The organism is Buchnera aphidicola (Hyadaphis tataricae) (assembly GCF_005081445.1).
Lineage (GTDB): Bacteria > Pseudomonadota > Gammaproteobacteria > Enterobacterales > Enterobacteriaceae > Buchnera > Buchnera aphidicola_AE.
In genome coordinates this window covers 115,344-346,029 of the sequence record NZ_CP034873.1, presented here as the reverse complement: position 1 = coordinate 346,029, position 230,686 = coordinate 115,344, and the positions used below count along the sequence as shown (strand labels likewise).

200 protein-coding genes, 3 tRNA genes, 1 rRNA gene, 1 other RNA gene and 6 pseudogenes (2 of these 211 only partly in view) are annotated in these 230,686 nt (G+C 26.9%); 88 read left to right on the top strand and 123 right to left on the bottom strand.

All coding sequences use genetic code 11. The annotated features are described in order from the left end of the window. The 3 genes from aspS to trxB form a co-directional block, all read right to left on the bottom strand. A protein-coding gene (gene aspS, locus D9V69_RS01570; RefSeq protein WP_158356585.1) for an aspartate--tRNA ligase crosses the window boundary here: on the bottom strand, window positions 1-532 show its start. 1,250 nt of this gene lie to the left of the window's left edge; the window shows 532 of its 1,782 coding nt (coding positions 1-532); its start codon is at window positions 530-532; the stop codon falls past the left edge of the window. A 94-nt stretch (window positions 533-626) separates the two neighbouring features. Continuing rightward, window positions 627-845, bottom strand: coding sequence for a translation initiation factor IF-1 (gene infA, locus D9V69_RS01565; RefSeq protein WP_158356584.1), 219 nt, complete (start codon window positions 843-845; stop codon window positions 627-629). Between the two features lie 113 nt (window positions 846-958). After that, complete coding sequence (gene trxB, locus D9V69_RS01560) at window positions 959-1,927, bottom strand: thioredoxin-disulfide reductase (protein ID WP_158356583.1); 969 nt, start codon at window positions 1,925-1,927, stop codon at window positions 959-961. A 395-nt stretch (window positions 1,928-2,322) separates the two neighbouring features. On the opposite strand from trxB, the gene serS reads away from it, so the two are divergent. The 7 genes from serS (at window position 2,323) to tpiA (ending at window position 9,731) form a co-directional block, all read left to right on the top strand. Then, entirely contained in the window at window positions 2,323-3,606 is a 1,284-nt protein-coding gene (serS, locus tag D9V69_RS01555; RefSeq protein WP_158356582.1) for a serine--tRNA ligase, read from the top strand. A gap of 38 nt (window positions 3,607-3,644) precedes the next feature. Next, window positions 3,645-4,730 (top strand): 3-phosphoserine/phosphohydroxythreonine transaminase, encoded by a 1,086-nt coding sequence (gene serC, locus D9V69_RS01550; protein WP_158356581.1) that lies wholly within the window; start codon window positions 3,645-3,647, stop codon window positions 4,728-4,730. 68 nt (window positions 4,731-4,798) lie between these two features. After that, complete coding sequence (gene aroA, locus D9V69_RS01545; protein ID WP_158356580.1) at window positions 4,799-6,085, top strand: 3-phosphoshikimate 1-carboxyvinyltransferase; 1,287 nt, start codon at window positions 4,799-4,801, stop codon at window positions 6,083-6,085. Between the two features lie 52 nt (window positions 6,086-6,137). Beyond that, the gene (cmk, locus tag D9V69_RS01540; RefSeq protein ID WP_158356579.1) at window positions 6,138-6,782 is read left to right on the top strand and encodes a (d)CMP kinase; all 645 of its coding nucleotides are present in this window, start codon (window positions 6,138-6,140) and stop codon (window positions 6,780-6,782) included. Window positions 6,783-6,896: 114 nt separating this feature from the next. Next, window positions 6,897-8,573 (top strand): 30S ribosomal protein S1, encoded by a 1,677-nt coding sequence (gene rpsA / locus D9V69_RS01535; protein WP_158356578.1) that lies wholly within the window; start codon window positions 6,897-6,899, stop codon window positions 8,571-8,573. Window positions 8,574-8,602: 29 nt separating this feature from the next. Then, window positions 8,603-8,887, top strand: coding sequence for an integration host factor subunit beta (ihfB, locus tag D9V69_RS01530; protein WP_158356577.1), 285 nt, complete (start codon window positions 8,603-8,605; stop codon window positions 8,885-8,887). Between the two features lie 88 nt (window positions 8,888-8,975). Continuing rightward, complete coding sequence (gene tpiA, locus D9V69_RS01525; RefSeq protein ID WP_158356576.1) at window positions 8,976-9,731, top strand: triose-phosphate isomerase; 756 nt, start codon at window positions 8,976-8,978, stop codon at window positions 9,729-9,731. Between the two features lie 16 nt (window positions 9,732-9,747). Here the strand turns inward: tpiA and D9V69_RS01520 are convergent, their stop codons facing one another. The 7 genes from D9V69_RS01520 to phrB form a co-directional block, all read right to left on the bottom strand. Further along, a complete protein-coding gene (locus D9V69_RS01520) occupies window positions 9,748-10,554 on the bottom strand; it encodes an MIP/aquaporin family protein (protein ID WP_158356575.1) in 807 nt (268 codons plus the stop codon). A gap of 85 nt (window positions 10,555-10,639) precedes the next feature. Beyond that, window positions 10,640-11,602, bottom strand: a complete 963-nt coding sequence (gene pfkA / locus D9V69_RS01515) for a 6-phosphofructokinase (protein WP_158356574.1) — start codon at window positions 11,600-11,602, stop codon at window positions 10,640-10,642. A 156-nt stretch (window positions 11,603-11,758) separates the two neighbouring features. Next, window positions 11,759-12,451 (bottom strand): 2,3-diphosphoglycerate-dependent phosphoglycerate mutase, encoded by a 693-nt coding sequence (gene gpmA, locus D9V69_RS01510; RefSeq protein WP_158356573.1) that lies wholly within the window; start codon window positions 12,449-12,451, stop codon window positions 11,759-11,761. Window positions 12,452-12,624: 173 nt separating this feature from the next. Then, entirely contained in the window at window positions 12,625-13,830 is a 1,206-nt protein-coding gene (gene sucB / locus D9V69_RS01505; RefSeq protein WP_158356572.1) for a dihydrolipoyllysine-residue succinyltransferase, read from the bottom strand. Between the two features lie 12 nt (window positions 13,831-13,842). Further along, window positions 13,843-16,578 (bottom strand): 2-oxoglutarate dehydrogenase E1 component, encoded by a 2,736-nt coding sequence (locus D9V69_RS01500; RefSeq protein WP_158356571.1) that lies wholly within the window; start codon window positions 16,576-16,578, stop codon window positions 13,843-13,845. Window positions 16,579-16,685: 107 nt separating this feature from the next. Next, a complete protein-coding gene (locus tag D9V69_RS01495) occupies window positions 16,686-17,429 on the bottom strand; it encodes a Nif3-like dinuclear metal center hexameric protein (protein WP_158356570.1) in 744 nt (247 codons plus the stop codon). Window positions 17,430-17,441: 12 nt separating this feature from the next. Beyond that, window positions 17,442-18,878, bottom strand: coding sequence for a deoxyribodipyrimidine photo-lyase (phrB, locus tag D9V69_RS01490; RefSeq protein ID WP_158356569.1), 1,437 nt, complete (start codon window positions 18,876-18,878; stop codon window positions 17,442-17,444). A gap of 307 nt (window positions 18,879-19,185) precedes the next feature. Between phrB and fldA the strand changes: the two genes are divergently transcribed. Then, window positions 19,186-19,701 (top strand): flavodoxin FldA, encoded by a 516-nt coding sequence (gene fldA / locus D9V69_RS01485; protein WP_158356568.1) that lies wholly within the window; start codon window positions 19,186-19,188, stop codon window positions 19,699-19,701. A gap of 67 nt (window positions 19,702-19,768) precedes the next feature. Beyond that, a complete protein-coding gene (gene queF, locus D9V69_RS01480; RefSeq protein ID WP_158356567.1) occupies window positions 19,769-20,554 on the top strand; it encodes an NADPH-dependent 7-cyano-7-deazaguanine reductase QueF in 786 nt (261 codons plus the stop codon). A gap of 163 nt (window positions 20,555-20,717) precedes the next feature. On the opposite strand, the gene gap is transcribed toward queF, so the two are convergent. The 5 genes from gap to D9V69_RS01460 form a co-directional block, all read right to left on the bottom strand. Then, window positions 20,718-21,716, bottom strand: a complete 999-nt coding sequence (gene gap / locus D9V69_RS01475; RefSeq protein ID WP_187308310.1) for a type I glyceraldehyde-3-phosphate dehydrogenase — start codon at window positions 21,714-21,716, stop codon at window positions 20,718-20,720. Window positions 21,717-21,783: 67 nt separating this feature from the next. Further along, window positions 21,784-22,569, bottom strand: a complete 786-nt coding sequence (locus tag D9V69_RS03130) for an FtsX-like permease family protein (RefSeq protein WP_261979613.1) — start codon at window positions 22,567-22,569, stop codon at window positions 21,784-21,786. After that, on the bottom strand, window positions 22,524-23,018 hold the full coding sequence (locus tag D9V69_RS03125) for a hypothetical protein (RefSeq protein ID WP_261979612.1): 495 nt from the start codon (window positions 23,016-23,018) through the stop codon (window positions 22,524-22,526). Before D9V69_RS03125 ends, D9V69_RS03130 begins: the two co-directional genes overlap by 46 nt. Before the next feature lie 4 nt (window positions 23,019-23,022). Further along, window positions 23,023-23,709, bottom strand: a complete 687-nt coding sequence (lolD, locus tag D9V69_RS01465; protein WP_158356566.1) for a lipoprotein-releasing ABC transporter ATP-binding protein LolD — start codon at window positions 23,707-23,709, stop codon at window positions 23,023-23,025. Beyond that, window positions 23,702-24,901, bottom strand: a complete 1,200-nt coding sequence (locus D9V69_RS01460; protein WP_158356565.1) for an FtsX-like permease family protein — start codon at window positions 24,899-24,901, stop codon at window positions 23,702-23,704. Before D9V69_RS01460 ends, lolD begins: the two co-directional genes overlap by 8 nt. Window positions 24,902-25,749: 848 nt before the next feature. On the opposite strand from D9V69_RS01460, the gene mfd reads away from it, so the two are divergent. Together mfd and pgl are read left to right on the top strand one after the other, a co-directional pair. After that, complete coding sequence (gene mfd / locus D9V69_RS01455) at window positions 25,750-27,786, top strand: transcription-repair coupling factor (RefSeq protein ID WP_158356564.1); 2,037 nt, start codon at window positions 25,750-25,752, stop codon at window positions 27,784-27,786. Window positions 27,787-27,836: 50 nt separating this feature from the next. Continuing rightward, window positions 27,837-28,844: a 6-phosphogluconolactonase gene (pgl, locus tag D9V69_RS01450; RefSeq protein ID WP_158356563.1), complete on the top strand. Its 1,008-nt coding sequence runs from the start codon at window positions 27,837-27,839 to the stop codon at window positions 28,842-28,844. Between the two features lie 46 nt (window positions 28,845-28,890). On the opposite strand, the gene bioA is transcribed toward pgl, so the two are convergent. After that, entirely contained in the window at window positions 28,891-30,177 is a 1,287-nt protein-coding gene (bioA, locus tag D9V69_RS01445; RefSeq protein WP_158356562.1) for an adenosylmethionine--8-amino-7-oxononanoate transaminase, read from the bottom strand. Window positions 30,178-30,261: 84 nt separating this feature from the next. Between bioA and bioB the strand changes: the two genes are divergently transcribed. After that, window positions 30,262-31,293 (top strand): biotin synthase BioB, encoded by a 1,032-nt coding sequence (bioB, locus tag D9V69_RS01440; RefSeq protein WP_158356561.1) that lies wholly within the window; start codon window positions 30,262-30,264, stop codon window positions 31,291-31,293. 237 nt (window positions 31,294-31,530) lie between these two features. Continuing rightward, complete coding sequence (gene bioD / locus D9V69_RS01435; RefSeq protein WP_158356560.1) at window positions 31,531-32,205, top strand: dethiobiotin synthase; 675 nt, start codon at window positions 31,531-31,533, stop codon at window positions 32,203-32,205. Window positions 32,206-32,289: 84 nt separating this feature from the next. Here bioD and glyA read toward each other — a convergent pair whose 3' ends face one another. The 4 genes from glyA to rlmN form a co-directional block, all read right to left on the bottom strand. Beyond that, a complete protein-coding gene (gene glyA, locus D9V69_RS01430) occupies window positions 32,290-33,546 on the bottom strand; it encodes a serine hydroxymethyltransferase (protein WP_158356559.1) in 1,257 nt (418 codons plus the stop codon). A 59-nt stretch (window positions 33,547-33,605) separates the two neighbouring features. Then, window positions 33,606-34,862, bottom strand: coding sequence for a histidine--tRNA ligase (gene hisS / locus D9V69_RS01425; protein ID WP_158356852.1), 1,257 nt, complete (start codon window positions 34,860-34,862; stop codon window positions 33,606-33,608). A 52-nt stretch (window positions 34,863-34,914) separates the two neighbouring features. After that, on the bottom strand, window positions 34,915-36,030 hold the full coding sequence (ispG, locus tag D9V69_RS01420) for a flavodoxin-dependent (E)-4-hydroxy-3-methylbut-2-enyl-diphosphate synthase (RefSeq protein ID WP_158356558.1): 1,116 nt from the start codon (window positions 36,028-36,030) through the stop codon (window positions 34,915-34,917). A 169-nt stretch (window positions 36,031-36,199) separates the two neighbouring features. Next, window positions 36,200-37,300: a 23S rRNA (adenine(2503)-C(2))-methyltransferase RlmN gene (gene rlmN / locus D9V69_RS01415; RefSeq protein ID WP_158356557.1), complete on the bottom strand. Its 1,101-nt coding sequence runs from the start codon at window positions 37,298-37,300 to the stop codon at window positions 36,200-36,202. Window positions 37,301-37,516: 216 nt separating this feature from the next. Between rlmN and D9V69_RS01410 the strand changes: the two genes are divergently transcribed. Continuing rightward, entirely contained in the window at window positions 37,517-38,311 is a 795-nt protein-coding gene (locus D9V69_RS01410) for an inositol monophosphatase family protein (protein WP_158356556.1), read from the top strand. Window positions 38,312-38,323: 12 nt separating this feature from the next. Here D9V69_RS01410 and topA read toward each other — a convergent pair whose 3' ends face one another. From topA to D9V69_RS01390, 4 genes are all read right to left on the bottom strand, one after another. Then, window positions 38,324-40,900: a type I DNA topoisomerase gene (gene topA, locus D9V69_RS01405; RefSeq protein ID WP_158356555.1), complete on the bottom strand. Its 2,577-nt coding sequence runs from the start codon at window positions 40,898-40,900 to the stop codon at window positions 38,324-38,326. Window positions 40,901-40,988: 88 nt separating this feature from the next. After that, complete coding sequence (gene sohB, locus D9V69_RS01400) at window positions 40,989-42,038, bottom strand: protease SohB (protein ID WP_158356554.1); 1,050 nt, start codon at window positions 42,036-42,038, stop codon at window positions 40,989-40,991. Between the two features lie 60 nt (window positions 42,039-42,098). Beyond that, on the bottom strand, window positions 42,099-42,845 hold the full coding sequence (locus D9V69_RS01395; RefSeq protein ID WP_158356553.1) for a pseudouridine synthase: 747 nt from the start codon (window positions 42,843-42,845) through the stop codon (window positions 42,099-42,101). Then, the gene (locus tag D9V69_RS01390; RefSeq protein WP_158356552.1) at window positions 42,846-43,769 is read right to left on the bottom strand and encodes a DMT family transporter; all 924 of its coding nucleotides are present in this window, start codon (window positions 43,767-43,769) and stop codon (window positions 42,846-42,848) included. A gap of 215 nt (window positions 43,770-43,984) precedes the next feature. Here D9V69_RS01390 and trpD point away from each other — a divergent pair, with 215 nt between their 5' ends. The 8 genes from trpD (at window position 43,985) to cls (ending at window position 51,828) form a co-directional block, all read left to right on the top strand. Then, window positions 43,985-45,013, top strand: a complete 1,029-nt coding sequence (trpD, locus tag D9V69_RS01385) for an anthranilate phosphoribosyltransferase (RefSeq protein WP_158356551.1) — start codon at window positions 43,985-43,987, stop codon at window positions 45,011-45,013. Continuing rightward, the gene (gene trpCF, locus D9V69_RS01380) at window positions 44,994-46,361 is read left to right on the top strand and encodes a bifunctional indole-3-glycerol-phosphate synthase TrpC/phosphoribosylanthranilate isomerase TrpF (RefSeq protein ID WP_158356550.1); all 1,368 of its coding nucleotides are present in this window, start codon (window positions 44,994-44,996) and stop codon (window positions 46,359-46,361) included. The genes trpD and trpCF overlap by 20 nt, the downstream gene beginning before the upstream one ends. A 34-nt stretch (window positions 46,362-46,395) precedes the next feature. Further along, entirely contained in the window at window positions 46,396-47,595 is a 1,200-nt protein-coding gene (trpB, locus tag D9V69_RS01375; RefSeq protein ID WP_158356549.1) for a tryptophan synthase subunit beta, read from the top strand. Then, window positions 47,582-48,391 (top strand): tryptophan synthase subunit alpha, encoded by an 810-nt coding sequence (gene trpA / locus D9V69_RS01370; protein ID WP_158356548.1) that lies wholly within the window; start codon window positions 47,582-47,584, stop codon window positions 48,389-48,391. Before trpB ends, trpA begins: the two co-directional genes overlap by 14 nt. A gap of 123 nt (window positions 48,392-48,514) precedes the next feature. Further along, on the top strand, window positions 48,515-49,267 hold the full coding sequence (locus tag D9V69_RS01365; protein ID WP_158356547.1) for a YciC family protein: 753 nt from the start codon (window positions 48,515-48,517) through the stop codon (window positions 49,265-49,267). Between the two features lie 19 nt (window positions 49,268-49,286). Further along, entirely contained in the window at window positions 49,287-49,820 is a 534-nt protein-coding gene (locus D9V69_RS01360) for a septation protein A (RefSeq protein ID WP_158356546.1), read from the top strand. Window positions 49,821-49,854: 34 nt separating this feature from the next. Next, window positions 49,855-50,262, top strand: a complete 408-nt coding sequence (gene yciA / locus D9V69_RS01355; protein ID WP_158356545.1) for an acyl-CoA thioester hydrolase YciA — start codon at window positions 49,855-49,857, stop codon at window positions 50,260-50,262. A 105-nt stretch (window positions 50,263-50,367) separates the two neighbouring features. Beyond that, window positions 50,368-51,828 carry a cardiolipin synthase gene (gene cls / locus D9V69_RS01350; RefSeq protein WP_158356544.1) on the top strand — a complete coding sequence of 487 codons (1,461 nt, stop codon included), beginning with the start codon at window positions 50,368-50,370 and terminating at the stop codon, window positions 51,826-51,828. 56 nt (window positions 51,829-51,884) lie between these two features. Here the strand turns inward: cls and ribA are convergent, their stop codons facing one another. The 11 genes from ribA to mnmA all read right to left on the bottom strand — a co-directional run bounded on the left by ribA (window position 51,885) and on the right by mnmA (window position 62,582). Then, entirely contained in the window at window positions 51,885-52,472 is a 588-nt protein-coding gene (ribA, locus tag D9V69_RS01345; protein ID WP_158356543.1) for a GTP cyclohydrolase II, read from the bottom strand. Between the two features lie 33 nt (window positions 52,473-52,505). After that, window positions 52,506-53,252 carry an orotidine-5'-phosphate decarboxylase gene (gene pyrF, locus D9V69_RS01340; RefSeq protein WP_410051802.1) on the bottom strand — a complete coding sequence of 249 codons (747 nt, stop codon included), beginning with the start codon at window positions 53,250-53,252 and terminating at the stop codon, window positions 52,506-52,508. A gap of 68 nt (window positions 53,253-53,320) precedes the next feature. After that, window positions 53,321-54,232 (bottom strand): lipoyl synthase, encoded by a 912-nt coding sequence (gene lipA, locus D9V69_RS01335; RefSeq protein ID WP_158356541.1) that lies wholly within the window; start codon window positions 54,230-54,232, stop codon window positions 53,321-53,323. Between the two features lie 122 nt (window positions 54,233-54,354). Beyond that, entirely contained in the window at window positions 54,355-54,984 is a 630-nt protein-coding gene (gene lipB / locus D9V69_RS01330) for a lipoyl(octanoyl) transferase LipB (RefSeq protein ID WP_158356540.1), read from the bottom strand. A 6-nt stretch (window positions 54,985-54,990) separates the two neighbouring features. Beyond that, window positions 54,991-55,638, bottom strand: coding sequence for a YchE family NAAT transporter (locus D9V69_RS01325; protein WP_158356539.1), 648 nt, complete (start codon window positions 55,636-55,638; stop codon window positions 54,991-54,993). Window positions 55,639-55,724: 86 nt separating this feature from the next. After that, entirely contained in the window at window positions 55,725-57,662 is a 1,938-nt protein-coding gene (gene rnb / locus D9V69_RS01320) for an exoribonuclease II (RefSeq protein ID WP_158356538.1), read from the bottom strand. 262 nt (window positions 57,663-57,924) lie between these two features. Continuing rightward, a complete protein-coding gene (locus D9V69_RS01315; protein WP_158356851.1) occupies window positions 57,925-58,698 on the bottom strand; it encodes an enoyl-ACP reductase in 774 nt (257 codons plus the stop codon). A gap of 95 nt (window positions 58,699-58,793) precedes the next feature. Continuing rightward, on the bottom strand, window positions 58,794-58,997 hold the full coding sequence (locus tag D9V69_RS03120) for a hypothetical protein (protein ID WP_261979648.1): 204 nt from the start codon (window positions 58,995-58,997) through the stop codon (window positions 58,794-58,796). Then, a complete protein-coding gene (locus D9V69_RS01310; protein WP_261979647.1) occupies window positions 58,994-59,419 on the bottom strand; it encodes a transglycosylase SLT domain-containing protein in 426 nt (141 codons plus the stop codon). Before D9V69_RS01310 ends, D9V69_RS03120 begins: the two co-directional genes overlap by 4 nt. Before the next feature lie 61 nt (window positions 59,420-59,480). Further along, entirely contained in the window at window positions 59,481-60,863 is a 1,383-nt protein-coding gene (gene purB, locus D9V69_RS01305) for an adenylosuccinate lyase (protein WP_158356537.1), read from the bottom strand. 612 nt (window positions 60,864-61,475) lie between these two features. Next, a complete protein-coding gene (mnmA, locus tag D9V69_RS01300) occupies window positions 61,476-62,582 on the bottom strand; it encodes a tRNA 2-thiouridine(34) synthase MnmA (protein WP_158356536.1) in 1,107 nt (368 codons plus the stop codon). Window positions 62,583-62,785: 203 nt separating this feature from the next. Between mnmA and lepA the strand changes: the two genes are divergently transcribed. The 5 genes from lepA to acpS all read left to right on the top strand — a co-directional run bounded on the left by lepA (window position 62,786) and on the right by acpS (window position 67,682). Next, window positions 62,786-64,579, top strand: a complete 1,794-nt coding sequence (lepA, locus tag D9V69_RS01295; protein WP_158356535.1) for a translation elongation factor 4 — start codon at window positions 62,786-62,788, stop codon at window positions 64,577-64,579. A 15-nt stretch (window positions 64,580-64,594) separates the two neighbouring features. Further along, window positions 64,595-65,533: a signal peptidase I gene (gene lepB, locus D9V69_RS01290; protein WP_158356534.1), complete on the top strand. Its 939-nt coding sequence runs from the start codon at window positions 64,595-64,597 to the stop codon at window positions 65,531-65,533. Window positions 65,534-65,657: 124 nt separating this feature from the next. Next, entirely contained in the window at window positions 65,658-66,338 is a 681-nt protein-coding gene (gene rnc / locus D9V69_RS01285; RefSeq protein ID WP_158356533.1) for a ribonuclease III, read from the top strand. Then, entirely contained in the window at window positions 66,335-67,192 is an 858-nt protein-coding gene (gene era, locus D9V69_RS01280) for a GTPase Era (protein WP_158356532.1), read from the top strand. The genes rnc and era overlap by 4 nt, the downstream gene beginning before the upstream one ends. Window positions 67,193-67,304: 112 nt before the next feature. Then, entirely contained in the window at window positions 67,305-67,682 is a 378-nt protein-coding gene (acpS, locus tag D9V69_RS01275) for a holo-ACP synthase (RefSeq protein ID WP_158356531.1), read from the top strand. On the opposite strand, the gene tadA is transcribed toward acpS, so the two are convergent. After that, window positions 67,666-68,172 (bottom strand): tRNA adenosine(34) deaminase TadA, encoded by a 507-nt coding sequence (gene tadA / locus D9V69_RS01270; protein WP_158356530.1) that lies wholly within the window; start codon window positions 68,170-68,172, stop codon window positions 67,666-67,668. The genes acpS and tadA overlap by 17 nt on opposite strands. Before the next feature lie 3 nt (window positions 68,173-68,175). Beyond that, a pseudogene (gene smpB, locus D9V69_RS01265) lies at window positions 68,176-68,660 on the bottom strand (SsrA-binding protein SmpB). Window positions 68,661-68,771: 111 nt separating this feature from the next. Between smpB and D9V69_RS01260 the strand changes: the two are divergent. Then, complete coding sequence (locus tag D9V69_RS01260; RefSeq protein WP_158356529.1) at window positions 68,772-69,068, top strand: RnfH family protein; 297 nt, start codon at window positions 68,772-68,774, stop codon at window positions 69,066-69,068. 58 nt (window positions 69,069-69,126) lie between these two features. Here the strand turns inward: D9V69_RS01260 and D9V69_RS01255 are convergent, their stop codons facing one another. From D9V69_RS01255 to dnaQ, 5 genes are all read right to left on the bottom strand, one after another. Further along, window positions 69,127-69,669, bottom strand: a complete 543-nt coding sequence (locus D9V69_RS01255) for a nucleotide exchange factor GrpE (protein WP_158356528.1) — start codon at window positions 69,667-69,669, stop codon at window positions 69,127-69,129. Between the two features lie 91 nt (window positions 69,670-69,760). Continuing rightward, a complete protein-coding gene (gene gpt / locus D9V69_RS01250) occupies window positions 69,761-70,231 on the bottom strand; it encodes a xanthine phosphoribosyltransferase (RefSeq protein WP_158356527.1) in 471 nt (156 codons plus the stop codon). A 104-nt stretch (window positions 70,232-70,335) separates the two neighbouring features. Further along, window positions 70,336-70,926 (bottom strand): D-sedoheptulose 7-phosphate isomerase, encoded by a 591-nt coding sequence (lpcA, locus tag D9V69_RS01245; RefSeq protein ID WP_158356526.1) that lies wholly within the window; start codon window positions 70,924-70,926, stop codon window positions 70,336-70,338. Between the two features lie 116 nt (window positions 70,927-71,042). After that, a tRNA-Asp gene (locus D9V69_RS01240) sits at window positions 71,043-71,116 on the bottom strand. A gap of 73 nt (window positions 71,117-71,189) precedes the next feature. After that, window positions 71,190-71,909, bottom strand: a complete 720-nt coding sequence (dnaQ, locus tag D9V69_RS01235) for a DNA polymerase III subunit epsilon (RefSeq protein WP_158356525.1) — start codon at window positions 71,907-71,909, stop codon at window positions 71,190-71,192. A 47-nt stretch (window positions 71,910-71,956) separates the two neighbouring features. Between dnaQ and rnhA the strand changes: the two genes are divergently transcribed. Together rnhA and gloB are read left to right on the top strand one after the other, a co-directional pair. Next, the gene (gene rnhA, locus D9V69_RS01230; RefSeq protein WP_158356524.1) at window positions 71,957-72,451 is read left to right on the top strand and encodes a ribonuclease HI; all 495 of its coding nucleotides are present in this window, start codon (window positions 71,957-71,959) and stop codon (window positions 72,449-72,451) included. 17 nt (window positions 72,452-72,468) lie between these two features. After that, the gene (gene gloB / locus D9V69_RS01225) at window positions 72,469-73,233 is read left to right on the top strand and encodes a hydroxyacylglutathione hydrolase (protein WP_158356523.1); all 765 of its coding nucleotides are present in this window, start codon (window positions 72,469-72,471) and stop codon (window positions 73,231-73,233) included. Here the strand turns inward: gloB and D9V69_RS01220 are convergent. The 3 genes from D9V69_RS01220 to D9V69_RS01210 form a co-directional block, all read right to left on the bottom strand. Beyond that, window positions 73,215-73,287 (bottom strand) — tRNA-Ala (locus D9V69_RS01220). The two genes, gloB and D9V69_RS01220, sit on opposite strands and share 19 nt — an antisense overlap. Before the next feature lie 13 nt (window positions 73,288-73,300). After that, window positions 73,301-73,377, bottom strand: a tRNA-Ile gene (locus tag D9V69_RS01215). A 55-nt stretch (window positions 73,378-73,432) separates the two neighbouring features. Then, window positions 73,433-74,977: ribosomal RNA gene (locus D9V69_RS01210) — 16S ribosomal RNA — on the bottom strand. Between the two features lie 325 nt (window positions 74,978-75,302). Between D9V69_RS01210 and argS the strand changes: the two genes are divergently transcribed. Continuing rightward, window positions 75,303-77,030: an arginine--tRNA ligase gene (gene argS, locus D9V69_RS01205; RefSeq protein WP_158356522.1), complete on the top strand. Its 1,728-nt coding sequence runs from the start codon at window positions 75,303-75,305 to the stop codon at window positions 77,028-77,030. A 110-nt stretch (window positions 77,031-77,140) separates the two neighbouring features. On the opposite strand, the gene flhA is transcribed toward argS, so the two are convergent. Then, the gene (flhA, locus tag D9V69_RS01200; RefSeq protein WP_158356521.1) at window positions 77,141-79,228 is read right to left on the bottom strand and encodes a flagellar biosynthesis protein FlhA; all 2,088 of its coding nucleotides are present in this window, start codon (window positions 79,226-79,228) and stop codon (window positions 77,141-77,143) included. A gap of 4 nt (window positions 79,229-79,232) precedes the next feature. Continuing rightward, on the bottom strand, window positions 79,233-80,372 hold the full coding sequence (gene flhB, locus D9V69_RS01195; RefSeq protein ID WP_158356520.1) for a flagellar biosynthesis protein FlhB: 1,140 nt from the start codon (window positions 80,370-80,372) through the stop codon (window positions 79,233-79,235). Window positions 80,373-80,581: 209 nt separating this feature from the next. Here flhB and D9V69_RS01190 point away from each other — a divergent pair, with 209 nt between their 5' ends. Then, window positions 80,582-82,303 carry a proline--tRNA ligase gene (locus D9V69_RS01190; RefSeq protein WP_158356519.1) on the top strand — a complete coding sequence of 574 codons (1,722 nt, stop codon included), beginning with the start codon at window positions 80,582-80,584 and terminating at the stop codon, window positions 82,301-82,303. Window positions 82,304-82,628: 325 nt separating this feature from the next. On the opposite strand, the gene dnaE is transcribed toward D9V69_RS01190, so the two are convergent. From dnaE to rpsB, 9 genes are all read right to left on the bottom strand, one after another. Next, the gene (gene dnaE / locus D9V69_RS01185) at window positions 82,629-85,880 is read right to left on the bottom strand and encodes a DNA polymerase III subunit alpha (protein ID WP_158356518.1); all 3,252 of its coding nucleotides are present in this window, start codon (window positions 85,878-85,880) and stop codon (window positions 82,629-82,631) included. Between the two features lie 22 nt (window positions 85,881-85,902). Continuing rightward, window positions 85,903-86,355 carry a 3-hydroxyacyl-ACP dehydratase FabZ gene (gene fabZ, locus D9V69_RS01180; protein WP_158356517.1) on the bottom strand — a complete coding sequence of 151 codons (453 nt, stop codon included), beginning with the start codon at window positions 86,353-86,355 and terminating at the stop codon, window positions 85,903-85,905. A gap of 96 nt (window positions 86,356-86,451) precedes the next feature. Further along, a complete protein-coding gene (gene bamA, locus D9V69_RS01175) occupies window positions 86,452-88,863 on the bottom strand; it encodes an outer membrane protein assembly factor BamA (RefSeq protein ID WP_158356516.1) in 2,412 nt (803 codons plus the stop codon). A gap of 220 nt (window positions 88,864-89,083) precedes the next feature. Next, window positions 89,084-89,857, bottom strand: coding sequence for a polyprenyl diphosphate synthase (uppS, locus tag D9V69_RS01170; RefSeq protein ID WP_158356515.1), 774 nt, complete (start codon window positions 89,855-89,857; stop codon window positions 89,084-89,086). A 62-nt stretch (window positions 89,858-89,919) separates the two neighbouring features. Continuing rightward, window positions 89,920-91,116 carry a 1-deoxy-D-xylulose-5-phosphate reductoisomerase gene (ispC, locus tag D9V69_RS01165; protein WP_158356514.1) on the bottom strand — a complete coding sequence of 399 codons (1,197 nt, stop codon included), beginning with the start codon at window positions 91,114-91,116 and terminating at the stop codon, window positions 89,920-89,922. Window positions 91,117-91,206: 90 nt separating this feature from the next. Then, window positions 91,207-91,764 carry a ribosome recycling factor gene (gene frr / locus D9V69_RS01160; RefSeq protein ID WP_158356513.1) on the bottom strand — a complete coding sequence of 186 codons (558 nt, stop codon included), beginning with the start codon at window positions 91,762-91,764 and terminating at the stop codon, window positions 91,207-91,209. Between the two features lie 80 nt (window positions 91,765-91,844). Then, window positions 91,845-92,573 (bottom strand): UMP kinase, encoded by a 729-nt coding sequence (gene pyrH / locus D9V69_RS01155; protein WP_158356512.1) that lies wholly within the window; start codon window positions 92,571-92,573, stop codon window positions 91,845-91,847. 73 nt (window positions 92,574-92,646) lie between these two features. Beyond that, window positions 92,647-93,450: a translation elongation factor Ts gene (tsf, locus tag D9V69_RS01150; RefSeq protein WP_158356511.1), complete on the bottom strand. Its 804-nt coding sequence runs from the start codon at window positions 93,448-93,450 to the stop codon at window positions 92,647-92,649. A 54-nt stretch (window positions 93,451-93,504) separates the two neighbouring features. After that, window positions 93,505-94,236, bottom strand: a complete 732-nt coding sequence (rpsB, locus tag D9V69_RS01145; RefSeq protein ID WP_158356510.1) for a 30S ribosomal protein S2 — start codon at window positions 94,234-94,236, stop codon at window positions 93,505-93,507. Window positions 94,237-94,478: 242 nt separating this feature from the next. On the opposite strand from rpsB, the gene map reads away from it, so the two are divergent. Together map and dapD are read left to right on the top strand one after the other, a co-directional pair. Continuing rightward, window positions 94,479-95,273 (top strand): type I methionyl aminopeptidase, encoded by a 795-nt coding sequence (gene map, locus D9V69_RS01140; RefSeq protein WP_158356509.1) that lies wholly within the window; start codon window positions 94,479-94,481, stop codon window positions 95,271-95,273. A 57-nt stretch (window positions 95,274-95,330) separates the two neighbouring features. After that, window positions 95,331-96,146, top strand: a complete 816-nt coding sequence (dapD, locus tag D9V69_RS01135) for a 2,3,4,5-tetrahydropyridine-2,6-dicarboxylate N-succinyltransferase (RefSeq protein ID WP_158356508.1) — start codon at window positions 95,331-95,333, stop codon at window positions 96,144-96,146. Between the two features lie 70 nt (window positions 96,147-96,216). Here dapD and degP read toward each other — a convergent pair whose 3' ends face one another. Beyond that, window positions 96,217-97,650: a serine endoprotease DegP gene (degP, locus tag D9V69_RS01130; RefSeq protein WP_158356507.1), complete on the bottom strand. Its 1,434-nt coding sequence runs from the start codon at window positions 97,648-97,650 to the stop codon at window positions 96,217-96,219. 230 nt (window positions 97,651-97,880) lie between these two features. Between degP and D9V69_RS01125 the strand changes: the two genes are divergently transcribed. From D9V69_RS01125 to speD, 22 genes and pseudogenes are all read left to right on the top strand, one after another. After that, window positions 97,881-98,912, top strand: coding sequence for an FAD:protein FMN transferase (locus tag D9V69_RS01125; RefSeq protein WP_158356506.1), 1,032 nt, complete (start codon window positions 97,881-97,883; stop codon window positions 98,910-98,912). Between the two features lie 278 nt (window positions 98,913-99,190). Next, complete coding sequence (locus tag D9V69_RS01120) at window positions 99,191-100,906, top strand: acetolactate synthase 3 large subunit (RefSeq protein WP_158356505.1); 1,716 nt, start codon at window positions 99,191-99,193, stop codon at window positions 100,904-100,906. A gap of 3 nt (window positions 100,907-100,909) precedes the next feature. Further along, on the top strand, window positions 100,910-101,386 hold the full coding sequence (gene ilvN / locus D9V69_RS01115) for an acetolactate synthase small subunit (RefSeq protein WP_158356504.1): 477 nt from the start codon (window positions 100,910-100,912) through the stop codon (window positions 101,384-101,386). Between the two features lie 143 nt (window positions 101,387-101,529). Continuing rightward, entirely contained in the window at window positions 101,530-102,489 is a 960-nt protein-coding gene (gene rsmH / locus D9V69_RS01110; RefSeq protein WP_158356503.1) for a 16S rRNA (cytosine(1402)-N(4))-methyltransferase RsmH, read from the top strand. Beyond that, complete coding sequence (locus D9V69_RS01105; RefSeq protein ID WP_158356502.1) at window positions 102,470-102,688, top strand: cell division protein FtsL; 219 nt, start codon at window positions 102,470-102,472, stop codon at window positions 102,686-102,688. The genes rsmH and D9V69_RS01105 overlap by 20 nt, the downstream gene beginning before the upstream one ends. A gap of 109 nt (window positions 102,689-102,797) precedes the next feature. Further along, complete coding sequence (ftsI, locus tag D9V69_RS01100; protein ID WP_158356501.1) at window positions 102,798-104,513, top strand: peptidoglycan glycosyltransferase FtsI; 1,716 nt, start codon at window positions 102,798-102,800, stop codon at window positions 104,511-104,513. Between the two features lie 11 nt (window positions 104,514-104,524). Continuing rightward, window positions 104,525-106,021, top strand: coding sequence for a UDP-N-acetylmuramoyl-L-alanyl-D-glutamate--2,6-diaminopimelate ligase (murE, locus tag D9V69_RS01095; RefSeq protein ID WP_158356500.1), 1,497 nt, complete (start codon window positions 104,525-104,527; stop codon window positions 106,019-106,021). Further along, window positions 106,018-106,785: a Mur ligase family protein gene (locus tag D9V69_RS03115; protein ID WP_261979643.1), complete on the top strand. Its 768-nt coding sequence runs from the start codon at window positions 106,018-106,020 to the stop codon at window positions 106,783-106,785. The genes murE and D9V69_RS03115 overlap by 4 nt, the downstream gene beginning before the upstream one ends. Beyond that, window positions 106,776-106,838: pseudogene (locus D9V69_RS03150) on the top strand (hypothetical protein); the annotation flags it as partial. The gene D9V69_RS03115 and the pseudogene D9V69_RS03150, both read left to right, overlap by 10 nt. Before the next feature lie 12 nt (window positions 106,839-106,850). Beyond that, window positions 106,851-107,396, top strand: a complete 546-nt coding sequence (locus D9V69_RS03110; protein WP_261979642.1) for a glutamate ligase domain-containing protein — start codon at window positions 106,851-106,853, stop codon at window positions 107,394-107,396. Further along, the gene (gene mraY / locus D9V69_RS01085) at window positions 107,377-108,447 is read left to right on the top strand and encodes a phospho-N-acetylmuramoyl-pentapeptide-transferase (RefSeq protein ID WP_158356499.1); all 1,071 of its coding nucleotides are present in this window, start codon (window positions 107,377-107,379) and stop codon (window positions 108,445-108,447) included. Before D9V69_RS03110 ends, mraY begins: the two co-directional genes overlap by 20 nt. Next, window positions 108,447-109,778, top strand: a complete 1,332-nt coding sequence (gene murD, locus D9V69_RS01080) for a UDP-N-acetylmuramoyl-L-alanine--D-glutamate ligase (protein WP_158356498.1) — start codon at window positions 108,447-108,449, stop codon at window positions 109,776-109,778. Before mraY ends, murD begins: the two co-directional genes overlap by 1 nt. Beyond that, window positions 109,732-110,973, top strand: coding sequence for a cell division protein FtsW (ftsW, locus tag D9V69_RS01075; protein ID WP_261979641.1), 1,242 nt, complete (start codon window positions 109,732-109,734; stop codon window positions 110,971-110,973). Before murD ends, ftsW begins: the two co-directional genes overlap by 47 nt. Next, entirely contained in the window at window positions 110,970-112,034 is a 1,065-nt protein-coding gene (gene murG, locus D9V69_RS01070; RefSeq protein ID WP_158356497.1) for an undecaprenyldiphospho-muramoylpentapeptide beta-N-acetylglucosaminyltransferase, read from the top strand. Before ftsW ends, murG begins: the two co-directional genes overlap by 4 nt. 32 nt (window positions 112,035-112,066) lie before the next feature. After that, a complete protein-coding gene (gene murC, locus D9V69_RS01065; protein WP_158356496.1) occupies window positions 112,067-113,521 on the top strand; it encodes a UDP-N-acetylmuramate--L-alanine ligase in 1,455 nt (484 codons plus the stop codon). Then, window positions 113,521-114,456, top strand: a complete 936-nt coding sequence (locus D9V69_RS01060) for a D-alanine--D-alanine ligase (RefSeq protein ID WP_158356495.1) — start codon at window positions 113,521-113,523, stop codon at window positions 114,454-114,456. The genes murC and D9V69_RS01060 overlap by 1 nt, the downstream gene beginning before the upstream one ends. A gap of 147 nt (window positions 114,457-114,603) precedes the next feature. Further along, a complete protein-coding gene (ftsA, locus tag D9V69_RS01055) occupies window positions 114,604-115,860 on the top strand; it encodes a cell division protein FtsA (RefSeq protein ID WP_158356494.1) in 1,257 nt (418 codons plus the stop codon). Between the two features lie 56 nt (window positions 115,861-115,916). Beyond that, entirely contained in the window at window positions 115,917-117,071 is a 1,155-nt protein-coding gene (gene ftsZ / locus D9V69_RS01050) for a cell division protein FtsZ (RefSeq protein ID WP_158356493.1), read from the top strand. 199 nt (window positions 117,072-117,270) lie between these two features. Next, window positions 117,271-117,615 carry an iron-sulfur cluster insertion protein ErpA gene (gene erpA / locus D9V69_RS01045; RefSeq protein ID WP_158356492.1) on the top strand — a complete coding sequence of 115 codons (345 nt, stop codon included), beginning with the start codon at window positions 117,271-117,273 and terminating at the stop codon, window positions 117,613-117,615. Window positions 117,616-117,672: 57 nt separating this feature from the next. Then, window positions 117,673-118,371 (top strand): 5'-methylthioadenosine/adenosylhomocysteine nucleosidase, encoded by a 699-nt coding sequence (locus tag D9V69_RS01040; protein WP_158356491.1) that lies wholly within the window; start codon window positions 117,673-117,675, stop codon window positions 118,369-118,371. A gap of 273 nt (window positions 118,372-118,644) precedes the next feature. Next, complete coding sequence (gene speE, locus D9V69_RS01035) at window positions 118,645-119,526, top strand: polyamine aminopropyltransferase (RefSeq protein ID WP_158356490.1); 882 nt, start codon at window positions 118,645-118,647, stop codon at window positions 119,524-119,526. A gap of 5 nt (window positions 119,527-119,531) precedes the next feature. Further along, window positions 119,532-120,341, top strand: coding sequence for an adenosylmethionine decarboxylase (speD, locus tag D9V69_RS01030; protein WP_158356489.1), 810 nt, complete (start codon window positions 119,532-119,534; stop codon window positions 120,339-120,341). A 122-nt stretch (window positions 120,342-120,463) separates the two neighbouring features. On the opposite strand, the gene lpdA is transcribed toward speD, so the two are convergent. The 4 genes from lpdA to D9V69_RS01010 all read right to left on the bottom strand — a co-directional run bounded on the left by lpdA (window position 120,464) and on the right by D9V69_RS01010 (window position 127,071). Beyond that, window positions 120,464-121,882, bottom strand: coding sequence for a dihydrolipoyl dehydrogenase (gene lpdA, locus D9V69_RS01025; protein WP_158356488.1), 1,419 nt, complete (start codon window positions 121,880-121,882; stop codon window positions 120,464-120,466). Between the two features lie 21 nt (window positions 121,883-121,903). Next, window positions 121,904-123,115 (bottom strand): 2-oxo acid dehydrogenase subunit E2, encoded by a 1,212-nt coding sequence (locus D9V69_RS01020; protein WP_187308318.1) that lies wholly within the window; start codon window positions 123,113-123,115, stop codon window positions 121,904-121,906. 12 nt (window positions 123,116-123,127) lie between these two features. After that, window positions 123,128-125,791 carry a pyruvate dehydrogenase (acetyl-transferring), homodimeric type gene (gene aceE / locus D9V69_RS01015; RefSeq protein ID WP_158356487.1) on the bottom strand — a complete coding sequence of 888 codons (2,664 nt, stop codon included), beginning with the start codon at window positions 125,789-125,791 and terminating at the stop codon, window positions 123,128-123,130. A gap of 230 nt (window positions 125,792-126,021) precedes the next feature. Beyond that, window positions 126,022-127,071 carry a GMP reductase gene (locus D9V69_RS01010; protein ID WP_158356486.1) on the bottom strand — a complete coding sequence of 350 codons (1,050 nt, stop codon included), beginning with the start codon at window positions 127,069-127,071 and terminating at the stop codon, window positions 126,022-126,024. Between the two features lie 56 nt (window positions 127,072-127,127). Here D9V69_RS01010 and coaE point away from each other — a divergent pair, with 56 nt between their 5' ends. Further along, window positions 127,128-127,781, top strand: coding sequence for a dephospho-CoA kinase (gene coaE, locus D9V69_RS01005; protein WP_158356485.1), 654 nt, complete (start codon window positions 127,128-127,130; stop codon window positions 127,779-127,781). A gap of 364 nt (window positions 127,782-128,145) precedes the next feature. Here the strand turns inward: coaE and secA are convergent, their stop codons facing one another. From secA to truA, 3 genes are all read right to left on the bottom strand, one after another. Beyond that, a complete protein-coding gene (gene secA, locus D9V69_RS01000) occupies window positions 128,146-130,773 on the bottom strand; it encodes a preprotein translocase subunit SecA (RefSeq protein ID WP_158356484.1) in 2,628 nt (875 codons plus the stop codon). A gap of 101 nt (window positions 130,774-130,874) precedes the next feature. After that, complete coding sequence (gene mrcB / locus D9V69_RS00995; protein WP_261979639.1) at window positions 130,875-133,127, bottom strand: penicillin-binding protein 1B; 2,253 nt, start codon at window positions 133,125-133,127, stop codon at window positions 130,875-130,877. A 109-nt stretch (window positions 133,128-133,236) separates the two neighbouring features. Then, window positions 133,237-134,055, bottom strand: a complete 819-nt coding sequence (truA, locus tag D9V69_RS00990) for a tRNA pseudouridine(38-40) synthase TruA (protein WP_410051801.1) — start codon at window positions 134,053-134,055, stop codon at window positions 133,237-133,239. Window positions 134,056-134,332: 277 nt separating this feature from the next. On the opposite strand from truA, the gene dksA reads away from it, so the two are divergent. From dksA to panC, 3 genes are all read left to right on the top strand, one after another. Further along, window positions 134,333-134,788, top strand: coding sequence for an RNA polymerase-binding protein DksA (dksA, locus tag D9V69_RS00985; RefSeq protein ID WP_158356482.1), 456 nt, complete (start codon window positions 134,333-134,335; stop codon window positions 134,786-134,788). Between the two features lie 115 nt (window positions 134,789-134,903). Continuing rightward, entirely contained in the window at window positions 134,904-135,698 is a 795-nt protein-coding gene (gene panB, locus D9V69_RS00980) for a 3-methyl-2-oxobutanoate hydroxymethyltransferase (protein WP_158356481.1), read from the top strand. A 16-nt stretch (window positions 135,699-135,714) separates the two neighbouring features. Further along, the gene (gene panC / locus D9V69_RS00975; RefSeq protein WP_158356480.1) at window positions 135,715-136,572 is read left to right on the top strand and encodes a pantoate--beta-alanine ligase; all 858 of its coding nucleotides are present in this window, start codon (window positions 135,715-135,717) and stop codon (window positions 136,570-136,572) included. Window positions 136,573-136,577: 5 nt separating this feature from the next. Here the strand turns inward: panC and hpt are convergent, their stop codons facing one another. Continuing rightward, window positions 136,578-137,111 (bottom strand): hypoxanthine phosphoribosyltransferase, encoded by a 534-nt coding sequence (hpt, locus tag D9V69_RS00970; RefSeq protein WP_158356479.1) that lies wholly within the window; start codon window positions 137,109-137,111, stop codon window positions 136,578-136,580. Between the two features lie 359 nt (window positions 137,112-137,470). On the opposite strand from hpt, the gene thrA reads away from it, so the two are divergent. The 3 genes from thrA to thrC are packed head-to-tail and all read left to right on the top strand — an operon-like array spanning window position 137,471 to window position 142,161. Continuing rightward, on the top strand, window positions 137,471-139,918 hold the full coding sequence (thrA, locus tag D9V69_RS00965; protein WP_158356478.1) for a bifunctional aspartate kinase/homoserine dehydrogenase I: 2,448 nt from the start codon (window positions 137,471-137,473) through the stop codon (window positions 139,916-139,918). A 20-nt stretch (window positions 139,919-139,938) separates the two neighbouring features. Beyond that, on the top strand, window positions 139,939-140,868 hold the full coding sequence (gene thrB / locus D9V69_RS00960; protein ID WP_158356477.1) for a homoserine kinase: 930 nt from the start codon (window positions 139,939-139,941) through the stop codon (window positions 140,866-140,868). Between the two features lie 3 nt (window positions 140,869-140,871). Then, a complete protein-coding gene (thrC, locus tag D9V69_RS00955) occupies window positions 140,872-142,161 on the top strand; it encodes a threonine synthase (protein ID WP_158356476.1) in 1,290 nt (429 codons plus the stop codon). 64 nt (window positions 142,162-142,225) lie between these two features. Here thrC and ychF read toward each other — a convergent pair whose 3' ends face one another. The 3 genes from ychF to D9V69_RS00940 form a co-directional block, all read right to left on the bottom strand. Continuing rightward, entirely contained in the window at window positions 142,226-143,314 is a 1,089-nt protein-coding gene (ychF, locus tag D9V69_RS00950; RefSeq protein ID WP_158356475.1) for a redox-regulated ATPase YchF, read from the bottom strand. 39 nt (window positions 143,315-143,353) lie between these two features. Further along, window positions 143,354-143,887 carry an aminoacyl-tRNA hydrolase gene (gene pth, locus D9V69_RS00945; RefSeq protein ID WP_158356847.1) on the bottom strand — a complete coding sequence of 178 codons (534 nt, stop codon included), beginning with the start codon at window positions 143,885-143,887 and terminating at the stop codon, window positions 143,354-143,356. Between the two features lie 140 nt (window positions 143,888-144,027). Beyond that, the gene (locus tag D9V69_RS00940; protein WP_158356474.1) at window positions 144,028-144,642 is read right to left on the bottom strand and encodes a Fe-Mn family superoxide dismutase; all 615 of its coding nucleotides are present in this window, start codon (window positions 144,640-144,642) and stop codon (window positions 144,028-144,030) included. Window positions 144,643-144,947: 305 nt separating this feature from the next. Between D9V69_RS00940 and rnt the strand changes: the two genes are divergently transcribed. After that, window positions 144,948-145,625, top strand: a complete 678-nt coding sequence (gene rnt / locus D9V69_RS00935; protein WP_158356473.1) for a ribonuclease T — start codon at window positions 144,948-144,950, stop codon at window positions 145,623-145,625. A gap of 80 nt (window positions 145,626-145,705) precedes the next feature. Here rnt and grxD read toward each other — a convergent pair whose 3' ends face one another. Next, window positions 145,706-146,038 (bottom strand): Grx4 family monothiol glutaredoxin, encoded by a 333-nt coding sequence (grxD, locus tag D9V69_RS00930; protein WP_158356472.1) that lies wholly within the window; start codon window positions 146,036-146,038, stop codon window positions 145,706-145,708. Between the two features lie 106 nt (window positions 146,039-146,144). On the opposite strand from grxD, the gene ssrA reads away from it, so the two are divergent. Then, window positions 146,145-146,515: a transfer-messenger RNA gene (ssrA, locus tag D9V69_RS00925) on the top strand. Window positions 146,516-146,546: 31 nt separating this feature from the next. Here the strand turns inward: ssrA and D9V69_RS00920 are convergent. Together D9V69_RS00920 and nadK are read right to left on the bottom strand one after the other, a co-directional pair. Beyond that, entirely contained in the window at window positions 146,547-146,855 is a 309-nt protein-coding gene (locus tag D9V69_RS00920) for an outer membrane protein assembly factor BamE (protein WP_158356471.1), read from the bottom strand. A gap of 82 nt (window positions 146,856-146,937) precedes the next feature. Continuing rightward, the gene (gene nadK / locus D9V69_RS00915) at window positions 146,938-147,816 is read right to left on the bottom strand and encodes an NAD(+) kinase (RefSeq protein ID WP_158356470.1); all 879 of its coding nucleotides are present in this window, start codon (window positions 147,814-147,816) and stop codon (window positions 146,938-146,940) included. A gap of 118 nt (window positions 147,817-147,934) precedes the next feature. Here nadK and D9V69_RS00910 point away from each other — a divergent pair, with 118 nt between their 5' ends. Further along, the gene (locus D9V69_RS00910) at window positions 147,935-148,459 is read left to right on the top strand and encodes a nucleotide exchange factor GrpE (RefSeq protein WP_158356469.1); all 525 of its coding nucleotides are present in this window, start codon (window positions 147,935-147,937) and stop codon (window positions 148,457-148,459) included. A gap of 74 nt (window positions 148,460-148,533) precedes the next feature. Here the strand turns inward: D9V69_RS00910 and ung are convergent. Next, a pseudogene (ung, locus tag D9V69_RS00905) lies at window positions 148,534-149,206 on the bottom strand (uracil-DNA glycosylase). Window positions 149,207-149,359: 153 nt separating this feature from the next. Here ung and D9V69_RS00900 point away from each other — a divergent pair. Then, complete coding sequence (locus D9V69_RS00900; protein ID WP_158356467.1) at window positions 149,360-149,953, top strand: peroxiredoxin; 594 nt, start codon at window positions 149,360-149,362, stop codon at window positions 149,951-149,953. Window positions 149,954-150,048: 95 nt separating this feature from the next. Here the strand turns inward: D9V69_RS00900 and D9V69_RS00895 are convergent, their stop codons facing one another. Continuing rightward, window positions 150,049-150,750 (bottom strand): DUF2076 domain-containing protein, encoded by a 702-nt coding sequence (locus tag D9V69_RS00895; protein ID WP_158356466.1) that lies wholly within the window; start codon window positions 150,748-150,750, stop codon window positions 150,049-150,051. A gap of 250 nt (window positions 150,751-151,000) precedes the next feature. Here D9V69_RS00895 and gyrA point away from each other — a divergent pair, with 250 nt between their 5' ends. The 4 genes from gyrA (at window position 151,001) to yfaE (ending at window position 157,308) form a co-directional block, all read left to right on the top strand. Continuing rightward, a complete protein-coding gene (gyrA, locus tag D9V69_RS00890) occupies window positions 151,001-153,481 on the top strand; it encodes a DNA topoisomerase (ATP-hydrolyzing) subunit A (protein WP_158356465.1) in 2,481 nt (826 codons plus the stop codon). Between the two features lie 83 nt (window positions 153,482-153,564). Next, the gene (gene nrdA / locus D9V69_RS00885) at window positions 153,565-155,847 is read left to right on the top strand and encodes a class 1a ribonucleoside-diphosphate reductase subunit alpha (RefSeq protein WP_158356464.1); all 2,283 of its coding nucleotides are present in this window, start codon (window positions 153,565-153,567) and stop codon (window positions 155,845-155,847) included. 62 nt (window positions 155,848-155,909) lie between these two features. Continuing rightward, window positions 155,910-157,040 carry a class Ia ribonucleoside-diphosphate reductase subunit beta gene (nrdB, locus tag D9V69_RS00880; protein WP_158356463.1) on the top strand — a complete coding sequence of 377 codons (1,131 nt, stop codon included), beginning with the start codon at window positions 155,910-155,912 and terminating at the stop codon, window positions 157,038-157,040. Beyond that, the gene (yfaE, locus tag D9V69_RS00875; protein WP_410051805.1) at window positions 157,015-157,308 is read left to right on the top strand and encodes a class I ribonucleotide reductase maintenance protein YfaE; all 294 of its coding nucleotides are present in this window, start codon (window positions 157,015-157,017) and stop codon (window positions 157,306-157,308) included. The genes nrdB and yfaE overlap by 26 nt, the downstream gene beginning before the upstream one ends. 13 nt (window positions 157,309-157,321) lie before the next feature. Here the strand turns inward: yfaE and pta are convergent, their stop codons facing one another. Next, window positions 157,322-159,451 carry a phosphate acetyltransferase gene (gene pta / locus D9V69_RS00870; protein WP_158356462.1) on the bottom strand — a complete coding sequence of 710 codons (2,130 nt, stop codon included), beginning with the start codon at window positions 159,449-159,451 and terminating at the stop codon, window positions 157,322-157,324. Window positions 159,452-159,488: 37 nt separating this feature from the next. Next, on the bottom strand, window positions 159,489-160,706 hold the full coding sequence (locus tag D9V69_RS00865) for an acetate kinase (protein WP_158356461.1): 1,218 nt from the start codon (window positions 160,704-160,706) through the stop codon (window positions 159,489-159,491). A gap of 83 nt (window positions 160,707-160,789) precedes the next feature. Between D9V69_RS00865 and nadE the strand changes: the two genes are divergently transcribed. Then, the gene (nadE, locus tag D9V69_RS00860) at window positions 160,790-161,593 is read left to right on the top strand and encodes an ammonia-dependent NAD(+) synthetase (RefSeq protein ID WP_158356460.1); all 804 of its coding nucleotides are present in this window, start codon (window positions 160,790-160,792) and stop codon (window positions 161,591-161,593) included. 13 nt (window positions 161,594-161,606) lie between these two features. Here the strand turns inward: nadE and sirB1 are convergent, their stop codons facing one another. The 3 genes from sirB1 to prfA all read right to left on the bottom strand — a co-directional run bounded on the left by sirB1 (window position 161,607) and on the right by prfA (window position 164,465). After that, window positions 161,607-162,416, bottom strand: a complete 810-nt coding sequence (gene sirB1, locus D9V69_RS00855) for an invasion regulator SirB1 (protein WP_158356459.1) — start codon at window positions 162,414-162,416, stop codon at window positions 161,607-161,609. 136 nt (window positions 162,417-162,552) lie between these two features. Further along, window positions 162,553-163,383: a peptide chain release factor N(5)-glutamine methyltransferase gene (gene prmC, locus D9V69_RS00850; protein ID WP_158356458.1), complete on the bottom strand. Its 831-nt coding sequence runs from the start codon at window positions 163,381-163,383 to the stop codon at window positions 162,553-162,555. Next, window positions 163,380-164,465, bottom strand: coding sequence for a peptide chain release factor 1 (prfA, locus tag D9V69_RS00845; protein ID WP_158356457.1), 1,086 nt, complete (start codon window positions 164,463-164,465; stop codon window positions 163,380-163,382). Before prfA ends, prmC begins: the two co-directional genes overlap by 4 nt. 219 nt (window positions 164,466-164,684) lie before the next feature. On the opposite strand from prfA, the gene ispE reads away from it, so the two are divergent. Together ispE and D9V69_RS00835 are read left to right on the top strand one after the other, a co-directional pair. Beyond that, window positions 164,685-165,554: a 4-(cytidine 5'-diphospho)-2-C-methyl-D-erythritol kinase gene (ispE, locus tag D9V69_RS00840; protein ID WP_158356456.1), complete on the top strand. Its 870-nt coding sequence runs from the start codon at window positions 164,685-164,687 to the stop codon at window positions 165,552-165,554. Window positions 165,555-165,650: 96 nt separating this feature from the next. Next, on the top strand, window positions 165,651-166,598 hold the full coding sequence (locus tag D9V69_RS00835) for a ribose-phosphate pyrophosphokinase (protein WP_158356455.1): 948 nt from the start codon (window positions 165,651-165,653) through the stop codon (window positions 166,596-166,598). Between the two features lie 73 nt (window positions 166,599-166,671). Here the strand turns inward: D9V69_RS00835 and D9V69_RS03160 are convergent, their stop codons facing one another. From D9V69_RS03160 to ndhC, 15 genes are all read right to left on the bottom strand, one after another. Continuing rightward, window positions 166,672-166,923, bottom strand: coding sequence for a CvpA family protein (locus D9V69_RS03160; protein ID WP_410051804.1), 252 nt, complete (start codon window positions 166,921-166,923; stop codon window positions 166,672-166,674). 221 nt (window positions 166,924-167,144) lie between these two features. After that, complete coding sequence (gene folC / locus D9V69_RS00825; RefSeq protein ID WP_158356453.1) at window positions 167,145-168,386, bottom strand: bifunctional tetrahydrofolate synthase/dihydrofolate synthase; 1,242 nt, start codon at window positions 168,384-168,386, stop codon at window positions 167,145-167,147. A gap of 414 nt (window positions 168,387-168,800) precedes the next feature. Then, window positions 168,801-170,261 (bottom strand): NADH-quinone oxidoreductase subunit N, encoded by a 1,461-nt coding sequence (locus D9V69_RS00820; RefSeq protein ID WP_158356452.1) that lies wholly within the window; start codon window positions 170,259-170,261, stop codon window positions 168,801-168,803. Between the two features lie 14 nt (window positions 170,262-170,275). Further along, window positions 170,276-171,784 carry a NuoM family protein gene (locus tag D9V69_RS00815; protein ID WP_158356451.1) on the bottom strand — a complete coding sequence of 503 codons (1,509 nt, stop codon included), beginning with the start codon at window positions 171,782-171,784 and terminating at the stop codon, window positions 170,276-170,278. A gap of 60 nt (window positions 171,785-171,844) precedes the next feature. Further along, window positions 171,845-173,713 carry an NADH-quinone oxidoreductase subunit L gene (nuoL, locus tag D9V69_RS00810; protein ID WP_158356450.1) on the bottom strand — a complete coding sequence of 623 codons (1,869 nt, stop codon included), beginning with the start codon at window positions 173,711-173,713 and terminating at the stop codon, window positions 171,845-171,847. Next, on the bottom strand, window positions 173,710-174,012 hold the full coding sequence (gene nuoK, locus D9V69_RS00805; protein ID WP_158356449.1) for an NADH-quinone oxidoreductase subunit NuoK: 303 nt from the start codon (window positions 174,010-174,012) through the stop codon (window positions 173,710-173,712). Before nuoK ends, nuoL begins: the two co-directional genes overlap by 4 nt. Before the next feature lie 34 nt (window positions 174,013-174,046). Next, complete coding sequence (nuoJ, locus tag D9V69_RS00800; RefSeq protein WP_158356448.1) at window positions 174,047-174,553, bottom strand: NADH-quinone oxidoreductase subunit J; 507 nt, start codon at window positions 174,551-174,553, stop codon at window positions 174,047-174,049. Window positions 174,554-174,564: 11 nt separating this feature from the next. Next, window positions 174,565-175,107: an NADH-quinone oxidoreductase subunit NuoI gene (gene nuoI / locus D9V69_RS00795; RefSeq protein ID WP_158356447.1), complete on the bottom strand. Its 543-nt coding sequence runs from the start codon at window positions 175,105-175,107 to the stop codon at window positions 174,565-174,567. A 23-nt stretch (window positions 175,108-175,130) separates the two neighbouring features. Continuing rightward, entirely contained in the window at window positions 175,131-176,099 is a 969-nt protein-coding gene (gene nuoH / locus D9V69_RS00790; protein WP_158356446.1) for an NADH-quinone oxidoreductase subunit NuoH, read from the bottom strand. Continuing rightward, window positions 176,096-178,834 (bottom strand): NADH-quinone oxidoreductase subunit NuoG, encoded by a 2,739-nt coding sequence (nuoG, locus tag D9V69_RS00785; protein WP_158356445.1) that lies wholly within the window; start codon window positions 178,832-178,834, stop codon window positions 176,096-176,098. The genes nuoH and nuoG overlap by 4 nt, the downstream gene beginning before the upstream one ends. Window positions 178,835-178,922: 88 nt before the next feature. Beyond that, window positions 178,923-180,254: an NADH-quinone oxidoreductase subunit NuoF gene (nuoF, locus tag D9V69_RS00780; protein ID WP_158356444.1), complete on the bottom strand. Its 1,332-nt coding sequence runs from the start codon at window positions 180,252-180,254 to the stop codon at window positions 178,923-178,925. Next, entirely contained in the window at window positions 180,251-180,730 is a 480-nt protein-coding gene (nuoE, locus tag D9V69_RS00775; RefSeq protein WP_158356845.1) for an NADH-quinone oxidoreductase subunit NuoE, read from the bottom strand. Before nuoE ends, nuoF begins: the two co-directional genes overlap by 4 nt. A gap of 31 nt (window positions 180,731-180,761) precedes the next feature. Beyond that, complete coding sequence (gene nuoC, locus D9V69_RS00770; RefSeq protein ID WP_158356443.1) at window positions 180,762-182,564, bottom strand: NADH-quinone oxidoreductase subunit C/D; 1,803 nt, start codon at window positions 182,562-182,564, stop codon at window positions 180,762-180,764. A 99-nt stretch (window positions 182,565-182,663) separates the two neighbouring features. Next, the gene (locus tag D9V69_RS00765) at window positions 182,664-183,335 is read right to left on the bottom strand and encodes an NADH-quinone oxidoreductase subunit B (RefSeq protein ID WP_158356442.1); all 672 of its coding nucleotides are present in this window, start codon (window positions 183,333-183,335) and stop codon (window positions 182,664-182,666) included. A 15-nt stretch (window positions 183,336-183,350) separates the two neighbouring features. Further along, on the bottom strand, window positions 183,351-183,752 hold the full coding sequence (gene ndhC / locus D9V69_RS00760; protein WP_158356441.1) for an NADH-quinone oxidoreductase subunit A: 402 nt from the start codon (window positions 183,750-183,752) through the stop codon (window positions 183,351-183,353). A 330-nt stretch (window positions 183,753-184,082) separates the two neighbouring features. Between ndhC and dnaK the strand changes: the two genes are divergently transcribed. Further along, on the top strand, window positions 184,083-185,996 hold the full coding sequence (gene dnaK, locus D9V69_RS00755; RefSeq protein ID WP_158356440.1) for a molecular chaperone DnaK: 1,914 nt from the start codon (window positions 184,083-184,085) through the stop codon (window positions 185,994-185,996). Between the two features lie 110 nt (window positions 185,997-186,106). Next, the gene (dnaJ, locus tag D9V69_RS00750) at window positions 186,107-187,243 is read left to right on the top strand and encodes a molecular chaperone DnaJ (RefSeq protein WP_158356439.1); all 1,137 of its coding nucleotides are present in this window, start codon (window positions 186,107-186,109) and stop codon (window positions 187,241-187,243) included. Window positions 187,244-187,303: 60 nt separating this feature from the next. Here the strand turns inward: dnaJ and rpsT are convergent, their stop codons facing one another. Beyond that, window positions 187,304-187,573, bottom strand: coding sequence for a 30S ribosomal protein S20 (gene rpsT / locus D9V69_RS00745; RefSeq protein ID WP_158356438.1), 270 nt, complete (start codon window positions 187,571-187,573; stop codon window positions 187,304-187,306). A gap of 200 nt (window positions 187,574-187,773) precedes the next feature. Here rpsT and ribF point away from each other — a divergent pair, with 200 nt between their 5' ends. The 8 genes from ribF to folA all read left to right on the top strand — a co-directional run bounded on the left by ribF (window position 187,774) and on the right by folA (window position 198,996). Next, window positions 187,774-188,745 (top strand): bifunctional riboflavin kinase/FAD synthetase, encoded by a 972-nt coding sequence (gene ribF, locus D9V69_RS00740; protein ID WP_158356437.1) that lies wholly within the window; start codon window positions 187,774-187,776, stop codon window positions 188,743-188,745. Further along, window positions 188,732-191,548 carry an isoleucine--tRNA ligase gene (ileS, locus tag D9V69_RS00735; RefSeq protein ID WP_158356436.1) on the top strand — a complete coding sequence of 939 codons (2,817 nt, stop codon included), beginning with the start codon at window positions 188,732-188,734 and terminating at the stop codon, window positions 191,546-191,548. Before ribF ends, ileS begins: the two co-directional genes overlap by 14 nt. Continuing rightward, the gene (gene lspA / locus D9V69_RS00730; RefSeq protein ID WP_158356435.1) at window positions 191,548-192,024 is read left to right on the top strand and encodes a signal peptidase II; all 477 of its coding nucleotides are present in this window, start codon (window positions 191,548-191,550) and stop codon (window positions 192,022-192,024) included. The genes ileS and lspA overlap by 1 nt, the downstream gene beginning before the upstream one ends. A gap of 108 nt (window positions 192,025-192,132) precedes the next feature. Beyond that, window positions 192,133-193,077, top strand: a complete 945-nt coding sequence (ispH, locus tag D9V69_RS00725; protein WP_158356434.1) for a 4-hydroxy-3-methylbut-2-enyl diphosphate reductase — start codon at window positions 192,133-192,135, stop codon at window positions 193,075-193,077. A gap of 16 nt (window positions 193,078-193,093) precedes the next feature. Further along, complete coding sequence (gene dapB / locus D9V69_RS00720; RefSeq protein WP_158356433.1) at window positions 193,094-193,906, top strand: 4-hydroxy-tetrahydrodipicolinate reductase; 813 nt, start codon at window positions 193,094-193,096, stop codon at window positions 193,904-193,906. Between the two features lie 121 nt (window positions 193,907-194,027). Then, window positions 194,028-195,188: a glutamine-hydrolyzing carbamoyl-phosphate synthase small subunit gene (gene carA, locus D9V69_RS00715; protein WP_158356432.1), complete on the top strand. Its 1,161-nt coding sequence runs from the start codon at window positions 194,028-194,030 to the stop codon at window positions 195,186-195,188. Between the two features lie 16 nt (window positions 195,189-195,204). Then, complete coding sequence (gene carB, locus D9V69_RS00710) at window positions 195,205-198,450, top strand: carbamoyl-phosphate synthase large subunit (protein ID WP_158356431.1); 3,246 nt, start codon at window positions 195,205-195,207, stop codon at window positions 198,448-198,450. Window positions 198,451-198,513: 63 nt separating this feature from the next. Next, window positions 198,514-198,996 (top strand): type 3 dihydrofolate reductase, encoded by a 483-nt coding sequence (gene folA, locus D9V69_RS00705; protein WP_158356430.1) that lies wholly within the window; start codon window positions 198,514-198,516, stop codon window positions 198,994-198,996. Between the two features lie 7 nt (window positions 198,997-199,003). Here folA and D9V69_RS00700 read toward each other — a convergent pair whose 3' ends face one another. The 3 genes from D9V69_RS00700 to D9V69_RS00690 all read right to left on the bottom strand — a co-directional run bounded on the left by D9V69_RS00700 (window position 199,004) and on the right by D9V69_RS00690 (window position 202,117). Continuing rightward, window positions 199,004-199,822, bottom strand: a complete 819-nt coding sequence (locus D9V69_RS00700) for a symmetrical bis(5'-nucleosyl)-tetraphosphatase (RefSeq protein WP_158356429.1) — start codon at window positions 199,820-199,822, stop codon at window positions 199,004-199,006. Window positions 199,823-199,889: 67 nt separating this feature from the next. Continuing rightward, a complete protein-coding gene (gene rsmA / locus D9V69_RS00695) occupies window positions 199,890-200,717 on the bottom strand; it encodes a 16S rRNA (adenine(1518)-N(6)/adenine(1519)-N(6))-dimethyltransferase RsmA (RefSeq protein ID WP_261979635.1) in 828 nt (275 codons plus the stop codon). A 98-nt stretch (window positions 200,718-200,815) separates the two neighbouring features. Then, the gene (locus tag D9V69_RS00690) at window positions 200,816-202,117 is read right to left on the bottom strand and encodes a peptidylprolyl isomerase (protein WP_261979653.1); all 1,302 of its coding nucleotides are present in this window, start codon (window positions 202,115-202,117) and stop codon (window positions 200,816-200,818) included. A 184-nt stretch (window positions 202,118-202,301) separates the two neighbouring features. Between D9V69_RS00690 and D9V69_RS00685 the strand changes: the two genes are divergently transcribed. Further along, window positions 202,302-203,069: a DedA family protein gene (locus tag D9V69_RS00685; RefSeq protein ID WP_158356427.1), complete on the top strand. Its 768-nt coding sequence runs from the start codon at window positions 202,302-202,304 to the stop codon at window positions 203,067-203,069. Window positions 203,070-203,091: 22 nt separating this feature from the next. On the opposite strand, the gene rplY is transcribed toward D9V69_RS00685, so the two are convergent. The 3 genes from rplY to folE form a co-directional block, all read right to left on the bottom strand. Then, window positions 203,092-203,388 carry a 50S ribosomal protein L25 gene (rplY, locus tag D9V69_RS00680; protein WP_158356426.1) on the bottom strand — a complete coding sequence of 99 codons (297 nt, stop codon included), beginning with the start codon at window positions 203,386-203,388 and terminating at the stop codon, window positions 203,092-203,094. 26 nt (window positions 203,389-203,414) lie between these two features. After that, entirely contained in the window at window positions 203,415-204,257 is an 843-nt protein-coding gene (gene nfo, locus D9V69_RS00675; protein ID WP_158356425.1) for a deoxyribonuclease IV, read from the bottom strand. Between the two features lie 129 nt (window positions 204,258-204,386). Beyond that, entirely contained in the window at window positions 204,387-205,052 is a 666-nt protein-coding gene (gene folE / locus D9V69_RS00670; protein WP_158356424.1) for a GTP cyclohydrolase I FolE, read from the bottom strand. A gap of 173 nt (window positions 205,053-205,225) precedes the next feature. Here folE and glyQ point away from each other — a divergent pair, with 173 nt between their 5' ends. Continuing rightward, entirely contained in the window at window positions 205,226-206,125 is a 900-nt protein-coding gene (gene glyQ, locus D9V69_RS00665) for a glycine--tRNA ligase subunit alpha (protein WP_158356423.1), read from the top strand. 17 nt (window positions 206,126-206,142) lie between these two features. Next, window positions 206,143-208,215 carry a glycine--tRNA ligase subunit beta gene (gene glyS, locus D9V69_RS00660; protein WP_158356422.1) on the top strand — a complete coding sequence of 691 codons (2,073 nt, stop codon included), beginning with the start codon at window positions 206,143-206,145 and terminating at the stop codon, window positions 208,213-208,215. A gap of 32 nt (window positions 208,216-208,247) precedes the next feature. Here glyS and yajC read toward each other — a convergent pair whose 3' ends face one another. The 12 genes from yajC to ydiK all read right to left on the bottom strand — a co-directional run bounded on the left by yajC (window position 208,248) and on the right by ydiK (window position 220,401). Then, window positions 208,248-208,580: a preprotein translocase subunit YajC gene (gene yajC, locus D9V69_RS00655; RefSeq protein ID WP_158356421.1), complete on the bottom strand. Its 333-nt coding sequence runs from the start codon at window positions 208,578-208,580 to the stop codon at window positions 208,248-208,250. Between the two features lie 22 nt (window positions 208,581-208,602). Further along, complete coding sequence (tgt, locus tag D9V69_RS00650) at window positions 208,603-209,709, bottom strand: tRNA guanosine(34) transglycosylase Tgt (protein ID WP_158356420.1); 1,107 nt, start codon at window positions 209,707-209,709, stop codon at window positions 208,603-208,605. A 28-nt stretch (window positions 209,710-209,737) separates the two neighbouring features. Beyond that, a complete protein-coding gene (queA, locus tag D9V69_RS00645; protein WP_158356419.1) occupies window positions 209,738-210,811 on the bottom strand; it encodes a tRNA preQ1(34) S-adenosylmethionine ribosyltransferase-isomerase QueA in 1,074 nt (357 codons plus the stop codon). A 41-nt stretch (window positions 210,812-210,852) separates the two neighbouring features. Then, window positions 210,853-211,152, bottom strand: a complete 300-nt coding sequence (locus D9V69_RS00640; protein ID WP_158356418.1) for an integration host factor subunit alpha — start codon at window positions 211,150-211,152, stop codon at window positions 210,853-210,855. A 4-nt stretch (window positions 211,153-211,156) separates the two neighbouring features. Continuing rightward, the gene (gene pheT / locus D9V69_RS00635; protein WP_158356417.1) at window positions 211,157-213,559 is read right to left on the bottom strand and encodes a phenylalanine--tRNA ligase subunit beta; all 2,403 of its coding nucleotides are present in this window, start codon (window positions 213,557-213,559) and stop codon (window positions 211,157-211,159) included. A 13-nt stretch (window positions 213,560-213,572) separates the two neighbouring features. Beyond that, window positions 213,573-214,559 carry a phenylalanine--tRNA ligase subunit alpha gene (pheS, locus tag D9V69_RS00630; protein WP_158356416.1) on the bottom strand — a complete coding sequence of 329 codons (987 nt, stop codon included), beginning with the start codon at window positions 214,557-214,559 and terminating at the stop codon, window positions 213,573-213,575. A 186-nt stretch (window positions 214,560-214,745) separates the two neighbouring features. Then, window positions 214,746-215,102, bottom strand: coding sequence for a 50S ribosomal protein L20 (gene rplT / locus D9V69_RS00625; RefSeq protein ID WP_158356415.1), 357 nt, complete (start codon window positions 215,100-215,102; stop codon window positions 214,746-214,748). A 43-nt stretch (window positions 215,103-215,145) separates the two neighbouring features. After that, window positions 215,146-215,343, bottom strand: coding sequence for a 50S ribosomal protein L35 (rpmI, locus tag D9V69_RS00620; protein WP_158356414.1), 198 nt, complete (start codon window positions 215,341-215,343; stop codon window positions 215,146-215,148). 86 nt (window positions 215,344-215,429) lie between these two features. Next, window positions 215,430-215,969, bottom strand: a complete 540-nt coding sequence (gene infC, locus D9V69_RS00615; protein WP_158356413.1) for a translation initiation factor IF-3 — start codon at window positions 215,967-215,969, stop codon at window positions 215,430-215,432. A 3-nt stretch (window positions 215,970-215,972) separates the two neighbouring features. After that, window positions 215,973-217,901, bottom strand: coding sequence for a threonine--tRNA ligase (thrS, locus tag D9V69_RS00610; RefSeq protein ID WP_158356412.1), 1,929 nt, complete (start codon window positions 217,899-217,901; stop codon window positions 215,973-215,975). Window positions 217,902-218,033: 132 nt separating this feature from the next. Continuing rightward, the gene (locus D9V69_RS00605) at window positions 218,034-219,080 is read right to left on the bottom strand and encodes a 3-deoxy-7-phosphoheptulonate synthase (RefSeq protein WP_158356411.1); all 1,047 of its coding nucleotides are present in this window, start codon (window positions 219,078-219,080) and stop codon (window positions 218,034-218,036) included. A 238-nt stretch (window positions 219,081-219,318) separates the two neighbouring features. Beyond that, window positions 219,319-220,401 (bottom strand): AI-2E family transporter YdiK, encoded by a 1,083-nt coding sequence (gene ydiK / locus D9V69_RS00600; protein WP_158356410.1) that lies wholly within the window; start codon window positions 220,399-220,401, stop codon window positions 219,319-219,321. Window positions 220,402-220,622: 221 nt separating this feature from the next. Here ydiK and D9V69_RS00595 point away from each other — a divergent pair, with 221 nt between their 5' ends. Then, window positions 220,623-221,060, top strand: a complete 438-nt coding sequence (locus tag D9V69_RS00595) for an iron-sulfur cluster assembly accessory protein (RefSeq protein ID WP_158356409.1) — start codon at window positions 220,623-220,625, stop codon at window positions 221,058-221,060. Here the strand turns inward: D9V69_RS00595 and tyrS are convergent. The 11 genes and pseudogenes from tyrS to D9V69_RS00545 form a co-directional block, all read right to left on the bottom strand. Further along, a complete protein-coding gene (gene tyrS, locus D9V69_RS00590; protein WP_158356408.1) occupies window positions 221,023-222,291 on the bottom strand; it encodes a tyrosine--tRNA ligase in 1,269 nt (422 codons plus the stop codon). The two genes, D9V69_RS00595 and tyrS, sit on opposite strands and share 38 nt — an antisense overlap. Window positions 222,292-222,434: 143 nt before the next feature. Then, window positions 222,435-223,892, bottom strand: a complete 1,458-nt coding sequence (gene priA / locus D9V69_RS00585) for a primosomal protein N' (protein ID WP_261979634.1) — start codon at window positions 223,890-223,892, stop codon at window positions 222,435-222,437. A 263-nt stretch (window positions 223,893-224,155) separates the two neighbouring features. Beyond that, window positions 224,156-224,617: a hypothetical protein gene (locus D9V69_RS03105; RefSeq protein ID WP_261979633.1), complete on the bottom strand. Its 462-nt coding sequence runs from the start codon at window positions 224,615-224,617 to the stop codon at window positions 224,156-224,158. Window positions 224,618-224,648: 31 nt separating this feature from the next. Continuing rightward, on the bottom strand, window positions 224,649-225,281 hold the full coding sequence (gene nth, locus D9V69_RS00580) for an endonuclease III (protein ID WP_158356407.1): 633 nt from the start codon (window positions 225,279-225,281) through the stop codon (window positions 224,649-224,651). Continuing rightward, window positions 225,278-225,973, bottom strand: coding sequence for an electron transport complex subunit E (locus D9V69_RS00575; protein ID WP_158356406.1), 696 nt, complete (start codon window positions 225,971-225,973; stop codon window positions 225,278-225,280). The genes nth and D9V69_RS00575 overlap by 4 nt, the downstream gene beginning before the upstream one ends. Next, window positions 225,963-226,607, bottom strand: a complete 645-nt coding sequence (rsxG, locus tag D9V69_RS00570) for an electron transport complex subunit RsxG (RefSeq protein WP_158356405.1) — start codon at window positions 226,605-226,607, stop codon at window positions 225,963-225,965. Before rsxG ends, D9V69_RS00575 begins: the two co-directional genes overlap by 11 nt. Continuing rightward, window positions 226,597-227,631: an RnfABCDGE type electron transport complex subunit D gene (locus D9V69_RS00565; RefSeq protein ID WP_158356404.1), complete on the bottom strand. Its 1,035-nt coding sequence runs from the start codon at window positions 227,629-227,631 to the stop codon at window positions 226,597-226,599. The genes rsxG and D9V69_RS00565 overlap by 11 nt, the downstream gene beginning before the upstream one ends. Before the next feature lie 39 nt (window positions 227,632-227,670). Continuing rightward, window positions 227,671-229,182 (bottom strand): annotated as a pseudogene (rsxC, locus tag D9V69_RS00560) (electron transport complex subunit RsxC); the annotation flags it as partial. Between the two features lie 109 nt (window positions 229,183-229,291). After that, window positions 229,292-229,788, bottom strand: a pseudogene (locus D9V69_RS00555) (RnfABCDGE type electron transport complex subunit B). Window positions 229,789-229,790: 2 nt separating this feature from the next. Continuing rightward, window positions 229,791-230,371 (bottom strand): annotated as a pseudogene (gene rsxA / locus D9V69_RS00550) (electron transport complex subunit RsxA). A gap of 76 nt (window positions 230,372-230,447) precedes the next feature. Next, window positions 230,448-230,686: the 3' end of a riboflavin synthase subunit alpha gene (locus D9V69_RS00545; protein ID WP_158356401.1), read on the bottom strand. 379 nt of this gene lie beyond the right edge of the window; the window shows 239 of its 618 coding nt (coding positions 380-618); the start codon falls outside the window, past its right edge — the gene reads right to left on this strand; its stop codon occupies window positions 230,448-230,450.

Here is a 230,686-nt window from a genome sequence, read left to right as displayed (position 1 = left end):
CATAATCTCTAGCACCTTCTGGAGTAGATTTCGTAAGAATAGGAGTTTCAATATCTAGAAAATTTTTTTTTGTCATAAACGTTCGTATTAAATAATTCACGTTATTTCTTATTTTGAGATTTTCTAAAATATCTAATCGACGCAAATCTAAGTATCTGTATTTTAATCTAGCATCGTCGTAATTATGCAAATTGATATAATCTAAGGGTAGTGCCTTAGAAGTATTAAGAATATTTAAATGTGATGCTAAGATTTCTATATTTCCAGTATTGATTTTTGAGTTTATATTTTTTTCTTCTCTTTTTCTAACACATCCAAAAATTTGAATACAAAATTCATTTCTTAAGGTAGTGGCAATTTTAAATGCTATATAATTTTTGCATTCGAATATAACTTGAATAAGACCGGTAGAATCCCTCATATCAATAAAAATAAATTGACCAAAATTTCTTATTTTATGCACCCATCCACATAGTTTAATGATTTTATTAACATCTTGTATTTTAACGTTTCCACAATATTTAGTACGCATAAATTTTCTTTAAATTTTTTTAACTAGGAATAATAGATTTATACTATTAAAAAGAACTATAAAATTTTCAATGGCTTTTAATAAAACAATATTATTATCGACTTCTAAAAATAATTCTACCCTTACTCAAATCATAAGGAGTTAATTCTACAGTCACCTTATCTCCTGTTAAGATTCTAATATAATTTTTTCTCATTTTTCCAGAAATATGTGCAGTGACTACATGTTTATTTTCCAATTCAACACGAAACATGGTGTTAGGCAAAGTATCTATAACTATTCCTTGCATTTCAATATTTTCTTCTTTCGTCATAAGTCTCCCAAAATCTATTTTTTCTCTATAAAATATCAATATTATTTTCAGCATAGCAGATGAGATTGCTTTTGACTAGTAAGTTTTATCTTGAACATATCTATGAAAACGTTTTAAGAATTGATAGTATTCAAATAACGTTCACTATCTAATGCAGCCATACAACCACTAGCTGAAGATGTAATCGCCTGTCTATATACATGATCTACGACATCACCTGCAGCAAAAACCCCAGGTACACTTGTTTGGGTAAAATTTCCATGTATTCCACTTTTAATAATAATATAACCATTGTTCATTTTTATTTGATTAATGAAAATTTCAGTATTTGGTTCGTGTCCAATTGCAACAAATAATCCAGAAATGGCCAGATTAAAAATTTTTTGTTCTGTTTTTAGTTGTGTTTTTTTGAGTACTAAATTAGTTACTCCACAAGAATCTCCTAAAATGTCTTGTATAGTAGTATTTAAATAAAGAGATACTTTATTCTCTTGTATTTGTTTTGCTAATCTATCAAGCAAAATTTTCTCTGCCTTAAAATGAGTTCTTCGGTGAATTAAATGTACGTGTTTGACAAGATTAGATAAATATAGTGTTTCTTCTACTGCTGTATTACCCCCTCCTACTACAGCAACTTCGTTATTTTTGTAAAAAAATCCATCACATACTGCACATGTTGACACTCCTCTTCCTTGAAATTTTTTTTCTGATGTTAATCCTAAGTAACGAGGGTTTGCTCCAGTAGCAATAATTACTGAATTTGCAGTATATTTATTTTTTTCACCTTGTAAGAAAAATGGGTATTCTTCAAAATTAACTGCATGTATATGATCAGATATAATATTTGTTTTAAAATTCATAGCATGTTGATGCATACGATGCATTAGTGTAGCGCCATCAATTGATGTAATATCTCCAGGCCAATTTTCAATCTCATTAGTGTTCATGAGTTGACCACCCTGATTATTTCCAGTAATTAGCACAGGTTTTAAATTTGCTCTTGCAGCATATATAGCAGCAGTGTAACCTGCAGGTCCTGAACCTAATATCATTAGGTTGTTATGTTGGATATCATCTTGCATAGTTTTATCCTAAAAATGCTATTATTATTGATAATAATTTTGATTTTTTTCTTTTTAAAAACAAATATTTAAATAGTTTCTTAATGAAGATAAAATCAGTAGTTATTTAAAAATAATTTTTATGTTATATTTTTAAAAAGAACTTAATTTTTTAGAAATAATTCATTTTAGTCTACAACGTTTTAAAAAGTTTTGTAATATCTTTGATAAAAAATTTCAAATATCTATGTTTTTAGATAAATAATTTTTTTCTAAATTTTTTTGAAAGATAGAAATGATAATGATATTTAAATGTAATTAAAAAATATTATCATATGAAAATATATAATAAAATTGTATACATAATCATTTTTTAAATAATATTTCTTTCTGATTATAAAGAGGTAAAAAATATTATGCTGGATCCTAATTTGTTACGAAATAAATTAAATTTATTATTACAACAATTATTAAAAAAAAATTTTAGATTAGATATCGAAAAAATATCTTCTCTGGAAAATCAGCGTAAAAAATTGCAAATGGAAACAGAAACGTTACAACATAAACATAATGTTTTATCAAATCTATTCAGGGATCAGAAAAATCTTGATCAAAAAAATCAAACATTAATGAATAAACTGTTAAAATTAAGTAACAGGATAAATTGCTTAAAAATGACACTAACTTCTTTGCAAGAACAAATTTATAATTTCTCTATGTGCATACCTAACATTCCTGATGATGATATTCCAAATGGCAAATTATCAATTGATAATAAAGAAGTAAAACGTTGGGGTGAAAAAAGAAAATTTCATTTTATAATTAAAAATCATCTAGAAATAGGCAATAAAAATAAAGAATTAGATTGGAAATCTTCTGTAAAAGTGTCAGGATCAGGTTTTGTTATAATGAAAGGAAATATGGCACTTTTACATCGAGCATTAATTCAATTTATGTTGGATACACATACTTTAAAACATGGATATAAAGAGGTTTATGTTCCGTATTTAGTTCATCCCAAAGCTTTATATGGAACAGGGCAATTGCCAAAATTTTCCGATGATTTATTTCATATTCATTTAACAAATAAAACTGATTACATATTAATTCCCACTGGCGAAGTGCCATTAACAAATTTTGTTTATAATGAAATAATTGATGAAAAAGATCTACCAATTATGTTAGTAACGCATACTCCTTGTTTTCGATCAGAATCTAATTCTTACGGACGTGAAGTTCAAGGATTAATTAGATTGCATCAATTTGAAAAAGTGGAATTAGTACAAATTGTTCATCCGGAAACATCTATGAATATTTTAGAAAAACTGACTAATCATGCAGAAATAATTTTACAAATGTTAAATTTACCATATAGAAAAATGCTCTTATGTGCTGGCGAAACAGGTTTTTCTGCAGCTAAAACTTATGATTTAGAAGTATGGTTTCCCTCTCAAAACAAATATGTTGAAGTATCTTCTTGTTCTAATATGACTGATTTTCAAGCACGTCGTATTAAAGCTCGTTATAAAACTAAAGATCAGAAAAAAAAATTTTTTGTACATACTTTAAATGGTTCTGGTTTAGCTGTTGGTAGAACTTTAGCTGCTATATTAGAAAATTATCAACAACCTGACGGTAGTGTAGAAGTGCCTGCAATCCTGCAAAAAAAATATATGCAAGGATTAAAATTTATTAACTAATAATTAATATAATATTTAAAAAATTGATTGGTGAAAAAATGAGTGATGTTTATAATTTTAGCGCTGGTCCTGCTATGATTCCTAAAGAAGTTCTTTTTCAAGCAAGAGAAGAATTGCAAAATTGGAAAAAATGCGGTTCGTCGATTATGGAAATTAGTCATCGTAGTGAAAGATTTATGCAAGTAGCTTTAGAGTCAGAACAAGATTTAAAAGATTTATTAAATATACCTGACTCCTATAAAGTTTTATTTTGTCATGGAGGAGCTAGGGGGCAATTTTCTGCTGTTCCTATGAATTTATTAAATAATATGAAGCATGTTGATTATATCAATAGTGGTTATTGGTCGCAATGTGCATTACTTGAAGCTAAAAAATATTGCATTCCTAATAATATATCTATACAAACAACAATCAATAAAAAAATAGCTCTTTTGCCAATTGATCAGTGGAATATAAATCGTAATTCAGCATACGTTCATTATTGTCCAAATGAAACTATACAGGGTATCTCTATTCATGAAGAGCCACTTTTACACAATAAAATAATTGTTGGAGATTTTTCATCGTATATTTTATCACGTTCAATTAATATTGAAAATTATGATTTGATTTATGCAGGTGCACAAAAAAATATTGGACCATCCGGCATAACAATAGTAATTATTCGAAAAAAATTAATAACCGATGCAATGAAAGAAATACCTACTATTTTAGATTATAAAACAATATCAAAACATAATTCCATGTTTAATACTCCATCTACATTTTCTTGGTATTTATCTGGATTAGTTTTTAAATGGTTAAAAAAAATTGGTGGCATCAAGAAAATAGAAAAATTGAATCAACTAAAATCAGATTTGTTATATAAAAAAATAGATTCCAGTGATTTTTATGTTAATAATATACATTATAGTAATAGATCAAAAATGAATATTGTCTTTTATTTGCGTAATTCTCAATTAAATGATGTTTTTTTAAAAGAAGCATCCGTTTTTGGTTTAACTGCATTAAGAGGACATCGTATAGTAGGTGGAATACGTGCATCAATTTATAATGCGATGCCATTAGAGGGTGTTAATGCTTTAATAAAATTTATGTCATATTTTGAAAATCGATATGGATAAATTATTGCATTATCATTATAAAAACATTATTTTGATTTATTTTTTATTTCTCAGAGCGTATAAATATCATGCAAGATTTTATCCATTTAAAACCGATATCGTATATTAATGGCACTATTAATTTACCTGGATCAAAGAGCATTTCAAATAGAGTATTATTACTTTCATCAATATCACAAGGGACGACACATCTAAAAAATTTATTAGATAGTTATGATACTCAATATATGTTGCAAGCATTAAAAGATTTAGGTGTTCATTACTCTTTATCTAGAAATAAAAAACAATGTCAAATGATAGGTATGGGTCAAGCCTTTCAAATAATAAATCCCATGACATTATTTTTAGGCAACGCAGGAACAGCAATTCGACCATTATTAGCTATATTATCATTAAGAAAAAATGATATTACTTTATGTGGAGATAGCAGAATGCATCAAAGACCTATTAGACATCTTGTTGATGCTTTAAGACAAGGAGGTGCTATTATAGAATATCTCCATAATGAAGGATATCCTCCAATACGTACTCAAGGAGGTTTTGCAGGTGGGTATATTAGATTAAATGGAAAGATTTCCAGTCAATTTTTAACATCATTATTAATTGCGGCTCCATTAGCGTTAAAGGATACGTCCATTTTTATAGAAGGTGATTTAGTTTCTAAACCATATATTGATATCACAATCAATTTAATTAAATCTTTTTCAGTGAATATTACACATGATTCTTATAAGACTTTTTATATTAAAGGGCGACAACAATACAAAACGCCAGGTTCTTATACAATCGAAGGTGATGCCTCTTCTGCTTCATACTTTTTAGCCGCTGCTGCAATTAAAGGTGGTACAGTTCAAGTTCAGGGTGTTGGAAAAAATAGTATACAAGGGGATATTGGTTTTGCAAATGTTCTTGAAAAAATGGGTGCAATAATACATTGGAATCATGATTCTATTAGTTGTACTTATAATCAATTGCATGGAATAGATTTAGATATGAATCATATTCCTGATGCAGCAATGACAATAGCAATTGTTGCACTCTTTTGTCAAGGCACTACAATAATTAGAAACATATATAATTGGAGAGTCAAGGAAACGGATCGTTTATCTGCTATGGCTAGAGAATTAAGAAAAATCGGAGCTACTATTATAGAAGGTAAAGATTTTTTATCTATCGCTCCACCTTCAGTATTTCAATATGCAAACATCAATACTTATAATGATCACCGTATTGCAATGTGTTTTTCACTCATATGTTTATCTGGAACTGGAGTAAACATTATAAATCCAAGTTGTACTTCGAAAACGTTTCCGTCCTACTTTAAAAAATTTTTATCTATTTGTAAGAATAGCTAATTTTAGTCTTTTTAATACGTGTCAATAAAATATCTACTAAGTATATGTTATTATGAAGAAAAAAATTCCAGTTATTACTATTGATGGTCCTAGTGGTGTTGGTAAAAGTACTCTATCTAAAATAATAGCAACAAAATTAAGATGGAAATTATTAGAATCAGGTAAAATATATCGATATTTAGCGTATTTCGCAATGAGCAACAATATTACAATAAATGAAAAAAATATTGTTTTTTTTATTAAGAATTTAGACGAATTGCTTAAACATAATAAGGATACTGATCAAGTAATAAACAATGAAAAGATTAGTACGATATCGTCTCAATTATCTATTTTTCCTAAAATTAGAGAACTTTTATTAAATAAACAAAGATCATTTCGTTCTTTTCCTGGTTTAATAGCAGAAGGAAGAGATATGGGTACAGTAATTTTTCCTGATGCTGATGTGAAGTTTTTTTTGAATGCTGATTTGAACGTTCGTGTTACAAGAAGAATATTAGAACTTCAACAAAAAGGTTTTTTCATTAGTTTTAAAGAGCTTTTTGTAAAAATGTATGATCGTGATCAACAAGATCAAAATAGATTATTTTCTCCTTTATGCATACCAAAAAATGCTATAATATTAAATTCTACTAATATGAGTCTATCTGAAGTTGTGAAATATTCCATGCAATATATTATGAAAAAAATAAAATAAAATACACTGTTATTAAACTCTTAAAATAAGGATTGTTATAAGGTATACAAAAAAAGCTTATTTTAACATGAAGTTAAAATAAACATTAAATAAAATGTTTAATAAATATTAATCATGAATGAATCTTTCGCTCAATTATTTGAAGAATCGCTAAAAGAAGTTAAAACTAGACCAGGATCCATTATTCGCGGTACCATTATTTCTATAGAAAAAGATATAGTATTAGTAGATGCAGGTCTAAAATCTGAATCTTCTATTGCTATTGAACAATTTAAAAATGCTCAAGGTTTAATAGATATAAAAATAGGTGATCAAATCGATGTTGCATTAGATGCAATCGAAGATGGATTTGGTGAAACGTTATTATCTCGTGAAAAAGCAAAACGTTATGAAGCTTGGTTAAAACTAGAAAAAGCTCATGAACGTTCAGAAACTGTAATAGGCATCATAAACGGAAAAGTAAAAGGTGGATTTACTGTTGAATTGAATGATATACGTGCTTTTCTTCCAGGATCATTAGTTGATATTCGTCCTGTTCGTGAAACGATTCATCTTGAAGGAAAAGAATTAGAATTTAAAGTAATAAAATTAGATCAAAAACGAAATAATGTTGTTGTTTCACGTCGTGCTGTTATTGAATTAGAAAATAGTGCTGAAAGAAATCAATTATTAGAAAATATACAAGAAGGCATGCATGTAAATGGTATTGTAAAAAATTTAACAGATTATGGAGCTTTTGTAGATTTAGGTGGCGTGGACGGTCTTTTACATATTACAGATATGGCTTGGAAAAGAGTAAAACATCCTAGTGAAATAGTTAACGTTGGTGATGATATCAGCGTTAAAATTTTAAAATTTGATAAAGAAAGAACTCGTGTATCATTAGGACTTAAACAATTAGGTAAAGATCCATGGATAGACATATCTAAACGTTATCCAGAATTAACTAAAATAAATGGACGGGTTACTAACCTAACAGATTATGGTTGTTTTGTTGAAATTCAAGAAGGAGTAGAAGGTTTAGTTCATGTATCGGAAATGGATTGGACAAATAAAAATATTCATCCATCTAAAGTTGTTTCTGTTAATGATACAGTGGAAGTAATGGTTTTAGACATTGATGAGGATCGTCGACGTATCTCTCTTGGATTAAAACAATGCAAGCTGAATCCATGGAAAGAATTTTCTGAAACACATAAACGAGGAATGCAGGTTTCAGGAAAAATTAAATCTATTACAGATTTTGGTATTTTTATCGGTTTAGATGGAGGAATTGACGGATTAGTGCATTTATCTGATATTTCTTGGAAAATTTCTGGTGAAGATGCTGTTAAAAAATATAAGAAGGGTGATGAAATCTCCGCTGTAGTACTGCAAGTAGATGCTGAAAGAGAACGTATATCTTTAGGAATCAAGCAAATAGAAGAAGATCCTTTTAATATATATATTTTAAATCACAAAAAAGGCTCTATTATTAACGGAAAAATTGTCAATTTTGACAAAAAAAATATCATTGTTAAAATATCAGAACATTTGGAAGGTATAATCAAACACAATGAATCTTCTCGTTTAGAACACGAAGATTTTATTAATAAATTAAATATTAATGACACAATTTTAGTAAAATTATCTAGTTTTGATCGTAAAAATAGAATGATTTATTTATCTATGCATATTACTGATGACAATGAAAAACGAGATAAAACACTCACATCAAATAAAAAATCTATTGATGATGTTTTTTCTAATGTCATGAAAGAAGCCTTTAAAGCCGCTAAAAACACAGAATAATTATTAAATATTTAAATCATAGAGGATTCATGACAAAATTAGAATTATTTACAAGAATTGCAGAAAAAAATATACATATTTCAAATAAGATTATTAGAAGTGCAATAAAAGAAATGCTTGAACATATGATAATATCATTAGTAAAAGGAAAACGAATTGAAATTAGGGGTTTTGGAAGTTTCTCTCTACATTATCGTTCTGCTAGATTAGGAAGAAATCCAAAAACTGGAAAAATAGTGCAGTTACATGAAAAATATATACCTTATTTTAAACCAGGAAAAGAATTACGTAATAGAATTAATATATCTAAATAAATTACTTTAATCTTTAATTATAGAAACTAAGTTTATATTATTTTTAAAATCAAGCTTAGTTTCTAAATACTAAAAAATTATATAGAAAATGAAAAAAAAATTAATTGTAGCTAATTGGAAATTAAATGGAAGCATGACATTTATTTCTAATTATTTTAAGTTTTTAAGCGCTGATCTATCAATCTATGCTCAACGAAATAATATCGTTATTGCACCTCCTAGTGTATATTTAGAAAGAGTTTACGTATTAATACAAAAACTTAATTGTTTTCTTGGAGCGCAAAATATAGATATTAATTTAACAGGATCGTTTACTGGCGAAACATCTGTTGCAATGCTAAAAGATTTGAATGTACAATATGTTATTGTAGGACATTCTGAAAGACGATTGTTTCATCAAGAAAATAATCCTCTGATAGCAAAAAAATTTAGTTTGGTTAAAAGTGAAAATTTAATACCTATTTTATGTATAGGTGAAACGATAGAAGAAAAAAAATACGGTAGGACAAAAAACATCCTTACAAAACAGTTAAATTGCATATTTGAAATATTAGGTACTTCAGCATTTAGAAATACTGTTATTGCATACGAACCTGTTTGGGCTATTGGTACTGGTTTTTCCGCTGATGCAGAAGAAGTTCAGTTAATCCATCAATTTTTAAAGAATTATATTAAAAAATACGATCCCGATTACAACGATGTTATCATTCAGTATGGTGGTTCTATCAATGCTCATAACGCAAAACGTTTTATTAAACAACCTGATATAGATGGTTTATTAATAGGTAGCGCTTCTTTAAATTATTTAGAATTTTTGAAAATAATAGAAGTTATTTCTAGTTGATAACATTGAAAACAAATCATTTATTTTTTTTGAAAAAATAATCTTCGATAAAAATTTTATATGTCCAACCGCCTACGTTTGCACCTAAAATAGGTCCAATTATTGGAATTAAACAATATAAAAGGTTGTTACTATTAGTTAATGATAAAACATCATATCCAGTAAGACTTAAAAAAATTTTAGGTCCTAGATCTCTTGCAGGATTTAAACTAATATTAGTCAAAGGATTTACAACGATATTGATCATAAACACTAATATTCCTATCAATATAGGAACGAAAGAAGTATTTTTAAAATAACAATGATTTGTTTTGCTATTCAATTGCAATAAAATAATTGTAAATAATGCGGTGCTGAATGTTTCTGTTAAAAAATCGAAAATAAAACTATTTTGGTAATTTGGATAAATACAAAAAATAGATATTACATTGAAAATTTTTTGTGTTTCTTTGAAAGAATTATTATGATATTCGAATAAAATTAAAGAATTGTGATAAAGAAGATATATTAACATTGTAAAACAAATAGAACCAAATATTTGTGATATAATATATGGAAGAACATGTTTTTTGTTGAATCTAGAAGATAACCAAAAAAAAATTGTAATAGCTGGATTTAAATGAGCTTCAGATATAGCAGCACTAAAATAAATAGATATCGATACCGCCAAACCACAAATACAACTGATTTCAAATTGATTTAAATCAACATAATTAAATTTAGAAGCAGCTAAAGAGCCTATTCCAAAAAATGTAATCAACCCTGTACCAAAAAATTCAACTATACATTGTTTTATTATATTTTTATTACCATGATGATTCATTTTTTTTAAAAACCTTAACAATCTTATCTAAAAATAGATAATATGACCAGTTTAGAGCGCCGGAAACACCGGCACTAATTTTATATTAGTATAACTTTTTAGCAGTCATTAACCAATCTTTTTTAAAGCAACGTGTCATATTTTTTAGTGCTTCTGATATATCATGAAATACTATTTTTTCATTTTTTATTCCAACGCATTTTCCATAATGACCATGGATTAGCAGTTCAATTGCATACGCTCCCATTCTTGAGGCTAGTATACGATCATAGGCTACAGGCACCCCTCCACGTTGAATGTGTCCTAGAATTGTTGCTCGAGTTTCTCTTTTAGTTTTTTTTTCAATATAACGAGCCAATTTTTCTACATCGCAAATATACTCTGTTATTAAAACAATTGCATGTTTTTTTCCTTTTGAGATCCCCGCTTCAATTTCAATAACTAATTCTTTTTGTGCATAGTGAATTTCTGGTATGACAATAAATTCACATCCACCAGCAATGGCAGCGGCTAATGTTAAATCACCGCAGTATCTACCCATTACTTCTACAATAGAAATGCGTTGATGTGAAGATGAAGTATCTCTTAAACGATCAATAGCTTCTACAACGGTTTGCAAAGCTGTAAAATAACCTATTGTGTAATCAGTACCAGGAACATCGTTATCTATAGTCCCTGGTATTCCAATACATGGCACCCCCATTTCTGTTAATTTTTTCGCTCCTATATACGATCCATCACCACCAATTACAACTAGAGCATCAATATTTCTTTTTCTGATGTTGTTTACTGCAATAGTACGTACGTCTTTTTCAGCAAATTTAGGAAATCTAGCTGATCCTAAAAATGTTCCACCTCGATTAATCATATCAGATACACTATATCTATCTAAATTGATCATGCGATTTTCATATAAACCTAAATAGCCATCGTAGACTCCAAATACTTCTAATTTTTCGCTAAGCGCAGTTCTTACGACTCCTCTAATTGCAGCATTCATACCTGGAGCATCTCCACCACTGGTTAAGACTCCAATTTTTTTCACCATCAGAACCTCTGTTTTTCAATCTTTTCAAAAAAAGATATTCATTTCTTCCAGTATCTATCAAATAATTTTTGCTAATAGTAATTGTACACAAAAGATATTTGCTTTATTTAAATATATGTTTAAGATTTTAAAAATACAAAAAAATTAATATAAGCACTATAAATAATACCATTTAATCGGAATATATTTTTCATTAAAATCAAATACAATAGGTTTTGCAGTAGGAATATTTAACTTAATAATTTCTTCATTATTTATTTTATTTAAAAATTGTATTAGTGCACGTAAAGAATTTCCATGTGCTACAATCAGTATTGCTTTGTTATTTTTTAATTGAGGATAAATAGTTTTCTGCCAATATGGAATAACACGTTCTGCAGTTGTTTTTAAACTTTCACCTAACGGTATATTATCAATATTCATATTAGAATAACGTATGTCATTTCCAGGAAAACGATTATCTTCTATATCAATCAAGGGAGGGGTAATATTAAAACTTCTTCTCCATAATTTTACTTGTTTTTCTCCATATTTTTTAGCAACTTCATGTTTATTCAATCCCTCTAAAGCGCCATAATGTCTTTCATTTAAACGCCACGATTTTTTTACTAATAACCAAGATTGATTGAGTTCATCTAAAACATATCTTAAAGTATGTATTGCTCTTTGTAACATAGATGTATATGCATAATCAAAAAAGAATTTATGTTTTTTTAATAATATAGCTGCTTTTTTTGCTTCTTCTTGACCTTTTTTACTGAGTTTTGCATCATGCCATCCAGTAAACTTATTTAATTCATTCCATGTACTTTGACCATGTCTAATAAGGACTATTTTTCTTATTGTCATATTTTTCTCTGAAATAATTTTATAAATGAGACGTATCTTAATTGAATTTTTAGTTGTACTGAAAGATTAACCGGATATGATTAATATCATTAAAATTATAACATTTTCATGTAAAAGATATTTTTTAATATTCTTCTAAATTCGAGATAATTAATTCTTTTTTTAAAAAAATATTATATATTAAGCAATAAACGATGAAAGTCTTCTAATATTTTTTTTATAGTTACTAAAAAACCAATTGATTCTTTGCCATCTATTAATCGATGATCGTAAGATAATGCTAGATACATCATTGGAGAGATTTGAATTTTTCCGTTAACAACTATTGCTCTATCTTGAATAAGATGCATACCTAATATAGCTGATTGAGGTGGATTGATTATAGGAGTGGACATTAATGAACCGAATACACCGCCATTAGTAATGGTAAAATTACCGCCTGTTAATTCTTTTATACTAATTTTATTTTCTAACGCTTTAACAGAAAATTCTTGTATTTTTTTTTCTATTTCTACCATGTTCATTGTATCGGCGTTATTTAATACTGGTGTTATCAAACCTCTTGGTGTTGAGATCGCTATACTAATATCAAACGTTTTATAGTAAACAATATCTTTTTGATCTATTGAGGCATTAATTTCTGGAAATTTTTTTAAACCTTGAACAACTGCTTTTACAAAAAATGGCATAAAACCAATACGGATGCCATGTTTTTTTTCAAAAATAGCACCATATTTTTTTCGTAAACTGATAATTGAACTCATATTGACTTCATTAAATGTTGTTAACATAGCTGTATTGTTTTTGCTATGTAATAATCTCTCAGAAATTGTTTGTCTTAATCGACTCATTCTTACTCTATTTTGTGTTGACGTACTTTCCTGTGGTGCGTGGTGAATAATTTCTTCTGTATGATGTGCAATCTGTATGAGATTCTCTTTTTGAATATTTTTGGTAATAATATTATTTTTATGATGAATTTTTGTTAATCGTCTTAAGGACGGTGAGAGGTGTTTATTTTTTTTTGTAAACAGATTATTTGAAGTATTTTTTTTTAAAGTTGAAGTTTTTTGTATATTTTCTATATCATCTTTTTTCTCTAAAATAATTTTTTTCAATTGTTTTTCTTGTGATACATTTATTTTTTCTATTGTTCCAAGAATTTCTTGAGATATAACTGTATCACCTTCTTTTTTTAAAATAGATTGCAGAATACCATGACATGGTGATGAAATTTCTAACATTACTTTATCTGTTTCAATATCAATTATGTTATCATCAGTATTGACCATATCTCCTATTTTTTTATACCATTTGATAACTGTTGCATCACTGATTGATTCTGGAAGTTCTGGAACTACAACATTTATTTTTTGCATTTTTCATCCTTTTTAATGAATATTTAATGTATCATTCAATATTTTTTCATGTTGTTTTTTATGAATGGAAATATGACCTACTGCAGGAGATGCTGAAGATAAACGACCAATATAATTTAATGAAATATTGACTGGCAACAAACATTGTAAATGTTCTCTAATATAAATCCATGCACCCTGATTATAAGGTTCTTCTTGACACCATACAAAATCTATTATAAAACAATATTTTTTTAATATTTCTAAGATTTCTTTTTTAGGGAAAGGATACAACTGTTCAATACGTATCAAAATCACATTTTTTATATGATGTGCACGACGTTTTATTAGCAACTCGTAATAAATTTTACCTGTGCAAAAAACAAGTCGTGTTGCATTATCAATAATATGATCGGTTTCATCTATCACTTTATTAAACTGACCATTGGTCAAATCGGTTAAAGTACAACTAGACATAGGATGTCTTAAAAGAGATTTGGGTGTAAATATGATTAATGGTTTATTTCTGCAATGAAAAATTTGTTTTTGTAGAAGATGAAAGATCTGTGATGATACAGTAGGCATACATATTTTTACATTTTCTTCTGCAGAAAGTTGAAGAAACCTTTCAATTCTAGCAGACGAATGTTCAGGACCTTGTCCTTCATAACCATGTGGCAAAAAAAGAACTAAATTAGATTGTTGATTCCATTTTTGTTCTCCAGAACAAATAAATTGATCAATAACAATTTGAGCTCCATTCACAAAATCACCAAACTGCGCTTCCCAAACGGTTAAAGTTCTAGGTGCAAATAAAGAATAACCGTATTCAAAAGCTAAAACAGCTTCTTCTGACAACACAGAATCCCAAATAAAAAATTTTCCTTGTTTTTTTTGAATGTGATTCAAGGGAACATAGATAGATCCATTAATTTGATCATGAATAACAGCATGACGATGAAAAAAAGTACCCCTACTGACATCTTCTCCAGAAACACGACAAGAAATACCTTCATTCAACAGTACAGCATAAGCTAATGTTTCAGCTGCCCCCCAATCAAACAAGCGTAATTCTTGTGACATTTCTAAGCGTTGTTTGTAAATTTTTTTCACTCTTGGATGAATGTTTAAGAACTTAGGAATCTGGTTGATTAAATAAGATAATTTTTTTAAATGAGAAAAAATAATGGGTCTTTTTTTGGTTTGACCATCTTTTAAAATAATTTTATCATTTTCATATTGAAATTCAATATTACTATCTTTTAAAAAAACGTTTTTTCCTGTTTTTAATTTATAAGTATAATCATTAATCATTTCTTCTGTTTTTGTAAATGCAATTATATTTTTAGCAATTAATGATTTAGAATAAATTTCTCTAACAGTAGGATGATGATTGATTTTTTTATACATTATAGGTTGTGTAACAGAAGGATCATCGACTTCATTATGACCATGACGTCGATAACACACCAAATCGATAAATACATCTTTTTTAAATTTTTTTCTAAAATTTAAGGCTAATCGAATTGTAAAAATTGCAGCTTCTACATCATCTGCATTAACATGGAATATTGGAGCTTGAATCATTTTAGCTATATCAGTACAATGTTGACTGGAACGAAGAGTTTTTGGATTAGAAGCAGTAAATCCTATTTGGTTGTTTATAACTATGTGAACGGTACCACCAACAGTATAACCGTCTGTTTGAGACATGTTTAACGTTTCTTGAACGACACCTTGACCAATTATAGAAGCATCTCCATGAATATTCATCGGTAAAATTTGATTATCAAATACTTTTGATTTATCAATAGTTGACCTTGCCATTCCTGAAATCACTGGATTTATTATTTCTAAATGAGACGGATTACATGCCATCTTAAATATAAGATTACTTGTATGTTTTATTTTTGCAACACCACCCATGTGATATTTAACATCTCCACTATTTTTATGACAAATATTAATATTGGAAAATTCATCAAATAATATTTGAGGGTTTTTGTTTAAAACATTAACTAAAACATTTAATCTACCTCTATGAGCCATTCCTAAAATAATTTCAGAAATATTGTTTTTTTTAGAAAATGTTATCACTTCATGTAATATTGGTATTAATGCTTCCGCTCCTTCTAAAGAGAATCTTTTAGCACCAGGGAATTTTTTTCCAAGATATTTTTCTAACGTTTCAGCATAAGTAAGTTTTTTTAAAACATGAATTTTTTCTTTTTTTGTCAAGTAATCTTTATTAAAAAAAGATTCAATATATTGTGTAATTGATGTTTTTTCTAAAACATTATCCATATGCATGTATTCAAAACCAATAGATCCGGAGTATGTTTTTAATAAAATATTGTGCAAATCTAAAAAATTCGTTTTATAATTAGATTGATTTTTAAAATTTATTGCAATTGTTTTTTTTGATTCTTGTTGTGTTAGATTATAAAATTCATGCCTTAAATTGAAAAATAATGTTTTTCTTTTTTCTCGCAATGGATTGATTAAAGCATTTTTATGACCTTCAAGACGAAATGCATGAATCATATCTGTTATTTTTTCGTTTAATAAGGTAGATCTTTTTTTATTATCTATATGAGGATAATTAACATTTTCTCCGATTTTAGATATTCTTATTAATTCATCATGCCAAGTGGCATCAATGGAATCTGGATTTATTAAAAATTTTTCATAGATATATTCTATATAGTTTTGATTAGCTCCAGATAACCAAGAAGAATTCAACCAATATTCTATTTTATTTTTATTCATGATTTTCTTTTTAACGAGATTGTAGTATAAAATATTATAGTAAATAACTATAATTTAAAAAATATAATGTGTTTTTTCATTAATGTTTTTTGAAGTTTTTACAATGATTATGCAGGATTGCAAATATTAATAAAAGTTATATCAAGATCATATTTTTTACATAACCATTTTCCTAAAGATTTGATACCATCTTTTTCAGTATCATGATGTCCTAAAGCAAAAAAATGCATACCTAATTCTCTAGAAATATGCATTGTTTCTTCGGAAATTTCACCTGTTAAAAACGTATCTATTCCGAACTGATAAGCCTTTTTAATAAAACTTTGACCTTTTCCACTACACCAAGCGATACGATTAATATAATGAGAAGCATTTTCGTAAAAATGTATTGGACGTTTTTTGTAGATTCTTTCTATTTTTTTTGAAAATTCAAAACCAGTGATGTTATTTTCTATAGTTCCCCAAAAAACACACGGTAAAATATTACCTTTAACGCAAATATTTAATTTTTTAGCAATTTGTGCATTGTTGCCTAAATCAGGATGAACATCTAAAGGTAAATGCCAACTATACAAATTGATATTATTTGAAAGAATAGTTTTTAATCTGTTTTTTTGCATGTTATGTATGTATTTTGATTCATTTTTCCAAAAATAACCATGATGCACTATTATTGCGTCAGCATTACAAGACAATGATTGATCTAATAATTTTTGACATGCTGTAACACCAGTAATAATTTTTTTTACTGTTTTTTTTCCTTCAATTTGTAATCCATTCGGAACTATATCTTCATATTGATCAGAGAGTAATTTTTTATTAATGATGCTTTCTAAAAGAAAATTGTTCATGAATTTTAAAACCTATTTTTTTTTGTTATTCAGTCGAGCTTTATAAAATATTAATAACGATTTTTTTTTGCTTTCTTTAAAGTTTACGATGGGTTTAGGATAATTGATCTTGTAATTGTTTTTTTGAGACCATATGTGTGGTGTATGAATTTCATGTGTTGGTATTATTTTTAATGCAGGAATAAACTGTTTTATAAAATGACCTGATTTATCAAAATTTTTCGATTGTAGATATGGATTTAAGAATCTTATATACGGTGTAGAATCGGTGCCAATTGATGCCGACCATTGCCATCCTCCATTGTTTAATGCGAAATCTCCGTCAATTAAACGAGATATAAAATATTTCTCTCCTTTTCTCCAGTTAATGAAAAGATTTTTTACTAAAAAACTTGCTGTAATCATTCTTAATCTATTGTGCATCCAACCTAACTCATTTAACTGTCTCATTCCAGCATCTACAATAGGATATCCTGTATTTCCAGATTTCCAAGCGTTAAAATGATCTATATTCTTATTCCAAACAATGTTTTTTTCCCATATAGACAGCGATTGATTTTTGCAAATATAGGGATAACCAATTAATAAATGATAATAAAATTCACGCCATAATATTTGGTTAAACCAACAAGAATATAAAATTGTATTGAATGCAAGATCTTTTTTTATGTTTAATAATGTCATGAGACAAGTACGCGATGATATTATTCCTAAAGATAAATATGGAGATAAAATACTAGTGTTATCTAAAAAAGGAAAATTTCTTTTTGATGAATAATCGTCATATTTGTGCATTAAAAAATATTTTAAGCGATCTATTGCTTTATTTTCCCCAATTGGAAAGATATGTTGATTAAATTGAAAAGATGTATGATCAAAATTAATATGATTTAAAAAACAATTTTTTTGAAGTGTTCTTGCAATAGGAGTTGGAAAACATTGAGGTGGTTGTGTCAATAAATGCGATATTATTTTTTTTTTAAAAAAAGAATATACCTTATATGCTTCGTTATTTTGATTTTTTATATATTTAGGCGACACTAAAAGACGATCGTGAAAACCATGTACTGATATACCTATTTGAGAAAGATCTTTTTTTATTAAAAAATCGCGATGACGTTCATTAATTTCATATTCATAATTATAAAAAAGATTGTTGATTTTTTGGTTTTTGCAAAAATTAATTAAATATTTTATTGAATGCGCAAAATCAGTTGATTCATAATAATGTAAAATAATATTTAAGTGAAATAACGATTCCCTTAAAGAATGCAAATGATGATGTATAAAAGATATTTTTTTTGAAGACACACAATGATTTTTCCATTGTTTAGGAGTAGCGATATATAGTGATATGACTTTTGCTTCTTTTAATTTACATGCTTCATACAACGCTGTATTATCATACAATCTAAGGTCATTACGAAACCAAATCAAATTTTTTTGCATAATATTTTTATTTGTGTGTAAAAAGAAAATACATTTAAAATAGAAGTAACTCACTTTATAATGAATACATTTTATATTGAAAAACTTAACTAATATAACATATATTAAAAAAATTAATAAAAATGTTTTTATTTAAAAAATTATTCACTTGAATTATAGATTATTAAACATTAAAAAATTAATATTGATTTTATATTTTCGCTATTAATTAGGTTCTAAATAAAAAATTATTATTTGATAATATACAAAAAGATATGTTTTAAGATATTATTTATATTTCTAATATATTTTATTATAGGTATTTAAGATGAGAAAAATAGGTATCTTTTTTGGAAGCGATACTGGAAATACAGAAAAAATTGCAAAACATATTCAAAAATTTATCGGTGAAAATATTGCTATATTACATGATATTAGCAATAGTACTCAAAAAGATATAGAAAAATTTGATTTTTTAATATTTGGTGTGCCTACTTGGTATTATGGAGAAGTTCAATGTGATTGGGATGATTTTTTACCTACTTTAAAAAAAATTGATTTTTTAAATAAAACAGTAGCATTATTTGGTTGTGGAGATCAAGAAGATTATGGAGAATACTTTTGTGATGCATTAGGTATTATATATAATGTAATTAAAAAAAATAAAGCAAAAATTATTGGAAAATGGTCTGTAAAAGAATATTGTTTTGAAAATTCTAAAGCTTTATTAAATAAAGATTATTTTGTAGGGTTAGTTTTAGACGAAGATAGACAAAGTGAAAATACAAAACCAAGGATTTCAAAATGGTTAAATACAATTCTTCCGTATTTTCAAGATCGTTAATACTATTCTAGTATAATAATTTATATAAATTTTTTGTTTCTTTAAACGACATCTTATAAGAAAATATATGATTGTTAAAATAGATCATTTTAGCTTATTACAAAGCATACCTAGAAAAAAAAATCGTGATATTATTTTATTAAATAATATGCATCTTCCATTTATTGGCAAAGATGTTTGGACATTATATGAACTATCTTGGCTTAATAAAAATGGATTACCCCAGATTGCTATTGCTCAAATAGAAATTAATATTACCAGTGAAAATATTATTGAGTCGAAAAGTTTAAAGCTTTATATGAATAGTTTTAATCAAGTTCAATTTGATAATGAAATACATATGATTCAGGTCATAACATTAGATTTGACGAAATGTGTTGATGGTAAAGTATCCATACGATTATTTAATTTAAATGAAATAAAAAATCAAAAAATATCAGATTTTTGGGGTCATTGTATAGATGATCAAAATATTGAAGTGACATCTTATACATATAATCCATTATTTCTTCTGAAATCTTCTAAAAAAATAATACACGAATCTTTATATAGTCATCTTTTTAAGAGTAACTGCCCAAAAACTCAACAACCTGATTGGGCTTCTATACAGATTATATACTCTGGAACAGCAATTGATCATGCTGGATTATTGTTGTATTTAATTTCATTTCGTTCTTATAATGGATTTCATGAAGAATGTGTTGAAAAAATTTTTAATGACATCGAAAAAACTTGCCAACCTAAAAAATTAACTGTATATGCAAGATATACACGTCGAGGTGGAATTGATATTAACCCTTGGCGTACAAATACTGTTTTTTCTCCATGTTTAATTCGAATGGCTCGACAATAAAAAATAAAAAACTGTTTATAAAAAGAATATAATATATTTATGTTACAGCAGTATTGAGTATTTAACTTAATACTGCTATATATTTATATATTTTAAATAAAAAATTTTTATATACTACAATATAGCAGAAAAATTTTTTTAAAATATAATTTAATTTTTTGTCTTATGCTTTAGATACTAACTCAACTAAGTCAAGAACTTTACTAGAATACCCTGTTTCATTATCATACCAAGATACTAATTTAGCAAAATTTTTATTTAAAGATAAACCTGCTTTTGCATCAAAAATCGAAGTTAATTCTTCACCATTAAAATCTGTAGAAACTACTTCATCTTCAGTGTATCCTAAAATACCCTTCATTTCATTTTTAGAAGCTTTTTTGATAGTTTCGCATATTTCATCATAAGTAGCTGCTTTTTTATATCGCACTGTCAAATCTACAACAGATATGTTAGATATCGGAACTCGAAAGGCTATACCTGTTAATTTTCCATTTAAGTTTGGCAGCACCTTTCCTACTGCAACAGCAGCGCCAGTAGAAGATGGTATAATATTTTGAAGTCCTCCTCGGCCGCCTCGCCAATCTTTATTAGATGCTCCATCTACAATTTTTTGAGTAGCTGTACTAGCGTGTACTGTTGTCATTAAACCTTCAATAATACCAAATTTGTTATCAATAACTTTAGATAACGGCGCTAAACAATTAGTAGTACAAGAGGCATTAGAAACAATATTTTCTCCTTGATATTGATGAAAATTAGCTCCTCTTACAAACATTGGAATATTATCTTTTGAAGGACCTGTAATAACTACTTTTTTTGCTCCTGATAAAATATGTTTGTAAGCTGTATCTTTTGTTAAAAAAAGACCAGTTGATTCGATTACAACGTCAACAGATGCATTATGCCATTGTAATTTTTCAGGATCCTTGATAGCAGTAACACGGATTTTTTTTCCGTTAACTATGATATTATCCTGATTTACTTCAATATTTGGTTTAAACACTCCATGAGTGGAATCATATTTCAACATATAAGCGATATATTCAGGACTTAGTAAATCATTAATAGCTTTAATTTCAATATTATTACGTTTCTGAGCAAGTCTAAAAATTACACGTCCAATTCTTCCGAATCCATTTATACCGACTTTAATAGTCATATCTTTCACCATTTTGCTAAAATAAAACAAGAATAAATACATTATTAATGTTACATTTTTGATACTATTAATACTGTTTTAACGTATCACTAGGATTAAGTTTTGAAGCATAATATGCCGGATACCAGTTAGTTATAACACCAATAAAAAACGTGCTAATAAAAACAATAATAATGTCTGAAAAATGTAGTTGTAATAAAAATAAACTTTTATAATATGAATTTTCAAATAAGATATTATTTTTTAAATACTTATCGAAAAAGAACATTATTTTTTGAAAACTTAAAATTGTTAATACTCCTAAAAACAAACCAATCACAGCAGAAATAATTATAGATCTCAAACCATAATACAAAAAAATTGTGCGAATAAGAAAATTATTAGCACCGATACTACGTAGTATTGCTATATCTCTTATTTTTTGAGATATATACATTAATGAAATCGATGTGACACTAAAACATGAAATTGTTATCAGTAAAAACAAAGATAAATAAATTATTGCTTTTACTTTTTTAATATCATTATTTATCGATTGATAATCGTTAATCCAAGTATATAAAAAAACAGGAACATTGATTTTTTTTGCCGCATTAAGAATTACATTATTAGCCTTGAAAGGATCACGCATCTGTATTTCAATTTTGTTAATAATATTTTCTTTATTGATAAATTTATTAAAAAATAAAAAGGGAACATATGCTATATTTGAATCTAAGATACCATTTGATTCAAATATTTCTATGACATTAAAAGAGAACATTGCTACTTTCGGATTAGCCGAAAAACTATTTTTATCAAAAAAAACTAAACTAACTTCATCGCCTTGTTTAATAGAAAAATTTTTTGACAAATTCGATGATATAATAATATTATTTTTTTTTTTGAATTCATTAAGTTCTCGTGTTGAAGAAATGTTTTTTTAAGATACTTCATGTTTTTGAAACTTTTTATTTCAATCATTTTTATTATATTTTTTTTTGTTATGAATCCATTAGAAACAAGATAAGGTTCTGCATACACTATATCTGGCAATAATTTTATTTTTTTAATTACATCTTTCCATGTCAAACAAGATTGTTCAGTAAATTGAATAATCCCCTGCGGAACACTAGAAAAAATAGTTTGATTTAATAAAGTATAAAAACCATTTAATGCACTTAAACTCATAATTAATGCGAATACACTAATAGAAATTCCTAATTTAGAAAAAATAGAAATTATCAAAAGTTTATGATTTTTTTTTTGATTAAGATATAATTTTTTTGTAATCAAAAAAGGTAAAAAATTGATTAAATACATCTTTTTATTCATTTTTATAATTAAATAATTGACCGTTGTGCATTTTAAATATAACAGGTATTTGTTTTATGACACGAATATCATGTGTGACGATTAAAAAAGAAGTATTATAATATTCATTAAATTTTAATATTAAATCAATAATGACACTGACGTTATATTGATCTAAATTATTAGTAGGCTCATCCCCTATAATCAATAAGGGTTTATTTACAAAAGCACGAGCTATAGCAACGCGTTGTCTTTCACCACCAGAAATTTCTGATGGATATTTATATCGTTTATGTTCTAAATTCACTTCTTTCAACATATTATAAGCTATTTCTTCAGATTCTTTTTTTCTTTTTTTACCGATTAATAATGGCATCGCAACATTTTCTAATACATTAAAATCTAACATTAAATGATGAAACTGATAAATCAATCCTAAATCTTGGTTTCTAAAGTGTGCTATTTGATTCGATGACATAGACTGTATTGATGTTCCATTAAATAATATATTACCAGAACTAGGATTGTCTAGAGCTGCTATTAAATGTAATAAGGTTGTTTTTCCAGAACCAGAATGACCGATGATGGCTGCTATTGTTCCTCTATTCAATTTAAATGATATTTTATTTAAAACTGGTACAAATACATCTCCATTTTGATAAAATTTACTTATTTTTATACATTGTATAATATTATTCATAAGATAAAATCTTAGCTGGTTTCATTTTAATGGCATTTAAAGACGGGTATAATGTAGCACATATTGTAATAAATATAGAAATGAAGTTTATAAAAAAAATTTGATTTGGAATTAAATATATAGAAAAATCTATTTCATCAAAAAATAATCGAATAAGAGATATTAAAAAATTATGTTGTATAATTAATACAATACTGGTTATAGTGCCCAGTACGCTTCCAATAACAGTTGTACTAGATCCTAGTATAACAAAAACTAATACGATTTTCCAATTCGATAATCCTTGTGATTTTAAAATAGCAATGTTGTTTCGTTTATCTATTGTATGAATGGTTAAAGTAATAAATATATTTAACACTGATACTAAAAAAATTAAAAAAAACAAAAAAAACATAATATATTTTTCAATGATCATTTCTTTAAATACTTCTCCTTTTTGTGATTTCCAGTCTAATATGATAAAATTTTTTGTTAAATTTTTAATATTATCAATATTGAAATACATTGGATTTTTCAACCATATACGCCAACCAGTAACATAATTATTAGGAAGTTTTAAAAACTGTAAACTATCTTCTTTATTCATAATAATTTGATAATAATCTGCTTCGCTGTCAGTAGAAAAAAAGGCTGTAATTGTAAAATTATTTTCTTTTAAAAAATGCGTATTGAAAATATTTTTTTTCTTTTTTAAAAAAAATAATTGAATTGTATCACCAATACTTACATGTAATTTTTTAGCTAATTTTATACCAATAACAACATTTTTTTGATAAGGTTTAATTAAATTAAATAAGTGTTTTATTTTGTAGCTCTGTACATTATCATAATTTTGTTTATCTATGCCAATGAGTTCTCCCATAGTGAAATTATTTTTACTTTTTATGATAACTTCGTGATTGATACATTCAGAAACATTTTTCACATTGTGTAGTGTAAGAATTTTTTTAGGAAAATTTATTTTATTAATACAGTGTTGTTCGTTAGTAATAATTAAATGCGGAATAAAAGATAAAATATGTCTTTTAAAATGCTCTTCAAATCCATTGATAATGGATATTATTATAATAATAGAAGCTATACTAATACTAATACCGATAATAGATAATACAGTTATAAATTTTTTAAATATTGGTAAGTGAGCATTCCATAAATAACGTAAACCAATAAATAGATATACCGGTGTATACATAAATAATTTTCTTCAAATTAAAAGATGTTTGTAATGTTATATTATTAAAACACGAGTTAATATTAATCATATTGCTTAAAATATATTATTTTTTTTGCATATATGATGTTGAAGTAACAATTATATAATTCTTTGATATAATTCAATATTAAAATATCAAATTTGATTGAACTAAATTTTATATTTTCATTATTATTACAGAACTATTAATAATTTATATTTTTAGTGCAATATTTTGCATATTTACATAAAAAAACAACACAAAGTAAACAACAAACAATGGTTAATGATATTCATAAGAAACTTTTTAATTTTAAATAAAGCAAAAAATTATTGATGTTTATTATGATTATTTTCTTGGTATTGTAATATTTATCGATTTGAATAAATTGATTTTTTTTGTAGATTAATATTATTAATCTGCATTACATTATTGTTACTTTTTATATAAAATGCTTCCAATTAAAATGACTATAAAAAATTTTTTATACAATCAACATAATATAGATGCTTATCGGAAAAATTTAATAATGTTTTTTTATTATGTAGATAATAATGAAACATCAAAAAAATAATTATATTTTTTTTCATGCGTATTTAAAAAACAAGATTTTTGTTAACAAAAAAATTTTTAAAATCTCTGCAATTTTTTAAAAAAAAATTTATCTGAAATATGTTAATAAAATTTTTAAAATTAATAAAAATAATTATATTTCTACTAATTTTTTTCGTATTACAACTGAATTACAAAAGAGTATTTATAGACAAAAACAATATTTTATTTATTTACACAGAAGACTTGTTACCTATCATTAACAATAAGTACTTTGCTATTTTCTAAAAAAAATATGATTAATTTTAAAAATGATGATTTTTCTCAATTAATCATCAATCATCCAATTATACATATTGAACATGGAATTGGACGATATAAAGGTCTGACGACGATAAAAACTACAAGCATTGAATCTGAATATTTAATTATTGCATATGCAGATGGGGATAAATTATATGTACCAATTGCGCATATTAATCTTATTTCAATGTACAATGTTACATCAATAGAAAATGCACCATTGCATAAATTAGGCGAGAATTGGTATAAAACAAAAAAAAAAATAAATAAAACTATATATGATCATGCAGCACAATTATTAGATATTTATGCTCATAGAAAATCTAAAAAAGGTTTTGCATTTAAAAAATATGAAAAAATATATGAAAGTTTTTGTAAAGATTGCAGTTTTAAAACTACACCAGAACAAAATAAAGTAATAGATGCTGTTTTAAAAGACATGTGTAACTCTGTTCCTATGGATCGTTTAATTTGTGGAGATGTGGGATTTGGAAAAACAGAGGTTGCTATGCGAGCTGCTTTTTTATCTGTATCAAATAAAAAACAAGTAGCCGTTTTAGTTCCGACGACTGTACTAGCACAGCAACATTATAATAATTTTAAAATACGTTTTTTAAATTCAACTGGTAATATAGCAATATTATCTAGGTTTCAAAATCAAAAACAACAAAACTTAATTTTCAAAAATATTACAACAGGTAAGATTAATATTTTAATAGGAACTCATAAACTTTTACTAAAAAATATCATATGGCATGATTTGGGTTTATTAATTATTGATGAAGAACATAGATTTGGTGTAAATCACAAAGAAATTATTAAAAAACAATATTCTAGTATTGATATACTTACTTTGACGGCTACACCTATACCTCGCACTTTAAATATGACTATGATTGGTATAAAAGATTTATCAATTATAGAAAAACCGCCTGCTGAACGGTTAGCAATTAAAACATTCATTGAAGAATATGATCCAATATTAGTAAGAAAAACAATATTACGTGAAATATTAAGAGATGGACAAGTGTATTATATATACAATAAGGTTCAAAATATTATTAATATTGCAAATCGACTGTCAAAATTAATACCTGAAGCTAGAATAAAAGTCGGTCATGGCAAAATGAATAATATTGATTTAAAAAAAGTTATGAATCAGTTTTATAATAACGAATTTAATGTATTAATTTGTACAACTATTATTGAAAGTGGTATTGATGTAGCTCGAGCTAATACAATTATTATTGAAAATGCAGATCACTTTGGATTATCTCAACTACATCAATTGAGGGGTAGAATTGGTAGATCTAACAATCAAGCATATGCTTTACTTCTTGTTAACAATTTTGATCAAATTACTTCAGATGCTAAAAAACGACTAGAGGCAATTTCATCCATTGATAATTTTGGAGGTGGTTTTTCTTTATCTAATCAAGATCTTGAAATTAGAGGTATAGGCGAAATATTAGGAAAAGAACAAAGTGGGCATATAAAACATATCGGTTTATCTTTGTACATGAGATTATTAAAAAATGCTGTTAGTGCAATAAAACATGGTGATAATTTTTCTATAGAGGAATTTTCAAAAAGTTCAGTAGAAGTGGAATTACATGTTTCAGCGCTATTACCAGATAGTTACATTTCTGATGTGAACGAAAGACTATTGTTTTATAAAAAACTTTCTAATTCTAAAAATGAACAGGAAATAGAACAAATAGAACGTGAATTAATAAAAAATTTTGGCAAGTTTCCTAATTTTGCTAAAAATTTAATATTGATTACAAAGATTCGAATAATAGCAGATCAAATTGGAATTAAATCTATTAAATTTAATAAAAAAATAGGAATTATAGAATTTAGTGACATTAATCTTATCAATACTGAATATTTATTAAGAATTTTTAAAGAAGAACCAAATCTTTGGAAAATAGATAATTCAAAAAAAATAAAATGTTTTTACAATTTGGATGACGATTACAAACGTATTAAATGGATTAAAAAATTTTTAAACAATTTGAAAAGATAGTTTAATTTAAATAAAAATTACAATTTTATTACAAATATTAAAGGAATCATATGAAACAGGTAGTTTATATTGCAAATTCGACAATTAAAACTATAGAAACATGGGATTTGTCTGATAATGGAAATATGAATTTAATTGACAAAACATTCACTGATGGTGAAGTACAACCTATAAATATTATCAAACATCACAATATTTTATACGCTGGAATTCGATCTGATAATAAAATTATTGCATATCTCATTAAAACGAATGGATTTCTTGAAAAACAAAATGAAATTTCTATTCCTGGAGCGCCTAACCATATTTCTTTTGATAAAAACAAAAAATTTTTATTTTGTAGTTCATATCATAGTAATTGCATTACGGTTATTCCCTTAAAGACAGATGGCACATTAAAAAAACCAATACAAATTATTCAAAACATAAAAGGTTGTCATGCTGCTAAAATGAGCTATAAACATAATATATTATTTGTTATGTCTTTAAAAGAAGATTGTATTTATCTATATGATTTAACAACATTTGGAATATTAAAAAATACTGCACAAATATCAATTAAAACTAAACCAAATTCAGGACCTCGTCACCTTGTGATACATCCCAATCAAGATTTCTTTTATACAATTAATGAATTAGATGGAACTATAGATGTCTGGAACATACAAAACATCAATGATAAAAAACATGTACAAAAAATACAAAACATCAACATTTTCGATCGATCAAAAACTGCGTTAAAAAATTATTGGTCTGCTGATGTTCATATTACTTCATGCGGTCGTTTCTTATATGCTTCCGATCGTTTTTGCAATACAATTTCATTATTTTATATTGATAAAAACAATAAGATTACATTTTTTACAAGCTATCAAACAGAGGTACAACCGCGATCATTTTGTATTGATGTTAATAATTCATATTTGATTGTTGCTGGAGAAAAATCTAATACATTTACTATATATGACATACAAAATACTACTGGAGAATTAAACAAAATTAAAACATATAATACAGGAACAAGACCAGTTTGGATCATGACACATCAATTAAATTAAATATAGAAAAAATATTATTACAGATATTTTATTATTTTTTTTAAAGCTATATAAAAAAAGCATTATTATGCATAGATTCTTTTACTACATCAATTAGTTGTGTTAATTCTTTAGAATTAATAATATAAGGAGGGACAAGGTAAATAAGGTTTTTAAATGGTCTAATCCAAATTTTGTTTTTAATAAAAAATTTTTGTATTAATGATATGTTAATTGATCGAATGCATTCTACTACACCAATACCTCCTAAGATTCTTACATCGATCACGTTAGGATGATTTAATAATGGTAATAAATTTTTTAACAATTGTTGTTCAATATTAGCAACTTGAATTTTCCAATTATTTGTTTTTAGTATTTTAATATTAGCCTGAGCAACAGCACATGCTAGTGGGTTTCCCATATAAGTTGGACCATGCATAAAACATCCTGCTTTACTTGAGCTAATAGTATTAGCAATATTTCTTGAAGATATAGTTGCTGCTAAAGTTATTGTACCGCCTGTAATGGCTTTTCCTAAACATAATATATCTGGTACAACATCAGCATGTTCAAAAGCAAAAAATTTTCCTGTTCGTCCAAAACCAGTAGCAATTTCGTCAAAAATTAAAGGAATAGAATGAAGATCACATAATATTTTTATTTTTTTTAAGTATGTAGGGTGATAAAATCTCATTCCTCCTACTCCTTGTACGATAGGCTCTACTATAACACCAGCAATTTGTGTTTGTTTTTTTTCTATTATTTCTATAAAAGATGCCAGATCATTTTCGTTCCATTTTCCGTGAAAGGAAGAAACTGGGCTTTGTGCAAAAAAGTTTTTTGGCAAAAATGTATTATACATTTTATGCATAGAATTTTCAGGATCAGATATCGACATTGCAGCAAAAGTATCACCATGATAACCATGACGAATAGTTAAAAAACTATTTCTTTTTTCGCCTAATGCTTGCCAATATTGTATTAGCATTTTCATTGCGACTTCAATGGCAATTGAACCAGAATCTGAAAGAAAAATACAATCTAATTTTTTTGGTGTCAAAAAAATTAAATCTTTACAAAGAGCTATAGCAGAAGGGTGTGTGATTCCTCCAAACATCACATGAGACATTTTTTTGATCTGCTTTCTTAAGGCTTTGTTCAAAATAGGATGATTATAACCATGTATTGCAGACCACCATGAAGACATACCATCTATCACTTTTTTCCCATTATGGAGTTTTAAGTATACCCCTTTAGCAGAAACAACGGTATAACAAGGAATTGGGTTAATCATAGATGAATAAGGATGCCAAATATGTTCATAATCGAATTTTTTGTTAGATAGAATCATAATAATTTACATATCAAAACATATTCAATAATTTAATTATAACTCTTTGATCAAATAAAATCATAATTTTTTTTTGGAGAAAATATGAAAAAAACATGGACTCTAGAAGAAACAAAAAAACTATTCAATCAACCATTTTTTGATCTTTTTTTTCAAGCTCAAAAAAAACATCGAAAAAATTTTAATCCGAATACAATACAAATAAGTACCTTGCTTTCAATTAAAACTGGATCTTGTCCAGAAGATTGTAAATATTGTCCTCAAAGTTCTAGATATAAAACAGGTATAAAAAAAGAAGCTTTATTAGGAATAGAAACCATTCTTAATGCAGCTAAAAAAGCAAAATCTTCAGGATCTACTAGATTTTGTATGGGTGCTGCATGGAAAAATCCAAAAGACAAAGACATTCCTTATTTAGAAAAAATTATTAAAATGATTAAAGCTATGGGTATGGAGACTTGCATGACTTTAGGTTCTTTAAATAATTCACAAGCACAAAAATTATCAGACGCAGGTTTAGATTTTTATAATCATAATTTAGACACTTCTGCTAAATTTTATAAAAATGTTGTAACTACGAGAACTTATCAAGACAGATTAAATACTTTAAATATTGTTCGAAAAGCTGGTATGAAAATTTGTTCTGGAGGTATTATCGGATTAGGAGAAGACATAAAAGATCGTATAGAATTGTTAATGGAATTATCTAACTTGCCTGTTCATCCAGAAAGCGTACCGATTAACATGTTAGTCAAAATTCCTGGAACACCTATGGAAAAAAACCAAAACATAGAACCATTTGATTTCATTCGTGTTATTGCAACCGCACGCATTATGATGCCACAATCTTATATTAGACTTTCTGCAGGACGAAAAAATATGAATGATCAAACACAAGCAATGTGTTTTATGGCTGGAGCGAATTCTATTTTTTATGGATGTAAATTATTAACTGCTAACAATCCAGAAGAACAACATGATATAGAGTTGTTAAAAAAGTTAAATTTAAATGTAGAATATAAACAAGAAAAAATATTAGAAAAAAATAACAATCATGCTATATTAAACCCTTTAAAAATTAAAAAAGATCAATATTATGATGCTTCAATATTGTAATCATCAATGGACTATTTTGACTATTTTATAGTTTCCATTACAATATTGATATATTACCATTAATAAAATTATTATATTTAAAGAGTAACTCAATATTACATTTATATTTGATATATTTTTATACAAAATAATAGTTATATTTGAGTTACTGCATTACTATATTGCTTAACATATAAAAAATGATGTATTTTGATGCATTAAAAATTTTTTAAATAATTTATTAAAAATAGAGATTTTATGAGTAAAAAATTTTTTATCACCGGAACCGATACTAATGTTGGAAAAACATTTGTTAGTACTATTTTATTAAAAAAAGCTACGCAATATGGATATAAAACAGCTGGATATAAACCTGTTTCCTCTGGATTGCAAAAAATGTCATCTCATGTTATTAATACGGATGCATTTTTTTTAAAAAAAAACAGTTCTGTAATACTCAGTGATACAGAAGTTAATCCTATTACATTTTTTGAAAATGCACCTCCTCATATTTTAAGTCAGATGTGTAATAAAAACATTAATATAAAAGATCTTTCTTTGGGTTTAAAAAATATGATGCATAAAAGCAATTGGATTTTAATAGAAGGTGCAGGCGGTTGGTATACTCCTTTATCTTATAAAAATACTTTTGCAGATTGGGTACAAAAAGAACGATTAACAGTAATCATAATAGTAGGAATTAAACTCGGTTGTATCAACCATGCTATTTTAACAGAACAAGCAATTTTTTCTAAAAAATTAAAATGCAAGGGTTGGATTGCTAACAATGTTGTACCTGAAGATAGATATAATCTATATTATATCCAAACTTTATTAAAATATTTACGATCTCCATTGTTAGGCATAGTTCCATACATATCAAAAAAATCTCATATTAATTTAGAAAATATATACATTCAATTACCTGATTAAATACACAGAAAATATACATATATTAATATAAAAGTTTTAATATCACTTTTATTATTTATTATTCATAAAATAATATTTGATTTTTTATTTAATATAAACAGGATGCTTTGAACATAATTCTAATACCTGTTGTTTAATGTTACTAATGTTCTTAGTATCATGAATATCATTTAATATACTAGATATCCAGATAGATATGTCTTTAACATCTTTTTCATCAAATCCTCTTCTAGTGATTGCAGCTGTTCCAATTCGTATTCCTGAAGTTATAAAAGGACTTTTTACATCATTAGGAATAGTGTTTTTGTTAATAGTTATATTAGCTTGACTTAAAGCAATCTCAGCATCTTTTCCAGTTATATTTTTATTGCTTAAATCAATTAAAAAAAGATGATTAGATGTTTCTCCAGAAATGATTTTATATCCTAATTCAGAAAAAGTTTGCACCATTTTTTTAGCATTATTTACTATTTTAATTTGATATTTTTTAAAATTTGGCTCCAAAGCTTCTTTGAAAGCAACAGCTTTTGCTGCAATAACATGCATTAATGGACCTCCTTGAGATCCTGGAAATACAGATAAATTCAATTTTTTATATAAATTATGATCACCATTTCTAGATAATATTAATCCTCCACGAGGACCAGCTAAAGTTTTATGTGTCGTACTGGTTACAACATGTGCATAATCTATTGGATTTGGATAAATTCCAGCTGCTACCAATCCAGCAATATGCGCCATATCTACAATAAAATATGCATTAATTTCATCAGCAATTTCACGCATTTTTTTCCATTTACAAATTCCAGAATATGCTGAAAAACCACCAATAATTATTTTTGGTTTATATTTTTTAGCTAAACGTAATAATTCTTTATAATCAATTTTTCCATTATCATCAACGCCGTAAGAAATCACATGATACATTTTTCCAGAAAAATTCACATGAGAACCATGAGTTAAATGACCTCCATGCGATAATGCCATACCTAATATTGTGTCTCCAGGTTTAATTAAAGCTGTATAAACTGCAAAATTAGCTTGCGAACCGGAATGAGGTTGCACATTAGCATAATCAGCGTTAAATAATTTTTTTGCACGAGAAATGGCTAATTCTTCGATAATATCTACATACTGACAACCACCGTAATAACGTTTTCCCGGATAACCTTCTGCGTATTTGTTTGTAAGTTGAGATCCTTGCGCTTGCATAACATAATCACTTGTATAATTTTCTGATGCAATTAATTCAATATGATTTTCTTGTCTTATTTGTTCTTGTACTATAATATTGTATAGTTCAGGATCATATTTTGAAAACGTCATTTTTTTATTTAACATTATATTTCCAAAAGTTAATTTTTATTACATATGTAAAAGAAACATAAAAACGATAATATTTATGTTCTTCTATAAAAAACATCATTGATTTTTATCATTAACTCATCTTTTTCGAAACAATGTTCTGTTCTTTTCTTTAAATCTTTAACTAAAACATGGTTTTGTTTCATGTTATTATCACCAATTAAAATAGCAAGTCTTGCGGAACTAATAACAGCATTTTTTATTTTTTTTTTGATATTTTGATTAAAAAAATTAATAAAAACTTTTAGTTTTGGATATATATTTCTTATCTCTTCAGATAATTTAACTGCATAATTTTTATTTTCTTCTGATAAAAAAATAACATAAATATCTACTTCTTTGATAACATCAGAAAAAATATTCAATGATTTCATCAACAAAACTAATCTTTCCATTCCTATTGCAAATCCTATGCCAGAAGTTTTTTGACTTCCCATTTCTTGAAATAGATTATCATATCTACCCCCTGCACAAATAGTATTTTGAGCTCCTATTTGACTGCTTTTCCATTCAAAAACAGTGTTATTATAATAATCTAATCCTCTTACTAATTTTGGGTTATATCTATATTTTATTCCATGAAAACTAATCATATTGCATAAATTTTTAAAATCAACATTTTCAGAAAAATCTATATAATTTTTTAATAGTGGTCCATCTTTTAGTATTTTTTGAATTTCTTGATTTTTAGAATCTAAGATTCGTAACGGATTAGTATACAATCTTCTTTTACAATCTTCGTCTAGCAAAGATTCATGTTTTTTAAGAAAAGACACTAATTCTGTTTTATATTGAACCCGAGCAGTTTGGGATCCAATTGAATTAATTTCCAATGTGAGATGTGAATGAATTCCAAGTCGTTGCCAAAAACGATTTGTCAATAATATAATTTCTAAATCAATATCTTTAGTATCTATCCCAAAAACTTCAGCGCCAAGTTGATAAAATTGACGATATCTACCCATTTGAGGTCTTTCATATCGAAACATGGGACCTAAATACCAAAATCTATGATGTTTTTTCTTTTTTAACAAACAATTTTGTATAATTGCACGAATACATCCTACAGTACCTTCTGGGCGTAATGTTAAACTGTGACCTTTTCTATCTTGAAAAGAATACATTTCTTTTTCAACAATATCAGTAATGTTGCCAATAGCTCTTTTAAAGAGCTCAGTTTTTTCTAACAATGGCAGTCTAATTTCTAAATAACAATAACTCATCAAAACTTCTTTTAAAATATTTTCTATACGTTTCCATAATGCTAATTCTTCTGGAAAATAATCATGCATACCTCTAATTGATTTAATATTCACTGTTGTCTCTTATCTTTAAAAGTATCTTTTATGTTGATTGAATATTATTTTTTTTTAAACGATCTAATTCTTTTGCTGTTTTTCGGATGTTTTCTTCCATTTTTTTAATAATATCTACATTTTTAATTTGTTCTTTTTTTCTTATGCCATATTTATAAATTGCACTTTTTTTATGTCCTCCTGTTAATCCTAATGTAGATGTCTTAGCTTCACCTATTCCATTTACAATACAACCAATAATAGATACATCCATAGGAGTTGAAATATCCTCTAAGTTTTTTTCTAATGTATTTACGGTATTGATTACATCAAATTCTTGTCTTGAACAAGTAGGACACGCAATAAAATTAATTCCTCTTGATCGCAAACCTAAAATTTTTAAAATGTCATAAGCGACCTTCACTTCCTCAATGGGATCCGCGGCTAGTGAAACACGTATTGTATCTCCAATACCATGTAAGAGTAAATGCGCCAATCCAATAGCAGATTTTATTGTTCCAGTTCTTAATGATCCTGCTTCTGTTATTCCTATATGCAATGGTTGTGATGTTTTTTTTGACAATTTTTTATATGCTTCAACAGCCAAAAAAATATTGGATGCTTTCACACTGATTTTAAAATTATAAAAGTTTAAAAAATCGAAATATTCAACGTGGTTCATCGCTGATTCGACTAAAGCGTCTGCAGTAGGAGTACCGTATTTTTTTAATATATCTTTTTCTAAAGAACCTGAATTAACGCCTATACGAATTGGTATATTGCTAATTTTTGCAGCATTAACAATTGCTAAAACTCTTTTTTTATTACCAATGTTACCGGGATTTATTCGTAAACAATCTGCTCCATATTTTATCGATTTTAAGGCTAATCTATAATCAAAATGTATATCTGCTATTAATGGTATTTTAACAGATTGTTTAATTTTTTTAAAAGATTCTACTGCTTCTACAGTAGGTATAGAAACGCGAACAATATCTGCTCCTACATTTTCTAAATCTGCAATCTGTTTAATTGTTGCTAAATAATCTTCTGTTTTAGAATTAGTCATTGACTGTATAGCAATGGGTGCATTATTTCCAATAGGAACCTGTCCAACATAAATACGATTGGTTTTTTTTCGATCAAAAACTTTTAGTTTGTTCATGTTATTTTTATTGTAAATTAAATATAGATGAAAAATATTCAATAAAAAAACTTCAATAGAATATTTTTTCAATGTTTATTTTGAACTATAAAGCATTTTGTAAAACGAAAAATAAAAAATTTATACTATATAATATATGTATATCATTCAAATATTTTTGTTGTTTTTTCTATGAATATTTTACATTTTTAATGTCATTTTTTACATTTCCTGTTAACTGACCACATGCAGCATCAATGTCTTTGCCTCTATTTTTTCTAATTACTGTAGTAAAACCCTTACTTCTTAAAATATTTGCAAAAATGTTGATTCTATTAATGTTACTAGATGCAAATGATGAACCTAAAAAAGGATTCCAAGGAATTAGATTAATTTTGCTTGGTAATTTTCTTAATAGCACTGCTAATTGTTCAGCATGTTGATTTGCATCATTAATTCCATTTAGCATCACGTATTCTATGGTGACACCTCCGCGATTAGCTTTAGAAGATCTAAAATATTTTAATGTTGAATCTAAAATAGACTGAATATTATATTTTTTGTTAATTGGCATAATAAGATCTCGAATTACATCATTTGATGCATGCAAAGAAATTGCTAACGATACGTCAATCATCGATCTTAACTTATCTAGAGCTGGAACGACTCCTGACGTAGATAAAGTAATTTTTCGTTTTGATAAAGCAAAGCCAAATTCATCTAATATAATATTTAAAGCAGAAACAACGTTTTTTAGATTTAACAGAGGTTCACCCATACCCATAAAAACTATATTAGTAATATTATTGATATTTTTTTTTTGTAATCGTTTGTTTGCTTGCCAAATTTGAGAGATAATTTCAAAAACTTGTAAATTTCTGTTAAAACCTTGTTGACCAGTAGCGCAAAAATGACATTTCAAAGGACAGCCTATTTGAGAAGAAACACAAAGTGTTGAACGTTTTTGTTCTGGAATATACACTGTTTCTATTTTTTGTTTGTTTATTTCAGTGATCCATTTTATAGTGCCATCAAACGACACTTTTTCTTCTGTAAATTCTGGTGCAAATATGCGAGAATTTTTTTGTAATTGATTTCTTATTTTAGCACTAATATTTAACATCTTGTTAAAATCACTACAATAATAATGGTATATCCAATGCATTATTTGTTGTGTAGAAAATGATTTAGCTCCTAAAGAGATTAAAAATCTATGTAATTCTTGACGATTCAAATTTAATAAATTGATTTTAGAATCTAAACGATTTAATATACTCTCATTATTTATCATATACAAATCCTGAATAAATTTTATATAACACATTTTTTTTAAAAAATTGGAAGCATTGTTTTTAATCCAGTGTTATTTTTTTTCAAAAAAAATATGTTTTTTGATGATCAATGATTTTTATTACATCTTTAACATTAAAAATTTTCATGATTAAAAATATTAAAGATAAATAAACTATGATATTATTTTAAAAAATGTAAAATTTAGGAGATTTTAATGCATCCCATGTTAAATATTGCTATTCGTGCAGTAAGAAGAGGAGGAAATATTATTATTCAAAATTATGACACACAGAAGTTTGTAAAAGAAAATGGAGAAAAAAATAATATCTTTATACAAAATATTATGTATAAAACAAAAACTGCCATTAGTGCAATTATTTATAAATCTTATCCTAATCATATTATCTTAAATAAAAGTCAAAATATTTTATTAGAACAACATGAAAATAATACAGTTTGGATTGTTAATGAACTAGACGGGAAAAAAAATTTTATTAAAAACTTTCCACATTTTTGTATTTCTATAGCTGTAATTGTAAAAAAAAAGATAGAAATATCTGTTATCTATGATCCTATAAGAAATGATTTATTCACAGCTGTTAAAGGGCAAGGTTCTCAATTAAATGGATATAGAACTAGATGTACTAATATTACCAGTTTAAAATATGCTACAGTTGCTGTTAATCTGCCTAATTACATTTATGATCAATCTTTTGCATATTTTCAAATATATAAAAAATTAATTTTATCTGGCGTTTCTTTTAGATTAACAGGGTCTACTGTACTCGATTCTGCTTATGTGGCAGCAGGAAGAATAGATTGTTTATTTGATTTCAACTTAGAACCCAGTAACTTTATAGCTGGAAAATTACAAGTAAGAGAAGCGGGTTGCTTAATTAGTGATTTTACAGGAGGACATGAAGATCATCATTGTCATTCTGGAAATTTAACTAGCAGCCCAAAATTTATTAGATTAATTACAGAAAAAATAAGACAATGTTTCATCTAAAATATCATGTAATTATTTTATTTTATTGATTATACACCATTTTTTTTCAAGAAACATTGCTGACCAATTTGTTAGTTTTCCATTTTTTTTAGATCCAATATAGTATTGTTTAGTTTTTCTATTAAAACATACTATAGTATTATTGCCTTTATTGTCAACTTTAGGAGCACTAGCTAAATAACGTATTTTTTCTGGAAGTAAATTTTTAAATTTGTCTAATTCATATATAAAAGGAGATCTGGTTTCACGAGATTTAGGAAACGTGTTTGCGGCGAAAAATATTCCAGAAATTCCTTCTCTTAAAACAAACCATGCATCTGATTCTTTACATAATAATTGAGGAAAATTAATAGGTTCTAATTTTGGTTCTGATATTTCACCATTAGCTAAAACTTTTCTTGTATTTTTGCATTGTTTTGTCATGCAAATAAAAAATTTTCCAAATCGACCATTTTTTAATATCATATAATTTTGACATTTTTCACATTTGACTATTGCGGATAAATAAGACGGACTATCAAAATTACCTTCTTCTAACTTATAACCAATGCAACTAGGATTGTTAATACAAACATGAATTTTTAGTTTGTGATTAATTAAATAACTATCCATTGCCATTTTACACTCATTGCATTGATGAATATTTTTTACACTGTTGTTTTTAGAATGATGAATATCATTTAACGGTATTAAATTGATTGTCTGTTTACAACGATCTTGGAGTGGTGCATCATATCCTGAACAACTCAAAAAAACACCGGTCATAGCATTTTTTATACCCATTTTTTTACAACAAGATGAGCATTGAATTGATGTCATGACAACAAAATTTAATTCCATACCACCCTCTTCCGGAGCTTTTTTTGCTTGTTCTAATCTTTTAGAAAAATCTTTAAAAAAAGCATCAAGAACATCTGTCCACTTAATTTTATTGTCAGCAATCTCATCTAATTTTTTTTCCATGTTAGCTGTAAAGTTATAATCGAGTAAATTACTAAAATTTTTTTGTAACCTAGTAGTGAGAATTTCACCCATTTTTTCTGCATATAATTGCTTTTCTTTTATTTTAACGTAACCCCTTTCTTGTATTTTTGATGTAATAGAAGAATAAGTAGAAGGTCTTCCAATACCTTTTTTTTCTAATTCACGAACTAAAGAAGCTTCATTGAAACGCGCTAACGGTTTAGTAAACTTTTGAATAAAAATAATTTTTTCAAGATTTAATATATTACCAATATTCAAAGAAAGACAACGTGATGTTTCTTGTTTTTCTTTTTTTATAACTTTTTTCCAACCTTGAAAGATTATTACTTTTTCATTTTTTTGTAGTTTAAATTGATCTGCTGTAACTACAATGGTAATAGATTTATATATTGCAGATGACATTTGTGATGCTATAAATTGTTTTCTAATAAGTGTATATAATTTTTGAGCTTCTAAATTTACATTGTTTGTATTTATATATTCTATTTCTACGTCTGATGGTCGAATCGCTTCATGAGCTTCTTGAGAATACTGAGAATTAGCATATTTGTTAGCCATTTTTGGTAAATAATTGTCACCATAGTGTTTTTTGATATATAATCGTACTTTTTTAATAGCATGTTTACTCAAATAAGTTGAATCAGTTCTCATATAAGTAATATAACCTTTTTCATATAATTTTTGTGCTAAAAACATTGTTTTTTTAACACTAAATCCTAAAATAATGCTAGAAGATTGTTGCAAAGTAGAAGTAATGAAAGGAGTAGGAGCTGTGATATGTAATATTTTATCTTCGCGACTTTTGACTACAAATTCAGATTTTTTTATCGTTTCTGCAAAAGAATCTAATTCACACTTTTTAAAAACATCAAATTTTTTATTTTTATAATGCGTTAAATCCATAATAACATTTATATCTTTCTTTAAGAATAAAGATACATTACATTTCCAATATTCTTTTGGAATAAAATTTTTTATAACATGTTCACGTTCTGAGATTATACGTACCGCTACAGATTGCACTCTTCCTGCAGACAAACCTCTTGCAATTTTTTTCCATAGCAAGGGTGATATCATATAACCTACAATGCGATCCATAAATCTTCTTGCTTGTTGCGCCTGTACGCGAGGTATATTAATATCGCTGACGTTTTGAAACGCTTTTTTTATAGATTTTTTAGTAATCTCATTAAACACTACCCGTTTAAATTTAGATGCATCTCCTCCTATAACTTCTTTTAAGTGCCATGCTATAGCCTCTCCTTCTCGATCTAAGTCAGTAGCAAGATATATATAATCAACTTGATTAGATATAGTTTTTAATTCGGAAATTATTTTTTCTTTTTCTGGAAGAATGTGATACTCAGCTTGCCAATTTTTGTAAGGATTGATTCCTATTGTTTTCATTAAACAATTTATTTCATCAGCATTCGAAGCAGAATTTTGACATTTTTTAATAGATTTATTTGTCTTTTTTTTATTTTTTTTAGCAAGTAAATCTCGAACATGTCCTATACTAGATTTTACTATATACTGGCAACCTAAATATTGATTTATAGTTTTAGCTTTAGCTGGAGACTCGACGATAACAAGAGATTTTTGCATTTTTTTTATCCAGTAAATCACAATCAAATAGTATTTTATTTAGTTAGTAACACAAAAAAACATTTTTAATAATGGTATTGTTATAATATTATAACTGTTTTTTATAAAAAAACATTTTCAACAAATTTTTGCTAATATTTTCTATAATTGAAGAAGCAAAACGTTCTAGCATTGTTTTACTGTAAACATATTGAACATTTAATAATGTGTATTCTTTCATTTTGGATATTAATATAGAATCACTAGTATTAATTTCATCTACTAGTTTTTTTTCCAACGCAATAGTTCCAAACCAATGTTCACCATTAGCAACACTTTCAATATCTAAACAAGGACGCATTTCTTTTACAAATCTTTTAAATAATTCATGTGTTGTATTCAATTCTTCACAAAATTTTTTGCGTGTTGCATCTGTATTGTTTCCTAATACAGTTAAAGTTCTTTTATAGTCTCCTGCAGTATGTAATTCAATATCTATAAAACATTTTTTTAATAATTTATTAAAATTAGGTATTTGAGCTACAACACCAATAGAACCTATTATGGCAAAGGGCGCTGAAATAATATAATCTGCAACAGATGCCATCATATAACCTCCACTGGCTGCAACTTTATCTATACATATCGTTAATCGTATACCTCTTTGACGTAATCTATTTAATTGAGCTGCAGCTAATCCATAGCCATGCACTACCCCTCCGGAACTTTCTAGTCGTAATAACACTTCGTCTTTTGGTCGTGCAACTGAAAGTATAGCTGATATTTCTTTTCTTAATCCAATAACTTCATTTGCATAAACACCACCATTAAAATCTATTACATACAATATTTTCTTTTTTTTCTTAAAATAAACTTCTTTATTATTTGATATTTCCTGTCTAATGTTTTTTGTAATTTTTTTATTGTGTTTTTTTGCTTGTTTTAACCACGTTTTTCTTTCAATATCATTCATTGTAGATAATAATATCTGTTGTTGAATGTCTTTATAATTATTTTCCAATAACGTGATTTTCAAATGACTTCTAGAATTTTTTTTTCTTTTTGAGATTTTAAAAGAGAATATAATTATTATTGCGCCAACAATAAAAAAAGTAATAACTTTTGCTAAAAACAATCCATAATTTATAAACAGATTCACTTAATTAATCCTTTTAAAATTATATGAAGCTTCTTAAAATGTAAAAAAATAATTTTTTGATTAATGTTTTATAGAAATTAATTTAGATAAATTATTTATTGATATTGAATTTAATTCAAAATAATGTCCTGACTTTAATTCTTTAGGCAAATAAATGTTTCCATATCGTATTCTAATTAATCTATTCACTCTACATTGAACAGTTTCAAATATACGTCTAATTTCACGATTTTTTCCTTCACATATGATGCCCTTTAACCATTGATTTCTTCGTCTATTGTTCGTTGTAATAAGCTCAATATCTTTAAAAGAAACATAAAGATCTTTGATTTTAACTCCATTTTTTAAAATATTCATTGTATTTTTATTAATTTTTCCAAAAACACGAATATAGTATTCTCTTTCTATTTCATTGCTAGGATGCATAAGTTGATTAGCTAAATTTCCATTGTTTGTAAATAATAACAAACCACTAGTATTCAAATCTAATCTTCCTACACTAATCCATTTTTGGCAATTAAGAATGGGTAATTTTTTAAATACTGTAGGACGATGTTTAAAATCACTTCTAGTACAAATTTCTCCTTCAGGTTTGTTGTATACTAAAACTTTAGTACTAATTTTTTTTTTAATAAGAACATTATCACCATTAATTATAATGTTATTGATATTATTTAAATCGATCCGTTGACCAATTAGTATTTTTTTATTATTAATTAAAACGTTTCCAGATTTGATAATTTTTTCAATATTTCGACGTGAACCATATCCGTATCTAGCTAAAATTTTTTGTATTTTTTCGCTCATTCATGATGCCTTTATATTTTTAGTATTTTCAAATTTTATATTTTTTTTTGAAAAATCACTTGATATTAAAGTTAATAATATGCCTATTAATAAAGGAAAAACAAACCAAATTTCATATGATAAAATAACATTTTGATAAATATAATTTTCTAAAAAACCAGAAATTATTGGAAAAACCAAAAAAACAGTAGACGCATAAAAAGCACTGACTTTTTTTTGCAAATAAAAATATGATAAAATTCCAAAAATTCCAGAAAAATCGCCTAAATAAAGTATAGCTAAAATAGATTTATTCGAAATAGCAAAAATGTTTGGCGATTCTAAAAACCAAGAAATAGTAGATAACATAATTCCAGATAATAATGAAGGTAAAGCATTAAAAGTAATTACAGATACATTACAAGATTTTTTTTGACATTCAGCATAAATGACAGCATGACTAAATAACGCTACAAGCAAGGCTAAAATACCCTTCCATTGTACGAAATATTCTGTTTTTAACTCAATGAACAAAATAATTAATAATGAAGTTAAAGATATAATCAAACCAATTTTTTGTATGAAAAACAACTTTTTTTTTAGATATAAAAAAGATACTATTAATACAGCAACAGGCATGTTAGCAAATATGACTGAAGCTGTAGATGAACTAACATAAGCGCCTCCATATAACATTAATGTAAACGGTATAGAAAAATAAAAAATAGAAATAAAAAATTGAAACCATCTTTGTCCAATCGGAAATAAAAGAGGGGTTTTTGTATATAACGCAAGTACAATTAATAAAGGAGCAGCAATCAAAAAGCGTATTCCTGTAGCAAAAAATGGAGGAATTGTTTCAATTGCGATTTTCATCGCGATCCATGTCGTGCCCCAAGTAATAGATACTAAAGAAAATAAAAATAATACCTTTAGTTTGTTCATTTTTAAATAACTCCAAAAATACAGATACAATTAATGTATCATGTGTTTAAAAAAAGTTGTGTATTAGTTTTGCATTTTAAATATATTGTTTTATTTAACATGATTACATAGTTTAACTTTTATTATTTTATAATTTTAATCAACTATTATTTATCCCAAAATTTATAACATCAAAATATTTAAATATTTTTATAACAGGAAAGCAAAAGTCAAAAATGAGAAATATTTTGAATAAAATTTATAGTTCGCAATCTTTAAACCAATTAGAAAGTTATCAACTTTTTAAATCGATCGCTTCTGGAAGCATAACAGAATTAGAATTAGCATCTATATTGACTGCTATGAAAATCCGAGGTGAATCTAAAGAAGAAATTGTAGGAGCAATACTTGCACTTTTAGAAAAAGTAAAATATTTTCCGAGACCAAAATATGATTTTGCCGATATTGTAGGAACGGGGGGAGATGTTAAGAATACAATTAATATTTCTACTGCCAGTGCTTTTGTAGCAGCTAGTTGTGGATTAAAAATCGTTAAACATTGTAATCAAGGAGTGTCAAGTAAATCAGGTTCTTCGAATATACTAGAAAAATTCAATATAAATTTAAATGCGTCTTCAAGTCAATCGCGAAAAACTTTAGACATATTGAATATTTGTTTTTTGTTTGCACCTAAATATCATCACAGTTTTCAATATGTTAAAAACATTCGTCAAACATTAAAAACTAGAACTATTTTTAATTTGCTAGGACCTTTTCTGAATCCTGCATCACCGCCGTTTTTTGTAATAGGTGTTTATGATAAAAAATTAATTAATTTATTCATTCACATTTTAAAAAATTTAAAATGTCAAAGAGGTATAGTATTACACGGAAACGACACTGATGAAGTGACATTAAATGGCGTTACATATGTTAGTGAATTATTTAATGAAAAAATAATTTCATATGAATTAGAACCAAAAGATTTCGGTTTAAATGTGCATAAAAATAAAATGATTCAAGAAAAATCTCCTGAAGAAAACTATCATATAATTAAACAAATAATGCAAGGCAAGGGTAATAAATTATATGAAGAACTGATAGCTGTAAACGTAGCGATGTTGTTAAAAATATTTGGATTTGAAGATTTAAAATATAACACCCAATTAGCATTAAATAAAATTCGTAGTGGTGAAGTTTATAAGTACATAATTAAAGTCTCTAACATGTTAAAAGAAGATCAATATGCAAGCAACAATACTTGAAAAAATCATAAAAAATAAAATGAAGTGGATTTCATTTAGAAAACATCAACAACCATTAATTCAATTTCAAAGAAAAATTAATACACAAACACGTAACTTTTATCACACTTTAAAAAAAGATAAAAAACCGTTTTTTATCTTAGAATGTAAAAAAAAATCTCCTTCTTTAGGTGTGCTTAGAAAAAACTTTAATCTCACTAATATTGCTAAGGTTTATAAAAAATACGCTTCTGCTATTTCTGTGTTGACTGATGAGAAATATTTTGATGGAAATTTTGATTTTATTAATATAGTAAAACAATATGCACATCAACCGATTCTATGTAAAGATTTTTTTGTTGATGTATATCAGGTATATTTAGCTAGATATTATAATGCAGATGCGATTTTGTTGATGTTGTCTATTTTAGAAGATAAACAATATCAAGAATTATCAAAATTAGCACAAGAACTCAATATGGGAATCTTAACTGAAGTAAACAATGTCGCTGAATTAAGTAGAGCTATTAAATTAAAAGCTAATATAATTGGAATTAATAATCGTAATCTACATGATTTATCTATTGACTTAAATCGGACTGCTCACTTGTCTGCTTTAATTCCTAAAGATATTATAATTATTAGTGAATCTGGAATAAAAAAATATAGTCAAATAAAAAAATTAAGTAAATTTGTCAATGGATTTTTAGTCGGATCACATTTAATGACTGAAAAAACATTAGAAATAGGTGTACGTTCTTTAATTTTTGGAAATAATAAAGTCTGTGGATTAACTCATAGTAATGATGCAAAAATAATAGAAAAATGTGGTGCTCTTTATGGAGGACTAATTTTTGTAAAAACATCTTTAAGAAAAGTTGATGATAAGCAAGCAAAAAATATTATTTTAAAAAATATGTTAAGATATGTAGGTGTATTCCAAAATGAAGATATTAATATTGTAGTTAATATTGCTGAAAAACTTGCTTTACATGCGGTTCAATTACATGGAAAAGAAGATAAAAAATATATTGAAACATTGAGAAAAACTCTACCTAAACAAATTAACATTTGGAAAGCTTTTTCCATTGATAAAACATTTCCAAGCATCAATTGGAATCATGTAAATATGTATGTTTTTGATTCTGGTTTAGGAGGAACTAATACTGTTTTTAATTGGTCAATTTTAAAAAATCATATTTTAGAAAATGTGATCTTAGCAGGAGGAATTAATCCTAATAATTGTATTGAAGCATCTAAATTAAATTGCTCAGGACTAGATTTAAATTCTGGTGTAGAAATATGTCCTGGTGTTAAAGATCACAACAAAATTAAATTGATTTTTCAAAAATTAAGATATTTTGTATAAAATCATCTTTAATAAATATAGGAATATATATTCGATGACCTTATTAAATCCTTATTTTGGTGAATTTGGCGGCATGTATGTTCCTCAAATATTAATGCCGGCCTTGTTAGAATTAGAGCAGTATTTTGTAAAGGCACAAAACGATACTAGTTTTCATAAAAAATTTTTTCATTTGTTAAAAAACTATGCCGGAAGACCAACACCATTAACATTATGCAAAAATATAACTAAAAATACGAATACACGTATTTATCTTAAAAGAGAAGATTTACTTCATGGTGGAGCACATAAAACAAATCAAGTGTTAGGTCAAGCTTTATTAGCTATAAAAATGAAAAAGAAAGAAATTATTGCTGAAACTGGAGCTGGACAACATGGAGTGGCTACAGCCATAGCTTGTGCTTTACTAAATCTCAAGTGTAGAATCTATATGGGTTATAAAGATATTCAAAGACAAAATGTAAATGTTTTTCGTATGCAATTAATGGGTGCAGAAGTGATACCAGTAAAAAATGGATCTGGTACTTTAAAAGACGCATGTAACGAAGCATTACGCGATTGGTCTAACAGCTATAAAGATGCTCATTATATGATTGGCACGGCAGCAGGACCGCATCCTTATCCAACTATTGTTCGAGAATTTCAAAAAATCATTGGCGAAGAAACAAAAAAACAAATTTTAGAAAAAGAAAAAAAATTACCAGATGCAATTATTGCATGTGTTGGAGGTGGTTCAAATGCTATTGGTATTTTTTCAGATTTTATTAATGAAAAAGTAAATTTAATTGGTGTAGAGCCAGGAGGTTATGGAGTTAATACAAAAAAACATGGAGCACCTTTAGAACATGGACGACCTGGTATTTTTTTTGGAATGAAATCTTATTTAATGCAAGATAAAGAAGGGCAAATTAAAGAATCTTATTCTATCTCGGCTGGATTAGATTTTCCATCTGTTGGTCCAGAACACGCTTGGTTAAAAAGCATCAATCGTGTTCAATACGTATCTATTACGGATAAAGAGGCTCTTGTCGCATTTCAAATTTTATGTAAACAGGAAGGAATTATACCTGCATTAGAGTCTTCTCATGCATTAGCGTATGCATGTAAATTAATGAACATGTTTCCAGAAAAAAAACAAATTTTTATTGTCAATCTGTCTGGTCGCGGCGACAAAGATATTTTTACAGTACATGATGCTTTAAAAAAACAAGGAAAGACAGATGAAACGATATGATGACATGTTTAAAAAATTGCAAAATTTAAAAGAAGGTTGTTTTGTTCCATATATAGTTTTAGGAGATCCATCTTTAGAAACGTCAATAAAAATTATTGAAGTTTTAATAAAAAATGGTGCAGATGCATTAGAAATAGGGATACCCTTTTCAGATCCTTTAGCTGATGGACCTACAATTCAAAAAGCAAATTATCGTGCTTTATCTAGAAAAAACAATTTTTTTCAATATTTTGAAACCATTCAAAAAGTAAGAAAAAAACATATTAATCTACCTATTGGTATTTTAATATATGCCAATCTAATCTATAATCAAGGAATTGAAAGTTTTTACTATCAATGTCGTCATGCTGGAGTTGATTCAGTTTTAATAGCAGATGTACCAATCGAAGAATCAAAAATTTTTTATAGCACTGCAAATAAATATCATATTGATTCTATATTTATATGTCCTCCAGATGCAGATGATAATTTTTTATATCAAATATCTTTACTTGCTCAGGGATATATTTATGTCTTGTCTAGACCTGGTGTCACTGGAGTAGAAAACAACACATTATCACTTTCTAAAAAAATCATAAAAAAGATAAAATTATATAATTCAATACCATTATTACAAGGTTTTGGTATTTCTAATCCTGTTCAAATACAAAAAGCACTGTTTTCAGGATTATCGGGTGTAATATGTGGATCTGCAATCATTAATATTATTGAAAAAAATTTAACTCAAGAAAATACAATGATTAAAAAAATAAAAACGTTTTCTAGTATTTTAAAAAATGCTACTAAATCAATATGATCAATTTGTACAACAAGATGCTTTCATTTTGAATAACATTTTTCATTTAAATAATATTTTTCTGTAAAATTATATGTATAATCTTTATATTATATATAAATTTTATAAAAAAGGAGCATACATATAGTGATTACAGTTAGTGAAATAAAAAATGATACATATCATTTTTTTTCTAATCAAATTAGTTCTATTTTTTTTATATCTATTTTTATAACGTTTTTTAGTATATTGATCAATATGTTTATACAACCAAACACACAGATTGTTACTATAATAGAAAATAATAAATTTATTGATACACGTTCTTTGTTAGATTTACTTTATCATATGAACATAGAAGAAAAAAATGAACTATTTAAATACTGCATTTTAAAAATAATTGCATTATTAATAAATAAAACATTGTTATTAAGTAGTGTAATCACCTTAATTTTTACTGTATCAAAAAACAAAGAAACAACCATTACTCCTTTAACATCTTCGTTATTTAAATCAATACCAAATTTACTTGTATTAAATTTGATCACTGCTTTTTTTGTTCAATTAGGTTTTATGTTTTTTGTGATTCCAGGTGTATTACTATCAATGGTCTTATCTTTAGCACCGATTATTTTATCTTTTAAAGAAAATACTTTAATAGAATCAATTTTTCTTAGCATGAATATTTGTTGGAAAAATATAAAAATCATAGCTCCAGGTTTTTTATTTTGGATCTGTAGTAAATCTATCCTCACAATCATAATATCTAACATGATTTTTCTTAATAAGAATGTTCTTTTTTTAATATCTAATATTAGTATGAATTTATTATATTCTTTACTAATTATATATTTATTTCGTTTTTATATGATTTTTTTACGTTCATGCAAAAATTAACATTATTTAAGTTTATATTATGAAACAAATATTAAATATACTCCCAATGATTGTTTTTTTTGTTTTTTATAATTTTTACGATATTTTTGTTGCTTCAGGATCATTAATTTTTACTTCAGGTTTCATATGTATACTATATTGGATTATTTATCATGAAATCGATAAAATGAATCTTTTTAGTTTTTTAACAATTGTTCTATTTGCATCTTTGACAATATTTTTTCATGACACTAGATTTATCAAATGGAAAATTACGATTATTTATATTATTTTTGCAATAATTTTATTTATTAGTCAATTTTTTCTAAAAAAAACAATTATGCAAAGATTTTTAGAAAATGATATTAATATATCTGATGTTTATTGGAAAAAGATTAATTTTTTCTGGTTTTTGTTTTTTTTAGGTTGCAGTTTGTTAAACATTTATATAGCATTCTGGTGTTCAGAAAAAACATGGGTAACATTTAAAGTTTTTGGATTTACTACTTTAACATTTTTTTTAATTTTAATAACTAGTATTTATATCAATTCTAAAATGTTAAAAAAAGAATAATTTTTTATATTTTCATGGAGTATATGTCGCAAAAATGTTAAATATCAACATATTACCGAAGGGAATAATAGTATTAAAAACACTTGCAATGCCTAAAAATAAAAATGCTAATGGTGATATATTTGGTGGTTGGATTATGTCTAAAATGGATATCGGTGGGGCAATATTAGCAAAAGAAATTTCAGGCGGTAAAGTCGTTACTGTACAAGTAAATAATATTACTTTTTTAAAATCTGTATCAGTCGGAGAAGTTGTCAGTTGTTATGGACATTGTATAAAAATTGGAAATAGTTCAATTAATATTCATATAGAAATATGGGTTAAAAAAGTTGATTCAAAAGAATTTGGTCAATATTATTGCGCTGCAAAAGGCGAGTTTATTTATGTGGCTATTGATAAAAGAGGAAAACCTCGTGAATTATGTCCTATGAGTATTATTTAAACATCATTATAAAAAGTTTTATGCTATATAGCATCATAGTTACATGATGTATTTGTGTAATATTTTAACAGACATTTTTTTAAATATTAATAGGAATAGTAATAAATGGATATTTTTTATTATTCAATAAAATTTTTAATATTTTTATTATATTGGTTATCAGTAGCAAACATTACTTTTCGCATATTAATAAAAAGACGTAGTATATCTGCTTCTATGTCTTGGTTGTTAATAATTTATATCATTCCATTAATTGGTTTTTCTATTTGGTTTTTTTTTGGAGAACTATATTTATGCAAAAGACAAAAAAAAATAGCAAATCAAATTTGGTCAATATCTAATCAATGGTTGAATAAATTTAAAGAACACAATCATATTTTTCAAGAAAAAAATAGCGAAGTAGCTACTACTTTATTTCAATTATGTAAACATAGACAAGGAATTTCTGGTGTTAAAAGTAATAAAATAAAACTATTGAGCAATACTCATCATACAATGAAAATTTTAATACGTGATATTTCTTTAGCACGTAAAAACATCGAAATGGTATTTTATATTTGGAAACCTGGAGGTATAGCAGATGATGTTGCAATTGCTCTTATTCAATCTGCAAAAAGAGGTATAAAATGTCGATTAATGTTGGATTCTGCTGGAAGTATAGCTTTTTTTAGAAGCCCTTGGGTAAAAATTATGAGACAAGCTGGCATTCAGGTTGTAGAATCTTTAAAATTTAATTTATTAAGAGTCTGTTTAAGACGCTTAGATGTGAGACAACATAGAAAAATCGTATTAATTGATAATTACATTGTATACTCAGGAAGTATGAATCTTGCTGATCCCTTATTATTCAAACAATCTTCTGGAATCGGTCAATGGATTGATTTAATGGCTAGAATAGAAGGTCCTATTGCATCGATGATAGGCATGATTTATTCTTGTGATTGGGAAATTGAAACAGGTGATAAAATTTTACCATCATTACCTGAAAAAACCTTGAATAATAATCAATCTGATACCACTGCTGCAATGCAAGTAATTGCATCCGGACCTGGTTTTCCTAAAAACATGATTCATCAAGCTTTATTAACTGCTATTTATTCAGCTAGAAAAGAATTAATCATAACAACACCATATTTAGTTCCCAGTGAAGATTTATTATATGCTATTTGTGCGGCAGCACAAAGAGGTGTTAATGTTAGTATTATCATACCATTATACCATGATTCTATTTTAGTCAAATGGTCTAGTAGAGTCTTTTTTGCAGAATTATTAGAAGCTGGAGTAAAAATTTATCGATTTAAAAAAGGTTTATTACATAGCAAAAGTATTTTAGTTGATCAACAATTAAGCTTAATTGGAACTGTTAATTTAGATATGAGAAGTCTTTGGTTAAATTTTGAAATTACCTTAGTTATTGATGATCAATATTTTGGAAAAAAATTACTTGGTATACAACAAGATTATATTACCAATTCAATTTTATTAGATGAAAAAGTCTGGTCTATGCGGGCATATTGGACCAGAGTTGTAGAGAAAATCTTTTATTTTTTAAGTCCTTTGTTATAAGAATATTTTTAATTTTTAAATAATTTTTTTCACCATTTTCAGCTGAATCAAGATATCTATTTAAAAACGTGACCCATTTTTTTTTCTTTAGTTTGTAAATAAAATTCGTTTTTAGAATTTGTTTTTGTTATAAGAGGTACGCGTTCTATAATATTTATGCCTGCATTATTCAGCATTGTTACTTTTAATGGATTGTTTGTTAATAAACGTATTTTTTTAACTTTTAATATTTTGAATATGTCAGCACATAATGAAAAATCTCTTGCATCTGCAGAAAAACCTAGTTTTTCATTGGCCTCAACAGTATCAAAACCTTGATCTTGTAAGGCATATGCTTTAATTTTATTGAGTAAACCAATGTTTCTTCCTTCTTGGCGATGATAAATCAGTATACCGCTTCCTGATTTAGCAATTATTTTCATTGCCATTTTTAATTGAGAACCACAATCGCATCTTAAACTAAAAAGAGCATCTCCTGTAAGACATTCTGAATGTACTCTAGCAAGTACAGGAGTACTTTTTTTTATATTTCCATAAACAAGAGCAATGTGATTTTTTCCACTTTTTTTTTCTTCAAAACCAAAAATAAAAAAACTTCCCCAAGGAGTTGGTAACATTGCTTTTTCTATTTTTATTAATTGCATAAAAACCTCTTAACTAAAAAATTAAAAAATTTTTTAAGTGTATTTCATAGAATTTATTATTAAGTTTAGTTTATGAATAGGATTTTTTGACATGGTAACAGAACGTCCTAAAACTATATAATCTATATTATATGCTTTAGCTTCTTTTGGGGAAATAACGTTGTTTTGGTCATACGATAAATCTTCAGAAAATCTAATACCAGGTGTAATAATTTTATATTTATTTCCAAATAAATATTTTATTTTTTTCGCTTCTTTTCCAGGACATACTACCCCATCTAAACCACAATCATTAGATAATTTTGAAAGTGTTAATATATATTCTGTTAGTGAAATATGAACTCCAATTTCTTTTAATTCTATTTCTTTTAAACTCGTTAATGCTGTAATAGCTATCAATAAAGGTGCTTTATCAAAAGATTGTAATGCTTTTTTTGCAGACATTAACATTTTTTTTCCGCCGGAAGCGTGAATGCTCAACATCCATATTCCTAAATCTGCAGCAGCTTTAGTAGCATTAAAAACAGTATTAGGAATATCATGAAACTTTAAATCAAGAAAAATATTAAATCCTAGCTGATGTAATTCTTTAACAAATTGATGACCTAAAATTGTAAACATTTCCTTGCCAATTTTTAAATAAAAAATCGATGGATTTAAAAGATCAACTAATTTCATCGCCGCCTTTTTATTAGGAAAATCTAATGCAATAATAATTTTAGGAATATTTAAAACATTAGAATTTAACACTATATAACCTCTAGGATAAATAAAATACATTTATAAAATATAATTATATATATATTGTTTAATGCCAAATATATAAAAAATTGTTTTTTATAACGACATCAACTTGATTTTTTAAAAGATAAATAAGATTGAAAACTAGCATGATACGATGAACGTACTAACGGTCCAGAAAAAACATGATCAAAACCAATAGATAATGCTGCTGCTTTTAGATCTTGAAATTCTCTTGGCAATACATAACGTTGTACAGGAAAATGTTTATCACTTGGTTGTAGATATTGTCCTATTGTCAGTAACGTGACCCCACTGGCATAAAGATCTTTTATTACTTGAAGAACTTCTTTTTCTTTTTCACCAACTCCTAACATTAAACCAGATTTCGTAGGAATATTTGTATATTTTTTTTTAAATTCTTCTAATAATTTCAATGATCTTTGATAATTTGCACCAGGACGAATGCTTTTATACATTCTTGGAATACTTTCTATATTATGATTAAAAATATCAGGTAATGAATGATCAAAAATATCTAAAACTAATTTAATTCTTCCTCGAAAATCTGGAACTAATATTTCGATTTTTACCTGATTTTTATCTCTAATAGCTTTAATACAATCAACAAAATGTTTAGCACCTCCATCATATAAATCATCGCGAACTACTGATGTGATAACAACATAACTAATATTCATATCGAAGATTGTATTAGATAACTTTTTAGGTTCTTCTGTGTTTACTATGTCAGGTTTTCCATGCGATACAGCACAAAAAGTACAGTTTCGAGTACATTTTGAACCAAGAATCATAAAAGTTGCAGTACCATTATTAAAACATTCAGATAGATTTGGACACTGTGCTTCTTCACAAACAGAATGTAAACCATTTTTACGAAGAGCATTTTTTATTATATGAATTCGAGATGTATCAATAGGTACTTTAATTTTTATCCAATTAGGTTTGAGTAATGTTTTTTTAAAAGAATGATTTACTTTGACCGGTATAGTTTTCATTATTTTTATTTTTTTTATTTTTTTATAAAACAATGTATTATGTAAAATGTTTTTATTTTTAATGACTGCATTTCTTAGGCATAAGGATAATGAAAATAGTAAAATTGTATTATTAATTTTTATTAATATTTAAAATAATCTCTTGATATTTTCATTAACAGATTTCTTACATTTTTTAATTTTATATCTATGTGAAAATCTTTGATTTGCGTCATGATTATGTTTTTATCTCCACAGGGATGAATATAATTAAATGGTGTTAAATCCATATTTACGTTAATTGCTAAACCATGTAAAGTAGAATGTTTTGTTACACGTAATCCTAAGGAACAAATTTTTTTTTCGTTGACATATATACCTGGTGATTGTGCTTTAAGATATCCCGGAATAGAAAATTGATTTAAAGTTTTTATCACTATGTTTTCCATAATTGTGATTAGTTGACGAATGTTAATATTTCTTCGTTTTAAATCAATTAAAAAATATAATATTTGTTGTCCTGGTGCATGATAAGTAATATTCCCACCTCTATTAGTATTTATTACAGGTATATTATGAATGTGCGTTATTTTTTTTTCTTGATTAGATAATCCTTTTGTAAAGGTTGGATAATGTTCAACAAACCAAATTTCATCAGAAGTGTCACTGTTACGTAACAAACAAAAATCATGCATTTTTTTAAAAATAATTGAATAATCTTCTAATCCTAAATTTCGAAAAATAATGTTTGTATTGTTAACGACAACGTACATAATAGTTTAATGTAATAATCCAGGAAAAATAGTGATGATTCCAGTAGTAATAAATTCTATTCCCAGTGACATTAGCAATAAACCCATAATACGAGTAATAATGTTTATGCCTGTTTGTCCTAAAATATTTACCACACACGGCGCAGCTTGAAAACATAGCCAACATATACATGAAAATAAAACAATAAAACCACTACATATACATAAACTCATCCAATTAGAATGATAAGTACTCCAAACAATTGTTGAACTGATTGCTCCTGGCCCTGCAATTAAAGGCATTGCTAAGGGGATTACGCTGATATTTGCTGAATTTTGATTGTCTGGTTTTTCTTTTGTGCTTTTAATTTTATTTATAAAATCTCCACTAATCATAGAAAAAGCTATGCTAATAATTAATATGCCACCAGCAATACGAAAAGAATTAATAGATATTCCAAACGCACTTAAAATAGCGCTTCCAAAAAACAATGATATAATTAATATTAATGATGCCGAAAAATTAGCTATAACATTAGTTTTTTTTCTTTCTAGAATTGATTGACCATTTGTCATAGTTGTAAAAATAGGTATCATTCCAATAGGATTGACTAAAGCACACAAACCTATAAGAAACTTTATATATATAGATAAATCCAAAATTGAAATATTCATATATTGTGCTCGTAATTTGTATTACATTAGTATAACTTGTTTAAAAGTATTTTATTTTTTTAAAAAAATAAGAGATTTTTTTTAAATTACAATTTAAGTTTTGCTATAATACTACGAGTATCTGATTTAATATCAAATATTGTTACTGGAATCACATCAGACACTTTGTATTGCATAATACCATTAATAAAAACCGTTCCCATGTCTTTATTAAAAAGTAATTCGTCTCTATTTTTATGTAATAAAACACCAGGAATAAAAACGTTAGCGCCATTTTCTATTAATCTAGCTCTAATTCCATTTCTTGAAATGTCAGTAATTTCAGCTTGAAATGTTTTATATCGATGTTCTTTTTGTTGTAAATACATAGTATAAAGCCAATCTGAAACATCTCTTTCAGCTATTCTATTACGTTTTTTTTGTTCACTAATTTTGAATTTAATATCTTCATTAAGTAATATTGCTTGTTCTTTATTTATAATAGATTTTAATAAACGATGATTAATCATATCACTATATTTTCTAATTGGAGAAGTCCAGGTAGCATATTCCGTAAATCCTAGTCCAAAATGAGGACCAGGTACAATACTAAAATCTCCAAAAGATTGAAAACGACGAATTCTACTATTAATATATTCGTTAGATACTATATTTAACACACGTCTTAATTTACAAAAACCTTTAAGACTAGTTATTTCTTTAACAGTAAAATTTAAATTATATTTTTTTAAAAAAGAAATAACATTTTCAGCATTAGTAACATCAAAACCATTATGAATGTTATAAATACCAAAACCAAGATATTTAGACAAAAATTTAGCAGCTGAAACATTAGCAATGATCATCGATTCTTCAATAATTTTATGAGCAATACGTCTTTTTTCAATAACAACATCAATTTTTCCAATGTCAGATAAATTAAAACGATATTCTATACTATCTTTAAATAAAACAGCATTTATAGATCGCCATTTCATTCTTAATAAACATAAACGATGCAAAAGCAATATTTGATTTTCTATAGATTTTGTAGGTGGTTTCCATGTTCCAGATTGATCAATCCAATCTGAAACTTGCTCATAAGATAATTTTGATTTAGATTCAATCCATGCTAAAAAAAACTGAATATCATCATTAGATATACTTCCATCTTTTAAAATATTTATACTGCATGCTAACACTGGACGATGTGCATTTTGATTTAATGAGCATATATCTTCTGACAATTTTCTAGGTAGCATGGGGATATTCAGTCCAGGCAAATAATTCGTAAAACTTCTTTGATATGCTATAATATCTAATTCACTGCCATATTTTATATAAGCAGTAGGATCTGCAATAGCTACAGTCAAGCAAAATTCTTCGGGACTAGTTTCATTAATAAAAATAGCATCATCAATATCTTTAGTATTACTATTATCTATAGTAATAAATTCTAATTTTGTTAAATCTCTTCTTTCAAAGTTTTCTTGCAAATTAAAACAATTATTTTTTACATAAGGTTCTGTTCTAGATAGATTGTGACGTGCTAGGGTAACCCACCATGGAATTAAAGGATCATCTTTTGTGATAATTTTTTCTATTAATTCAGCAGAAAACGCATTATCTCCATTTAATTTATGTTTTATTAATTTAGCTACGGCCCAATCTCCGTTTTGAAAAACATCTAGACAGGTTTTATTATAATCGCATTTAATGATTTTTTTTAAAAATGGATAATCAGGTATAATAAACAATTTATTATCTTTTTTTTCTATTTTTCCAACAAATCTATTTAAAAAAGGTTCAATTAATTTTTCTGGTTCAATTATTTCTCTTTCTTTTTCTATTTTTAATAATGCAATTATTTTATCTCCATTCATAACTTTTTTCATGTTTTTAGGTGGAATAAAATAACTTCTTTGTGCATCAATTTCTAAAAATCCAAATCCTCTTTCAGTACTTTTCACTACGCCTTCTACACGTGGTGTTTTAGCATGTAGATTTTTTTTTAACTGTGCAAGTAATGGATTATTATGGAACATAATGATAAAACCTAATTGTTATATTAAACTATTAATAATAGTATGAATTTAAAAATCTATTTAAATATATAACTTATTTATCAAATAGTATAGATATTTTTTTAAGTGAACTTATAAAAGTTTATTTATTAAGAAATTACAAAATTTATTTTTCAAAAAATAAATCATTTTATAAAAAATCAATATGATAAATGATGTATCTATAATATACATATTTTTTATAATCACAATATAATGTCATTGTGCTATAAACGCTATATGATTATATTATAGTATTAATATTAAAACCATTATCAACATAAATAACGGAACCAGTAATACCTAATGATAAATTAGACAGTAAAAAAGATGCAACGTTTCCTATGTTTTCAGGTGTGATAGGATTTTTGATTAATGCAAAAGAAGAATAACATTGTTGTATTTTTTTAAAATTCTTAATACTATAAGAAGAAACCGTTTTAATAGGACCAGGAGAAATAACGTTCACTCTAATATTTTGTTTACCTAAAGAAGACGCCATATACCGAACATTTGCTTCTAAAGAAGCTTTAGCTAAACCCATAAGATTATAATTCTTTATAATTCTTTGAGAACCTAGAAAAGACAAGGTTAACAAAGAAGAAAAATTATTTAACATGTTTCTACATTCTTTTGCTAATGCTAAAAAACTATAAGAACTTATTTCATGAGAAATATTAAATCCTTCTCGACTAACATCATCAATAAAATCCCCATAAAAAAGATTTTTGGGACTATAAGCAATAGAATGAACTAAGCCATCAAATTTACTCCATTTTTTAGATAAATCCAAAAATAATTTTTTAATATCTTGATCTTTTCCAACATCACATATTAACACAATATCAGATTCCATAGATGCTGCTATTTTTTTTACTGTTTTAGTGATTTTTTTGTTTTGGCACGAAAATGCTAATTCTGCTTTTTGATTATATAGAGTTTTTGCTATGCTAAATGCAATAGATCGAATACCGGAAATACCAGTTATTAAAATTTTTTTGCCATGTAATAATCCCATTATATTAATCTCAAACATCAATATATTTTTAATTAAGTTGATAATACTACAATTCTAAATTATTATATTTTCTACTTTATATTTGTATTTAATATTTACATTAAATTATAAATATTCATGACTTTTTTTAAATAACGAGATGCTTGTTGTGCAGGATGTTTTTTTTTAATATATCTATAGAAAGATTCTATGGTCATTTTATTAATCATTGATTTTGCCTGTTGTCTATTTTTGGAAAAAATTTTAAGCAAAGCATCTGTTCCATTAACATAAGCAACAATCGTAGCGCAACGCATCATATCTTTATTGCTGATTCCAAAAAGTTTTTTTTTTGTAATAAACTGAGATAAGCTGTTCCCATATCAATATTTGTTTCGGGATTATATAATTCTTGTATAGAAGGTTGTCCTTTTTTTTTATATAAACGATAGACTTCAATACCTGCTGAAGATGGTTTGATTTGCATTAATCCAATTGCATTAGAACGACTTTTAGAATAAGGATTACCCGAAGATTCTACATAAATAATAGACTGAATCAGTTTACTATCTACCTGATATTTATTTGAAGCAATATTAATTAATTTATTCCAAGCGCATATGTTTTTGTTTATAGTATTTTTATTTAAAAAATATTTACTATTAACATAATGTTTTGTATTTAAAATATAGTTAAATCCGGTGCAAAAAAACAAAGAGATAATTATAATTAATGATGTCAAAATAAAATTTGTCCTTGATTTTAGTAAATCTTAAAATATCAGCAAAATATTATATAAAATATTAATTGATATCGTTGATCATTTCATTAATAGTTTGACTTGCATTACCAATATAATTTTCAGGATTTATATTTTGTAATCGAATTTTTTCATTCTCTGGTATATTTAATTGAGAGATAAAATCATGTATAATACTTTTATCTATTTTTTTTCCACGAGTTATTTCTTTTAATTTTTCATATCCATTTTTTATGCCATAACGACGCATCACTGTTTGAATAGGTTCAGATAAAATAGACCAATGTTGATTTAACATTTCTAAGATTCTATCTTTATTAATACGTAATTTGTTGACACCTAATAATACAGAATGATATGAAATTATAGAATAAGATATAGCAACTCCTAAATTTCTTAATACTGTAGAATCACTTAAATCACGTTGCCATCTAGAAATCGGTAACTTCATTATCATATGATTCATTAAAGCATTAGACAATCCTAAATTTCCTTCAGAATTTTCAAAATCAATAGGGTTAACCTTATGTGGCATAATTGAAGAGCCTATTTCGCAGTCTTTTAATTTTTGATGAAAATAATCAAGTGAAATATATCCCCATATATCACGATTAAAATTAATCAATATTGTATTAAATAAACAAACACAAGAAAATAGTTCTGCAATGTAGTCATGCGGTTCAATTTGTGTCGTGTATGGATTCCAATTAATACCTAAAGAAGTCACGAACTCTTTGCTGATTGTATGCCAATTAATATTGGGATAAGCAGCTAAATGCGCATTATAATTACCAGTAGTTCCATTCATTTTTGCCAATATTTCTATTTTTTTTAGTTTTTTATATTGACGTTTCATGCGATAATAAAAATTAGCTATTTCTTTGCCCATAGTAGAAGGAGTAGCTGGCTGTCCATGAGTCAAAGACAACAAGGAAACATATTGATGTTGTATCATCATTTTTTTTAAAGCATGAATAATGTCATACCATAATGGTAAAATGATTTGATCTCGAGCATCTTTCAACATTAAAGCATATGCTATGTTATTAATATCTTCTGAAGTACAACCAAAATGTATAAATTCTGATACCGATTCAAAAAAATCTAATTTTAATACTTGTTTTTTTAAAAAATATTCTAAAGCTTTAATATCATGATTAGTTTTTTTTTCTATTTTTTTTATACAAATCGCATCATTTTCATTGAAATTATTAATAATTTCATCAAGTAAAAATAATTTTTTATGTTCAAAAAAATTAATTTTTAATGTTTGAGACATGCTCATAATTTTTTTAAACCACTGTATTTCTACATAAAGACGATATTTAAAAAAGCTAAATTCACTAAAAATATTCCTTAATAATACTGTTACATCACTGTATCTTCCATCAATAGGTGAAATAGCCGTTAAAGAGGTTAATTTCATTCTTTAATCCTGCATTTTTGTTTAAAAAATCTATTTTATCGTCTATTTTATCGTCTAAATGGTATAATATTTATTGATGTTTTAATCAAAAAAATATCAAAAAATAAAACTAATTTTTTAGTTCTAAGATATTTCTAATAATACCGATATAGATTAATTCAAGAATTAAAAAGTAAACTAAATATTTTCAAGTAATATCTAATTTTTTTTAAGTTGTTTAATGCTCAATTATTTAGTGATATAATTATTTCATTTTTATTTTCATTCATAAATGATATTACTATTTATTTTAGTATTGAAGAAAATAAATTTTTTTCAAAAAAAACAGATCAATTTTGTTTTAAGAATACAAGTATTATAATTTACTTGATTCTATTGACATTGATATTCAGAAAAATAAAATATTAATATAAAAAATGAATGTTATCAGTTTTTAATTAGTAATATTTATAAAAATTTAACATGATTATATTTTCTAGAAAAGCGTTTTGTATTATACTTAAAAATGTTATTGTGATCATGATATATATTTTAATAATATCAAAATATGATTAAACATGTTCTGTGAATAACTATACGATAATTTGACTATGTATGTTACAATATTGTTCATCAAAATAATGGTAATCTAGATTCAATAATTCCGCCGCCTATGCAAATATCTGATAAATATAACACGGCAGATTGCCCTGGAGTCACCGCTGCTACTGGAAAATCAAATAAAATTTTTATATTAATATTATTTATATATTCTATTTGACATTCAACCATATTTTGTTGGTATCTTGTTTTTACAGAACAACGAAACGGGAAAAATAATTGTTTTTTATTAATCCAATGAACACATTTAATAATTAAACCTGTAGACATAAGATATTTGTTTAAAGAGCCTTGAGCAACAGTTAATGTATTATTTTTTACATCTTTATCTACTACGTACCATGCAATATTGTATTTTCCTTGTATTCCACCAATTCCAAGACCCTTTCTTTGACCTAAAGTATAGTAAAAAACACCTTTATGCTGTCCAATAATTTCACCATTAGTGGTTATTATATCGCCTTTTTTTTCTTTAATATAGCGATTAAGAAACTTTTTAAAATTTCTAGATCCAATAAAACAAATTCCAGTAGAATCTTTTTTTTCAGCTACTTTAAAATGTAATGCTTTGGCAATACTTCTAACTTTCTGTTTTTTTAAAGATCCAACTGGAAATAAAATTTTTTTAAGCTGAGTATCTTTTAAAGTATATAAAAAATAAGTTTGATCTTTTTTTAAATCTAAAGACTTTAGTAAAAAATATTTTTGATCTTTTTTTTCTATTCGCGCATAGTGACCTGTTGCAATATAGTCAGCATTAAGATTATCAATTGAATATTTTAAGAAAGTATTAAATTTAATTTCTTTATTACATAATATATCTGGATTAGGGGTATTACCGATTTTATATTCTTTAATAAAATTCACAAAAACACGTTCCCAAAACTCTGTTGAAAAGTTAATTTTATGAAGATAAATATTTAATTTTTGACAAACATTTTCAGCATCAAATAAATCTTGAGCAGAAGTACAATACCCTTCTTCATCATCTTCTTCCCAATTTTTCATAAATAAACCTTCTACTTGATATTTTTGTTGTTTTAAAAGCCAAGCAGAAACAGAGGAATCTACCCCTCCCGACATTGCGACAATAACTTTTTTAGTATGATTTTGATTCATAAAAAATACAATTCATAATATTTTTTTAATGTTTATAAATATATTATATATTATAAAAAAAAATAAATAAATTATATATTCATAGTTTTAACAGTTATTAATTTTTTAAAAGATATAAATTATTAATTTAAATAAATAAATATAAAAAATATTTTTGTGCATGTTAAAATATATAAAAAAACTGAAAGGTCTAAAAATATAACATGAAAAATATAAGAAATTTTTCTATTATAGCTCATATTGATCATGGAAAATCAACGTTATCTGATCGACTCATACAAATTTGTGGCGGACTGCCTGATAGAGAAATGTTTAATCAAGTATTAGATTCAATGGATTTAGAAAAAGAAAGAGGCATCACAATTAAAGCGCAAAGTGTTATGATCAATTATAAAAATAAAACAGGTGATCTTTTTAATTTAAATTTTATTGATACCCCAGGTCATGTAAATTTTTCATATGAGGTATCTCGATCATTATCAGCCTGTGAAGGTGTGTTATTGGTAGTTGATGCTACTCAAGGAGTTGAAGCACAAACTTTATCTAATTGTCATACTGCTCTGAAAATGAATTTAAAAATTATTCCAGTATTAAATAAGATTGATTTACCGAACGCCAATCCGAAAAAAGTATTAAAAGACATTCAAGACATTATAGGAATCAGTACATCAAACGCTATAAAATGTTCAGCAAAAACAGGTCAAGGCGTTGAAGAACTAATAGAACATCTTATTCAACAAATCCCTTGCCCATCAGGCTCAATTCATAATCCTCTTCAAGCTTTAATTATTGATTCATGGTTTGATAATTATTTAGGTGTAGTTTCTTTAATTAGAATTAAGAATGGCATTTTATTTGAAAAAGATAAAATTCAAGTTATGAGTACAGGAAAAACCTACTTTGTTGAAAAAATAGGTATTTTTACTCCTAAAAAATTGTATAAAAATTCATTAAAATGTGGAGAAGTAGGATGGATTATTTGCGGCATTAAAAATATTGTTGCAGCTCCAGTTGGAGATACGTTAACTACAGCAATTAATCCATCAAAAAACAGATTAGATGGCTTTCAAAAAATTAAGCCCCAAATATATGCTGGATTATTTCCTATGTCGTCAGAACAATATGAAACATTTCGAGATGCTTTAGGCAAGTTAAGTTTAAATGATTCTTCATTGTTTTATGAACCAGAGAAATCCGTTGCCCTTGGATTTGGTTTTAAATGTGGATTTTTAGGTTTACTACATATGGAAATAGTACAAGCACGTTTGGAAAGAGAGTATTCTCTAGATTTAATTGCAACTGCACCAACAGTAATGTATGAAATTGAATTAATGGACCACACAAAAATTTATTTAGATTCACCATCTAATTTTCCTATAATGCATAATATAAAAGATATCAAAGAACCAATAGTTGAATGTCATATTTTATTGCCACCACAATTTCTTGGAGCTGTAATAAAATTATGTATAAGAAAACGTGGCAATCAAATTGATATGGTTTATCATACACATCAAGTATTGCTAAAATACGACATACCCATGAGTGAAGTAGTATTAAATTTTTTTGACGAATTGAAATCTATATCCAGTGGATATGCATCACTAGAATATGATTTTAAATGTTTTCAATCATCAAAAATGGTACGAATAGATATCTTAGTCAATTCAGAAAAAATAGATGCCTTAACTATACTGACCCATCATGATAATGCAAAATATCGTGCACGTGAAATAGTCGAAAAAATGCAAAAGATCATACCTAGACAACAATTTGACATTATTATTCAAGCAACAATTAATAATAGTGTTATAGCAAGGGCTACTATTAAACAATTAAGGAAAAATGTTTTATCTAAATGTTATGGAGGAGATGTTAGTAGAAAAAAGAAATTGTTACAAAAACAAAAAGATGGAAAAAAAAGAATGAAAAAAATCGGAAATGTTAGTATGCCAAAAACAGCATTTCTCAAAATTTTAAATATTATTAAAACATAATAACAGGTATGTCATATGTCTAATACATTAACTTTATTTTTGTTAATCAGTACATTTTTTACTGGTTGTTTTTGGATATATTATCGTATCAAAGAAATTAAAAATTATTGTTTTAAAAATACATATAATCAACAAGAATTAAGTCCAAAAAATCAACAAAACATTAAAAATTGCAACTATTTTTTACAATCTTTAGCATCATTTTTTCCAATTTTTTTTATAGTGTTTATTGTACGATCATTTATTTATGAACCTTTTCAAATTCCTTCAGGATCTATGATGCCTACTCTTTTAATTGGAGATTTTATTTTAGTAGAAAAATTTTCGTACGGCATTAAAAATCCAATTACACACAACACATTAATAAACACAAATCTTCCCAAAAGAGGCGACATTGTGGTTTTTAAACATCCTATTGATTATAATACAAATTATATTAAACGTGTTATAGGACTACCTGGAGATAAAATAAAATATGATATTCATAATAAACATATAAAAATTTGTAAAAATTTTTTAATACAACATAATTGTAAAGATAAATTATTCATTCATTATTCAGATGCAAAAACAAGTCAATTTGCACAAAAAATATATTTTTTAAATAACAAAAATACACAACATAAAAAAATATTCACGTTATTTAATTTTGATATATTAGAAGAAACAATTGATCATTTAAAACATAATATATTATTGTTAAACGTTGTTACAACTCTTAAAAAAGAATACTATCAACAAAAAAATATGCCAAGATTAACTTGGATTGTCCCTGAACATCAATATTTTATGATGGGAGATAATCGTGATAATAGTCTAGATAGTCGTTATTGGGGATTTGTACCAGAAAAAAACTTAGTAGGGAAAGCCATTATAATCTGGATGAGTTTTGATAAAAATGAAAATGAGTGGCCAACTGGTATACGTATAAATAGAATTGGAAATATACATTAAATTTCACTCACATGATTAACTTTAACAATATATGTTTTTGTATTTCTTATAAATTATCAAGTTGTTTTGATTTTTCCTATTATTTTTTTAAAATTAATTAAAATATCATTATAATTGGTATAATATGAACTATATCGTGACAAAAAAAATACAAAAAGCATTGGGATATACTTTTACTCAGAAGGATCTTTTAAGACAAGCGCTTACACATCGTAGTGCGAGCAACAAACATAATGAAAGATTAGAATTTTTAGGTGATTCCATTTTAAGCTTTGTGATTGCTAATGCGTTGTATCAACATTTTCCTTATATTAATGAAGGAGATATGAGTCGCATGAGAGCTACATTAGTACGTGGTAACACTTTAGCTGAAATTGCTTATGAATTTGATTTAGGAGAATATTTACAATTAGGACAGGGAGAGTTAAAAAGTGGTGGTTTTCGTCGTGAATCCATTTTAGCAAACACTGTAGAAGCACTAATTGGTAGTATTTATTTAGACAGTAATATAAAAACTGTTGAAGAGTTGATATTAAAATGGTATGAAAAACGTTTGGAGCAAATCAGTCCTGGAGATACACAAAAAGATCCTAAAACACGATTACAAGAATATTTACAAGCAAAACATTTATCTTTGCCAGTATATTTTATAGTTAAAATATACGGAGAAGCACATAATCAATTATTTACTATTCATTGTAAAATTAGTACTATTTCAGAATTTTTAGTGGGCACAGGATCAAGCAAAAGAAAAGCCGAACAAGATGCAGCAAAAAAAGCATTAATTAAATTAGGTGTAGAGTGAATACAAAACAAAAATATTGTGGAAAAATAGCAATTATAGGAAAACCCAATGTTGGCAAGTCAACATTACTTAACCATATTCTTGAGAAAAAAATTTCTATTGTATCAAGAAAAAGAAACACCACACAAAATAATATTTTAGGTGTTAAAACAATACACGATTATCAGGCTATTTATATTGATACACCTGGGATGATATTCAATAAAAACTTTAACAGTATAAATCATAAACAACATTTTTTTTATCAAGCAATACATAATGCAATATTAATTATATTTGTTATAGATAAATTGCTTTGGACAAAAGATGATGACCTGATTTTTAATCAGGTTAAAGAGCATAAAATTCCTGTTATTTTAGTAATTAACAAAATTGATAAAATTAATAATAAAAATATTTTATTACCTTTTATAGATGTTCTAAAAAAGAAAAATATTGCTATAGAAATTGTACCTATGTCTGTAAGAAAAAGAAAACATATCTTTTTTCTTAGCAATATAATTCAATCATTTTTACCAAAAAATCCTCATATATACTCTAAAAACTACGTCACACAAAATTCTCATGTGTTTACAACGTCTGAAATTATCCGAGAAAAATTAATATCATTTTTAAGAAATGAGTTACCTTCTATATTAAAAGTGCATATTGAATTATTCAAAAAGCAGAAAAATAAAGAGCTTATTGTAAAAGCAATAATTTTAGTCAAAAATGCAAGACAAAAACAAATAGTAATTGGTCGTCAAGGAGAAAAAATCAAAAAAATTAGTATGATCGCAAGATCTGCAATAGCAAAAGAATTTCATGTTTTAACTCATCTTTTTTTGTGGGTTAAAATTAATTGCAAAAAATGAATGATTTTCCATAAAAATACTATTTTTCACAATGATTGAAATACTATAATATTTAATGAATTTTTAAAAAATAGTTTTTCTAAAAAATTAATTCTAAGGATATTGCTTTAATATGTCAATTGTCGGTGTAGGAATAGATATTATAGAAATAGTACGTATAAAAAAAATTTTTTTAAAATATGGTCATAAATTCGCTAAAAGGATTTTATCTGCAAAAGAACTGGAAAAATATACTGTTAACAATAATGTTTCTTTTCTTGCAAAAAGTTTTGTAGTTAAAGAGGCGGCAGCTAAAGCTTTAGGAACTGGCATCTATTTGGGAATTTTCTTTAATCAATTAGAATTGTACAATAATAAATTAGGTAAACCAAAATTACGTTTTTTAAACAATTCTTATAAAAGATTGCAGAAAATAAAATGCAACACTATACACGTTAGTTTTTCTGATCAAAAATCATGTGCATGTGCTGTAGTTATTTTAGAATCGTAATTCTATTAAAAATAGCATCTATAGTATGCATATATTTTCTTTTTTTATGAAAAAAATTAATTAAAATATTAGAGCATTCATTATGCATAATATTTTTTTTAATATTTAATTTGTATTTGTTTTTAGAATAATGAAGAATATGTGTCATCATATTAAGCTCATCCAATTTATTGCAATCGGCTCCAAAAACTAAACGTTTGATGCGACTTTGTATAATTGCTCCAAAACACATTATACAAGGTTGTAAGGTTACGTATAATGTAGTATTAATTAAACGATAATTTTTTATTTTTTTTCCTGCATCACGTAAAGCCATAATTTCTGCATGTGCAGTAGGGTCATGTTGAGAAATAGAACTATTCCAACCAAAACCAAGAATATTTTCTTCTAAAATTAATACTGCACCTATTGGTACTTCACCGATTTTTTCTGCATATCGCGCGCATTGTAAAGCCATTTTCATCCAATTTTTATCTTTTTTGTATTGCATTTTTTATTTTAAAACTCTATTATATTTAATAATACTTAGTTTTTTTCTTTCCCATTCTTTATTTTTTATACTGTCTCTTTTATCTTGCAGATTTTTGCCTTTGGCTAATCCAAATTCTAATTTACACCAAGATTTTTTCCAAAATAAAGATAAAGGTATTAATGTATAACCGGATCTTTTTTTTTTAAAGATAAAAAAATAATTTCATTTTTTTTCAACAATAGCTTTTTTTTTCTATAAGGATCGCAAAAAACATGTGTTGAAGTTTGATTTAAAGGTTGAATGAAAGCATTGCAAAGATACATTTCATGTAGATGATCAATAATATAACTTTCTGTAATATTAATTTTTCCCAGTTTAATAGATTTGACTTCCCATCCTTCTAAAACCAGACCTGATATAAATTTTTTTTCTATAAAATAGTTGTAATATGCCTTATTATTTACAATTTTTAATGATTTTGTTTTGTGATGATTTTTATGTATCATATTGAAATAGTTCCAAAAAATATCTCTTGATATCAAGATAAAAAATATCATTTATTAAAATAAATTTATAATAATAATTCTATTCTATCTATTTAATACATCTAAAAAATTATGAAGACAATTAAAGTAACAGTGGTGTATGCTTTACCAAATATTCAACATTTTATTGTTGTTTGCATGAACATTGGTGATACTGTAAAAGACAGTATAATTAAATCAAATATAACAAAATTCATGGAAAACAATTCATTATATCATTTGCAAGTTGGAATTTATAATAAAAAGGTATCTTTAAATTCAAAAATAAAAGATGGAGATCGTATTGAAATTTATCGCAATTTAATTGTTGATCCGAAAGAAAGAAGAAGAAAAAAAGTCACACAATCAAAAAAATCTATTTTGAAATAAGACTAATTTTAGATTTAATAAAAATTAAAAAATAATTATTAAATCTAAAATGTGGTTCTTAATTTTTTTTCTGAGACACAACTACCATAGCTGGCCTTAGTAAACGAGTATCATGTAAAATATAACCAGGTTGCATAATACTTACTATTTGATTAGATTCCATTTTATTAGTATAATGGATAGACATAGCTTCATGTATAGATGGACTAAAAGGAACGTTTGTTTCATTAATTTTTTTTATACAAAAATCATTCAAAAAATTATTCAATAAATGTAATATAAAATCTAATTTTTCTTTTAATTTATCAGTAATATCATTAGAAATATTATTACGCACTGAATTTAATGAACGTTCTATATTATCAAAAATTGGAAGAAAATTAATCATTATTTTTTCTAGTGAAAATTTTTTAGATTTATACATTTCTTTATTAAGACGATTAAAAATAGCTGTGGTTTCTTTTTTCAATATATTTTTTTCTTGTATAATTTTTTCTTCAGATATTTTTAATTCTTCTTCTAATTTCTTTATTATATGATCAATTTCTTTATTTTTTAATTCTGTTGTAGTATTGTCTACTTTTTTATCTTCTTTTATCATAAATATATCTCTTGACTTTTTAGGTATGTGCTTATTTTTTATAAAAAATTTTGAACATATTTACGAAAAAATGTCTTTAAAAAATATTTTTTTAAATTTTATAATCTTGAGATAGAGGAGCGATGTAAGATATTGCCATGTCCCAAGGTTGTTCAATCCACACATTTTGAGGAATATCTATAACATAATCATCAACTAATGAACGACCCATAGGTTTTGCAAAAATAGTTACAAAATAAGCTTTAGGATATAAATTTCTTATGATCTTTGCAGTACCGCCAGTATCTACTAAATCATCTACTACAACAGTAGTATATCCATCTTCTTTTGGTTTTTTTATAATTTTTCTATTTTTTTTTAAAAATTCATTGTTATAACTTGCAATACATATTGTATCTACATATCTAATTCCTAATTCTCGTGCTAATAAAGCAGATGGAACTAACCCTCCTCTGCTCACAGCGATAATTTTGTTATAAGAATGCATTTTTAGTAATCGAGTGGCTAATTTTCTAGTATGAATTTGAAGCATATCCCAGGTAACAATGTATTTCTCACTCATAAAAAGAAATTCCGAAACTATCAATAGTATTTATTAAAAAGTGGAAATAAGTTGTAATTATAGGATTGTGATATTTTTAAGTACAAATTATTTAAATATTTTAATTAAATTCTTTTTTTCATTTCATTTTCAATAATTAATATTATGATATGAATAATTTTTATATGTATTTCTTGTATGCGATCTGAATATCCATTGTAAGGAACGCAAATTTCTATATCAGATAATTTTAATTTTTTAGCTTGCCCACCATTATTTCCTGTTAGCAAAATAGTTTTTATATTTTTTTTCTTGGCTTCTTTTATTGCTTCAATAATGTTTAAAGAATTTCCAGAAGTTGAAATTGCTAAGAGAACATCTCCTGAAGATCCTACGCTTTGTATAAATCTTGAAAATACTTGTTCATATCCAAAATCATTTCCTATAGAAGACATATAGCTGATATCAGATATAGATAATGCTGGATAACCAGTTCTTTTTTCTCTATATAAACCAGTTAATTCTTCTGAAAAATGTGCTGCATCACAATTTGAACCTCCATTTCCACAAGATATTACTTTTTTTCCTTGTTTAAAAGATTCTGTAATCAGCATGGCGGCATCTTCAATTTTATTGATTTGTTGTTTGTTTTTTAAAAATTTTTTTAATAATTCCGATGCTTGATTTAGTTCAGATACAATAATTTTTGTATACATAAAGTGAAAATCTTTGATAGTTAAAAAATTAATATTTAACTTTTTAAATTTTTATTGTTATTTGAGTAAAATTTTATATTGAAATAAACTGTATAAGTTATGATAAATATTTTTTTCGGTGCGGACGGGATTCGAACCCGTGACCTCCGGCGTGACAGGCCGATATTCTAACCAACTGAACTACCGCACCTTAAAAAATATAGTACTATTCTACATGCTTTAAAAAATGAGTCAATATTCTTTTTTAAAAATTTGTTAAAAAATTAATTCCATAAACATATATGGTTCTTTTTCAAAAATGCTAAATATTGTTTATGTGCCGTCATTTCTACTTCTGTAGTTTTCAATATTTTCAAAGAAGATTTTTTAAAAATTTTCTTTTTCTTGTTTTTTGTTGAGATTTTTTTTTTGTTAGTTTCTGTGTTTACAAACATTGACTCTTGACCACCAGTCATTAAAAGATATAATCTACCTAAAAGATGAGCATCTAAAATAGCACTATGCAAATCTCTTGGAGATTTTTTAATTTTATAACGGATACATAGAGCATCTAAAGTGTTTTTTTTGCCAGGAAATAATTTCCTAGCGACTTTTAGTGTATCAATAATTGAACACATGGTATCAAGTGAACCTAATTTTTTATTTAAAAAATGTAGCTCTTGATTTATGAAGCCTACATCAAACATAGCATTGTGGATAATTAATTCAGAATCTTGAATATATTTTAAAAACTGGTCTGCAATATCTTTAAAACATGGTTTATCAGATAAAAAATTATCAGTAATGCCGTGTACTTTCAATGCTTCAGAATCTATTTTTCTATCAGGTTTAATATATACATGAAAATTATTTCCTGTGAAACGACGTTGAATAATTTCAACAGCTCCAATTTCTATTAATCTGTGATTAACATAAGGTTCTTTATAAAAATTCATACCGGTTGTCTCAGTATCTAATGCTACAATTCTTTTTTTTGTATTCATAATGTTATCATTTAAAAATAGGATCTTAGTTTTAGAATGGATTAATTATGTTTAAAAAAATTCAAATGTTTACAGATGGATCTTGTTTAGGAAATCCTGGTTCTGGAGGATATGGAACTATCTTGCGTTATAAGTTACATGAAATAACGTTGACATCTGGTTTTTATTTAACAACTAATAATAGAATGGAACTAATGGCTGTAATATCAGGATTAGAGTCGCTTAATCAGTCATGTTTCGTTGAAATTACAACGGATAGTTTATACGTTAAAAAGGGAATTTTAGATTGGATGCCAATATGGAAAAAAAAAGAATGGAAAACCACTAAAAATCAGCCAGTAAAAAATATAGATTTGTGGTTACGGATTAATGCAGTTTTAAAAAAACATTCCGTAAATTGGCTTTGGATTAAAGCTCATATCGGTCATATAGAGAATACAAGATGTGATCAGATTGCACGTAAATCTGCTCAAAATCCTTCTTATCAAGATTTTTATTATGAAAAAAACCAATTTTTAAAATCACTGAAAAATCATTTTTAAAAAGTAAAATACATAATATGATATTAAATAAAATAACTATATTAAAAGATAATTATGTTTGGATTCTAAATGACAGCAATAATAACTGTATAATTATTGATCCTGGTTTATCTTATCCTGTATTTAAACAATTAGAAAAAAAACAATTGTTTCCAGTTGCCATTTTGTTAACTCATAATCATATAGATCATATTGGAGGTGTGAAAGATATTAAAAAAAAATTCCCTAAAATAATGATTTTTGGATCTAATAAAACAAAACAAAATTGTGTCAATAAAATTGTAAAACATTGCGAAATATTAAATATTTTAGATAAAAAATTTTATGTTTTTTACACTCCTGGACATACAAAATATGATGTTACATACTATCATCGTCCTTATATTTTTTGTGGGGATACCGTGTTTTCAGGAGGATGCGGTCGTGTTTACAAAATGCAATATGTACAAATGTATAATTCTATAAAATTGATTTCATCTTTTCCAAACGAAAGTATGATCTGTTGTGCTCATGAATATACTTTGTCTAATTTAGAATTTTCTCTGTCTATATTACAAGAAGGATGTATTAAGGATGATTATAAAAAGATAAAAGCACTATTAATGCATGGCTCTTTACCTCTTCCATCTTCCATATTATTTGAAAAAAGTTTTAATTTATTTTTTAGATTGAATGAAAATTTTTTAAAAGAATTAATAGGATTGGATCAATATAGTTCAGATTTAGACGCTTTTATTAAGCTAAGATTAAAAAAAGATTTATTTGGAGCTAAGCGGGATTGAACCGCTGACCTCCTGCGTGCAAGGCAGGCGCTCTCCCAGCTGAGCTATAGCCCCAGATGATTTTTCATGGTAGGCCTGAGTGGAATTGAACCACCGACCTCACCCTTATCAGGGGTGCGCTCTAACCATCTGAGCTACAAGCCTTCTAATTTTTTATTAAATAATTTGTGTGGGCACTTTCTAAAAAAGTATAAATTTTTAAGGAGGTGATCCAACCGCAGGTTCCCCTACGGTTACCTTGTTACGACTTCACCCCAGTCATGAATCACAAAGTGGTAGGCGCCTTCTTTTTATGGTTAGGATACCTGCTTCTTTTGCAACCCACTCCCATGGTGTGACGGGCGGTGTGTACAAGGCCCGGGAACGTATTCACCGTGGCATTCTGATCCACGATTACTAGCGATTCCGACTTCGTGGAGTCGAGTTGCAGACTCCAGTCCGGACTACGATTTACTTTATGAGGTTTGCTTGTCTTTGCAGATTTGCTTCTCTTTGTATAAACCATTGTAGCACGTGTGTAGCCCTGGTCGTAAGGGCCATGATGACTTGACGTCGTCCCCACCTTCCTCCGGTTTATAACCGGCAGTCTCCCCTGAGTTCCCGGCCTAACCGCTGGCAAAAGGGGATAAGGGTTGCGCTCGTTGCGGGACTTAACCCAACATTTCACAACACGAGCTGACGACAGCCATGCAGCACCTGTCTCACAGTTCCAAAAGGCACTTTTTTATTTCTAAAAAATTCTGTGGATGTCAAGACCAGGTAAGGTTTTTCGCGTTGCATCGAATTAAACCACATGCTCCACCGCTTGTGCGGGCCCCCGTCAATTCATTTGAGTTTTAGCCTTGCGGCCGTACTCCCCAGGCGGTCGACTTAACGCGTTAGCTTCGGAAATCACTTCTCTTGGAAACAACCTCCAAGTCGACATCGTTTACGGCATGGACTACCAGGGTATCTAATCCTGTTTGCTCCCCACGCTTTCGCACCTCAGTGTCAGTGTTCGTTTAGGAGGCCGCTTTCGCCACAGGTATTCCTCCAGATATCTACGCATTTCACCGCTACACCTAGAATTCTACCTCCCTCTACGAGACTCTAGTTTTTCAGTTTCAAATGCAGTTCCTAAGTTAAGCTTAGGGATTTCACATCTGACTTAAAAAACCACCTACGCGCTCTTTACGCCCAGTAATTCTGATTAACGCTTGCACCCTCCGTATTACCGCGGCTGCTGGCACGGAGTTAGCCGGTGCTTCTTCTGCGGGTAACGTCAGGAAATAAAAGTATTATTTTTATTTTTTTCCTCCCCGCTGAAAGTACTTTACAACCCTAAGGCCTTCTTCATACACGCGGCATAGCTGCATCAGGCTTTCGCCCATTGTGCAATATTCCCCACTGCTGCCTCCCGTAGGAGTCTGGACCGTGTCTCAGTTCCAGTGTGGCTGGTTATCCTCTCAGACCAGCTAGAAATCGTAGCCTTGGTAGGCTATTACTCTACCAACAAGCTAATTTCGTCTGGGCTCATCCAAAAGCATGAGGCCAAAAGGTCCCCCACTTTGGTTTTACAACATTATGCGGTATTAGCTACCATTTCTAGTAGTTATCCCCCTCTTTTGGGCAGATTCCCAGATATTACTCACCCATTTGCCGCTCGCCGACAAGAAAGCAAGCTTTCTTTTCGCTGCCGCTCGACTTGCATGTGTTAGGCTTGCCGCCAGCGTTCAATCTGAGCCATGATCAAACTCTTCAATTGAAAATCATTTTCTTAAAGAAAGAATCTTTAAGATTTTAAAACAAAAAAAACAATTTTGTACTTAATTTTCGGTGCCCACACAAATTATTTAATATATTTTTAAAGAGCGATGTTAATTTTTTTAAACTTTAATAAAAGGTTACATTTTTTTTATATTTTTGTCAACATTTTTATATAAAATATTTTATATAATATATTTCACCATAAGATTGAGTATATATATATAAAATATATAATATGTTCTTATGAACAATATAAAATAATTTTAATCAATATTCAATAATTTCATATAACACATTTTCACAAAGAAAGGTTGATAAAAAAAATGAATTTAAAAGAGATCATTAAAAAAGATATACAAAAAATTCTAGTAAATATCAATTTAAAAAGCACATGCGATCCAATTATTAAATTAAATAAAAAAATAAATTTAGGTCATTACCAAATTAATAATTTAATTAAAATATCCAATGAATTAAATTTAACCACTTCAGACTTAGCGAATAAAATTATATCTAATATAAAAAATAATAATATTTATAAAAAAATCACTTTTTCTAAACCAGGATTCATTAATTTTTTTATTTGCAAAAAATTTTTATCTCAAGAATTAGAAAAAATTTTCTTTTCATCTCGACTTGGAATACAACGTGTTAAACCAAAAAATATAGTTGTAGATTATTCATCTCCGAACGTTGCAAAAGAAATGCACGTTGGTCATTTACGTTCAACAATCATTGGTGATGTCACAGTTCGTGTGTTAAATTTTTTAGGACACAACGTTATCAAAGCCAATCATATTGGAGATTGGGGGACACAATTTGGTATGTTGATAGCATATCTAAAAGAAAAAAATATCAAAAATATTGATGTTTCTTTATCTAAACTCGAACATTTTTACTGCAAGGCAAAAAAAAAATACGATATAGATCAATCTTTTGCAGAAAAATCTAGAAAATATGTGTCAAAATTACAAAAAGGAGATCAACATTGTTATAGAATCTGGAGAAAAATAGTATCTATTACCATGTCTGAAAATTATAAAATATACAAAAAACTCAATGTAACGCTAAACAATCATGACACTATGGGAGAAAGTTTATATAGTAATATGCTCCCTAATATTGTACAAGACTTAAAAAATAAAAAAATAGCTATAGAAAAAAACGGGAGTACAATTGTTTTTTTAAAAGAGTTTAAAAATAGATTAGGCGAATCTATGGGAGTTGTAATTCAAAAAAAAGATCAAGGGTTTTTATATTCTACTACAGATATTGCTTGTTTAAAATATAGATATGAAAAACTACATGCTGATCGCATTATATATTACACTGATTTTCGTCAATATCAACATTTAATGCAAGCTTGGATAATCGCTAAAAAAGCACATTACATACCCGAAAACCTATTGTTTGAACATCATACGTTTGGTATGATGCTTTTAAAAAATAAACGTCCTTTTAAAACACGTGATGGCAACACTATTAAACTAAGCACACTGATTAATGAAGCTGTTGAAAAAGCCAGACAATTAATTAAAAGCAAAAAAACAACTTTTTCTAAAAAACAATTAATTAATTTATCTAATATTATCGGTATTAGCTCAATAAAATATGCCGATTTATCCAAAAATCGTAACACTGATTATATATTTGATTGGAACAAAATGTTAAGTTTTGAAGGCAATACAGCTCCTTATATACAATATGCTTATACACGAATTACTTCTGTAATAAAAAAATCTTCGATTCCTACAAAAAATATTAAGGAAAAAATTATTTTAAAAACAGAAAATGAAATCAATTTAACCATTAAAATATTAGAGTTTGAAGAAATTATTACATCTATAGCTCAAAAAGGAACTCCTCATATAATGTGTCAATATCTTTATGAACTTGCCACATGTTTTTCTCATTTTTATGAAAATTGTTCAATACTGTTTGCAAAAACAATAAAGATTCAAAAAAGCAGATTAAAAATATCTATTTTAACAGCAAAAACATTAAAAAAAGGACTTAATATGCTTGGCATTAAAACGGTAAAAAAAATGTAATTACACATTCAAAAAATAGACAGGTGGGATATAATATAATACTAACAGTGTACTACTTACAACCACACCAAATTCTATTAAAACTCATTGATAAAATTATAAAAAATTTTTTAATTTCCAATAATATTGGTCATTTTTATGGTTGTGATGTCTACTAATTCAAACTGAGATAAAACAGTTAATTCTGGAAAATGGTGTCTTAAAAATCTAGATAAAAAATATCGAAGAGGATGACTGACTAACAAAACAAGAGGAGAACCAATTGATGACTGTTTCTGCATTGCTTCTTTCGTTTTTAGCAATAAACTTTGAGATAACTGAGGTTCTATAGTATTAGTACCGCTTTTTATAGTATTTAACAATATTTGCTCTAAATTCGATTCTAACCCTATAACTTCAATAACATGGCTTTTATGAAACAATTTTTGTACAATAATTTTTCTTAAAGCAATTCGTACTATGGCAGTAAGTTCATTTGGATCTTTTTGAATATCTGCATGTTCCGATAACGTTTCTAAAATAGTTCTCATGTCTCGTATTGGAACGTTTTCTAATAATAAATTTTTTAAAACTTTATGAAAATTTGTTAAATTTATTATATTTGGAATTAAATCCTCTGTTAATTTTGGCATTGCTATAGAGACATGATCTAATAGTTGTTGAGTTTCTTGACGACCAAATAATTCCTCAACATGATTAGAAATTAAGAAATGTATATGTGTAGAAATAACAGTACTAGATTCTATTACAGAATAACCCCTTTTTTGTGCTTCATGCTTAAAATCTTTATCGATCCAATATCCAGATAATCCAAAAGTAGGTTCATATACTTTTTCAAACGGCAACGGTTCTGTTTTTCTTCCAGAATCAATTGCCATAAAACGATCATAAAAACAAGTTCCTTGTCCTACTTCTACCCCTTTAATTAGAACACGATAATCATTTTCTGATAAACTCATATTATTTTTAACATGAATTAATGGAGGCAAAAATCCAAGTTCTTGAGCGATTTTTTTGCGAACTATACGAATTTTATCAAGAAGATCTGATTTATCATTCATATCAATCATTGATGTGAGATTATATCCCACCTCGATTCTTATTGGATCTTCTAATTCAACATCATTCCAAGATGCTTCAGAAATAGAATCTTGTATTGTTTTATATTCTTGATTAGATTGAAATAAATTATTTTCTGATGAATATTTTCTTTGATATAACCACCAAGAAAAAGCAAACAAGAATGTTGTAAACACCAAAAATATAACATTTGGCATTCCAGGCACTAATCCTAAAACACCTAAAACCATAGCGCTTAATACAATCACTTGAGGATTATAAAATAATTGACTAATCATTTGTTCTCCAACATGTTGATTTGTACTAACACGTGTCACAATAACACCTGCTGCCGTAGAAATAACTAAGGCAGGAATTTGTGCAACTAAACCATCTCCAATAGTTAACAACGTGTATACTTCTGCTGCAGTTTTTAAAGGCATATGATGTTGAAATAAACCAATGATTAAACCTCCAAATATATTCAAAATCATTATTAAAATACCAGCAATAGCATCACCTCGAACAAATTTACTAGCGCCATCCATAGAACCATAAAAATCAGCTTCTTGCGTTATTTTTATACGTCTTTTTTTAGCTTTTTCTTCGCCAATTAAACCAGCATTTAAATCGGCATCAATAGCCATCTGCTTTCCAGGCATAGCGTCTAATATAAAACGCGCACCTACTTCTGCAATACGACTAGCGCCTTTGGTGATAACTATGAAGTTAATAATAACTAAAATTATAAATACAACTATGCCAATAGCAAAATTGCCGCCTACTAAAAAATGACCAAAAGATTCGATTACTCGTCCTGCTGCACTCGTTCCAATATGACCATTTAAGAAAACAATACGAGTAGAAGCTACGTTTAAAGCTAAACGTAATAAAGTAGAAAAAAGTAAAATAGTTGGAAAAGCAGTAAACTCTAAAGTGTGACGAGTAAACATTGAAACAAGTAAAATAATTATTGATAAAGCAATATTAAAAGTAAACAAAATATCTAATACAAACGGCGCCAACGGCAAAATCATCATTGCTAAAATCATTAGAATTAATATAGGTCCGGCAAGTATTTGCCATTGAGATATTTTAAATTTTTTTATAACGTGAAAAAGAGAAGAAAAATTAATCATTATTTTAGCGATCTCCTTTGAAATTCAACTCTGATGGAACTAATATATTTTTAGGTTTTTCAGGAAAAACTCCACCTTCTTTTTTCCATTTTTTAACTTTCCAAACCCATGCTAAAACCTCTGCAACAGCTTTATAAAGAGGTCCAGGAATATATTGTCCTATATCAGAATAACGATATAATGAACGAGCTAAAGATGGCGCGGAAATTATAGAGATTTTATTTTGCATAGCTAACATTTGTATTTTTAAAGCTACAGCACCCACGCCTTTGGCAATCACTTTAGGTGCATGCATATTTTGTTCATCATATTTCAATGCAACCGAATAATGTATGGGATTAACGATTACTACATCTGCTTTAGGTATGTCTAACATCATTCTTCTACGTACAGAAGCTTTCATTTCTTGACGAATTCGAACCTTAATACTCGGATTGCCTTCTTTTTCTCTAAATTCATCTTTGACTTCTTGATGAGTCATTTTTAATTGCTTATAATATTTGAATTGTTGCAAACACACATCGAATAACGCAACAGGAATCAGTCCAAATATAATGACAGTACAACAATTAAAAAGGATTTTAAAACCATGTAACAAAGAAGATGAAAAATTTTCATAAATCAAAACTGACATTTCAGACACTGAAGTATATAAATACCAATAAGAAAGGCTCATTATCAAAACGAGCTTTATTGTTATTTTAATGAATTCTATTATTGTTTCAATAGCAAATATTCTTTTTATACCATTCAACGGATTCAGTTTATTAAAGCTACAATGTAATGATTGAAAATTCATTGCGATACCACTTAAAAAAATAGGTGGTATTAATACTACACATAATAAAACTACAAAAAATGGAAAAAATATCAACGATATTTCTTTTAAATAAGTCAAAAAATTTAATAAATTGTAATCATTGTTTAAAATAATCTTTTTATCGAAAGAAAAACTATCAGACATTATTTTTATCAATCTGGATACAATAGAATCTTTGTACCACCATAAAGTTATAAATCCAAAAAATAAAATCAACAAAGAATTTAATTCTCGAGAATATTTAGTTTTTCCTGTTTTTCTAAATTTTTTAATGCGATGTTCAGTGGGGTTTTCTGTTTTCTCTTCGTTTACATTATGATTCATTTTAAATACTTTCAACCGCTTTTTAATTCATAAAAAAAATATTAAACCTCTCTATGACAAAAAAAACAAGTGAATTTTTTCAAAACATCGAATTTCAAGCTAACTAATACATATTTTCAAAAATAAATGATTTTAAAAAATAATTTGTATATATAATATATTATAACTATATTTTTTAATAAAAAAATCATTTTCTGAGACATTAATCAATGCGTACAAGTAAATATTTATTATCAACTGTAAAAGAAACACCTGATGATGCAAAAATTATTAGCCATCAATTAATGATAAGAAGTGGTATGATTAGAAAAATATCCTCAGGTGTATATGTTTGGCTGCCTACCGGAATTAGAGTAATACGAAAAATAAAAAGCATTATCAAAACTGAAATGAACAAAATTGAATCATTAGAAATATCTATGCCGATTATTCAACCTGAATATTTATGGAAAAAAAGCGGAAGATTACATGCATATGGAGAAGAACTATTAAAATTTTCTGATCGCCACAAAAATCAATTTATTTTAGGCCCTACTAACGAAGAAGTTGTAACTGATTTTATAAAAACAGAAATCCATTCTTACAAAGAACTACCTTTAATTGTATATCAAATACAAACAAAATTTCGTGACGAAATACGACCTCGTTTTGGAGTAATACGAGCGCGTGAATTTATAATGAAAGATGCTTATTCTTTTCATTCTGATAAACAATGTTTAAAAAACACGTATAATAAATTTTATCATTCTTATATTAATATCTTTAACAAAATAAAATTAAATTTTTCTGTTGTACAAGCTGATTCAGGATCTATGGGTGGAAATATATCGCATGAATTTCAAGCGTTTTCTAAAAACGGAGAAGATGAAGTGGTTTTTTCAAAAAACGGTTCGTATTCGTCAAATATAAATTCAGCACAATGTTTAGAAACGATTGATTTTTTAAAAAATAAAAATTCTATCAGCACAACAAACAAAATCAGCACTCAAAAATCAATTATACATGCTAAATACCTAAAAAAGTCAAGCCCAAATAAAATTAAAACTATTTTAGTTAAAACCAATATAAATAATATTAATTCGATCGCAGCCATATTACTCTGTGAACATCATGAATTAAACTTTTTTAAAATTGAAAAAATCAAGATTTTTCAAAAATCGATAGTGTTACTTAATGAAGAAGAAACCATAAAATTTTCTGGAGTATCTAGAGAATTTTTAGGACCTATAGGATTAAATATACCAATTATTGTTGATATTTCTGCATATAAAATGAAAAATTTTACTATTGGTGCGAACCTGTATAATCATTTTTTTATTAATGTTAATTGGAATGATGTAGTTATTTTAAAAGTTTTAGATATAAGAAAAGTTACAAAAAAAGATATTAGTCCTGATGGTTCGGGATATTTAAGCATAGAAAAAAGTATTGAAATAGGACATATATTTCAATTAGAAAAAAGTTATTCTAAAAAGATGAATGCGAGTATTGCATTAAAAAATGGAAATCAAGAAAATGTATACATGGGTTGTTATGGAATAGGAATTTCTCGTATTATAGCAACAGTGATTGAACAAAATCATGATTCACATGGTATTATTTGGCCAGATTCGATTGCACCTTTTGAAGTGGTTATTTTACCTATTAATATGAATAAATACAAAGAAGTTGAAAAATTTTCAAACTCATTGTATCAAGAATTAAAAAAACAAAAAATAGATGTCATACTAGATGATCGAAATTTAAGACCAGGTGTTATGTTTCATCAAATGGATTTAATAGGTATTCCGCATCAAATTATTATTAGTTTTACTTTAATTAACAATAAAAATGTAGAATATCGTGATAGAAAACACAAAAAAACTATTTTTGTAAATATAACAAAAACAGTCGATTTTATTCTTAACAAACTTAAAAAAAAACAAAAATAATTTTTTAATTATTAATATAATTTAATACTTTTTATAAACATTTTTCTTTAACAAAATAACTCGCTGTTTTATTGCTGTTTTATTATAAAACATGTATGCGAGTTATCCACTCAAAAGATAAATAATTAAGGAAATTACAGATTGATACTTCTTATTTTAATAACTAATGTTTGTTTATTTACATAAGTATATTTGATAAATAATAGATAATTATTTATTGTTCCATTTTGAAGTAAAGTTTTTAATATTCTATTATATCAATCAAAAAAAAATTATTAAGGATACAAAAAAATTATTCAAAAAAACTTTTATGCTTTTAAATAAATCAATTTTTTATATGTGTTGTTCTTATCATATTTAAATCCATCAGATACAAGGCTGTCATGCTAACATTTTTATTGACAAATTTTGTATTTATCGTTCCCTTGACAAATAAAAGATCGTGTATTTTTAATATTGATTCATATTGATTTAACAACTTTTTAAATATCACTACTTCTAATCGACTAGTTTTATCGTCTAATATTAAAATAGCCATACGATCATTATTTTTAGTTTTTTTTATTTTAATAGAAATTATAATTCCTGCTACCAAAATAATTTTATTTTTAATTATTTTTAATTTTGAAAACGTTATATTGCCCAAATACTTTTTTAATTCTTCTGCATAATCATTAATCGGATGATCAGTAAGATAAAATCCTAATACTTCATATTCATTATGAAAGTTATTTTTTTTTACTGTAGCAGTATTGATGACATTTTTTTTTCTTATTTTATATACTTCATTTTTAAAAACTCCAAAAAGACTATCTTGTTTAAAATTTTTAATTTTTATTACTTCTTTTGAAGTCTTTAAAGCATCATTAATCGAATCTAGCAAATGGTCTCTACTCTCATTAAAACAATCACAGCTTCCAGACATTATTAATTTTTCTAACACTCTTCGAGTAATTTTACTTGAATCGACACGCATACACAAATCAAACAAACTATGAAAAATACCATTTTTTTCTCGTTCTTTAATAAGATCACATACTGAATTTTCACCTATTCCTTTAATAGCACCCATTCCATAAACTATATTATCTTCTTGGTTAACATAAAATTCATATTGACTTATATTAACATTAGGAGGAATTATATTAACTCCCAGATTAAAAGATTCATAAAACAATATAATAATCTTATCAGTGTTATCTATTTCAGATGTCATAGCAGCAGCCATGAATTCAGCAGGATAATGTGTTTTTAACCACAATGTCTGATATGATAATAATGCATAAGCTACAGAATGAGATTTGTTAAATCCATATCCTGCAAATTTCTCTAACAAGTCAAAAATTTTTCTTGATAATTTTTTATCAATACCATTTTTAAATGCTCCAGATTCGAATATGGCACGTTGTTTTGACATGTCTTTGAAGTTTTTTTTACTCATTGCTCTCCTTAAAATATCTGCGCTCCCTAAAGTATAACCTCCTAAAGTTTGTGCTATTTGCATGACCTGTTCTTGATATAATATAATACCATATGTTGATTTTAATATCGGTTTTAACAATACATGTTGCCATTTACGATCAGGATACGAAATTTGCTCTTTTCCATGCTTACGATTAATAAAATTATCAACCATGCCAGATTGCAAAGGACCTGGTCTAAATAATGCTACTAATGCTATTAAATCTTCAAAACAATCTGGTCTTAATCGTGTAATTAAATCTTTCATGCCATAAGATTCTAATTGAAAAATTGCTGTAGTTGCGGATTGATTTAATAACTGAAAACATTTTTTATCATTGAGAGGAATAAGATTAATGTTTATTAATTCTTCTTGTTGCACTTTCAACTTTTTATTAATCATTTCTACTGAATAATTAATAATAGTTAAGGTACGTAAACCAAGAAAATCAAATTTTACTAATCCTACATGTTCTATATCATTTTTGTCGAATTGTGTAACAGGATTGTTTCCTTGTTCATCAAAATACAAAGGACAAAAATCAGTAATTTTTGTTGGAGAGATGATTACACCACCAGCATGTTTTCCAACATTTCTTTTCGTTCCTTCTAATTTCTTAGAAAGATTTATTAATACTTTTACATCCTCTTCATTTTTATATAGATGAGATAATTCAGGTTCCTTTAAAATAGCTTCATCTAACGTGATTCCAGGATCTAAGGGTATTAATTTAGATAATTTATTGACAAATCCATATGGATAACCTAAAACTCTACCTACATCTCGAACAACTGATTTAGCAGTCATTGTTCCAAAAGTAATGATTTGAGCCACTGATTCTCTACCATATAAATTAGAAACGTGTTCTATAACCTTATCTCGTTTTTCCATACAAAAATCGATATCTAAATCAGGTAAAGAAATACGTTCTGGATTTAAAAAACGCTCAAATAAAAGATCAAAACACAATGGATTGACTTCTGTAATATTTAATGCATATGCTACAAGAGATCCTGCTCCAGAGCCTCTTCCTGGTCCAACTGGTATATTATTTTTTTTCGCCCAATTAATGAATTCCATAACAATTAAAAAATAACTAGGAAATCCCATTTCATTAATTATATTTAATTCCATATCCAAACGAGATATATATTTTTCATAAAGATTTTTGTAATCTTTGTTGTGTACAGAACAAAATACTTGCAATCTTTTTTTGATTCCTTTGTATGCTATTCGAATTAAATATTTTTCAACACTAACATTACCGGTAAAAAATCGAGGCAAAAAGTACTTATTCGCACTAATAAAAACATTGCAACGTTTTGCTATTTCTACACTATTTAAAAGAGCTTCGGGAATGTCAGAAAAAAGACTACACATTTCTAATTCACTCTTAAAAAATTGCTGAGTACTATAATCAGATTGAATTTTTGAATTTTTTAATATTTCTCCTTCATGAATAGCAATTCTAATCTTATGCACTTTAAAATCTTCTTTATTTAAAAAACAAACATTGTTTGTTGCTACAACTGGAATCCCTTTAAAATAGGATAAATCTACAGCTAAATGCAAATACTCTTCTTCGTTATTTCGATTGGTTCGCAATAGTTCTAAATAGTAAGCATTTGGAAAATATTTTTCATAAAAAGATAAACAATTAGATAAAAGAAATTTGTTTCCATGAAGCAAAATTTTTCCAATTTCTCCTTGACAACCTCCAGAGAGCAATATCAATCCTTTGCTTACTTCGGATAACCATTTTTTTTTTATAGTAATGTTATTATTTAAATGTCTAAATTCGTGAGCACGAGAAATTAAAATAACTAAATTTTTATATCCTTCTTGAGTACTAGCTAATAAAGTCACTGTGGTCAATTCATTACTCAACAAGTCAGAAACAAATTTTACAGTAACTCCAATAATAGGTTTCACACCTAATTTATGCGATATATTGTAAAATTTAATAACTCCATATAAATTATTATAATCTGTTATTGCAACAGCTGGCATATTAAATAATACAGATTTTTTAACTATATCCTCAGGACTTGATAATCCATCAACCATTGAATAATCACTATGTACCTGAAGGTGTATAAAATTTGGATCACTCATGATTTTATTTCCAAAAATAAATTTAAAAAACTGTTTTAGAAAAAATTATCGTAGATTTACAAACAATGTTATTTTTTACTATAGCTATATTTTTAAATTTTAAAATCTTTTTATTCACTTCTGACCAAATTACTTCGATTAAAATTTGATCACCAGGAATAACATTTTTTTTAAAACGAACATTATCCATTCCTACAAAATGATATAGCTTATTAATATTTAATTCTCCTGTGCTTTTGTATATTAAAATACCTGAAGCTTGAGCCATCGCTTCAATAATTAATACACCAGGAAAAATGGGATTTTTTAAAAAATGACCTTGAAAAAATGGCTCATTAATTGAACAATTTTTTATAGCTTTTAAACATTTAAAAATTTTAAATGTTATCACTTTGTCAATCATTAAAAATGGATAACGATGAGGTAAAATTTTTAAAATACTTTTAGCATTTACAGAATCATTGATATCTTTCAAACTGTTTACGCCTATTATAAAAATTTAATGCATACTAAATATTTTTAAAAAAAACATATTGATGCAGAAATAGTAGTTTTTAGATCAATTATAATATTACCAATTTTTTCCAATGTTAAATTGAAACGCCTCCAACTGATGATAGTTATTTTTCTGAACCGGAATAGCATAAGAAAAAGCTAATGGACCAATAGGGGAAAACCATTGTAATGAAATACCTATTGAAGCATAAACATCGTTTAAAATATTGTTTTTTAACCACATTAATGAATTTAAATTATTTTTATTATTTTGTTGTGTATCCCAAATATTACCAATGTCAAAAAATATAGAAGACCTTAGAAATTTTGAATATACATGATCTAAAAACGGTATTGGTGTAATTAACTCTAAATTGGCAACAACAGTAGAGTTTCCACCAATAGAATCGATTGATTCACATAAATTGTCATGTTCATATCCAGTACAATTGTGTGCATCATCGAGATTATAAACTGTTTTCGGCCCTATAGTATGAGGTTGAAATCCACGAATATTGTTGACACCAGTCACAGAAAAATTTTCATAAAACGGTAACTTATCTCCGTTAAAACTGTTTCCTATACCCATATGAAGATGACTTAAAAATATTAATTCTTTTGCTTTATTCAATGGTAAATATACTTCACTATCTAGTATTATTTTATAAAAATTATTATCAGAACCAGGAATAGTATTTTTTCCACTGACATAAGTCTGATTACCATCAATAGGAAAATAACGATACTGAAGACTATCATATATCCAAGAATAGTTTATGGTAAAGTCATTAACTGAATTAGTTTGCAAAAACTTCGTATTCCATTCATTATTGTTCGATAAAGATTTTTTTGCTGTATTATTTTCATTAAAAATTCCATTATGGCTGTATCCAAATCCAAAATTTATCTTATTATAATCATTTAGTGGTAATCCAAAATTACTTTCAAATCCATAAGTATTTTTTGTAACATTGGTCATACCATTTAAATTATATTTAAAATCATTATAAAAAAATCTAGTATTTAAATCAGTTGTATTAAAAATAAAATAAGGAAAAATCATAGAAACATCAGCATATTGTTGATTATTATTTTTAATAATAGTTGATTTAAAAGAATTTCCAGAACCTAAAAGATTATCTTTAGAAAAAGATGTATTAAAACTAACACCGCTATCCATGCCATATCCTAAACCAAAATTGATAGATCCAGTAGGTTGTTCTTTTACTTGATATATAATATCTACTTGATTAGAAGTATTGAATACATGATTTTTAATAATTTGTACATCACTAAAAAATTTTGTTTTTTCTAACAATTTTTTTCCAGAATCGATCAGTTTTGAATTAACATATCTCCCTTCTATTTGTTTTATTAATCTTCTTAATACCTGATCTTGAGTAGATCGATTTCCTATAAATTGAATTTTTCTTACAAAAAATCGTTTTTTAATATCAATATTAAAATGGATGATAATTTTTTTAGATTTATGATTCACTTCTGGATCAATACTGACTTCTGCATCAATATAGCCATATTCAGATAAACGTTGTTTTATTCGAATGATTATGTCATCTAATTTATCTTTATTATACAATTCGTTTTTATCAATTTTAATCATATTTTCAATTAAATTTTTGTAAGAAAGTAAATTGCCATTTACAAAAAACTTTGAAATTCTATATTGCTCTCCTTCAAAAACATTTATTTTAATGTTAACACCATGTTGATTATTAACATTATTAACATAATCTATTTTGCTTTTATTTATCTGAAAATAAAAATATCCTTGACTTAAATAAAAATTATGCAATTTATTCAAACTGTGATCAAAAAATTTAGGAGAATAAAAAAAATTATCAAAAACATTCCACCAAGAATGATCTTGTTTTAATTGAAATAATGAAATAATTTTTGTTTTAGGAAAACTCTTAACGCCTAAAACTTCAATGTTGTTAATTTTTATTGGTAAACCTTCATCAATGAGTATTTTTAAATTAACTCGATTATAAGTAGAAAAACTTTTCAAAATTTTAACATGCGATTTATATCGTCCAAGATCTTCATAAGCATGATGTATCGTTTTAATAAACATCTCAGCTATCGAAGGATTAAACACATGATTTTTTTCGATATGCAATTTAGTTAAATATTTTTTTAACGCATTATTATTAATAATTGTGTTTCCTGAGAAGAGAACATCGGCAATGATAGGTCTTTCATATACATGAAAAACAATTTTATCTTTTGATAAAAACACTTGAATATCTTCAAATCTTCCAGTTTTAAACAAAGATTTTATACTGCTCTTAATGTCATCATTGGATACTGTACTACCAACATGAAACTGTATATTATTTAAAAGTTCATTTTTGGAATAATTCTTTAATCCTGTAAATTCAATATCTTTAACAAACCATATGTTTTTAGCATATACAAAAGTACTAAAAATCATTAAAAAACACATAAAAAATTTTTTTATTAACATTATTATTAAAATTTTTCCTAAAAAACATTGTGTTTTATACAAAATAAACAATTTTACACAACGAATATAATTAAAAAATAAAAATTAAAAAGCTTAATATTTTTTTCAATGTATATATTATCTCTCCTAATATAAATTAAATATTTTAATAAAAAATTTTGAAAATTGTTGGTGACATTATACGATGAATACATAAACTTGATTTATTAAACAATTACAATTATTTTTTAAAAAAATTTTCTTGATGAATGTCTGTACCACCTCCAAAACGACGTTCTCTAGATATAAAAAAATCTATAGCATGTTGAAAAATATGTTGATTAAAATCAGGCCATAAAACATCTGTAAAATATAATTCTGCATAAGCAATTTGCCATAATAAAAAATTACTAATTCTCTTTTCTCCTCCTGTTCTGATAACTAAGTCTACCGGTAATAAATGACTAGTGGATAAACACTGCGAAAAAGTATCCTCTTTAATTTCATTGATTTTTAAATCTCCTCTTTGCACTTTACTAATAATTTTTTTAACACTTTGAATTATATCCCATCTTCCACCATAATTGGCTGCAATGTTTAAAATCAAACCATTGTGATGCATAGTTTCAATTTCTGCTTCATTTATTTTATTTTGTAACGTTGTCTCAAAACATGTTTTATCACCAATTATATTTAATTTTATGTTATATTTTTTTAGATTAAAAATTTCAGTTTCCAATGCAAAAAAAAAGAGTTTCATCAATCCATTTACTTCAAATTTTGAGCGAGTCCAATTTTCGCTGCTAAAAGTATATAATGTTAATATTTTGATGTTATTAACGATAGAAAATTTGACTGCTTTTTTTACTGCTTGAAAACCTTCTTGATGTCCAAAAATAGACATTTTTCTTTTTTTATAAGCCCAACGTCTATTACCATCCATAATGATCGCTACATGATGAGGGTATTCTTTTTTATACTGATTTGTATCTTTTAATGAAAATTGATAAATCATAATATCTATAAATTTCTCTTAAAAAAAGAATTACAAAAAAAATTCTTAATGATATAATGAACTCAAAATGATAAAGATGATACTTTTTTCATTGCTAATACTCTTGAAATTCTATCAATTTCTAAAATATCTTCAATACACTGCGGATCTGAAAAACAAGAAGACGTTAATGTTTCGATATTTACTATAAAAATCTTATCAAAAGAAATTTTAAAATCAAGAAAAGACTGAACTGCAATCTCATTCGCTGCATTTAAAACCGTCATTGCAGCTTGTCCTTCAGAGAATGCATCAATAGCTAATTTAAGACATGGAAATTTAATTAAATCCGGCTCAAAAAATGACAATGTTTTTTGTTTAAAAAAACTTAAAAAATCAGATTTAGAATGAATACGTTTTGGCCAAGAAAGCGCATACAAAATAGCAATTTTTATATCAGGAATTGATAGTTGCGCCAACACTGATCCATCACAATACTGAACCATAGAATGAACGATTGATTCTGGATGAATTAAAATTGTCATTTCTGAATGTGATGCATTAAACAATAATCTTGCTTCAGCGTATTCTAAACCTTTATTCATCATGGTAGCAGAATCTACTGATATTTTTTTACCCATTGACCAGTTTGGATGAATACACGCTTGATTTGGAGTAACATGTGATAAATCAGGGATAGAAAATTTGTAAAACGGACCTCCAGAACCTGTTAAAATAATATTTTTTATACCATGTGTTTTTAAAGCAGATACACCTAAATTTTCTTGTATTTTTAAAGGTAATAACTGAAAAATAGCATTGTGCTCGGTATCAATAGGAATAATTTTAGCCTTACTAGAAGTCAGCTCTTTCATAAATAAAGAGCCACATGTAATTAGCGATTCTTTATTAGCTAACAATATAGTTTTACCCGATCTTATTGCTGATAATGTTGGCAATAAACCTGCCATTCCGACAATAGCAGATACTACGTGATCTATTTGAGGTAATGATGCAAGCTTAGAAACTGCAGTAGCACCAAAAAGAACGTGAGTTTTGCTTTGTCTGTCTTGTAGTTCTCTTTGCAATAAATAAGCAGATTTTTTATCGTTCATTGCCACCCAAATAGGAGAAAAAGCTAAACATTGCTTTAATAACATTGTCACGTTTTTGTTTGCGACTAAAGCTACTACTGTAAATAAATCTGGATAACTCTGTATAACTGATAAAGCATTATTACCAACAACGCCAGTAGATCCTAAAATAGTTATGTTTTTCATGAATATTCTTGTTATAAAAAACAAAAAATTATTATTATAAAACTAATACTAAAATGTTAGTTTTAATTACGTTTTGATATTTCTTAAAAACTAAACTTTCATTAGTTCTATTTCTTTCTTTAAAAAAACAGAATCTGTTTTTTTAACATAATCATCTGTCATTTTTTGTATCTTTGTTTGAGCAATGCGTTCTTCATCTTTGCTGATAAATTTTTCTTTAATACATTGTTTTAATTTTTCATTTGCTTCTCTTCGAATATTACGAATGGAAACACGACAAGTTTCAGCGTCGTTTCTAATAACTTTAATTACATTTTTTCTTCTTTCCTCAGTTAAAGCTGGAACTTGAACAAGTATATCTTTACCATGGATTATTGGATTTAAGTCAAGATTAGAATTTAAAATTGCTTTTCTAATAACAGAAGTAATAGAACTGTCAAAAACATTAATTCTCAAAGTATGAGTATCTTCGACAATAATATTAGAAACTTGACGTAAAGACGTTTTAGACCCAAAATATTCAATATAAACTTTGTTTAAAATGGATGGAGATGCTCTTCCTATTCTGATATTTTTAAGAGTACTTTGAAATATTTCAACGGCAGTATTCATTTTTTCATTAGCATGTTTTACAATCTCATTAATCATAGCTGTTACCCATAAAATACTTGACAATTTAAATTAAATGATTCACGTATACAATCATGTAAACTTGAATGTAGAAAAAATTATGCAGTAATCATCGTACCTTCATTGTACCCCATAATAATACGATATAAAGATCCTGTATTGTTAATATTAAAAACTCTAATGGGTAAAAGATGATCTCTAGCAAGAGTAAATGCAGATAAATCCATCACTTTTAGTTCTTTTTCAATAACATCTTTATAGGTTAAAGTTTTGTATAAAATAGCTCCAGAATTTTTTTTAGGATCTGCGGAATAAATGCCATTGACTTTTGTGCCTTTTAAAATAATATCAGATTTCGTTTCAATGCCCCTTAAACATGCAGCTGAATCTGTTGTAAAAAAAGGATTGCCAGTGCCTGCTGCAAAAATCAAAATAACGTTTTTGGACAATAAGTGCATGGCTCTTTCATGATTATATGTTTCACAAATACCATTTAATGGAACAGCTGACATTAAACAAGTTTTTATACAAGAATCAGAAGAGATAATATCTTTCATAGCTAAACTATTAATAATAGTAGACAAAATTCCAATATGATCTGAAACCACTCGATTTAAACCTAATTCATACAAATGTGTACCACGAAATAAATTTCCACTTCCAATTACTAAACCTACTTGAATACCAAGATTCACTATAGATATAATTTCACTAGCAATTTTTTGTAATGAACTAATGTTAATACCAAATTCATTTTCTCCTTTAAAAATCTCTCCACTTATTTTTAATAAAATACGTCGATATATAATGTTTTGATTTTTAGACATATTTTGAACCTAAATATATTATTGATAATATTATGGCGTTATTAAATAAAATAATGATTTTTTTTTAAAAAGATCAAGAAATAACTTCTCCTAATTCAAATCTATGAAACGAATTAATATGTAAATTATATTGATTGAGTATTTCTTGTACTGTTTTGTTAGAATCCATAATGAAATTTTGACTGGTTAGTGAAATATCATTAACAAATTTATTCATCTTTCCTGATATAATCTTCTTCAATATATTATCAGGTTTTTTAAGCTTTTTCGCTAGTTCTAATTGAATGTGATATTCTCGTTTAAAAACCGCATCAGAAACATGTTGAGGGTGTAAGTATTGAGGTTTACTAGCCGCTATATGCATAGCAATATTTTTTAAAATAGTGTCATTTACACCATGAGCATCAATCAATACACCAATGCGAACACCATGAACGTAAGAAAGTATTTTTTTAGATTTTATTAAAACAAAACGACGAATATTAATATTTTCACCCGTCTTAAAAATTAAATTTGCCCTCTTTTCTTCAAACACGTTTTTCAAATGTTCAATATTTGTGATTTCTTTTTTTAAAGCAGTTGATATGATTTCTTTTCCAAATAATACAAATAAATCATCTTTAGAGACAAAATCAGTTTCACAATTCAATTCAATCATAGCACCAATATGTTTTATAATGCCTGAAAATATTGCACCTTGATTGGTAATATTATTCATTTTCTTTGCAGCATATACTTTACCTGACTTACGCAAATTATCAATTGATTGTTCTATATCACCATTAGATTCTATTAACGCACGTTTACACTCTACAATTCCTGCTCCCGTATAAGATCTAAGTTTTTTAATAAGACTCGCAGTAATATTAGTTTTCATTGGTTTAGCCTTTTTAATATTTATGAAAAAAAACAGATAACAAAATATATAATATTAAAAAATCATATCTTTTTTAGAACCAACAAATTCTTTATCTAATACATTTTGATCGTACACTTTCGATATACTAAGAGAAATAGATTTCAAATACAAAGTCACAGATCTTATAGCATCGTCATTTCCTGGTATAACATAATCTACATTTTCAGGATTAGAATTAGTATCTACAATAGAAAAAACAGGAATACCTAAATTGTTAGCTTCTTTGATTGCAATGTGTTCATGTGAGGCATCAATAACAAACAAACAATCGGGTAATCCACCCATATTTTTAATTCCACCTAAACTATTTTCTAATTTAGATAATTCTCTAGACCTAATTAACACTTCTTTTTTAGTTAATTGAGAAAATGTACCATCTTTAGATTCTATTTCTAAATCTTTTAAACGTTTGATCGATTGACGAACAGTTTTCCAATTGGTAAGCATTCCTCCTAACCAACGGTGATTCACATAAAATTGATTGCAATGAATTGCTACTTCTTTTATACCTTTACTTGCTGCTTTTTTTGTTCCAACAAATAATATTCTTCCTTTTTTCATCGATATTTTTCTTAATTCACTTAACGCGAAATTAAACATGGGTAAAGTTTTTTCTAAATTAATAATGTGTACTTTATTACGAGTACCAAAAATAAAAGGCTTCATTTTTGGATTCCAATAACGTGTTTGATGACCAAAATGAACACCTGCTTTTAACATATCGCGCATTGATACTATTTCCATTTTTTATCTCTCTTGTTGCAAAATTGAATTTAAATATATTTTATTAAAATTTTTTCATAATTAAAATATTAAGTTTTGATTATATTTTATATAATATACATTATATTTTGATATTTAAAATATTAAACATTATCAATATATTAAAATTTTTAAAAAATTTTAATAACAAACACCACAAGCAAAAAATTTTTAACACATTTGAAATCTTTTTAAACTAATCACATAGAAAATAACTGAATATTATGAACAAGATCATTAAAACCGAATCAGAAATCAAAAAAATGCGAATCTCTGGAAAATTAGCTTCTGAAGTTCTTGAAATGATAGAAAAACATGTGCAACCCAATATAAGTACTGAAGATATTAATCAAATTTGTCACAAATATATTGTTCAAGAAAAAAAAGCAATTTCGGCTTGTTTGGGATACCATGGTTTTCCAAAATCTATTTGTACTTCGGTGAATGATGTAGTATGTCACGGTATTCCAAGCAAAAAAAAAATATTAAAAAATGGCGATATAATCAATATCGATATTACAGTGATCAAAGATAATTACCATGGTGACACCTCAAAAATGTTTTTAATAGGTGAAACGAGTATTTTGTCTCAAAGATTATGTAAGATTGCTCAAGATAGTCTTTATCTTGCATTAAAAATAATTAAACCAGGAATCGCTGCATATAAAATTGGTGAAATTATTCAAAATTATGTCGAAAAAAATAATTTTTCTGTTGTAAAAGAATATTGTGGTCACGGAATTGGTCGTTGCTTTCATGAACCACCTCATATTTTACACTATAAAAGCAAAGAAAATAACATTATTTTAGAAAAAGGAATGATTTTTACTATTGAACCAATGATCAACGCTGGACATGCTCAAGTTAGAAGTATGAAAGATGGCTGGACTGTAAAAACTAAAGATAGATCTTTATCGGCACAATATGAACACACTATATTAGTGACAGACTATGGATGCGATATTTTAACATGGAGAAAAAACGAAAAAATTAATCCGCAATTATTTAACAAAAATTAAATTGTTATAATCTAAACATATTTGTATTTTCAAACTACTAAACAGGTTAACAAAAAAATGCAATTATTCAAAAAAATTATTGAAGAAGCATACGAAAAAAAAAATGATATAAATCATATCAATGATAAAGTGTTAAACACGATAAATCATGTGATGAATTTATTAAATAATGGAGAAATAAGAATTGCAGAAAAGAAAAATGAAATATGGATCACTCATCAATGGCTAAAAAAAGCTGTTTTATTATATATGTACACAAAAAATAATAATATTATATCAAATAGTTATACTCATTACTATGATAAAATACCATTAAAATATGAAAAATATGACGCAAAAAAATTTGAAAAAGAAAAAATTCGAATTGTACCTCCAGCTACAGTGAGATACGGTGCTTTTATTAATTGCAACACAATAGTCATGCCGTCTTATATTAATATTGGAGCAAATATCGATACAGGAACTATGGTAGATACATGGGCTACTGTAGGGTCCTGTGCACAAATTGGAAAAAATGTTCATTTATCTGGAGGTGTTGGAATAGGGGGCGTTCTAGAACCATTACAAAATAACCCTACAATTATTGAAGATAATTGTTTTATTGGAGCGCGTTCTGAAATTGTAGAAGGTGTTATTATAGAAAAAGGTTCGGTAATTTCTATGGGAGTGTTTATTGGACAAAGCACAAAAATATATGATAGAGAAAACAAAAAAATTTATTATGGCAGGGTCCCTGCAAATTCTGTAGTAGTGTCTGGAAGTCTACCATCTGCAGATAAACAATATAATCTTTATGCTGCTATTATCGTTAAAAAAGTAGATTCAAAAACATTAAGCAAAACAGAAATAAATCAACTATTAAGAGAAATTTAATAAAAAAATCCGCCCGGTGCATTTCGGGCGGGAAATTATAATTTTTTTAATTTATCAAGTATTATAAGTATTACTCACTCACTAAATATATATTGTCACTTCCTCTTTTTATTTTAAAAACCAATATTTTAGGTTTCGTTTCCAAAATGCGTTTTAAATCTTCTATATTTCTTACATATTGTTGATTAACTTCTAAAATAATATCATTTTTTTTAAAACCAACTCTTGATGCTGCAGTATTTAATTCTACATTATCTACCCGTATCCCTTTTTCTTGATTTGAGAAATAATTACTGAGATCAATACCTTCAATTCCTATATAAATTTTTTTTGATTTCGAATCATGATTTATCGAATGTGTTAATTCTACAATAATATTTTTAATTTTTCCTTCTCTAAAAACTCCTAATTCCATTTTTGTATAAATTGGTAATGAACTCACTTCAGCACGCAAGGCAGAAAAACTAGAAATAGGTTTTTTATTTAAAGAAATTATAATATCTCCTGCTTGAATTCCTGCTTTATATGCAGAAGAATTAAGTAAAACTTGACTGATAAAAACACCTTTTTGAGAGTTAATTTTCATAATTTTTGCTAGATCTGAATTTAATTCCATCCCAATAATGCCTAATTCACCTCTTCGAACTTGTCCAAATTGAACAATTTGTGCAGTTAAATTTTTTACCATATTACCAGGTATAGCAAAACCTATTCCGATATTTCCACCTTCTGGAGATAATATAGCAGTATTAATACCTATTAATTCACCATTTAAATTTACTAATGCTCCACCAGAATTACCTCTATTGATCGCAGCGTCAGTTTGAATGAAATTTTCATAATGCTCAATGTTTAATCCGCTTCGACCCAAAGCTGAAATAATTCCTGAAGTAACGGTTTCACCAAGACCATATGGGTTACCAATTGCTACAGTATAATCCCCTACTCGTAAACTATCAGAATCAGCTATTTTGATTGCTTTTAAATTATGTGCGTTCTTTAATTGAATCAAAGCAATATCAGAACGAGGATCATTACCAATAACATGAGCGTCATAACGACGTCCATCACTTAGTTGTACACGAATTTTATTGGCATGTTCTATAACATGATTGTTGGTTACTGCATATCCTTTATCGGCATCAATAATAACCCCTGAACCTAAAGCTCGAAATTTTTTATGTTTATTATAATGAGGATCAACACGACAAAAAGGAGAATATCGAAAAGGGGAATTACCTTGGCAAAAAGGAGAATGATGACCAAAAAATGGATTAAATTGATGAGGTATTCGAGCAGCATTTACAACAGTGCTTCCTTCAATATTAATACTAATGACTGAAGGCATCACTTTTTCTAACATTGGAGCTAAACTAGGAGCTAATTTATTAGAATAATTGATATCGTTTATGTCAATAACACCATTCGAAGAAACTCGAAAACTTAATAACAACATTAAAAACAGTATTGCTTCGATTAATATTACGATCTTTACTCTTTTCATTGTATCTTTCTCATTATTACAGCGTTATCTAAAATAAAATATATTGTTATAAAAAATTATCATTTCAGTTAAGTAAAGCAAATTGTTTATTATACACTCCATCTTACTTGAATTCCAAGACTCGTGAATTTGTAAAATTATTAATATTACGCATCAAACTTATACTAAAAATATACTATTTTTGTTTATCATTTTAGAAACATTTTATAAAAAAGGAACAGTCATAAATTATGTCTTTAAAAAAAATTTTCGGTTTTTTTGTTATTTTTTTTTATATTACAGTGTTGTTTTGCAATCAATTTCTCACTAAAAAAATACAAAATTCTATGATTTTACAAGGAAAAACTATGGGAACATATTGGAAAGTAAAAACTACCATTCTTCAAAATAAAACACTTATATATCATCTAATTCAAAAAACTTTAAACCAAGATGAAAATATGATTTCTTCTTGGAAAAAACAATCTATAGTGTCTAAATTTAATAAACTAAAAAAAAATGAACTTCAAAGTATCAATAAAAATTTTTATCATATACTTTTAACAGCATTAAAGATCAACAAAAAAACTTATGGAAAATTAGATATTACGATAAGTTCATTGATTAATATATGGGGTTTTGGCAATAAAGATAAACCAATGAACTATCCTTCAATAAAAAAAATAAAAAAAAAACTTTCTTTATCTGGTAGTCAACATTTAAAAATTATTAAAAATCATTTTGGTATTTATTTAAAAAAGAACATCGATAATATTCAAATTAATCTGTCAACCTTGGGAGAAGGATTCGCTGCAGATCACGTGGCATATGTTTTAAAAAAAAATAAAATAAAAAATTTTACAGTCGCAGTTGGAGGAGCTGTTGTAGTACAAGCAGAACAATCGGAACAACCTAAAGTTATTGCTATTCAAAAACCTATTGATAATAAACAATCAGTTCACTTAATGATAAATTTGAAAAATAATGCCATCAGTACGTCAGGAACTTATCGAAATTATTACTATCTTCAAGGAAAACGCATTTCTCATTTGATTGATCCCGAAAATGGAAAACCTATCACACACAATTTAGTTTCAGTGAGCGTTATTACTAATACTGCATTAGAAGCAGATGGTTGGGATACAGGATTACTAGTATTAGGATTTAAAAAAGCTAAAAAAATAATATTGCAAGAAAAATTAGCAGCTTGTTTAATCACAAAAAACAAACACTCTTTTTCAACATGGATATCGCCTCAATTTAGAAAATTTTTAGTGAGTTAATTTCTGTAATAATTTATTTCAAAAAACAATACAAATTAGATTTAATTATTTCTAAAAATTGATAATATCTGATATTATTGTAATAATAAATTTTATTTAAATAGATTTGAAAAATAAAAAAATATCATTTTAAATGAATGTATTTTGAAAAAAAATAAATCAATATATAAAATTTATACATCACATTACTCTAATTTTATCTCAATAAACTACAGTATCTACTGCTAAATAGCAAACTGGGAAAATACCTATACTCAATTAGCATCCTGGAGGAAAGAATGGAAAAATTATCAGGAGCCGAAATGGTCATTCGATCATTAATTAATCAGGGAGTACAACATGTATTTGGTTATCCTGGTGGGGCTGTACTAGATATTTATGATGCTTTAAAAACTATTGGTGGAATTGAGCATATTTTAGTCAGACACGAGCAAGCAGCAACTCATATGGCTGACGGATATGCAAGATCTACCGGAAGAACAGGTGTAGTGTTGGTTACTTCAGGACCAGGAGCGACTAACGCTATTACAGGAATCGCTACTGCATATATGGATTCTGTTCCAATAGTTGTCATATCAGGTCAAGTACCCTCTTCATTAATTGGATACGATGCTTTTCAAGAATGTGACATGATAGGAATTTCTAGACCAATAGTAAAACATAGTTTTTTAGTAAAAAACACCGAAGATATTCCATTGATTTTTAAAAAATCTTTTTGGCTGGCATCAAGCGGAAGACCCGGACCTGTAGTAATTGATTTACCGAAAGATATTTTAAAAAAAGAAAAAAAATACGCGTATCAATGGCCAAAAAATATTGATATAAGATCATATAATCCAACAACCAAAGGACATCAGGGTCAAATTAAAAAAGCACTGTATCAACTACTACAGGCTAAGCAACCAGTAATTTATGCTGGAGGAGGTATTATTAGTTCTGAAAGCAGTAAAGAATTGCTGTTATTTGCTAAAAAAACAAATTTCCCTGTCACCACTTCTTTAATGGGATTAGGTGCCTTTCCTGGACAACATCCTCAAAGTCTTTCTATGTTAGGTATGCACGGTACTTATGAAGCAAATATGGCCATGCATTATGCAGATGTTATTTTTGCTATTGGTGTAAGATTTGACGATCGCACAACAAACAATGTCAAAAAATATTGTCCAAATGCAACAATTTTACATGTTGATATCGATCCAACTTCAATTTCTAAAACTGTTTCTGCTCACATACCAATTGTTGGAGATGCAAAACAAGTGTTACAAACGATGTTAACATTACTAAAAAAAGAAACACATATTCAATGTTTAAAGGATTGGTGGCAACGCATTCAAACATGGAGGGATACTAATAGTTTACAATATGATCAAAATAGTTCAAAAATTAAACCGCAAAAAGTCATTGAAACTCTTTTCAAACTAACTAAAGGTGAAGCTTATGTTACTGCAGATGTAGGGCAGCATCAGATGTTTGCTGCATTATATTATCAATTTAATAAGCCGAGAAGATGGATCAATTCTGGTGGACTCGGCACTATGGGTTTTGGTTTTCCCGCTGCCTTAGGCGTTAAATTAGCCCTACCTAAAAAAACGGTTGTTTGCATTACTGGAGATGGTAGTATTCAAATGAACATACAAGAATTGTCTACTGCAAGACAATATAATTTATCAATATTAATATTGAATCTCAATAATGCTTCTTTAGGTATGGTGAAACAATGGCAAGATATGATTTATTCTGGAAGACATTCTCATTCTTATATGGAATCACTTCCGGATTTTGTAAAATTGTCAGAATCGTATGGACATGTTGGGATTCAAATTTCTAAAGAAAAAGATCTTGAAAACAAGTTAAAAATGGCTTTAAATAAGTTATCTGAAGGTTATTTAGTATTTGTAGATGTAAAAATAGATGAATCAGAGCACGTATATCCTATGCAAATTCAAGGTGGCGGCATGAATGAAATGTGGTTAAGGAAAAAAGAGGTATACTAAAATATGCGTAGAATTCTATCTATTTTGTTAGAAAACGAATCGGGTGCTTTATCAAGAGTCATAGGGTTATTTTCACAAAGAGGATATAATATAGAAACGATAACAGTTGCTCCAACTGAAGATCCTTCATTATCTAAAATGACTATAAAGACCATAGGCGACGAAAAAACTATTGAACAAATTGAAAAACAACTACACAAACTAATAGATGTACTAAGAGTGATGCAGATTAAACCATGTTCTCATATAGAAAGAGAAATTATGTTAATCAAGGTACAAATAAACAGCCAGGGAAGAGATGGCATTAAACATATCACTGAAGTGTTTCGAGGTCAAATTGTAGATATGACATCAAAAACTTATATATTGCAATTATGCGGCACTGCAAAAAAATTAGATTCATTTTTAAAAACTATTAGAAATTTGTCAGAAATAATTGAAATCACCCGTTCTGGTATTATTGGTATTACACGTGGATAATTTAGTTAATATTTTATGTTAAAATGATTGATATCATATCTCACTTACCATCTTATTTATTAAGAAATAATATAAAAAATATTTTACAAAATAATCAGATTGATCTTATTTAATTACATTATCTTTATCAGTGATGAAAAGTTATGAAAAATCGACTTAAACATATTTCAGTCATGAAAAAAGAATTAATTCAATCTTTAAAGATCAAAGAACATGGTATTTATATCGATAGTACATTTGGTACAGGTGGACATACACATGAAATTTTAAAACGATTAGGAAAGCATGGAATATTATATTCTCTCGACAGAGATCCTCATGCTGTTTCTATAGGGAAAAAGATCAAAGATCCTCGTTTTCATATTATTCATGAAAAATTTTCAAATTTGTTAGATCATGCGAAAAACAAAAACATTATAGGGAAAGTTAATGGCATTATATTTGATTTAGGAACCTCTTCTTTGCAACTCGATGACAATCAAAGAGGATTTTCGTTTAAAAAAGATGGTCCATTAGATATGAGAATGAATCCTAGCTATGGCATTTCTGCATCAGATTGGCTTTTTAATAGCAATATTAACACTATATCATGTGTTTTAAAAAATTTTGGAGAAGAAAAATTCGCACGAAGAATAGCCTTCGCAATTACAAATCAAAACAAAATAAAAAAAATTACTAGTACTATTGAACTTGTTAAAATCATTAAAACAGCTATACCAAATCGAAATAAATTTAAACATCCTGCAAAACGAACTTTTCAAGCTATTAGAATTCATATCAATAAAGAGTTAGAAGAAATAAAAAAAGGATTAGACAGTACTTTAAAAATATTAAAGCCTGGAGGAAGGATATCAGTTATTAGTTTTCATTCTTTAGAAGATAGAATTGTAAAACAATTTATGATTCAAAATAGCAAAAAAGCAACAGTGCCATATGGACTTCCAATTACAGAAGAAAAATTAAAAAGATTAAAAATAGTTCAATTAAAAATTATAAATCGTATTTTACCTACTTCAAGTGAAGTCACAATGAATCCTAGAGCTAGAAGTTCCATCCTTCGCACAGCAGAAAGACAACATGACAATGAAGAAAAAACGTCATAATCTCATCTCTATTATTAAAAATGATCTTTTTTTAAACTATAAAATACATTTAATACTGTTCATTGCCATTATACTATCATCTCTCTGTGTAGTCATGACAGTATATCAAACTCGTTTGTTAATGATCAAAGAAGAAAAACTTTTTTTAATAAAACAAAAACAACGTGAACAGCATAGTTTATTGAAAAAATATACATGAATCATTTTATACTACATTAAAAAATTATTTTTATTAACAATATCAAATAAAAAATAATTCAATTACGCATACAATTAATTTACAAAAATCATGAATATTCATCCAAATAATGCACAAAACAAAAAATATTAAATTTTTAAAAGAAAAACGATTCAAAAACGTAATTTATAAAAATTATCGTTTTTTTATTTTATGCAGTTTTATTTCATTATCTCTATTGATTTTAATCTCACGTTTGTTTTTTTTGCAAATCATTAATAAAGAGAAATTGATTAATGAAGGTAATCGAAGAACGTTAAGAATTAAGACGACTCTCAGCACAAGAGGATTGATTTATGATCGTGCAGGATATCCATTAGCTGTTACTGTATTAGTGAATGCAATTTGTGCGGATCCTAGGATGATTCATGATATAGAAAATATTCAAAATGATTCTAAATGGAAAGATTTATCTAAAGCTCTTTCAATTCCATTAAAAACAATAAGGCTTCATATCAATAAACATAAAAATTCAAAATTCGTTTATTTAGCTAGACAGGTTAATCCTGACATTGGCAAATACATAACAAAATTAAAACTACCTGGTATTTTTATACTAGAAGAATCACAACGACTTTACACAACAGGACCAATCACCTCTCAACTAATAGGTATAACAAATATTGATGGAGAAGGTCTAGAAGGAATAGAAAAAAGTTTTAATAAATTGTTACAGGGTAAACCAGGAAAAATTAAAATTAGAAAAGATAACCGCGGTCAAATTATTGAAAAAACACTGATCATAAATAAAGCAATCTCTAAAAATCTAACACTTAGCATAGATACACAATTACAAAAAATGACTTATAATCACTTAAACAAAGCAGTTCAAGAAAATCAAGCTGACTCAGGAACTGCCGTATTAATTGATATTAAAACTGGAGAAATTTTAGCTATGGTCAATAGTCCTGCATACGATCCAAATAATATGCGGAACAGTTCTACAAACAACATTAGAAACAGAGCTATTACAGATGTCTTTGAACCAGGATCAACAGTTAAACCAATAGTGATTATGGAAGGATTAAAACTAGGTATCATTAAAGAAAACTCAATTATCAACACCAAACCATATTTAATAAAAAAACATAAAATACACGATGTTTCGTATCATAAAACACTTACTGTTACAGGTATATTGCAAAAATCTAGTAATGTAGGAGTATCAAGAGTGGCATTATGTATACCAACTTCACAGTTAATTGAGAGCTATCTGAAATTTGGATTAGGACAACCTACCCAATTAGGTTTAATAGGAGAAAAAAACGGATTTATTCCAAAAAGAAAACATTGGTCTGATTTAGATAAAGCTACATTTTCATTTGGATATGGATTGATGGTAACACCTCTGCAATTAGCAAGATTATATGCAACAATTGGTAGTTATGGCGTATATCGATCTCTTTCAATTTTTAAAGTACAGAGACCAGAAAAAGAAATAAGAATTTTTTCTAAAAAATATGTAAAACAGGTTATAAAAATGCTAGAAAAAGTGGCTATAAAGGGTGGTGGAGGTCTGAAGGCGGCAGTGAAAGGATATCGTGTTGCTGTTAAAACAGGTACTGTAAAAAAAATCGGTAAGAATGGAAAATATGTAAAAAAATACATAGCTTATACTGCAGGAATAGCTCCGGCGAGTAGTCCACGTTTTTCATTAATAGTGATGATTGATAATCCAAAAAAACAACAATACTATGGAGGAGCAATTTCGGCTCCAGTATTTAGTAGTATCATGGAATCAACATTAACAACACAACATATTCAAAAAGATCATGAACTAGAATAGTTAGGTATAAAATGAATAAGGTTTGTTTGAAACATTTGTTATCACCATGGATACAAAATGCTCCCAAAAAAGATATTTTTCATTTAAGTATGGATAGCCGTACTGTAGTACCAGGTACTTTGTTTATAGCAATTCTCGGTACAAAACAAGATGGACGTAATTTTATTTACGAGGCTATTCATAAACAAGCAACAACAATTTTATATGAAATTCACAAAAAATTAGATCATGGAAAATGTAAGTATATGAACTATGTTCCTATTATACGTTTTTTTAGACTCAATGAACATATTTCATTATTAGCAGATCGCTTTTATAACACACCAGGAAAAAAAATCAAAATAATTGGAGTTACCGGTACTAATGGAAAAACTACTGTAACACAAGTTATTAATCAATGGACTAATATACTAGGTGATAAAGTTGCTACTATTGGAACATTAGGAAATGGTTTTTATGGTTTTTTAAAACCCACAAAAAATACAACCCCTTCGGCTATTTATATTCAATCTTTTTTATATATGGCACTGAAAAAAAAAACTAAATTAGTTACGATGGAAGTTTCATCACATGGTCTAATACAGCACCGTGTTAAAGGTGTTCATTTTTATATTGGAGTATTTACAAATCTTAGTCAAGACCATTTAGATTATCATAAAAACATGCAACAATATGAATCATCTAAATGGTTGCTATTTAGTACTCATATTGTAAAAAAAATCATAATAAATGCAAATGATGATCACGGTAAAATATGGCTAAAAAAATTATTTAATTTTTATACTGTAGCGGTCACTATCCAAGATAATACACAAAAAAAATATTCAAAAAAATGGATAAATGCTACAAATATTCAATATTATGAAGAAACAGTTCAAATTACTTTTGAATCAAGTTGGGGCAATGCTAAAATATCATCTTCTCTAATAGGAAGATTTAATGTTATCAATCTTTTATTATCATTAGCGTGTCTTTTAGAATTAGGTTATAGTTTGTCAGATTTACTCAAGACATCCAATGAAATCAAACCCATTCAGGGTCGTATGGAAACTTTTAAATATCATAGTAAGACAAAATTTGTTATTGATTATGCTCATACCCCTGATGCATTACAACAAGCGCTGACTGCAATACGTTTACAGTATAAACAAAAGTATATATGGTGTATATTTGGATGCGGAGGAGAGAGAGACAAAACAAAACGTTCTATTATGGGATCAATTGCTGAATCAATAGCAGATAAAATTATTATTACCAATGATAATCCAAGAAATGAAAAAGAGCGCAATATTGTAGTAAATATTTTAAATGGCATTAAAAATAAGAAAAAAATTTTAATTATTTTAAATAGAAAAAAAGCGATATCTTATGCATTTTTTAAATCCAAATCTAATGATATTATTTTTATAGCTGGAAAAGGTCACGAGGAACAACAAATTATTAAAAATCGACATATTAATTATTCGGACAAAACAACAGTATTAAAATTATTAGGAAAAGATATATGATATCTTTATCGTTAAAACAAGTCGCTAAAATCACTAATGGCACATTATATGGCATAGACAAAATAATTAATAATGTTGTTATAAATAGTAAAATGGTCGTTCCAGGATGTCTTTTTGTTGCGTTAATAGGTAAAAAATTCGATGCTCATATATTCATACATGATGCTGTATTAAACGGTTGTTCTGCGATTCTTGCACAAAAAAAAATTCAATTTTGTATCTCGTATATCGTAGTCAAAAACACCTCTATGGCTTTAGGAAAGCTTGCGCATTGGGTGAGAATGTCAACAAAATCAAAAATAATAGCGATTACAGGATCTTGTGGAAAAACTTCTGTTAAAGAAATGACCGCATCTATATTAAGACAAAATGGAAAAACAATATCTACTATTGAAAATTATAATAACAATATCGGTGTACCTATTACCTTATTACAACTGAATCAAAAACATAAATATGGTGTCATCGAATTGGGTGCTAATCAACCGGGTGAAATTTTCTATACCAGTAATATTACAAAACCAAACGTTATACTTATAAATAACATTTATTATGCCCATTTAACGGGTTTCAAATCACTTTTAGGCGTTTCTAAATCAAAATCTGAGATTTTCTCTGGTCTTCAAGATAATGGAACTGTTATTATAAATTTAGATAGCCATCATCTTTCAAAATGGTCTAAATACATACATAATAAAAATATTTTATATTTCTCTATTAAAAAAAAAAAAATAGTAATTTTTTTTCAAGTAACATTAAAATAAATAAATATGGAACATCATTTACAATACATACACCATCTGGACAAATAAATATTTCACTACCATTTTTGGGATATCAGAACATCTCTAATGCATTAGCTGCTACTGCGCTTGCTTTTCCTTTTCAAATACCCTTAAAAAAAATTAAAATTGGATTGTCAAGCACTCCTATTTTATCAGGAAGATTAGAAACTATTCAATTAAATGATAACAAAATTTTAATTAATGATACGTATAATGCTAATGTTTCATCTATGATTACAGCAATAAAAGTGTTAGAAACAATGCCAGGATACAAAATGTTAGTAGTAGGAGATATGTCGGAACTAGGAGAAAATACTGTTTTATATCACAAAATGATAGGCAATACTGCTAACTTTTCTAAAATCGACGAAGTACTTAGCATAGGTGATATTAGTCATGAAATTAGTCAAATTTGCAATAATGGTCAACATTTCTCTAACAAAGCAACATTAAATAAATACATAAAAAATGTTCTTTTAAAAAAAACAAATATTACAATATTAGTAAAGGGTTCTCGTAATGCAAATATGGAAAAAACAGTACAATATATTATAAAAGAGAGCAAAAAAAATGTTAATTTGGTTGCATGAATATTTCGATTGTTATTTAAACAATATTTCTTATATTCCATATCGTGCAATATTAAGTTTATTAACGGCATTTTTCACTAATTTATATATTGCACCGTATTTTATAAATTTTTTTAAAAATCGACAAAAATATCAAATAATACGACAAGAAGGACCAAAAAAACATCATTTAAAAAGTACTACTCCAACTATGGGAGGTGTTTTGATTGTTTTTTCTATAACATTTTCTACAATATTATATTCAGATCTTTCTAATAATTACATTTGGTATGTTCTTAGTATTTTAATAGGATACGGTTTGATTGGTTTTTTAGACGACTATAAGAAACTAAAATACGCAAATACAATCGGTCTAACTTTAAAATGGAAATATTTTTTATTATCTTTATTTGCTGCAATATTAATTATCATAATATTTATAGATTCAAATCATATTTTTTTTGCTCAATTTACTATTCCTTTTTATAAAATAAACTATAAATTCGATTACTTATATTTATTTTTATCATATTTTGTCATAGTTGGTACCAGTAATGCAGTCAATCTGACTGATGGATTAGATGGATTGGCCATCATGCCTATTATTTTTGTAACATGTGGTTTTACATTAATATCTTTTTTTAGCAACAATATTAATTGTACTGATTTCTTAAATGTTTATTATATAAAAAATTCAGGTGAGTTAGTTGTATTATGTACAGCCATCATTGGATCGGGATTGGGCTTTTTATGGTTCAACAGTTATCCGGCAAAAATATTTATGGGAGATGTTGGATCTCTCTCATTAGGAGGAGCATTAGGAACTATTGCAATTTTATTACATCAAGAAATATTATTAATTGTTATAGGTGGCGTATTTGTATTTGAAACTATATCTGTGATTTTACAAGTAATCTCATTTAAAATCAGAAAAAAAAGAGTTTTTAAAATGGCACCTATCCATCATCATTATGAAATACAAGGAATATTAGAACCAATTATTATTGTAAGATTTTGGATTATTTCATTAATGTTGCTGTTAATTGGTATTATTTCTTTAAGGGTATGTTAATGAAATATAATTATTTTCAAAAAAAAATACTAATTTTAGGAATGGGATTAACAGGAATATCATGCATGAACTTTTTTTTAAAAAAAGGCATTGAACCAAAAATGATCGAAGAATCTAAAAATCCTATAAATTTAAATAAAATTCCTAAAAATGTTCAATATTATTTAGGAAATTTAGAACATCCATGGATTTTAGAATCAGATTTGATTGTGATTAGTCCTGGAATTTCTTCTTTTAGAACTATTTTAATACGTGCTCGTCTTTTAGGTATTGAAATTGTTAGTGATATAGAATTGTTTTCTAGAGAAGCGAGATCGCCTATTATATCAATTACAGGTACAAACGGAAAAAGTACTGTAGCAACTATGATACAAAAAATAGCAAAAAATGCAGGCTATCATGTGATATTAGCTGGAAATATTGGTGTTCCTGTACTTGATACATTAAATCAAATCACTAATTTATATATATTAGAAATATCTAGTTTTCAATTAGAAAACACATTTAGCTTAAAATCTAAAGTATCTGTTATTTTAAACATTAGTGAAGATCACACTAATAGATATCCACAGGGCTTTGAACAATATAAAAAAACTAAGTTGTCTATTTATAATAATTCAGAAATTTGCATAGTAAATTTACAAGAACAATCAAAAGAAATAATTAAAACAAATAAATCTAAAAAATGGATTACTTTTGGAACAAAAAAAAGTGATTATCAAGTATGTTATGCTAAAAAAAAAATATTTTTATGTCATCTTAATAAAATTATATGCAACGTGAGCAAAACATTATTAACTGGTGATCATAATTATAATAACGCATTGGTTGCATTATCTATTGCAGACGTTATGAAATTACCGAGAAAAAAAACAATACAAACTCTTACAACATTTTCTAATTTACCACATAGATTCCAGATAATACATACACAAAATGGAATAGATTGGATTAATGACTCTAAGTCTACTAATGTTAACAGCACACAAGCTGCGTTACATTCTGTAAAAAACACAGGCACAATAAGATTGCTATTAGGAGGCGATAGTAAATCTGCGAATTTTAAAAAATTAAATAAATATCTGCAGAAATTAAAAATAAAAATTTATTGCTTTGGAAAAGATGGAAAACATATTGCAGAAACACTTCAAACTGAATCTGTTCATGTCAATACCTTACAACAAGCAATGATGTTAATTCAAAAGCAAGTTGTTTCAGGTGATACAGTACTCTTGTCTCCTGCTTGCAGCAGTTTAGATCAATTTTCTAATTTTAAAGAGCGAGGTGAGATGTTTATTAAAATTACTAAGGAAATCCATCGATGTACTTAAAGATAAACTTAAAAAAAAAGAAAACAATATAAAAAAAAACAAAAGAACATATAAATCACATGATGTTGATATTATTTTGTACGATCGTTTAGTGTTTTGGTTAAGTTTAATTTTATTTGCATGTGGATTGATTATGGTCGTGTCTACATCCATTCCGATAGGTGAAAACTTATATCATGATCCATTTTTTTTTGTAAAAAGAGAAATATTTTATTTTTTTTTAATATTTGTTTTGTCTTGTATTATATTACAAATACCCATGATTTTTTGGAAAAGAAATAGCAAAATTATCTTAATAATTTCAATTTTATTACTTGGATCGGTATTATTTATCGGGCATTCAATACATGGATCTTCTAGATGGATAAATATAGGATTGTTACATATACAACCTTCAGAAATATGTAAGATTTCTTCTTTCTGTTATATATCTGATTATTTATCAAGAAAATATCAGGAGGCACGCAATAACTTTTGGGGATTTTTAAAACCTATAAGTATTATCGTAATACAAGTCGTTTTATTACTAGCTGAACCTGATTTAGGCAGTGCAATAGTTATTTTTTTTACTAGTTTGTCAGTTTTGTTTCTTTCTGGTGTTAAAATAAAACAATTTTTAATGATTGTATTAATCAGTATTTTGATGATTGTTTTATTGATTTTATTGGAACCTTATCGTGTTAAAAGAATATTATCTTTTTGGAATCCTTGGCAGGATCCATTTGGTAATGGTTATCAGTTAACACAGTCTTTAATAGCCTTAGGACAAGGTAACTATTTTGGTCAAGGTTTAGGAAATTCAATACAAAAATTATACTATTTACCTGATGCACACAGTGATTTTATATTTTCTATTATAGGAGAGGAACTCGGTTATATTGGTGCATCTTGCATATTATTAGCAATTTTTACTATTTCTTTGAGAGCTATGTACATTGGAAAACAATCTTTAGAACAACAAAAAATATTTTCAGGTTTTTTAGCATGTTCTATTGGTATTTGGTTTAGTTTTCAAACTTTAATTAATGTCGGCGCAGTCACTGGAATTTTGCCTACAAAAGGATTAACTTTACCCTTTATCAGTTATGGCGGTTCAAGCTTAATAGTTAATTCTATTGCAATTTTTTTTCTATTAAGAATAGATTTTGAAAATAGATTGAGAACAATACAAGCGTTTCCTAAGGCAAAAAAATGATTACCAAAAAAATAATAATCATGGGTGGTGGTAGTGGTGGTCATGTGTTTCCAGGACTAACTATAGCAAATTTCTTGATCAAAAAAGGATGGAAGATTAATTGGATTGGTACGAAAAACCATATTGAATCTAAATTGGTACCACAACAGGGTATAAAAATACATTTTATAAAAATTAAAGGTTTACGCAATGCTAGTTTGAAAAATTTGTTATTGTCGCCAATATACATATTGAAAGCTTGTTATAAAATAAGAAAAATAATCAAACATTGGTCTCCAGACATCATATTAGGTATGGGGGGGTATGTATCGGGTCCAGGATGTATAGCAGCGTGGTATTCTAAAATACCATTTATTTTACATGAACAGAATCAAATCGCAGGAATGACTAATAAATGGCTTTCTAAAATCTCTACAAAAAATATGCAGGCATTTCCTGGTGTATTAATCAACGCTGCAACAGTCGGTAATCCAATCTGTGAAGATATTATAAACATTCCAAAACCTGCAGATCGTTTTAAAAATAGAACAGGTCCTTTGCGTGTCCTAGTGATAGGTGGAAGTCAAGGAGCTTCCATACTTAACCATATTTTTCCTGATGTATCAGTGATTTTAAAAAACAAGATTATTATTTGGCACCAATCAGGTTATCAAGAATTTGAAAAAACCAAAAAAAAATATCAAAAAACTGGATTAACATCAAATATTATTACTCATTTTATAACAAATATTGCTGATGCATATGCATGGGCGGATATTATTGTTTGTCGTTCAGGAGCATTAACCGTAAGTGAAATATCTGTCGTAGGGCTAGCAGCAATTTTTATTCCTTATCCACATCAAGATCAACAACAATATAAAAATGCGGAAACATTAAAAAATATTGGAGCTGCGAAAATAATAAATCAATCATTTTTAAATACACAGTTATTGGTTAATATATTGAATAAAGTTAATCGAGAAGATCTTTTAATTATGGCAAAAAAAGCTTATTCAATAGGCGTACGCAATGCTACATTAAACGTTTTTAAAATTATTAATGATATTGTAAATCTAAAATAAATATTATTAATCTACAAAAACATATAAAAAGTATGAATATAAACGATATAAAAAAAATTAATTTTTTTATTACAAAAAAAAGAAGGGTGAAAACGATTCATTTTGTTGGTATCGGTGGTGTAGGAATGGTGGGAATCGCCTTGATTTTATTAAAATTAGGGTACCAAATCAGTGGATCTGATTTATCAAACAATTCAATTACTAAAACATTAATTAAGTTAGGAGTAAAAATATATTTTCAACATTCTAAAGAACATGTCAAAAACATTGATGTTGTAATTAAATCTAGTGCTATTAAAGACAAGAATGAAGAAATTATAGCTGCTAAAAAATTCAACATCCCTGTTTTATTAAGAGCAGAAATGCTTCAAATATTGATGCAATATAAAATAGGAATAGCTATTTCTGGAACACATGGTAAAACTACTACTACTTCTATGATTACAGACATATGTATACAAGGCGGACTTAGTCCAACTTGTATCAATGGCGGTTTAATAAAATCTATTAATAATTATGCTATTTTAGGTTCATCTAATTATTTTATTGTCGAAGCTGATGAAAGTGATGCATCTTTTTTATATTTAAATCCAACTATTGCTATAGTAACAAATATTGAATTAGAACATATAGAATATTATTCTAATATTAAAAATTTAATAAATACATTTTTACAATTCTTACAAAAAATTCCAATACATGGAACAGCTATAATATGTATAGATAACATTAATATTCATAATATTTTATCGAAAATCAAATGCGAAATTATTACATATGGATTTCATCACAATGCCGATGTTCGCGTGTGCGATTATAAACAAAGTGATTTTATTGGATATTTTAAATTAGTGACGAAAAAAAGAAAAACATTAAACATCACGTTAAACATACCTGGAAAACATAACGCATTAAATGCAGCTGCTGCAGTTGCATTCGCTATAAAACAAAACATACAAAACCACGACATAATTTTTTCATTAAAATATTTTCAAGGTACGTGTAGAAGATTAGAATGTCTTGGATATATTTCAATAAAACAAAAAAATATACAATATAAGAATATTATGTGTATAGATGATTACGGACATCATCCCACAGAAATATCTGAAACAATTAAAACTATAAAAACCAGTTGGCCAAAAAAAAATCTTATAATGATATTTCAACCTCATAGATACACAAGAACACATCATTTATATAATGAATTTATCAAAATTTTATCTACAGTAGATGTTTTATTATTGCTTAATGTATATTCTGCAAAAGAAAAATATATTACTGGAGCAGATAGTTTTTCATTGTGTAAAGATTTAAACAAAAGAAGTACAGTCGACGCAACATTAATTGTTCATCATAATGTTTTATTGGACATTCTTATTTCTAAATTACATGATAATGATATCCTAATAATACAAGGAGCTGGAAATATAAATAGAATAGTTAAAAAAATCTTATTTCAAAACAATCAACAGATAATAACATAATGAACAAAAAAATAGCCGTTTTATTCGGTGGAACATCTTCTGAAAGAAGCATTTCTATAAAATCAGGCAATGCTGTAAGAAATAGTTTATTAAAATCTGGTATCAATGCACATTTAATCGATACACGTGATGATTTCATAACGAAATTAAAAAATTATAATTTTAACCAAGCATACATTGCATTACATGGACGAGGAGGTGAAGATGGTAGTATTCAAGGTGTTCTTGAATACTTAAACATTCCTTATACAGGAAGTGGAATTATGGCTTCTGCAATTGCTATTGATAAATTTAGAAGTAAATTGATTTGGAAAGCTTGTAATCTTCCAATATTACCTGATATTTTTGTTTCAAAAAAAAACAATAATTTATTCAATGAACATACAATAAATAGAATATTACATTTACAATTTCCTATTTTAATTAAACCCAATAATCAAGGATCTAGTATAGGAATTCAATTAGTACACTCATTATCGGAACTAAATTCAGCCGTTGATATTGCTTTTAATTATGACAACAACATTTTAATAGAAAAATTTATACAAGGACAAGAATATACAGTATCTATTCTTGGAAAACAAATACTACCTACTATTCATATTTCTAAAAAATATAGTTTGTATGATTATCATGCTAAATATGAATCTAGTTCTACTAAATACTGTTGTCCCAGTGGATTAAATGATATACAGGAAAAAAATTTAAGAAAAATAGCCATGAAAGCATGGAATGCATTAAACTGTGAAGGACATGGAAGAATAGATGTTATTTTAGATGTAAAAAATCAATTTTGGTTATTAGAAGTCAACACGATACCTGGAATGACAGAACGCAGTTTATTTCCCATGGCAGCAAAAGCAGATGGTATATCTTTTGATGAATTAATTTTATTAATTTTAAATATAAAAAAACCACTTTTGCATGATCAATGACAGCAATGTATATTAAAAAATATCAAAAAATTGGATATCAAGATACTAATTTTTTAATGATCTTAAGCAATGATGACACAAATACAAAAAAATTAAATCTCATTCGCAAGGTAATAACTAAAGTAATATGGTACAGGCCAAAGAATAATGATTATATCAAAAGACAGAAAATTAGTAGTCGGATTGGAAATTGGTACTACTAAAGTTGTTACTTTGGTGGGAGAAATGTTATTGGATAACAGAATTAAAGTCATTGGATATGGCGTATCTTTTTCTAAGGGAATAGATAAAGGGAGAATTAACAATTTAAATGCAATTGTAAATTGTATACAAGAATCTATTAAAAAAGCTGAACAAATGGCTGATTGTCATATAACTTCAGTATATCTTGCTTTATCGAATCAATATATTCATTGTCAAAATGAAATAGGTATTGTGCCAATTTCTGAAGAAGAGGTAACAAAAGAAGATTTAGATAATGTAATATACACTGCAAAATCTGTTCAAATTCCTAATGAACATTATATATTACATGTCATTCCTCAAGAATATTCAATTGATCAACAATCTGGAATAAAAAACCCGATAGGTTTATCTGGAATACGTATGCAAGTTAAAGTACATTTGATTACTTGTGATCAAAACATGTCTAAAAATTTAATTAGAGCTGTAGAAAAATGCGGTGTAAAAGTTGATCAACTTATTTTTTCAGGTCTAGCTTCAAGCAATGCTATATTAACTGAAGATGAACGCAAACTTGGTGTATGTATAATTGATATAGGTGGTGGAACAATAGATTTTGCTATTTATATAAATGGTAGTATAAAACATAGCCAAGTTATTCCATATGCAGGCAACATTGTTACCAGTGATATTTCATATGCTTTTTGTGTGTCTCATGATGATGCAGAAAATATGAAGATTCAACACGGATCTGCTATAAAACCTCCTTTAGGTTCTTCAAAAAATATTGATTGTTCTAATATTAATAGCAATTTACAAGCTATATTACAACAAGACGCATTAATAGAAGTAATTGAATCAAGATACATTGAATTATTAAAATTAGTAGAAAACCAAATATCAAAGATACAAAAAAAATTACAAAAACAAGGCGAAAAATATGATTTATCAAGTGGTATAGTGCTTACTGGAGGTGGATCAAAAATTCCATTTTTAACTCATTGTGCAGAAAAAGTATTTCACAAAAAAGTAAGGATCGGTAATTCTTTAAACATGTTTGATTTACAAGATGATATCAATGAACCAAATTATACAACAGTTATCGGTTTATTGCATTGTGGAAAAGAACTCTATATGAACACTGAAAAGATAGAAAAAAAATATTCTTATTTTACAAAATGGTTTAACCAAATTAATAATTGGTTTAAAAAAGAATTTTAAACAAATGCACTATACTTAAAAGTTTATAAAATAAAAATAGATAATGGAAACAAATTATGTTGGATTCTTCAGAATTAAGTAACAATGCGATAATTAAAGTAATTGGAGTTGGAGGTGGTGGTGGCAATGCAGTGGAACATATGGTCAGAGAGCGTATTGAAGGTGTTGAATTTTTTGCAATTAACACTGATGCACAAGCCTTAAGAAAAATAGAAGTAGAACAAACTATACAAATAGGAAACAGCATCACTAAAGGATTAGGTGCCGGAGCTAATCCAGAAGTAGGTCGTACCTCTGCAGAAGAAGATAAAGAATTATTAAAATCTGCATTGAATGAATCTGATATGATTTTTATTGCAGCAGGAATGGGTGGAGGCACTGGAACTGGAGCTGCACCCGTAGTAGCAGAAATCGCAAAAGATTTAGGCATTTTAACTGTTGCTGTAGTTACGAAACCATTTAATTTTGAAGGCAAAAAAAGAATGATTGTAGCAGAACAAGGAATTGTTGAACTTTCAAAATACGTTGATTCTTTAATTATTATTCCAAATGACAAATTATTAAAAGTTCTTAACCGAGGCATTTCTTTATTAGATGCATTTAGTGCGGCAAATAATGTTTTAAAAGGAGCAGTACAAGGCATTGCTGAATTAATTACAAGACCAGGATTGATGAATGTCGACTTTGCTGATGTACGCACTGTAATGTTAGAAATGGGATATGCTATGATGGGAACAGGTATATCTTCTGGAGAAAACCGTGCAGAAGAAGCAGCTGAAATTGCTATATCAAGTCCTTTGTTAGAAGATATAGATTTATCTGGAGCACGTGGAGTTCTAGTAAATATTACTGCCGGTTTTGATTTAAAATTAGATGAATTTGAAACGGTAGGAAATACCATCAGATCTTTTTCTTCTGATAACGCAACAGTTGTTATAGGAACTTCTTTAGATCCAGATATGAATGACACTCTTCGAGTAACAGTTGTTGCTACAGGAATTGGTATGGAAAAAAATTCAGATACCAATCAAATAAAAAAACGGTCTTCTAGAGAAGTATTAATGGATTATCGTTATCAATATTTAAATATTACTCCGAACAAAACTAATAAAAACACAGCAAAAAAAGACATAAAAGAACCAAAAAATATATTGAATACAGAATCAGAATATTTAGATATTCCGTCTTTTCTAAGAAAAAAATCCGATTAAATAATTTAAATTATTAAAAAATATTTTAATACAGTAAATTACATATTAATTATGTAATTATCTTAAAACCTTGTGCCAATAACGCAATAAATTTATTGGCACACCCTTTTAAATGTTTTATTAAAAACAAAATATAAAAAATTTTTATTTATGATAAAATAAAAAATTATAATATATTCGACATCTTTGAGAATAAAAAATGACAAAATCAAAAAAAGAATATCTCAGTTTTACTGATAGCGCAACGAAAAAAATAAAAAACCTGATTAAAGAAAAACAAAATAATAATTTAAAATTAAGAATATATATCAGTGGAGGTGGATGCAGTGGATTTCAATATCAATTTATTTTTGATGAAAGGGTCAATAAAAATGATATAGTAATTAATCAGTCAAATGTGTCATTAGTTATTGATCCAATTAGTTTACAGTATTTATATGGAGGAAAAATTGATTATTTAGAAAATTTAGAAGGCTCTAAATTTATAGTATCCAATCCTAATGCAAAAAATACATGTGGATGCGGTGCCTCATTTAATATTTAAACACATCACATTCATTGGTATTTTTTATAAAGATAATACAAATACAACATCAAAAATATGAAAATTGGAATAATCGGTGCAATGCATCAAGAAATTCAAATAATCAAAAACATAATAAAACCATACCACATCAAAAATCTTATCAATTCTAAAATATATATAGGAATGTTTAAAACACATGAAATTTTTTTAATTCAATCAGGAATAGGAAAAGTTTCAGCTGCTATTGCATGTATGACTTTAATTCAATTGTGTAAAATTGATTTAATTATTAATAGTGGATCTGCTGGAGGTTTGATTAAAACATTATCAATTGGAGATCTTATTGTTCCTAAAAAAATATGCTATTATGATGTCAATCTAAAAAATTTTGGATATTCTTTAGGACAAATACCTACGTATCCAAAATTTTTTCGAGTAAATAACGTATTATTTAATTTTTTTAAAGAAGTATCTAAACAATTTCAGTTACCATTTTATACAGGTATTATTGTTAGCGGAGATTCATTTGTCAGAAAAAAAGTATATGTAAATCAATTAAAACATCATTTTTCTTCTGCTGTCGCTGTGGATATGGAGTCAGCTGCAATAGGTCAAGTATGCTATAAATTTAACATCCCTTTTATTGTTATTAAATCTATTTCTGATGCATCTGATAATAGTGCAACTGTAAACTTTAAAAAAAACATTGATATTGCATCCTTACAGTCTTCAAATTTTGTAAAAATAATTTTAGAAAACATTATTACAATATAAAACATGAAACATAACTAAGTGAATAAAAAATAGTATTCTTATGATATTTTTGATAATCTTGAAGAACGTAGTTTTTAAAAAAAATTGCACATATGAAAAAATATTCTTAGAAATATATTTCTAAAATAATTTTTAAAAAATTACTTTTTTAATAGCATCACTTTCCTGCTTTAACATCTAAAAATATAATCAATTGTTACAATACATTGATGATTTTTGATTAATGATCAAATTTTCACAACATTATATTAATAAGGTAATAGAAAAAACACCATGGATCAAAAAAACACATGGCATGAAAAACTTTATTGTCATCTTGGGCAATATTTTACAGTTGATGAGCTTTTATATAAAGGTAAAACTGATTATCAAAACGTGATGATTTTTAAAAATTCTATTTTTGGAAAAATTTTAGTCATAGATGACATTGTTCAAACTACTGAAAAAGATGAATTTATATATCATGAAATGTTAACTCATCTTCCTATCTTTGCTCATAATTCAATAGAAAGTGTATTAATAATAGGAGGTGGAGATGGTGGTATACTTCGTGAAGTATGTAAACATGAACACATCAGAAATATTACTATGGTAGAAATTGATCAAAAAATTATTGATTTATGCAATATTTTTTTCCCTAATCATAGCAATCATGCTTACGAAGATTCTCGTGTAAAATTAATTATTGATGATGGTTTTAATTTCACGAAAATAACAAAAAAAAAATTTGATTTAATTATATCTGATTCAACAGACCCAGTGAATTATGGAAAAAATTTGTTTTTATCAGAATTTTATTATAATTGCAAAAATTGTCTTCATAAAAATGGTATTTTTGTAGCACAAAATGGTGTATTTTTTCTTCAAAAAAATGAAACAATATCCTCTTATAAAATTTTAAATAAAATTTTTTATGATACACGATTATATCAAGCAGCTATTCCTACATATTATGGTGGAATCATGATATTTGCGTGGGGTACTGATAATATAGAATTAAGAAAACAATCTTTAACAACATTGCAATCGCGCATAAAACATACAAAATTAACTTTTAATTATTATAACTCTAAAATCCATATAAGTAGTTTTTATTTACCTCAATATATTCTGAATGAATTAAAGAATAGTGAAAATCCTTTCATAGGAGAGTAATTAAATTGCAAAAACTAAAATTATATGGCTTTAACAATTTAACTAAAAGCCTAAGTTTTTGTATCTATGATATTTGCTATGCGAATACTGACGATTCACGTAATAGTTATATTTCTTATATCGATGAACAATATAATGCAATTCGATTAACTAAAATATTAAAAAAAACTTGTTCTATTATTGGTGCAAATGTTTTGAATATTTTTCATCAAGACTACGAACCTCAAGGGGCAAGTGTAACTATTCTCGTGTGTGAAGAACCCATAAATATAAAAAAAATTAATATTTTAAATAACAATATTGTTTCGTCTTCTGTTCTTGCTCATTTAGATAAAAGTCATATATGTGTACATACATATCCAGAAAGCCATCCTCAAAGTGGTATTTGTACTTTTAGAGCAGACATTGAAGTTTCAACATGCGGAATCATATCCCCTCTTAACGCTTTAAATTATCTTATACAAAAACTAGAATCAGATATCGTAACAATTGAATATCGTGTTAGAGGATTTACACGAGATATTCATGGCATTAAACATTTTATCGATCATAAAATCAGTTCAATTCAAAATTTCATGTCGAACAACATAAAATCTATGTATGATATGGTTGATGTCAATGTATATCAAGAAAACATTTTTCATACGAGAATGCTGTTAAGAGAATTTAATTTAAAAAACTATCTTTTTAACATTGATTTAAAAGATCTAAAAAAAACAGAAGAATCATATATAATAAATTTATTATGGAAAGAAATGAGAGAAATATATTATGGCAAAAATTTATCGACAAAAAACAAAGAGGTGTATTCCTAAATACAGCATAAATGTAATTGTACAACACAAAAAAATGAATTTTTATATATGAGAAATAATTATCTATAAATATATGTGTATTGTTATCTAATAAAAAATTTTATTAGATAACTTAAAAATAATTATTTAGATTTTACATTTAAAAGATCTGTGACACTTCCATGAAAAATTTCTGCAGATAAACCGATAGATTCATATAAAGTCGGATGAGCATGAATAGTTAATGCAATATCTTCAGCGTCACAGCCCATTTCAATTGCAAGAGTCACTTCACCAATTAATTCACCAGCATTTGTACCGATAATAGATCCACCAAGAATTCTATGAGTTGTTCTATCAAATATTAATTTTGTCATACCTATAGAAGAATTTGAGGCTATAGCTCTACCTGAAGCTGACCAAGGAAAAACAGAAACTTCATAATCTATATTTTTTTCTTTAGCTTCTGTTTCATTTAATCCAACCCAAGCAATTTCTGGATCAGTATATGCTACAGATGGAATACATGTAGGTTCAAAAAAATGATTTTTGCCAGAAATAACTTCGGCTGCAATATGACCTTCATGAGTTCCTTTATGAGCTAACATTGGTGGACCTGTCACATCGCCAATAGCATAAATATGAGGAATACTAGTTTTTAACTGTTGATCCACATCGATAAATCCAAAATTATTAATTTTTAATCCTATTTTTTCTAATCCTATTTGTTTGACATTTGGTGTTCTTCCTATTGCGATTAATATAGCATCGTAAAACTCAGATATTGTATCAACATTATTTTTGACAATTGTTGTCATTAATCCATTTTTGCTAATTTTGACTTTACTCACATGAGTGTTTAACATGACATTGAATCTACTATTTATAGATTTGATATATAGATCCGTAATATCTTTATCTAATGCAGGTAAAAATCTTGTAAAACGATCGATCACGTCAACTTTAGAACCTAATGCGCTATATATTGTTGCCATTTCTAAACCAATAATACCAGATCCTATAATTAAAAAACGATCTGGTATCTTTTTTAACAATAACGCATCAGTTGAATTCCAAACATTGTCATTTTCATAAGGCAGTGAAGGCATTTGAATTGCAGTAGAACCAGTAGCGATGATAGCATTTTCAAAAAAAACAGTCACTGTCTCTTGTTCATTGTTGACTAAAATACTTTTTTCAGTATTAAAAATAGCAAATCCTTGAATAATTTTGATGTTTCTTTTTTTTCTCATGACAGATAAACCATGACTCAGTTTATCAATAATACTATTTTTCCAACATCTTATTTTTTCAATATCAATTAATGGGTCGCTAAACGATACACCTGTCACATGTAATTCTTGAGCCTCTTTAATTAATTTAGATATATGGAGCAAAGCTTTTGAAGGAATGCAACCTACATTTAAACATACACCTCCTAATTTATCATAGCGTTCTATTAAGATTGTTTTTAAACCTAAATCTGCACAACGAAAAGCTGCGGAATAACCAGATGGACCTGATCCAATAACGACAACTTGAGTATGAAATTCTTGATGCATTTTTACCTCTTAAAGAATAAATTACATAATCAAAAAATGCATATCAGAAAGCAACTTACCAATAAATGTAATAAAACGTGCTGCATCAGCACCATTAATAACTCGATGATCATATGACAAAGATAAAGGCAGCATTAAAGAAGGAATGAATTCTGTACCATTCCATAATGGTTTAATTATGGATTTTGATATACCAAGAATTGCTACTTCAGGGGCGTTAATAATCGGAGAAAACCAACCACCTCCAATACCACCTAAGTTAGATATTGTAAAAGAACCTTCTGATATATCTGATTTATTTAATTTTTTTTGACGTGCTTTTTCTGACAGCGCTATCAATTCTAAAGACAATTGTTTAATATTTTTCTGATCAACATTTTTTAAAACGGGAACAACTAAACCATCTTTTATATCAACAGCAACACCTATATTAATATATTTTTTTAATATAATTTTATGATTATTTTCGGAAAAAGAACTATTAAATATAGGAAATCGTTTTAATGCACAAGCAACAACTTTTAAAATGAAAATTAATATTGTCACATTATGCGATTTTTGGTGAAGATTGTTATTCTCAAAATTATATTTTTTTCGAAATTTTTCTAAGATAGTAATATCTACTTCATCAAATTGTGTCACATGAGGTATATTTTTCCAATTTTTTTGCAAATTAATACCTGTTTTTTTTTGAATATTAGTTAAATCAATTTCTTTTATTGTTAATATATCAGAAATATTAGCTTGAATTACATTATTTTCTTTATTGTTACAATTTAGTATTTTTGCATATGCTTCGACGTCTTCTCTTAAAATACGATGTTTACGACCTGTAGGAATCACATCATCTAATTTAATTTTTAAATCTCTAGCTAAACGTCTTACGACAGGTGTCGCGTGTACAAAATTATTTTTTAAATAGTTTAAATCTTTAATAACTTCTTGATCTAAACTGTTTTTATCTTTTTTCAATACATTTTGATCATTATGGTTTAACTTTTCAAGAATATTTAAAACCATTAAAACAGAAGAAGTTTTAACTTTATCACCAATTTTTACATAAATATGTTTAATAAAACCCGATTTTGGAGACGGTATGTCCATTGAAGCTTTATCGCCTTCTACAGTGATTAGTCCTTGTTCATATTCTACTTTGTCATTTATTTTGACTAATATTTCTATAACTTCTACTTCATCTACACCAATATCAGGCATTTTGACTTCAATATCCACTGTTTTTACCTCTTAAGCTAAACGCGGATTAATTTTGTTAACATCAATATTAAATTTGATAAGCGCATCCTCTACTAACTTAAACGAAATACTATTTATTTTAGCTAACAAATGTAATGCAGCTATAACAATATAATGTGAGTTCACTTCAAAATGACTTCTTAATTTACTACGGCTATCTGAAAGACCAAAACCATCTGTTCCTAACACATAATATTCTTTCGAAGGAATATAATTTCGAATTTGTTCAGCAAATAATTTCATATAATCGGTAGCAGCAACCGCTGGACTAGTATTCATGATTTTTTTAATATAAGCTAATTTTTTTTCTTTATCAGGATGTAGCATATTCCATCGCTCACAATCTTCACCATTTCTAGCTAATTCTGTAAAAGAGGTAACACTGTATATTTCTGTTGTTATAAGATAATCTTTTGATAAAATTTCAGCAGCATCACAAACAGAACGTAAGATCGCTCCCGAACCCATAAGTTGAACTTTTAATGCTGAACGATGTAAAGTTTTTAATTTATAAATACCTTTACAAATACCTTTTTCTACACCCTTCGGCATTGCAGGCATATAATATTTTTCATTAATTGTAGTAATGTAATAATATATGTTTTCTTGTAATGGACCATACATACGTCTTAGTCCATCTTGAATAATTACAGCAATTTCATATGCAAAAGCAGGATCATAAGATATACAATTAGGAATAGTTAAAGATTGTATATGACTATGCCCATCTTCATGTTGCAGACCTTCGCCGTTAAGAGTTGTTCTTCCGGAAGTGCCTCCAATCAAAAAACCTCTTGCTTGCTGATCTCCAGCTGCCCACAATAAATCTCCAATTCTTTGAAAACCAAAAATTGAATAATAAATATAAAAAGGAATCATAGGAAAATCATTAGTGCTATAAGAAGTTGCTGCTGCTAGCCAGGATGCTGCAGCACCTGATTCATTTATACCTTCTTGTAGAATTTGACCTGTTTTAGATTCTTTATAATAAGCTAATTGTTCTCTATCTTGAGGGGTATAATTTTGACCATTAGAACTGTAGATACCAATAGTTCGAAACAGGCCTTCCATACCAAAAGTACGTGCTTCATCGGCAATAATAGGAACTATTAAATGTTTAACAAAATTATTTTTTAAAATGATATTTAAAACACGAACAAATGCTATAGTTGTAGAAATTTTTTTATTTTGTTCTTTTAATAAAACATTAAAATCAAGTAAATCTGGTAGTATTATTGGATTAGTAAACTTAGACAAACGAATAGGAATGTATCCTCCTAATTTTTTTCTTTGTGAATGCATATAAGAATATTCTTCAGAATTTTTATCAAAGGTAACATATGGTAACTCAGTTAAATTATTATCGGATATTGGAATATGAAAACGATCACGAATATGCATGATTTCATCAATGTTTATTTGTTTAATTTGATGAGCAATGTTTTTACCTTCTGCAATTTTTCCCATACCATAACCCTTTATAGTATGTGCTAAAATTACTGTTGGTTTATTTTGTGTTTCTTTAGCTTTTTTAAAAGCATTAAACATTTTTTTTGGATCGTGTCCTCCTCTATTTAATTTCCATATTTCTTCATCAGTCATATCTTTAACTAAGTCAAGCGTTTCTTTATATTTTCCAAAAAAATTTTTTCTAACATATGCACCATCTTTAGATTTAAAAGTTTGATAATCACCATCTATTGTTTCATTCATTAGTTGAATTAACCTTCCAGTTTTATCTTTTTTTAATAATTTATCCCATCTATGACCCCATATAACTTTTATTACACTCCAACCTGCACCGGAAAAAAAATTTTCTAATTCATTAATAATTTTTCCATTTCCAACTACTGGACCATCTAATCTTTGCAAATTACAATTAATAACAAATATTAAATTATCTAACCCTTCACGAACAGCTGTAGCAATCGCTCCTTTAGATTCTGGCTCATCCATTTCACCATCACCTAAAAAAGCATAAACCACTTGTTGAGCAGTATCTTTTAATTTTCTATTGTTTAAATATTTTAAAAATTTTGCTTGATAAATAGCACAAATCGCTCCTAAACCCATAGATACAGTAGGAAATTGCCAAAAATTTGGCATTAATTTAGGATGCGGATAAGAAGATACACCTTTTCCATCTACTTCTTGCCTAAAATGATTAATTTGTTCTTCTGATAAACGTCCTTCTAAAAAAGCACGAGAATAAATACCAGGAGCTATGTGACCTTGAAAATAAACTAAATCACCTCCATTTTTATCATTTTTAGCTCTAAAAAAATGATTAAAACATACTTCATATATTGTTGCTGATGATTGAAAAGATGATAAATGTCCGCCTAATTCTAAATTTTTCTTAGATGCACGCAATACCATCATTATAGCATTCCAACGAATTGCAGAACAAATCTGTTTTTCTAAAACAAGATTTCCAGGATATTCAAATTCGTCTTCAACAGAAATAGTATTAACATAATCACTCGTTAAATATAATTTAAAAAAATCTGATCTGTTAATTTTAGATTGTTTTAAAATTTGTTCAATTAAAAAATAAGCTCGTTTACGACCTTCTATTCGTATAACGGATTCAATAGCCTGCACCCAATCGCTAGTTTCAATTGGATCCACGTCATCATATAAACGTTCTGACATGGTAAATTCCTTATACATTATATATTAATAATTAAATCAACGTTAACACACATTATTATAAACATTATTTTTTGAATTTAATAAAATACACCATTTTACCTTTTATAAGGTAATTAAACTGTTAATAACAAATATCTAAAAAGTTAATAAAATTAAATATATAAAAAAATAGAATTAATTTTATTGACTTTCATTAAAAATAAATCACGACAGTGTTATTAAAAAAATGTTTATTTGTTAAAAATATCAAAAATACAATTTTCTTGTTCTGTTACTCTTATAAAAGTTGTTCTTTTTGTTAATTGTTTTAATTTTTCAGCACCGACATAAGTACATGTAGAACGTAAACCCCCTAAAATATCACTGATAGTAGAATCTACACATCCTCGAAAGGGTATTTTTACTGTTTTTCCTTCTGAAGCACGATATCTCCGAATTTCCCCTGTATACCGTTTCATTGCAGAATTTGAACTCATACCATAAAATAACATATATTTTTTTGATCTTTCTTCAATAATATCTCCTGAACATTCAGAATGACCAGAAAGCATTCCTCCTAACATCACAAAATCAGCTCCTCCACCAAAAGCTTTAGCTATATCTCCAGAAACAGAACATCCTCCGTCACTAATAATATGACCATTCAAACCATGTGCTGCATCAGAACATTCTATAATAGCTGAAAGTTGAGGATATCCAACACCAGTTTTTAGTCTCGTTGTACATACTGAACCTGGACCAATACCTACTTTAACTATATCGGCACCCGAAATTATCAGTTCTTCAACCATTTCTCCAGTCACAACATTTCCTGCACAAATAATTTTATTAGGAAAACAATGTCTGATTTTTTTTAAAAACGAAACAAAATGTTCAGAATAACCATTTGCTACATCAATACAAATATATTTTAATGAATCAGACAACAAAAAAATTTCTTTAATTTTTTTCATTTCTTCTAGCGATGTACCTATTGAAACTATGACATGTTTTAATATGTGTTGAGATGATATATTAATAAAATTCTTCCATTCATCTAATGAATAATATTTATGCACTGCTGTAAGTATATGAAATTTAGATAAAGCTCTCACCATTTCAAAAGTTCCTATTGTATCCATATTTGCAGCAATAATAGGAATGCCAGACCACATAACAGAAGAATATTTAAAAGAAAAAGTACGCATAAGATCTACTTCAGAACGACTTTTTAATATAGAACGTTTGGGTCTAATTAACACATCTTTAAATCCTAATTTTATGTCTTCTTCAATGCGCATAAATTTGTTATCCTAAATAAAATATATAGATTACAAACCTCAAAAAAATAAAACTTATGACTTATATTGTAGCACTTACTGGAGGTATTGGTAGTGGAAAAACAACAGTTTCTGACTGTTTTAAAAAAATAGGTGTTAATGTTATCGATACCGACATCATCGCAAAAAATATCATAGAAAAAAATGTAAAAATATCTTTGATTATTGCACAAAAAATTGGAAAAAAAATATTAAATTATAATAATTCTATTAATCGATCCTTATTGAGAAAACATATTTTTGAAAATAAAAATGATAGATTATGGTTGGAAAATCTTTTGCATCCTAAAATTTATCAGGAAAGTCAAAATCAAATCAAACTTTTAAAATCAGCTTGGTGTTTATGGGTAGTACCTTTATTGATAGAAAAAAAATTAGAAAAAAAACCTGATAGAATTTTATTAGTGGATACAACAATTAATCGACAAATCCAACGAATAATAAAAAGAGACAAGATCAATATCCAAGAAGCAAGAAGAATGATTTCTATACAAGCTAGCAGAAAAACTAGAATTTCAATATCAGATGATATTATTTTTAATAAAAACAATATAAAAAAAATATCTCAATGTGTTGAATACTTAAATCATTTTTATTCATATTTATCAAAAAAACATAATTATAATCAAATAATTAATACAAAAAAAAATTATTTAACAAAATTTTTTTAAAAATTTATAGTTATATTAAATTTTTGCATGCATATTAATATTCTCAAAAAAATACTCTCATTAAGGGTTTTAATAAAAATATACATTTCTTTTGTAAAGAAATCTCAAATTATATCTGCATGTAAAGAATGTATACATTTTTTCTTTATTAATCTTCATCTAATCTAGTTATATAAATTGTTTTATTCCAATACTTAAAAAATTATATTCTTTTGAAAAATATCTTATAATTTTGTATCTATTTTAAATATCTATCTGAATACGATTGTACTTCTTATCAATTTTTTGATTATAAAAAATTTTTTATTTATAATATTCGAGGTGTTTTATATGTGATTAGTACTTTCTTCAGATGATGTATATATTATAACGCACCATGACAGTGTTTATATTTTTTTCCTGAACCACAAACACACAACGCATTTCTACTAATTTTTATATTCTTAGAAAATAATGGTGTTAATTTTTGATATGCAGTCATACACTGATTTGCATAAGATAAAGTGATTTTACACAGTATAGATGCTACTTCATATTTTAATAAATTTAACATGTTAGAAAACATATTAAAAGATTCTCGTTTATATTCTTGTTTTGGATCCTTTTGAGCGTAACCCCTCAAATGAATACCTTGTCTTAAATAATCTATAGCTGCTAAATGATCTTTCCAAAACGAATCTAATGTTCGTAACATAATATGCTTTTCTATTAATCGCATTTTATTTGAACCGATCACGTTTTCTTTTTTTTGATAATGTGCTATTAATATATCAGTTATTTTTTTAGTCACATCATCTTTATTTAAATTAGAATCTATATCTAACCATTTTGATATAGAAATATGTACATCAAAATCCAATTGAAGTCGTTGTTCTAAAGCAACAATATCCCAATATGTTCTTTTAGTATTATGTAAAAAAGATAAATCAACAACAGAAATTAACACATCTTTTAAAATGTCTTCAATAATTGTTTGAATATTTTTGGAATCAATTAAAACATTACGTTGAGAATAAATGACACCGCGCTGTTCATTTATAATATCATCATATTCTAAAAGTTGTTTTCTAATATCAAAATTTCTACTTTCTACTTTTTTTTGTGCATTTTCTATAGCTTTATTTATCCAAGGATGTTCGATTGATTCATTTTCAGATAACCCTAGTTTACGCATCATGCTGACTATTTTATCTGAAGCAAAAATTCTCATTAAAGAGTCTTCCATGGAAATATAAAATCTAGAAGAACCGCTATCTCCTTGACGACCAGAACGACCTATTAATTGATTATCAATACGACGTGATTCATGCCGTTCAGTCCCAATTATATGTAATCCACCTGCAGAAACAACTAAATCATGTTCTTTTTGCCATTTTGCGCGAATTTTTTTTACTTCATCCCCATTGAGATTGGAGTGTCGATGAATCTCTACATTCAAATTTCCACCAAGTACTATATCTGTGCCCCGACCTGCCATATTTGTAGCAATAGTAATTGATTTAGATTTACCTGCTTGTCCAATAATTTCAGCTTCTTTGGCATGAAATTTAGCATTTAAAACATTATGTATAATGTTTAATTTATCCAAATTTTTAGAAATTAATTCTGATTTTTCTATAGACACAGTACCGACTAATACTGGTTTTTTTATACGAACACATTCTTGTATGTCTTTAATAATTGCCCTGATCTTTTCTTTTTCAGTTATATATACTAAATCAGACATATCTTTTCGTATCATTGGTTTATTTGTTGGTATGGTCACGGTATCAAGATTATAAATTGAATAAAATTCAAACGCTTCGGTAGACGCAGTACCAGTCATACCGGATATTTTTTCGTACAAACGAAAATAATTTTGAAATGTAATAGATGCTAAAGTTTGATTTTCGTTTTTTATTGATACATTCTCTTTGGCTTCTATTGCTTGATGCAATCCATCTGACCATCTTCTTCCCGGCATCGTCCTACCTGTATGCTCGTCGACAATTAAAATGCTATCATTCTGTACAATATAATCAACGTTTTTCACGAATAACTTATGAGCACGCAGAGCAGACAAAACATGATGCATTAACACAATGTTTTTTGAAGAATACAATGATTCTAGTTTATTTACAAAATTTTTATTCAACAGTATCCTTTCAACTTCAATCAAACCTCGTTCTGTTAGATGAACTTGTTTTGATTTTTCATCAATAAAAAAATGACCAGTGCCTTGAAAAAAATCAGAATCTTCTTGTTTTTGCAACACTAGAAGCGGTACAATAGCATTAATTTTTTTATACAAATCAGAACTATCTTCTGATGGCCCTGAAATAATTAACGGAGTTCTAGCTTCATCTATTAAAATAGAATCTACTTCATCTAATAATGCATAATGTAAACCTCTTTGTACTCGTTCTTCAGGAAAAGAAACCATATTATCACGTAAGTAATCAAAGCCATATTCATTATTAGTACCATATGTAATATCACATAAATAAGCTTGTTTTTTGAGTGTAAAAGGCATTTCAGATAAGTTTAATCCAACTGTTAAATTAAGAAACTCAAATAATGGAGTATTTTGTTCCGCATCTCTACGAGCTAAATAATCGTTCATAGTAACTATATGAACGCCTTTACCTATTAATGCATTCAAATAAGCTGGTAGCGTTGAAGTTAAAGTTTTACCTTCTCCCGTACGCATCTCTGCAATACATTGATTATTTAATACTATTCCTCCTAGTATTTGTACATCAAAATGACGCATTCCAAAAACACGTTGACTAGCTTCTCTAACTGTAGCAAAAGCTTCTGGCAATAAATTATTTAAATGTTCACCATCCTGTAATCGTAACTGAAATAATTTTGTATTATCTTTTAGTTCTTGATCTGAATAACGTTTAAAACGTTCTTCTAATTGATTGATAGCATAAACTGTTTTTTTAAACTTATTCAAAACACGATCATTACGAGTACCAAAAATTTTAGCAAAAATTTTATTTAACATATTATCATTCTCATATTTAAAAAATGCTTCAAAAAAATAATATTAAAAAAATATTTTATTGTTTCTTTAGTGCTATAGTGACTTGATAAATAAATGATTTATTAATTATAAAATAAATTTTTTAACCAAAACCAAAGATTTTTTTTACGTTTTGAAGAATATTCCAACAAATCACTATTATGACAAATTTTGATGTTTTTAAAATTCCATATTGGAATAATTTGGTCATACTGATGCTGTTTTTCGCAAAATAAACGTCCTTGATGATTAGTATAAAACATACTAATATTTTTTGGAGGAATTAAATTTAAAGGAATTGGATGATGATAATGAAGATATTTTTGATAAACTTGCATGGCGCCAGACGTGCTATATAATTTAGTACTCTTATTATTATCTCTACCCATCCAAACAATTACAATTTGTTTTCCATCAATACCGATAAACCAGTTATCTACTAAATTATTTGTAGTACCAGTTTTTCCTGCTAAATTAAATTGTTTAAAAGTTTTTCCTAACGATTTTGCTGTCCCATTTTTTATTACTTGCTGCATTGCATATAATATCAAATACGATGCTTCCGAGGAAACTGTATATTTTGATTCAGGTAAACTATAATATAGAACTTTACCATCTTCAGATAATACTGATCGCACTGAAGATAACAAAGATTTATAACCTCCATTTGCAATAATTTGATATACCTGACCAACTTCAATAGGTGTTAAATTAATTGCCCCTAAAGATATTGATGGAAAAAAATTTAATTGTTTTTTTGAGATTCCTAATTTTAACCACATATCGATAATGTTTTTTAAACCTATATCTAAACTTATATTTACCGTTGGTATATTTACTGAATGTATTAACGCATCCAATAACATGACTTTACCACTAAAGTTATAATTGTAATTATTTGGCATCCAAAATCGACCATTTTCTAATTTTATTGAAATAGGATTATCGGCAATCCAGGTGTTTAAATGATATTTTTTTGGATTTGACAATGCGGTTAAATATGTTATTGGTTTAGATAATGAACCAATAGAACGACGTGCATTTAAAGCTCTATTATAACCATTAAACCTTGTTTGCGTACCACCTACCAGTGCTTGTATTTCTCCAGTAAATTTATCTATAACTATCATGGCTATTTCTAAATCTTTTAATCTTTTTTGTTTTTTGAGTATAGGAATAGTGCTTTTCACAGTTTTTTCAACTGCATTTTGTGTAATGGGATCCAAAGTTGTAAAAATTCTTAAACCTGAAACTTTATTAATAGCATGATCTATTTTTTTTTTTAATTCAATGTTCACAAATTGCATAAAGGAAGGATGATATGAAATTACTTTACCCTTTGATTTTACATGTAAAGGACGTTGTGATAGTTTTTTATATATGTTTTTTGTGATGTGTTTTTGATGATATAATGATAAAAGAACTAGATTTCTTCTCTTTAATGCTAAAATAGGATGAGTCCAAGGATTATATAAAGAAGCTCCTTTCACCATACCCACTAACAACGCATATTGTTCTAAAGTTAATTCATTTATTGGTCTACCAAAATAATAAATACTCGCCAGTGGAAATCCTCGAATTTGTTCGTCACCATCTTGTCCTAAATACACTTCATTTAAATATAATTCTAAAATGCGATCTTTAGTATAAAAACAATCTAAAATAACAGCCATATACATTTCATTCATTTTTCTTAAAATTGAACGAGTATTAGTTAAAAAAAGATTTTTTATTAATTGCTGAGTCAGTGTGCTGCCACCTTGAATTGTATGTCCCGCCATTATGTTAACCAAGAGAGCTCGTCCTATAGAGAATAGATTAATACCCTCGTGTTTATAAAAAGATTTGTCTTCAATTGCAAGCAATGTTTTAACCAATATTTCTGGATATTTATTGATAGAAAGAAAAATACGTTTTTTTCTTTCAGGTGATTTTAACATAGTGATCAATTTAGGCTCTAAACGAAAAAAACTAAAATCTCGATTGCTCTCCATATTCTTAATCTTTTTTAAAATATTTCCATTAAAAAATAGTTTCACATAAAATTCTTTTTCTTTCATATCTGGAAAATCAAAATTGCGTCTTATAAATTCTATAGTGTTTTTTTTTATAACATATTCTCCAGGAATCATTACTTTATCGACTTCTTTATACATCGTATTTTTTAAAATATTTACAATTTCTTTTTGAGAATAAAAACTACCTGGTTCTAAGTTAATTATACGTCCATATATTGAAGTAGGAAAACTCCATACTTTTCCATTAATTAAATGACCGATTTTTAGATATAAATAAAATCCGTACAACAACAATAAAATTAACACTAAAAAAAACATGTTGATTAAAATCTTTCGTTTTTTTGTATTAAAATACATTCATTTTCTCTTTGTTTTTCTTGTTATATTTATTAAAAAGAAATCACTTTTTTAAAGAATGGTAATATTTTTATATAATAAAATCAGGCCTACGCGCTACTTTTGGTAAACCAAATTTCAAGGGATATTCTACATGCATTAAATATAAACCTTTAGCTGGAGCAGTCACACCTGCATCAGATCTATTTTTTTTAAACAACAATTCTTGCATCCAAATATCTTTTTTTTTTAAACTTCCAACTTCAATTAAAGTGCCTACAATATTTCTCACCATATGATATAAAAAAGAATTCGCTGTAATATCAATAATAATCCAATTTCGCTTTCTTTTAACATTTAGTTGAAATATTTTTCTCCAAGAGGAGCGTGATTGACAATGAGTTGCTCTAAATGATGCAAAATCATGTTCTCCTAATAAATATTGCGCTGCAACATGCATTTTTTTGGCATTTAACTTTTTATAAATATGATGTACTCTGTTGTGAAAAATTGGAGTACGAACACAATAATTATATATTATATAACGATAAGAACGTGAAAGAGCACTGTATCGAGCATGAAATACTGGCAATACTTCTTTCATCCAAATAACAGAAATATATTTAGATAAATAACTGTTAACCCCAATGGTCCAAGATGTATTGTTTCTTATAGCTGTGGTGTTAAAATGTATTACTTGACCAAAGCTATGAACTCCAGCATCAGTTCTTCCTGCGCAGACAATTGATATTTGATGATCAGCAATTATAGATAAAGCTTGTTCTAATTCCTCTTGAATGCTAGATGTATTTTTTTGAAACTGCCATCCATGATAAAAGGTTCCATCATATTCAACACCTAAAGCTATTTTTTTCATTTGTTTGATACCATTTTCAAGATAGTATAACATTCAAAAATACCGCATAAAATTTATAGATATTTCATTAAAATATGTAATTATTTTCTTACAGAATCGAATTATTTAAAAAAAATATTTAGAGATAGTTTATATTAAAATTATTTATTATAATATTTTTTAGAAACAAAATAATAAAAAACAATCTATTTTATCAAAGATTCCTAATTTTTTTTAAATTCAGTTAAATATTTTTAAACAATCACAATCTTCATTAAAAATTAGATTAGTTTTTTCTTTTATCAAAAAGCAAAATATCTCAGAGGAATCTATGAAAACAGAAAAACACAAAAAAACGTCATCTTTGAACGTACTTTCTATTGCAGGATTAAAACCTTACCAAAAAAAAACAAATGAACAATATATGAATAAAAATCAAATGTTGCATTTTTATACCATTCTAGAAACGTGGAAAAAACAATTAAAAAGTGAAATTAATCACACTTTGCTTTATATACAAGAAAAAGCCACTAATTTTCCAGATCCCATTGATCGAGCTACACAAGAAGAAGAATTTAGTTTAGAACTAAGAAATCGCGATCGCAGTCGAAAATTGATTAAAAAAATTGACATTACTCTAAAAAAAATAAAAGAAAAAGATTTTGGTTACTGCAACTCTTGTAGAATTGAAATTGGAATTCGTCGTTTGGAAGCAAGACCCACTGCTAATCTATGTATTGACTGTAAAACATTAGCAGAAATTCGAGAAAAACAAATGACTGGTTAAGGATCAAATATCACAAGTTTTTTAAGAGAAGAATACTCGTTTTGAAATCATGTCGAGTATTCTCTTCTAATTAATTTTTTAACATTAAATATTTATTATAATTATAGAAAAAAATATGGAACAAATTACTATATCTACATTAAATAACTGGAAAAAAAGCAAACAAAAAATTGCCGCTATTACCGCTTATGACTTCAGTTTTGCAAAACTGTTTTTTACTCAAGGTATTTCGGTGATGCTGATCGGTGATTCTCTTGGTATGACAATACAAGGACATACCTCTACCTTGCCGGTAACAGTTCAAGATATTGAATATCATACAAAAGCAGTACGAAATGGAGCCCCAAACGCATTTTTGCTAGCCGATATGCCATTTATGTCTTATGGAGAAATTAATCAAGCTCTTAATAACGCATCTAAAATCATACAATCTGGAGCTAATATGGTGAAGGTAGAAGGAGGAAAATGGCTTGTAAAAACTATTAAAGAATTATCTGATAGATCAATATTAGTATGTGGTCATATAGGTTTAACACCTCAATCTATTCATTATTTAAGCGGATACAAAGTTCAAGGAAAAAATACATATGATAAGAATAGAATAATAGACGAAGCATTTATATTAGAAGAATCAGGCATTAAAATGCTAGTTTTAGAGTGTATTCCAGAACTTTTAGGAAAAAAAATCACGCAAAATCTATCTATTCCAGTTATTGGAATTGGAGCAGGAAAATATACTGATGGACAAATTCTTGTAATGCAAGATATATTAGGAATTAATGAAGGTAAATTAGCAAAATTTGCAAAAAATTTTCTTGTTGACAGTAACAGTATTCAACACGCAATACAGAAATATATAAAAGCAGTGCAAACAGGGACGTATCCTCAAACAATTCATAGTTATATATAAGTAAGAGTTAAAAATTATGTATTTGATTAAAAAAATAAATATTTTACATAAAAAAATAAAATTATTAAAAATACAAAAACACACCATAGGATTAGTACCTACCATGGGTAACTTACATGATGGTCATATGAAGTTAATTGCATTATCAAAAAAACATGCAACCATCACTGTTGTAACTATATTTGTTAATCCTATGCAATTTAATAATCCATTAGATTTAAAAAAATACCCTAAAACGTTTGAACAAGACTTTAATATATTAAAAAATCTAGGTGTTCATATTCTATTTTTTCCTAATCTAATAGAAATGTATCCAAATAATATGAAAAATCATACATTTATTGATGTTCCTAAATTTTCTAAAATTATCGAAGGAAAATCAAGACCTGGTCATTTTAAAGGTGTGGCAACAATAGTGTCAAAATTGTTTAATATAATACAACCAAATTATGCCTTTTTTGGAGAAAAAGATTATCAACAATTACTCATTGTAAAAACATTAGTAAAAGAACTAAATTATATGATAAAAATAATAAGTTTACCTACTGTCAGATTAAAAAACGGACTAGCTTTAAGCTCTAGAAATAACAGATTAACCGATCAAGAAAAAAAAATAGCGCCTAATTTATATTATATTATTCAAAAAACATCAGAAAAAATTAAAAAAATAGGATTGCATGATAAAGAAAACATCGTTTATATAGCTAAACAATTTTTAATAAAACAAGGTTTTTTTATAGATATATTTGACATTTTTGATTATAAAACTTTACGCATTGCATCTAAAAAAAACAAAAAAATCATTATTCTTGCATCTGTGTGGTTAGGATTAACTCGTTTAATTGATAATAAAATACTGTTTTTAAAAGACTAGATGTTTTATTTTTCAAAAATGACTTTTCCTATATATGGTAAATAACGATATGATTGAGAATAATCAATACCATAACCGACAACAAAATCATCTAAGATAGAAAAACCAATAAAATCAACACTAATATTCACTTCACGACATTCTGGTTTGTCTAAAAGAGTACAAATTGATAACGATTTTGGTTTTCTGAGTTTTAAAATATCTAAAACTTTATTTAATGTTTTTCCTGAATCAATAATATCTTCTACAATTAAAACATGTTTATTATAAATATCTTCATCTAAATCTTTGATAATTTTGACATCACCACTAGACACAGTTCCTCTTCCGTAACTAGAAGTAGTCATAAAATCAATTTCATGCTTAATTTTAATTCTGCGACATAAATCGGCAACAAAAACAAACGAACCACGTAATAATGCTATCAATATCATCTTATTTTTACTTTTTTTATATTTTTTAGTAATTTCTCTACCTAATTCTCTAACACGAACATCTAATTGCTTTTCAGAAATGATTACTTGAATAATATGCTTCATAATATGCAAAAAAAATCTTTAATGTATGTAAATTGAATTAATGTGAATTAAATTATATTAAACTTTGCAAAGATTATATTTTCTTTACTAAAAACTTCTACAGTATAGTAAATAACTAAATTTACAATATGCAAATAAAAAATTAAATATTATTTTTTAACTATTGCGCTAATAATGTTCATTATGTTATAAAAATTAGTTCAATAAAAATATTAATGTCTATTTTCACTGCTTAAATAGAAAAATATTCTAATTATTAAAATAAGTCATACTGTAGCAATAAGATAATATATCTCAAAAAACTATCTTCAAATAAAGAACGAGATTTTTATGATATAAATCTAAGGAAGAACAAAATTATGAAATTATTAAAATTTGGTGGTACTTCACTGGCTAATGCAGAAAAATTTTTACATGTGTCTGAAATTATAGAAAAAAAAAATCGTTTTGAGCAAACTGCCGTAGTACTTTCAGCACCAGCAAAAATTACTAATAATTTAGTTGCTATCACAGAAAACACTGCTAAAAAAGAGATAGCATTAAACATTGTTGATGCGACTAAATTAGCATTCGTTGAATTAGTAAAAAACATTTCAAAAATACAACCTAATTTCAATTATTTAAAAATAATAGAAATTATTAAAGAAGAATTTAATAAATTAAAAAGTATAATACATGATATTGTGTGTGTAAAATATTGTCCTAATAGTATTCATGCTATCATTGTTTCTCGTGGCGAAATACTGTCAGTTGAAATCATGAAAAGCATATTAAAAGCTAAAAATTATACAATTACTGTTATAAATCCTGTTGAAAAAATTTTTTCTATAGGTGATTATTTAGATTCCACTGTCAATATAGCTGAATCTAAAAAAAGAATTAGCGCTATGCTTATTAATAATAAAGATATTATTTTAATGGCTGGATTCATAGCAGGTAATGAAAAAAAAGAACTAGTAGTACTAGGAAGAAATGGTTCAGATTATTCTGCTGCAGTATTGGCAGTTTGTTTAAACGCAAAATGTTGTGAAATTTGGACTGATGTTGATGGTGTGTTTACATGTGATCCAAAAATAGTTTCTAATGCTCTTTTACTAGAATCAATATCGTATCAAGAAGCAATGGAATTATCTTATTTTGGAGCTAAAGTGCTTCATCCTAGAACTATTGAACCAATTGCGCAATTTAAAATTCCATGCATTATTAAAAATACTAACAATATAAAATCTCATGGTACTTCGATTTACTTAAACCATGATTCTAAAAAAAATTATTTAAAAGGTGTAACCCATCTCGATGATATAGTAATGTTGAACATATCAGGATATGATATGAAAAACATCAACAATATTACACCGAGAGTATTTAATATCATATCAAAAAGCAAAGTAAAAATCATATTAATCACTCAATCTTCTTCTGAAAATAAGATTAATCTTTGTATGTTAGAAAACAAAAAAAACATTTTTTTAGACTATTTAAAAAAAGAATTTCAATTAGAATTGAAAGAAGGATTATTAAATCCATTTCGAATTAAAAAAAATTTGTCTATTCTTTCTGTGATTGGTTCTGACATTTATAAAAAACATAACATTGCATCTAAAATTTTTTCTTCTTTAGGATCCGCTAAGATAAACGTTCTTGCTATTGCGCAAGGTTCATCAAAACATTCGATATCTATTGTTGTTGAACAAAAAAACATTCTCAACGCGATCAAAAATGTTCATGAAGAACTATTTTTTAACAACAAAACTATTCATGTTTTTTTAATTGGAATCGGTGGCGTCGGTAATGCGTTATTAGAACAAATATCACAACAAGAACAATTCTTAAAAAAACAAAATATAAATATTAAAGTTTGTCTTATTGCTAATTCTAAAAAAATGTTGATTATGAAAAACGCAATAGATTTATCAAATTGGAAAAATCATTTTCAACAATCAAATCATATATTTAATTTAAAATTATTTAAGCAAACAATTAAAAAATATCAGTTTTTAAATGCAGTAATTATAGATTGTACATCCGATCAATTATTATCTGAACAATATACACATTTTTTAAAAAATCAATATCATATTGTTACTTCTAATAAAAAAGCAAATACTGCAACATGGGAATACTATCAAGAAATACGTGATACCGCTAGAAAAAATAATAAAAAATTTCTATATGAAACTAATGTTGGAGCTGGATTACCAATCATAAAAACAGTGCAAAACTTATTTAAAACAGGCGATCATCTGATTCGTTTTCAAGGCATACTATCTGGATCTTTATCCTTTATTTTTGGAAGATTAGAAGAGGGTATATTATTGTCACAAGCTACTAAAGAGGCTAAAAAATTAGGATTTACTGAACCAAATCCATTTGATGACTTATCAGGAATAGATGTTGCCAGAAAATTATTAATTTTAGCACGAGAAGCTGGATATTCAATAGAACTAAAAGATATCAAAATTGAAAATTTATTACCTAAACCAATTGAAAACAAAGAAGATATAAATAAATTTTTACTAGAATTAGAAAAATTAGACTCGTATTTTTTAAAACGAGTAAAAACAGCACATGATTCTGGATGTGTATTAAGATTTATTGGAACAATAGAACAAACAGGAAAATGCTTTATAAAAATTGAAGAAGTGGGTATTAACCATCCTTTATACAAAGTTAAAAACGGTGAAAATGCATTTGCGTTTTATACAAAATATTATAAATCGATTCCTCTTGTTTTAAGAGGTTATGGAGCAGGTAATAATGTGACAGCATCTGGAGTATTTTCTGACTTACTACATACACTATCATAATCGTCAGGAACATAACAATAATGATTAAAATCTATGCACCTGCTTCTATTGGTAACGTTGGAGTAGGCTTTGATATTTTAGGTGCTGCAATTCAACCTATAAATGGATCTTTTTTAGGAGATCTAATAACGATTAAATCATCAAAAGAATTCGAATTAATTAATAAAGGTATTTTTGCTGACAGGTTACCTGAAAACACTAAAGAAAACATTGTTTGGAAATGCTGGTCAAAATTTTGTCAAATTACAAAAAAAAATATTGCAGTATCCATTATTCTTGAAAAAAACATGCCAATCGGATCAGGATTAGGTTCTAGCGCATGTTCAGTTGTTGCGACATTGGTTGCACTCAATGAGTTTTGCAATAACCCTTTAAATAAAAAAGATTTATTATTGCTAATGGGACAGATAGAAGGTGAAATTTCAGGCAGTGTACATTACGATAATGTTGCTCCTTCCTATCTTGGAGGACTGCAATTAATATTAGAAGATAAAAAAATCATAAGCCAAAAAATACCTAGTTTTAAAAACTGGTTTTGGATTATAGCTTGGCCAGGAATTAAAGTTTCTACAGCTCAAGCGAGACAAATTTTACCCAACACATATAGCAAAGAAATTTGCATTAAAAACAGTCGTTATCTTTCAGGTTTTATTCATGCATCATATAGTCAACAACCTATTTTAGCCGCACGATTAATGCAAGATTTTATAGCAGAACCTTATCGCATTAAACTCTTGCCAAATTTTTTAAAAACTAAAAAAATAATAAAATCAATAGGGGCTATCAGTTTCGGTATATCAGGATCCGGTCCTACTGTTTTTGCTGTCGCTAACAATATTACAATCGCAAAAGAAATATCATATTGGTTAAAAAATAATTATCTACAAAATAAAACAGGATTTGTTCATATTTGTGTTTTAGACTTACATGGTGCACGTAAGATAGGATGAAAAATGAGACTTTATAACTTAAAAAATCACGATGAAGAAGTAAATTTTGAAACAGCAGTAAAATTAGGTCTAGGACAACAACAAGGATTATTTTTTCCAGTAAAATTACCTGTAATAAAACTAAAAGACTTATCAGAAATATTAAAAATGGACTTTATTACTCGCAGTACTGAAATACTTTCTAAATTCATTTATAATGAAATATCTAAAGAACAACTATATATACATGTAAAAAAAGCTTTTTCATTTAAATATCCATTACTTAAATCAATCACAAAAACAATAAGCTGTTTTGAATTATTTCATGGCCCTACATTAGCATTCAAAGATTTTGGTGCGCGTTTTATGGCGCAAATGATTTTCTCAATGAATAAAAATAACGATTTAGTCACGATTTTAACTGCTACGTCTGGTGATACCGGCGCTGCAGTAGCACACGCTTTTTACGGTATGAAAAATGTGCGAGTTGTAATTTTATACCCAAAAGGGAAAATTAGCGCATTGCAAGAAAAACTTTTTTGCACTCTTGGAAAAAATATTAAAACTATATCTATTAATGGAAGTTTTGATGATTGTCAAAAATTAGTTAAAGAAGCATTTAATGATAAAAAACTAAAAAATTCTATAGGATTAAATTCTGCTAATTCCATTAATATCAGTAGATTATTAGCACAAATATGTTATTATTTTGAAGCATTTTCTTTGCTTCCAAAAGAAAAAAGAAACAATTTAGTCATAGCGGTACCTTGTGGTAACTTTGGTAATTTAACAGCAGGATTACTTGCTAAATCTCTTGGCTTACCAATTAAATCATTCATAGCATGTACGAATAGCAATGATACAGTACCAAGATTTCTTCAGAATGGTCAATGGCAACCCAAAAAAACAGTATCTACAATTTCTAATGCTATGGACATTAGTCAACCTAATAATTGGCCTAGAATACAAGAACTATTTCAAAGAAAAAAATGGAATTTAAAAGAACTAAGGTTTGGCAGCGTATCAGATGAAGTAACAAAAAACACATTACAAGAATTATTTGAATTGGGTTATGTTTCTGAACCACATGCAGCAATAGCATACAGAATATTAAAAAATCAACTGAAAAAAGATGAATTTGGATTATTTTTAGGTACTGCACATCCTGCAAAATTTAAAAATACTGTAGAACAAATATTAAATAATAACATTGTCTTACCTCAGGAACTAAAAAATACAATTAATTTACCATTTTTATCGCATAACATGAATCCTGATTTTAAAAAATTAAAACAATTTTTAATAAAAGAATAAACAAAAAAATAGAGAGGATCAATGATTTTCCTCTCTAAAAGACTTTAATGTACAATGATTATTGTTAAACATTAAATAAAAAATGTGCAACATCTCCATCTTCTATTATGTAGTTTTTTCCTTCTGTTTTAAATTTTCCCATTTCTTTAATTTTTACTTCACTCTTATACTTAATGAAATCGTTATATTTAATAATATTCACTCTAATAAAACCCTTACTAAAATCAGTATGTATCTTACGAGCCGCTTCCAGACTAGTGCTACCATTCAAAATAGGCCAAGCGCGAACTTCTTTAACACCAGCAGTAAAAAAAGTAATTAAATTTAACAATTTATACCCAGACGTAACAATACTTTTCAAACCCAAATTTTTGATATTAAATGCTTTCATAAAAGATATTTGTTCTCTAATATGCATCTTGATTAAATCTAATTCTAAATTTGCAAAAATAGGAATAACTATTGAATTGTCTTTAGAAGCTATTTTTTTTAATTGTGTTAAAAAAACACGCGATGCTGTTTTTTCATTAATGTTAGCTATATACATAGTAGGTTTTAAAGTTAAAAAATTTAAATAACTAACAATTTTTTGTTCATCTAAATTTAGACCAAGATTTTTTAACATCAAACATTTTTTTAAATGATTAAGACATTTTTGTAAAATATTTATTTTATTTTCTATATTTTTATCATTCAAATTACATTTTTTTTGTAATGTTGATAACGCTTTTTCACATAATTCAAAATCGGATAATATCAGTTCAGTATTAATAATATCTACATCTTTTTCAGGGTTGACTTCATTATAAATATGAGTGATATTATCTTCTTTAAAACAGCGAACAACATGAGCAATAGCTTGAGTTTGCCTTATATTGCTTAAGAATTGATTTCCTAATCCCTCTCCCTTAGACGCGCCTTGAACCAAACCTGCAATATCGACAAATTCTATAGATGCATGTACAATTTTTTTTGCAGAAAGAATATTTGCGATATTATCAAGACGCTCATCAAAAACTGAAACAATACCTAAATTTGGTTGAATAGTACAAAATGGAAAGTTAGCAACTGCTGAATGTCCTTTAGTTAAAAGATTAAATAAAGTGGATTTTCCAACATTAGGCAATCCTATTATACCACATTTAAAACCCATTTTTGTATACCTTAAATATGGAAAGAGTTTTTATAAAAATTAAGTTTTTAAAATTACTGAATGGATCACGACTTCTATAGCTTCTAAAATAGATTTTTTAATGCATGTTTTTTCTATCTTACTTGGTGGTGATAATACAAAAGAAGAAATGTCATTTTTATTAATAGGACGACCAATACCAATTCTACATCGATAAAAATTAATTTTTTTTTTAAATACAGTAATAACGTTTCTTAAACCATTATGACCATTATGACCATAACTATATTTTAATTTACTGATTCCAAAATTTAATTCTAAATCATCATGTGCAATTAATATTTCATTTAAATTAATGTTATAAAACGAAGCTATTTTCAAAACTGCTTGTCCATTTATATTCATAAAAATATTTGGAACAAACAATCTAATATCATTAGACTCTACTTTAAAATGAGCGGTAAAACCAAAAAATTTCCTTTCTTCTTTTAAAATTGTGCAATAACGTTGAGCTAAACTATAAACAAACCAAGAACCTACATTATGACGTGTCGCATGATATTGAAATTTTGGATTAGATAATCCTACTATCATTTTAATGATACTCAAAAAAATATCCTTTAAATAAAACAATTATTTTCATTTTTAACCACTAATTAAAAACATATAATATGCATTATATGTTTTTAAGAATGCATTATTGTTACTAATTAATATTTTATATACTAGTAAAATTAACTATTTTGTAAAAGTTCTGAAACAACTTCCCAATTAACAACGTTCCAAAATGCATTAATATAATCTAAACGTCTATTTTGATATTTTAAATAATACGCATGCTCCCAAACATCTAAACCAAGAATAGGAAAACCATATTTTTTAGATGTAGATTCTTCCATTAACGGATGATCTTGATTAATAGTCGACACAATTGATAGTACACTATTTTTCTTGATTAACCATATCCAACCAGATCCAAAATGATTAAGAGCAACTTCTTCAAATTGCTTTTTAAACAGATCAAAACTGCCAAATTGTTTTTCTATTTCTATTTTTAAATCACTTGTTACAACAATCCCTAACTTTAATGTTTTCCAAAAAAAACTATGGTTTACATGTCCTCCTAAATTATTTTTTAATAAAACTTTATTATCTATAACAATTTCGTTAAAAATAGAAATTAATTCATCAGTAGATAAATCAGAAAAAGTAGTATTTTTTAAAATAGTATTGGTATTATTAATATAGTTTTGATGATGTTTAGTATGATGTATTTCCATAGTTTTTTCATCAAAAAAAGGTTCTAGAGCATTGTATGCATAAGGCAAGATAGGTAGACTGTAACTCATTTAAGTTTCCTTATATATTAATGATAAAAATTATTAAATTTTAAATTACAAATTTAATCTTTAAAAAAAAATTAAAAATATAGTACACTAATTAAATGATTAGTAACAACTATTATACATGTTAAATTTATATTTAAATTTTTGATTATAAAAAATATAACATATTTTTTGGTCGTTCTAATTAATAAAATTTTAAAATATATATTTATATAATATGTTTAATTTATCATGTTTTTAAAATATATATTAAATTTAAAAAACATAACTCGATTAAACAGAAAGATTTTTATAAAACTGAGATTTTGATGTCTACAAATAAAGAGTTCAATTTATTAAGTGATCGATTTCGTACTTTTTATCCTGTTGTTGTGGATATCGAAACAGCAGGATTTAATGCCAAAACTGATGCATTATTAGAAATTGCCATAATAACATTAAAAATGGATGCATTAGGATGGTTACATAAAGAAGAAACATTACATTTTCACATTCAACCTTTTAAAGGTTCTGTTATCAATTCTGATGCAATCGCTTTTAACAAAATTGATCCTTTTAATCCATTACGTGGCGCTATTAGCGAAGAAGTAGCAATCAATTCAATACTAGATTTAGTTAATAAGGGTATGAAAATACAAGGTTGCACAAAGAGTATTGTCGTCGCACATAATGCTAATTTTGATCATAATTTTTTAATGTCTGCAATACAGAGAGCAAACGTAAAAAACAACCCGTTTCATCCTTTTGTAACATTTGATACAGCTGCATTGAGTGGTTTAGTATTAGGACAAACTGTTTTAGCTAAAGCATGCAAAGCTATAGGTTTAACATTCGATAATAATCAGGCTCATTCAGCTCTTTATGATACTTTACAGACTGCAAATCTTTTTTGTGAATTAGTAAATCGTTGGAAACGTTTGGGCGGTTGGCCTTTAAAAAAAATAAAAAAAAAAAATAACATATGTTGTCATATCAAACTAATATGACATATTGAATAATAAAGAAAGTATAATTATCATTCATATGATGTCATATTAGATGACTAAATATTGCTATATTTACATTTTTATAATTCTTTTTTATATTTTTTTACAGTATTCAATATTAATTTTTTTAAAGAACCATTTTCTAACATGTCTAAAATAATACTACAACCACCAACTAATTGACCATCTACCCATAATTGTGGAAAGGTTGGCCAATTTGCATATTTTGGTAATTCGTTTCTAATATCTGTATTTTCTAAGACATCTACGTAAGCAAATTTTTCACCAAAAGATGATAATGCTTGCACTGCTTGCGCAGAAAAACCACAACTAGGAGATTGCGGAGTTCCTTTCATATATATTAAAATCATATTTTCTTTAATTTGTTTTTTTATTTTTTCAATAGTGTTCATATTTAGTATTTCCTTTAAAATGTTGTATTATGATAATTTTAAAATATATTTATTAATAATCAATAGACAAGTCTTTTATTATTTGTAATAATAATTTAAAAAATAAGGGGCTGTTTTTGGATTTGACAAAATTATCCACATAATAAAGTGCATGCCGAGGGACGGTTTGCCTCGATAAAAACCGTAAAAAAATAGTTGCAAAAAATAATCAAAACTACGCTTTAGCCGCTTAAAAAACTGTTTAAAGCCTTTCCTCCTGATTCTTTTCTCTTGAAAAAGGAAATCGGAAAGTCATATTTTAAGAGAACAACATGAAAATCGTGCTTGATCGATTTCATGCGTAATTCTAGTTCAAGCTATATACCTAAAATCGTTTTTTCATATTAGGTAATGAACGTAAAAATAGAAAAAACTAAGCATGTAGTACTTTGTTCTCGTAGAAATTTTGGACGCGGGTTCAAATCCCGCCAGCTCCAAAAAAATATTTTAAAAAAACACAAACAATTAATTATTGAACTTCAATATTAAAAACTTTTTCATCTTTAAAATATAAATTTAACAATTGCTTTTGCGTAAAATTTTTAGAATCTTGATTGTAAAAATAATAATGATATACGTCATTGAAAGAATCAGAAATAATAGGCTCACCAAGAATATAAATAATTTGTTTCTTTGTCATTCCAATATAATTGCGATTCAAATCATTTTTTGTCAAACATAACGCTTCAACATTATAAGCATCATATGATTTTTTATTTAATATTGTACAGCCAGAAAGAAAAATTAATATCAATAATATGTTCCTATAATTATTCATAACATGCCCTATTTTTTAAAAAAACATGATCATTAAAACTCAATGAGTTGAACTAATCAAACAATTAATATGTTGTATTAATTTAAAAACATTTTTTATACCAATCTAATTTTGCAGTTAAAGTTTTGAAGTAATCATAATTTTTAGGATGTATCAGGTTTAAAACAGAATCACTACGACGAATGATGACGTACTCACCTTGTCGAACATTCAAAAAAATTTGACTATCGCAACTAATTTTTAAATTTTTTTCAAGATTAGAAAATCTCAAGCAAATTGTACTATCATTATGAATAACTAAAGGACGTGTAGATAAGGTATGTGGAAACATCGGAACCAAAAGAATAGCATTTAAAGAAGTAGCTACAATTGGACCACCAGCAGATAATGCATAACCAGTAGAACCAGTTGGAGTAGAAATAATTAATCCATCTGCACGTTGAGAAAACGCAAATTTTTCATCAATATATACTTCAAATTCTATCATATGAGATAAATTTTTTGTATGCAAAACTACTTCATTGATTGCTATATTAGATTGAGAAATGTTTTTTTTTCGACATACCCGTACATCCAACAAAAATCGATTTTCTAATATATATTCTCCAGATAAAACTTCTGATAATGCTGTTAATCCATTCTCAGGACTTAAGTCGGTAAGAAAGCCTAAATTTCCTCTATTGATTCCAATAATTTTAATATTATAGAATGATAGAATACGTGCAGCACACAATAAATTTCCATCACCCCCTATAATGATTGCCAAATCGCAAAATTTTCCGATTTCTGTTAACGTTGCAGTATCAGCATTATGTAATTTTAATGTTTTAGCAATAGTTTGTTCGATAAAAACTTTATAACCATGTTTTATCAACCATTTATAAAGTATTTTATGTGTGATTAAAGAGCTTTCATGACGTGGATATCCAACAATACCAATACAAGTAAAGTGTAGCTTCATTACATCAACATTCCAAAAAAAAATAATATATTATATTATAATATAAAAAAAGCTTGAAAGATCAATTATAGACCTTATATTAAATTCATATTTAAAAATATTGCAAAGGCTATCATTCATGAAAAATGACGATCAAATTAACAATCACGTGATTAAAGAAAAAATAGATAACACAAATAACACAATTCAAGATTTAAAAATGAAAATACTATGCAATGAAAAAAAAATTCAAGAAATTAAGCTGCGAAATTTAGCTAATATAGATAATTTTAAAAAAAATATAGAAAAAACAACCAATGAAATAAAAATAAATAATACTGAAATTTTTTTTCAAAAAATAATTCCTATTATTGATTCTCTTGAAGAGATTTTAACATTATTTGATACATCTCAAGAACAACATAAACCTTTAATCGAGGGCATACAGTTAACTTTGCAATCTTTTTTAAACACTATAACTAAGTTTGGAGTACATCTTGAAGGAAAAAAAAACGAAGAATTTAATTCTACAATTCACGACGCTGTTTTATATGAAAAATCTTCAGAAATAACACCAAATCATGTTATTTTTGTAAATAAAAAAGGATATACATTAAACAAAACTGTCTTAAGAAAAGCACGCGTAACCATTGCTAAAAAATAATATTGAGTTCTATATATTAGAAAAAATGCAATCATACTTATCTTTTGAAAGTTTCAAAATTTTTCCATAGTGTTTCATTTAGACTGCATAAACCAATCAATTGGCTTTATTTTATTTTGAATCAACAGTTTATTGGTCTTAGAAAAGTGCTTGCAACCAAAAAAACCTCGATGTACTGATAATGGAGAAGGATGAGAAGTTTTTAAAATAAAATGATTATTTGTATTAATAAATTTTTCTTTTTTTTGAGCTTGTTTTCCCCAAAGTAAAAAAACAACAGAACGCTTATATAAATTAATCATAGAAATAACTTTATCGGTAAAAATATTCCATCCTATCTTATTATGAGAGTTGGGCTTTTTGGATTCTACTGTTAAAATAGTGTTTAACAAAAAAACACCCTGATTTGCCCAATTTTTAAGACATCCATGCTGAAATGCATGTTGTTTTTTAAAATCGTCATTTAATTCTTTATATATATTTTTTAAAGAAGCTGGTATAGTACAACCCTTAGAAACAGAAAAAGATAGGCCATGGGCCTGATTTTGAGAAAAATATGGATCTTGACCAAGAATAACAACTTTAATATTATGAAATTTTGTCAACAAAAAAGCGTTAAAAATATCTTTTTGCTTTGGATAAATCACTTTTTTCAAACGTTCTTGTGCAAGGAATTTCATTATATCGATAAAATATTTTTTTTTTCTCAAGATATAATAAATCTGACCAAGATAATTTTTTTTTCATATGACATTGTCCATTACTTAAAAAGTTTAAAAAATCAGTTAATTTTTATTTTATAAATTTTTTCTATCAAAAGAACATGTTTCATTATATCTTACTTTTGTTAAGAATACATATTTTAGTATATTAATTGAATATAAAATAATAGGAAAAAAAATGGTTTTAGTAACACAAAGCGCACCAAATTTTATAGCTCCAGCAATTTTGGAAAACAATGAAATTATACAGGAATTTGATTTTAAAAAATATTCCAAAAATAAAAAAATAATATTATTTTTCTGGCCTATGGATTTTACTTTTGTTTGTCCATCAGAAATTATAGAATTAAGTAAAAGTTATATAGAATTTAAAAAAAGAAATGTTAGAATTGTTGGTATTTCTATAGATAGTGTGTTTGTTCATCAAGCATGGAAGAACACATCACCTAAAAATGGAGGTATCGGAAAAATCAATTTTCCTATGATTTCTGATATCAAGAGAGATATTCAAAAAGCTTATGGTATCGAACATCCGGTTCTTGGTGTAGCCTTAAGGGCATCATTTTTAATCGATTCAAAGGGGATCATTCGTCATCAAATAGTTAATGATCTGCCATTTGGAAGAAGTATTGAAGAAATAATAAGAATGGTTGATGCCATTAATTTTCATGAAGAGCACGGAGAAGTTTGTCCTGCTAATTGGAAAAAAGGTCAAGATGGTATGAAACCCTCTTTAGAAGGCGTATCTAAATATTTAAGTCAACGTTATTAAACAAAACTAAAGTCAGCAAAAAATATTTTATGCTGGCTTTATTTTTTATTTTATCAAAAATATGTATTATATTTAAACAATATATGCAATTTAGTTTAAATAAAATTATCATCGTTGTGATCTATTTCATCAAAATTTTCATAATTATCTGAAGCATATGTATGTGTTTCTGGTTCGGTAGTTTCATAATCTACAAAATGATCATGCTGTTCATCTGATGGATATTCATGATCATGATTGATGACAGATGATTCATGATGATTAATTGTATCAATAACCTCTTCTTCCGGCTTTGAATGACTAAAAACATTCATTAACATATTTCCCAAAATCATCCCACCTGCTACACCTGTAGCAGTTTGTAAAGCATTACTAAGAAAACTACTATTTCTAGTGATTGTCGGTGTTTGTTGTACAACAGGTGAAGATATATTTGGATTAATACGATCAGATTGTAGGCGTGTATCATTTTTCCATACGTTGTCATCTAAAGATTTATTTTCAGAAGAAGAATTACTTTTAAAAAAGTTTGATAAAAAACTTGTTTTTTTGCTAGTATTATGATTTTTTAATTCTTCAATGCGTTTTTTTAATTCTTCTATTTGTATGCTCATTTTTTTTATGGCTGTTTCTTGAATTAAGATTGTTTGAGTCATATAATAAGAAGAAAAGGGTTGTGTCTTTACTAATTTTTGAATTAATTCATCTGCTTGATCATCTCTTTCATTAGAATGTAATTCAGTATTTTTTAAGCGATGAAATAAACCTTCTATTAATTTTTTTTCTTGATCTTCCATATAACACCTCATTTTAAGAACAAATTAATTAATAAGTCGTATATCATGAAATTATAAATATTTTTAAAAAAAATTATAATACTTTCGTTAAAAATAAACAATATGTAAAAAAATTTTATTAAAAAATTTATTTTTTAATAAAGATATATTGTTTATGATAATAGTTTTCTTTGGATGCATCAAATAGATGAATTATGTTATAATTTTTTCTTAATTTTATTATTGCAATATCAATAGAGATGATAGTCTTATGACAGACCCTGAACGAAATATTGTGCAAATTAATATTGAAGAAGAGTTAAAACGTTCTTATTTAGACTATGCAATGTCTGTAATAGTTGGAAGAGCCCTTCCTGACGTAAGAGATGGATTAAAACCTGTTCATCGAAGAATCTTGTTTGCAATGCACGTATTAAATAATAATTGGAATAAAGCATATAAAAAATCAGCTCGAGTAGTAGGTGATGTTATCGGAAAATATCATCCACATGGAGATTCAGCAGTATATGATGCTATAGTTCGTATGGCTCAAAAATTTTCATTACGCTATACACTTATTGATGGTCAAGGAAATTTTGGATCTATAGATGGAGATTCCGCAGCTGCGATGAGATATACAGAAGTGCGAATGTCGAAAATCGCTCATGAACTGCTAAATGATTTAGAAAAAAATACTGTTCAATTTATACCAAATTATGATGGCACAGAATATATACCAGAAATTCTTCCTTCAAAAATCCCTAATCTTTTAATAAACGGTTCTTCTGGCATTGCAGTAGGCATGGCTACAAATATTCCACCTCATAATTTATCTGAAGTTATTGATGGTTGCTTGGCGTATATAAAAAACAACGACATTACTTTAGAAGAATTAATACAATATATACCCGGTCCAGATTTTCCAACGGCTGGTATAATTAATGGAAAAAGAGGAATTGAAGAAGCGTATCGTACGGGAAAAGGGAAAATTTATATTAGAGCTAACAATCTTATTGAACACAATAAAAAAAGCAAAAAAAAATCTATTGTGTTTACTGAATTACCCTATCAGGTTAATAAATCACGTTTAATTGAAAAAATAGCTGATTTAGTGAGAGAAAAAAAGATTGATGGTATTACAGCTTTACGTGACGAATCAGATAAAGACGGTATGAGAATTGTAATTGAAATAAAAAAAGAAATTATGTCAGAAATTATTTTAAATCAATTATACTCCTTGACCCCATTGCAAATTTCTTTTGGCATAAATATGGTAGCATTGTGTCATGGAAAACCAAAAACTTTATCTTTAAAAGAAATCTTAAAAAATTTTGTATCTCACAGAAAAGAAATTATTAAACGACGTAGCTTATTTGAACTAAAAAAAGCCTGTGATCGCATTCATATTTTAGAAGGATTAAACCTTGCTTTAATAAATATTGATTTAATTATTAATTTGATAAAATTTTCAAAAAACTCAACAGATGCAAAAAATTTAATGATGCAACAAGAATGGAGCTCGATAATAAAAAACAACTCTATCTCTTGTAATAATGAAAAAATTTTTTTTACTGAAAAACAAGTACAAGCTATTTTAGAACTGCGTTTAAATAAATTAACTACTTTAGAAAAAAATAATATTATTGACGAGAGAAACGAGCTAATAGAAAAAAAAGAAGAACTAAATAACATTCTTCAGAACAAAAATCGCATGCTAAGCGTAATAAAAGAAGAATTATTGTTCTTAAAAAAGACATTTAAAGATCCAAGAAAAACAAAAATTATTGACGGTTACACTGATATTAATATTGAAGATCTAATTACTCAAGAAGATGTTGTAGTTACTTTATCTCATTCTGGATATGTAAAATATCAACCTATTTCTGATTATAATGCTCAAAGACGTGGTGGTAAAGGCAAATCAGCAGTAAAAATCAAAGAAGAAGATTTTATAGAAAGTTTAGTCATTGCCAATACACACGATACTATATTATGTTTTTCTAGTCGTGGTCTTTTATATTCGATGAAAGTATACCAATTACCTGAATCAAGTAGACATGCTAAAGGCAAACCTATAGTCAACTTATTACCTTTAACTAATAAAGAAAGAATTACAGCAATACTACCGGTACACGAATATAAAGATAATCTTAATATTTTTATGGCTACTTCTAACGGAATAGTAAAAAAAAGCGCTTTAAGTCAATTTAAAAAACCTCGATGTTCAGGGATAATTGCTATTAATTTACATTCTAACGATGAATTAATTGGAGTTTCTTTAACTAATGGAAACAATCATATTATGTTATTTACACAAAACGGAAAAGTAGTTCAGTTTTTAGAGAATAGTGTTAGAACTATGGGCAGAACAGCATCTGGCGTTAAAGGTATAAAAATCAAAAAAAATGATAAAGTAGTCTCTCTCATTGTACCAAATAACAAAGGAAGTATTTTAATTGCAACAAAAAACGGTTACGGAAAGCGCACAAAAATAAATGATTTTCCTATTAAATCAAGAGCCACTCAAGGTGTAATATCAATCAAAATTACTACAAAAAATGGTAAAATAATTGGCGCACTTCAAGTATTAGACAAAGATCAAATTATGATGATTACTAATGCGGGAACACTAGTTAGAATAAGAGTATCTGAAGTCGGTGTATTAGGCAGAAATACACAAGGCGTGATACTAATTAGAACAGCGAAAAATGAAAAAGTTGTAGCTTTACAAAAAATTGTAGAATCTATATAAAAATTTTTTAATTACAACAATAAAAAATCAATATTTTTAACACTATACCTTTTCAATCTTTTAAAAATAAGTCAAAAATTAATATGGACAATAGCATTTTTGTTATTAAACGTAATGGGAAAAAAGAACCAATCAATTTAGAGAAAATACATAAAGTATTGAATTGGGCTGCTGAAGGATTAAGTGACGTATCTGTTTCTCAAGTGGAGTTACGTTCTAGAATTCAATTCTATAATAATATTACTACTATTAATATTCATGAAACAATTATTAAAGCTGCTGCTGATTTAATTTCAAAAGAAACACCAGACTATCAATATATGGCTGCAAGATTAGCTATTTTTCATCTAAGAAAAAAAGCTTATGGTAAATTTGAACCTCCAAGTTTATATGAACATGTAAAAAAAATCGTGTTTTTAGGAAAATATGATCATAATTTATTAAAAAATTATTCTTATGAAGAATTTTCACAAATGAATACTTTTATTGATCATTGGAGAGATATGAATTTTTCATATGCAGCAGTTAAACAACTTGAAGGAAAATATCTCATACAAAATCGAATTACTGGAAAAATCTATGAAAGTGCACAGTTTTTATATATTTTAATATCTGCATGTTTATTTGCTAAATATCCAAAAAACACTCGAATGAATTATATTTATAGATTTTATAATGCGATTTCAACATTTAAAATCTCATTACCAACTCCAATTATGTCAGGAGTAAGAACACCGACACGTCAATTTAGTTCTTGTGTTTTAATTGAATGTGACGATAATCTTGATTCTATTAATGCAACCAGCAGTGCTATTGTAAAATATGTTTCGCAACGTGCAGGCATTGGTATTAATGCTGGAAAAATTCGCGCTATTGGGAGTCCCATTCGAAATGGAGAAGCATTTCATACTGGATGCATTCCGTTTTATAAATATTTTCAAAGTGCAGTAAAATCCTGTTCTCAAGGTGGCGTAAGAGGTGGAGCTGCAACAATTTTTTATCCGATATGGCATTTAGAAATTGAAAACTTATTAGTGTTAAAAAACAATCGGGGAGTTGAAGATAATAGAGTACGTCATGTAGACTATGCAGTGCAAATTAATCAATTAATGTATGAACGATTGTTATCAGGAAAAAGTATTACATTGTTTAGTCCATCTGATGTGCCAAAATTATATGAAACATTTTTTTCTAATCAAAAAGCATTTAAAAAAATATATATACAATATGAACATGACAAAAACATCAGAAAAAAAAGTATTAAAGCATTAGATTTATTTTCGTTAATGATGCAAGAAAGAACTTCTACTGGACGTATTTATATACAACATGTAGATCATTGTAACGCACATAGTCCATTTAATTCAACAATAGCACCAATAAAACAATCTAATTTATGTTTAGAGATTACACTTCCAACTAAACCATTGCTTAATCTGCATGATACCAATGGAGAAATTGCACTCTGCACACTATGTGCTTTTAATCTAGGAAAGATTAATGACTTGAATGACTTTCAAGAATTGTCTATACTAGCTGTAAGAGCATTAGATGAAATATTAGAATATCAAAATTATCCTATAGTATCAGCAAAACACTCATCTATTTCAAGACGATCTTTAGGAATAGGAGTTATTAATTTCGCATACTTTTTAGCTAAAAACAAAGTACGTTATTCAGATGGCAGTGCAAATAACTTAACACATAGAACTTTTGAAGCAATGCAATATTATTTAATACAGGCATCTTGCCAACTAGCTAAAGAAAAAGGCGCTTGCTCTTCATTTCATGAAACCAACTATTATTTAGGAAAATTACCTATAGACACATACAAAAAATACATTGATGAAATATGCCAAGAACCGTTGCATTTAGATTGGAACGCATTACGCCATAAAATTAAAAAATACGGTTTAAGAAACTCCACATTATCAGCTCTAATGCCTTCAGAAACATCTTCACAAATATCTAATGCAACTAATGGTATTGAACCACCAAGAGGATTCGTTAGTATCAAAGTATCAAAAGATGGAATATTACGTCAAGTGGTGCCAAATTATAAAAAATTAAAATCTCAATATGAACTACTTTGGGATATACCAAATAATGTAGGATATTTGCAATTAGCTGGAATTATGCAAAAATTTATTGATCAAGCGATTTCAACAAATACTCATTATGATCCTAAGAGATTCTCAAATAACAAAATACCCATGAAGCAATTGCTTTATGATTTACTATTATCATATAAATTGGGTCTAAAAACATTATATTATCAAAACGTTCGAGATGGCACTAAAGATGATCAAAACATTGTAGTTGATATAGCAGAAAATATTTGTGACAGTGGTTCATGTGTTATATAAGACATATTTACACATTCATAAATATTTTACTAAAATAATAAATACATTATGAGGTATAATATATGTCTTATACAATTTTTTCAAAAAAAAAAAATAATCAACTAAAAGAACCAATGTTTTTTGGACAACCTGTAAATATTGCTAGATACGATCAACAAAAATACAATATATTTGAAAAGTTGATTGAAAAACAATTATCTTTTTTTTGGAGACCAGAAGAAATAGATCTTTCAAGAGATAGAATTGATTATCAAAATTTACCCGATAATGAAAAACATATTTTTATAAGCAATTTAAAATATCAAACATTGCTAGATTCTATTCAAGGTAGAAGTCCTAATGTAGCGTTTTTACCGATTATTTCTATTCCTGAATTAGAAACATGGATCGAAACTTGGTCTTTTTCAGAAACTATTCATTCACGTTCTTATACGCATATTATTAGAAATATTGTTAATTCACCATCATTAATATTTGATGATATCATTTCAAATAAACATATTAATGATAGAGCGCAAAATATTTCTATTTATTATGATGAATTAATAAATTATACTAGTTATTGGCACTTATTAGGAGAAGGGGAACATATCATTAATGAAAATAAAATTAATATTAATTTAAATACATTAAAAAAAAAATTATATTTATGTTTAATTAGCGTTAACGTGTTAGAAGCTATTAGATTTTATGTTAGTTTTGCTTGTTCCTTTGCTTTTGCAGAAAGAGAATTAATGGAAGGAAATGCAAAAATTATAAGATTAATTGCAAGAGATGAAGCATTACATTTAACTGGTACACAACATATTTTAAATCTTATAAGTAATATGAATGATACAGAATTAATGTCTAAAATTGTTTTAGAATGTAAAGAAGAGGCTATAAAAATATTCATTTCAGCGGCAGAACAAGAAAAAAAGTGGGCTGAATATTTATTTCAAAATGGATCTATGTTAGGATTAAATAAAGATATTATTTGTCAATATATAGAATATATTACAAACATTCGCATGTATTCTATAGGTTTAAAAATGCCTTTTGAAAAAACATCAAATCCTATTCCTTGGATTAATTCTTGGTTAACTTCAGATTATGTGCAAACAGCACCTCAAGAAACTGAAATCAGTTCTTATTTAGTAGGACAAATCGATTCAGAAGTCTCACATGATGAATTCAAAAAATTTAAATTATAAAATTATTCATCCTATAGTTTTTATAATCAATTTAAAAAAAAAAATTATATATAGAAAGAAACAAAACTCATTGTTATTTTTTTTAGAATGGAATAACATTCCAATAGAATACCAATGTAGATCTGGTTATTGCGGCATGTGTCGAGTGAAACTTATTAAAGGAAAAATACTGTATTCAATAAAACAGCCTATGGCTGCTTTATTGAGAAATCAAGAAATTCTGTCATGTTGCTGCATACCTGATGGCAACATTTCAATAAAAATATAAACAAATCATATTTTTATATAGCTTGAATTGATGTCAGCGCAATAGTATATATTATATCTTCTACTGAAGCTCCTCGAGATAAATCGTTAACTGGCTTTTTTAAGCCTTGTAAAATTGGACCTATAGCAAAAGTATTTGCAGATCTTTGCACTGCTTTATATGCTATATTTCCAGCATTTAAATCTGGAAATATAAATATATTTGCACTACCCAAAATAGGTGAATCAGGAGCTTTTAGTTTACATACTGTTTTGGAGACAGCAGCATCATACTGAATGGGTCCATCTATTATTACATTAGGTTTTTTATTTTTAACAATTCTAGTTGCTGTTCTTATTTTATCTACTGTACTTCCAGATCCAGAAAAACCAGTAGAATAAGATAACATCGCTATTCGTGGTTCTATTCCAAATATTTCTAATAAACGTGAGCTTTGAAGCGCTATTTCTGCTAATTCTTCTGCATTAGGATTAATGTTAATAGCGCAGTCAGAATAAATTAAAACTTCATCATGCAATAACATAAATAAGCTCGATGATACTAATGAAGAATGATTATCAGTTTTAATTAATTGTAATGCGGGACGTATTGTATCAGCAGTCGTATTAACAGATCCAGAAACTAATCCGTCTACTGCATTTGATTCAAGTATTAAAGTAGCTAAAGTAATGTTATTTTCTAGTTGTTTTCTTGCAAAATGTTGATCTATAACCTTATGTTTTCTTAATTCTAAAAAACGTTTGATGTATTTTTCTCTAATTGAATCAGGATTGATAATTTCAATATTATCTTGTAAAAAAATATTATGATGATTCGCTATAGAATAAATCTTCTTTGCATCTCCTAATAGAACACATTGTGCAATATTATTCTCCTGACATATAGAAACTGCTTGCAATATTCTAATTTCATATGATTCAGGTAGTATAATACGCTTATTTTTTTTTCTTGACAATAATTTTAAATTATAACAAAACTCTTTTGGAGAGTATTTAATACCATAAGTAAACTTTTTTTTTGCAGTAATATAAAACAAATCAAAAAAACTACAAATATACTCTTTTAAAGCACTAACATACTCTATGTTGTTTAATTTTTCATGAAAAGTAAAATTCTGCAATTGAGTTAAAATTTCAATGGTATTTTTTTTTGTAATAGAAAACTCAATGTTTTGTTCTATTAATGTTTTACATAAAAAAATCACTTTTTCTTTAGATAAAGAAGTACTCGTTAATATAATGGCAATAATTTTTTTTTTGTTGGCATTTACAATATGAAGCATTTTTATAAAATCTTTCAAACGACTAAAAGCAACAATCACAAAAATATTAGAAGAGTTTTTATTAAATAAATTGATATCATTTTCATCAAATATCATTATCTCTTTAACAATGTTTTTATATTTTTTTTCTAAATGAATTAGTTCAACATTTAAATACTTGTAAATATCTATTGAATATATTTCTTGGATATTTTTATTCCAAGGAATGCTGGCAATAATTGGAAATGGTACATTTCTGAATATTTTTTCATGATCAACTAACGTTATTATGTTTTTGTTAATATTATTGATAATCTTTAACTTTTTTATAAAACTATATTTTTTTTCAATCAAAGGAGAATTTATTTTATTAAAAATAATACCTAAAACATTTTTATATTTTTTTCTTTTTGTGAGGCATTTGATTTTTTTTACTTTTTCTTGAACATTTTGAAAAGAATATTTTTTTAGATTATCTAAAAAAATTACTTCTGCGCTTACATTTTGTGAAATATCATGGTTTATTTCTGTAGCATCAACATGAAAACATTGTTGTATACCTTCAATTAAAATCAATTCATATAAAGCTTTATTTTTATAAATGTTTTCAATTGTTTTATTTAGTAAAGAAAAATATTCAGAAGAATTTAAAATTTCTTGAGAAAAATCTATGTTTTTTAAAAAATGTACAAATTTTGAACAATGTTTCTTGAGAAAAATAAACATACTGTCATGAGTATTGTTTACACAAGAAAAATATAATATGGATTTTTTCGGAGCACTATAAAATATTTTTTCTTTAAAAAAATAAATCAAACTTAAACTAATAGTGCTGATGCCTACATTATTATCTAAAGGAATTAACATTATTACACGCGACATAATTATCCTAAATTAATATTATTTCAACAATAAAAAACTATGTTTTCTTAATGATCTTCATGGTTTCCTGAGCTATAAATAATTCTTCATTTGTTGGAATAACAAACGCCGGACGCGAATCACATTCAGTAATCAATCCAGATTTTCCTAGTTTCAAACTATCGTTTAATGATACATTTACTTTAAAATTTAATAAAGATAGTTTGAAAAGAGTTAATTTTCGAATCAAGGGCACATTTTCTCCAATTCCACCGGTAAATACTAAAGCATCCAAACGATTTTTTAGCACAGATGTATACGAAGAAATGTATTTAGCTAATCTATGACAAAACACATTTACAGATCTTGTAGCGCTTTCGTCAATATCATAGTTTCTTTCAAAATAACGAAAATCACTACTCACTTCACTTAAACCTAATAACCCTGATTGTCTAGCCAAGATATTTTCAATATCATCAATTTTTATATTGAGTTTTTTATGCATAAAAAAGATAATAGAGGGATCGATATCTCCACTTCTAGTACCCATAACCAAACCTTCTAATGGGGTGAATCCCATAGAAGTGTCTATACAGACTCCATTGCAAATAGCAGAAACCGAAGCACCATTACCTAAATGACACGTTATAACATTTAATGAGTCAAAACTTTTTTTTAAAAAAATGCAGACTTTTTTTGCAACATAATTATGACTAATACCGTGAGCTCCATAACGTCGAATTCCATATTGTTTATAAAAAATATAAGGTATAGCATATAAAAATGCATGCTCCGGCATATTTTGATAAAAAGAAGTATCAAATACTGCTACATTTTTTTTTGATAATATTGGATATCTTTCTATGCATGATGTAATACCAATTAAATTCGCTGGATTATGTAGTGGTGCAAAGCAATTAGCTTCTTTAATATATTTTATTATTTTATCATCAATTAAAACAGATTTTTTTATTTTAGTTCCTCCATGTACTACTCTATGTCCTATTCCAACTAAATTTTTCAAAATGTTTTTTTTCTTTAATAAAATTTTTTCTATGATAAAATTTAAAGCGAATGTATAATCAATGTTAGAACCTATTTGGGTTTTATATTTTCTTTCTAAATATGTCCATGTAATATGTGTGTCTGACGAAAATAATCGTTCAATTAATCCAGATAAATATGTTTTTTCATTATCAGGATTTAATATTTTAAATTTTACAGAAGAACTGCCGCAGTTGAAAACTAGAATTAAATTTTTCAAATTGTTATCCATTTAACGTTTAATGTCGCTTTTTTTAAAAAACATGTAAATTTTTGTATAATAACTTCAAAAATATTAATTATTTATAAAAAATTATGAACCTGCAAAAAAAAATTATCAAGTTACTAAAAGTTAAACCAATCATTATAGCAGAAACAGAAATACATCGTCGTGTTGAATTTTTAAAACAGTATTTATTACAGTATTATCATTTAAAATCTTTAATTATTGCTGTAAGTGGCGGACAAGATTCAACATTAACTGGAAAATTATGTCAACAAACTATCGAAGAAATACGATATCAAAAAAAAGATATAAAATATCAATGTATTGCATTGCGATTGCCATATGGCGTTCAAAAAGATGAACAAGATTGTCAAGATGCTATTAACTTTATCAAACCAGATCAAATATTTAACATCAACATTAAAAGCGCAGTATTAAGTAGTCAAAGATCTTTAAAAAAATCTGGTATTATTATTTCAGACTATATTAGAGGCAATCAAAAATCTAGAGAAAGAATGAAAATACAGTATAGCATTGCTGCAGTTAAAAAAGGTTTAGTAGTTGGTACATGGCATGCATCAGAAGCTATTACTGGTTTTTTTACAAAATATGGTGATAATGGCACCGATATAAATCCTATTGCAACACTAAACAAAAGACAAGGAAGATTATTACTCGAACATCTTATGTGCCCCAAACATCTTTATTTAAAAGAACCAACAGCAGATCTTGAGGATAAACATCCACAAAAAGCAGATGAATCTGTTTTAGGCGTGACATATCAAGAAATTGATGATTATTTAGAAGGAAAAAACATACATATTGATAGAAAAAAAATTATTGAAAAATTGTACTTGAATACAATACATAAAAGAGATATACCCAATATTTAATATTATAATTTCATTAATGCAGCACAACTTTTTTTTGTTCAATAGCATGAATTTGTAATTTAATAATTTCACTAATAGGGTCTTCAGGACAATGTTCTACAAAATGAATTAAATCAGTTAAGGCAATATGATTACATTCCAACTGAATATATATTAAACCTCTATCGCGAATTTCATATGGATCATTTGGATCTATCTTTAACAATGCATTAGTAACATTTAGAGCTAATTCCATTTTTTTTTCTTCCATTAATGCAGATTTTAATATATCTAACATCTTGCGAATAACTGTAATAGACTCAGCTTTATATAAATCATTTTCATATAATTCTGCTGTAGGACTAATATTACCCTTTAACCACACTTCTAATATGTGTTTATCTAATATTTCTCCGTTAAATGGATTAATTAAATATTTTTTTTGATTAATCCAGTCTGATTTCAAAATAAGTTGTGTAGGAAACATAACAGGATATAAGGGTAACTTTAATACTTGTGCTATATGCAAAAATAAAATTCCTAAAGAAACAGCTGTACCTTCACGTGTTTTTAGAACATTATCTAGCCAGATTGTATCAGAAAGTTTATATATTCCGCTAGCTCCTCTGAAATTCCAATAGTGATAAAAAAGTTCTAATAATTTTTTTAATTTTTGATTTGGTTCATATGTAGATGCAATATAAGATTCTGCTTCAATGATTCTTTTTTTTAATTCAGATTGAACGAAGTTTATAGGAAAATCTTCTCGAATGATTTGAGAAACAGCAATAACAGATTCAAAAAGTGATAATTTAGAAAAATCTATATTAGAAAGAGATGTCATATTGTTAATAATCTTAATATTTTAAAAAATTAAAATTGATAAATGATAATATTATTATATATTTTATTAAAATATATTACATTGTTTTTTACTATAAATAATGTATTTTATTTTAAAAATATGAAAAAAAGATTGATCAATCATGTTTTTGTCCGATTGTAACACGATCATTTCCTCCATAATCTTTATAAGATGTAATACTAACATAGTTGTATCGTTTAAATAATTTTTGTACTTGTATTTTTTGTTTTGATCCGTGTTCTATAAGTAACCAACCCTTACTGAATAAATACTTTTGAGCTGTTTTTATTATATTTTGAATATCTGAAATACCATTTTTTTTAGATATAATAGAGGTAAACGGTTCAAAAAAAATATCTTTTTTTAGAAAAAAAAACTCTTTTTTGCTAACATATGGTGGATTACTTACAATAATATTAAATTTTTTATTTACAGATGAAAACCAATCACTAAAAAAAAATGAAACATTTTTAACATTTAATTTTGAAGCATTAATACGAGCTATTTTAAGAGCTTTTTCTGACTTATCAATTCCATTTATCATCCAAGTACTACAAGTACTTGCTAAAGCCAAAGAAATAGCTCCACATCCAGTTCCTAAATCAAGAATCGAACTATGAGTACTATTGATTTTAGAAATAGCTTGCTCGACCAAAATTTCTGTGTCAGGTCTGGGAATAAGAGTATCATATGATACAGTTAAAGATAAAGACCAAAATTCTTTTTCTTTAAAAATATATGCTATTGGTTCACCTAAAGATCTACGATGTATTAAAAAATTTAAATAATTATATTGATGTTTGCTAATTTTTATATTTTCAGAAACACAAATAAAACTACGAGCACATCCTAGAACATAACTTAATAAAAGTTCGCATTCATACTTTGGTTCATCTACATTCGATAAGATTTTAATTGCATTGTTTAACCAATTTTTAATGTTCATGATGGCGATTTGCATAGTGAAGAAAGCAAGTCAGCCTGATATTCTTTAATCATAGGTTCAATAAGTAATTCTAACTTTCCTTGCAAAACTTCGTTTAATTTGTATATGGTTAAATTAATTCTATGATCTGTAATTCTATTTTTTGGAAAATTATATGTTCTATTGCGATCTGATCGTTCACCACTCCCTAATAAAACACGTCTTATAGCAGAATTTTTTTGATGTGCTCGTTTCACTTTTTCTGCATGAATACGCGCTGATAAAATAGATAATGCTTTTGCTTTATTTTTATGTTGTGATCGTTCATCTTGACATTCTACGACATGTCCAGTAGGAATATGAGTAATACGAATAGCTGAATCAGTTGTATTAACATGCTGTCCTCCAGCTCCAGAAGAACGAAACGTATCAATTTTTAAATCAGAAGAATTAATTTCTTCCATTTTAGTTTTTTCTATCACTGGCATAATAGCTACAGTACAAGTAGATGTATGGATTCTTCCTTGTGATTCTGTTTGTGGCACTCTTTGAACTCGATGACCGCCGGATTCAAATTTTAAACGACCACAAGCACCCTTACCTGTAATTTTAGCAACAATCTCTTTAAATCCTCCTTTTTCACTTTCACTCATACTCATTACTTCTACCCGCCAACTACAAGATTCAGCATAACGAAGATACATTCTAAATAATTCACTTGCAAAAATTGAAGATTCATCTCCTCCAGTTCCCGCTCTAATTTCAATAAAACAACTATGTTCATCATTAGGGTCTTTCGGTATGAGTAATTGGTTTATTTTATTTTCTATTATTGCTTTTTTTTTCTTAAATAACAATAACTCTTCTTCTGCTAAGTCTTGTATTTCTAAATCATCAAATAAGGAATGAATATTTTTAATATCATTTTCTAATTGCTCCCATTCTATAAAAGTTTTAACAATTTCAGAAATTTTTAAGTATTCTTGAGACAATTGTTTTGAATATTCTTGATTTGATATAATGTTTTTTTGGGTAAGCAAAATTTCAATTTCTTGATAACGACTTCGTAAATATTTCAATTTATTTAAAATAGAATTATTCATTTTTTTTCCATGCATTCAAACATTGATAAAATAATTCATATTAATAATATATAATAATTATATTTAGATTGATAAAAAATGTTATTGTATTGAATACTATTTCAGTGAAACACTGAAAATTTTTTAATTAATATTTATTATATCATTTTTTAATAATTTTAATGACAATTTTTATAAAAACATTTTTCAAAAAACTCAATACACAGATTAACTAAAAACATGATTGATACATGGCCTTCACCTGCAAAAATTAATCTTTTCTTATATATTAATGGAAAACGTGCAGATGGTTATCATTATATACAAACTTTATTTCAATTGCTTGATTATAATGATACATTAAAGATTATTCCTAATAATAGTGGTAAAGTAGAATTATTTACTAAAAAAAAATCTCTTATTAATATAAAAAATACCATTTTTAGTGCTGCAAGAATATTAAAAGAAAAAGCATTGTTCTATAAAAACATTAATACTATTAATTTTGGAGCAAAAATATTTTTGACAAAAAATATTCCAATAGGAAGTGGATTAGGGGGAGCATCTTCTAATGCTGCAACTACTTTAATTGTATTGAATAAATTATGGGGTATACAATTTACATTAAAAGAACTAGCTTTATTTGGTCTTGAAATAGGCGCTGATGTTCCGATTTTTATTATTGGTCAAACTTCTGTCGGAGAAGAAATAGGCAACGTTTTGTATCCAATTTTAACAAAAGAAAAGTGGTATTTAGTTATATATCCAAATATTAACATATCAACGAAAAAGATATTTTCTAGTCCTTTTTTAAGAAGTAATACTCCAAAAAAATCTATTAAAACATTACTAAAGTCAACTTTTAGAAATGATTGTGAGCATGTAGTAACAAAACAATTCATCAAGATAAAAAAATTAATAACCATGTTATCTTTATATGCTCCTTCTCGAATAACCGGAACAGGATCATGCATTTTTTCCGAATTTAAAAATAAAAAATCTGCAGAAAAAATATTATTTTTATTACCTAAAAACATGAAAATATTCATTGTAAAAAGCATTAATACTTCACCGTTGCACGATCTACTATATAAAAACATATCTTGCTGAATAAATAACAGAATATTTTTAAAAAAAATTGGCATAGAGAAATATTTAATAATATCATATTATAACAAATACAATTACATAAAAGATAAGGTTTTTATGCCTGAAATTAAACTTTTCGCAGGAAATTCTATTCCTAAACTAGCGAAATTTATTGCGAATCGATTATATATTAATTTAAGTAATGCTTCTGTAGGTCGATTTAGTGATGGTGAAGTTAGCGTGCAGATCAATGAAAATGTAAGGGGTAGTGATGTATTTATTATTCAATCTACATGTCATCCTACTAATGATAATATAATGGAGTTGGTTGTAATGATTGACGCATTAAGAAGAGCCTCTGCTGGAAGAATAACATCAGTAGTACCGTATTTTGGATATGCACGTCAAGATCGTAGAGTGAGATCATCTAGAGTGCCTATAACAGCCAAAGTAGTTGCTGATTTTCTTTCTAGTGTTGGAGTAGACCGAGTTTTAACAGTAGATCTGCATGCAGAACAAATTCAAGGATTTTTTGATGTTCCAGTTGATAATGTTTTTGGTAGTTTGATTCTTTTAGAAGATATGCTTCAAAGAGAATTAAAAAATCCTATTGTTGTTTCTCCTGATATTGGTGGAGTTGTAAGAGCTCGAGCAATAGCTAAATTGCTATATGATACTGATATGGCCATTATAGATAAAAGAAGACCAAGAGCTAATGTTTCTCAAATTATGCATGTTATTGGTGATGTTGCAAATCGTGATTGTATTTTAGTAGATGATATAATAGATACAGGTGGTACTCTTTGTAAGGCAGCAGAAGCTCTGAAGGAAAGAGGAGCTAAGAGAGTATTTGCATATGCAACTCATCCTATTTTTTCTGGAAACGCCGCAAAAAATTTAAAAAATTCTGTTATTGATGAAGTAGTAGTATGTGATACTATTCCATTATCTCAAAACATTGAATCTTTATCTAACGTTCGAACACTCACTTTATCTGGAATGTTAGCGGAAGCTATAAGACGTATTAGCAATGAAGAATCTATATCTGCGATGTTTGAACATTAAATATTTGATACTAAGCACACATTAGTTTAATATTTTTTAAAATCAATGTGCTTAGTTTTTAAAAAATGGCAGATCACATCTGATCATATTGATTAAACATTTTTAAAAATACAGTTATTAGTATAGAATGCTTAACATAATTATCATAACCGACTTTATTAAAGTATTGTAAAATCCAAAGCAATAACATAACAAAAAAGATGCCCTTGATAATACCACATACACCGCCTAGGATTGTATTAACATGAGAAAGATGCATTTTTCTCATTATGCTTTTTAAAAATACATTTAACACATTTTTTACAAGAAAAAAAAACGCTATCATGAGAATAAAAAATTGTTTTTTAAAAAAAAGATATTGCAAAGACGCTTCATAGAACGAAAAAAAATAATAATAATTATCAAAAAAATAAAAATTAAAAAACCAAAAAAAAAAGAAAGGATTTCTTTACAAAAACCTCTAAATAAACCAAAAATAAAAGAAAAAAAAATAACAGAAACCATAATATAATCTATTGTTAACATATATTATTTTCCAAAATACTATTAAATCGCAATATTGTTTGATAGAATCACTTCTGAAATAGCAAAAAAAGAACCAAAAACTAAAATAACATCTTCTTTTTTTGCAATTTTATATGATGCACTATAAGCATCATGAATACTGTTAAAAAAAAATGTATTATTTTTCGGAAAACAGTTGTTCAATTGATTTATATTAGCTGTTCGTGAATGCTTTAAGGGAGCAGTATACCAATAATGGACTTGGTCTTTTAAACAATTGATTGTTTCTCTGATATTTTTATCGCGACACATTCCTACAACTGCATATATCTTTTTTTTAGAAAACAATTCATCTATTTTTTTAGACAAATGCAAGGCAGCATGTACATTGTGCGCGACATCAAGAACAATATAAGGAGCAGAAGAAATAACTTGAAATCTACCAGGCAATTTAACATGAGCAATAGTGTTTCTTATAATAGACTCATTAATTTTCAATCCTGAATAATATATAGCAGATAAAGCAAGAGCTGCATTAGACAATGGTATCTGAGTTAATGGTAAATCGTATAATGTGATATTTGAATGAATAAAATGCCAATGATCAGAGTGTTTTTTCCAAAACCAATCCAAATTTATTTTTTTTAATAATACTCCTATTTTTTTTGCTACTTTATTCATAGAATTTGGAATATTTTCCTCTCCAATTACAGAAATTTTATTACGTCTAAAAATACCTGCTTTTTCTCGTGCAATATTTGATCTTGTAAATCCTAACATATTAGTATGATCTATGCCTATATTAGTTATTATAGAAATATTAGAATCTACAATGTTAGTTGCATCCAATCTACCTCCAATGCCTACTTCTAATATAACAACATCTAATAAATATTTTTTAAACAAACTTAAAGCAGATAATGTACTAAACTCAAAATAACTCAATACACTATTTTTTCTTTCATATTCGACGAGTTTAAAAGAAGACACATGTTCTTCTTCCGTGAGACAACAACCATTAATTCTCACTCGTTCTAAATAACTCACAATATGAGGAGAAGTATATAATCCTACTCGATATCCTGCATTTAAGAATAATGTTTCTAACATAGTACAAGTTGTGCCCTTTCCGTTAGTACCAGACACAACAAAAACAAAAGCATCTAAATGTAATATATCTAGTTTTTTTGCTATAGATTTTAACTCAATCAAATTGATTACTTTTTTATTCGATTTTTCTAATTTTTTTAGCCAAATAGATAATAAAGATGTTTTATTAATCATATATTATGTTTATTATTGTTAAATATTAAGAATAAAAAAATGTTGCATAAAGCAGATAGATATTAATATCTTTTAAAAAATGTTGATATAATATAAAAATTTTTACTAATATGCATGATTTTAATACATGATGATTATAAATACTGTATATGATACAAAATACTCGAAAAAAATTTTTTGTATTGATTAACTAAAAATCTCTTAAAAAATATTAAAATCTTTACAAATCAAATAATTATTCAAGAAAAACGTATTGAATCATTGAAAAAAATTCTATTTTTTGAATAAAAAGTTCACTATTAAACTTTTTTCTAAACGTTAAATATGATGCACTTTATTCATCTATTGCTACATGATCAATGAATTCTGTTCTGTGTTAGAAATATTCCTGTTAAGATTGAAATCTTAAAAAAATCAAAAATATTCAATAAAATATATTAATGGAGTTGGGTATATACCAAATATTAAAAGCATGATTCCTGAAGATAATATCATTATTCCAGAAGGTGTAATGACCCAATGATCAAGCATATTAACATCATTTTTCAGTAATATTTTTGAAGTATCTAAATATAAATGCATAATAATTCTTAAATAACAAAAAAAACCAATTACAGAACTAATTAAAAAAGCTATACCTAATGTCCAAAAATGTTCTTTTATAATAATTGATAAAATATAAAATTTTCCAATAAACCCTAAAGTCATTGGAAAACCGGATAATGATAAAAAAATAAGAGTTAATATGATAGATAAGATTGGATTTGAAAAAAATAATCCATGATAAGAAGATATCAAATTAACATCTTTAATTTTTTTTGAACTAGAAATTAGACTCATTATACCAAAAAACGCTATATTACTAAACAAATAACTCAACAAATAAATAGAGCTCGCTTCTAAAGACAACGCGTAATTTTCTTTTGATACAAATAATACTGTCAACAAATAACTCATCTGAGATATTGAACAATAACCAAAAAATCGTTTAATATTATTTTGAAATAATGCCATAATATTTCCGATTAACATAGAAAAGAAAGCAATCAACATCATAATAATATATAATTTATTATTATTTAAAATATTTAGATGATATAAAAAATGCAATAAAACACCAAAAACAACAATCTTACTCACAGTCGAAAAAAAAGACAATGCTAATGATGAAGTACCGTGATAAATATCAGGAACCCATAAATGAAATGGAGCAATTGATAATTTAAATAATAAAGATATTAAAATCATGAAAAATCCAAAGAACAAAACTAATTTTTCATTTAAAGATGCAATATTTGTTATTTTTGAAATGTTATTAAAACTTAAACTACCGGATATAGAATAAATCCATGCAATACCAAATAACAAAAAACTAGATGCAACAACAGATAAAACAATATATTTAAAAGCAGCTTCTAAAGCATGCTTTTTATGACGAAAATAGGCAATCAAACCGAATATAGGAAGAGACATGAGTTCCATAGAAATAAACAAAGAAGACATATGATTAGCAATTATTGAAAACATAGCTCCTAAAGTAGATATTAAGATTAATAAATAAAATTCTTCTTTATTATCTTTATATTTTTCTAAATATGGATATGAAAAAATACATGTTGCAATAGATGCAAAAATAACCATTCCTATATATAAAACAGAGCAACTATCAATATAAAATAAGTTACTTATATTAATAGGTGTCATCGTTAACATTAAAGATAGTGAAAAGAATGAAAATGTTAAAAAAGAAATACTAAAAATAGAAATAACAGCATGATTTCGGTTATAAGAAATAGATAATGTTACTATTAAACAACCAAACATCACAATTAAAAAGGGTAAAAATACTGTTAATTGTTGTGTATTTGTTATCATTACGAATTATAACCTTATTTTAAAATAGAATTACGAAATTCGTTGTGAATACTATGTATAAAATTATGTGAAATATCTATAATATTTTGAGGATAAACTCCTAAAAAAATCACCATAAAAATTAATACGATGATTATCAATATGTCTTTTTGGTTCATAGAAAAAATAATTTCGGTTTTTTGGGGCACACCATAAAATATTTTTTTAATAATGTTCAAAGAATAAATAGAAGAAAAAACAATACTGATTGTTGCAAAAAAACATATCATTGGAAAATCTTTAAATATTCCAGATAAAACTAAAAATTCACCAATAAAATTACCTGTACCAGGAACACTTAAATTTGATAAAGAAAAAAATAAAACAAAACCAGGAACCCAATATATATTAGACCATAAACCTCCCATTTTACGAACATCATAAGTTTTTAACTGTTTATACAGTTGACCTGACAAAATACATAACGCTACATTAGATAAACTGTTAGATAAAATTTGAATTAATACACCTTGAAGAGCTATTTCATTGTTACTATAAATACCAATCAAAATCAATCCCATGTGAGAAATAGAAGAATAAGCAATTAATTTTTTGATATTATTTTGTGAAAAAGCAATCCAAGCACCGTAAAATATACTTATAAGACCCAAGCACATTGCAATTAACGCAAAATCTTTTGTTGCATTAGGAAAAAGTGCTAAATTATACCTTAAAAGAGCATAAGGAGCTGTTTTTAACAAAACACCTATAATTTCTACAGCACCACAATATGTAGATTGTACATGCACTTCTGAAAGCCATCCATGAAATGGAAAAATAGGCATTTTTATAGCAAAAGCTAAAAAAAAACCTAACATAATAATATATTCTATATTTTTATTGATTTCTTGATTAAGTAAGAAATGATAATTGAAAGTTAAAATATTAGTATTTTGATAACAAGTAAATACTAATAATAAAATAGAAGATAGTAATATCAAACCTGATATCTGACCATAAATAAAAAATTTTTTAGCTGCGCAATGTGAGTGTTCTTTTTGAATATCATTCCCCCATAAAGCAATTAAAAAATACATAGGAATCAACATTACTTCCCAAAAAAAGAAAAATAAAAAAAGATCCGAAGAAATAAATAAACCAATTACACAAGTTAAAGCTAACATAAAATTAAAATAAAAAAAACCTTCATGTTTTTTTATTTCACTCCATGCTGATAAAATAGCTATTAAGGATAGAGCAAAAGCAAAAATTAACATAACAATAGATAAACCATCAATTGCAATGTTAAAGTCAATTCCAAATTTTGGTATCCAAGGCACGTTGAATTGAATGTGATCACGAGCATCATTAAATACTCGAACAATGTCACAATGTTTTTGGAAAAAGATTTTTATTGAAATGAAAAAAGCACAAAGTATGCCTATTAAAGAAATCCAACGAGGTATATTTCTATTTAATTGATAAAAAATAACAGCGCAAACACCACTAAAAAAAGGGATAATAATCAATAAAGAAAGTAACATTCAAGGTATATTCCTATTGTTCACGATAAACGTTTAATTAATAAAATGATTTGTTTATTTTTAAGAAAAATGAATTTCATAATAACACAAAAAATAAATCAACATAAAAATCACATTTATACCGAATAGCATAGAGGCTACATACCATCTTATATAACCATTACTTGTTTTTAAAAGATAAAAGTTTACACTTTTTATAATGTTTATAAAAAATTTTGTAATTTTTTGCTTAACGGGATCATAAGATAATTTTTTAGATATAAATAAATAAAAATTTATAAAAGAAACTTGATATATCCAATCAAAATAACATCCATTTAGAAAAAAAAGATACGCTGTATTTATATATTTATTTTTTAAAACACGATTAATACAATATGGATTTTTAATCCATAAATAATAAGATAGATATATTCCAGAAATAGATAATATACTACATACCAGTTCTAATATTGTTTTATCTTCTACATGCGAAGAAAAAAACGGTAACACATGTCGTAATGAAGGATATATGTACCTTCCAAATAAAGTAGAGAAAAACAAAAGAATCAACAACGGCATATGATGCCAAAACGTTTTAGAAGAACGTGCGTATCGGTGACAAAAATTTTTGCCATGAAAAACAAGAAAAATCATTCTAAAGGTATATAAAGCTGTAAGAAAAGAACACAGCAAAGCTATCATAAAAAAATATAGATGACTATTTTGTAAAACATTAAACAAAATATTTCCTTTGCTATAAAATCCAGACGTCAATATAGGAAAAGAAATTAAAGAGCCACCACCAACAATAAAGCAAATATATAAAAAAGGTAGTTGTTTTCTTAATCCGCCTAATTTAAATATATTTTTTTCATTATTACAAGATGATATCAATGAACCTGCAGATAAAAATAATAATGCCTTAAAAATTGCATGCATAATCAAATGTGTAATAGCTGCAATCCATGCTTGTGCGCCTATTGCTAAAAACATATAACCAATTTGACTCATAGTTGAATAAGCTAAAATCTTTTTTATATCATATTGACATAAAGCAGACAAACTAGAAACAAATATTGTTACAACACCAATTATACTCATTAGATATAATATATTTGGAGTTAATACAAATAAAAAATACGTTCTTGATATTAAATAAACGCCGGCAGTGACCATAGTGGCTGCATGTATTAATGCAGAAACAGGACTAGGACCAACCATAGCATCAGACAACCAAGTATGAAATGGTAATTGTGCTGACTTTGCAAGCACACCTAAAAACAAAAAAAATGCAATTAAATTTAAATCATTAGAATCATCTAGATTAAAGAAATTTGATAAGAATTGCATTTCTTGAAAGTTAAACGTACCATATTTTTGATATATTAAAAATATTCCAAGCATTAAAAAAACATCAGAAATACGAGTTAAAATGAATGCTTTTAGAGCACAATAGTTATTATAATGATTAGTATAATAAAAACCAATTAAAAAGTAAGAGCATATGCTTACACCTTCCCATCCTACGTACATAAATAATAAGTTATCAGCTAATACTAAAATTGACATACTTGCTATAAATAGATTCGTATATGCAAAAAAACGTGAATAACCTTCTTTGGAATGCATATACCAAGAACTAAAAATATGTATTAACAGTCCAATTCCTGTAACCATCAATAACATACTTAAAGATAGTTCATCCAATAAAATACCAAAATCCATTTTAAATTCATTAATAATTACCCAGTTCCATAATTTTTGCACAAAACATGAATCATTGTTTTGAATTAAATTTCTTCCATAAAGAAAGGTAATTAAAAATGGTATTAATATTGAACTTATTCCTATTAGAGAAGTATTTTTTTTAGAAATTTTTCCTTGTAAGCAAGCTAACAACACAAATCCAATTAGTGGAAATAGAAGAATCAAAAAAATAATATTCATCCATGCATCTCACTCAAAATATCAACATTTAATGTTTTGTGACGTTTATAAAATTGTAATAATAATGCTAATGCGATACTAGCTTCCGATGCAGCTAAAGTTATAACAAAAATATACATTATTTGACCATCAGGTTGTTGCCAATAACTTCCAGCACATACTAATGCTAACCCTACAGCATTTATCATTATTTCTAAACTAATTAATATAAATAATATGTTACGCCGAATCATTAATGAAGTTAAACCTAAAATGAATAATACTAAAGATAAAAATAATCCTTGAAACAAAGAAATCATAAATTATTATCCTTCGTAAATATTAATAAAGTCATTATTTTTTAAAAATATTTTTTTTATTTGAACCAATATGAAACACAACAACAATTGCAGAAAATAATAGAACAGAGGATAACTCAACTAATAACACATAGGGCCCAAACAAACCAATACCTACAATTTTTGAGTCCATCATAATACCAGTTATTTTTTTAAACTTTAAACAAAATAAAATATACGTCATAGATAAAAATAACATTAGTAACAACATTCCAGGAAAGATCCAAAAAGAAGATGAAAAAAGATTTTCTTTTTTTGAATATTTTGTACTATTAATGTTTAACATCATAATTACAAAAACAAATAAAACTATAATCGCTCCAGCATAAATAATCACTTCTAAAGCACCTGCAAAAAAAGCTCCAATTGAAAAGAAAACACCTGCTACAGATAAAAGAGACACAATTAAATATAATAAAGCATACACTGCATTTTTTTGAACAATCACACAAATAGTAGAAATAACAGATATAATAGAGCAAATGTAAAAAAGATATTGCATGAATTCTTTCCTTATGGTAACAAATCCTTAACACTAATAGGTTGGGATTCACAATCTAATGAACCTGTTTTTTTATCTTTTTTAGATACACCAGAAAAATGATAAAAATCATAATCGGGATATTTACCAGGACCAGATATTAGTAAATCTTCTTTTTCATAAACTAAATTCTGTCTTTTAAAATCAGATAATTCAAAATCAGCAGTGAGTTGAATGGCTGCTGTAGGGCATGCTTCTTCGCACAAACCACAAAATATACAACGAGAAAAATTAATTTTAAAAAATTCTGGATACCAACGACCATCTTTTGTTTCTGATTTTTGCAAAGAAATGCAATCTACAGGACATACAACTGCGCATAAATTACATGCAACACAACGTTCTTGTCCATCTAAATTACGAGTTAATATGATACGTCCTCTATAACGAGGAGGAAGATATACTTTTTCTTCAGGATATAATTGTGTTTCAGGTTTTGAGAAAATGTTTTTACCAACCATTAAAATACTTCTGATTTGTGTAAAAAAACCAATAATAATACTTTTTAAATTCATAAAATAAAATATCTCTTAAAAAATCACAATAAAACAAAAAAAGCAGTTAAAAGTAAATTAAATAATGTTAATGGTAAACAAAATTTCCATCCAAAATCTAACATTTGATCATATCTTGGTCTTGGCAAAGATGCTCGTACCAAAATAAACATAAAAATAAAAAATATTGTTTTTAGAAAAAACCATATAAATCCTGGTGCCCAAGGTCCTAATCCACCACCAAAAAACATCGCGACTATTAAAGATGAAATAGTAATGATAGAAATATATTCACCAATAAAAAACAAACCAAATTTCATACCAGAATATTCAATATGATAACCATCTGCTAATTCTTGTTCAGATTCGGGTTGGTCAAAAGGATGTCTATGACATACAGCTAAACCTGCTATAAAAAAAGTGACAAAACCAAAAAATTGCGGAAAAACATTCCACATCTCTTTTTGATTGTTTATAATATCTAAAACATTAAATGATCCTGCTCGAATAACTACACCCATTAATGATAATCCCAAAAATACTTCATAACTTAAAGTTTGAACACATGCTCGCATAGCTCCTAATAGTGAATATTTATTATTGCTAGACCAACCAGCAAATAAGACAGAATATACAGATAAACTCGACATCATTAAAAAAAACAAAATTCCTATATTCAGGTTAATAATTAAAAAATTTGATGAAAATGGAATAATTGGAATAACACAAAGCAAAGAAACAAAAGCGATAATTGGAGATAATACAAAAACAAACTTTCTACTAAATGGAGGTATCCAATCTTCTTTGAATATAATTTTGATCATATCAGCGCATAATTGTAAACTTCCCATCCAACCAACACGATTAGGTCCATATCTATTTTGAAAAATGGCTAATAATCTGCGTTCGACTACGCTTAACATAGCAGCAAAAAACACTACAGACAGTAAAACAAAAACAACTTTTGAAGAAGAGAAAACAATGTTTAATATATTTGTTTTTAGGAAAATCATGTAACGCATTCCTGTAAAAGGGTAATTTTTTTACCGACAAGAGCAATAGGAAAGCCTTTTCGTCCTATAGGTAATCCTATTTGTTTTTCACATAAATTTTTAGATAAACGTATATTTAACTGATAATCATGATTTAAACAAGAAAATTTTATTGTAGAATTGTCTTGTAAACCTAATTTTATTCCATCTAAAACATTCATTAAAGCGTAGGATCTAGGTATATTTTCTTGTATTACAGAAGAATATTGAGTTAATTCTTCATTACCAAATAAATAATAATAAGGAACAACATACCAGTGTTGTTTTGATCTAGAGATGAATGTTAAAATTGAATCAAAACAAAACTGTTTTGATTTTTCATTTTTTTTAAAAAGATGTGTTCCAGAACTGCCAGATATTAAATTTTTACCTATTCTAGTTTGAAATTTATTCCATGCTTGAGGAGAATTCCAGCCAGGAAACCATGCAAACGGTATATGAGTGATTGATTTGTTTGGTTGATTATACCCTTCCATAGAAAACGAAAACATCGTATTTATATCTTTAGGTTGGGATGGCTCATGAATATCAATATTAGAACGTAAAACGGTTCTACCGCTGTATCTAATTGGAGATCGAGCTACTTTCTGATCAATAAAACGAAAATTAGAATCGGGTTCGTTTTTTATAATATTTTGAAATATAGGATATTTTTTAATATATGCATGAGTGATATCATCTAAATTCTTCCAATATATTTTTGTTTTGTTAATTTTTGATTGAATATATTGTAGCCATCTCCAACTATCAAAAAGACAATTAGTGTTATCATAAAAAATCGGATCATAAACTTGAAAAAAACGTTGCGCTCTTCCTTCAAAATTGATTATTGTACCAGAACTTTCTGCAAAACTAGTCGAAGGTAAGGTTAACCCAGATTTTTGATAAGTATCAGTATACTGATGATCTATAGTAATTATTTTTTCAGGGTTTTGAAATAAGCAATCAACGTCTTTTTTAGAAATAAAGCGATACAAATCATATTCCATACAACATATAGCATCCGCATTCTTTTCTTTAAATGCTTTTATTGCAGATTCTATAGACATACCACCAATGATCCCTGCACCCAATGTATTAGCAGACGGTGTTAAAAAAGTAAGGCCGACATGATTATTTGCATCATTGCATTGTATAGCAGAAGCAACATTAATTGCGGCTTGAATAATAGAGCTACTAAAAGAATGTGAACCTGAAACAACTAATATTTTTTTTGACACAGTTATTCGATTTGCTATTAAAGATGCTTGTTTCTTTAAAACATTACTTAAATTAAAAATTTTTGGGAATCTTTTATCTAACTCATGAGCGATTGCGCAAGAAAAATTAACCTGTTCATCAATAGAAGCGAAATAACACCATTCGGCAATGTTATCTAGTTTACTTTCATGTGTATGCATGATATATAAAGGGTTTTTATTGTCTTCTGAAATGTGATTAATAGGAGAAGAATGCCATTTTGGTAGTCCATAAAATTCTGATTTTTTATATGCTTTATTTTTTACCGCTTGACGTATTGCTAGAGCAATTCTTGGAGCAGTATGTGTAACATCTTCTCCAATAACTAAAATAAGATCATAACTCTCGATTTCTTTTAAAGACGGAACATATACATTACTATTTTGCAAAAAATCTAAAATTAATTTAACACAATCCTGTTCTTTTTCAGACATTCCATTAGAAAAATTGTCTTTTCCAACTAAGTCTTGCAATGCAAAATTATTTTCTATACTTGCTCTAATAGAACCAATACCAATAACACGCTTATATTTTTGAAAGAAAAGAGATCCAAGATCGATAGCCTGTTCAAAATTTAAGATATTTAACGTTTTTTGATTTTCTAAATAAGCAGGATTTTTTGGACGATCATGTAAATTTAAATGAGAATGACCAAATCTACCAAGATCACAAATCAAGTAATGATTAATATCTTCATGATATCTGTTTTCTACACGACGTACTTCACCATATCGTTCTCCAATACTAATATTACACCCAATACTACAATTATGACATATTCCTGGGCCATATTGCATATCCCATTTACGATTATATCTTTTAGAGTGAATTTTATCTGTAAATACTCCAGTCGGACACAACTCAATTAAATTTCCAGAATGTTCATTTTCTAAACAACCATCTTCAATTCTTCCAAAATAAATATTATTATTAGAGCCATAAACTCCAAAATCTGATCCATTTGCATAATCATTATAAAATCTAACACAACGATAGCAAGTAATACAACGATTCATTTCATGTTTAATAAACGATCCTAAATATTGATTTTTATGTGTTCTTTTTTTGAATCGATAACTTCGTCTATTATGTTGCGTCATAACAGTCATATCTTGTAGATGACAATGACCACCCTCTTCGCATACAGGACAATCATGTGGATGATTCGTTAACAAAATCTCTATAATTGATTTTCTAAAAACTTCTGATTCAGGATCATTAATAGAAATAATGGAACCATCTTTTGCAGGAGTCATACAAGACATAACTAATCTACCTTTAACATCCTGTAAATTATTATATTGTGTTACAGCACATTGACGACATGCGCCTAAACTGCCTAATAAAGGATGCCAACAAAAATAAGGGATATTAAAACCGGCAGATAAACAAACTTGAAGTAAATTTTCTGATTCATCTGCATCGTACAATTTTCCGTTTATATAAATTTTAGCCATATTAAAATCATTCCAAAACTTTTTTTTTAAATAAGTTTTTCATTAAAAATCAAACATTAAAACATCGTTACTAAAGCAAAAACATGGATTAAAGAAAATTCGATTGAATACCTAAAATGTGTTTATTGAAATTAGTTTTTTTCAAACTTATACCATCTTCGAATTCAGAACGAAAATATTTTAAAGCACTTTGCAAAGGTTCTATAGCGCCTGGTGCATGAGCACAAAATGTTTTTCCTGGACCTAAATGTATACATAATCTTTCTAAAGTACTTATATCATTTTTATGCCCTTCATGCTGCATTAAACTTTTTAATATTTTTACGATCCATGGAAGTCCATCTCGACATGGTGTGCAAAAACCACATGATTCACGAGAAAAAAATTTTTCTAAGTTATAAACAAGTGAAACCATGTTAGTTTTGTTATCAACAGCCATAGAAATAGCGGTTCCTAATCGACTACCTGCTTCACTAATATCTTGAAAACTCATTGGTAAATCTAAATGTTTCTCAATTAAAAAATCGGTTCCAGCACCACCAGGCTGCCATGCCTTTAAAGATAATCCAGATTGCATTCCACCTGCATATTTCTCTAAAACCTCTCTTGCAGTAGTGCCAAAAGGTAATTCCCAAACACCAGGATTATTTACTCTCCCAGAAAAACCCATCAATTTAGTGCCGTGATCATTACTTTTAGACAAATTTTTATACCAATGTGTACCATACAACAGAATAGATGGAATATTACATAAAGTCTCCACATTATTTACACAAGTGGGTTTTCCCCAAAGACCAAAGACAGCTGGAAAAGGAGGTTTAGATCTTGGGTTAGCTCTGCGACCCTCCAATGCATTAATCAAAGCAGTTTCTTCTCCACAAATATATCTTCCAGCACCAGTATGTAAAATCAATTCACAATTAAAATTACTTCCTAAAATATTAAATCCTATATACCCAGAATATATAGCTTCTTGTATAGCCGTTTTTAAAATATGTTCTGCTCGTATGTATTCTCCTCTTAAAAAAATGTACGCACGAAAAGCTTTTAATGCATATGCAGATAATACAATTCCTTCAATTAATTGATGAGGAAGTTGTTCTATTAATAATCTATCTTTGTATGTTCCTGGCTCCATTTCATCAGCATTACAAATTAAATAACGAGATGATGAAGAAAGACTATTTTGAGACATTAAACTCCATTTAAGACCGGTAGAAAAACCAGCTCCGCCTCTTCCTTTTAAACCAGATTCTTTAACAAGGTTAATTACCTCTTCTGGATGCATGTATTTCAATACTTTTTTTAAAGATTTATAACCATTTTTACTACAATATTCTTGAATCCAAACAGTTTTTTGATCGTGTCTTAATCTCCAAGTTAAGGGATGTGTTTCAGCAGTATAGAAAACTTTTTTCATATATATTGTTCCAATAATTTAATTATAGATTCTGGATTAACACGAGAATATGTATCATCGTTTATCATAATAGTTGGAGCTTTATCACAATTTCCTAAACAGCACACTGGCAATAAAGTATATCTATTATCTTTAGTTGTCTGTCCAATTTTTATGTTTAGATAATCTTCTAAAACAAGTTTGATTGTTTTATAATCTTGCAGAAAACAAACAACACTATCACAATAACGAATAATATTACGACCGACTGGCTGACGAAAAATTTGACTGTAAAAAGTAGCAATTCCTTCGATTTCACTGGGAGTAATTTGAAGTATTTTAGAAATGGCTTGAATGGCTTGATCAGAAACCCAACCTCTATTTTTCTGAACAATTTTTAATGCTTCTATAGCAATAGCCCGATAATTTTCATAATATTTTTTTTGATGTTCTATTTCATTAATTTCTTCATTTGTTAATACAAATTTTGTAGAAATTATTCTTAATTGATTTTTTTTTTATACATAATTATCTATCCACATCAGACATGACAAAATCTATACTACCTAAATATGCAATTAAATCTGATATTAAATTTCCACGAATTACTGAAGGTATTTGTTGTAAGTGTGGAAAGCTAGGAGTACGTATTCTTGTACGATAACTCATCGTTCCACCATCACTAATTAAGTAATAACTGTTAATTCCTTTTGTAGCTTCAATCATTTGAAAAGCTTCGTTTTGTGGAATAACTGGACCCCAAGAAACCTGTAAAAAATGATAAATCAGGTTGTCTATATTTTGTAATACACCTTCTTTTGCAGGCGGTGTAGTTAATGGGTGTTCAGCTTTAAAAGGACCTGTTGGCATATTATGCAAACATTGTTTTAATATAATAAGGCTTTGATAAATTTCTTCAACTTTAATCATCACTCTAGAGTAGCAATCACTTATTCCTGTTCCTACAGGTACTTCAAAATCGTAATTTTGATATCCAGAATATGGTCGCCACTTTCTTACATCAAAATTTAAACCTGTAGCGCGTAAACCTGCTCCCGTGACACCCCATTTTAATGCTTCTTGTTGATTATATCCAGCAATTCCTTTAGATCGATGAATTAAAATACTATTTTTCAAAGACATTGTTGTATAATATTTCAGTCTTTTTGGCATCCAATTAAGAAAATCTTGTAATAATGTATCCCAACCATTAGGAAGATCATGAGCCACTCCTCCAATACGAAACCAAGCTGGATGCATACGAGCTCCTGTAATGGCTTCAATTAAATCGTATATTTTTTGACGATCAGTAAAAGCAAAAAAAACAGGTGTCATGCAACCAACATCTTGAATGAAAGTAGAAATATAAAGCAAATGACTATTAATTCTAAATAATTCAGATATCATCACTCGAATCACTTCTGCTTTTTCAGGAACTAAAATATTAGACAATTTTTCAACAGCTAGAACATAGGGCATTTCATTTATACAACCACCTAGATATTCAATCCGATCAGTATATGGAATGTAACTATGCCATGATTGGCGTTCTGCCATTTTTTCAGCACCTCGATGATGATAACCAATATCCGGAACACAATCTACAATATTCTCACCATCTAGTTGTAAGACAATTCTAAACGCTCCATGAGCCGAAGGATGATTAGGACCTAAATTCAAAAACATAAATTCTACATTATCATGCACACGCTTCATACCCCAAGACTCAGGTGTAAATTTTAAATCTTCCATTTCTAAATCTTCTTTTACTTCATTTAAAAAATAAGGTTCATGTTCTGTCGCTCTTGCCGAGTAATTTTTTCTTAATGGATGTCCAATCCAATTTTTAGGCATAATAATACGAGTTAAATTAGGATGTTTATCAAAAACAATACCAAACATATCCCAAATTTCACGTTCATACCAATTTGCATTAGGGAATAAATCTGTAAATGTTGGTAAAATTAAATCATTACTTAATAGCGGAACTTTAATCATAATATCAGAATTACGTTCTATGGAGATCAAATGATAAAATACTGAAAAATCTACTGTCGGTAAATTTTGTTTATGTAATCGAAAACGTTCGTCTATACCATGTAAATCATAAAGCATATTATATGGACGAGATAAATTGGACAAAAATCTTCCTACTTTTATTAACAGTATTTTATTCAACCATACAATAGGAAACTCAGTTATTGCATTTTGCACAAAAATAGAGTCCTGTCCAAATTCATCTAATAAACTTTTTATTACTGAATTATTCATGCCTGACTTAAAAGAATTTTTATGACAACATCGTTTATATTTTTCATTTACATTTATCATAGATTACTCATTTTACTGATTTTAAAAAATAAAAAATTACATTATTAACCATCAAAGACTATACATTTTTAAAAGATACAATATAAACTTATTTTATTATTAAATATTTTCTGTAGTAGGAAGGTTAATTACATCAATTCTTTTCTGTCTTTTTGTTACTTTTTCAGAAACCATATTTTTTTGGTATACACCTTGTTCTCCAACAATCCAAGATAAAGGTCTTCTTTCTTCCTTAATTAACTTTTGCAATAACATTAAACCCTGTATATACGCTTCAGGACGAGGAGGACAGCCAGGAATATAAATGTCTACTGGCAAGAACTTATCAACTCCTTGAACAACAGAATAAATATCGTACATTCCTCCAGAATTAGCGCATGCACCCATAGCGATAACCCATTTTGGCTCTAACATTTGATCATATAAACGCTGAATAACAGGAGCCATTTTAATGAATGGTGTACCTGCAATAACCATAACATCAGCCTGCCTTGGAGATGCACGTAAAACTTCAGATCCAAAACGAGCTACATCATGAATGGAAGTGAATGCAGATACCATTTCAACATAACAACAAGACAATCCAAAATTGTAAGGCCAAATAGAATTTCTTCTCCCCCAGTTAACTATTTTATGTAATAAATCAGCAACTTTTCCCATAAAAATATTATTTTTTAAATACTCTAAAATCGGATCTTTAACGGTTTTAACCGTTCTTTTAGGATATTTTTTATTTCGATTCATTTCTGCACTAGTTAAAGTGTAATTCATTGTGTTTCTCATTAATTAAGTATTAGATTTTTGTGCATGTGAATGTATCCAATTTAATGCTTTAATACGAACTAAATAAACAAGCGATAAAATAATAGACATAATAAATATAAATGCTTCACTAAATCCAATCCAACCAACATCATGTACACTCACAGACCATGCGTATAAGTATAAGGCTTCAACATCAAAAATTACAAAAAACATAGCAATTAAATAAAACTTAGCTGAAAAATTGAGACAACTGTTTTCTACTGAAATAATACCAGATTCGAAAGGAACATTTTTATGTCTAGAATTAGATTTTCCACCTAAGATCCAACTTAAAAACAACATAAAAAAACAAAATCCTAAAGAAAAAACTATAAAAAATAAAAAAGGAAAACTATCATTAATGATTTTTGAATTATATAACATAAATTTTCTCAAAATTTTATTATGTTCATTTTAAAATATTACATTGTTTTTGAGATTAATGAAATCATATAAGATAAAAAATATAAATATATTGATAATATATATTATATTTTCTTCAAAAACACATAACTAACATTATACTTGTGTAAAATTTTATTTTTTTTTGCTTGTAACCCTTGATGGCTGAAAAAGCGACCCCATCTAATAATCATTCAACTTTAAAGATACATTACAATAAAAAAAACATCATTGTATAGTAAATTGAAAGCCAAAAAAATGGTTACATCAAGGTTGAAAACCCAATTTATCAAATATTATAGGAGATTTTTAATGGGCAAAATTATTGGTATTGACTTGGGAACAACCAACTCTTGTGTTGCCATTATGGATGGCAACAAACCACGTGTTTTAGAAAATGCCGAAGGAGACCGTACTACGCCTTCAATTATTGCATATACTCAAGAAGGAGAAATTTTAGTAGGGCAACCTGCAAAGCGTCAAGCAATAACCAATCCAAAAAATACTTTATTTGCAATAAAACGTTTAATAGGTAGAAAGTTTCAAGATGAAGAAGTGCAACGTGATATTAAAATCATGCCCTATAAAATAGTCAACTCTAATAATGGTGATGCATGGATTAACATCAAAGAACAAAAAATGGCACCTCCTCAAATTTCTGCGGAAGTTTTAAAAAAAATGAAAAAAACTGCAGAAGATTATTTAGGAGAATCAATAACAGAAGCTGTAATAACAGTGCCAGCTTATTTTAACGATGCCCAACGTCAAGCTACTAAAGATGCTGGAAGAATCGCCGGTTTAGAAGTCAAAAGAATCATTAACGAACCTACAGCTGCAGCGCTTGCTTATGGATTAGACAAAGGACAAGGAAACAGAACTATCGCTGTTTATGATTTAGGAGGTGGGACTTTTGATATTTCTATTATTGAAATAGATGATGTTGATAAAGAAAAAACTTTTGAAGTACTTGCTACTAATGGAGATACTCATCTCGGAGGAGAAGATTTTGATAGCAGATTAATTAATTACTTGGTATCAGAATTTAAAAAAGAACAAGGCATAGATCTAAGAAACGATCCTCTAGCTATGCAACGATTAAAAGAATCTGCAGAAAAAGCAAAAATAGAACTATCGTCTGCGCAACAAACAGATGTCAATCTTCCATATATTACAGCTGATGCAAACGGTCCTAAACATTTAAACATAAAAGTTACTAGATCAAAATTAGAATCTTTAGTTGAAGATCTGATCGCACGTTCTATTGAACCACTAAAAGTAGCATTAAAAGATGCAGGATTATCAATATCAAATATAAACGATGTAATACTGGTAGGCGGACAAACAAGAATGCCCATGGTTCAATCAAAAGTAGCAGAATTTTTTGGAAAAGAACCTAGAAAAGATGTCAATCCAGACGAAGCCGTAGCAGTAGGTGCTGCAGTTCAAGGAGGAGTTCTTTCTGGTGATGTGAAAGATGTATTATTACTAGACGTTACCCCTTTATCACTAGGCATTGAAACCATGGGTGGTATTATGACACCACTAATTAATAAAAACACTACTATTCCAACTAAGCATAGCCAAGTATTCTCAACTGCAGAAGATAATCAATCAGCAGTAACAATACATATATTGCAGGGTGAACGAAAAAAATCATCGGACAACAAATCTTTGGGGCAATTTAATTTAGATGGCATTCAACCGGCTCCTAGAGGAACGCCACAGATTGAAGTAACATTCGATATTGATTCTGATGGCATACTACACGTTTCTGCAAAAGATAAAAATACAGGAAAAGAACAAAAAATTACTATTAAAGCATCTTCCGGATTAAATGAGCAAGAAATCAAGAAAATGATAGACGATGCTGAAGCTAATTCAGAATCGGATCAAAAATTTGAAGAATTAGTTAAAATAAGAAATCAAGGCGATCAATTAATTCATAGCACAAAAAAACAACTAAATGAAAATAAAAATACAATTGACGATAATGATAAAAAAGAAATTCAATCAGCTTTAGATAAATTAGACACAGCATTAAAGGGAGAAAATAAATCAGAAATTGAAAAAAATATACAAATGCTTTTACAGGTATCATCAAAACTAGCTGAATGTAATCAAAAACAAGCAGAACAAAACACAAAAAATAATAAGAATACTACTGATAAAAAAAATGAAAATATAGTAGATGCTGAATTTGAAGAAATTAAAGAACCTAAAAAATAAATTATTTCAAAAAAACAACAAAACATGATCAAGGATGTCAATATCACACGGGCGTAGATAAATTTCTACGCCCGTGCATTGTTTGAAATTTAAAAAAGAGCAAAGAAAGAATGGCAAAAAACGACTATTATCAAACTTTAGGTATTGCAAAATCTGCTGAAGAACGTGATATTAAAAAAGCATATAAAAAATTAGCAATGAAATATCATCCTGATCGCAATCAAGGTAACAAAACCGCTGAAAATAAATTTAAAGAAATAAAAGAAGCTTATGAAGTGTTAATTAATCCTGAAAAACGAACTGCATATGATCAATATGGACATGCTGCCTTTGAAAATAGCAATACTGGAAATAATACATACAGTACGTTTACTAGTTCTACAGATTTCGGAGATATTTTTGGAGATGTTTTTGGAGATATTTTTGGAAGTAACAGAAGTTCTAGAGCAAAAAAAGGATCTGATTTGTGCTATAATATGGAAATTATTCTAGAAGAAGCCGTTAAAGGAACAAAAAAAGAAATTAAAATTCCTACTTTCCAAACATGTAAAATCTGTTATGGAAGTGGCGCAAAAAACGGAACAAAACCTCGATCCTGTTCTACGTGTCATGGAAAAGGACAAATACATCTCAGAAAAGGATTTTTCACGGTACAACAATCATGTCCAACATGTCATGGAAAGGGAACTTTCATTAAAGATCCATGTAATACATGCTACGGACAAGGTCGTGTTGAAACATATAAAATATTATCGATCAAAATACCACCTGGAATTGATACTAATGATCGAATTCGTCTAAATAATGAAGGTGAAGCAGGTACAAACGGAGCCCAATCAGGTGATCTTTATGTACAAATTAGCGTAAAAAAACATCCTATCTTTGAAAGAGAAGACAACAACTTATATTGTGAAGTGCCAATTAATTTTACTATGGCAGCTTTAGGAGGCGAAATCGAAGTACCTACTTTAGATGGCAGAGTCAAATTAAAAATACCTTCTGAAACCCAATCAGGAAAGCTATTTCGCATTAGAGGAAGAGGTGTAAAATCCATGCAAAATAGAAACCAAGGAGATTTATTATGTCGTGTTGTTGTAGAAACACCTGTTAATCTTAATGATAAACAAAAGAGTCTTCTACATGAATTAAAAAATAGTTTTAATGACGCTTGCAATGAAACAAATAGTCCTCGTTCAAAAAGATTTTTTGATGGAGTAAAAAGATTTTTTGATGATTTAAGAAAATAAAAATGTTTATAAAAGTATTGCTTCTTAAACAAACAATATAGAGGCAATACTATTTAAATATTAATTTTTACACATTTTTCTAATTTTTAAAGAAAAATTAGATTTATAACGAGCTGCTTTATTTTTGTGTATTAAACCTTTACTAACATGCTTATCAACAATAGGTTGCATTTTTTTAAATGCCTCTTCTGCTTTATTTTTATTTCCAGAAAGAATAGCTAATCTTACTTTTTTGATAAAAGTTCGAATCATTGAACGTCGACTGGCATTGTTTCTTCGACGTTTTTCAGATGTGATGACATCTTTTTTAGCTGCTTTAATATTAGCCAATTTTTACCTCCAATGTTTTTAAAAGACAAATATTTATTTAAAAAAAAAATATATATGAATATACTAAAAAATATATTTCTAAAAAATATTTCAAATAAACTAATATTAGTTATTATAAAAAAAGATATTGAAAAAACATGACAAGTTGTTATTAATTTTACTCAAAATAGATACCTAATGCACATTCATTTTGGAACAACATGAAAATTATACGAGGTATTCACAATCTTAAAGAATTTACTTCTAATACAGTGGTTACAATAGGAAATTTTGATGGAATACACTTAGGACATGAAAAATTACTTGTTCAAACATATCAAATAGGAATTAAGAAAAATATACCTAGTGTAATAATTATTTTTGAACCACAACCATTAGAATTTTTAAATATAACACAAGCTCCAATGCGAATTACGAAATTTAGAGAGAAAATTAAACGAATTTTATCTCATAAGATTGATTATATTTTATGTATTAGGTTTAATAAAGTTTTTCAATCTATTCATGCAGAAGAGTTTATCATAAATATATTAATAAATAAACTACATACAAAATATATAGTAATAGGAGATGATTTTAGATTCGGTTATAAAAAATATGGAAATATTCAATTATTATACCAATTAGGAAAAAAATATTTATTTAATATAATAAAAATTAAATCTTTATATAAAAATAATATAAAAATCAGCAGTACTAATATTAGAACGGCATTGCTTGAAAATAACATACAATTATGTTCTCAATTGTTAGGTCGTTCTTTTAGTATTATCGGTCGAGTAGTGCATGGAAATTCAATAGGACAAAAAATTGGTTACCCTACAGCAAATATTATTTTGAATAAAAATTTCCTGCTCAGTAATGGTGTATATGCAGTGAAAGTATACTATTGTTCAAATCAAGTTATTTTTGGAATATGTAATATCGGAATCAAGCCAAGTTTTTTTAATCCACACAAAAAAAAAGTACTTGAAGTTTATTTATTTGATGAAAATATCAATTTATATAGAAAAGAAATTGAAGTTGTAATATGCAAAAAAATACGTAATGAACAATACTTTGAATCAATTGAAGATCTTAAACATCAAATTAGTCAAGATGTTAAAATAGTTAAGAAATATTTTCAAGATAAACATAAAAATAAAAAAAGAAAAAACGATGAACGATTATAAAAAAACACTAAATTTACCTAAAACCACATTCTCTATGAAAGCAAATCTTTCAAAAAAAGAACCAAAAATATTAACAAAGTGGCAAGAAAATAATATATATACTACAATTAGGAAAAAAAAAGCATCCAAAAAAATATTTTTTTTACATGATGGTCCGCCTTATGCTAACGGAAGCATTCATATTGGACATGCAGTTAACAAAATATTGAAAGATATTATTATAAAATCTAAAAATATGTCAGGATTTGACGCGCCATATATTCCTTCTTGGGATTGTCATGGATTACCAATTGAACAAAAAATAGAAGAAAATTGTGCTAATGATCAGAAAAAATCTATTATAGAATTTCAAAAAAATTGTAGGACATATGCATCTGATCAAGTGGCACAACAAAAAAAAGATTTCATTAGATTAGGAGTAATAGGTGATTGGGATAATCCTCATCTTACAATGGATTTTAAAAATGAAGCAAACATCATTAGAACTTTATCTAAAATTATTCAAAAACAACACTTATATAAAGATTTTAAACCTATATATTGGTGCACCTCCTGTGCTTCTTCTTTATCTGAAGCTGAAATTGAATACAAGGAAAAAAAATCTAATGCAATCATAGTTGCATTTAAAAATCATAATAAATCAACTATAAAAAAATTATTTAATTATACAACAACAAATAATAAAGAAACATATTTACCCATTTGGACTACTACACCATGGACGCTTCCATCAAGCAAAGCTATTGCAATCAATGCAGATTTTCAATATCAATTAATTGAAACACAAGAAAAAAATTTTATTATAGCAAAAGCATTATCTAAAAAGGTATTAAATATATTAAACATAAAAGAATGGACTATTGTTGATACTATAAAAGGGGAAAAATTAGAAAATATTATATTTTGTCATCCTTTTTTACGTAATATTTATTTACCAGTTATTTTGGGAACGCACGTGACACTTGATGTAGGAACCGGAGCCGTTCATACAGCACCTGATCATGGACCAGATGACTATAAAATTAGTAAAAAATATAATATTGAAATCAGTCATTTAGTAGATGACAAAGGATTTTATATTAAAAATGTACATCCAAGATTAGATGGTGTAAATGTTTTTAAATCTAACAAAATTATAATAAATATTTTAAATGAAAAAAAACTGTTATTACATCATGATTATTTATTACATAACTATCCACATTGTTGGAGACATAAAAGTCCGATTATTTTTAGAGCCACCCCACAATGGTTCATAAAAATATCAAAATCAAAATTGCTCGATCAAGCTTTAAAAGAAATAAAACAAGTTTTATGGATACCCAATTGGGGACAATCTAGAATGAGAGAAATGATTAAAAAAAGACCTGATTGGTGTATTTCAAGACAAAGAAGATGGGGTGTACCAATGTCAATTTTTATTGATAAAAAAACAGGAGAAATGCATCCTAAAACCGTTTTACTAATGGAAAAAATAGCAACAATAATAGAAAAAAAAGGAATACAAGCATGGTGGCATATGAATATAAAAGAGATATTAGGCGACGAGCATCTATTATATGAAAAAAATTTAGATATATTAGATGTATGGTTTGAATCTGGAAATACCCATACTTCAATTAATTATCAAAATCAAAAATATAATAAAAATTTTGCTGATATGTACTTGGAAGGATCAGATCAACATAGAGGTTGGTTTATGTCATCATTAGTGATATCAACTTTAATTAATAACAAAGCGCCATATTCTCAAGTTTTAACCCATGGATTTGTTGTTGATAAAACAGGACAAAAAATGTCTAAATCTATAGGAAATACTATCAGCCCTAATAAAATCATTGATAAATTTGGCGCTGATGTTTTAAGACTATGGGTTGCATCTTCTAATTACACTAATGATATTTCTATTTCTGATGAAATCTTAAAAAACACTGCAGAAACATATCGTCGTATTAGAAATACTGCACGTTTTATACTATCTAATATTAGCGATTTTAATCCTCAACAAGATTTGATCTCTAAAGACAATATGGTTTATTTGGATAAATGGGCTATCAGTCATACTCACATGGTGCAAAAAGAAATCATTCATTTATATAAAACATATAACTTTCATTCCATAATAAAACGTATAGCATATTTTTGTTCTATGGATATGGGATCTTTCTATCTTGATATTATTAAAGATAGACAATACACTCTAAAAGCAAAAAGTCAAGAGAGAAAAAGCTCTCAAACAACAATGTATTATATTCTTCATGCACTCGTACGATGGATTGCGCCGATACTGTCTTTTACTGCTGATGAAATATGGGATTACTTAAAACAAAATAATTCAGAATGTTTATTTACAGAAGAATGGTTCAACAAATTATTTGTTTTAGATTCAAACGATTTATATAATCATCATTTTTGGAATCAAATGATTGCTATAAAACATGAAATAAACATTTTTATAGAAAAAGCTATAAAAAAACAAATTATTAATAATGCGCTTGAATCCTCTATCACAATATATGTTTCAGAAAAACTGTTCAATACATTAAAAATGTTAAAAACAGAACTTAAATTTCTTTTTTTAACATCTGAAATCAAAATTAAAACATATGAACAAGCGCCTGACAATGCTACAAAAATTAATAATATTGCTTCTTGTAAAATTCTTTTGAAAAAAATCACAGGAAAAAAATGTTTAAGATGTTGGCACTATTTTAGCAGTACTAACAATAATACCAATCAAGATATCTGTAATCGCTGTATTTTAAACACCATAGGAGATGGTGAAAGACGTATTTTTATATAATGAAAACTCAATATTCCAACATACTAAACAAACCAATATATATACTATTAATTCTTGTCATTGTGATACTTGATATATTTAGTAAATATTGGATTCTTAATAATATAGAAGTCAATCAAGTGAAATATTGTTTTACAATATTGAATTTTTTTCATGTTCATAATTATGGAGCAGCCTTTAGTTTTCTATCAAATCGCTCAGAATGGACAAAATGGTTTTTATTTAGCGTCAGCATATGTACTATATTATTTATAACAAAAACTATGTTAAAATCTACAAAAATCAAAAAAAACAAATATATTGCTTATACTTTTATTGTATCTGGTGCTATAGGAAATTTAATAGATCGTATTATACATGGTTTTGTTATAGATTTTATTGATTTACATTTAAATGATTTACATTTTGCTACATTTAATATCGCCGATATTAGTATTTTTATAGGTGTTATCATTCTAATCCGAACAAAATATTAAAATTGTTTAAATATTTTATTATAGTACAAAAATCGTTTTACGAAATAATTCATCATGACAAAAAATATTAATTTGATATAAAACGTATTTAAGTTAGAGATCTAGATAATGAAAATTATGTTGGCTAATCCTAGAGGTTTTTGTGCAGGTGTAAAAAGAGCGATTTTAATTGTAGAAAATGCACTAAAAATATACAAAAAAACAATTTATGTAAATCATGAACTTGTACATAATCAGCATGTAATCAAACAATTGCGTAAAAAAGGTGTAATTTTTGTTGAAAATATTGAACAAATTCCAGATGGCGAAATCATTGTTTTCTCTGCACATGGAGTATCAAAAAAAACTCAACAACAAGCAATACAAAAAAAACTAATAATTTTAAATGCTACTTGTCCATTAGTTACAAAAGTACATAAAGAAGTCTCAGCATGCAGTAAAAGAGGAATAGAAACAATTCTTATTGGTAAAAAAGGACATGCTGAAGTTAAGGGTATAATAGGGCAATATGAAAATAAAAATGGTAAAATACATCTTATTGAATCTGTAAAAGATATTAAACAATTACTCATAAAAAATACTAATAAACTACATTTTGTTACACAAACTACTTTATCAATTACTCAAACAAAAAAAATTATTTCTGTTTTAAAAAAAACGTTTCCACAGATTTCTCATCCAAAAAAAGAAGATATATGTTATGCCACAACAAATCGTCAAAAAGCAATGTATAATTTATCTAAAACCAGTGAAATAATACTCGTAATAGGTTCAAAAAATTCTTCTAATTCTAATAGTCTGAAAGAATTAGGAACAGAATTAGGTGTTTTGACAAAACTTATTGATTCAGTTTCAGATATAAGAAAAAAATGGATCAAAAATATTAGTTGTATTGGTATTACAGCAGGCGCTTCAGCACCTGAAATTTTAGTGCAGCAAGTCATTCAATATTTGCAAAAAATAGGATTTAGCAGAATTATCGAAATCAATGGAACAAAAGAAAAAAATTTTTTTAATATACCTAAGCAATTATTAATTAATAACATTGTTTAAAAAAAGGATAATCTTTATGAAAAAAAAACTTCGCATTGCTATTACTGGACCTATGGGTCGTATGGGAAAAATGCTTATTCAAGAAACAAAAAAAAACAACAGTGTATCTTTAAAAGCTGCATTAGTACAAAGTAACAGTCCATTTATTGGTCAAGATGTTGGCAAGGCCACGGGAATAGATCAAATAGGCATCTCGATAAGTAATAAATTAAATATAAAAGAACATGATTTTGATGTTCTTATAGATTTTACAGAACCGAATGCTACATTAAAATATTTAGAATATTGTAATCAATTTCAAAAAAATATCGTAATCGGAACAACTGGTTTTTCAAAACAACAACTTGATATTATAAAAAAATATTCTAAAAATATTAGTATTGTACTCTCTTCTAATTTTAGCATTGGTATTAACTTAATGTTTCAATTAATTAAAAATACCACTAAAATTTTAGGTCACCAATCCGATATTGATATTATTGAATACCATCATCGTAACAAAATTGATGCACCATCTGGTACAGCATTAACAATGGGTAAAATTATCTCTCAAGTTATGAATTGGGATTTAAGCGAACATTCTATATATTCTAGAAAGGGTATAACTGGAATAAGAGAAAAAGAAAAAATTGGATTTTCTAGCATTCGAACAGGAGATATTATCGGCAAACATATTGTTATGTTTTCTAGTCATGGCGAGGAAATTACACTAAAACATACAGCGTCTAATCGAACATCGTTCGCAAAAGGAGCAATAGCATCAGCTTTATGGCTTCAAAAACAAAAACCAGGTTTATTTGATATGATGGATGTACTATCATTTAATTAAAAATAATATAAATGATCTATTAACAAATTAAAGATAATGTATAATTATGACAATAGACAAAAATATTAATTTTAGTTAAAATATCAAATATAAATATTAATCATATTAATAATTATTTTTTATGGAGGATGTTTTGAACCAATCAGCAGTACTGGTTTTAGAAGATGGAACTAGATTTTACGGAAAATCTATTGGAGCTACAGGTACAACAGTAGGTGAAGTTGTTTTTAATACATCAATGACCGGATATCAAGAAATAATCACTGATCCTTCTTATTCACATCAAATTGTAACATTAACTCATCCCCATATCGGCAATGTTGGTACTAATACTCATGATGAAGAATCGAAAACAATTCACATAAAAGGACTCATAATTCGAGATTTATCGCCTATTTCTAGTAATTATAGAAATCAAAAAAATTTTTCGTCTTATTTAAAAGAAAATAATATTGTCGCAATATCTAATATTGATACTAGAAAATTGACACGTATTTTGCGTATGAAAGGCTCGCAAAATGGTTGTATTATAGAAGATAAAGAAGAAAATTATTTAATAGCACATCAAAAAGCGCAAGATTGTATAAGTTTACAAGGACTAGATTTAGCGAAAAAAGTTTCTACTAAACGTATTTATCATTGGAATGAAGGCAGTTTGTTTTATAATAAACAGAAATTTTGTTCTACAATAAATAAAAAAAATTTATTTCATATTGTTGTATATGATTTTGGAGTTAAAAAAAACATATTACGTATGCTGGTAGATAGAGGATGTTATTTAACTGTTGTACCAGCTAATACTGATGTAAATACAGTTTTAAATTTAGCTCCAGATGGTATTTTTTTATCTAATGGTCCAGGCGATCCAAGACCTTGTATTTATGCTATTAATGCAATTCAACATTTTTTAAATCTTAATATTCCAATGTTTGGCATATGTCTCGGACACCAGTTACTTGCTTTAGCTAGTGGCGCTAAAATAATTAAAATGAAATTTGGACATCACGGAGCAAATCATCCAGTTAAAGAAATAAACACAAATCGTGTGATTATTACATCTCAAAATCATGGTTTTACTGTTGATCTAAAAAACATTCCTAAAAATATAATCATAACACATATTTCTCTTTTTGATAAAACATTGCAAGGACTTGCTTTAAAGAATAAGTTTTCTTTTAGTTTTCAAGGACATCCAGAATCAAGTCCTGGACCTCATGACGCTGCTTTTTTGTTTGATCATTTTATCAATTTAATTACTATTAAAAAAACTAATAATCAGTAATCCATTAGGAAAAAAAATGCCTAAATATACTGACATAAAATCAATTTTAATTCTTGGAGCAGGTCCAATAGTCATTGGACAAGCATGCGAATTTGATTATTCGGGTGCGCAAGCCTGTAAAGCATTAAAAGAAGAAGGATATAGAATTATTTTAATTAATTCTAATCCTGCGACCATTATGACAGATCCATGCATGGCTGATGCAACATATATTGAATCTGTTCATTGGACAGTAGTAGAAAATATTATTAAAAAAGAAAAACCTGATGCATTATTACCAACAATGGGAGGACAAACAGCACTTAATTGCGTTTTGGAATTAGATAAAAGAGGTATTTTAAAAAAATTTCATGTTAGAATTATTGGTGCTACAGTTAATGCAATTCAAAAAGCTGAAAATCGAAAACTATTTGAACAATCCATGAAAAAATTGCAGTTAGAAACTGCAAAATGTGGCATTGCTAAAAATATGAAGACAGCTTTCGCAGTTTTACATAAAGTAGGTTTTCCATGTATTATTCGTCCTTCATTTACTATGGGTGGTAGTGGCGGTGGAATTGCTTATAATAATGAAGAATTTAAAGAAATTTGTCAAAGAGGTCTGAAATTATCTCCTAATACGGAATTATTAATAGATGAATCATTAATCGGTTGGAAAGAATATGAAATGGAAGTGGTCCGGGACAAAAATGATAATTGTATTATTGTTTGTTCAATTGAAAATTTAGATCCAATGGGTATTCATACAGGTGATTCTATCACTATAGCTCCTGCTCAAACCTTAACCGATAAAGAATATCAAATTATGAGAAACGCTTCTATGGCCATTTTGAGAGAAATTGGTGTAGAAACTGGCGGTTCCAATGTGCAATTTGCTATAAATCCAAAAAATGGTCGCATGATCGTTATTGAAATGAATCCTAGAGTTTCTAGATCCTCCGCATTAGCATCTAAAGCAACAGGATTTCCTATTGCTAAAATTGCTGCAAAATTAGCTGTGGGATATACATTAGACGAATTAGCAAACGATATTACAGGCATGAATACTACCGCATCTTTTGAACCATCAATAGATTATATCGTTACTAAAATTCCTAGATTTAATTTTGAAAAATTTCCTGGTTGTAATGATCGACTGACAACTCAAATGAAGTCAGTAGGTGAAGTCATGGCTATAGGGAGAACGTTTCAAGAATCTATACAAAAAGCCATTCGCGGTTTAGAAACGGGCAAGACTGGATTTGATTCTAAAATCTCTTCTCATTCTTCAGATCACTTAATCAAAATTCGACATGAATTAAAAGATGCTGGAGCTGAAAGAATTTGGTATATAGGTGATGCTTTTCGAGCTAACATGTCTGTAAAAGAAGTTTTTGACTTGACTTCTATTGATCCATGGTTTCTTATCCAAATTCAAGAAATTATTTTATTAGAACAAAAAATTACAAAAAAAGGTTTGGCAGGATTACAAGAATATGATTTTTTTTATTTTATTAAACGTAAAGGTTTTTCTGACCAACGTATTGCAATCTTAACAAATACAAAAGAAAGCGAAATAAGAACACTACGTTATAAATTAAAATTACATCCTGTATATAAAAGAATTGATACATGCTCAGCAGAATTTTCTACTGAAACAGCATATATGTATTCTACATGGGAAGACGAATGTGAATCGAATCCAACAAAAGAAAAAAACAAGATCATTATACTCGGAGGTGGTCCGAACAGAATAGGACAGGGTATAGAATTTGACTATTGTTGTGTACACGCAGCGCAAGCATTACGAGAAGATGGTTTCGAAGCAATTATGATTAATTGCAATCCAGAAACGGTATCTACTGATTATGATATTTCAGACAGACTTTACTTTGAACCGATTACATTAGAAAATGTTTTAGAAATAGTTAGAATAGAACAACCTAAAGGTGTTATCATTCAATATGGAGGTCAAACACCATTAAAGTTATCTCAAGATTTTCAAAAAGCAGGCGTGCCGATTATTGGAACTAGCTCTGATGCTATTGATAATGCAGAAGATCGATATCGTTTTCAAAAAACCGTTTCTAAATTAAAATTGCAACAACCTTTAAATGCTACAGCTTTAACTATATCTGAAGCATGCAAAAAAGCCAAAAAGATTGGTTATCCAATTATGGTGCGACCATCATATGTACTAGGTGGTAGAGCTATGGAAATTGTTTATGAACAAGATGATTTAAAAAATTATTTTAAATTATTTGTATCAGACAAAAACACAAATCCAATTTTATTAGATCAATATTTAGATCATGCTAAAGAAGTAGATGTTGATGCTATCTGCGATGGGAAAAAAGTGTTAATAGGAGGTGTAATGGAACATATTGAACAAGCAGGAATACATTCTGGAGATTCTGCGTGTTCGTTACCAGCATACACTTTAACAAAAGATATTCAAAAAGAAATAAAACAACAAGTTTCAAAACTAGCTTTTGAATTATCCGTAAGAGGATTAATGAATGTACAATTTGCAATTAAAAACAATAATATTTATATTATTGAAGTAAATCCAAGAGCTGCAAGAACGGTACCTTTTGTTTCAAAAGCTACTGGTCTGCCATTAGCAAAAATTTCTGTACGAGTCATGTATGGAAAAACACTTTTAGAACAAGGTTTTACTAAAGAAGTTATTCCACCATACTTTTCAGTAAAAGAAGCTATTCTGCCATTTGACAAATTCCATGGAATTAATCCAAAATTAGGACCAGAAATGCGTTCAACAGGAGAAGTTATGGGTATTGGAAAAAATTTTTCAGAAGCATTTTCCAAAGCCATGCTTGGTGCTAATACGAATATAAAAAAAATTGGTCGTGTTTTGCTGTCAGTTAGAAATAATGATAAAATAAACTTAATTAATTTAGCAATTAAATTAACTAATCTTGGTTTTAAAATAGATGCTACTAAAGGAACATTTATCGCTTTAAAAAAATTTGGCATTGTATCTAGATTAGTGAATAAAGTACATGAAGGACGTCCAAATATACAAGATTTTTTAAAAAATGGAGAATACTCTTATATTATAAATACTACTTCTTCTAATCAAGGAATACAAGACTTCCAAATGATCTGCACCAGTGCTATACAATATAAAGTTCATTATGATACAACTTTAAATGGTGCTTATGCAACTGTTATGGCTTTAGATGAAAATCCAATTAAAAACTTTACATCACTTCAAAAAACACATAAAAAAATACATATAATTTCAAATCAAATCACATAATAGTCTTTTATAAATATGTTGCAAAACATATTTATAATCACAATCATGGAGTAAATTATTAAAATAAATATTAGTTTAATTGCAGCTCTTTCTAGAAATTTAGTAATTGGAAAAAACAATAAAATACCTTGGAATATTCCAGAAGATTTAAAATGGTTTAAAAAAAACACGATCAACAAAGATGTAATTATGGGACGTTTAACCTGGCAATCAATTGGTAAACCCTTATCTATGAGAAATAACATAGTTATCAGTAAAAAAAATATTGACACGCCCGGAATAATTTGTGTGGATTCAATATCTAATGCAATAATTGCTTCAAAAAATACAGAAGAAATTATGGTCATTGGAGGTGCTCAAATATACAAAAAAATGTTATTTTATGCAAATAAATTATACTTAACACATATAGATGCTGATTTTGTTGGTGATGCTTACTTTCCTAGGTATAAAATATTTTCACATTGGAAACAATTATTTAAAACAAAAATATTGCAGAGCAAAACCAATTCTTATAATTATTATTTTGAAATTTTATCAAGATAACAACTTATTACTCTTGAGAAAAAAATTTTTGAGAAAAAATTTTTTTATCTTCCCATCGAAACATCATTAATTCCCCCCCCCAACAACAACCAGAGTCTAATGAAAAAAACGGTTGGGGCACAGCAGTTCCTCTTAATGTAGACCAATGACCAAAAAAAATATAATAATCTTGAGGAAAATTATGCTTCATAAAAAACCAAGGTTTTAAAGGAGGTTTTAACATCTTTGGAGACTGTTTATAAAATAAGTTTAATCGACCATCTGGATAACAAGATCGCATTCTTGTAAAAACATTCATGCTATATCGCAGCCTATCTAATCCATTAAGATCTGAGTGCCACATAGTTACTTTATTATCATACATAGATTCTAAAAATAAATCAAAGTTATCACTCGATAAAAATCTTTCGATATCTATTGCATATTTTTGCGCAATATTAAGATTCCAATGTGGACTAATACCAGCATGTGTCATAACAATTTTTCGCTTTTTATCAATTTTTAAAATTTTTTGTGATCGCAACCACCTTATTAATTTATGACTATCAGAAGCAGCAAGAAATTTATCAAAATGGTTATTTTTGTTATTTTTTTTAATACCACTATATACTGAAATTAAATTTAAATCGTGGTTACCTAGTACTATTTTTACTCTATTTTTTAAATTGTAAAGATATCTTAACACTTTTAAAGAATCTATACCTCTAGACACTAAATCTCCTGCAATCCATAAATAATCTTTTTTACAATTAAATTCTGCTTTTTCTAATAGTCTTATGAATTCTTTATAACAACCATGAATATCACTCATAAAATAAGTACTCACAATATAAACCCTCTCTCTTAAAAAAAATTAATTTACAATTATGAAAAAATGATTAAAATAGTCAGTTTCAATTTTTTTTTAATTTTTGGTATAAAAAATTAGACAATTGACAATATTGTAAAACAGATATATTTTCAGCTCGACATTTTGGATCAATTGACAATTGTATTAAATTTTTTTCAGAAAATAATGACTTTAAACTATGACGTACAATTTTTCTTCTATTTTGAAAAGCAATTTTTGTAATGTTACTAAGAACATTTATATCATAAACAAAATATGGGGCATGTATATGAGGAATTAAATTCACAAATACAGAATCGACTTTAGGAATAGGCCAAAAATTTTCAGCATTAACATTTAATAATATTTTATTATTGCAATAATATTGAGCTATTATGCTAAGACGACCATATGCTTTATTACCAGGATTAGCAACTAATCTTTCGGCTACTTCTTTTTGCAACATAAAATGCATATCTTGAATAATTGCAATCTGCTTAAATAAAAACAAAATTAAAACTGTAGATATATTATATGGCAAGTTTCCAAAAATTCTCAGTAATTGATTGCTCTCATTAAATAAATCAAGAAAATTAAATCTTAATACATCATCACAAAAAACTACTAATTTTGAATAATAAGAATTATTTTTTAAAAAATTTAATATTTTACAATCAATTTCAATGACAGTCAATTTTTCAACTAAAATACTAATTGGCTTTGTTAGTGCACCTAATCCAGGTCCTATTTCGACTAATGTTTCTTTTTTATTTGGATTAATTTTTTTTATGATTGCGTCTATTATCGTGTCATTAACAAGAAAATGTTGACCATATTTTTTTCTGGGATAATGTTTAGAAATATTTTTAATAATCATTATGATATGTTTCATGATTCCATATTAGTATAACTTCAAAAATTGTTAATATAACTACAAAATGCTAGATATTGTCCATAAGAAAACATTGTCAATGAAAATATCAACACGGACTAAAATCCAATAATCTTGATATAAGAAAACTTTTTAAGATCTTCTATCCAACGTTGTTTTTCTAAAAAAATTTTTTGTTTTAAAATAAGATTATATGCTTTTCTCTTTGTAACAGAATAATATTCGTCGACTTGACGTATTTTTAATAATTTAATTATATGCCAGCCAATATTTGATTGAATAGGCTTACTGATCTTATTTTTTTTTAATAATTCGATATTTTCGTAATTTTTAAAAAAGTTTTTTGAAACCCATCCCAAATTACCTTGACGATTTGATGAGTTGACATCATGAGAAAAATTTTTAACAGCATAATCGAAACTATACACACCGGATTGAATATTATTATATATACTAAAAATTATATCTTTTACTTCTAAATCACTTAAAATCAAAGAAGGCTTAATCAAACAATGTTGTACATAAAAATCGGTACGAATGTTTTCTTTATTATTGACGATATCATTGATTTTAAAAATATAAAAACCATCTTTTCCTAAAATAGGGTCTAAAATTTGATTTAATTTAACAATGTTTAAAGGTTGAGAAAAATTTTTTTGTAAGTCTATAAAACGTATCCAAAAATTTTTTTTAACAAATGCAATTTTGTTGTTTTTTTTATATTCAGGATAAGATTCTTCAATCCTCACACCTTGTTTTAAGTTATTGATGATTTTTTCTAATAACATTTTTTTGTTATTGATAATATGTAACCGATTTTTTGAAAAGGGTAAAAAAATATAACTTAAATTTATTCTTTTTAATTTTTCATTTTTATTTATGATTTTTTTAAACAAAAAATTGATTTCTTGATCTGAAACATGAACGCGTTTATGCAGCTCATAATTTTCTACTATCTTGATTTTTAATAATTTTTCAATATTATTAAGATAATTTATATAATTATGATAACCATTAATCATTAGATTTTTCTTTAATTCTTTGATACTGATATTTTGCTGTAAAGCTATATTTTGCATGACATCGTCTATTTGTTTTTTGGTAATTACGATATTCATTCTATTCGCTTGTTGTAATATCAAAGTTTCTACTATTAAATTATCAAGTATTTTTTCTTTTAATACGTTTGTTCTAAATGGAATCATAAATGTTTGATTATTTTTTTTCATCATCATAAAAACATTATCAACATCACTATTTAATATAATTTCATCATTTATAATAGCTTTAATATCATCGATTTTTAAATCTTGAGCAAACACATCAAAAATACTACTAAAATAACATATAATTATAAAAATCCAGGATTTTATCATCATTTTTCTTTTTTGATTATATATAATGTACCAAAAATCAACATTGTTTGATTATGTATATAATAAAATAACATTTTATTTTAATTTTTTAAAAGAATTTCTAATAGTTTTAAAAAAAATTTTTCTTAAGGTTGTGTTAAAAAAATATAAAGTATAAAATATACATTAAAAATTTTATAATATAAAAAAATTTTGAAAAAGAGAGTATATGGAACTGTGGTTAATAACATTATTTAGTCAATCTTTGTACTATTCACTTTTTTTAATAGGAATAGTGGCTTTTTTAGAATCTCTTGCATTAGTAGGATTATTAGTCCCTGGAATTATTTTAATGACTACATTAGGGACTTTAATCGGCGATGGAAGTATACTATTCTATCCTGCTTGGATATCGGGAACAATTGGATGTTTATTAGGAGATTGGATTTCATATTATATTGGATTTTATTGCAAAAGTTGGTTATATAAATTTAATTTTATCAAAAAACATCAATCTTTACTTGAGAAAACAAAAGCGGTACTGCATAAACATAGTACAATTACTGTTTTCGTAGGACGTTTTATTGGTCCAACTAGACCATTTATACCAATGGTTTCAGGAATGTTAAAACTTCCTTTAAAAAAATTTATTTTTCCTAGTACGATTGGATGTATCTTATGGCCTCCAGTCTATTTTTTTCCTGGTATAGTCACGGGAATAACGATAAATATACCTGAAAATTCAACAAACGATTTTTTTAAATGGTATTTATTAAGTATTTCAATACTAATATGGTTAGGTATGTGGTCAGTATCAAAATGGTGGAACATGAGAAAAAAAAACCATGAAGCTAAATTTCTTACAAAAACTAGAACTGGTTGGTTGGCACTTTATACTGTTATTTTAAGTATTATCAGTTTAATTTCTATACAATTTCATCCTTCTATGTCAATTTTTAGAAGAATATTTTTCTCTATATTATTAAGTGGATTTTGATTATCATTTTTTTTAAAAAAGATTAATGATTATGAATAATACGTAAAAAATCAATGTGTAATAATTTGGGTTTAAAAACATGTTTTTGAATATCTTGAACTTTTACCCTATATTTCTTACTGTCAATTATCAAAAATATGTCTTCTTTTTGAACATTAAGTTTTTTTTGCCAATTAAAGATTACATTATGATCTAATGTTATCAAAATAACATTTTTTTTTAATCCATACAAAACACCTGGTAATCGATTTTTCAGACGTAGTTTTCTACTAAAACTTTTTCCTTTTAAAATTCTTTTTTCTGCATTCAATATTAACATAATTTAACCTTTTTGTTAAACATTCATTATATATTTTGAGATCTTAACCAAGAAATCTCTTCTTTCCATATTGTTGGATTAGTTGTCTCTAAAATCATTGGTATGTTATAAAAATTTTTATTTTTCATGATCCATCGAAACGGTGCAGTCCCAATTGTTCCCATGCCTAAACTTTGATGACGATCAACTCTACTATTGAATTGTTTTTTAGAATCATTCAAATGTATTCCTTTTAAATATTTTAATCCTATTACATCATTAAAATGATTAAAAGTGTCCTCACAATCTTTTACCGTACGCAAGTCATATCCTGCAGAAAACAAATGACATGTATCGAGACAAACTCCAATCCTAGATTGATCATTAACATTTTTAATAATTTTAGATAAATGTTGAAAACAATATCCAACGTTAGTGCCTTGACCCGCTGTGTTTTCTATTACGGCAATAACATGTTTAGTTTTATCTAACGCTATATTAACAGATTCAGCAATTCTTTTTAAACAAATATCTTCAGTAATTTGATTTAAATGACTTCCAGGATGAAAATTAAGAAATATTAATCCAAGTTGTTCACAACGCAATACTTCATCAATAAAAGACAAGCGAGATTTTTCTAATTCAATATCAACAGGATGACCTAAATTAATTAAAAAACTACTATGAGGCAGAATTTGATAAGGATGAAAGTGATATTGCACACAATGCTGTTTGAATACTTCTATTTTTTTTTGGGTTAATTTCGGAGAAAACCATTGACGCTGATTTCTAGTAAAAAAAGAGAATGCTGTAGCTTCAATTTCAACAGCACGCAAAACTGCTTTCTCTAAACCTCCAGAAGAACTCACATGTGCGCCAATATATTTCATTGTTTTCTTTGTTTCCTTAACTTGTTGGTGGGATTGTTTATACAAGAAAACTATATACTAAAAATATTATAATACTGACAAAATGCATTTTAATCAATAAAAAATAAATTCCATATATTTATCATTTTTTTAAGAAAAATTCTCATGAGAAAAAAAATCATTACGAACGGTTGCATCTAACTTAAACAAACCTTTTAAAGAAGAAGTAATCGTACGACTATTGGCATCAGATACACCGCGTGCTTTAATACAAAAATGTTCCATTTTGACAATAATTGCAATATTGTTGGTCTCTAGCAATAATTTTAAAACAAATAATATTTGTTTTGTTAAACGTTCTTGAATTTGAGGTCTATTGCAATAAAATCGCGCAATTCTATTGATTTTAGATAATCCTATTATTTTATCTTGAGGAATATATGCAATCGTCGCTGTTCCATGCATAGTTAAAAAATGATGTTCGCACGTGCTAATTAATAATATATTTTTAATAATAATCATTTCTCTACTTTTAATTTTATTATTAATAAAAGTAATTTTAGGAAAATTTTCATAATTTAGTCCAGAAAAAATTTCATTAAGATACATTTTTGCAACACGATTTGGTGTTTGTGCTAAACTATCATTATACATATCTAAATTTAAACAATTCATAATTTTATATATATGTTTAGCTATTAATAATTCTCTTTCTTTTTCACTTATATCATTGTATCCTTTTAAAATTGGATTTTCTAAATTTTTTTCTAATAACGCATTATAAACTAGTTCAGCTACTTTACTTATTTTTTTCATTATTTTTTGCTTTTTATTATTTAAGTATGTGTTTATATTTTATTTTTGATATTTTAAAAGATATAAAAAAATGTTTATGTAATAATTCATTTGAACTTAAAATATGTTAGCTTATTATTGCATATAATTATAAAAAATATAAAATATATCTTAATGTTCTTTATGGATATAAAATGAAAAAATATAAAAATACTTTTTATGATTTAATTAATACATTAAAACAATTCTGGATCCAACAAGGATGTTTAATATTTGAACCTTTAGATATACCAATAGGCGCTGGAACTTTTCATAATATTACATTTTTAGGCACTATAGGTCCAGAACCTATAAAAGCCGCTTATATGCAATCTTGCCGTCGTCCTTCAGATGGCAGATATGCAAAAAACCCAAATCGTTTACAACAATACTATCAATTTCAAGTGATTATCAAACCACCGCCAAAAAACATTCAAAACATATACTTAAAGTCACTTAATTTACTGAATATCAATGAAAAAATCAACGATATACGCTTTGTAGAAGACAATTGGGAAAACCCTACATTAGGCGCATGGGGTGTAGGATGGGAAATTTGGTTAAATGGCATGGAAATTACTCAATTTACTTATTTTCAACAAGTAGGTGGATTAGAATGCAATCCTGTTAGTGTAGAAATAACATACGGTTTAGAAAGAATAGCTATGCATATGCAAAATAAATCTAACGTATATGATTTAATTTGGCAACGCAATAAAAACAAAATTATTACTTACGGTGATATGTTTAAAAAAAACGAAGTAGAACAATCAAAATATAATTTTCAATATGCAAATATAAATTTTTTATTTAATTTATTTAATGCATATGAATTAGAAGCAAATAATATGATGAATTTAAAAGAGCCATTATTATTAATTTCATATGAAAAAACATTGCAAGCCAATCATATTTTTAATATTTTAGATGCAAGAAAAGCTATATCTTCTAATGAGCGTCAACACTATATTTTACGCATCAGAAAATTAACTGCAAATATTGCAAAAATATATTTAAGCAAAAAAGATAAACTTAATTTTACTTTTTGTATATAAAAAAAAAAGAGGCCGTGATGACAAAGAAAACATTACTTATTGAAATTGGTACTGAAGAGCTTCCTGCCAAATCACTTTCTACAATATCTTTTAGTTTTTATAATAATTTTATTAAAAAACTAAATTTTTATAATATTTTATACAAAAAAATTGAATCTTTTTTCACTCCAAGAAGGATTGCGTTAAAGGTATTAGAAATTGATACAAGTGATAGAATATCAATAATCAACAAAAAAGGTCCATCCTTAAAAAAAGCCTATGATCAACACGGCATACCGACAGAAACAGCTAATCGTTGGGCAAAACATTGGGGTATCAATATATGTCAAGCGCATCGTTTAAAAAATACACAGGGTGAATGGCTTGTACATCAAATAAAACAGAAGCAAAAAAAAATTGACATTTTGCTTCCTAAGATGATTGAAGAATCCCTAAAAGAAATTATCATACTGAAATCTATGCGGTGGAATATTACAAACAGAACATTTGTTAGACCAATTCGAAATGTAGTCATCTTATTAGATGATAAAGTAATTGAAGGTAGGGTATTTGATATTAAATCTTGTCGATTACTTCAAAACCATCTTAGTAATAAAGAAAAAAAAATAAAAATTAATTATTCTCAAGAATATCCTTTAATTCTTTTTCAAAAAAACAAAATAATTGCAGATTATGATCTTAGAAAAAAAACAATTATTAATAATATTCATACTATATCAAAAAAAATCAATGGATTTATAAACAATGATAATTGTTTGATTAATGAAATAACTGATTTAGTGGAATCACCTACTGCTTTATTGGGTAATTTTGAAAAAACATTTCTTTGTATACCAAAAAAAATATTGATATATGTTATAGAAAAACAACAAAAATGTTTTTCGATACATAATGCTAAAAATAATCTTTTACCTTGTTTTATTTTCATCTCTAATATTCATACTCAATCATTTGAAAAAATTATTATTTCAGGATATGAAAAAGTCATGAATGCAAGATTGTCAGACGCAAATTTTTTTTTACAAAATGATAGAAAAAAACATTTAGTAAATTATCTTATTGCTTTAAAGAATATTGTGTTTCAAAAAAATTTAGGTTCGTTATACAATAAAACAATACGTCTACAAATAATAATAAGATGGATATCTCAATATATTAAGTTTGATAAAAAACATGCAGCAAGAGCAACTTTATTATCTAAATGCGATTTAGCTACTGACATGGTTTATGAATTTCCAGAACTACAAGGTATAGTTGGTATGCATTATGCATTAGAAGATCAAGAAAAAAAAGATGTTGCATTAGCTTTAGAAGAACAATATTTACCATCTTTTTCAAAAGATGAATTACCGAAAACAATTATAGGATCTGTATTATCTATCGCTGATAAAATTGATACGATATCTGGAATGTTTTTCATAAAAAATATTCCCACCGCAAATAAAGATCCATTTGCGTTACGACGTTTATCCATCGGGATACTTCGTATTATTATAAAACAACACATACCGATAGATTTAAAAGATTTAATTAAAAAAAGCTTAGCCTTACATCATAAAAAATGCCGTAATAATATTTTATATAACCAAATAATTGATTTTTTTATGATAAGATTGTTTCATTGGTATAAAGAACAGGGATATGAAAAAAAAATAGTAAAATCAGTATTGTCATCTAAATCGACTAACATAATAGACATGCACAAAAAAATACAAGATTTATCTTTGTTTTTTAAAGATAATAATGCTTCAAGAATCATGCTATCTATAAAAAGAATATCGAATATTTTAGACAAAGAAAATTATATTATTTCAAGCAATATTAATATTAAATTAATACAAGAAAAAGAAGAAATTATACTATTTAATCAAATTAAAAAATTTAGTTCTCATACATTAAATTTATTTTTAGAAAAAAAATACAAGGAAATTTTGTTACAAATCAAAATATTAGAAAAACCTATAGATATATTTTTTGAAAAAATTAAAGTGTATCACACTAATCTAAAAATAAGACAAAATAGATTAATTTTGCTAAATATACTAATGAAAATTTTATCAAAAATAACAAATTTTTCTTATTTATATTAAATATATAAAATACGTATCTTATATAAAAAAAATTATAAAGATTTTATAGTACCTTTAGGTAAAGATGACATTATAAAATCACGTTTTATAAAAACTTCTGTATTATCATTTAATTTCAGCAAAACATATCCAGTTTTTGTAATTCTGTGTATTTTGCCTAATAAACCACTTGTTGTCATAACTTCATCTCCTTTTAATAATGAATCTATTAGTTGTTTATGTTGTTTATCTTTTTTTTGTTGAGGACGAAAAAGCATAAAATAAAATACTAACAAAAACATAAATAACATAAACATTAACGAATACGAATGACTATTCGAAGATGGAAGAAATAACATGTTAATATTATGAAAAAAATTATCCATTTATATACCCTAATAATATTTTTTAAAGCGATGATGTGTGTTTATAAAAATCATCGACGAAGTGGCGAAATTTATTTAATTTGATTGATTTTCTAATATTAAACATTAAAGTTTGATAATAGTGCAAATTATGTATAGTGTTTAAACGTGCTCCTAACATTTCATTACAAGTATCTAAATGATGTAAATAAGATCGAGTATAATTTTTGCAAGTATAACAAGTGCAATATTTATCTAATGTAGATAAATCATTTTTATATTTTTTATTTCTGATTTTTACTATACCATTTTTAACGAATAAATGTCCATTTCTAGCGTTTCGAGTAGGCATAACACAGTCAAACATATCTATACCACGACTGACTGCTTCAACTAAATCTTCAGGTTTACCTACTCCCATTAAGTATCTAGGTTTATTTTTTGGCATTTTCGGACAAATATAATCTAATAATCTATATAGTTCATTTTTTGATTCGCCAACCGCTAATCCACCCAATGCATATCCATCAAAATTCATTTTAATTAATTCTTGAAGAGAAATATAACGTAAATCCGGATAAATACCTCCATGAATAATTCCGAATAATAAATTATTATTTTGATATTTATCAAAAGCAAGTCGACTTTTTTGAGCCCAAGATAAAGATCGTTCCATCGATACCTTTGTTTTTTCGAAATCATCTGTATATGCAATACATTCATCAAAAATCATAACAATATTAGAGCCTAATTCTGTTTGAATTTTCATTGATAATTCCGGAGTAAAAAAAATTTTTTGTCCATTTAAATGATTTTTGATCCATACACCTGTTTGATTTACCTTGCAAAATTTAGACAGACTAAAAACTTGAAATCCTCCAGAATCAGTAAGAATTAGACCATTCCAATTCATAAAATTATGTAGCGTCCCATGAGATTTGATAATTTTATAACCAGGACGAAAATATAAATGATATGCATTAGCTAAAAGAATTTCACTACCAGTATTTTTAATGTCTTCCACACTGAGACTTTTTACTGTTCCATAAGTACCAACTGGCATAAAAACAGGTGTTTCTATTATTTTTTTATTAACAACAAAAGCTCCATATCGAGCTTTTTCATCTTGATGGTAAATTTGAAAATGCATTATTTCTCCAAATGTTATATGATTCAATCTATGAGGAAATAACTTCATACGGAGCCATTTTGTTATATGTAATATACATTGCATCTCCGTAACTAAAAAAACGATATTTTCTTTTTATAGCTTCATGATAAGCATGCATAGTATTTTTATAACCAAGAAAAGAGGCCACTAACATAATTAAAGTCGATTTAGGAAAATGAAAATTAGTAATTAGAGCATCAACAATATTATGTTGATAACCAGGATATATAAAAATTTTAGTCTCACCTTTAAAATCTGTAATGTTTTTCCATGAAGTAGAATGATATACACTTTCTAAAGCACGCAGTGTACTGGTTCCCACTGCAATCACACGACCACCCTTTAATTTACAGGATTTAATCTTCTTAATTAATGAACTAGAAATGCTAACCACTTCAGAATGTATTATGTGTTCTTTAATATTAATTGTTCTAATAGGCTTAAAGGTTCCAGATCCTATATGTAACGTTAAATATTCTATATCTATTCCTTTTTTATTCAGTTGTTCTAACAATGGAACATCAAAATGCAAACCAGCAGTAGGAGCAGCAACGGAACCTGTTTTTTTGCTGTATACAGTTTGATATAGTTTTACATCTGATTTATTTACACATCTTTTAATGTATGGGGGCAAGGGAACGGTTCCAATATTATTAATAATATTACTAGCTGAATGTTTATTATCTTGAAATAAAATCTCAAAAAAATCGTTTTTTTGTGCAATAATAGAACTTTTAATTTGAAGATTATTTCCAAAAAAAAGATGACTACCAATTTGAATTTTTTTTGAATTTTTAAAACTGACAAGCATTTTGTCATGTTTTACTATCTTTTCAACTAAACATTCCACCTGAACTCCATTTTTTTTATATCCAATACATCTAGCAGGAATGACTTTAGTATTGTTTAAGACAATTAAATCACCAGAATGAATATCATCAATAATGTTAAAAAAACGTTTATGTGATATATTGCTTGTTTCTCCATTGACAATCATTAAGCGACAATGACTGCGTAAATAATATGGATAAAAAGATATTAGTGATTTTGGTAGATTAAAAGAAAAATCTTCAAGTTTCATAATTTATTTTTTCAGTACGCAATATTTATATAAATTGAACGTTATTTTTTATATTTTAAATGCCTTTGAATATCTTTTTTTAATTTTTGACCCGCTTTAAACCTAACTACTCTTCTAGCTTTAATCAAAACATTCTGTCCTGTTTTAGGATTTCTTCCAGGACGTTCTTTTTTGTTTTTTAATTCAAAATTTCCAAAACCAGATAATTTAACATTTTCTCCATTTTCTAAACAATTCCTCATCTCTTCAAAAAAAAACTCTACAAATTTTTTTGAATCCCGTTTAGTTAATTGAAGTTTCTCGAATAAATTTTCTGCAATTTCAGCTTTTGTAAGTACCATAAATTTATGTCCTTAGGATAACTTTGAACTTTTTATTTAATACTCCTATACAATCATTCATAATGGAATTAATTTCATTTTCTTCTAAAGTTTTTTTTATATCTTGAAAAATAAAGCTAATACTCAAACTTTTTTCATTTCTAGAAGTATCTTTAACGGAATATATATCAAAAAGATTAATTTCCACTGTTCTGTCAGAAAAAAATTTTTTACATTCATTTATTAAATCTGAAAAAAGAACATCTTTCGATATTGATATTGAAAGATCTCGACGAATAGTAGGAAATTTTGATATTTCTTGAACTTTAAATTCTTTAGAATCTACAAAAATATTCAATGACATTTCAAATAAAAATGTAGCGATCGGTACATTAAAAATTTTTTCTAAACTAGGATGTATTGCTCCAATATTACCGATAATGTTATTTTTATAATATATTGCAGCACTTTGTTTAGGATGCAATCCACATATTATTGTTGGTCTAAATTCTATGGCCTCTAAATTATACACTGATTCTAAAATAGATTCTAAGTCTCCTTTTAAATCGTAAAAGTCTACTTTTCTATTTTTGGAAAACCAGTTTTCTTTAGCATAATTTCCACTGATAACTGCGGACAAAAACATTTCTTGTGTAACGCCTAAATCACTATCTTTATTAATTGAAAAACAAAGTCCACTTTCAAAAAAGCGCATATGATTTTGTTGACGATTTTTATTATAAGAAACGTTTTTAAGTAAACCTGGCCACAAAGAAACTCGCATACATGACATATCTTTAGAAACAGGGTTAACTAATAATAATTTTTTTTTATGTGGAAAAATAATATCATGTGTTTTAGAATCAATAAATCCATAATTAATAACTTCTTGATACCCCTTATTAATTAATATGATATAAAATTTATCTAAAAGAACATTAATTTTCTCTTCTTTTTTTATTTCTTGTAATGATTCTGTTAATGGATTCAAGGGAACACTATCATATTTATATATTCTTAGTATATCACCTATTACGTCTTCTGCAATTAATATGTCAAATCTACAACTAGGCGGAATCACATCCCAGTAATTTTTTTGAAACTGTACTTGATAATCAAGATTATATAAAATATTAGAAACAAGTTCTATATCTATTGAAAAACCCATGACAGAATTTAAATGATCATAATACAATCGTATTTTATTATCATATAATAGATTACTGATCTTTTGATTATTAGAAGTCGTAATAGGACCAGATTTACCACCGCATACTTTAATAATCAGATCTGTTGCATATTCAATAGCATATTCTTGAACGGTTGGATCAATACCACAATTATAATATTCCAATATATTATTATCGAGACTTTGAGTAATATTGATATCTTTTAAAATATAACGAATTGTTTCTTGATCAATTAAAGAAGAAATCAAAAAAATATTTTTTGTATTGTTTTGTATTTCAACATCTTTAGCATTAATATTTCCAGCAATAAATAAAACTCTTTTTTTATTAGAAAATACTAAATATTTTTTATTTAAATTAATTATAGTTTGGTTAGGCAAAAATATACTATCTGTTGTGTGTGCTGATCGTACTACAACATCATCATCTATTGCATCGGCATTTAATACATTTATAGGTTGACCAAGTTCAATTAACACATAATTTAAAATATCTTTAATAACATTTTGCAATGAAATATCAGAAAGAAATAATCGTTTTTTAATCCAAAAAGGAGTGTCAATATGAATATTAACGTTTTGAATTATTCTCGCAAAACAATTAATATAATTTTTTTTAAATGCAATATTGATACTGATTTTATCATCAATTTGTACAGGAATATTAGGAGATTGTAATGACTGCATTTTTATATCATTTAAGGCTAATATATTACGTGATAATCCTAATATGCTCAAACCATCTGGACGATTAGAAGTAGTAGATGTTTTTATGATATTATCTTGCAATGATAAGTAATTATATACATCGATACCTATAGGCGCATTTTCAGAAAATTCAATAATTTGATTACTGTAAAATAGACCTAACTCAAAAAACGAACATAACATTCCTTCAGACATTATGTCTTTAAACAATTTTTTTTTAATTTCAATGTTATTAGGTAAAACAGCACCAATAACAGCAACAGCCACTTTAATACCATTACGACAATTGGTTGCGCCACATACAATATTTAATATTTTTTTTCCTATGTCTACAGTGACTACTTTTAAATTATTTGAAGAAGTATGATGAACACATTTTATTATCTGACCAACAAAAACGTTGTTAAAAATTGGCGCAAATTTGTTAACATCTTCTACTTCTATTCCACAACTTGCAATTTGATCATATAAAACATCACTCTTAATTTTTATCTTTATCCATTCACGTAACCATTGTTCACTAAATTTCATTTTTTCTCACTAATTATTGTTTAAATTGTTTTAAAAATCTTATATCATTTTCAAAAAGAGATCGAATATCAGTAATACCATAACGTAACATTGTTATTCTTTCAACGCCAATACCAAAAGCACAAGCTGCATATCTTTTAGAATCAATCTTCATATTACTTAAAATAACAGGATGTACCATGCCACATCCTAATATTTCTAATTTTTTTCCACTATGACTAATGATATCTACTTCTGCAGAAGGTGTAGTGAAAGGAAAATATGAAGGACGAAATTTAATAGATACAGTATTATTAAATAAATCATTTAAAAAACAATATATAATCCACTTTAAATTTGAAAAATTAATATTTTTTTCTACTATTAAGCCTTCAATTTGATGAAACATAGGTGTATGTGTAGGATCATAATCATTTCGATACACTTTCCCTGGAAAAATGAGTCTAATAGGCGGTTTTCTCTGTTTCATAACACGAATCTGCACACTTGAAGTTTGCGTTCTTAACAATCTATTATCATCAAACCAGAAAGTATCGTGGGTATCTCTAGCTGGATGGTTTTTAGGAATGTTTAAAGCATCAAAATTATGATATTCATCTTCTATTTCAAGACTATTAACCGATTGAAATCCTATTTTGAAAAAAAAGTTTTTTATATCATTAATTGTATGTGTTATGGGATGTACAAAACCGTTTTGTATACGACGTCCAGGAAGAGATACATCAATAGATTCGTTTTGAATACGTTGATTTAATATAATTTGTTCAAGCGTTTTATATTTTCTGTTAATTTTTAGAAAAATACTTTTTTTAATTTTATTAACAAGTACACTATTTTTTCGTTTTTCTTCAAAAGAAAGGATTTTTAAACCTTTTATGTAATTTGTTAAAATTCCCTTTTTACCTAAACATTTGATTCGAATTTGATCTAAATCTTCTATTTTTTTAGCGTTGTTTATATCTATTTCAACATTTTGAAAAAATTCATTTAAATTAAACATATTAATTACTTATTATAATGAGTTTTCTAATATTTTATATATACTAAAAAAGCTTCCATAAAGGAAGCTTGTTTTATTTTTATTTCTTAAAAAATTAAAAATATTAAAAATTGAGAATTGATACATGTGTTGTTTAAAAGAGAAGATGTCTTATTCCTTGATTCTTAATATATGAAATTATGTTATTTATAAAAACGCTTCTTGTGATTTTTTAACCAATGCGTTAAATGAATACAAATCAAATATAGCAAGATCAGACAATATTTTTCGATCAATTTGAATTGAGGCTTTTTTTAAACCAAAGATAAACTTGCTATAAGACATTTTACTTTGACGAACAGCAGCGTTAATACGAGAAATCCATAATTGACGAAATTGCCTTTTTCTTTGACGTCGATCGCGATAAGCATACTGACCTGCTTTAATTACCGCTTGGCATGCTACTCTATAAACACGGGAACGAGCACCATAATAACCCTTTGCTTGTTTCAATACTTTCTTGTGACGAGCATGAGCAATAACACCACGTTTTACACGAGCCATTTATGCTCTCCTATTCGTAAAATCTTCACGATTTTTAATGAATTTACGCATATGGTAAAAAAGATTTTACTCTACCTATATCTCCTTTAGAAACTAAAATCTTAGGACGAAAATGACGTTTTTTTGAGGTTGTTTTTTTTGTTAAAATATGACGCAAATTCGCTTGTTTACGTTTAAATTTACCAGATGCAGTTATTTTAAAACGTTTAGCTGCACTTTTTAAAGTTTTAATTTTTGACATAAAATGTTTCATTTAAATTATTAAAAAAAAACATAAACATTATGTATAAAAGTTTTATATTTTTTTACAAAAAATCAGATAAAATATTATTTTTTCTTTGGAGCTAAAATCATGATCATTTGGCGACCTTCAATTTTAGATGGAAATGACTCTACCATGGCTAATTCAGTTAAGTCATGTTTGACTCGATTGAGTACCTCAACTCCGATTTTTTGGTGAGCCATTTCACGGCCTCTAAATCTCAAGGTAATTTTTACTTTATCACCATCTTCTAAAAAACGTATTAAATTACGTAATTTAACTTGATAATCTCCTTTATCTGTTCCAGGTCGAAATTTTATTTCTTTTATTTGAATAACTTTTTGTTTCTTTTTTTGTTCTTTAGAAGATTTACTTTTTTCATACAAAAATTTTCCATAATCCATAATACGACATACCGGAGGTTCAGCATTTGGACTAATTTCTACTAAATCCAAACCTAACACTTCTGATTGTTCTAAAGCCTCACTCAAATTAACTATTCCTATTTGATCGCCTTCAACTCCTGTAAGACGTATTTTAAGAGCGCGAATTTCATTGTTAATTCGATGAGGACGTGTTAATTGAACTCGTTTTCCACCTTTAATACTTTATTCCTCCATTTGAAAGAAGTTACGAGAAAAAATTTCTTTTTGTAACTTTTTAATAAAAACATCAACATCCATCATTCCAAAATTATAACCATTTCTTTTACGAACAGAAATTTTTTTATGTTTCGTTTCTTTTTCCCCACAAATTAATATATAAGGAATGCGACGTAATGTGTGTTCACGAATTTTAAATCCTATTTTTTCATTTCTTAAATCAGATTCTGTACGAATATTAATATTAGAAAACAATGTTTTTAAATTCTCTACGTAATTTTTGTGCGCACTTGAAATACTAATTATTACAACTTGTATTGGTGACAACCATGTCGGCAGATGACCTGAAGATTCTTCAACTAATATACCAATAAATCTTTCTAAAGAACCTAATATAGCTCGATGAATAATAACTGGAACATTACGTTCATTATTTTCATTTATATAGAATGAATTCAAACGCAAGGGCAAATAAAAATCTAATTGAATCGTACCACATTGCCAGCTTCTTCCTAATGAATCTTGCAAAATAAATTCTATTTTAGGTCCATAAAAAGCGCCTTCGCCTAATTGATATTCAAATGATAAATGATTTTTTATTAACATATCAGATAAATCTTTTTCTGATTGATCCCATACAGAATCTTGCCCAATGCGTTTTTTTGGACGAGTTGAAAGTTTAACAGATATCTTTTTAAAATTAAAAGTACTGTATAAATCATATATCATTTTAATACAATCATTAATTTCAGTACGTACTTGATCTTGTGTGCAAAATATATGAGCATCATCTTGAGTAAAATTACGCACTCGCATAAGTCCATGTAAGGATCCCGAGGGTTCATTACGATGACAACTACCAAACTCAGCCATACGAATGGGCAAATCTCGATAAGATTTTAGTCTGCTATTAAAAATCTGAACATGACCTGGACAGTTCATTGGTTTAATACAATATTCGCGATGTTCTGACAATGTAGTAAAAATTGCGTTTTTATAATTATCCCAATGTCCACTCATTTTCCAGATGGATTTGTCTATCAATAACGGAGTTTTCACTTCTTTATATTTGTATATTTTTAATTTTTCTCGAACAAAATTCTGTAATTCATTGAAAACAATCCAACCGTTATGATGCCAAAAAATCATACCTGGAGATTCTTCTTGCATGTGATACATATCAAGAAATTTCCCTATTTTTCTATGATCTCTTTTTGCTAATTCGTTTAAATAATCTAAATGTTTATTTAATTCTTTCTTATTAGACCAAGCTGTGCCATAAATCCGTTGCAACATTTTATTTTGATGGTTTCCTAACCAATATACACCGCTAATTTTCTGTAACTTGAAATACTTGCAATATTTTATATTTAATACTTGTAATCCAATATCAATATCTACATAATTTTCATGATAATACAAAGAAACGTCTTTTTTATTATCGTTTCTTTGAGTTATCAAAAAAACTTTATATGTTTCAAAATTTTTTTGAAATATTTCAAGAGCTTCATTATAAGAAACAAATTTATTAATAACATCATAATGTTTTTGTACCAGGTTTTGCATCGTATCTTCTAATAATAATAAATCTTTTTCTGTGATTTTGTAATCTAAATCTATGTCACAATAAAAACCATGTTTTGAAATATTATTTTTAGAAATATTCGCAGATGGCCATATTTTTTTAATAGCATAACCGAGTACTTGTGAACAAGAACGACGAATAGCATTTAATGCTTGATCATCTAAAATAGTAATAAATTCTATAAAAGCGTCTTCTTTTATCACAGCATGCAAATTTAAAAAAGCATTGTTAACAGATATTGCTACTAGTTTTTTTATTATACTAGGATTTTTATTTTTTATGACATCTATTAATAACACTGAATGCTGATATACCTGATGACTGCCATCACAAAATTTTATTACAGGCATTCTAAAATCCTTAATGAAAATATTTTTTTATAAACAATTAAATATGTTGTATATTGATTATTGTATAATATATTTTTATAAAAATGTTTTATAGCAGTATGCTAGTCAAAAATCATTGACTAGCACATACATTTAAAAACGAGAATCTACAGCATCAGCTAATTGTTCAATAATCGACATACTATCTTTCCAATTTAAACAAGCATCAGTAATAGATTTTCCATATATTAACGGTTGATTCGCTATTACTTTTTGAAAACCTTCTTCTAAAAAACTTTCTATCATCACTCCAAATATAGCTTTAGAACCATTAGAAATTTGATTCGAAACAGAATTAGCTACATTTTTTTGACGCATATGTTCTTTTAAACAGTTTCCATGACTAAAATCAATCATCAAATGTTCTGACAAATTAAACTTACGTAAATAACTTACTGCTGCATTGACATCACTAGCATGATAATTAGGAGAGCGACCACCTCGCATAATAATATGACCGTATGGATTTCCACTAGTATGATTTATTGTCATCTGACCATCTTTATTAGGCGCTAAAAATAAATGTCGAACGCTTGCTGCACGAATGGCATCAACAGCAATTCGTATATTGCCATCTGTACCATTTTTAAAACCTACTGGGCAAGAAAGTGCAGATGCCATTTCTCTATGAATTTGACTTTCTGTGGTTCTAGCTCCAATAGCACCCCAACTTATCAAATCTGCAATAAACTGTCCTATTACCATATCTAAAAATTCTGTTGCAGCAGGTAAACCTAAAGCGTTAATATCTAATAATAATTTACGCGCTACAGCTAGTCCATGATTCACTCGAAAACTACCGTTTAAATCTGGATCTGAAATCAATCCTTTCCATCCAACAACAGTTCTTGGTTTTTCAAAATATGTGCGCATTATAATTTCAAGACGATCTTTGTATTTTACGCGTAATTCACATAATCGGTGAGCATATTCCACGGCAGCAATAGGGTCATGCACTGAACATGGACCTATGACTACTAACAAGCGCAAATCTTGTCCTGTCATAATGCGAGCAATATTTTGTCTTGTCGTGATCACGTTGTCCATAATTTCTGAAGTGATAGAATACTTTCTAGCTAATTCAGATGGAGTCACCAATGGATCAATTCGTATTGTACGTAGTTCATCTGTTTTTTTCATTTTTTTCTCTAAATGAATTTTTTCTAAAAAGAAAAACAAGATGTGATAATAATCAAAAAAAATAAATAGTAATGAATATATGTTTTAATATTTTTTCAATACATGTAATGTAATACTATTAATTTTATATTTAATCATTTTTAGAATTAATTAAATTATTTTATTTATATTATCACATTTTATACTTATATTTAAATATATGTTTTGCTCATCCGTTTATTATACATTTATAAATATATTACTTTAAGGATCTATCTTCTAAAAAAGATGCAATATCGGTACCATACATCCATGACATCGTTAAACGATAAAATATCACCAATACCACAGGACCAAAAAATAAACCAATCATTCCAAAGGTTAATAAACCACCAATCACTCCAGATAAAATCAATAAAATAGGTAAATTAGCGCCCATACTTATTAAAAATGGTCTAAGTATGTGATCAAGTATAAACACTACGCTACTCCAAACTAATAATATTGTACCCCAAGTATTATTATCAGTCCAATAAAGCCAGGAAATAGATGGTATTAAAATCGGCAATGGTCCTATCTGTATTAAACAAGAAAAGAAAATAATTATCATTAATAATGCCCAATAAGGCACACCAGAAACCAGCAATCCTATACCAGATAATACAGCTTGAACTAAAGCTGTTACTGCTATACCCAGTGCTACAGATCTTACTGCTTGTACTGCTAATGAAATAATAACATCACCATTTTGAGCGCTGAGACGTCGTGCAAAACGTTGAGTCATTGCACTAACTTTTTCACCGTTCCAGTACAACAAGACACTAAATAGCAACATAAGTAATAAATGAATTACAAACAATCCAGAGTTTTTCGCTTGGTTAATAATAAAGGCTGTTGTATGTCCTAAATATGGTTTAATTTCTTGAATTAATGAACCTCCGTTACCATCTAATAATTCTTGATAGCTGATAAACATATTTTTACCAATTAGAGGAACATCTTGAAGCCATAATAATTTTGGCAGTTCTAATGTGTTTGCAGCGCACCATTGAATTAAAGGTGTACTAGTAAATATTAAACTCTGAACAATAAAAAAAACTGGAACAATAAACAAGGTTAACAAAAACGTCATCATGATCGCTACTGCAAAAAAACGTTGCCCTAGAAAAAATTTTTCTATTTTTAACATAATTGGCCAAGTTGAAATGACAATCATACTAGCCCAAGAAAAACCTAATATAAAAGGATGAAGTACTAAAAAACTAAGAACACTTATGGCAATAATAAATATTAGTGATAAAATAGACTGAGACAAATCCACATGTTCTTTTGGATTTTGCATATAATTATTTCACCTCAATATTTTATACTATAAATAGTTTTTAAAAGAATATGTTGAGTTTTATAAAAAAAGATATTGTTGTACAATATAAAACAATTATAACATTAAATTGTGTAAAAATAATTAATAAAAATTATATTCTTCACCATATCAAAATACAATTTTAAGTAACTAAGAATTATGTTTTATTTCAAATAAATATATTTTAAAGAAGAGAAAATATGAAAAAAAAAATCGTTGATCATTATATAATTAATAAAAATAAATGGAAAGATTTCTCTATCACTGAAGATGCTATAAAACAAATCTTATTTTTAATAAAATCTAATCCTGATAACAAAGGCATAAAATTAGGTATAAAAAAATCTGGTTGTGCAGGGTTTCGATATAATATGGCACTAATAACACATGCAGAATTTCAAGAAAAATATAAAAAAAAGATGAACACGTTTGTTTATAAAAATATTGTAATTTGTATTTCTTCTGAAGAAATACCATTTTTATCAGGAATTAAAATAGATTTTGTACAAAACAATATCAATAAAATATTTAAATTTTATAATCCTAAATTAAAAAATTTTTGTGGTTGTGGAGACAGTTTTGCAATTGATAACAATGATATCACCAACATAGCAGACAATGATTTTTTTTACCTCTAGATAATAAAGTAAATTTACCAAATAATTTTTCTTGATTCTTCAATAAACAATTTTTATTTACTTTTATACCATTGATAGAAATAGAATTAGCAGAAATCATTGTTTTAGCTTGAGTGCGAGAAGTAGCTAAAGAAGATAATACTAAAGCCTCTTGTAAATCTATTATTGTTTTTATTTGAACTGAAGGAATACCATCTTGTTGTAATTGTTGTAAATCGCTCTCTCTAATATGAGAGATATTTTTAAAAAAAAGAAATTCTGTAATTCTTTCTGCAGCTAATAGCTTTTTTTCTCCATGCACAAAACGAGTCATTGTTCTCGCAAGAAAAATCTTATCATTAATAATACCATTATTAATGTATTTTTCTTCTTCTCTCTTGTTGATTTCTGATAAATTTATAAAAGTAAACAATCTCAAAAATCGATATACACTAGAATCTTCTATATTCATCCAGAATTGATAAAATTTATAAGGACTAGTTTTTTTAGAATCTAACCAAATTGTTCCTAATTCTGTTTTGCCAAATTTAATTCCATTAGACTGCGTTAAAAGTGGCATAGTTAAACCATATACTTCTTGCTTAGTTTTTCGATGGATTAAATGCATTCCTGAAGAAATATTTCCCCATTGATCTGCTCCTCCAATTTGAAGCGAAACATTATGTTCTTTATGTAAAATAAAAAAATCATATGCTTGTAGTAAATTATAAGAAAATTCTGTAAATGAAATGCCCTGATCTGGTCTTGAAATGCGTGTTTTTACTGCAGATTTATTAATCATTGTGTTGATAGAAAAATATTTTCCAATATCACGCAAGAATGAAATAATATTCATCTTACTAAACCATTGATTATTATTTAATAATAAAGCTTTTTTGTTATTACTATGACAATCTAAAAAATAACTGACTTGTTTACTGATTTTTTCAGTCCAACAGTCAATATTATCATGACCATGCATCTCTCTTTCTTGATGTTTAAAACTAGGATCTCCAATTAAGCTCGTTGCTCCTCCAATTAAAACAATAGGATGATGACCTGAAATTTGAAATCTTTTTAAGGTAATTAATGGTAAAAGATGACCTATGTGTAAACTTTCTTCTGTAGGATCAAAACCACAATAAAGAGAAACAGAATTATTTTTAATGAGTGTTTTTAAATTGTTTTCGTGCGCAACATGAAATATTAAACCTCTATTCTGTAACGTTGTAATTAAATTAACTTCACTCATTAAAAACCTCTTTCTTAAAAATAAATGTTAATTGATAGTTATTTTTTTCAAAAATTAATCATATTTGTATTTTTTTAAATTAAATATATTAAGCTAAATCAATGAGAACTTCAATCGGTAAAACGGAAAAAGTTTTTGTCAATTTAATTCGGTTCAATATCTATAAACCATCTTATTTTTTTAGAAATAGAAAATAAATTTATCACTTCTATACATTCTTTTAACAAACGGTTTAGTTCTATACAAGATACAGACTGAATTAATAACTGATAGCATTTCTTTTTCGAGTAATTTATTAGTAAAACAGGATGAGGACCTAATAGCCATATAGCAAGATTGCAATATTTCGATCGTCTTATTAAAATTTGACGAAATAATGTCAAAAATAAAATATTTTTCTCGTCATTAAGATGCTTTGAGTAAATTATAATCTGACAACTCCAAGGAGGCAAAAACAATGTTTTTCTTAACTTTAAAGTTTTATGAGCAAAAATATAATACGTATTATTACATAATATATTCAAATTTGTTTTATTTAAATAAGATGTTTGCAGCAGAATTTTCAGAGATTTTTTTTTGTGTTTTGTTAATTTAATCAAATTAAAATAAAATTGTGCAAAATATTCTATTTTTCGAAATTGGAAAGAAAAAAAATAATGATCGACTGTGATTAAACCTATCAAATGCACATGAGGAAAAAAATAGTTTTCAACAATCTCTTCAGTGATAAATATAACACATGGTATGGAAAAAGAAAATTCATGGGATAATTTATCAAAAAAATTTTTTTCAATAAATTTTTTGTTATAAAAGAAAAAAACTGGTATTTCGGGGAATAAATTTTTTATGATATTTTCATTATCTTCTATAGTGATAGTAGTAGAAATTAACAAAAAACAGCCACAATTTTGACAGCAAAAAGGTTTTTTAATTTTAATAAAGCAAAATCTACAAAATAAAGTGTCATCATATTTATTAAATTCAAAATATACATTACAATGATTACATTTAAATATTAATCCACACATATCACATTTCAATATAAAGAAAAACAAGGTTTTTTTGTTAAAAATCAATAATGTTTGTGTATTTTTATAATCATTATTTATTTTATTAATTAAAGTTAAAGACAATCCACATCTTATTTTTTCTTGTTTTAAATCAATAATATCATTATTAACTGTTTGTATATCATTATTGTCATCGAAATGTATAGACAAGCATTTTTTATAAAACACATTGCATAAAGTTTTTAAAGAGGGGGTGTCGGAATCTAAAATAATAGGTATATTTTCTCTATATGCTCTTAATATTCCTATATCTCTATAGTTATATCGACATTCTTCAGTATTTTTATATTTTAAACTATGTTCTTCAAGAATGATAATGACACCTAATTTACAAAAAGGCAAAAAAATACTATTTTTTGTTCCAATGATAATAGAATTATTACCATTTTTAATTTTAATCCATGTTTTTAAACATTGATGATGAGTTAATTTTACATGAAATACATCAATAATAACATCGAAAAACTTTTTTAAAAAAACGACAATGATATTGATGTTTTTAACGTTCGGAACTACAATTAATATTTGCATTTTTTTATACAATAGACATTGGATCAAACCAAAATAAAATTTAATTTTTTCATATAAACTGATTTTAGATAATAAATAAGATGAAAAAAATTTTTTTTTCAATATTTTTTTTATAAAAATTAAATGTTTATCATTTAAAAAAATCTTTTTTTTAACCTTAAAAAAAGAATATAATTGCAAATCTGATTTCGAAAAAATTTCTACTGTACAGAATTTTTGCACTACTAATTTTTTTAAAACTAACTTAGATAATTGATATTTTTTTAATTCAAAACTAAAAATACTTTTTTTTTTAATATTATTAACGCATTAATGTGTTGTGTTTTCTTTTTTATATCATCTATCTCTGTGTGCTTTCCTTGCTCTGTGATAGTCCATTTATAAATTAAATCATCTTTTACAACAAAACCATTTTTTAATATTTTTGGTAAATGAGCAAAAAAAATAATCCCGATAGGACAGTGATAATTTTTGTTTATCCACATTAATAAATCTAATAAAACACGTGTATAAATAGATTTAGTATCAAGAATTTCTTTAACAAGCTTTAATTTTTTGTTATTGATATTATCTTTTTGATCAAAGGAAATAACGATCCCGATAATATCTTTAGAACGAAATGGGACAACTACTCTACCTCCCAAAATAGGTTTTATTGTCTCTGACATAATGTACTCAAAAGATTGTCTAATTGGAACAGGTAATGCTACTTTGACAATAATCACTGTTACACCTATAAATCAATTTAAAAATATATCAAAATACTTTTGCTTCAAATTCGCAAAAATGACGTATTATACAATCGTTACATTTAAAATGACGTGCGGTACAAATGTATCTACCATGTAAAACAAACCAATTATGCACGTTGCGTTTAAAAATAGTAGGGACGACTTTATTCAATTTTTTTTCCACTTGATTTACATTTTTACCTCGAGCAAAATTAGTGCGATTAGATACTCTAAAAACATGTCTATCAACAGCAATAGTATTTTTCTTAAATAATATATTCAACAAAATATTTGCTGTCTTTCTTCCTACTCCAGGAAAAGATTCTAATTTTTCACGAGAATTAGGAATCACCCCATTATATTTTTTTTCTAATAATAAGGCAGTTTTAAAAATATTTAACGCTTTAATATTATATAACCCAATTTTTTTTATGCAATTTTTAAGACTATCGATGCCTAATGACAAAATATCTTTAGGAGTATTTGCTATTTTAAACAATTTTTTTGTAATTTTATTAACGATTCTATCAGTAGATTGAGCAGATAAAATAACAGCAAGCAATAACTCAAAATGTGAAGAAAAAATTAATTCTGTTTTAGGATGAGCGTTGTTTTTTGAAAAAATTGATAAAATTTGTAAACGTTTTTCTGTATTCATTTTCTAATTTTGATATTCTTTTTTAAACAAGAACATAAAACCTGACACGAAATAACTTTGTTTTTATTATTTGTATCTATAAAATTTTTGAAAGCAATTAAAAAACCTAATACAAAAAACCCTCCAGGCGGTAAAGCAAATAATAACATTGTGAAATCTTTTTCTAAAATCTTGATAAAAAAAGAGTGATCTATGTATGGAATAATTTTATGCAAACCAAAAAATAATGTTCCATGTCCTAATATTTCCCGTATTAAACTGATTATAAACATAGAAAGAGTGATGCCTAATCCTATAAATAAACCATCGAAAAAAGATAGAAATATAGAATTTTTATACGCAATAAAATCTGCTCTCCCTACAACAATACAATTTGTGACAATCAGCGGAATAAAGACACCCAAAGATCGATATAAATTAAATTGATAAGCATGGATGAACATCTCTATAGATGTGACAATAGATGAAACAAGAAGCATATAAATAGGAATTCTTATTTCTTTAGGTATAACTCTTTTAAACAGAGAAATGATAGTGTTGGTAACAATTAACACAAACGTTGTTGTTATTCCTAATCCTATGGCATTAACAGCATTAGTTGTCATAGCTAAAACTGGACATAATCCTAATAATTGAACAACAGAAGCATTGTTTTTCCATAATCTATTATGTAAGAATTTTTTAATTTTCATGACTTCTTTTTTGTAAATATTTTAACAGAAACGGAATTTTCTTAATTAGAACAACAGTTCTTTTTACAGAGTTAGTTACTGCTTGTGGAGTGATAGTAGCTCCTGTAAATTGTTCAATTGAACCGCCATATTTTTTTAATACAAAATTTTTATCTTTTAAAGAAGAAACATACATATTAGAGAACTTAGTAATCCAATTAGAAATAGAAATCTCTATTTTATCTCCGATTCCTGGAGTTTCTTGATGCGATAATACTCTTACACCAATAATTTTTCCATTAAAATAAGCAGCTACTAGCATCTTAATAACACCGCAATAACCATCAGGAGCTGTTGTTTCAATAATTGCTGCTTGCGCCTTCTGATTAGAGTCAAGTAATACCCATAAATGATGCTTATGATCATCACCTAAAAATTGGTTTTGTATAAAATATAACCTTTTTTTAAAATTTCTTAGGACGTATGAAGGTATCACTTGTTCTAATAGTAGTTGTTTTTCTTTTTCTTTTTGATGAACTATTTTAATTTGGGTGAGATCATTAATAAAGACAATAATAGCAATAGAAAACATAGAAAAAGAACAAAGCAAAATAGAATTTTTTAAGATTTTATAAGTTGTATCATTAATTTTCATGACCATATCCAGATTTATTCACATAATAGTCTATTATCGGAACGAGCATATTTGCAAACAAAATTGAAAATGCGATACCGTCTGGATAATCACTATAATTTCGAATTATCCACGTTAAAATTCCTATTATGCAACCGAAAATTATTTTTCCAAGATTTGTGCAAGAAGTAGTAACGGGATCTGTAGCGATGAAAAAAGCACCGAGCATCGTACCACCAGAAAAAATATGAAAAAATGGAGATAAAAATAATTCTTTTGAATAATAAGAAGATATGAAGGACAAAAATCCTAGAGAAGTTAACAATGTTACTGGAATACGCCAGCAAATAATTTTTTTAAAAATTAAAAAAAATCCACTTAACAAGCAACTAATATTGATATATAACCAACTTTTTTCTATATGAAATGATGCCAATGATATTTTTTCTGGAACATCAGTATTTTTTTTGTAATGTTCTGTCTTAAAATGACTTAATGTTGTAGCTTCAGTAAAAAAATTACAATCAGATTCTAAATAAATTTGATTTATCAAGTATGTTTTTTTGCCAAATACAATATTATTAAAAGATTGTTGAATATTTTTTAAGGAAAAAAGATCGGTATTACTATAGTTCCAATTATTCATATTGATTGGAAAAGATATCAATAACACTGTATATCCAAGCATTGCTGGATTAAATATATTATGACCAATACCACCGTATAAATGCTTAGCAATAACAACCGAAAAAAAAATACCAATGATCATCATCCAATAAGGAAATAGAGGTGGAAGACTCATACTAAATAAAACAGCGGTTAAAATAATTGAATTATCTTGCAAATAATCTTTTACTCTTTTTTTTCGTATTTTTAATAATACAAATTCTATAGATAAAGATAGTATTACAGATAAAAAAATTTGTATTAAAGTTCTAAAACCGAAAAAATAACATTTTAATAAAATAGCTGGCACGCAAGCCAGTATAACTAAAAACATTATTTTTCTGACACTATACATGTTCTTTATATAAAAAAAATTCATTTTTTTGTATATTTCTATTAATATAAATTGTATAAAATTCTATTTTTTTCTATTCATGCGTTTTATTGCTTCTTGAACAATTTGTTTTCTTATTTTTTGTTTTAAAAAATTTTTTTTCTTCATATTATTAAGATCAATTTCTTTTGCTTTGACAGAAAAATGTGTTGCATAATTATTATTAATCATAGTATATTTTTTATTTGATAATCTTTTTTGTCTTTCTTTAAAACGCAGAAAAGATGATTTTTTAAATATTTTTTCTGAAATTAAGTTTTGAAGAATCTGTTTTTCTTTTTTAAAATACTTAACTAATGAAATCTGACTAGGACATATTTTTTCGCATATATTACATTCAATACAATCGAACACATTATATTTTTTTGTTGCTTGATGATCGTTGTTTTTAGCATACCAGTAAATCTGTTGAGGAAGTAAATTAACTGGACATAATTCTGAACATTTTCCACATTTAATACAGCTTGTTGTAACAATATTATTATCTTTTTTATCTAACTTCACCCAGATACTATTAGTCTGTTTAAGTATTGAATAATTTAAGTCACGAATCATCGTTCCCATAAAAAAACCTCCTGAACGAATGTTCAAGTTGATTTGTTGTTTTAATCCTATTTCTTTTAAAAAATCTTTTATTGTGGTACCAATTCTGACCCAAAAATTTTTTAAAACAAAATCTTTTTCATTAAAAAGGGTCACAATTCTTTCTATGAGTGGTTCTCCATTAATAATCGCTTTTTTTATAGCATATATTGTGGAAACATTAAAAACAAGACAACCTATATCAATAGCGTGTTTATTGTAAGGAATTTCATTTCCTGTTAACATTTTTACCAGCACTTTACTACTGCCTCCAGGATATTTATTTTTTAAAATACAAATTTTAAATGAAGGTTTATTTTTAATAGCACATAAAATTTTTTTAATTATGATATGATGATGTTCTTGTATCGCTATTAAAACTATTTCTGCTTTAGTTATCCAAGATATAATCTCACATCCCTTTAAAATATCTTTTATATGATGACATAATAAAGAGTTATCCGATATTGCATATGGTTCGCTTTCTACTGCATTCACAATTAAAGTGTGTACTTTTCCGATACTTAAAGTTAATTTTTTTGCAGATGAAAACTGACCACCTCCAAGTCCAACAACACCAGCATGATGAACTTTTTTAATCAATGTTTGAGCGGTATATTGTTCATAATTAACTATGGGTTTTAATCTAATCCATTGATCCAAATTATCGGATAAAATAACAATGTTTATTTTTTTTTTGTCCTTAGAAATAAAATCGGAATCACAAAAGATATCTTTTATCCAACCAGAAGTCGGAGAATGCATTGGAACTGTAAAATCATCACCAAAAATTAAAGGTTGTCCACGTAATATTTTTTGATTAATGTCTACACGCAATTTTATTTTGGAAAAATCTCCCTGAACAGAAATACAAAATTTTTTTGGAAGATGTAATGTTTTTATTAAATAATTTTCTTTTTTAATATTTTTATATGAACAATCTAAACCTCCTTTAAAATCATATTTTTTTTTAAGTTAAAAAACTTAAATAAAACTTTTTTGAGCCATATTATCAAACTCATATTTTGAAAAAATTTTTTCAATCTTAATAAAATTATGTATTTCATGATGACCTTTTTTTTATTTTAATACAATTAGTTGGGCAATGTAACAAACAAATATTACAACCTGTACAAAAATCATACAATACTGTATGTATAAAATTAGGCGCACCAATTATTGCATCTACTGGACAAAAAATAACGCATTTTGAACATCCCACACAATTTTTTTCATCTATCCAAACGACAGTATCAAAGATTTTTTTTTGAGTCATCAGATCAAGTTTGATAGTTTTTTGTAAATTTAATACTGTAGCTATTTTAAGTACAATTTCGGCACCACCTGGAATACATTTATCAATTTTTTCAGATTGCTCAACAATAGCTTTAGCATAAGGATAACAACCAATATAACCACACTGAGCACATTGGCTTTGAGGTAGTAATTCATTAATTGTATTAACATCAGAATTATTTTTTGCATTTAGTTTATGTGCCGCACAACTAAGGATAATGCCAAAAAAAAAGATGCAATACCAAAAATCATGATAATTAACATAATTATATTTTAATTAATCCTTTGAATCCCATAAATATAATGGACATAATACCAACGGTAATTAATGCAATAGGCGCACCTTGAAATGGTTCCGGAATATCAGAATACGTAATACGTTCACGTATACAAGCAAAAACAATCATTATCAAAGTAAAACCAACAGCTGCACCAGTAGAATAACATATAGATTCTAAAAATGTATGATTCATGTATAAACTGAATAATGGAATAGCTAGTACTGTACAATTTGTAGTGATTAATGGAAGAAAAATACCAAGCAAACGATATAAAACTGGACTAACATGGCGCAAAAAAATTTCTATAAATTGCACACTTACTGATATAATTAACATATAAGCAATAATTCTTAAATACAATATATTTAAAGGTAACAAAAAAAAAAATTCACTAAAGATAATAATACGGTAGATACAAAAACGACAAAAAATGTTGCAAAACTCATTCCAATGGCTGTTTCTACTTTATTTGAAACACCTAAAAACGGACAAAGACCAAGAAATTTTACTAAAATAAAGTTTTCTATTAATATATTAGCCATAAAAATCAAAAAATAATATTTCATTTTTTTCACTACAATAAATTTATACATATTCAGTAATATTTTATAATTTTCTAGTATAAATGAATTTTATTTTTTTTCAATTAATCATATTTTTTTTTAAAAAACGCTCTGTTGTATCTACAATAGTTTGAGTATATAAATCAATTTCCATATTCAGTATACTACCATTTTTTTTGCTTTTTATTGTAGTAGATAATAGGGTTTGTGGTATAATATTTACACAAAATTGATTGTTAACAATATCGCCAATAGTTAAACTTATTCCATCAATACAAATAAAACCTTTGTAAAAAAGATATTTCATTAATTTTGTAT

Excerpts from the sequence above, each read along its gene's own strand:
- infA (WP_158356584.1), bottom strand. The coding sequence starts at position 845 with ATGACGAAAGAAGAAAATATTGAAATGCAAGGAATAGTTATAGATACT.
- trxB (WP_158356583.1), bottom strand. The coding sequence starts at position 1,927 with ATGCAAGATGATATCCAACATAACAACCTAATGATATTAGGTTCAGGA.
- serS (WP_158356582.1), top strand. The coding sequence starts at position 2,323 with ATGCTGGATCCTAATTTGTTACGAAATAAATTAAATTTATTATTACAA.
- serC (WP_158356581.1), top strand. The coding sequence starts at position 3,645 with ATGAGTGATGTTTATAATTTTAGCGCTGGTCCTGCTATGATTCCTAAA.
- aroA (WP_158356580.1), top strand. The coding sequence starts at position 4,799 with ATGCAAGATTTTATCCATTTAAAACCGATATCGTATATTAATGGCACT.
- cmk (WP_158356579.1), top strand. The coding sequence starts at position 6,138 with ATGAAGAAAAAAATTCCAGTTATTACTATTGATGGTCCTAGTGGTGTT.
- rpsA (WP_158356578.1), top strand. The coding sequence starts at position 6,897 with ATGAATGAATCTTTCGCTCAATTATTTGAAGAATCGCTAAAAGAAGTT.
- ihfB (WP_158356577.1), top strand. The coding sequence starts at position 8,603 with ATGACAAAATTAGAATTATTTACAAGAATTGCAGAAAAAAATATACAT.
- tpiA (WP_158356576.1), top strand. The coding sequence starts at position 8,976 with ATGAAAAAAAAATTAATTGTAGCTAATTGGAAATTAAATGGAAGCATG.
- D9V69_RS01520 (WP_158356575.1), bottom strand. The coding sequence starts at position 10,554 with ATGAATCATCATGGTAATAAAAATATAATAAAACAATGTATAGTTGAA.
- pfkA (WP_158356574.1), bottom strand. The coding sequence starts at position 11,602 with ATGGTGAAAAAAATTGGAGTCTTAACCAGTGGTGGAGATGCTCCAGGT.
- gpmA (WP_158356573.1), bottom strand. The coding sequence starts at position 12,451 with ATGACAATAAGAAAAATAGTCCTTATTAGACATGGTCAAAGTACATGG.
- sucB (WP_158356572.1), bottom strand. The coding sequence starts at position 13,830 with ATGCAAAAAATAAATGTTGTAGTTCCAGAACTTCCAGAATCAATCAGT.
- D9V69_RS01500 (WP_158356571.1), bottom strand. The coding sequence starts at position 16,578 with ATGAATAAAAATAAAATAGAATATTGGTTGAATTCTTCTTGGTTATCT.
- D9V69_RS01495 (WP_158356570.1), bottom strand. The coding sequence starts at position 17,429 with ATGAACAATTTTCTTTTAGAAAGCATCATTAATAAAAAATTACTCTCT.
- phrB (WP_158356569.1), bottom strand. The coding sequence starts at position 18,878 with ATGCAAAAAAATTTGATTTGGTTTCGTAATGACCTTAGATTGTATGAT.
- fldA (WP_158356568.1), top strand. The coding sequence starts at position 19,186 with ATGAGAAAAATAGGTATCTTTTTTGGAAGCGATACTGGAAATACAGAA.
- queF (WP_158356567.1), top strand. The coding sequence starts at position 19,769 with ATGATTGTTAAAATAGATCATTTTAGCTTATTACAAAGCATACCTAGA.
- gap (WP_187308310.1), bottom strand. The coding sequence starts at position 21,716 with ATGACTATTAAAGTCGGTATAAATGGATTCGGAAGAATTGGACGTGTA.
- D9V69_RS03125 (WP_261979612.1), bottom strand. The coding sequence starts at position 23,018 with ATGTATTTAATCAATTTTTTACCTTTTTTGATTACAAAAAAATTATAT.
- lolD (WP_158356566.1), bottom strand. The coding sequence starts at position 23,709 with ATGAATAATATTATACAATGTATAAAAATAAGTAAATTTTATCAAAAT.
- D9V69_RS01460 (WP_158356565.1), bottom strand. The coding sequence starts at position 24,901 with ATGTATACACCGGTATATCTATTTATTGGTTTACGTTATTTATGGAAT.
- mfd (WP_158356564.1), top strand. The coding sequence starts at position 25,750 with ATGATTAATTTTAAAAATGATGATTTTTCTCAATTAATCATCAATCAT.
- pgl (WP_158356563.1), top strand. The coding sequence starts at position 27,837 with ATGAAACAGGTAGTTTATATTGCAAATTCGACAATTAAAACTATAGAA.
- bioA (WP_158356562.1), bottom strand. The coding sequence starts at position 30,177 with ATGATTCTATCTAACAAAAAATTCGATTATGAACATATTTGGCATCCT.
- bioB (WP_158356561.1), top strand. The coding sequence starts at position 30,262 with ATGAAAAAAACATGGACTCTAGAAGAAACAAAAAAACTATTCAATCAA.
- bioD (WP_158356560.1), top strand. The coding sequence starts at position 31,531 with ATGAGTAAAAAATTTTTTATCACCGGAACCGATACTAATGTTGGAAAA.
- glyA (WP_158356559.1), bottom strand. The coding sequence starts at position 33,546 with ATGTTAAATAAAAAAATGACGTTTTCAAAATATGATCCTGAACTATAC.
- hisS (WP_158356852.1), bottom strand. The coding sequence starts at position 34,862 with ATGCATGATTATTTTCCAGAAGAATTAGCATTATGGAAACGTATAGAA.
- ispG (WP_158356558.1), bottom strand. The coding sequence starts at position 36,030 with ATGAACAAACTAAAAGTTTTTGATCGAAAAAAAACCAATCGTATTTAT.
- rlmN (WP_158356557.1), bottom strand. The coding sequence starts at position 37,300 with ATGATAAATAATGAGAGTATATTAAATCGTTTAGATTCTAAAATCAAT.
- D9V69_RS01410 (WP_158356556.1), top strand. The coding sequence starts at position 37,517 with ATGCATCCCATGTTAAATATTGCTATTCGTGCAGTAAGAAGAGGAGGA.
- topA (WP_158356555.1), bottom strand. The coding sequence starts at position 40,900 with ATGCAAAAATCTCTTGTTATCGTCGAGTCTCCAGCTAAAGCTAAAACT.
- D9V69_RS01395 (WP_158356553.1), bottom strand. The coding sequence starts at position 42,845 with ATGAGCGAAAAAATACAAAAAATTTTAGCTAGATACGGATATGGTTCA.
- D9V69_RS01390 (WP_158356552.1), bottom strand. The coding sequence starts at position 43,769 with ATGAACAAACTAAAGGTATTATTTTTATTTTCTTTAGTATCTATTACT.
- trpD (WP_158356551.1), top strand. The coding sequence starts at position 43,985 with ATGAGAAATATTTTGAATAAAATTTATAGTTCGCAATCTTTAAACCAA.
- trpCF (WP_158356550.1), top strand. The coding sequence starts at position 44,994 with ATGCAAGCAACAATACTTGAAAAAATCATAAAAAATAAAATGAAGTGG.
- trpB (WP_158356549.1), top strand. The coding sequence starts at position 46,396 with ATGACCTTATTAAATCCTTATTTTGGTGAATTTGGCGGCATGTATGTT.
- trpA (WP_158356548.1), top strand. The coding sequence starts at position 47,582 with ATGAAACGATATGATGACATGTTTAAAAAATTGCAAAATTTAAAAGAA.
- D9V69_RS01360 (WP_158356546.1), top strand. The coding sequence starts at position 49,287 with ATGAAACAAATATTAAATATACTCCCAATGATTGTTTTTTTTGTTTTT.
- yciA (WP_158356545.1), top strand. The coding sequence starts at position 49,855 with ATGTTAAATATCAACATATTACCGAAGGGAATAATAGTATTAAAAACA.
- cls (WP_158356544.1), top strand. The coding sequence starts at position 50,368 with ATGGATATTTTTTATTATTCAATAAAATTTTTAATATTTTTATTATAT.
- ribA (WP_158356543.1), bottom strand. The coding sequence starts at position 52,472 with ATGCAATTAATAAAAATAGAAAAAGCAATGTTACCAACTCCTTGGGGA.
- pyrF (WP_410051802.1), bottom strand. The coding sequence starts at position 53,252 with ATGTATTTTATTTATCCTAGAGGTTATATAGTGTTAAATTCTAATGTT.
- lipA (WP_158356541.1), bottom strand. The coding sequence starts at position 54,232 with ATGAAAACTATACCGGTCAAAGTAAATCATTCTTTTAAAAAAACATTA.
- lipB (WP_158356540.1), bottom strand. The coding sequence starts at position 54,984 with ATGTACGTTGTCGTTAACAATACAAACATTATTTTTCGAAATTTAGGA.
- D9V69_RS01325 (WP_158356539.1), bottom strand. The coding sequence starts at position 55,638 with ATGAATATTTCAATTTTGGATTTATCTATATATATAAAGTTTCTTATA.
- rnb (WP_158356538.1), bottom strand. The coding sequence starts at position 57,662 with ATGTTCCATAATAATCCATTACTTGCACAGTTAAAAAAAAATCTACAT.
- D9V69_RS01315 (WP_158356851.1), bottom strand. The coding sequence starts at position 58,698 with ATGGGATTATTACATGGCAAAAAAATTTTAATAACTGGTATTTCCGGT.
- D9V69_RS03120 (WP_261979648.1), bottom strand. The coding sequence starts at position 58,997 with ATGATGCGTTGCGCTACGATTGTTGCTTATGTTAATGGAACAGATGCT.
- purB (WP_158356537.1), bottom strand. The coding sequence starts at position 60,863 with ATGAAATTAACCTCTTTAACGGCTATTTCACCTATTGATGGAAGATAC.
- mnmA (WP_158356536.1), bottom strand. The coding sequence starts at position 62,582 with ATGAATCAAAATCATACTAAAAAAGTTATTGTCGCAATGTCGGGAGGG.
- lepA (WP_158356535.1), top strand. The coding sequence starts at position 62,786 with ATGAAAAATATAAGAAATTTTTCTATTATAGCTCATATTGATCATGGA.
- lepB (WP_158356534.1), top strand. The coding sequence starts at position 64,595 with ATGTCTAATACATTAACTTTATTTTTGTTAATCAGTACATTTTTTACT.
- rnc (WP_158356533.1), top strand. The coding sequence starts at position 65,658 with ATGAACTATATCGTGACAAAAAAAATACAAAAAGCATTGGGATATACT.
- acpS (WP_158356531.1), top strand. The coding sequence starts at position 67,305 with ATGTCAATTGTCGGTGTAGGAATAGATATTATAGAAATAGTACGTATA.
- tadA (WP_158356530.1), bottom strand. The coding sequence starts at position 68,172 with ATGCAATACAAAAAAGATAAAAATTGGATGAAAATGGCTTTACAATGC.
- D9V69_RS01260 (WP_158356529.1), top strand. The coding sequence starts at position 68,772 with ATGAAGACAATTAAAGTAACAGTGGTGTATGCTTTACCAAATATTCAA.
- D9V69_RS01255 (WP_158356528.1), bottom strand. The coding sequence starts at position 69,669 with ATGATAAAAGAAGATAAAAAAGTAGACAATACTACAACAGAATTAAAA.
- gpt (WP_158356527.1), bottom strand. The coding sequence starts at position 70,231 with ATGAGTGAGAAATACATTGTTACCTGGGATATGCTTCAAATTCATACT.
- lpcA (WP_158356526.1), bottom strand. The coding sequence starts at position 70,926 with ATGTATACAAAAATTATTGTATCTGAACTAAATCAAGCATCGGAATTA.
- dnaQ (WP_158356525.1), bottom strand. The coding sequence starts at position 71,909 with ATGAATACAAAAAAAAGAATTGTAGCATTAGATACTGAGACAACCGGT.
- rnhA (WP_158356524.1), top strand. The coding sequence starts at position 71,957 with ATGTTTAAAAAAATTCAAATGTTTACAGATGGATCTTGTTTAGGAAAT.
- gloB (WP_158356523.1), top strand. The coding sequence starts at position 72,469 with ATGATATTAAATAAAATAACTATATTAAAAGATAATTATGTTTGGATT.
- argS (WP_158356522.1), top strand. The coding sequence starts at position 75,303 with ATGAATTTAAAAGAGATCATTAAAAAAGATATACAAAAAATTCTAGTA.
- flhA (WP_158356521.1), bottom strand. The coding sequence starts at position 79,228 with ATGATTAATTTTTCTTCTCTTTTTCACGTTATAAAAAAATTTAAAATA.
- flhB (WP_158356520.1), bottom strand. The coding sequence starts at position 80,372 with ATGAATCATAATGTAAACGAAGAGAAAACAGAAAACCCCACTGAACAT.
- D9V69_RS01190 (WP_158356519.1), top strand. The coding sequence starts at position 80,582 with ATGCGTACAAGTAAATATTTATTATCAACTGTAAAAGAAACACCTGAT.
- dnaE (WP_158356518.1), bottom strand. The coding sequence starts at position 85,880 with ATGAGTGATCCAAATTTTATACACCTTCAGGTACATAGTGATTATTCA.
- bamA (WP_158356516.1), bottom strand. The coding sequence starts at position 88,863 with ATGTTAATAAAAAAATTTTTTATGTGTTTTTTAATGATTTTTAGTACT.
- uppS (WP_158356515.1), bottom strand. The coding sequence starts at position 89,857 with ATGATTTATCAATTTTCATTAAAAGATACAAATCAGTATAAAAAAGAA.
- ispC (WP_158356514.1), bottom strand. The coding sequence starts at position 91,116 with ATGAAAAACATAACTATTTTAGGATCTACTGGCGTTGTTGGTAATAAT.
- frr (WP_158356513.1), bottom strand. The coding sequence starts at position 91,764 with ATGATTAATGAGATTGTAAAACATGCTAATGAAAAAATGAATACTGCC.
- pyrH (WP_158356512.1), bottom strand. The coding sequence starts at position 92,573 with ATGTCTAAAAATCAAAACATTATATATCGACGTATTTTATTAAAAATA.
- tsf (WP_158356511.1), bottom strand. The coding sequence starts at position 93,450 with ATGAAAACTAATATTACTGCGAGTCTTATTAAAAAACTTAGATCTTAT.
- rpsB (WP_158356510.1), bottom strand. The coding sequence starts at position 94,236 with ATGGAAATAGTATCAATGCGCGATATGTTAAAAGCAGGTGTTCATTTT.
- map (WP_158356509.1), top strand. The coding sequence starts at position 94,479 with ATGAACAAGATCATTAAAACCGAATCAGAAATCAAAAAAATGCGAATC.
- dapD (WP_158356508.1), top strand. The coding sequence starts at position 95,331 with ATGCAATTATTCAAAAAAATTATTGAAGAAGCATACGAAAAAAAAAAT.
- degP (WP_158356507.1), bottom strand. The coding sequence starts at position 97,650 with ATGAAAAGAGTAAAGATCGTAATATTAATCGAAGCAATACTGTTTTTA.
- D9V69_RS01125 (WP_158356506.1), top strand. The coding sequence starts at position 97,881 with ATGTCTTTAAAAAAAATTTTCGGTTTTTTTGTTATTTTTTTTTATATT.
- D9V69_RS01120 (WP_158356505.1), top strand. The coding sequence starts at position 99,191 with ATGGAAAAATTATCAGGAGCCGAAATGGTCATTCGATCATTAATTAAT.
- ilvN (WP_158356504.1), top strand. The coding sequence starts at position 100,910 with ATGCGTAGAATTCTATCTATTTTGTTAGAAAACGAATCGGGTGCTTTA.
- rsmH (WP_158356503.1), top strand. The coding sequence starts at position 101,530 with ATGAAAAATCGACTTAAACATATTTCAGTCATGAAAAAAGAATTAATT.
- D9V69_RS01105 (WP_158356502.1), top strand. The coding sequence starts at position 102,470 with ATGAAGAAAAAACGTCATAATCTCATCTCTATTATTAAAAATGATCTT.
- ftsI (WP_158356501.1), top strand. The coding sequence starts at position 102,798 with ATGCACAAAACAAAAAATATTAAATTTTTAAAAGAAAAACGATTCAAA.
- murE (WP_158356500.1), top strand. The coding sequence starts at position 104,525 with ATGAATAAGGTTTGTTTGAAACATTTGTTATCACCATGGATACAAAAT.
- D9V69_RS03115 (WP_261979643.1), top strand. The coding sequence starts at position 106,018 with ATGATATCTTTATCGTTAAAACAAGTCGCTAAAATCACTAATGGCACA.
- mraY (WP_158356499.1), top strand. The coding sequence starts at position 107,377 with ATGTTAATTTGGTTGCATGAATATTTCGATTGTTATTTAAACAATATT.
- murD (WP_158356498.1), top strand. The coding sequence starts at position 108,447 with ATGAAATATAATTATTTTCAAAAAAAAATACTAATTTTAGGAATGGGA.
- murG (WP_158356497.1), top strand. The coding sequence starts at position 110,970 with ATGATTACCAAAAAAATAATAATCATGGGTGGTGGTAGTGGTGGTCAT.
- murC (WP_158356496.1), top strand. The coding sequence starts at position 112,067 with ATGAATATAAACGATATAAAAAAAATTAATTTTTTTATTACAAAAAAA.
- D9V69_RS01060 (WP_158356495.1), top strand. The coding sequence starts at position 113,521 with ATGAACAAAAAAATAGCCGTTTTATTCGGTGGAACATCTTCTGAAAGA.
- ftsA (WP_158356494.1), top strand. The coding sequence starts at position 114,604 with ATGATTATATCAAAAGACAGAAAATTAGTAGTCGGATTGGAAATTGGT.
- ftsZ (WP_158356493.1), top strand. The coding sequence starts at position 115,917 with ATGTTGGATTCTTCAGAATTAAGTAACAATGCGATAATTAAAGTAATT.
- erpA (WP_158356492.1), top strand. The coding sequence starts at position 117,271 with ATGACAAAATCAAAAAAAGAATATCTCAGTTTTACTGATAGCGCAACG.
- D9V69_RS01040 (WP_158356491.1), top strand. The coding sequence starts at position 117,673 with ATGAAAATTGGAATAATCGGTGCAATGCATCAAGAAATTCAAATAATC.
- speE (WP_158356490.1), top strand. The coding sequence starts at position 118,645 with ATGGATCAAAAAAACACATGGCATGAAAAACTTTATTGTCATCTTGGG.
- lpdA (WP_158356488.1), bottom strand. The coding sequence starts at position 121,882 with ATGCATCAAGAATTTCATACTCAAGTTGTCGTTATTGGATCAGGTCCA.
- aceE (WP_158356487.1), bottom strand. The coding sequence starts at position 125,791 with ATGTCAGAACGTTTATATGATGACGTGGATCCAATTGAAACTAGCGAT.
- D9V69_RS01010 (WP_158356486.1), bottom strand. The coding sequence starts at position 127,071 with ATGCGCATTGAAGAAGACATAAAATTAGGATTTAAAGATGTGTTAATT.
- coaE (WP_158356485.1), top strand. The coding sequence starts at position 127,128 with ATGACTTATATTGTAGCACTTACTGGAGGTATTGGTAGTGGAAAAACA.
- secA (WP_158356484.1), bottom strand. The coding sequence starts at position 130,773 with ATGTTAAATAAAATTTTTGCTAAAATTTTTGGTACTCGTAATGATCGT.
- mrcB (WP_261979639.1), bottom strand. The coding sequence starts at position 133,127 with ATGTTTTTTTTAGTGTTAATTTTATTGTTGTTGTACGGATTTTATTTA.
- truA (WP_410051801.1), bottom strand. The coding sequence starts at position 134,055 with ATGTTATACTATCTTGAAAATGGTATCAAACAAATGAAAAAAATAGCT.
- dksA (WP_158356482.1), top strand. The coding sequence starts at position 134,333 with ATGAAAACAGAAAAACACAAAAAAACGTCATCTTTGAACGTACTTTCT.
- panB (WP_158356481.1), top strand. The coding sequence starts at position 134,904 with ATGGAACAAATTACTATATCTACATTAAATAACTGGAAAAAAAGCAAA.
- panC (WP_158356480.1), top strand. The coding sequence starts at position 135,715 with ATGTATTTGATTAAAAAAATAAATATTTTACATAAAAAAATAAAATTA.
- hpt (WP_158356479.1), bottom strand. The coding sequence starts at position 137,111 with ATGAAGCATATTATTCAAGTAATCATTTCTGAAAAGCAATTAGATGTT.
- thrA (WP_158356478.1), top strand. The coding sequence starts at position 137,471 with ATGAAATTATTAAAATTTGGTGGTACTTCACTGGCTAATGCAGAAAAA.
- thrB (WP_158356477.1), top strand. The coding sequence starts at position 139,939 with ATGATTAAAATCTATGCACCTGCTTCTATTGGTAACGTTGGAGTAGGC.
- thrC (WP_158356476.1), top strand. The coding sequence starts at position 140,872 with ATGAGACTTTATAACTTAAAAAATCACGATGAAGAAGTAAATTTTGAA.
- ychF (WP_158356475.1), bottom strand. The coding sequence starts at position 143,314 with ATGGGTTTTAAATGTGGTATAATAGGATTGCCTAATGTTGGAAAATCC.
- pth (WP_158356847.1), bottom strand. The coding sequence starts at position 143,887 with ATGATAGTAGGATTATCTAATCCAAAATTTCAATATCATGCGACACGT.
- D9V69_RS00940 (WP_158356474.1), bottom strand. The coding sequence starts at position 144,642 with ATGAGTTACAGTCTACCTATCTTGCCTTATGCATACAATGCTCTAGAA.
- rnt (WP_158356473.1), top strand. The coding sequence starts at position 144,948 with ATGTCTACAAATAAAGAGTTCAATTTATTAAGTGATCGATTTCGTACT.
- grxD (WP_158356472.1), bottom strand. The coding sequence starts at position 146,038 with ATGAACACTATTGAAAAAATAAAAAAACAAATTAAAGAAAATATGATT.
- D9V69_RS00920 (WP_158356471.1), bottom strand. The coding sequence starts at position 146,855 with ATGAATAATTATAGGAACATATTATTGATATTAATTTTTCTTTCTGGC.
- nadK (WP_158356470.1), bottom strand. The coding sequence starts at position 147,816 with ATGAAGCTACACTTTACTTGTATTGGTATTGTTGGATATCCACGTCAT.
- D9V69_RS00910 (WP_158356469.1), top strand. The coding sequence starts at position 147,935 with ATGAAAAATGACGATCAAATTAACAATCACGTGATTAAAGAAAAAATA.
- D9V69_RS00900 (WP_158356467.1), top strand. The coding sequence starts at position 149,360 with ATGGTTTTAGTAACACAAAGCGCACCAAATTTTATAGCTCCAGCAATT.
- D9V69_RS00895 (WP_158356466.1), bottom strand. The coding sequence starts at position 150,750 with ATGGAAGATCAAGAAAAAAAATTAATAGAAGGTTTATTTCATCGCTTA.
- gyrA (WP_158356465.1), top strand. The coding sequence starts at position 151,001 with ATGACAGACCCTGAACGAAATATTGTGCAAATTAATATTGAAGAAGAG.
- nrdA (WP_158356464.1), top strand. The coding sequence starts at position 153,565 with ATGGACAATAGCATTTTTGTTATTAAACGTAATGGGAAAAAAGAACCA.
- nrdB (WP_158356463.1), top strand. The coding sequence starts at position 155,910 with ATGTCTTATACAATTTTTTCAAAAAAAAAAAATAATCAACTAAAAGAA.
- yfaE (WP_410051805.1), top strand. The coding sequence starts at position 157,015 with ATGAATTCAAAAAATTTAAATTATAAAATTATTCATCCTATAGTTTTT.
- pta (WP_158356462.1), bottom strand. The coding sequence starts at position 159,451 with ATGTCGCGTGTAATAATGTTAATTCCTTTAGATAATAATGTAGGCATC.
- D9V69_RS00865 (WP_158356461.1), bottom strand. The coding sequence starts at position 160,706 with ATGGATAACAATTTGAAAAATTTAATTCTAGTTTTCAACTGCGGCAGT.
- nadE (WP_158356460.1), top strand. The coding sequence starts at position 160,790 with ATGAACCTGCAAAAAAAAATTATCAAGTTACTAAAAGTTAAACCAATC.
- sirB1 (WP_158356459.1), bottom strand. The coding sequence starts at position 162,416 with ATGACATCTCTTTCTAATATAGATTTTTCTAAATTATCACTTTTTGAA.
- prmC (WP_158356458.1), bottom strand. The coding sequence starts at position 163,383 with ATGAACATTAAAAATTGGTTAAACAATGCAATTAAAATCTTATCGAAT.
- prfA (WP_158356457.1), bottom strand. The coding sequence starts at position 164,465 with ATGAATAATTCTATTTTAAATAAATTGAAATATTTACGAAGTCGTTAT.
- ispE (WP_158356456.1), top strand. The coding sequence starts at position 164,685 with ATGATTGATACATGGCCTTCACCTGCAAAAATTAATCTTTTCTTATAT.
- D9V69_RS00835 (WP_158356455.1), top strand. The coding sequence starts at position 165,651 with ATGCCTGAAATTAAACTTTTCGCAGGAAATTCTATTCCTAAACTAGCG.
- D9V69_RS03160 (WP_410051804.1), bottom strand. The coding sequence starts at position 166,923 with ATGATAGCGTTTTTTTTTCTTGTAAAAAATGTGTTAAATGTATTTTTA.
- folC (WP_158356453.1), bottom strand. The coding sequence starts at position 168,386 with ATGATTAATAAAACATCTTTATTATCTATTTGGCTAAAAAAATTAGAA.
- D9V69_RS00820 (WP_158356452.1), bottom strand. The coding sequence starts at position 170,261 with ATGATAACAAATACACAACAATTAACAGTATTTTTACCCTTTTTAATT.
- D9V69_RS00815 (WP_158356451.1), bottom strand. The coding sequence starts at position 171,784 with ATGTTACTTTCTTTATTGATTATTATCCCTTTTTTTAGTGGTGTTTGC.
- nuoL (WP_158356450.1), bottom strand. The coding sequence starts at position 173,713 with ATGAATATTATTTTTTTGATTCTTCTATTTCCACTAATTGGATTTGTG.
- nuoK (WP_158356449.1), bottom strand. The coding sequence starts at position 174,012 with ATGATTTCTTTGTTTCAAGGATTATTTTTATCTTTAGTATTATTCATT.
- nuoJ (WP_158356448.1), bottom strand. The coding sequence starts at position 174,553 with ATGCAATATCTTTTTTACATTTGCTCTATTATATCTGTTATTTCTACT.
- nuoI (WP_158356447.1), bottom strand. The coding sequence starts at position 175,107 with ATGAATTTAAAAAGTATTATTATTGGTTTTTTTACACAAATCAGAAGT.
- nuoH (WP_158356446.1), bottom strand. The coding sequence starts at position 176,099 with ATGATTTTCCTAAAAACAAATATATTAAACATTGTTTTCTCTTCTTCA.
- nuoG (WP_158356445.1), bottom strand. The coding sequence starts at position 178,834 with ATGGCTAAAATTTATATAAACGGAAAATTGTACGATGCAGATGAATCA.
- nuoF (WP_158356444.1), bottom strand. The coding sequence starts at position 180,254 with ATGAAAAAAGTTTTCTATACTGCTGAAACACATCCCTTAACTTGGAGA.
- nuoC (WP_158356443.1), bottom strand. The coding sequence starts at position 182,564 with ATGATAAATGTAAATGAAAAATATAAACGATGTTGTCATAAAAATTCT.
- D9V69_RS00765 (WP_158356442.1), bottom strand. The coding sequence starts at position 183,335 with ATGAATTACACTTTAACTAGTGCAGAAATGAATCGAAATAAAAAATAT.
- ndhC (WP_158356441.1), bottom strand. The coding sequence starts at position 183,752 with ATGTTATATAATTCAAAAATCATTAATGATAGTTTTCCTTTTTTATTT.
- dnaK (WP_158356440.1), top strand. The coding sequence starts at position 184,083 with ATGGGCAAAATTATTGGTATTGACTTGGGAACAACCAACTCTTGTGTT.
- dnaJ (WP_158356439.1), top strand. The coding sequence starts at position 186,107 with ATGGCAAAAAACGACTATTATCAAACTTTAGGTATTGCAAAATCTGCT.
- ribF (WP_158356437.1), top strand. The coding sequence starts at position 187,774 with ATGAAAATTATACGAGGTATTCACAATCTTAAAGAATTTACTTCTAAT.
- ileS (WP_158356436.1), top strand. The coding sequence starts at position 188,732 with ATGAACGATTATAAAAAAACACTAAATTTACCTAAAACCACATTCTCT.
- lspA (WP_158356435.1), top strand. The coding sequence starts at position 191,548 with ATGAAAACTCAATATTCCAACATACTAAACAAACCAATATATATACTA.
- ispH (WP_158356434.1), top strand. The coding sequence starts at position 192,133 with ATGAAAATTATGTTGGCTAATCCTAGAGGTTTTTGTGCAGGTGTAAAA.
- dapB (WP_158356433.1), top strand. The coding sequence starts at position 193,094 with ATGAAAAAAAAACTTCGCATTGCTATTACTGGACCTATGGGTCGTATG.
- carA (WP_158356432.1), top strand. The coding sequence starts at position 194,028 with ATGGAGGATGTTTTGAACCAATCAGCAGTACTGGTTTTAGAAGATGGA.
- carB (WP_158356431.1), top strand. The coding sequence starts at position 195,205 with ATGCCTAAATATACTGACATAAAATCAATTTTAATTCTTGGAGCAGGT.
- rsmA (WP_261979635.1), bottom strand. The coding sequence starts at position 200,717 with ATGAAACATATCATAATGATTATTAAAAATATTTCTAAACATTATCCC.
- D9V69_RS00685 (WP_158356427.1), top strand. The coding sequence starts at position 202,302 with ATGGAACTGTGGTTAATAACATTATTTAGTCAATCTTTGTACTATTCA.
- rplY (WP_158356426.1), bottom strand. The coding sequence starts at position 203,388 with ATGTTAATATTGAATGCAGAAAAAAGAATTTTAAAAGGAAAAAGTTTT.
- nfo (WP_158356425.1), bottom strand. The coding sequence starts at position 204,257 with ATGAAATATATTGGCGCACATGTGAGTTCTTCTGGAGGTTTAGAGAAA.
- folE (WP_158356424.1), bottom strand. The coding sequence starts at position 205,052 with ATGAAAAAAATAAGTAAAGTAGCTGAACTAGTTTATAATGCGTTATTA.
- glyQ (WP_158356423.1), top strand. The coding sequence starts at position 205,226 with ATGAAAAAATATAAAAATACTTTTTATGATTTAATTAATACATTAAAA.
- glyS (WP_158356422.1), top strand. The coding sequence starts at position 206,143 with ATGACAAAGAAAACATTACTTATTGAAATTGGTACTGAAGAGCTTCCT.
- yajC (WP_158356421.1), bottom strand. The coding sequence starts at position 208,580 with ATGGATAATTTTTTTCATAATATTAACATGTTATTTCTTCCATCTTCG.
- tgt (WP_158356420.1), bottom strand. The coding sequence starts at position 209,709 with ATGCATTTTCAAATTTACCATCAAGATGAAAAAGCTCGATATGGAGCT.
- queA (WP_158356419.1), bottom strand. The coding sequence starts at position 210,811 with ATGAAACTTGAAGATTTTTCTTTTAATCTACCAAAATCACTAATATCT.
- D9V69_RS00640 (WP_158356418.1), bottom strand. The coding sequence starts at position 211,152 with ATGGTACTTACAAAAGCTGAAATTGCAGAAAATTTATTCGAGAAACTT.
- pheT (WP_158356417.1), bottom strand. The coding sequence starts at position 213,559 with ATGAAATTTAGTGAACAATGGTTACGTGAATGGATAAAGATAAAAATT.
- pheS (WP_158356416.1), bottom strand. The coding sequence starts at position 214,559 with ATGTTTAATTTAAATGAATTTTTTCAAAATGTTGAAATAGATATAAAC.
- rplT (WP_158356415.1), bottom strand. The coding sequence starts at position 215,102 with ATGGCTCGTGTAAAACGTGGTGTTATTGCTCATGCTCGTCACAAGAAA.
- rpmI (WP_158356414.1), bottom strand. The coding sequence starts at position 215,343 with ATGTCAAAAATTAAAACTTTAAAAAGTGCAGCTAAACGTTTTAAAATA.
- thrS (WP_158356412.1), bottom strand. The coding sequence starts at position 217,901 with ATGCCTGTAATAAAATTTTGTGATGGCAGTCATCAGGTATATCAGCAT.
- D9V69_RS00605 (WP_158356411.1), bottom strand. The coding sequence starts at position 219,080 with ATGAAAAAAACAGATGAACTACGTACAATACGAATTGATCCATTGGTG.
- ydiK (WP_158356410.1), bottom strand. The coding sequence starts at position 220,401 with ATGCAAAATCCAAAAGAACATGTGGATTTGTCTCAGTCTATTTTATCA.
- D9V69_RS00595 (WP_158356409.1), top strand. The coding sequence starts at position 220,623 with ATGAAAAAAAAAATCGTTGATCATTATATAATTAATAAAAATAAATGG.
- tyrS (WP_158356408.1), bottom strand. The coding sequence starts at position 222,291 with ATGAGTGAAGTTAATTTAATTACAACGTTACAGAATAGAGGTTTAATA.
- priA (WP_261979634.1), bottom strand. The coding sequence starts at position 223,892 with ATGCAAATATTAATTGTAGTTCCGAACGTTAAAAACATCAATATCATT.
- nth (WP_158356407.1), bottom strand. The coding sequence starts at position 225,281 with ATGAATACAGAAAAACGTTTACAAATTTTATCAATTTTTTCAAAAAAC.
- D9V69_RS00575 (WP_158356406.1), bottom strand. The coding sequence starts at position 225,973 with ATGAAAATTAAAAAATTCTTACATAATAGATTATGGAAAAACAATGCT.
- rsxG (WP_158356405.1), bottom strand. The coding sequence starts at position 226,607 with ATGAAAATTAATGATACAACTTATAAAATCTTAAAAAATTCTATTTTG.
- D9V69_RS00565 (WP_158356404.1), bottom strand. The coding sequence starts at position 227,631 with ATGAATTTTTTTTATATAAAGAACATGTATAGTGTCAGAAAAATAATG.